The sequence below is a fragment of the Curtobacterium sp. ISL-83 genome, assembly GCF_018613895.1.
Lineage (GTDB): Bacteria > Actinomycetota > Actinomycetes > Actinomycetales > Microbacteriaceae > Curtobacterium.
Genome location: NZ_JAGGPH010000003.1, coordinates 171,133 through 353,948 on the forward strand (window position 1 = coordinate 171,133; position 182,816 = coordinate 353,948).

168 protein-coding genes, 3 tRNA genes, 1 pseudogene and 1 riboswitch (1 of these 173 running past the window's edge) are annotated in these 182,816 nt (G+C 70.7%); of the genes and pseudogenes, 114 read left to right on the forward strand and 58 right to left on the reverse strand.

Annotated elements, in window-relative coordinates; translation table 11 throughout:
• Positions 1-264: the 3' portion of a transcription-repair coupling factor gene (gene mfd, locus J7E22_RS02265; RefSeq protein WP_214978454.1), read on the forward strand. It extends 3,348 nt beyond the left edge of the window; the window shows 264 of its 3,612 coding nt (coding positions 3,349-3,612); the start codon falls outside the window, past its left edge; its stop codon occupies positions 262-264.
• Between the two features lie 356 nt (positions 265-620).
• Here the strand turns inward: mfd and nhaA are convergent, their stop codons facing one another.
• Complete coding sequence (gene nhaA / locus J7E22_RS02270) at positions 621-1,799, reverse strand: Na+/H+ antiporter NhaA (protein ID WP_214978456.1); 1,179 nt, start codon at positions 1,797-1,799, stop codon at positions 621-623.
• Between the two features lie 132 nt (positions 1,800-1,931).
• On the opposite strand from nhaA, the gene J7E22_RS02275 reads away from it, so the two are divergent.
• The 8 genes from J7E22_RS02275 (at position 1,932) to J7E22_RS02310 (ending at position 10,269) form a co-directional block, all read left to right on the forward strand.
• On the forward strand, positions 1,932-2,666 hold the full coding sequence (locus tag J7E22_RS02275; RefSeq protein ID WP_214978458.1) for a MazG nucleotide pyrophosphohydrolase domain-containing protein: 735 nt from the start codon (positions 1,932-1,934) through the stop codon (positions 2,664-2,666).
• A 345-nt stretch (positions 2,667-3,011) separates the two neighbouring features.
• Positions 3,012-4,256: a histidine--tRNA ligase gene (gene hisS / locus J7E22_RS02280; RefSeq protein ID WP_214978460.1), complete on the forward strand. Its 1,245-nt coding sequence runs from the start codon at positions 3,012-3,014 to the stop codon at positions 4,254-4,256.
• Between the two features lie 96 nt (positions 4,257-4,352).
• A complete protein-coding gene (eno, locus tag J7E22_RS02285) occupies positions 4,353-5,636 on the forward strand; it encodes a phosphopyruvate hydratase (RefSeq protein ID WP_214978462.1) in 1,284 nt (427 codons plus the stop codon).
• A 342-nt stretch (positions 5,637-5,978) separates the two neighbouring features.
• Positions 5,979-6,524 carry a septum formation initiator family protein gene (locus J7E22_RS02290; protein WP_214978464.1) on the forward strand — a complete coding sequence of 182 codons (546 nt, stop codon included), beginning with the start codon at positions 5,979-5,981 and terminating at the stop codon, positions 6,522-6,524.
• A gap of 124 nt (positions 6,525-6,648) precedes the next feature.
• Positions 6,649-7,197, forward strand: coding sequence for a DUF501 domain-containing protein (locus tag J7E22_RS02295; RefSeq protein WP_214978466.1), 549 nt, complete (start codon positions 6,649-6,651; stop codon positions 7,195-7,197).
• A 40-nt stretch (positions 7,198-7,237) separates the two neighbouring features.
• A complete protein-coding gene (locus tag J7E22_RS02300) occupies positions 7,238-8,695 on the forward strand; it encodes an FAD-dependent oxidoreductase (protein WP_214978468.1) in 1,458 nt (485 codons plus the stop codon).
• A 76-nt stretch (positions 8,696-8,771) separates the two neighbouring features.
• Positions 8,772-8,845: transfer RNA gene (locus tag J7E22_RS02305), tRNA-Leu, on the forward strand.
• 92 nt (positions 8,846-8,937) lie between these two features.
• Entirely contained in the window at positions 8,938-10,269 is a 1,332-nt protein-coding gene (locus J7E22_RS02310; RefSeq protein ID WP_214978470.1) for a threonine/serine exporter family protein, read from the forward strand.
• A gap of 121 nt (positions 10,270-10,390) precedes the next feature.
• Here the strand turns inward: J7E22_RS02310 and J7E22_RS02315 are convergent, their stop codons facing one another.
• Positions 10,391-12,121 (reverse strand): class I adenylate-forming enzyme family protein, encoded by a 1,731-nt coding sequence (locus J7E22_RS02315; RefSeq protein ID WP_214978472.1) that lies wholly within the window; start codon positions 12,119-12,121, stop codon positions 10,391-10,393.
• 295 nt (positions 12,122-12,416) lie between these two features.
• On the opposite strand from J7E22_RS02315, the gene J7E22_RS02320 reads away from it, so the two are divergent.
• Positions 12,417-13,001: a LemA family protein gene (locus J7E22_RS02320; protein WP_214978474.1), complete on the forward strand. Its 585-nt coding sequence runs from the start codon at positions 12,417-12,419 to the stop codon at positions 12,999-13,001.
• Positions 13,002-13,043: 42 nt separating this feature from the next.
• On the opposite strand, the gene J7E22_RS02325 is transcribed toward J7E22_RS02320, so the two are convergent.
• Entirely contained in the window at positions 13,044-14,312 is a 1,269-nt protein-coding gene (locus J7E22_RS02325) for a winged helix-turn-helix domain-containing protein (RefSeq protein WP_214978475.1), read from the reverse strand.
• 92 nt (positions 14,313-14,404) lie between these two features.
• On the opposite strand from J7E22_RS02325, the gene J7E22_RS02330 reads away from it, so the two are divergent.
• Entirely contained in the window at positions 14,405-15,661 is a 1,257-nt protein-coding gene (locus J7E22_RS02330) for an AI-2E family transporter (RefSeq protein WP_251008595.1), read from the forward strand.
• Between the two features lie 154 nt (positions 15,662-15,815).
• Positions 15,816-17,066, forward strand: a complete 1,251-nt coding sequence (gene ilvA, locus J7E22_RS02335; protein ID WP_214978772.1) for a threonine ammonia-lyase — start codon at positions 15,816-15,818, stop codon at positions 17,064-17,066.
• Between the two features lie 169 nt (positions 17,067-17,235).
• Here the strand turns inward: ilvA and greA are convergent, their stop codons facing one another.
• Positions 17,236-17,724, reverse strand: a complete 489-nt coding sequence (greA, locus tag J7E22_RS02340) for a transcription elongation factor GreA (RefSeq protein ID WP_214978477.1) — start codon at positions 17,722-17,724, stop codon at positions 17,236-17,238.
• An 89-nt stretch (positions 17,725-17,813) separates the two neighbouring features.
• Complete coding sequence (locus tag J7E22_RS02345; RefSeq protein ID WP_308159126.1) at positions 17,814-18,263, reverse strand: DUF4307 domain-containing protein; 450 nt, start codon at positions 18,261-18,263, stop codon at positions 17,814-17,816.
• 111 nt (positions 18,264-18,374) lie between these two features.
• Between J7E22_RS02345 and mca the strand changes: the two genes are divergently transcribed.
• Together mca and J7E22_RS02355 are read left to right on the forward strand one after the other, a co-directional pair.
• On the forward strand, positions 18,375-19,265 hold the full coding sequence (mca, locus tag J7E22_RS02350) for a mycothiol conjugate amidase Mca (protein WP_308159116.1): 891 nt from the start codon (positions 18,375-18,377) through the stop codon (positions 19,263-19,265).
• Positions 19,262-19,561 (forward strand): hypothetical protein, encoded by a 300-nt coding sequence (locus J7E22_RS02355; RefSeq protein WP_214978480.1) that lies wholly within the window; start codon positions 19,262-19,264, stop codon positions 19,559-19,561. The genes mca and J7E22_RS02355 overlap by 4 nt, the downstream gene beginning before the upstream one ends.
• Before the next feature lie 109 nt (positions 19,562-19,670).
• On the opposite strand, the gene J7E22_RS02360 is transcribed toward J7E22_RS02355, so the two are convergent.
• Positions 19,671-20,378, reverse strand: coding sequence for a hemolysin III family protein (locus J7E22_RS02360; RefSeq protein ID WP_214978482.1), 708 nt, complete (start codon positions 20,376-20,378; stop codon positions 19,671-19,673).
• A gap of 153 nt (positions 20,379-20,531) precedes the next feature.
• Here J7E22_RS02360 and J7E22_RS02365 point away from each other — a divergent pair, with 153 nt between their 5' ends.
• The 3 genes and pseudogenes from J7E22_RS02365 (at position 20,532) to J7E22_RS02375 (ending at position 24,250) form a co-directional block, all read left to right on the forward strand.
• Positions 20,532-21,317 (forward strand): isoprenyl transferase, encoded by a 786-nt coding sequence (locus tag J7E22_RS02365; RefSeq protein WP_214978484.1) that lies wholly within the window; start codon positions 20,532-20,534, stop codon positions 21,315-21,317.
• Between the two features lie 146 nt (positions 21,318-21,463).
• A complete protein-coding gene (locus J7E22_RS02370; protein ID WP_308159117.1) occupies positions 21,464-22,591 on the forward strand; it encodes an aminotransferase class V-fold PLP-dependent enzyme in 1,128 nt (375 codons plus the stop codon).
• 275 nt (positions 22,592-22,866) lie between these two features.
• Positions 22,867-24,250, forward strand: a pseudogene (locus tag J7E22_RS02375) (PhoH family protein).
• 681 nt (positions 24,251-24,931) lie between these two features.
• Here the strand turns inward: J7E22_RS02375 and J7E22_RS02380 are convergent.
• The 5 genes from J7E22_RS02380 to xseA form a co-directional block, all read right to left on the reverse strand.
• The gene (locus J7E22_RS02380) at positions 24,932-26,347 is read right to left on the reverse strand and encodes an aspartate ammonia-lyase (protein WP_214978485.1); all 1,416 of its coding nucleotides are present in this window, start codon (positions 26,345-26,347) and stop codon (positions 24,932-24,934) included.
• A 95-nt stretch (positions 26,348-26,442) separates the two neighbouring features.
• Positions 26,443-27,057, reverse strand: coding sequence for a carbonic anhydrase (locus J7E22_RS02385; RefSeq protein ID WP_214978487.1), 615 nt, complete (start codon positions 27,055-27,057; stop codon positions 26,443-26,445).
• A 65-nt stretch (positions 27,058-27,122) separates the two neighbouring features.
• Positions 27,123-27,758, reverse strand: a complete 636-nt coding sequence (locus J7E22_RS02390; RefSeq protein ID WP_214978488.1) for a DUF4245 domain-containing protein — start codon at positions 27,756-27,758, stop codon at positions 27,123-27,125.
• Entirely contained in the window at positions 27,755-28,018 is a 264-nt protein-coding gene (locus tag J7E22_RS02395; RefSeq protein ID WP_214978490.1) for an exodeoxyribonuclease VII small subunit, read from the reverse strand. Before J7E22_RS02395 ends, J7E22_RS02390 begins: the two co-directional genes overlap by 4 nt.
• Before the next feature lie 88 nt (positions 28,019-28,106).
• A complete protein-coding gene (xseA, locus tag J7E22_RS02400) occupies positions 28,107-29,342 on the reverse strand; it encodes an exodeoxyribonuclease VII large subunit (protein ID WP_214978492.1) in 1,236 nt (411 codons plus the stop codon).
• Positions 29,343-29,467: 125 nt separating this feature from the next.
• Here xseA and J7E22_RS02405 point away from each other — a divergent pair, with 125 nt between their 5' ends.
• Together J7E22_RS02405 and J7E22_RS02410 are read left to right on the forward strand one after the other, a co-directional pair.
• Positions 29,468-30,532, forward strand: a complete 1,065-nt coding sequence (locus tag J7E22_RS02405) for a 4-hydroxy-3-methylbut-2-enyl diphosphate reductase (protein WP_374193246.1) — start codon at positions 29,468-29,470, stop codon at positions 30,530-30,532.
• Positions 30,529-31,320 (forward strand): DUF6264 family protein, encoded by a 792-nt coding sequence (locus tag J7E22_RS02410; protein WP_214978494.1) that lies wholly within the window; start codon positions 30,529-30,531, stop codon positions 31,318-31,320. Before J7E22_RS02405 ends, J7E22_RS02410 begins: the two co-directional genes overlap by 4 nt.
• 13 nt (positions 31,321-31,333) lie before the next feature.
• On the opposite strand, the gene J7E22_RS02415 is transcribed toward J7E22_RS02410, so the two are convergent.
• A complete protein-coding gene (locus J7E22_RS02415; protein WP_214978496.1) occupies positions 31,334-31,906 on the reverse strand; it encodes a TetR family transcriptional regulator in 573 nt (190 codons plus the stop codon).
• An 88-nt stretch (positions 31,907-31,994) separates the two neighbouring features.
• Between J7E22_RS02415 and J7E22_RS02420 the strand changes: the two genes are divergently transcribed.
• Positions 31,995-33,146, forward strand: coding sequence for a zinc-binding alcohol dehydrogenase family protein (locus J7E22_RS02420; protein ID WP_308159118.1), 1,152 nt, complete (start codon positions 31,995-31,997; stop codon positions 33,144-33,146).
• A gap of 26 nt (positions 33,147-33,172) precedes the next feature.
• On the opposite strand, the gene J7E22_RS02425 is transcribed toward J7E22_RS02420, so the two are convergent.
• Together J7E22_RS02425 and fbaA are read right to left on the reverse strand one after the other, a co-directional pair.
• Positions 33,173-34,429: a M18 family aminopeptidase gene (locus J7E22_RS02425; RefSeq protein WP_214978500.1), complete on the reverse strand. Its 1,257-nt coding sequence runs from the start codon at positions 34,427-34,429 to the stop codon at positions 33,173-33,175.
• 269 nt (positions 34,430-34,698) lie between these two features.
• The gene (fbaA, locus tag J7E22_RS02430; RefSeq protein ID WP_214978502.1) at positions 34,699-35,727 is read right to left on the reverse strand and encodes a class II fructose-bisphosphate aldolase; all 1,029 of its coding nucleotides are present in this window, start codon (positions 35,725-35,727) and stop codon (positions 34,699-34,701) included.
• A gap of 161 nt (positions 35,728-35,888) precedes the next feature.
• Between fbaA and glpX the strand changes: the two genes are divergently transcribed.
• Together glpX and J7E22_RS02440 are read left to right on the forward strand one after the other, a co-directional pair.
• Entirely contained in the window at positions 35,889-36,878 is a 990-nt protein-coding gene (gene glpX / locus J7E22_RS02435) for a class II fructose-bisphosphatase (protein WP_214978504.1), read from the forward strand.
• A 200-nt stretch (positions 36,879-37,078) separates the two neighbouring features.
• On the forward strand, positions 37,079-38,899 hold the full coding sequence (locus J7E22_RS02440; RefSeq protein WP_214978506.1) for a hypothetical protein: 1,821 nt from the start codon (positions 37,079-37,081) through the stop codon (positions 38,897-38,899).
• Positions 38,900-39,037: 138 nt separating this feature from the next.
• On the opposite strand, the gene J7E22_RS02445 is transcribed toward J7E22_RS02440, so the two are convergent.
• Positions 39,038-40,300, reverse strand: coding sequence for a DNA recombination protein RmuC (locus J7E22_RS02445; protein WP_214978508.1), 1,263 nt, complete (start codon positions 40,298-40,300; stop codon positions 39,038-39,040).
• A 133-nt stretch (positions 40,301-40,433) separates the two neighbouring features.
• Between J7E22_RS02445 and iolC the strand changes: the two genes are divergently transcribed.
• The 11 genes from iolC to J7E22_RS02500 all read left to right on the forward strand — a co-directional run bounded on the left by iolC (position 40,434) and on the right by J7E22_RS02500 (position 52,756).
• A complete protein-coding gene (gene iolC / locus J7E22_RS02450) occupies positions 40,434-41,441 on the forward strand; it encodes a 5-dehydro-2-deoxygluconokinase (protein ID WP_214978510.1) in 1,008 nt (335 codons plus the stop codon).
• Positions 41,434-42,423 (forward strand): class I fructose-bisphosphate aldolase, encoded by a 990-nt coding sequence (locus J7E22_RS02455; RefSeq protein WP_214978512.1) that lies wholly within the window; start codon positions 41,434-41,436, stop codon positions 42,421-42,423. The genes iolC and J7E22_RS02455 overlap by 8 nt, the downstream gene beginning before the upstream one ends.
• A complete protein-coding gene (locus J7E22_RS02460) occupies positions 42,420-43,949 on the forward strand; it encodes a CoA-acylating methylmalonate-semialdehyde dehydrogenase (RefSeq protein ID WP_214978514.1) in 1,530 nt (509 codons plus the stop codon). The genes J7E22_RS02455 and J7E22_RS02460 overlap by 4 nt, the downstream gene beginning before the upstream one ends.
• An 8-nt stretch (positions 43,950-43,957) precedes the next feature.
• On the forward strand, positions 43,958-44,863 hold the full coding sequence (gene iolB, locus J7E22_RS02465) for a 5-deoxy-glucuronate isomerase (RefSeq protein WP_214978516.1): 906 nt from the start codon (positions 43,958-43,960) through the stop codon (positions 44,861-44,863).
• Positions 44,860-46,767 (forward strand): 3D-(3,5/4)-trihydroxycyclohexane-1,2-dione acylhydrolase (decyclizing), encoded by a 1,908-nt coding sequence (iolD, locus tag J7E22_RS02470; RefSeq protein ID WP_214978517.1) that lies wholly within the window; start codon positions 44,860-44,862, stop codon positions 46,765-46,767. Before iolB ends, iolD begins: the two co-directional genes overlap by 4 nt.
• 65 nt (positions 46,768-46,832) lie before the next feature.
• The gene (locus J7E22_RS02475; protein WP_214978518.1) at positions 46,833-47,786 is read left to right on the forward strand and encodes a sugar phosphate isomerase/epimerase; all 954 of its coding nucleotides are present in this window, start codon (positions 46,833-46,835) and stop codon (positions 47,784-47,786) included.
• 28 nt (positions 47,787-47,814) lie between these two features.
• Positions 47,815-48,885 carry a Gfo/Idh/MocA family protein gene (locus J7E22_RS02480; protein WP_214978519.1) on the forward strand — a complete coding sequence of 357 codons (1,071 nt, stop codon included), beginning with the start codon at positions 47,815-47,817 and terminating at the stop codon, positions 48,883-48,885.
• A 5-nt stretch (positions 48,886-48,890) separates the two neighbouring features.
• Positions 48,891-49,760 carry a sugar phosphate isomerase/epimerase family protein gene (locus J7E22_RS02485; protein WP_214978520.1) on the forward strand — a complete coding sequence of 290 codons (870 nt, stop codon included), beginning with the start codon at positions 48,891-48,893 and terminating at the stop codon, positions 49,758-49,760.
• Complete coding sequence (locus tag J7E22_RS02490) at positions 49,757-50,869, forward strand: transaldolase family protein (RefSeq protein ID WP_214978521.1); 1,113 nt, start codon at positions 49,757-49,759, stop codon at positions 50,867-50,869. Before J7E22_RS02485 ends, J7E22_RS02490 begins: the two co-directional genes overlap by 4 nt.
• A 92-nt stretch (positions 50,870-50,961) precedes the next feature.
• Complete coding sequence (locus tag J7E22_RS02495) at positions 50,962-52,155, forward strand: Gfo/Idh/MocA family protein (RefSeq protein WP_214978781.1); 1,194 nt, start codon at positions 50,962-50,964, stop codon at positions 52,153-52,155.
• Positions 52,156-52,348: 193 nt separating this feature from the next.
• Positions 52,349-52,756 carry a tautomerase family protein gene (locus J7E22_RS02500; RefSeq protein WP_214978523.1) on the forward strand — a complete coding sequence of 136 codons (408 nt, stop codon included), beginning with the start codon at positions 52,349-52,351 and terminating at the stop codon, positions 52,754-52,756.
• A 33-nt stretch (positions 52,757-52,789) separates the two neighbouring features.
• Here the strand turns inward: J7E22_RS02500 and J7E22_RS02505 are convergent, their stop codons facing one another.
• Entirely contained in the window at positions 52,790-53,548 is a 759-nt protein-coding gene (locus J7E22_RS02505; protein ID WP_214978525.1) for a GntR family transcriptional regulator, read from the reverse strand.
• A 113-nt stretch (positions 53,549-53,661) separates the two neighbouring features.
• Positions 53,662-54,360, reverse strand: a complete 699-nt coding sequence (locus J7E22_RS02510) for an exonuclease domain-containing protein (RefSeq protein WP_251008597.1) — start codon at positions 54,358-54,360, stop codon at positions 53,662-53,664.
• 50 nt (positions 54,361-54,410) lie between these two features.
• Between J7E22_RS02510 and J7E22_RS02515 the strand changes: the two genes are divergently transcribed.
• The 7 genes from J7E22_RS02515 (at position 54,411) to J7E22_RS02545 (ending at position 58,778) form a co-directional block, all read left to right on the forward strand.
• Positions 54,411-54,950 carry a hypothetical protein gene (locus J7E22_RS02515; protein ID WP_214978527.1) on the forward strand — a complete coding sequence of 180 codons (540 nt, stop codon included), beginning with the start codon at positions 54,411-54,413 and terminating at the stop codon, positions 54,948-54,950.
• Positions 54,951-54,975: 25 nt separating this feature from the next.
• Positions 54,976-55,179 carry a hypothetical protein gene (locus J7E22_RS02520; RefSeq protein ID WP_214978529.1) on the forward strand — a complete coding sequence of 68 codons (204 nt, stop codon included), beginning with the start codon at positions 54,976-54,978 and terminating at the stop codon, positions 55,177-55,179.
• Positions 55,180-55,240: 61 nt separating this feature from the next.
• Positions 55,241-56,314, forward strand: a complete 1,074-nt coding sequence (ychF, locus tag J7E22_RS02525) for a redox-regulated ATPase YchF (protein ID WP_214978531.1) — start codon at positions 55,241-55,243, stop codon at positions 56,312-56,314.
• Between the two features lie 118 nt (positions 56,315-56,432).
• Entirely contained in the window at positions 56,433-57,335 is a 903-nt protein-coding gene (locus tag J7E22_RS02530) for an Abi family protein (protein WP_214978533.1), read from the forward strand.
• A 195-nt stretch (positions 57,336-57,530) separates the two neighbouring features.
• On the forward strand, positions 57,531-57,701 hold the full coding sequence (locus tag J7E22_RS02535) for a DUF4236 domain-containing protein (protein WP_214978535.1): 171 nt from the start codon (positions 57,531-57,533) through the stop codon (positions 57,699-57,701).
• Between the two features lie 9 nt (positions 57,702-57,710).
• Positions 57,711-57,983, forward strand: a complete 273-nt coding sequence (locus tag J7E22_RS02540) for a hypothetical protein (RefSeq protein WP_214978536.1) — start codon at positions 57,711-57,713, stop codon at positions 57,981-57,983.
• 330 nt (positions 57,984-58,313) lie between these two features.
• A complete protein-coding gene (locus J7E22_RS02545) occupies positions 58,314-58,778 on the forward strand; it encodes a phage tail protein (RefSeq protein WP_214978538.1) in 465 nt (154 codons plus the stop codon).
• Between the two features lie 19 nt (positions 58,779-58,797).
• Here the strand turns inward: J7E22_RS02545 and J7E22_RS02550 are convergent, their stop codons facing one another.
• Positions 58,798-59,415 (reverse strand): site-specific integrase, encoded by a 618-nt coding sequence (locus J7E22_RS02550; RefSeq protein WP_251008598.1) that lies wholly within the window; start codon positions 59,413-59,415, stop codon positions 58,798-58,800.
• Between the two features lie 460 nt (positions 59,416-59,875).
• A complete protein-coding gene (locus tag J7E22_RS02555) occupies positions 59,876-60,463 on the reverse strand; it encodes a helix-turn-helix domain-containing protein (RefSeq protein WP_214978540.1) in 588 nt (195 codons plus the stop codon).
• Positions 60,464-60,555: 92 nt separating this feature from the next.
• Between J7E22_RS02555 and J7E22_RS02560 the strand changes: the two genes are divergently transcribed.
• From J7E22_RS02560 to J7E22_RS02605, 11 genes are all read left to right on the forward strand, one after another.
• Complete coding sequence (locus tag J7E22_RS02560; protein ID WP_251008599.1) at positions 60,556-60,747, forward strand: AlpA family transcriptional regulator; 192 nt, start codon at positions 60,556-60,558, stop codon at positions 60,745-60,747.
• Positions 60,748-61,169: 422 nt separating this feature from the next.
• Positions 61,170-61,520, forward strand: coding sequence for a hypothetical protein (locus J7E22_RS02565; RefSeq protein ID WP_214978542.1), 351 nt, complete (start codon positions 61,170-61,172; stop codon positions 61,518-61,520).
• Positions 61,520-61,747: a hypothetical protein gene (locus tag J7E22_RS02570; protein ID WP_214978544.1), complete on the forward strand. Its 228-nt coding sequence runs from the start codon at positions 61,520-61,522 to the stop codon at positions 61,745-61,747. The genes J7E22_RS02565 and J7E22_RS02570 overlap by 1 nt, the downstream gene beginning before the upstream one ends.
• Before the next feature lie 175 nt (positions 61,748-61,922).
• The gene (locus J7E22_RS02575) at positions 61,923-62,333 is read left to right on the forward strand and encodes a hypothetical protein (protein ID WP_214978546.1); all 411 of its coding nucleotides are present in this window, start codon (positions 61,923-61,925) and stop codon (positions 62,331-62,333) included.
• Positions 62,330-63,412: an AAA family ATPase gene (locus J7E22_RS02580; RefSeq protein ID WP_214978548.1), complete on the forward strand. Its 1,083-nt coding sequence runs from the start codon at positions 62,330-62,332 to the stop codon at positions 63,410-63,412. The genes J7E22_RS02575 and J7E22_RS02580 overlap by 4 nt, the downstream gene beginning before the upstream one ends.
• A 114-nt stretch (positions 63,413-63,526) precedes the next feature.
• Positions 63,527-63,895: a hypothetical protein gene (locus tag J7E22_RS02585; protein WP_214978550.1), complete on the forward strand. Its 369-nt coding sequence runs from the start codon at positions 63,527-63,529 to the stop codon at positions 63,893-63,895.
• Positions 63,895-64,293, forward strand: a complete 399-nt coding sequence (locus J7E22_RS02590) for a helix-turn-helix domain-containing protein (RefSeq protein ID WP_214978552.1) — start codon at positions 63,895-63,897, stop codon at positions 64,291-64,293. Before J7E22_RS02585 ends, J7E22_RS02590 begins: the two co-directional genes overlap by 1 nt.
• The gene (locus tag J7E22_RS02595) at positions 64,290-64,895 is read left to right on the forward strand and encodes a hypothetical protein (RefSeq protein WP_214978554.1); all 606 of its coding nucleotides are present in this window, start codon (positions 64,290-64,292) and stop codon (positions 64,893-64,895) included. Before J7E22_RS02590 ends, J7E22_RS02595 begins: the two co-directional genes overlap by 4 nt.
• A 281-nt stretch (positions 64,896-65,176) precedes the next feature.
• Positions 65,177-68,644 (forward strand): phage tail tape measure protein, encoded by a 3,468-nt coding sequence (locus tag J7E22_RS02600; RefSeq protein WP_214978556.1) that lies wholly within the window; start codon positions 65,177-65,179, stop codon positions 68,642-68,644.
• An 82-nt stretch (positions 68,645-68,726) separates the two neighbouring features.
• Positions 68,727-68,858 carry a hypothetical protein gene (locus J7E22_RS17830; protein ID WP_285439818.1) on the forward strand — a complete coding sequence of 44 codons (132 nt, stop codon included), beginning with the start codon at positions 68,727-68,729 and terminating at the stop codon, positions 68,856-68,858.
• A gap of 62 nt (positions 68,859-68,920) precedes the next feature.
• On the forward strand, positions 68,921-69,712 hold the full coding sequence (locus J7E22_RS02605; protein WP_214978557.1) for a type II toxin-antitoxin system death-on-curing family toxin: 792 nt from the start codon (positions 68,921-68,923) through the stop codon (positions 69,710-69,712).
• Between the two features lie 22 nt (positions 69,713-69,734).
• Here the strand turns inward: J7E22_RS02605 and J7E22_RS02610 are convergent, their stop codons facing one another.
• Positions 69,735-70,217 (reverse strand): hypothetical protein, encoded by a 483-nt coding sequence (locus J7E22_RS02610; protein WP_214978559.1) that lies wholly within the window; start codon positions 70,215-70,217, stop codon positions 69,735-69,737.
• A gap of 147 nt (positions 70,218-70,364) precedes the next feature.
• Here J7E22_RS02610 and J7E22_RS02615 point away from each other — a divergent pair, with 147 nt between their 5' ends.
• The 3 genes from J7E22_RS02615 (at position 70,365) to J7E22_RS02625 (ending at position 72,329) form a co-directional block, all read left to right on the forward strand.
• The gene (locus J7E22_RS02615) at positions 70,365-71,144 is read left to right on the forward strand and encodes a hypothetical protein (RefSeq protein WP_214978561.1); all 780 of its coding nucleotides are present in this window, start codon (positions 70,365-70,367) and stop codon (positions 71,142-71,144) included.
• 71 nt (positions 71,145-71,215) lie between these two features.
• The gene (locus J7E22_RS02620) at positions 71,216-71,995 is read left to right on the forward strand and encodes a hypothetical protein (protein WP_214978563.1); all 780 of its coding nucleotides are present in this window, start codon (positions 71,216-71,218) and stop codon (positions 71,993-71,995) included.
• Positions 71,996-72,059: 64 nt separating this feature from the next.
• Positions 72,060-72,329 carry an AlpA family transcriptional regulator gene (locus tag J7E22_RS02625; protein WP_214978565.1) on the forward strand — a complete coding sequence of 90 codons (270 nt, stop codon included), beginning with the start codon at positions 72,060-72,062 and terminating at the stop codon, positions 72,327-72,329.
• 156 nt (positions 72,330-72,485) lie between these two features.
• Here the strand turns inward: J7E22_RS02625 and J7E22_RS02630 are convergent, their stop codons facing one another.
• Positions 72,486-72,947, reverse strand: a complete 462-nt coding sequence (locus J7E22_RS02630) for a nucleotidyltransferase domain-containing protein (protein WP_214978567.1) — start codon at positions 72,945-72,947, stop codon at positions 72,486-72,488.
• Between the two features lie 107 nt (positions 72,948-73,054).
• Here J7E22_RS02630 and J7E22_RS02635 point away from each other — a divergent pair, with 107 nt between their 5' ends.
• Positions 73,055-73,405: a hypothetical protein gene (locus J7E22_RS02635; RefSeq protein WP_214978569.1), complete on the forward strand. Its 351-nt coding sequence runs from the start codon at positions 73,055-73,057 to the stop codon at positions 73,403-73,405.
• Positions 73,406-73,480: 75 nt separating this feature from the next.
• Here the strand turns inward: J7E22_RS02635 and J7E22_RS02640 are convergent, their stop codons facing one another.
• From J7E22_RS02640 to J7E22_RS02650, 3 genes are all read right to left on the reverse strand, one after another.
• Positions 73,481-73,768 (reverse strand): hypothetical protein, encoded by a 288-nt coding sequence (locus J7E22_RS02640; protein WP_214978571.1) that lies wholly within the window; start codon positions 73,766-73,768, stop codon positions 73,481-73,483.
• 284 nt (positions 73,769-74,052) lie between these two features.
• Entirely contained in the window at positions 74,053-74,664 is a 612-nt protein-coding gene (locus J7E22_RS02645; RefSeq protein WP_214978573.1) for an HD domain-containing protein, read from the reverse strand.
• Between the two features lie 84 nt (positions 74,665-74,748).
• Positions 74,749-75,525 carry an isocitrate lyase/phosphoenolpyruvate mutase family protein gene (locus J7E22_RS02650; RefSeq protein ID WP_214978575.1) on the reverse strand — a complete coding sequence of 259 codons (777 nt, stop codon included), beginning with the start codon at positions 75,523-75,525 and terminating at the stop codon, positions 74,749-74,751.
• 216 nt (positions 75,526-75,741) lie between these two features.
• Here J7E22_RS02650 and J7E22_RS02655 point away from each other — a divergent pair, with 216 nt between their 5' ends.
• Together J7E22_RS02655 and J7E22_RS02660 are read left to right on the forward strand one after the other, a co-directional pair.
• Positions 75,742-76,929, forward strand: a complete 1,188-nt coding sequence (locus J7E22_RS02655) for a MalY/PatB family protein (protein ID WP_251008600.1) — start codon at positions 75,742-75,744, stop codon at positions 76,927-76,929.
• A gap of 452 nt (positions 76,930-77,381) precedes the next feature.
• Positions 77,382-77,759 (forward strand): hypothetical protein, encoded by a 378-nt coding sequence (locus tag J7E22_RS02660; RefSeq protein ID WP_214978577.1) that lies wholly within the window; start codon positions 77,382-77,384, stop codon positions 77,757-77,759.
• Between the two features lie 35 nt (positions 77,760-77,794).
• Here J7E22_RS02660 and J7E22_RS02665 read toward each other — a convergent pair whose 3' ends face one another.
• Positions 77,795-78,283 (reverse strand): GNAT family N-acetyltransferase, encoded by a 489-nt coding sequence (locus J7E22_RS02665; protein ID WP_214978578.1) that lies wholly within the window; start codon positions 78,281-78,283, stop codon positions 77,795-77,797.
• Positions 78,284-78,351: 68 nt separating this feature from the next.
• On the opposite strand from J7E22_RS02665, the gene J7E22_RS02670 reads away from it, so the two are divergent.
• The gene (locus J7E22_RS02670) at positions 78,352-79,239 is read left to right on the forward strand and encodes a LysR substrate-binding domain-containing protein (RefSeq protein ID WP_214978579.1); all 888 of its coding nucleotides are present in this window, start codon (positions 78,352-78,354) and stop codon (positions 79,237-79,239) included.
• A 16-nt stretch (positions 79,240-79,255) separates the two neighbouring features.
• On the opposite strand, the gene J7E22_RS02675 is transcribed toward J7E22_RS02670, so the two are convergent.
• Positions 79,256-79,507, reverse strand: coding sequence for a hypothetical protein (locus J7E22_RS02675; protein WP_214978580.1), 252 nt, complete (start codon positions 79,505-79,507; stop codon positions 79,256-79,258).
• A 70-nt stretch (positions 79,508-79,577) separates the two neighbouring features.
• On the opposite strand from J7E22_RS02675, the gene J7E22_RS02680 reads away from it, so the two are divergent.
• Positions 79,578-79,739 (forward strand): CopG family transcriptional regulator, encoded by a 162-nt coding sequence (locus J7E22_RS02680; protein WP_214978581.1) that lies wholly within the window; start codon positions 79,578-79,580, stop codon positions 79,737-79,739.
• Entirely contained in the window at positions 79,736-80,470 is a 735-nt protein-coding gene (locus J7E22_RS02685) for a hypothetical protein (protein ID WP_214978584.1), read from the forward strand. The genes J7E22_RS02680 and J7E22_RS02685 overlap by 4 nt, the downstream gene beginning before the upstream one ends.
• Here J7E22_RS02685 and J7E22_RS02690 read toward each other — a convergent pair.
• Genes J7E22_RS02690 through J7E22_RS02700 form a run of 3 tightly spaced genes read right to left on the reverse strand, consistent with a single transcriptional unit; the run spans position 80,467 to position 82,112 of the window.
• Positions 80,467-80,949, reverse strand: coding sequence for an FBP domain-containing protein (locus J7E22_RS02690; RefSeq protein ID WP_214978586.1), 483 nt, complete (start codon positions 80,947-80,949; stop codon positions 80,467-80,469). The two genes, J7E22_RS02685 and J7E22_RS02690, sit on opposite strands and share 4 nt — an antisense overlap.
• A gap of 36 nt (positions 80,950-80,985) precedes the next feature.
• Positions 80,986-81,723 (reverse strand): M56 family metallopeptidase, encoded by a 738-nt coding sequence (locus J7E22_RS02695; RefSeq protein ID WP_214978588.1) that lies wholly within the window; start codon positions 81,721-81,723, stop codon positions 80,986-80,988.
• Between the two features lie 14 nt (positions 81,724-81,737).
• Positions 81,738-82,112: a BlaI/MecI/CopY family transcriptional regulator gene (locus J7E22_RS02700; RefSeq protein ID WP_214978590.1), complete on the reverse strand. Its 375-nt coding sequence runs from the start codon at positions 82,110-82,112 to the stop codon at positions 81,738-81,740.
• A gap of 203 nt (positions 82,113-82,315) precedes the next feature.
• Positions 82,316-82,437, forward strand: a riboswitch (glycine riboswitch).
• Between the two features lie 49 nt (positions 82,438-82,486).
• Between J7E22_RS02700 and gcvT the strand changes: the two genes are divergently transcribed.
• Genes gcvT through gcvP form a run of 3 tightly spaced genes read left to right on the forward strand, consistent with a single transcriptional unit; the run spans position 82,487 to position 86,935 of the window.
• Positions 82,487-83,602 carry a glycine cleavage system aminomethyltransferase GcvT gene (gcvT, locus tag J7E22_RS02705; RefSeq protein WP_251008601.1) on the forward strand — a complete coding sequence of 372 codons (1,116 nt, stop codon included), beginning with the start codon at positions 82,487-82,489 and terminating at the stop codon, positions 83,600-83,602.
• Between the two features lie 4 nt (positions 83,603-83,606).
• A complete protein-coding gene (gene gcvH, locus J7E22_RS02710) occupies positions 83,607-83,984 on the forward strand; it encodes a glycine cleavage system protein GcvH (protein WP_214978592.1) in 378 nt (125 codons plus the stop codon).
• Positions 83,981-86,935, forward strand: coding sequence for an aminomethyl-transferring glycine dehydrogenase (gene gcvP / locus J7E22_RS02715; RefSeq protein ID WP_214978594.1), 2,955 nt, complete (start codon positions 83,981-83,983; stop codon positions 86,933-86,935). Before gcvH ends, gcvP begins: the two co-directional genes overlap by 4 nt.
• 245 nt (positions 86,936-87,180) lie before the next feature.
• Here gcvP and J7E22_RS02720 read toward each other — a convergent pair whose 3' ends face one another.
• Positions 87,181-89,175 (reverse strand): S9 family peptidase, encoded by a 1,995-nt coding sequence (locus J7E22_RS02720; RefSeq protein WP_214978596.1) that lies wholly within the window; start codon positions 89,173-89,175, stop codon positions 87,181-87,183.
• Positions 89,176-89,485: 310 nt separating this feature from the next.
• Between J7E22_RS02720 and J7E22_RS02725 the strand changes: the two genes are divergently transcribed.
• The 3 genes from J7E22_RS02725 (at position 89,486) to J7E22_RS02735 (ending at position 94,109) form a co-directional block, all read left to right on the forward strand.
• Entirely contained in the window at positions 89,486-91,246 is a 1,761-nt protein-coding gene (locus J7E22_RS02725) for an ABC transporter family substrate-binding protein (RefSeq protein WP_308159120.1), read from the forward strand.
• A gap of 240 nt (positions 91,247-91,486) precedes the next feature.
• Entirely contained in the window at positions 91,487-93,010 is a 1,524-nt protein-coding gene (locus tag J7E22_RS02730; protein WP_214978599.1) for an ABC transporter permease subunit, read from the forward strand.
• 133 nt (positions 93,011-93,143) lie between these two features.
• Positions 93,144-94,109 (forward strand): ABC transporter permease, encoded by a 966-nt coding sequence (locus tag J7E22_RS02735; protein WP_214978789.1) that lies wholly within the window; start codon positions 93,144-93,146, stop codon positions 94,107-94,109.
• Positions 94,110-94,126: 17 nt separating this feature from the next.
• Here the strand turns inward: J7E22_RS02735 and J7E22_RS02740 are convergent, their stop codons facing one another.
• Positions 94,127-94,756 carry a PH domain-containing protein gene (locus J7E22_RS02740; RefSeq protein ID WP_214978601.1) on the reverse strand — a complete coding sequence of 210 codons (630 nt, stop codon included), beginning with the start codon at positions 94,754-94,756 and terminating at the stop codon, positions 94,127-94,129.
• A 101-nt stretch (positions 94,757-94,857) separates the two neighbouring features.
• On the opposite strand from J7E22_RS02740, the gene J7E22_RS02745 reads away from it, so the two are divergent.
• Positions 94,858-96,633 carry an ABC transporter ATP-binding protein gene (locus J7E22_RS02745; protein ID WP_214978603.1) on the forward strand — a complete coding sequence of 592 codons (1,776 nt, stop codon included), beginning with the start codon at positions 94,858-94,860 and terminating at the stop codon, positions 96,631-96,633.
• Positions 96,634-96,892: 259 nt separating this feature from the next.
• Here the strand turns inward: J7E22_RS02745 and J7E22_RS02750 are convergent, their stop codons facing one another.
• From J7E22_RS02750 to J7E22_RS02760, 3 genes are all read right to left on the reverse strand, one after another.
• On the reverse strand, positions 96,893-97,453 hold the full coding sequence (locus J7E22_RS02750; protein ID WP_214978605.1) for a hypothetical protein: 561 nt from the start codon (positions 97,451-97,453) through the stop codon (positions 96,893-96,895).
• A 314-nt stretch (positions 97,454-97,767) separates the two neighbouring features.
• Complete coding sequence (locus tag J7E22_RS02755) at positions 97,768-98,247, reverse strand: peroxiredoxin (RefSeq protein WP_214978607.1); 480 nt, start codon at positions 98,245-98,247, stop codon at positions 97,768-97,770.
• 116 nt (positions 98,248-98,363) lie between these two features.
• Positions 98,364-99,113, reverse strand: coding sequence for a CPBP family intramembrane glutamic endopeptidase (locus tag J7E22_RS02760; protein WP_214978609.1), 750 nt, complete (start codon positions 99,111-99,113; stop codon positions 98,364-98,366).
• Between the two features lie 122 nt (positions 99,114-99,235).
• Between J7E22_RS02760 and typA the strand changes: the two genes are divergently transcribed.
• From typA to J7E22_RS02795, 7 genes are all read left to right on the forward strand, one after another.
• The gene (typA, locus tag J7E22_RS02765) at positions 99,236-101,158 is read left to right on the forward strand and encodes a translational GTPase TypA (RefSeq protein ID WP_214978611.1); all 1,923 of its coding nucleotides are present in this window, start codon (positions 99,236-99,238) and stop codon (positions 101,156-101,158) included.
• Between the two features lie 138 nt (positions 101,159-101,296).
• Entirely contained in the window at positions 101,297-102,490 is a 1,194-nt protein-coding gene (locus tag J7E22_RS02770) for an amidohydrolase (protein WP_214978613.1), read from the forward strand.
• Positions 102,491-102,641: 151 nt separating this feature from the next.
• A complete protein-coding gene (locus tag J7E22_RS02775) occupies positions 102,642-103,187 on the forward strand; it encodes a hypothetical protein (protein ID WP_214978615.1) in 546 nt (181 codons plus the stop codon).
• Positions 103,188-103,206: 19 nt separating this feature from the next.
• On the forward strand, positions 103,207-104,418 hold the full coding sequence (locus J7E22_RS02780) for a PIG-L deacetylase family protein (protein WP_214978617.1): 1,212 nt from the start codon (positions 103,207-103,209) through the stop codon (positions 104,416-104,418).
• A 37-nt stretch (positions 104,419-104,455) separates the two neighbouring features.
• Positions 104,456-104,773 carry a ferredoxin gene (gene fdxA, locus J7E22_RS02785; RefSeq protein WP_214978619.1) on the forward strand — a complete coding sequence of 106 codons (318 nt, stop codon included), beginning with the start codon at positions 104,456-104,458 and terminating at the stop codon, positions 104,771-104,773.
• 11 nt (positions 104,774-104,784) lie between these two features.
• Positions 104,785-105,903 carry a succinyldiaminopimelate transaminase gene (dapC, locus tag J7E22_RS02790; protein WP_214978620.1) on the forward strand — a complete coding sequence of 373 codons (1,119 nt, stop codon included), beginning with the start codon at positions 104,785-104,787 and terminating at the stop codon, positions 105,901-105,903.
• Positions 105,904-106,165: 262 nt separating this feature from the next.
• Positions 106,166-107,461, forward strand: coding sequence for a citrate synthase (locus J7E22_RS02795; RefSeq protein WP_214978791.1), 1,296 nt, complete (start codon positions 106,166-106,168; stop codon positions 107,459-107,461).
• A gap of 262 nt (positions 107,462-107,723) precedes the next feature.
• Here J7E22_RS02795 and dapD read toward each other — a convergent pair whose 3' ends face one another.
• On the reverse strand, positions 107,724-108,692 hold the full coding sequence (gene dapD / locus J7E22_RS02800) for a 2,3,4,5-tetrahydropyridine-2,6-dicarboxylate N-succinyltransferase (RefSeq protein ID WP_214978622.1): 969 nt from the start codon (positions 108,690-108,692) through the stop codon (positions 107,724-107,726).
• Between the two features lie 122 nt (positions 108,693-108,814).
• Here dapD and dapE point away from each other — a divergent pair, with 122 nt between their 5' ends.
• A complete protein-coding gene (gene dapE / locus J7E22_RS02805) occupies positions 108,815-109,897 on the forward strand; it encodes a succinyl-diaminopimelate desuccinylase (RefSeq protein WP_214978624.1) in 1,083 nt (360 codons plus the stop codon).
• A complete protein-coding gene (locus J7E22_RS02810) occupies positions 109,894-111,186 on the forward strand; it encodes a hypothetical protein (protein ID WP_308159121.1) in 1,293 nt (430 codons plus the stop codon). The genes dapE and J7E22_RS02810 overlap by 4 nt, the downstream gene beginning before the upstream one ends.
• 82 nt (positions 111,187-111,268) lie before the next feature.
• Here the strand turns inward: J7E22_RS02810 and J7E22_RS02815 are convergent, their stop codons facing one another.
• Entirely contained in the window at positions 111,269-112,426 is a 1,158-nt protein-coding gene (locus tag J7E22_RS02815) for an AI-2E family transporter (RefSeq protein WP_214978626.1), read from the reverse strand.
• Positions 112,427-112,553: 127 nt separating this feature from the next.
• Here J7E22_RS02815 and J7E22_RS02820 point away from each other — a divergent pair, with 127 nt between their 5' ends.
• Positions 112,554-112,724: a DUF3117 domain-containing protein gene (locus tag J7E22_RS02820; protein ID WP_022905043.1), complete on the forward strand. Its 171-nt coding sequence runs from the start codon at positions 112,554-112,556 to the stop codon at positions 112,722-112,724.
• Positions 112,725-112,863: 139 nt separating this feature from the next.
• Positions 112,864-113,694: an AAA family ATPase gene (locus tag J7E22_RS02825; protein WP_308159122.1), complete on the forward strand. Its 831-nt coding sequence runs from the start codon at positions 112,864-112,866 to the stop codon at positions 113,692-113,694.
• Positions 113,695-113,698: 4 nt separating this feature from the next.
• Here the strand turns inward: J7E22_RS02825 and J7E22_RS02830 are convergent, their stop codons facing one another.
• Positions 113,699-114,331 (reverse strand): class I SAM-dependent methyltransferase, encoded by a 633-nt coding sequence (locus J7E22_RS02830; RefSeq protein ID WP_214978628.1) that lies wholly within the window; start codon positions 114,329-114,331, stop codon positions 113,699-113,701.
• A gap of 64 nt (positions 114,332-114,395) precedes the next feature.
• On the opposite strand from J7E22_RS02830, the gene J7E22_RS02835 reads away from it, so the two are divergent.
• The gene (locus J7E22_RS02835; RefSeq protein ID WP_214978630.1) at positions 114,396-114,770 is read left to right on the forward strand and encodes a twin-arginine translocase TatA/TatE family subunit; all 375 of its coding nucleotides are present in this window, start codon (positions 114,396-114,398) and stop codon (positions 114,768-114,770) included.
• Positions 114,771-114,928: 158 nt separating this feature from the next.
• Here J7E22_RS02835 and J7E22_RS02840 read toward each other — a convergent pair whose 3' ends face one another.
• The 4 genes from J7E22_RS02840 to J7E22_RS02855 form a co-directional block, all read right to left on the reverse strand.
• Complete coding sequence (locus J7E22_RS02840; protein WP_214978632.1) at positions 114,929-116,236, reverse strand: carbohydrate-binding protein; 1,308 nt, start codon at positions 116,234-116,236, stop codon at positions 114,929-114,931.
• 168 nt (positions 116,237-116,404) lie between these two features.
• Entirely contained in the window at positions 116,405-117,556 is a 1,152-nt protein-coding gene (locus tag J7E22_RS02845) for a P-loop NTPase (protein WP_214978634.1), read from the reverse strand.
• Positions 117,549-118,052 carry a DUF1003 domain-containing protein gene (locus J7E22_RS02850; RefSeq protein WP_251008664.1) on the reverse strand — a complete coding sequence of 168 codons (504 nt, stop codon included), beginning with the start codon at positions 118,050-118,052 and terminating at the stop codon, positions 117,549-117,551. Before J7E22_RS02850 ends, J7E22_RS02845 begins: the two co-directional genes overlap by 8 nt.
• Positions 118,053-118,086: 34 nt before the next feature.
• Positions 118,087-119,406, reverse strand: a complete 1,320-nt coding sequence (locus J7E22_RS02855) for a magnesium transporter MgtE N-terminal domain-containing protein (RefSeq protein ID WP_214978638.1) — start codon at positions 119,404-119,406, stop codon at positions 118,087-118,089.
• Positions 119,407-119,599: 193 nt separating this feature from the next.
• Between J7E22_RS02855 and J7E22_RS02860 the strand changes: the two genes are divergently transcribed.
• Positions 119,600-120,646, forward strand: coding sequence for a general stress protein (locus tag J7E22_RS02860; RefSeq protein WP_214978640.1), 1,047 nt, complete (start codon positions 119,600-119,602; stop codon positions 120,644-120,646).
• Positions 120,647-120,954: 308 nt separating this feature from the next.
• Here the strand turns inward: J7E22_RS02860 and J7E22_RS02865 are convergent, their stop codons facing one another.
• Positions 120,955-121,431, reverse strand: coding sequence for a GNAT family N-acetyltransferase (locus J7E22_RS02865; protein WP_214978642.1), 477 nt, complete (start codon positions 121,429-121,431; stop codon positions 120,955-120,957).
• Positions 121,432-121,440: 9 nt separating this feature from the next.
• Positions 121,441-122,925: an aminopeptidase P family protein gene (locus J7E22_RS02870; protein ID WP_214978644.1), complete on the reverse strand. Its 1,485-nt coding sequence runs from the start codon at positions 122,923-122,925 to the stop codon at positions 121,441-121,443.
• Between the two features lie 126 nt (positions 122,926-123,051).
• Between J7E22_RS02870 and J7E22_RS02875 the strand changes: the two genes are divergently transcribed.
• Positions 123,052-123,924, forward strand: coding sequence for a PHP domain-containing protein (locus J7E22_RS02875; protein ID WP_214978646.1), 873 nt, complete (start codon positions 123,052-123,054; stop codon positions 123,922-123,924).
• 203 nt (positions 123,925-124,127) lie between these two features.
• On the opposite strand, the gene J7E22_RS02880 is transcribed toward J7E22_RS02875, so the two are convergent.
• Positions 124,128-125,648: a DEAD/DEAH box helicase gene (locus tag J7E22_RS02880; protein ID WP_214978648.1), complete on the reverse strand. Its 1,521-nt coding sequence runs from the start codon at positions 125,646-125,648 to the stop codon at positions 124,128-124,130.
• An 82-nt stretch (positions 125,649-125,730) separates the two neighbouring features.
• On the opposite strand from J7E22_RS02880, the gene J7E22_RS02885 reads away from it, so the two are divergent.
• Both J7E22_RS02885 and J7E22_RS02890 read left to right on the forward strand, forming a co-directional pair.
• Complete coding sequence (locus J7E22_RS02885) at positions 125,731-126,447, forward strand: ferritin-like fold-containing protein (protein ID WP_308159123.1); 717 nt, start codon at positions 125,731-125,733, stop codon at positions 126,445-126,447.
• Positions 126,444-127,601 carry a mannosyltransferase family protein gene (locus J7E22_RS02890; RefSeq protein WP_214978650.1) on the forward strand — a complete coding sequence of 386 codons (1,158 nt, stop codon included), beginning with the start codon at positions 126,444-126,446 and terminating at the stop codon, positions 127,599-127,601. Before J7E22_RS02885 ends, J7E22_RS02890 begins: the two co-directional genes overlap by 4 nt.
• Positions 127,602-127,628: 27 nt before the next feature.
• Here J7E22_RS02890 and J7E22_RS02895 read toward each other — a convergent pair whose 3' ends face one another.
• The gene (locus J7E22_RS02895; protein ID WP_214978652.1) at positions 127,629-127,925 is read right to left on the reverse strand and encodes a hypothetical protein; all 297 of its coding nucleotides are present in this window, start codon (positions 127,923-127,925) and stop codon (positions 127,629-127,631) included.
• A 3-nt stretch (positions 127,926-127,928) separates the two neighbouring features.
• Positions 127,929-128,153 carry a DUF3107 domain-containing protein gene (locus J7E22_RS02900; protein WP_214978654.1) on the reverse strand — a complete coding sequence of 75 codons (225 nt, stop codon included), beginning with the start codon at positions 128,151-128,153 and terminating at the stop codon, positions 127,929-127,931.
• Positions 128,154-128,269: 116 nt separating this feature from the next.
• Between J7E22_RS02900 and J7E22_RS02905 the strand changes: the two genes are divergently transcribed.
• Positions 128,270-131,425 carry a UrvD/REP family ATP-dependent DNA helicase gene (locus J7E22_RS02905; protein WP_214978656.1) on the forward strand — a complete coding sequence of 1,052 codons (3,156 nt, stop codon included), beginning with the start codon at positions 128,270-128,272 and terminating at the stop codon, positions 131,423-131,425.
• The gene (locus J7E22_RS02910; RefSeq protein ID WP_308159124.1) at positions 131,422-134,679 is read left to right on the forward strand and encodes an ATP-dependent DNA helicase; all 3,258 of its coding nucleotides are present in this window, start codon (positions 131,422-131,424) and stop codon (positions 134,677-134,679) included. The genes J7E22_RS02905 and J7E22_RS02910 overlap by 4 nt, the downstream gene beginning before the upstream one ends.
• 84 nt (positions 134,680-134,763) lie before the next feature.
• Here the strand turns inward: J7E22_RS02910 and J7E22_RS02915 are convergent, their stop codons facing one another.
• Complete coding sequence (locus tag J7E22_RS02915) at positions 134,764-135,762, reverse strand: phosphotransferase (protein WP_214978658.1); 999 nt, start codon at positions 135,760-135,762, stop codon at positions 134,764-134,766.
• Positions 135,763-135,958: 196 nt separating this feature from the next.
• Between J7E22_RS02915 and nudC the strand changes: the two genes are divergently transcribed.
• Positions 135,959-136,894 carry an NAD(+) diphosphatase gene (gene nudC, locus J7E22_RS02920; RefSeq protein ID WP_214978660.1) on the forward strand — a complete coding sequence of 312 codons (936 nt, stop codon included), beginning with the start codon at positions 135,959-135,961 and terminating at the stop codon, positions 136,892-136,894.
• Positions 136,891-138,639, forward strand: coding sequence for an ATP-dependent helicase (locus tag J7E22_RS02925; RefSeq protein ID WP_214978663.1), 1,749 nt, complete (start codon positions 136,891-136,893; stop codon positions 138,637-138,639). The genes nudC and J7E22_RS02925 overlap by 4 nt, the downstream gene beginning before the upstream one ends.
• Here the strand turns inward: J7E22_RS02925 and J7E22_RS02930 are convergent.
• Positions 138,524-139,381 (reverse strand): TOMM precursor leader peptide-binding protein, encoded by an 858-nt coding sequence (locus J7E22_RS02930; RefSeq protein WP_214978664.1) that lies wholly within the window; start codon positions 139,379-139,381, stop codon positions 138,524-138,526. The two genes, J7E22_RS02925 and J7E22_RS02930, sit on opposite strands and share 116 nt — an antisense overlap.
• Positions 139,382-139,468: 87 nt before the next feature.
• The gene (locus tag J7E22_RS02935; protein WP_251008602.1) at positions 139,469-140,854 is read right to left on the reverse strand and encodes a zinc-dependent metalloprotease; all 1,386 of its coding nucleotides are present in this window, start codon (positions 140,852-140,854) and stop codon (positions 139,469-139,471) included.
• A 107-nt stretch (positions 140,855-140,961) separates the two neighbouring features.
• Between J7E22_RS02935 and J7E22_RS18085 the strand changes: the two genes are divergently transcribed.
• The 5 genes from J7E22_RS18085 to J7E22_RS02960 all read left to right on the forward strand — a co-directional run bounded on the left by J7E22_RS18085 (position 140,962) and on the right by J7E22_RS02960 (position 146,616).
• Positions 140,962-142,071, forward strand: coding sequence for a S16 family serine protease (locus tag J7E22_RS18085; protein WP_214978666.1), 1,110 nt, complete (start codon positions 140,962-140,964; stop codon positions 142,069-142,071).
• 265 nt (positions 142,072-142,336) lie between these two features.
• Entirely contained in the window at positions 142,337-145,363 is a 3,027-nt protein-coding gene (locus J7E22_RS02945) for a UPF0182 family protein (protein ID WP_214978668.1), read from the forward strand.
• Between the two features lie 63 nt (positions 145,364-145,426).
• Positions 145,427-145,500: transfer RNA gene (locus J7E22_RS02950), tRNA-Met, on the forward strand.
• A gap of 127 nt (positions 145,501-145,627) precedes the next feature.
• Positions 145,628-145,813: a hypothetical protein gene (locus J7E22_RS02955; protein ID WP_214978670.1), complete on the forward strand. Its 186-nt coding sequence runs from the start codon at positions 145,628-145,630 to the stop codon at positions 145,811-145,813.
• On the forward strand, positions 145,801-146,616 hold the full coding sequence (locus J7E22_RS02960; RefSeq protein ID WP_214978672.1) for a carbon-nitrogen hydrolase family protein: 816 nt from the start codon (positions 145,801-145,803) through the stop codon (positions 146,614-146,616). The genes J7E22_RS02955 and J7E22_RS02960 overlap by 13 nt, the downstream gene beginning before the upstream one ends.
• 714 nt (positions 146,617-147,330) lie before the next feature.
• On the opposite strand, the gene J7E22_RS02965 is transcribed toward J7E22_RS02960, so the two are convergent.
• Positions 147,331-148,536, reverse strand: a complete 1,206-nt coding sequence (locus J7E22_RS02965; protein WP_214978674.1) for an aminotransferase class I/II-fold pyridoxal phosphate-dependent enzyme — start codon at positions 148,534-148,536, stop codon at positions 147,331-147,333.
• Positions 148,537-149,010: 474 nt separating this feature from the next.
• Here J7E22_RS02965 and J7E22_RS18370 point away from each other — a divergent pair, with 474 nt between their 5' ends.
• The 5 genes from J7E22_RS18370 to J7E22_RS02985 all read left to right on the forward strand — a co-directional run bounded on the left by J7E22_RS18370 (position 149,011) and on the right by J7E22_RS02985 (position 153,796).
• Positions 149,011-149,856 carry a DUF4573 domain-containing protein gene (locus J7E22_RS18370; protein ID WP_374193248.1) on the forward strand — a complete coding sequence of 282 codons (846 nt, stop codon included), beginning with the start codon at positions 149,011-149,013 and terminating at the stop codon, positions 149,854-149,856.
• Positions 149,801-150,784 (forward strand): S1C family serine protease, encoded by a 984-nt coding sequence (locus J7E22_RS18375; RefSeq protein ID WP_374193249.1) that lies wholly within the window; start codon positions 149,801-149,803, stop codon positions 150,782-150,784. Before J7E22_RS18370 ends, J7E22_RS18375 begins: the two co-directional genes overlap by 56 nt.
• 239 nt (positions 150,785-151,023) lie before the next feature.
• Positions 151,024-152,067 carry a glycosyltransferase family 2 protein gene (locus tag J7E22_RS02975; RefSeq protein ID WP_214978676.1) on the forward strand — a complete coding sequence of 348 codons (1,044 nt, stop codon included), beginning with the start codon at positions 151,024-151,026 and terminating at the stop codon, positions 152,065-152,067.
• A gap of 5 nt (positions 152,068-152,072) precedes the next feature.
• On the forward strand, positions 152,073-152,891 hold the full coding sequence (locus J7E22_RS02980) for a CDP-alcohol phosphatidyltransferase family protein (RefSeq protein WP_214978679.1): 819 nt from the start codon (positions 152,073-152,075) through the stop codon (positions 152,889-152,891).
• Positions 152,888-153,796, forward strand: coding sequence for a glycosyltransferase family 2 protein (locus tag J7E22_RS02985; protein ID WP_214978680.1), 909 nt, complete (start codon positions 152,888-152,890; stop codon positions 153,794-153,796). The genes J7E22_RS02980 and J7E22_RS02985 overlap by 4 nt, the downstream gene beginning before the upstream one ends.
• A gap of 185 nt (positions 153,797-153,981) precedes the next feature.
• On the opposite strand, the gene J7E22_RS02990 is transcribed toward J7E22_RS02985, so the two are convergent.
• The 4 genes from J7E22_RS02990 to J7E22_RS03005 form a co-directional block, all read right to left on the reverse strand.
• A complete protein-coding gene (locus J7E22_RS02990; RefSeq protein ID WP_214978682.1) occupies positions 153,982-154,284 on the reverse strand; it encodes a hypothetical protein in 303 nt (100 codons plus the stop codon).
• A 109-nt stretch (positions 154,285-154,393) separates the two neighbouring features.
• Complete coding sequence (locus J7E22_RS02995; protein ID WP_214978684.1) at positions 154,394-155,164, reverse strand: ABC transporter ATP-binding protein; 771 nt, start codon at positions 155,162-155,164, stop codon at positions 154,394-154,396.
• Positions 155,164-155,988, reverse strand: coding sequence for an ABC transporter permease (locus J7E22_RS03000; RefSeq protein ID WP_214978686.1), 825 nt, complete (start codon positions 155,986-155,988; stop codon positions 155,164-155,166). The genes J7E22_RS02995 and J7E22_RS03000 overlap by 1 nt, the downstream gene beginning before the upstream one ends.
• Before the next feature lie 44 nt (positions 155,989-156,032).
• Positions 156,033-156,728 (reverse strand): NTP transferase domain-containing protein, encoded by a 696-nt coding sequence (locus tag J7E22_RS03005; RefSeq protein ID WP_214978688.1) that lies wholly within the window; start codon positions 156,726-156,728, stop codon positions 156,033-156,035.
• A gap of 300 nt (positions 156,729-157,028) precedes the next feature.
• On the opposite strand from J7E22_RS03005, the gene J7E22_RS17415 reads away from it, so the two are divergent.
• The 3 genes from J7E22_RS17415 (at position 157,029) to J7E22_RS03020 (ending at position 160,452) form a co-directional block, all read left to right on the forward strand.
• Positions 157,029-158,483 (forward strand): ABC transporter ATP-binding protein, encoded by a 1,455-nt coding sequence (locus J7E22_RS17415; protein ID WP_251008603.1) that lies wholly within the window; start codon positions 157,029-157,031, stop codon positions 158,481-158,483.
• Complete coding sequence (locus J7E22_RS03015) at positions 158,459-160,030, forward strand: ABC transporter permease (RefSeq protein ID WP_214978689.1); 1,572 nt, start codon at positions 158,459-158,461, stop codon at positions 160,028-160,030. The genes J7E22_RS17415 and J7E22_RS03015 overlap by 25 nt, the downstream gene beginning before the upstream one ends.
• 161 nt (positions 160,031-160,191) lie before the next feature.
• Positions 160,192-160,452 carry a DUF3039 domain-containing protein gene (locus J7E22_RS03020; protein WP_092093667.1) on the forward strand — a complete coding sequence of 87 codons (261 nt, stop codon included), beginning with the start codon at positions 160,192-160,194 and terminating at the stop codon, positions 160,450-160,452.
• 21 nt (positions 160,453-160,473) lie between these two features.
• On the opposite strand, the gene J7E22_RS03025 is transcribed toward J7E22_RS03020, so the two are convergent.
• Positions 160,474-161,760, reverse strand: coding sequence for a nicotinate phosphoribosyltransferase (locus J7E22_RS03025; protein WP_214978691.1), 1,287 nt, complete (start codon positions 161,758-161,760; stop codon positions 160,474-160,476).
• 166 nt (positions 161,761-161,926) lie between these two features.
• Between J7E22_RS03025 and murI the strand changes: the two genes are divergently transcribed.
• The 3 genes from murI to rdgB all read left to right on the forward strand — a co-directional run bounded on the left by murI (position 161,927) and on the right by rdgB (position 164,285).
• Positions 161,927-162,874 (forward strand): glutamate racemase, encoded by a 948-nt coding sequence (gene murI, locus J7E22_RS03030; RefSeq protein WP_214978693.1) that lies wholly within the window; start codon positions 161,927-161,929, stop codon positions 162,872-162,874.
• Positions 162,875-162,948: 74 nt separating this feature from the next.
• On the forward strand, positions 162,949-163,698 hold the full coding sequence (rph, locus tag J7E22_RS03035; protein WP_214978695.1) for a ribonuclease PH: 750 nt from the start codon (positions 162,949-162,951) through the stop codon (positions 163,696-163,698).
• A complete protein-coding gene (gene rdgB / locus J7E22_RS03040; protein ID WP_214978697.1) occupies positions 163,695-164,285 on the forward strand; it encodes an RdgB/HAM1 family non-canonical purine NTP pyrophosphatase in 591 nt (196 codons plus the stop codon). The genes rph and rdgB overlap by 4 nt, the downstream gene beginning before the upstream one ends.
• Before the next feature lie 489 nt (positions 164,286-164,774).
• Here the strand turns inward: rdgB and J7E22_RS03045 are convergent, their stop codons facing one another.
• The 3 genes from J7E22_RS03045 to J7E22_RS03055 all read right to left on the reverse strand — a co-directional run bounded on the left by J7E22_RS03045 (position 164,775) and on the right by J7E22_RS03055 (position 167,164).
• Entirely contained in the window at positions 164,775-165,470 is a 696-nt protein-coding gene (locus J7E22_RS03045) for a DedA family protein (RefSeq protein ID WP_214978699.1), read from the reverse strand.
• 196 nt (positions 165,471-165,666) lie between these two features.
• Positions 165,667-165,749: transfer RNA gene (locus J7E22_RS03050), tRNA-Leu, on the reverse strand.
• An 80-nt stretch (positions 165,750-165,829) separates the two neighbouring features.
• Entirely contained in the window at positions 165,830-167,164 is a 1,335-nt protein-coding gene (locus J7E22_RS03055) for an MFS transporter (RefSeq protein WP_214978701.1), read from the reverse strand.
• A 42-nt stretch (positions 167,165-167,206) separates the two neighbouring features.
• On the opposite strand from J7E22_RS03055, the gene mnmA reads away from it, so the two are divergent.
• The 11 genes from mnmA (at position 167,207) to gap (ending at position 182,755) form a co-directional block, all read left to right on the forward strand.
• The gene (mnmA, locus tag J7E22_RS03060) at positions 167,207-168,316 is read left to right on the forward strand and encodes a tRNA 2-thiouridine(34) synthase MnmA (RefSeq protein WP_214978704.1); all 1,110 of its coding nucleotides are present in this window, start codon (positions 167,207-167,209) and stop codon (positions 168,314-168,316) included.
• Positions 168,317-168,467: 151 nt separating this feature from the next.
• Complete coding sequence (gene ligA, locus J7E22_RS03065) at positions 168,468-170,807, forward strand: NAD-dependent DNA ligase LigA (RefSeq protein ID WP_214978706.1); 2,340 nt, start codon at positions 168,468-168,470, stop codon at positions 170,805-170,807.
• 330 nt (positions 170,808-171,137) lie between these two features.
• Positions 171,138-172,490, forward strand: coding sequence for an alpha/beta hydrolase (locus J7E22_RS03070; RefSeq protein ID WP_214978708.1), 1,353 nt, complete (start codon positions 171,138-171,140; stop codon positions 172,488-172,490).
• Positions 172,491-172,582: 92 nt separating this feature from the next.
• Entirely contained in the window at positions 172,583-174,913 is a 2,331-nt protein-coding gene (locus J7E22_RS03075) for a transglycosylase domain-containing protein (protein WP_214978710.1), read from the forward strand.
• A gap of 229 nt (positions 174,914-175,142) precedes the next feature.
• A complete protein-coding gene (gatC, locus tag J7E22_RS03080; RefSeq protein ID WP_214978711.1) occupies positions 175,143-175,442 on the forward strand; it encodes an Asp-tRNA(Asn)/Glu-tRNA(Gln) amidotransferase subunit GatC in 300 nt (99 codons plus the stop codon).
• An 11-nt stretch (positions 175,443-175,453) separates the two neighbouring features.
• Positions 175,454-177,001: an Asp-tRNA(Asn)/Glu-tRNA(Gln) amidotransferase subunit GatA gene (gene gatA, locus J7E22_RS03085; protein WP_214978713.1), complete on the forward strand. Its 1,548-nt coding sequence runs from the start codon at positions 175,454-175,456 to the stop codon at positions 176,999-177,001.
• A complete protein-coding gene (gene gatB / locus J7E22_RS03090) occupies positions 177,001-178,506 on the forward strand; it encodes an Asp-tRNA(Asn)/Glu-tRNA(Gln) amidotransferase subunit GatB (protein ID WP_214978715.1) in 1,506 nt (501 codons plus the stop codon). Before gatA ends, gatB begins: the two co-directional genes overlap by 1 nt.
• A 168-nt stretch (positions 178,507-178,674) precedes the next feature.
• A complete protein-coding gene (locus J7E22_RS03095) occupies positions 178,675-179,844 on the forward strand; it encodes a type III polyketide synthase (RefSeq protein WP_214978717.1) in 1,170 nt (389 codons plus the stop codon).
• Complete coding sequence (locus J7E22_RS03100; RefSeq protein ID WP_308159125.1) at positions 179,841-180,560, forward strand: methyltransferase domain-containing protein; 720 nt, start codon at positions 179,841-179,843, stop codon at positions 180,558-180,560. Before J7E22_RS03095 ends, J7E22_RS03100 begins: the two co-directional genes overlap by 4 nt.
• Before the next feature lie 90 nt (positions 180,561-180,650).
• Entirely contained in the window at positions 180,651-181,601 is a 951-nt protein-coding gene (locus J7E22_RS03105) for a GlxA family transcriptional regulator (RefSeq protein ID WP_214978719.1), read from the forward strand.
• 143 nt (positions 181,602-181,744) lie between these two features.
• Positions 181,745-182,755: a type I glyceraldehyde-3-phosphate dehydrogenase gene (gene gap, locus J7E22_RS03110; protein ID WP_214978721.1), complete on the forward strand. Its 1,011-nt coding sequence runs from the start codon at positions 181,745-181,747 to the stop codon at positions 182,753-182,755.
• Positions 182,756-182,816 lie beyond the last annotated feature (61 nt).

A 182,816-nucleotide genomic window follows, 5' to 3' on the forward strand; every position in this document is an offset into this window, starting at 1 on the left:
CAGCAGGTCGGCCTGTCCGACGTGGTCGTCATGGGATCGAACCTGCGCGTCGCGGGCAAGGAGCTCGCCGACTCCGCGCAGGTGCGCCTGAAGCGCATGTTCACCGGCGCCAAGTGGTTCCCGCAGCAGAACGCGACGAGCATCCCGGTGCCCCGCCCGCACGGCGAGGCCCTTCCCGACGACGCGCTCATCCAGTGGGTCGAGAGCATCCTGACCGCCGTCTACGGGGCGTCGAAGTCCCCGGCGGAGGCCTCCGCCGCCTGACGGCGACCGCCCGGCGTCACCAGCTGGCGGACGGGAGGCGCGGTGCGGGTCCGCACCGCGCCTCCCGTCCGCCGTCCGGTTGCCGTCGCGCACGGCTGCGCGCGGACCGGGGTTCCACACGGTGAACGACGCGTGCCCGGGCGGAACCTGCACGTGAATCCGTTGCGTGCGCATCCTTCGACAGAGCACGCGGTGATCGGCGCGCGCATCCTCGGATGATGCACACGCAACCGTTGCGTGCGGATGCTTCGACAACACATGCGGCGAACGACGCGTGGATCGACGAACGATGCTCCTGCGGGACGTCGGCCGACACGTCGGGACCGGCCGCCGCTCCGAGCGCGGACCGTCCGCGGCTACTCGGTCGCTTCGGCCTCGGACAGCTCGTGGCGCGCGCGGTACTGGCGTGCGCGCAGGCTGACGACGACGGCCGACGCGACGATGGCGATGCCGGATCCGACCAGGACGGCGAGCACACCCTCGTCGAGCACTTCTGCGTTGCGGGCGAACGCGAGCTCGTTCATGAGCAACGACACCGTGAACCCGATGCCACCGAGCACCCCCACGGTCACGATCGACCAGAACGACAGCGTCGAGCGTCCGGGACCCCGGAAGGCCCGTGTGGCGATCGACCCGAACAGGGTGATGCCGAGGACCTTCCCGACCGGCAACGCGATCACCACGGCCCAGAACGTGGGGGAGAGCTGCCCCAAGCCGACCGAGGGCAGCACGACGGCGGCCGACGCGAAGGCGAACACCGGCAGCACGATCGCGTTCGACCACGGCTCGACCCGCTCGTGCAGGACGTGGCCGGGTCGTCGGGGCAGCACGAGACCGAGCGCGACGCCGGCGATCGTGGCGTGCACACCCGAGTGGTACACGAGCCACCACGTCAGCACGCCGAGCACGAGGAGTCCGGCGATGAGCGGGCCCTGGCCGCGTCGGCCCGGCTGCAGGCGTCGGGCGAGCACCCAGAACAACGCCACCGCGACGCCCGCTCCGACCAACGCCCCGAAGTCCGTGTCGCGCGCGAAGACCACGGCGATGATGACGATCGCGATCAGGTCGTCGAGCACCGCCAGCGCCAACAGGAACACCCGGAGGGTCGAGGGCAGTCCGCGGCCGAACACCGCCAGGACACCGAGCGCGAAGGCGATGTCGGTCGCGGTCGGGATCGGCCACCCGTGCTGGTACGGCGTCCCGGTGGTCACGACCAGGTAGATGCCGGCGGGGACCAGCACACCCCCGACCGCGGCGATCGCCGGGATGACCGCCGTGCGCGGGTTCGCGAGTTCGCCGGCGACGAGTTCGTGCTTCAGCTCGATGGCGACGAGCAGGAAGAAGACCGCGAGCAGGCCGTCGCTGATCCAGTGCGCGACCGAGAGGTCGAGCCCGACCGCGGCCCAGGGCGCGTGCGCGTCGAGCAGGTGTTCGAGGCCGGGGCCGAGCGGCGAGTTCGCCACGACCAGGCCGAGCACGGCGGCGGTGAGGAGCGCGACAGCGCTGAAGCGAGGGGAGCGGACGAGGGCTTGCATGGTCCTCCGGTGTCGGGGATCGTCTGACGGTCCGTCGACCAGACTTCCCGACACGCCTCGACCATCGTACCGGCTCGGATCTGCCGCCGCCCTGTCGGGGTCGCCCGCGGTGGTGCGTGCGACCATGGCCGCATGACCGCCGTCTCGGACCTCGTCGCCGTCGTCGACCGCTTGCTCGCGCCCGACGGTGGATGCGTGTGGAACCGCGCGCAGACCCACGCCACCCTCGCCCGGTACGCGGTCGAGGAGGCCTACGAACTCGTGGACGCCATCGACGACGGCGACCCGGCTGAGATCCGCGAAGAGCTCGGCGACGTCCTCTACCAGGTGGTGTTGCACGCGGGGTTGGCGGGGTCGTTCGACCTCGAGGACGTGGCAGCTGACGCCCGCGACAAGATGATCCGCCGGCACCCGCACGTCTTCGGGTCGGAGCGTGCCGACACCGAGCAGGAGGTCGTCCGTGTCTGGCGCGCAGCGAAGGCCGCGGAGAAGGCCGCGCGGACGAGCGCGTTCGACGGTGTGCCCCGTGCGATGCCGCCCCTGGAACGGGCGGTGAAACTGCTGGAACGCCTGGAGGAGCGTGGGGACGTGGACGCGGTCGTCGCCTCCGCCACCGCGTCGGTCGGTGCGCGGCACGCGGACTTCGACCCGGACCCGGACCCGGACGCGGTGGCTGACCCGGACGCAGCGGCGCACGCGGTCGTCGCGTCTGGTGCGTCGTCGGGCGGTGCTGACGTGGTTGATGGCGTGTGGGGCGCGGCGGTGCTCGCGCAGATCGCGGCGGCCCGGGGGAGCGGCATCGACCCGATCGCCAGCCTGCGGGCGGCCGTGGCCGCGCTGGAAGCTGCGGGTCGCGCGGCCGAGTGAACGCCCGAGCGGTCGTGGCGGTCGCTCGTCGTCCAGAGGGCTCGTCGTCCAGAGGCACGTCGTCCAGAGGGCAGGGGAGCGGGCGGCCTCCTCACCTGAAAAGGAGAGCGGGCGTCCTCCTAACCCGAAAAAGGAGGACGCCCGCGAGCGGGCAGACGATGTCACCAGGGAAAAGAGACATCGTCATGGAGCCCGCTCGAACCCGCGGGGCACACTGCAGCACGGTGCCCACGCGGCCGGCCAGCGAGTGGATCAGGCACTCGCCCCGCCGGGGTTCTAGATTGAAGATATCAGTAGGTCGGGACGGGTGCAAGTCCGGATCGACGGTCTGCCAGAATTGACCGCATGGCGACGACCGTGACGGCTCCCCGTGGCATGCGTGACTTCCTCCCGGCCGACAAGGCGCGGCGGGAGCACGTCCTGGGCGTGATCCGCAGCGTGTACGCCCGGCACGGGTTCGACGAGATCGAGACCCCCGTGGTCGAGGACGCGTCGCGACTGCACTCGGGCCTCGGCGGCGACAACGAGAAGCTCGCGTTCGCGGTCATGAAGCGCGGACTGACGACCGAGGACCTCCGGACCGCGCCGGCGCCGCTGGACCTCGCCGACCTCGGGCTCCGGTTCGACCTGACGGTGCCGCTCGCCCGCTTCTACGCCTCGCACCGCGCCGAGCTCCCGAGCGTCTTCCGGTCGGTGCAGATCGCCCCGGTCTGGCGAGCCGAGCGGCCGCAGAAGGGCCGGTACCGCCAGTTCGTCCAGTGCGACATCGACATCCTCGGCGAACCCGGGCAGCTCGCCGAGATCGAGCTGATCCGCGCGACGGCCGACGCGCTGGACGCGCTCGGGATCGCGGGCACCACGATCCGGATCAACGACCGCCGGGTCCTGCTCGCCCTGCTCGCCTCGTGGGGCATCACGGACCCCGCAGCGGCCGATCGTGCGCTCATCACCATCGACAAGCTCGACAAGATCGGCCCCGACGGTGTCGCGGCGGAGCTCCGGACGACGACGGGTGCGGCGCTCCCCGGGCTCGAGGGCACGATCCGGTCGCTCGAGTCGGCCGACTGGGAGTCCGTCGCGGGGGCGGCATGGCTCGACCCTGAGGCGTTCGCCGACCTGGAGCGGTTGCACGCGGCGCTGCCGGGGGTGGACCTGCGCTTCGACCCCACGCTCGTCCGAGGGATGGGCTACTACACGGGCACGATCTTCGAGGTCGCGCACCCCGACTTCGGCTACAGCCTCGGCGGCGGGGGACGCTACGACGGGATGATCGGACGCTTCCTCGGGCAGGACGTGCCCGCGGTCGGGTTCTCGCTGGGCTTCGAGCGGCTCGTGGACCTGGTGGCGCTGCCCGAGGTCGCAGCGGCGGACGCGGTCGTCCTCGTCCACGACCGTGACGTCGACCCCGCGCGACTCGCCGACCTCAAGGCGCAGACGCTCGGCCGGCACCAGCGCGTGCGGCTCGAACGGCGCACGAAGAACATGAAGAACCTGCTCGCGGGACTGGCCGAGCAGGGCTTCACGGCGTTCGCTGCGGTGGGCGCGGACACGAGCTCCGTGGAGGACCTGGAGTTCCGTCCGCTCGCGTGAGTTCTCCACACGTGCACGTCACGGTCGACAACGCGTCCACTCGGCCTCGGTAGGATCGAACCCGCATTCACCAACCGAACGTGTAAGGGGTACCCCGTGGCCGTGATCGATGCCGTAGGAGCACGCGAAGTCCTCGATTCCCGAGGCAACCCGACGGTCGAGGTCGAGGTCCTCCTCGACGACGGCGTCGTGTCCCGTGCGCTCGTCCCGTCCGGTGCCTCCACCGGCGCGTTCGAGGCGTACGAGCTCCGTGACGGAGACAAGTCCCGCTACGGCGGCAAGGGCGTCCTGAAGGCCGTCGACGCGGTGCTGGACGAGATCGGCCCGGCGCTCGAGGGCTTCGACGCCACCGACCAGCGCCTCGTGGACGCCGCGCTCATCGAGCTCGACGGCACCGAGAACAAGTCGCGCCTCGGAGCGAACTCGATCCTCGGCGCCTCGCTCGCCGTGGCCCGCGCTGCCGCCGACTCGGCCGACCTGCCGCTGTTCCGCTACCTGGGCGGACCGAACGCGCACACGCTGCCCGTGCCGCTCATGAACGTCGTCAACGGCGGTGCCCACGCGGACACCAACGTCGACATCCAGGAGTTCTTCCTGGTGCCCTACGGCGCCGCGTCGTTCTCCGAGGCGCTCCGGTGGGGCGTCGAGACCTACCACGCCCTGAAGGGTGAGCTGAAGAAGCAGGGCCTCGCGACCGGCCTCGGTGACGAAGGTGGCTTCGCGCCGGAGCTCGCCTCGAACCGCGCCGCGCTCGACTTCCTGCTCGCCGCGATCGAGAAGGCCGGGTTCACCCCCGGCAAGGACATCGCGCTCGGCCTCGACGTCGCCAGCACCGAGTTCTTCGCGGACGGCAAGTACACGTTCGAGGGCAAGCAGCTCTCGAGCGAGGAGTTCACGGCCTACTTCGCCGACCTGGTGCGCGACTACCCGCTCGCCACGATCGAGGACCCGCTGGCCGAGGACGACTGGGCCGGCTGGAGCCACTTCACCGCCGAGCTCGGCGACAAGGTGCAGATCGTCGGCGACGACCTGTTCGTCACGAACCCGAAGCGTCTGCAGCGGGGCATCGACGAGAAGGCCGCGAACTCGATCCTCGTCAAGGTGAACCAGATCGGCACGCTGACCGAGACGCTCGACGCGGTCTCCCTCGCGCACCGTCACGGCCTCACCTCGATCCTGTCGCACCGCTCGGGTGAGACCGAGGACACCACGATCGCGGACATCGCGGTCGCGGTCGACGGTGGCCAGATCAAGACCGGCGCCCCGGCCCGGTCCGACCGCGTCGCGAAGTACAACCAGCTGCTCCGCATCGAGGAAGAGCTCGGCGACGCCGCGGTGTACGCCGGCCGCTCGGCCTTCCCCCGGTCCGCCGCGCTGTAGCACGCAGATCGCTCCACGAGACGCCGTCCTCCTGCCGGGAGGGCGGCGTCTCGTCGTTCCCGGTCGGCTCGCGCGCGGGTCGAACGGGCACGACACGCCGCAGGTCGTCCCATGAGCGGGTCCGAATCGGCCCGCTCGCAGTCCCCGGGCGACGATCCGTGCCCGCTCGACGCCGTGCACGGGGCGTGGTGCGCGACCACCTGCCGGGCCGGGCGGGTCTGGCGGTGGTGGCCACCGCCTCCCGGCCGACCCCGCGGCCAGCGTGACCGACGGGTCCTGAGAGGCGGCCGGACGGCCGCGTGCCGACCGCCCCCGTCGTCGGTCCCGGGTTATCGTCGTGACGTGTCCAGCCAGAAGCCCCGCGTCCGCCGCGTGCCCGTCGTGCTGCCCGAGGGCGCCACCGCCGAGCAGCCCTGGTACCGCTCGATGCGCTTCTCCGGCTTCAGCCTGCTCATGCTCGCGATCATCGTGCTGTTCGTGGTCGTGCTCGCGCCGTCCCTCCGCACCCTCATCCAGCAGCAGGAGCAGATCACGCAGCAGGAGCGTGCGGTGGCCGCGCAGAAGGCCGACGTCGCCCAGAAGAAGAAGGACGTCGCGCGCTGGGACGACCCCGCCTACATCGAGGCGCAGGCTCGTGACCGGCTGCTGTACGTCTACCCGGGCGAGGAGAGTTACCTCGTGATGGGGGCGGAGAACGCGAAGGCCTCGCGTACCCCGACCACCGCGTCCGGTACCCCCGTCAGCTCGACGGTGCAGACGCCGAAGGTCGACTGGGTCCAGTCGATGTTGGCCTCGGTGCTCCAGTCGGGACTGACGACCGAGACGAAGCAGGAACTCGTCGCGCCGGAGGTCCCCGGCGCAGCGACGGGCGCGGGCACGGGTAAGTAGGGGGCGAGGAGGGGGCGAGGAGCGATCGGCGGCGATCCGGCAGTCGCCGCCTTCGCGGCCCCCGTACCCGAGCGTCGTCACGACGGTGCGACGCACCCCGGGACTCCGGTAGGCTCACCTACCCGTGACGACCCCTCCTTTCGACCCGCCCTCCGAACGCGACATCCAGGTCGTCTCGGCGCAGCTCGGACGACCGGCACGGGACGTCATCGGGATCGCGGCACGATGCGTCTGTGGCAACCCCACAGTGGTCTCCACGAAGCCCCGACTGTCGAACGGCACCCCGTTCCCGACGTTCTACTACCTGTGCCACCCCGCGGCCACCGCTGCGCTCAGCACCCTCGAGGCCAACCAGGTCATGCCGGAACTGGCTGCCCTGCTCGAGGACGAGACCACCGCGGCCGCCTACACGGCCGCGCACGAGTCCTACCTCGCCGATCGTGAATCGATCGAGCACGTCGACGAGATCGTCGGCATCAGCGCGGGCGGCATGCCCACCCGCGTGAAGTGCCTGCACGCCCTCGTCGGCCACGCCCTCGCCGCCGGTCCCGGCGTCAACCCCATCGGTGACCTCGCGCTGGAGCGCGCGTCGTGGTCGCCCTCCCGGTGCGAATGCCGGGCGTATGATGGCGGTGCAGACGCTGGAGTCGGGGCGGGTGGCGGCGAAGTCTGACTCGACGCCCGGCCAACCCCATCCAAGGAGATCATCCCCCGTGCCCAAGATCCTCGTCGTCGGCGGCGGTTACGCCGGTTTCTACACCGCCTGGAAGCTCGAGAAGCACCTTCGCCAGGGCGAAGCCGAGGTCGTCATGGTGGACCCGCTGCCGTACATGACGTACCAGCCGTTCCTGCCCGAGGTCGCGGCCGGCTCGATCGAGCCCCGCCACGCGGTCGTCTCGCACCGCCGCCACCTCAAGAAGACCCGGGTCGTCACCGCGAAGGTCACCGCGGTCGACCACGCCTCCAAGACGGCCACCATCACGCCGACCATCGGCCCGGCGTGGGAAGAGTCCTACGACCAGATCGTGATGACGGCCGGCGCCGTCTCGCGCACGTTCCCGATCCCCGGTGTCGCGGACGAGGCCATCGGTCTGAAGACCATCGAGGAGGCCGCGGCGATCCGCGACAAGATCCTGACGAACTTCCACAAGGCCGCGAACCTGCCGGCCGGTCCCGAGCGCGACCGCCTGCTGACGGTCGTCGTCGTCGGTGGTGGCTTCGCCGGCATCGAGGTCTTCGCCGAGCTGCGGTCCTTCGTCACCGACCTGCTGAAGAGCTACCCGCAGCTGTCCTTCGACGACACGCACTTCCACCTGGTCGAGGCCATGGGCCGCATCATGCCCGAGGTGTCCCTCGAGACCTCGCACTGGGTGCTGAACAACCTCGCCGAGCGGGGCGCCACGGTGCACCTCGAGACGCAGTTGGCCTCGGCCGTGGGCGGCGTCTGCGAGCTCAAGACCAGCGACGGCGCGATCGAGGCCATCGAGTCCGACCTGATCATCTGGACCGCCGGCGTCATGGCGAACCCGATGGTCAAGGGCACGGACTTCCCGCTTGAGCAGCGCGGGCGCATCCGCGTACAGCCCGACCTGCGGGTCGTCGACGACAACGGCGTGATCGCCGACGCATGGGCGTGTGGCGACGTCGCAGCCGTGCCGGACCTGACGGGCGGCGGTGTCGGCGGGTTCTGCGTGCCGAACGCCCAGCACGCGGTCCGTCAGGCGAAGCAGCTCGCCAAGAACCTGGTCGCGGTCCTCCGCGGCGAGGCCACGACCGACTACAAGCACGAGAACCTCGGCGCCGTCGCGGGCCTCGGGCTCGGCATCGGCGTGTTCCAGTCCGGCAAGTTCGCCATGAAGGGCTTCCTGGCCTGGGGTGCCCACCGCGGGTACCACGGTCTGGCCATGCCGTCGTGGGAGCGCAAGTGGCGTGTGATCGGCGACTGGGTCGGCGGGTTCTTCCTCGGGCGTGACATCGCCTCGCTGGACGACCGCGAGACCCCGCGCGCCGCGTTCGAGGCCTGGGCGTCGCGTCCGAAGCCCGCCGCCGAGGCTCCCGCCGCTCCGGCTCCGGAATCCGGCACGCCCGCCGGTGCCGCCGGTCCCGCGTACGCCACCCCGGCCGAGGACGTCTCGAAGCAGGCCCAGCCGGTCGAGGCCGACGCCAAGTAGGCGTTCCCCGCACCGCTCGACAGGCGGCCACCCCTCGTGGGTGGCCGCCTTCGTCGTCGGTAGGCTGTTGCGGCCCGCCCCCGTGGCCCAATCGGTAGAGGCATGCGACTTAAAATCGCCGAGTTGAGGGTTCGAGTCCCTCCGGGGGTACGCCCGCGGCACTCGCCGCGGCCGCCGCGCCCGCGGCACTCGCCGCGCCCGCGGCACTCGCCGCGCCCGCGGTGGCCAGTACGATCTCCTGCGTGGTCGGACTCGGAAGCGCACTCGCGAACCTGCGGAACGCCGCACGTCGACCCGAGGCACACGTCGAGGTGGTCGACGGCGAGACCGTCCCCGTCGGCATGCTCCTCGGCACGCTCGGTGCCCTGCTGCTCGACGCCGGCAGCTCCGTCACCGATGTCCGTTCCGCCCTCGAGAAGGCGCGCGATGCCTCCGGGGTCGGCCCGACACTCGCGATCGGGGTCCTGCCCGCCCTCGTCATGGTGAGCGAGATCGCCACCGGCGCCGCCACGATCGTGAACGCCGAGGGCGTGGAGTTGTCCTCCCGCCAAGCCGCCCGGGCGAACCGCCTCGTCCTCGGTCTGGAGAGCGGGTCGATCGCCCTCGCCGAGATCCCGGCGCGCGTCCGCGCCATCCGCGCCGGCACGGTCCCGCCGCCCGCCCTGCCCTGGATCCTCGGCAACGCGCTGACGTCCGCGGGGCTCGCCGTCGTGTTCCGCTGCCCGTGGTCGGCCATCCTCGTCGCGCTCGGCGTCGGCGGGCTCGTCGGCGTGATCGGCCTCCTGCTCCGTCGGTTCCGGGAGGCCGTCTCGATCATCCCGTTCCTGGCCGCCTTCGCCTCGACGACGGTCGTCGGCCTGGTCGCCGCCGGCACCGGGTTCGACCACGTCCCGCTCTTCGCGGTGTGCGCCCCGGTGGCGGTGTTCGTCCCGGGTGCGCTCATCACGAACGCCCTGCTCGAACTCACTGCGGCGGACATCGTCACCGGGTCGTCACGGCTCGTGCAAGGGCTCATCATGCTCGGCTTCATGGCCGCCGGGATCGCGTCGGGCAGCGCGCTGACCGGCCTGCACGTGGACCCGTCCTCGGCGGCGCTCGTCGGCGAGGTCGCGGGCGTCGGCACGGACCTCGGCGGATGGGAGGCCGTCCCGTCCTACTGGGTCTCGTGGGTGGCCGTCGTGGTGCTCGCTGTCGGCCTCGGGTTGGTGTTCCGGTCCGGCTGGCGCCTGACGCTCGTATCGGTCGCGGTGATGGTGACCGCGTACGCCCTCGTGAGCGGGATCACGCCCGTGTGGGGGAGCGTCGTCGCGACCGGCGCCACCGCGGCGCTGCTGTTCGTGGCGACGCGGCTGCTCGAGCGGCTCGTGCCCGCGATCCCGGCGACGGTGTCGTTCTTCCCGGCGTTCCTGTTGCTCGTGCCGGGAACGGTCGGCCTGGTGGCCGTCGCGACGTTCGACCCGGACGCACTCGCGACGCCGCTCGCGACCTTCGTGAGCCTGTGCATCGGCACGAAGATCGGCGGCCTGCTGCCCGGTCTGTTCGCGCGCTCCGCACCCCACCGCACGGCCGGCTGACGCCGACGGACCACCGTCGGACGGGAGGTGGGCCCCACCAGCCGGTACCGGCGCACCGCGCCAGCGGGGTGACGGCCGAGACTGGAGGGACGGTGCGGGCCCGCACCGTGCCTCCCGTCCGCTACGGCTCGATCAGGCGACCCGCCTGGTCGTCCTCGGCCGCCGTCGCCTTGGCGACGTAGTGCACCTTCTTGCCCGTCGCGTTGTACGGCAGCTCGTCGACGAAGCGGTAGCGGCGCGGCCGCTTGTAGCGGGCGAGGCCCGGGTGGGTGCTCGTCCACTCCTCGAGGACGGTGGCGGCCTGCACGTCGTCCTCCGGCAGCCGGCCGGGTGCGCGGACGACGAAGGCGATGACCACCTCGCCCCAGCGTGCGTCCGGGATGCCGACCACGATCGAGTCGGCGACGCCCGGGTGCTCCTGCAGCGCGGCCTCGACCTGGACCGGGTGCACGTTCTCGCCGCCGGAGATGATCATGTCGTCCTTGCGGCCGACGATCGTCACCCGCTCGTGCTCGTCCCAGGTCGCGAGGTCGCCCGGGTAGAACCAGCCGTCGGCGAACTTCTCCGCCTCGATCCCCGGGTTCCGGTACGAGTAGCCCGACTTGACGGTGCGCACGGCGAACTCACCGATCTCCGTGCCGTCCTTGGCGACCGTGTCCGTCGGGGCGGCGAGGCGGTCCTCGTAGACGCGGACCACGGCGACGTCGTCGTCGGTCGAGGCGCGGCCGGTGGAGCCGGCGCCGTCGGGGAAGTCCTCGGGACGCAGGAAGGTGTTCCAGAAGGTCTCGGTGGTGCCGTACCCGTTGAAGATGCGGGGGGAGAGCAGCTCCTGGTAGCGCAGGGCGGCGGCGCGGTCGAGCGGGGCGCCCATCGTGACGATGCCGTGCAGCGACGACAGGTCGCGCGGGCGAGCCTCCTGCGCGTCGGCGAGCTGCACGAGGTTCGGCGGGGCACCGATCAGGAACGTGATGTGTTCGGACTCGACCAGGTCGAGCACCTGCTCGGCGTCGAACTGGCGGAGTGTGGTCAGCTCGGCGCCGACGTAGAACACCGGGTTCGGGCCGCCGGAGAACAGCCCGCCGCGGTGGAACAGGGGGGACATGTTGAGCGTCTTGTCGAACGGGCTCAGCGGGAAGTGCATGATCACGTCGTGGGCGCTGAGGACCTCGACCAGGCTCGGCAGCGGGACGGGCTTCGGACGGCCGGTGGTGCCCGAGGTGTACAGGCGGGTGGTCTCGTCGTAGGTGCTGCGGGGTTCGGTCGCGGCGAGTTCCTCGGTGGTCACGGGGTCGGCGGCGAGGAGTTCCCCGAACCCGTCCGGGGTGCCGGTGCCGCGGGTGTTGCCAGGGTCGTCGGTGTCGCTCGTGTGGTCGGGGTTGCTCCCGCGGTCGGCGTCGCCGACGGTGACGACGTGCAGCGGTCGGTGCGGCGACGTCGTGAGCGCGGCGGTGATGACGTCGGTGCGGGCCACGTCGTGGACCAGGAGCACCGGAGCGGAGTCCTCGATGATGAAGGCGACCTCGTCCGGCGCGAGTCGGAAGTTCGTCGGCGAGAAGACGGCACCGACGCGGTGGCACGCGAGGTACAGGATGGCGAACTCGGGGGTGTTGAAGAGCTCGACCATGACGACCGAGCCCCGCCCGACGCCGTGGCGGACCAGCCAACCGGCGACCCGGTCGACGTCCGCGCCGAGCTCGGCGTACGTCCACGAGCGGTCGGTCGCGGGCTCGCGGAGCGCCGGGCGGTTCGCGAAGCGGTGGGTGTTCCGGGCGAACCCGGCGGCGTAGGTGAAGCTGCTGTCGAAGACCGCGCGGAACCGCGTCGGGTCGTAGTCGGATCGGGTTTCGGTCATCATCGCTCCCTGGCACGCTGGCGGAACTGGCACGCTCGTGGGGGACGGTCACGCACCGGTCGTCAGCGTATCCGGCGCGGAGGACGTCGGGCCGGTCCGAGCGCGGGGTCCTGTGCGGTCGGATCCGCGCGGACTGTGCACGTGCGACCGAATGTCCGGTGTGCGTGGCTCGGGAATCGGCCGTGAACGTGGGCCCGTGCGGAGCGGCGGCCCGGGCCCTCGATAGACTCCTCGATGGCCACCACGGTGGCCGCACAGCACCCGCGGTACCCGAAGCACGAGGGAGTACGAGCACATGGACACCGGACTCATCACGACGCTGATCGTCGTCGGAGTGGTGGTGGTGGTCATCCTCGTCGTCATCGGGATCTACCTCTGGGTGACGTACCACTCGCTCGTGGCGCTCAAGGGCCGGGTCGACCAGGCGTGGGGCGAAATCGCGCTGCAGCTCGAGCGGCGGGCCGAGCTGATCCCGACGATCCTCGACACCGTGCAGGGGTACGCGAGCCACGAGAAGGGCGTCTTCGAAGCCGTCACGAAGGCCCGGACCGAGACCCTCAGCGCAGGGGACGCCGCACAAGCCTCCAGCGCGGAAGGCCACATGCAGAAGGCGCTCAAGAGCGTGTTCACGGTGGCCGAGGGGTACCCGCAACTCCAGTCCAGCCAGGCCTTCCTCGAGCTCCAGTCCGAGCTCGTCGCGACGGAGGACAAGATCCAGTCCGCTCGTCGCTCGTACAACGGTGGCGTGCGGGAACTCAACACGAAGATCCGGGTGTTCCCGAACTCCGCGTTCGCGAAGAACCGCGGGTTCACGCCGGCGCAGTTCTTCGAGACGAACGAGCCTGCGGCGATCGCAGAACCCCCCCGCGTCCAGTTCTAGGCCGCCGCACCCGCGCCACCCGGCGGCATCGGGTCCTGCCCGTCAAGCGACGGGTGACGGCTCCGGCGCAGCCGGGACATCGGGGTCGTCCGCTGACTCGTGCGGGACGAGCGGAACGCCGAGCGCCCCGGCGAGCGCAGCCGCCGCCGTCCCGCGGTCGGTCACCTCGAGCCCCTCGAGGCCCTGCCACGCGGCGGTCCGACGCAGTGTCTCGGCCAAGCGCTCGGGGTCGACGGTCTCGCCCGGCTCCTGCCACGCCGTCCGCACCCGCAGGACGCCCCGCTGTCGGTCGCTCTTCAGGTCGACCCGCCCGACCAGCCGGTCGTCCTGCAGCACGGGCAGCACGTAGTACCCGAAGACCCGCTTCGGTGCCGGTGTGTAGATCTCGATCCGGTAGTGGAAGCCGTACATCCGCTCCGCGCGACGCCGGAACCACACGACGGGATCGAACGGACTGAGCACGGCGTCGGCCGTCACGTGGCGGGGGACCCGAGCGTCGGCGTGCAGCCACGCGGCCTCTCGCCAGCCGTCGACCCGGACGGGCAGGAGCTCACCGGCGTCGGTGAGGTCCGCGATCGCCGCGGCCGTGTCGTCCGCCCGCAGTCGGTAGTAGTCGGCGATGTCGGCACGCGTGCCCACCCCGAGCGAACGGGCGGACCGTCGGACGAGTTCGACGACGGCGGCGGAGCGCGACGGTGCGGTCTCGAGCGTGCCGGGCGGGAGGACCTGGTCGGGCAGGGCGTACACGCGCTCGAAGCCCGATCGTCCGGCGGTGACGACATCACCCCAGCGGAACATGAGCTCCAGCCCGAGCTTGACGTCGCTCCACCCCCACCACGGCCCACGACGGACGTTCGACTCGTGCTCGACCTGGCTCGCCGCCATCGGACCTTCTGCTCGGAGGAGCGCCTGGAGCTCGCGCCGTACCCCTTCGGTCCGGACCACGGACTCGACGTGCGCGGGTCGAGCATCCCGCTCGCGCAGCGCCTCCATGCGCCAGCGGAAGAGCGGCAGGTCTGTCCGGGACACGAAGGCGGCCTCGTGCGCCCAGTACTCCGCGTACGGCCCCCGCTTCGTCATCGTCAACCGGTCGAGCGTGCCCTTGTCGTACGCGCCGAGGCGCGCGAAGAGCGGGAGGTAGTGGCTCCGTTCGAACACGTTGACCGAGTCGATCTGCAGCAGACCGAGCCGCCCGATCCCTGCGGTCAGGCCGCGAGTGGACACCCCGGTGCCACTCGGCGGCCGACCGAACCCCTGGGCCGCGAGGGCGATGCGACGGGCCTCGTCGGCGGAGAGATCGGTCCTGACCATGCCCCGACGCTATCGACTGGCTCCGACACCGCTCCCCGGAGACGTATGCCGCATGTGGAACCTGTCAGGCAGCACGCCGGTACAGTGGCGGCATGGCTTGGGGCAAGAAGACTCATCCCGACCCCGTGGTCGAGGACTCGGTGCCGATGGGCATGCGGATCGCAGGATCGTTCTCGTGGCGCATCCTGGTGGTGGCCGGGGTGATCGGGCTCTTCATCTGGCTCGTCACGATCTTCAGCGAGATCCTCGTCCCGTTCCTGGTCGGCGTGGTGGTGTCGGCGCTCCTCGTGCCGTTCTCGAACTGGCTGCAGCGGCGGCACGTGCCGAAGTGGCTCGCGATCGTCATCAGCCTGCTGGCCGGCCTCGCGGCGATCGGCGCCCTGATCTGGCTCGTCGTCGACCAGGTCATCGCGTCCTACCCGTCGCTGCAGGACCGCGCCGTCTCGCAGTTCGGCAACATCAAGCAGCTCGTGTTGAACTCGGGCCTCGGCATCACGCAGAAGGACGTCGACGGGTACCTCACCGACGGCACGAAGTGGGTGCAGGACCACTCCGGATCGATCCTGTCGGGCGTCGCGAGCGCCGGGTCGAGCGCGACCCACGTGTTCGAGTCCCTGTTCATCATCCTGTTCACCAGCATCTTCCTGCTCATCGACGGCAAGAACGTCTGGCGCTGGACCGTCCGGCTGTTCCCGCGCAAGGCGCGTGCCGCGGTCGACGGCGCCGGTGTCGCCGGGTGGATCACGCTCACCAGCTTCATCCGCGTGCAGATCCTCGTCGCGTTCGTCGACGCCCTCGGGATCGGCATCGGCTCGTTCATCGTCGGCCTGTTCTTCGGTGGCATGCCCCTGGTCATCCCGATCGCGGCCTTCGTGTTCCTCGGGTCCTTCATCCCCGTCGTGGGCGCGATCGTGACCGGGTTCCTCGCGGTGTTCGTCGCCCTCATCTTCAACGGCCCGATCGCCGCGGTCCTGGTGCTCGGCGTCGTCCTGCTCGTGCAGCAGATCGAGGGCCACGTCCTGCAGCCGCTCGTGATGGGCAACGCCGTCAAGGTGCACCCGCTCGCCGTGGTGCTCGGCGTCACGGCGGCGTCCGGTCTGGCCGGCATCCCGGGGGCGTTCTTCGCGGTGCCGCTCATCGCGACGCTCAACACCATGGTCACGACGATCGCCAGCGGTCGGTGGCGCGGGCTCGACTCGAACCACGTGCTCGAAGCGACCCCGAAGCACGGACAGCACGGCGAGGTCCAGCTGATGCGGCGTCGGCGCCACAAGGTCGGCGACGACGTGCCGGCGCCCGGCAGCGACAAGCAGCCCGCCGCGGTCGAGGGCACCGCCAGCACGAACTGACCGGCCCGCACGAGCCGGCGCACGGCACCAGCCAGCACGCTCGGCGCGAACCGCCCGCACGCGGCAGCACGAACCGGCAGCCCCGGCAGCACGAACCGGACGTCACGGTTTCGTCTTGTCCTCCCCGAACCGCGATGATGGGGGAGTGACCGACATCAGCGCACCCCAGCCCCAGCTCGCCGCGTTCCCGACGCTCGCGGACATCGAGGCAGCGCGCGAGACCATCGCGGGGGTCGCGCGCGTCACCCCGATGGAGACGTCCCGGTTCCTGGCCGAGGTGCTCGGCTCTCCGGTCCACCTGAAGTGCGAGAACCTGCAGCGCACCGGGGCCTACAAGGTGCGCGGCGCGTACAACCGGCTGTCGACCCTCACTCCCGAGCAGCGTGCTGCCGGGGTCGTCGCCGCCAGCGCCGGCAACCACGCCCAGGGCGTCGCCTTCGCCGCCCGCGAGCTCGGCATCCCCGCGACGATCTTCACGCCCGTGGGCGTCGCCCTGCCCAAGCTCCAGGCCACGCGCCACTACGGTGCCGAGGTCGTCCTGCGCGGCCACTCCGTGGAAGAAGCCCTCAGCGCCGCGAAGGACTTCGCGAACCGGACCGGCGCGGTCTTCATCCCGCCGTTCGACCACCCCGCCGTCATCGCCGGCCAGGGCACCCTCGGCCTGGAGATCGTCGACCAGGTGCCGGACGTCGACACCGTCATCGTCCCGATCGGCGGAGGCGGCGTGATCGCGGGCATCGCGCTGGCGGTGAAGGGCCTCGCGGAGCGCCGCGGGCGGCCGATCCGCGTGATCGGGGTGCAGGCCGAGAACGCCGCCGCCTACCCGAGCTCGATCGACGCGGGGGAGCCGGTGACCGTCGTCACGAAGCCGACCATCGCCGACGGCATCGCGGTGGCGCGCCCCGGCGACCTGAACTTCCCGATCATCCGCGACAACGTGGACCAGATCGTCACCGTCTCGGACGACGACACCGCGCGGGCGCTGCTGGTGCTGCTCGAGCGCGCGAAGCTCGTCGTCGAGCCGGCAGGCGCGGTCGGCGTCGCGGCGATCATGTCCGGTGCCGTGACGGACACCGGGCGCACGGTCGTGTTGCTGAGCGGCGGCAACATCGACCCGCTCATGATGGAGCGCGTGATCACCCGCGGCCTCGTCGCGGCGGCCCGCTACATCGGCGTCCGCATCATGCTGCCGGACCGCCCCGGGCAGCTCGCCCGCGTCGCGCAGGTCATCTCGGACGCCGGCGCGAACGTCGTCGAGGTTCTGCACACCCGGCACGGCCAGGGGCTCGTCATCAACGAGGTCGCGCTCGACCTGTCGATCGAGGCGCGCGGCCCCGACCACGCGCAAGAGGTCATGAAGCGGCTGCACGAGGCGGGGTTCCAGCCGGAGCTGCTGGAGCGCTGACGCGCCATCAGGAGGACGGGAGGCCCGTGGCGGCGCCGCACGGGCCTCCCGTCCGACTACGAACCAGAAAACCGACGTCGAACCAGGTGGTGACCTGGTTCGACGTCGGTTTCGTGGTTCGAACCGAGTGCTCAGCGCGAGCGCTCAGCGCGAGCGCTGCGCGCCGCGCCTACGGCTCGTAGCGCTCGACCTTCGTGACCTGGACGGCGATGTCCTTGCCGTTCGGCGCCGTGTAGGTGGCCTTGTCGCCGGCACGGAGCCCGACGATCGCCGCTCCCACCGGGCTGACCGGGCTGTACACCGTGAGGTCCGAGCCCTCCGCGACGATCTCGCGGTTGCCCACCAGGAACGTCGACTCGTCGCCGGCGATCACCGCGGTGACGACCGTGCCGGGCTCGACGGTGCCGTCGAACACCGCTTCGCTCACGGTTGCGTGCTTGAGCAGCTCGGTGAGTGCTCGGATGCGGGCCTCGATCTTGCCCTGCTCGTCCTTCGCAGCGTGGTAGCCGCCGTTCTCCTTGAGGTCGCCTTCTTCGCGAGCGGCCTCGATGCGGCTCGCGATCTCGATGCGCGCCGGACCGGAGAGCTGCTGGAGCTCCGCCGTGAGACGGTCGTGCGCCTCCTGCGTGAGCCAGGTGGTCTGCGTGTCGTTGCTCATGTTCATTCCCTTCGGCCAGTCGCTCCGTCGGGAGCCGTAAAAAAGGAGACCGGCCGGGCGGCCGGTCTCGAATGGCGAATCACGACAGTCTAGGGAACCCAGCAGTCGTGGATCAAGCCGGTCACACCACGTGTCGTCGTGTTCACGTCGGTGGTGACGTTCCGCGTCCGGTCGGCCGACTTCGGGAGCGTGATGACCTTCCAGCCCACGATCGTGAAGGACTTGTCGAGGACCTGGACGGCGCAGCGTGCGGTGGTCCCGGGGTCGACCGAGATCTGCGAGTGCACGGCAGCGCGGTGCTCCGACACGATCTGGTAGCCGACGTCCTGGGAGTCGAGCCCGTGGTTCGCCTGGTCGAGTCCGGCCCAGATCACCCAGGCGCCGAACACGACCACCACCGCGATGGCGGCGATGATGGCGATGACCCGCGATCGGCGCTTGTGACCGGAGGTCCGGCCGTAGCGGTCGTCCAGGGTCGCGGCCGCGCCGGCGGTGGGTGCGGACGACGTGGCGGCAGTGGGGTGCAGCGGTTCGGACAGTTCGGGGCTCCCGGGGTGATTATCCTGATCCCAGGGTAGTTCACGCCTCGCTGTGCGCTGCCCGCGTCCACGTGCTCACCCCACCCCGCTCACGATCAGTGAGGAACACCTGTGCCGTACCGCCTGATGGCCGTCCACGCCCACCCCGATGACGAGTCGAGCAAGGGGGCCGCGACGGCGGCGAAGTACGTCGCCGAGGGCAACGAGGTCCTGGTCGTCTCGTGCACCGGCGGGGAAGCCGGCGACATCCTGAACGACCAGCTCGGCGAGCCGGCCACGAGCCGCGCCCACCGGGACATGGCCGGGTTCCGCCGCGGCGAGATGGCCGCTGCGCAGGCCGCGCTCGGCATCGACCACGTGTGGCTCGGCTACCACGACTCCGGGTTGCCGGACGCCGAGAAGGGCGAGACCGTCCGACCGGGCACCTTCTCGACCGTGCCGCTCGAGTACTCCACCGAGGCGCTCGTCCGCGTGGTCCGACGCTTCCGCCCCCACGTGCTCGTCACGTACGACGAGAACGGCGGCTACCCGCACCCGGACCACATCCGGACGCACGAGGTCTCCGTCGCGGCCTGGACCGCCGCGGCCGACCCGGACGCGTACCCGGCGGCCGGGGAGCCGTGGTCCATCGCGAAGCTCTACTACGAGCGCACCATGAACCCGCGGCGCTTCCGCGCGATCTACGAGGCGATGCAGGAGCACGAGCCGATCAGCCCGGCCATCGAGCAGCTCCGGGAATGGGTCGAACGGTTCGCGGACCGCCCCGACCTCGCCACGACGCACGTCGACGTGCACGAGTACTTCGACGCCCGTGACGCCGCACTCCGCGCCCACGCCAGCCAGGTCCCGCCGGACAGCGCCTTCTTCTCGTTCCCGAACGACCTCCTCGCGACGGTGTGGCCGACCGAGGACTACCAGCTCGTCGAGGCCCGCGTGCCGACCGAGCTCCCCGAGTCCGACCTGTTCGCGGGCATCCCAGCCGACAAGGACACCACCGCGTGAGCATCATCACGGCCGTACTCGCCGCGAACCCCAGTCCGAGCCCGACCTCCGTGGTCCCGGACGTCAACGTCACGCCCGGGGTCGCCGGCTTCGTCGCGATCGCGCTCGTCGCCGTCGCGACGATCCTGCTCCTCGTGGACATGACCCGTCGCATCCGCCGGACCCGCTACCGGGCGGAGATCCGGGAGCGCCTCGAGGCCGACCTGGCCGAGGGCGGGTCGACCACGGACGAGTCGGCGCGTCGCGCCGACGAGCACGGGCGTGCCGACGTCGGCGACGACACCGAGCGCGGCTGACGGAACCAACAGGCGGACGGGAGGCGCGTGGCCAGCTGGCCACGCGCCTCCCGTCCGCCTGTCGGTCTGGTCTCGACGGCCGCAGGCCTGCCGCTCGCGCGGCGCGAGCTCAGCGCACCGGGTGGAGCGCCACGACGAGCACCCCGGCCCACTGGGCCGCGAACGCGACCACGGTCAGCGCGTGGAAGACCTCGTGGAAGCCGAACACCGTCGGTGAGGGGTCGGGCCGCTTGAAGCCGTAGACGAGCGCGCCGAGGACGTACGCGACACCGCCGGACAGCACGAGCACCGTCATCGGGACGCTCGCGGCGAAGAACTGCGGCAGCAGGCCGAGCGCAGCGCAGCCGAGCACCAGGTAGATGGGGACGTAGAGCCAGCGCGGCGCCCCGATCCACAGGACCCGGAACGCGATCCCGAGGACAGCGCCCGACCACATCACCCAGAGCACGACGACCATCAGCGTGTGCGGGAGCGCGCAGATCGCGACCGGCGTGTACGTCCCCGCGATGAGCAGCAGGATGTTCGTGTGGTCGATGCGCTTCAGGACCGCCTTCACCCGCGGCCGCCAGGGGAAGCGGTGGTACGTCGCCGAGACGCCGAACATCGCCAGGGACGTCGCGGTGAAGACCGCGCAGCCGACCTTCGCGGCTGTGCTGTCAGCGAGCGTGATGAGTACGATGCCCATGGCCAGGGCGAACGGGAAGGCGCCGAGGTGGATCCAGCCCCGCCAGGCCGGCCGGAGGTCGTCCGGGGTGGTGTCGGCGTCCTCGGTGAACGGGACGTGGGGGATGGTCGCCGTCTCGCGCTCGTCGTGCATCCTCCGAGGGTATGGCCCCTTCCCGGACGCTTGCAGGACGGGGCTGGGACGTTTGCAGGACGGGTCCCGGACGCCTGCAGGACGGGTCCCGGACGGCTCCGGGCCACCTCGTGCCGGAGGTGCGCTGCGGTCCGGTGCACTACGCTCGTCCCCGTGACCGGCACGGCGGGATGGGCAGGACGAGGCATCCTCTACCGTGCCTACCAGAGCCGGATCCGCCGCCAGATCGAGGACGCCGCCAAGCCGAAGCACGTCGCCATGATCGTCGACGGGAACCGACGGTGGGCGAAGCAGCTCGGGCTCGAGTCCGCCGCCCACGGGCACCGTGCCGGGGCCGCGAAGATCCCGGAGTTCCTGACCTGGTGCGACGACCTCGGCGTCCAGGTCGTGACGCTCTACCTGCTGTCGAGCGACAACCTGACCGGTCGCGCCGGCGACGAACTCGAGCAGCTCGTCGGGATCATCGCCGACCTCGCGAGCACGCTCTCGGACCACCGCGACTGGCGTGTCCAGCACGTCGGGGCGAACGAGGGACTGCCCGAACCGCTCGTCGACGCGCTCGTGCGGGCCGAGCAGCGCACGGCGGACCACACCGGGCTGCACATCAACCTCGCCGTCGGGTACGGCGGCCGGCGGGAGATCGCCGACGCCATGCGGAGCATCGTCCGGGCGCACGGGGAAGAGGGCGGCACGCTCGACACCCTGGCCGAGGTGCTCACGCCCGAGCTCATCGGGGACCACCTGTACACGCAGGGTCAGCCGGACCCCGACCTGGTCATCCGGACGTCGGGCGAGCAGCGGCTGTCGGACTTCATGCTGTGGCAGAGCGCGCACAGCGAGTTCTACTTCGTCGAGGCGCTGTACCCGGACCTGCGCGAGGTCGACTTCCTGCGTGCGGTGCGTGACTTCGGGTTGCGGTCCCGGCGCTTCGGGGGCTGAGGCGGCGGTTCGCTCCCGCGGTTCTCGGTCGGGGGTCGCTCGTCCGGTTCTCGCCGGGTTCCGCTCGTGCGCTTCCCGGCTCGGGTTCGCTCGCGCAAGAGCGTCCCAGTACACTCACAGGGTTTCGTTCCTGAAAGGTGCACCCTGTGAACATCGACGAGCGCATGCCCATCGAGGAGTTCGGCGCGGGTTTCGCCGAGGACCCCGGCTACCTCGACCACGCGGCGTTCGGCCCCGTGCAGACCGCCGTGCTCGAGGAGCAGCGTGTCCTCGGCACGATCCAGGCGCACATGCGTTTCGGCGCGATGGACACCCTCGACGAGCAGGACGTCCGGGTGCGCACCGTCGCGGCGCGGCTCGTCGGCCGTCGCGAGGACCAGGTCGTCTCGCAGACCGCCACCACCCCGGGGCTGCTGCACACCGCGTTCGGTCTGACCGGTGGCGTGCTCGTCTCCGCTGACGAGTTCCCGTCGCTGCCCCTCGCGCTCGCGAGTGCCGCGTCGGCGACCGGTGGCCGCGTGCAGCCCGTCGTCATCGAGTCCGGGGCGGGGTGGATGACGCCGGACCTCATTGCGTCCCGACTCGGCGACGACGTGACCGCGGTCGCGGTGTCGCTCGTGGACTGGCGCACCGGGTACCTCGCCGACCTCGAGGCGATCCGCGACGTCATCGGCGACCGGCTGCTCATCGTCGATGCCATCCAGGGCTTCGGTGTCGTGGACGCCCCGTACGAGGTCGCGGACGTCGTCGCCACCGGCGGCCAGAAGTGGTTGCACGCGGGGTGGGGGACCGGGTTCACCGCGTTCAGCGACCGTGCCCTGAACCGTCTCCGTCCGGCGCTGTCCGGACCGCACGGGACCACCGGGTGGCCGCTCGACGTCCCGTCCGTCCGCCCCGGAGCCGCCGGCTACCAGATGACCCGGATCGACCCCGTCGCACAGGCTCGGCTCGCGGTGTCCCTCGACCGGTTGACGTCCGTCGGGGTCGCGGCGGTGCAGGAACGGGTGTCCGATCGCGTCGAGCGCGTGTTCGACATCGCCGACGAGTTCGGCCTGTCCGTGGAGTCCAGTCGTGACCCGCGTGAGCGAGCGGGCATCGTCGTGCTGCGGCCGCCGCAGGGCAGGCTCACCGCGTTGTCGGCCGCGCTGCACAACCACGGTGTCACGGTGACGACGCGGCTCGGGGTGGCCCGGGTGTCGGTGTACGCGTCCACCACGGACGAGACGCTCGACATGTTCCGCGACGCCTGCGTGTCCTACGCCACGATGCAGTAGCTGGCCAGCCAGCTGGACCAGCGCCGGGCGCGCGCCGCCGCGGACGGGAGGCGCGGTGCGGGCCCGCACCGCGCCTCCCGTCCGGCAGCGCGCAGCGCCGTTCACGCGACCGTAACCTGGCGAACCGCGTGTCGCTGGCGGTGCGTCGCGGAGCGGACGTAGCTTGACCACATCGGGCATCGCGCCCGATCGAAGCGGCCACAGTCGGTGCTTCGGGACCCGCTCCACGGCCGCGTCGAGGACAGTGACCGGGCCCGTCGCGGCCCGGGGATGGAGTGGTCGTGACCTCTCAGAACGTCTCTCGCGGATCGTCGTCCTCCTCGTCGCAGCACGCTGCTGCGACCGGCCGGACCGCGGACTCGTCCACGTCGGTCGCCCAGCGCACGTACGTGCTCGACACATCGGTGCTCCTCAGCGATCCGCGGGCCATGTTCCGCTTCGCCGAGCACGCGGTCGTCCTGCCCGTCGTGGTCGTCAGCGAACTCGAGGCCAAGCGGAACGACCCGGAGATCGGGTACTTCGCACGGCAGGCCCTGCGGATCCTCGACGAGCTGCGGATCGAGCACGAACGCCTCGACTTCCCCGTCGCGGTCGGCGACGGAGGGTCCCTGCGCGTCGAGCTCAACCACTCCAACCAGTCGGTCCTGCCGTCCGGGCTGCAGCTCGGGGACAACGATTCGCGGATCCTCGCGGTCGCGATGAACCTGGCGAACGACGGCCTCGACGTGGTCGTCGTGTCGAAGGACCTCCCGCTCCGTGTGAAGGCGTCGTCGATCGGCATGGCGGCGGAGGAGTACCGCGCCGAACTGGCCGTCGACAGCGGGTACACCGGGATCGCCGACCTGCAGGTTTCGGGAGAGCAGATGTCGGACCTGTACGAGCAGGAGGAGATCAGCTCCGCCCAGCTCCGCGACGTGCCGGTCAACACGGGGGTCGTGATCCACTCCGAGCGCGGTTCGGCGCTCGGTCGGGTCCGGACTGCCGGGAGCGTCGCGCTCGTGCGGGGCGACCGCGAGGTGTTCGGCCTCCGCGGGCGGTCCGCCGAACAGCGCCTCGCGATCGACGCGCTGCTCGACCCCGAGATCGGGATCGTCTCGCTCGGTGGCAGCGCCGGGACCGGGAAGTCGGCGCTCGCGCTGTGCGCCGGGCTCGAGGCCGTGCTCGAACGACAGCAGCACAAGAAGATCATGGTGTTCCGCCCGCTCTACGCCGTGGGCGGGCAGGACCTCGGGTACCTGCCGGGTGACGCCAGCGAGAAGATGAACCCGTGGGCGCAGGCCGTGTACGACACGCTGGGCTCTGTCGTGTCGGACAACGTCCTGGACGAAGTGGTCGAGCGCGGCCTGATCGAGGTGCTCCCGCTCACGCACATCCGCGGGCGGTCCCTGCACGACGCGTTCGTGATCGTCGACGAGGCCCAGTCGCTCGAGCGCAACGTCCTGCTGACGATGCTCTCGCGGATCGGGCAGAACTCGCGCGTGGTGCTGACGCACGACGTCGCGCAGCGGGACAACCTGCGGGTCGGGCGGCACGACGGCGTGGCTTCGGTCATCGAGCGGCTCAAGGGGCACCCGTTGTTCGCGCACGTGACGCTGGTGCGAGCGCTCGGCGATCGCGGCGCTCGTGACGGACCTGCTGGACTCGCCGGACCTCGTGTAGCGCGGCGGCCGCTGCGGCGGCGGAGCGGCGCGGCGCGGCGGCGACGGCGGCGCTGCGGCGGCGGCGCCGGGCTGGCCGCGGCGTCGAACCACGAAACCGACATCGAACCAGCCGTCCGGGCCGGTTCGATGTCGGTTGCGTGGTTCCACAAGGCCCGACGTCAGGCGACGCCGGACGGGAGGCGCGGTGCCAGCGGTTGCCGTGCCTCCCGTCCGCACGGAGTCGCGGGATGTGGTGCCGCGAAACGCGCGCGTGGCCGCGAGACGCGGTGGAACGCGCGAGACGCCGCCGAAACCGGCGGCGTCTCGCGTGCGTGCCGGAGTTTCGCGTGGACGCCGGCGTCTCGCGGCGACGTCGTCTCGGCGACTCCGGCGCGCTGCGCGGACGCCGGCCGCCTCCGGCCGTTCGCGTGGAGTCGCGCGATGGAGTGCTCGAAACGCGCGCGTGGCCGCGAGACCCTGCGGAACGGGTGAGACGCCGCCGAAACCGGCGGCGTCTCACGTGCGTTCAGGCGTCTTGCGTGGACGGCGGCGTCTCGCGCGAGCGCAGGCGTCTCGCGCGGGCGCAGGCGTCTCGCGCGGGCGCCGGCGTCTTGCGTGAGCGCCGGCGTCTTGCGTCGACGCCGCCACCTCGCGGCGACGGCGGCGTCCTGCGACCGTCAGCGCGGGGAGGCGACGTGCGTCAGTTCGGGTGCGTCATGCTGAGGACGTCGAGGGCACGGTCCAGTTGCTCCTCGGTGAGTTCGCCCCGCTCGACGTGACCGAGGGCGATGACGGCCTCGCGCACGGTGATGCCCTCGGCGACGGCGGTCTTCGCGACCTTCGCAGCGGCCTCGTACCCGATCACGCGGTTGAGCGGCGTGACGATGGAGGGCGACGACTCGGCGAACGAGCGTGCACGGTCCAGGTTCGCCTGCAGCCCGTCGATCGTCTTGTCCGCCAGGACCCGCGAGCTGTTCGCGAGCAGGCGGATCGACTCGAGCAACGCCGTGCCCATGACCGGGATCGCCACGTTCAGCTCGAACGCACCGGAGGCCCCCGCCCAGGCGATCGTGGCGTCGTTGCCGATGACCCGCGCGGCGACCATCAGGGTGGCCTCGGGGATGACGGGGTTCACCTTGCCCGGCATGATCGACGACCCCGGCTGGAGGTCGGGGATGTGCAGCTCGCCGAGCCCGGTGTTCGGGCCGGAGCCCATCCACCGCAGGTCGTTGTTGATCTTCGTCAGGCTGACCGCGATGACCCGGAGCGCACCTGAGGCCTCGACGAGCGAGTCGCGGGCTCCCTGGGCCTCGAAGTGGTCGACGGCCTCGGTGATGGGCAGGTCGGTGTCGGCCGCGAGCTGGGCGATCACCCGCTGCGGGAAGCCCTTCGGCGTGTTGATGCCGGTGCCCACGGCGGTGCCGCCGAGCGGGACCTCGGCGACCCGGGGGAGTGTGGCGGTGACGCGCTCGATGCCCAGGCGCACCTGGCGGGCGTACCCGCCGAACTCCTGCCCGAGTGTGACCGGGGTGGCGTCCATCAGGTGGGTGCGGCCGGACTTCACGGCGTCAGCCCACAGGCTGGCCTTGGCCTCGAGCGACTCGGCCAGGTGCTCGAGCGCCGGCACGAGGCTGCGGATGAGGGCTTCGGTCACGGCGACGTGCACCGACGTGGGGAACACGTCGTTCGAGGACTGCGAGGCGTTCACGTGGTCGTTCGGGTGGACCGGTGAGCCCGCGATCTCGGACGCCAGGGTCGCCAGGACCTCGTTCATGTTCATGTTCGACGAGGTGCCGCTGCCGGTCTGGTAGACGTCGACCGGGAACTGGTCGTGGTGCGCACCGCCGATGATCGCGTCCGCGGCCTGCGCCACGGCGTCCGCAACCGTGGGCTCGAGGATGCCGAGCTCACCGTTGACGATCGCCGCCGCGCGCTTGATCCGGGCGAGCGCGACGATCTGCGCCGGCTCGAGCCCGCTCCCCGAGATGGGGAAGTTCTCCACCGCGCGCTGGGTCTGCGCGCGGTACAGCGCCGACTTCGGCACCCGGACCTCGCCCATGGTGTCGTGCTCGATGCGGTAGTCGCCGTCGGTCTCGGTCGCGGTGGTGTCGGTCACGTCGTCGTGGTCCTTCCTGGGGTGGTCACCGGCCGCGGTCGCGCCGGCTGCTCCGTGCCCACGAGGTCACCGCGGGCACGCGTCGTGGCGGTCGGTCAGGCCTGGCCCACCACGGTGTCGATGGCGACCTCGCCGGTCGTGAGGTCGTAGGTCGCGCCGACGACGGCCAATCTACCCTCGGCCACGGCGTCGGAGACCACGCCGGACCGCTCGATCACCTGACGGAGGGTGGCCTCGAGGTGTGCTGCGCCGACCGACTCCTGCGGGACGTCCGGGTCGGTGGCACGGACCTTCTCGACGCTCGGGGCGATCGCGTCCACGAGGACCTGCAGGTGCGGGGCCGGGACGGGTTCACCTGAGCGCGCGGCCGCGACGGCACCGCACTTGGTGTGGCGGAGGACGACCACGAGCGGCGTGCCGAGGGCGACGACGGCGAACTCGATCGAACCGAGGACGACGTCGTCCACGATCTGCCCGGCGTTGCGGATGGCGAAGAGGTCACCGATGCCGGCGTCGAAGACGTGCTCGAACGGCACGCGGGAGTCCGAGCAGCCGAGGACGGTGGCGAAGGGTGCCTGCGAACCGGTCAGCTCGGTGCGGCGGTCGGGATCGATGCGACCCGTGCGGCGCTTGTCGGCGGCAAAGCGGGCATTGCCGTCGACGAGCAGGCGGAGTGCCTCGGACGGGGTGGACGCGGCGCGGTCGGGCATGGGACTCCTCGGGTCGGGCTTCGGGTGGGGCTTCGGGAGGGGGAGGCTCGGGTGTGATGAACGGGTCAGGTGCCGAGTTCGCGGGCGACCGCCGTGGCCACCGTGCGGAACGAGGCGTCGTCGGCCGTCCCGGACAGCACCACCGTGTTCTTCCCGAACACCGACACGAGCGAGTAGACGTGGTTGCCCGCGTCCTTCCCCTCGGACCGGCGGTCGTACACGGTCCACTTCGTGCCCGCGATCGTCCGGGACCCCGTCGCAGCGTGCTGGTCGAGCTGGTCGGACACCCACGACGCGTTGGCACCGATGCCCTGCTGCAGGCCGATGAACTGCACGTCGGGGGTGAGGAGACCGACCGTCCAGACCTTGACCCCGTCGGTGGTCTTGTCCCGGTAGTCCGCCCGGTTCGAGGTGAAGCCCTTCGGCAGCACGGGTGCCGCGAGGGTCACGCCGGGGACGTTCGCCTGTGCGGCGACCTGCCGGTAGTCCACCGAGCGGTCGACGCTCTGGTTCGGCCGGACGACCACCGCGACGAGGAAGAGCACGATCCCGAGGGAGGCGATCAGCGCGAGGACGAGGTTGAACGCCGTCTGGTGCTGTCGACGAGCGGTGCGAGCGGCGTCCTTGCGCGCCCAGGTCTCCTCGGCCGTCTCGGGACGTCCGAGTTCGGCGACGATGGGGCGTCCGTCTGCGTCGGTCATCGTGCCGATCCGTCCGACCCCGCCGCACTGTCCGCTGCTTCGGACGCGGACCGAGCGGCATCGAGCCGTGCGCGCGCACCCACGAGCCAGGACTCACAGCGTGCCGCGAGGGCCTCGCCCCGCTCCCACAGGGACAGCGATCGCTCGAGCGTCGCCGACCCCTGCTCGAGCTCGGCGACAACGCGCACGAGTTCGTCGCGCGCGGCTTCGTAGCTCAGCGACTGGATGTCGGTCTGCTCGGGTTCCTGCTGGGATGGCACGGTCCGATCTTACCGAGCGCCCACCGACCTCCGGTCGCGACCGATCCGCCTGTGGAGAACGTGCGCGGGGCGGTGGACAGGGGATGCATCAGACGCCGTCCGGACCCGGCCCGTCGGGTTCGAGCGTGCCGGTCGCGGTGCCGGCCCCGAGCGTGACGTGCACCGCCGTGGCACCGACGAGTTCTGAGGAGTCACGGACGACGGCGCCGTCGGTGGTTTGCACGATCGCGTAGCCGCGACGCAGGGTGTCCCGCGGCGACAACGCGCGGAGCCGGGCGGTCAGGTGGCCGACCTCCGCGTGGGACCTTTCGATGCGGCGGTCGAGGAGTTCACGCGACCGGGACAGGTCGCGCGCGACCTCCTCCGCCCGGGTGTCCACCAACCAGGCCGTCGAGGCGAGGGCGGGCCGGGACCGCAGGGCGGCGATGCGGTCCGCCTCGACCGACAGCGTGTGTGCGAGCCGCAGCCCGAGCCGTGCCCGTGCCTGCCGGACGTTCGCGAGTTCCTCGGCGACGTCCGGCACGACCCGCTTCGCCGCGTCGGTGGGGGTGGAGGCCCGCAGGTCGGCGACCTCGTCGAGGATCGGCCGGTCGGCTTCGTGTCCGATCGCGGACACGATCGGCGTCGACGCGGCTGCCGCGGCACGGACGAGTCCTTCGTCGCTGAACCCGAGCAGGTTCTGGAAGTCGCCGCCACCACGGGCGATGATGATGACGTCCACCGTCGGGTCGGCGTCGAGCTCGAGGATGGCTGCCGTGACCTCGCGGACGGTGCGGTCACCCTGGACCGCGGCGTGCACGGTCCGGAAGGAGACCTGCGGCCAGCGCAGTTGCGCGTTCCGCAGCACGTCCTTCTCGGCGTCGGAGTCCTTCCCGGTGATGAGCCCGATCCGGTGCGGCAGGAACGGCAGGCGCTTCTTGCGAGCGGGGTCGAACAGGCCTTCCTCGGCCAGGGTCCGCCGCAGTCGTTCGAGCCGTTCGAGCAGGTCGCCGAGTCCGACGTGCTTCATCTCGACGACCTGCATCGTCAGGGAGCCGCCCTTGACCCAGTAGTTGGGCTTGACGGCGGCGACGACCCGGTCACCCTGCTTGATGTCCGCGGGCACCCGGCTGCGCACGCTCGACCAGATCGAGAACGACACGGTCGCGTCGACGTCGACGTCCTTGAGCTTGCCGTAGACGTTGCCGCCGGCGACGTTCCACTGGGTGATCTCGCCTTCGACCCAGGCGGTGCCGAGCCGGTCGATCCAGTCGCGGATCTTGGCGCCGAGCAGCGCGACCGGCCAGGGGTTGTCGGCCGTCGGCGGGCCCTGTTCGATCGCCATGTCGCTCCTTGTCGTGCGGGACGTCCATGCTGCCCGAGACCGGTGACAGTGGGCGCTCGACGTGTTGTCCACAGTCCTCGCGTGCACCCAGGTCGTGTGCCGTCCGCTCACCTATCATCGGGGACGTGACGATCACCAACGGCCACACGGTCCCACTGGCCCCACCGCGGGTGCACGCGGCACGCGGGCGACTGCGGGACGAGCCGGTGTCCGGCACCAAGAAGGTCCTGCTCGCCGCTCCCCGCGGGTACTGCGCCGGCGTGGACCGCGCGGTCGTCGCGGTCGAGAAGGCGCTCGAGCAGTACGGCGAGCCCGTCTACGTGCGGAAGCAGATCGTCCACAACGTCCACGTGGTCTCCACCCTCGAGCAGCGCGGGGCCGTCTTCGTCGACGACGTGTCGGAAGTCCCGCGCGGCTCGCACGTCGTGTTCAGCGCACACGGCGTCTCGCCCGCGGTCGTCGCCGGCGCCGCCGAACGCGACCTGCACGCGATCGACGCGACCTGCCCGCTCGTCACGAAGGTCCACCGCGAAGCCTCCCGGTTCGCGAAGGCGGACCGCACGATCATCCTCATCGGCCACGCCGGTCACGAAGAGGTCGAGGGCACGATGGGCCACGCGCCCGACCAGACGATCCTGGTGAACGGCCCGGCCGACGTCGACGCGCTCGAGGTCCCCGATCCGGACAACCTCGTCTGGCTGTCCCAGACCACGCTGAGCGTCGACGAGACGATGGAGACCGTGCGGCTCCTCCGCGAGAAGTTCCCGGCGATCGAGAACCCTCCCTCCGACGACATCTGCTACGCCACCCAGAACCGCCAGGTCGCGATCAAGAAGGTCGCCCCCGGCGCCGACCTGGTGATCGTGGTCGGGTCAGCGAACTCGTCGAACAGCGTCCGCCTGGTCGAGGTCGCGCTCGAACACGGTGCGCGTGCAGCACACCGCGTCGACTACGCCGAGGAGATCCGGCAGGAGTGGCTCGACGGCGTGCAGACCGTCGGCGTCACGAGCGGTGCCTCCGTCCCCGAGGAACTCGTCGCCGAGGTGCTCGAACAGCTCGCGGACGCCGGGTACGGCACGGTCGAAGAAGTCGTCACGGCCCACGAGGACCTGATGTTCTCGCTGCCCAAGGAACTCCGGACCGACGCGTCGGGCAACCCGACGCGCGGCCTCGGCGGGCGCCGCCGTTGAGCGACGAAGCGTCGGAGCGCAGCGACGGGTGGGGTTCCGTGCCGCCGAACGGGTCGGCCCACGTCGCCGACACGGTGTCCGGCCGGGAGGCCCTGGCCGACTCGCCGACGTCGGCGACCGGTGATCGGAATGGTCGCGTCCACGGCCGTCCGGCTCCGCAGTACGGCGAGTACGCGCCGGAGGGGTGGGTGAACCCGGTGCTCGTCGAGCAGGAGCGCCTCGCGCAGGAGCAGCGCTCCCGCGCGCTCCGGGAGCAGGCTGCGACCGAGGCCGCCGAGGGCTTCGCCCGGAGCCGCGCCCAGAGCCGTGCCCGGAGCGGTGTCCGGAGCGCCGACCGCTCGCAGACCGGTCACGAGTCGACGGCGTCACGGTCCTCCGACGGTGCCGGTGCCGATGCTGGAGCGACCCCACATCCCTTCGGTGCCTCGTCGCTCGACTTCGCGGTGACGGTGGGACTCCTCGCGATGGGACTCTGGTCCGTGCTGCAGGCGCTCGCCGTCGGGATGGTCGCGTCGACGACCCGGGCGTACGTCGCGCAGCACTACACGGCGTTGGCGGACCCGGCCGGACTGTCGCCGGCAGCCGTCGTCCGTGCCGTCGTGATGGTGCTCGCGTTCGCCCTCGTCATGTGGTGGTCGATCCGCCGACTGCGCTCCCGCCGCTGGACGTTCTGGGTGCCGCTGGTGGGTGGTGTCGTCGCCAGCATCCTCGGGGCGGTCCCGCTGGCGATCGTCATCCTGCACGACCCGCACGTGGCGTCGTACCTGCCGGGAGCCGTCGGCGGCTGATCCCGACCGGCGGTCACCCCGGGTCGGACGCCAGGACGGCGCGCATCTGCGCCAGGACCGCCTCGATGTGGTCCGTCAGCAAGGCGCCCCGCTCGTCGGCGAGCCACGCTTCGATCGCCGTCTGGATGGTCTCCACGGTGATGCCGGCGAGCACGCGGGCGGTCAGCGGGTCCTCACCACGGCGGAGGAAGCCGTCCTCGACCGCGACCCGCAGGTCCGCCTGCTTCCGCAGGTCGCGTTCGCGCAGCGCCGGCTCGGCGTCGATGATCTGCCTGGCCGCCCGCATCTCGTGGCGTCGGGGCTCGAACCGCTCCGCGGCGAGCTTCTGGAGGCCCTCCGACAGCAGCGCCATCGGGGGGACGCCCGCGGGTGCGTCGGCGAGCATCCGTGTCGCGATCGTCGGGATCTCGTCGTCGCCGAAGAACACCTCGCGCTTGTCGCTGAAGTGGCGGAAGAACGTCCGCTTCGTCAATCCCGCGCGTTCGACGATGTCGGGCACGGTTGTCGCGGCGAAGCCCCGTTCCTCGAAGAGTTCGAGCGCAGCAGCGCGGAGTCGTTCCCGGGAGTCCGGCGCCCATCTGGCCATGGATCCAGACTAGGCGATGACACCCGGTGTCGTCACCCGCTACAGTGAGGGCACCAAGTGTCATCACTCGTGCAGAAAGGCATCACTCGTGTCGCAGAACTCCGCCGCCGTCCTCCGCGCACCGCGGGCTCGGCTCGTCGTCGAACCCGTCGCGATGCCGGCCCCCGCCGCCGACGAGGTCATCGTCGAGGTGCGAGCCGTCGCCGTCAACCCGGTCGACTGGATCATCCAGGGCACCGGTGTCGTGACCTACCGGTGGCTCGGGTTCCCGGCGGTCCTCGGCTCCGACGTCGCGGGTCGGGTCGTGGCCGTCGGGTCGGGCGTCACCCGCTTCCGCGTGGGTGACCGGGTGTTCGGCCTGGCGACGGGGACCGACCGCGGTCGCGACCCGATGCACGAGGGAGCCTTCCAGAACCACGCCGCGCTCCTCGAACGGCTGACGGCGCCGATCCCGGACGGGGTGTCCGACACCGAGGCCGCGGTCCTGCCACTCGGCGCGTCCACCGCCGCCTGCGCCCTGTTCCAGCCCGCGCACCTCGGCCTGACGATGCCAGGTGCCGGCCCGGCCACCGGCCTCGACGCAGGCCCCGGCGCAGATCCCGGTGCGGGCCGTGGTGTCGTCGTGGTCTGGGGCGGCTCGACGAGCGTCGGCATGAACGCGGTGCAGCTCGCACGGGCCGCGGGCTACGACGTGGTCAGCACCGCATCACCACGGAACGCGGACCTCGTCCGGTCGCTCGGCGCCGACGTCGTGGTGGACCACAACGACCGGGGCGCGGTCGACGCCCTCGTCGCGGGGATCGCCGGTCGCCGGGTCGTCGGCGCGGTCGCGCTGGGGACGACGTCCGCAGGGGCGTGCCTCCAGGTCCTGCGCCGGACGGGAGGCACGGTGATGGCGATGGCGAGCACCCCGGTCTCGCTCGAACACCTCGCCGGGCGTGGACGGTTGTTCCCGGCGATGCTCCCCGTGTTCGGACGGATCGGGCTGACGATGGCCGGCCTCATGGGCCGCGCGCGACTCGCAGGGATCCGGACCGCGTTCGTCTGGGGGAGCAGCCTGCGTGACGACGAGGTCGGTCGACGGCTCTGGGGCGACGTCCTGCCGGCCGGACTCGCCGACGGCAGCCTCCGTGCGGTCCCGGAACCGCTCGTCGTTGGTGCCGGGTTGGAGGCGGTGCAGGCCGGCCTCGACCGACAGCGTGCCGGGGTGTCCGCGCGGAAGGTGGTCGTCACGCTCTAGGAACCGGTGCCGGTGCGGCCGGAGCGTCACCCAGCGAGGAACGCCGCCACCGCACCGTGCAGCCCGGCGAGGTCGTCGACGTGCACGAGCTCCCGCACCGAGTGCATCGACAGCAGCCCGACGCCGATGTCGATCGTCGGGATGCCGAGCCGTGTCGCCGCGATCGGGCCGATCGTCGAGCCCCCGGGGATCGTGTTCACGTTGACGAACGGCTGCCACGGCACACCCGCCGTGTCGCAGGCGGCGGCCCAGACGGCTTCGCCCTTCGCCTCGGTCATGTACCGCTGGTTCGCGCTGATCTTCAGCAGGGGGCCGCCGCCCGGCCGCGGTCGGTTCGTCGGGTCGTGCTTCTCCGGCTGGTTCGGGTGCACCAGGTGCCCGGCGTCGCTGGACAGCAGCCAGGAGGCGCGGAACGCCCTGGCAGCGTCCGACCGGCTGGCACCGAGTCCCTCCTGCACCCGGCCGAGGACGTCCTCGAGGAACGGCCCACCCGCGCCGGACGGCGACGACGACCCGATCTCCTCGTGGTCGAACGCGGCGAACACGGGGATGTGGTCGCCGTCCCCGGGCGCCTCGACGATGCCGCGGAGTCCGGCGTGCACGCTCGTCAGGTTGTCCATCCGTCCTGAGGCCAGGAACTCCCGCTCGATCCCCAGGCGCGCGGGCGCCTGGGTGTCGGCGAGGAAGAGGTCCGACGACACCGCGTCCCCGACCCGCGCCCGGAGCCACGCCACGACGTCGGTGCCACCGGCGTCGCCCGCCACGCCCACGACCGGCAGGGTGTGTCGCTGCCGGTCGATCTCCTTGCCGTCGTTGACCCCGCGGTCCAGGTGGATCGCGAGGTTCGGGATTCGGGCGACGGCGTCGGTCGACACCAGCCGGACCGTGCCGTCAGCATCGACGACGCGGCCGGCGATCCGGAGGTCGCGGTCGAACCACGTGGAGAGCAGGGCGCCGCCGTAGACCTCGACGTTGAGCTGCTCCCAGCCGCCGCTCCGGACGCCAGGGTTCGGCTTGATCCGGAACCCGGGGGAGTCGGTGTGTGCGCCGAGGATGCGGAACGGTGTCGTCGGGACCGCGCCGGCCGGTAGACGCCAGGCGATGACCGCACCGTCCCGCACGACCACGTACGCGCCGGGTTCGGTCGGCCAGGCATCGAGCTCGGACAGCTCGGTGAAGCCGGTCGAGACGAGCCGGTCCCGTGCCGCCGCCGCCGCGTGGAACGCGGTGGGGGACTCGGTGACGTACTGGGCGAACTCGGAGGCGATGGCGTCGGCGGTCACCCGACCATCGTGGCACGCGACGAGCGCGCTCACGGCGACCCGCGCCTCCCGGCCGAGACGCGCGCGTCCACGCGAGACGCCCGCGTCCACGCGAGACGCGCGCGTCCACACGAGACGCCCGCGTCCACGTGAGACGCCCTGCCGAACGCGAGACGCCGCCGGAACCCGCGGTGTGTCGCGGGAACGGCGGCGTCTCGACAACGCGCGGGCGGGTCCGGCCAGCCGGGTCCGGCCAGCCGGATCAGCCCAGCCGGATCAGCCCAGCCGGATCAACCCTTCGTGTGCCCGGCCGAGCCGAGCACCGTCGCAGCCTGGACGACCCGGGCCGCCATCGCCGACTCGGCGACCTTGCCCCAGGCGCGCGGGTCGTACTGCTTCTTGTTGCCGACCTCGCCGTCGACCTTCAGCACGCCGTCGTAGTTCCGGAACATGGAGTCGGCGATCGAGCGCGTGAACGCGTACTGCGTGTCCGTGTCGATGTTCATCTTGATGACGCCGTTGCTGACGGCCTCGTGGATCTCGTCGTCCGTCGACCCCGACCCGCCGTGGAACACGAGGTCGAGGGGGTTCTCGCCGGTGCCGTGCTTCGCCTGGATCGCGTCCTGGATCTCACCGAGGAGTTCCGGGCGCAGCTTCACGTTGCCCGGCTTGTAGACGCCGTGCACGTTGCCGAAGGTGAGCGCGGCGATCCATCGGCCCTGGTGCCCGAGCCCGAGGGCCTCGACGACCCGCTCGACGTCGTTCGCGGTCGTGTAGAGCGCGTCGTTCGTGCCCTCGTGCTGGACCCCGTCCTCCTCGCCGCCGACCACGCCGATCTCGACCTCGAGGATCGCGTTGATGTTCCGGGTCTTCTGGATCATCGTCTTCGCGATCTCGATGTTCTCGTCGAGCGGGATCGCCGAACCGTCCCACATGTGCGACTGGAAGATCGGGTTGCGGCCCTGGCGGACCTCTTCCTCGCTCGCGGCGATCAGCGGAAGGACGAAGCCGTCGAGGGCGTCCTTCGGGCAGTGGTCGGTGTGCAGTGCGACGGTGATGTCGTAGTTCTTCGCGACCTCGTGGGCGAACTTCGCCATCGCGAGCGCGCCCGCGGCCCGGTTCTTGATCGTCTGGCCGGCGAAGTAGTCCGCACCACCCGTGGTGACCTGCAGGATGCCGTCTGAGCCGGCCTCCGCGAGGCCCTGGAGGACCGCGTTGATGGTCTGGGACGAGGACACGTTGACCGCGGGGTAGGCGAACTTCCCGGCCTTCGCTCGTTCGATCATCTCGGCGTACTGTTCCGGCGTTGCGATGGGCACGGGATCTCCTTCGACGTAGTGGTGTCCTCGCCGATCGTAGTCAGGTGCGGCCGGGAGGCGCGGTGCGGGTTCCGCGGGACGGCTCCGGTCGACGTGCACGTCCGTTCACCGCACCGCTCCCGACCGGCGGCGTTCCGCCGCCCGTCGGTAGGCTGGCGGCCGTGACTCCCACGACTGAGACCGGTGCCCTGTTCCTCCAACCCGACCGCAACCTCGCCCTCGAGCTGGTGCGTGCGACGGAGGCCGCAGCGATCCGTGCGCAGCCGTGGATCGGCCGCGGTGAGAAGAACCTCGCCGACGGTGCGGCGGTCGACGCGATGCGGAAGTTCCTCGGGACGGTGAACTTCGACGGTGTCGTCGTGATCGGTGAGGGCGAGAAGGACAACGCCCCGATGCTCTACAACGGCGAGCACGTCGGCAACGGCCACGGACCCGCCTGTGACATCGCGGTCGACCCGATCGACGGCACCTCGCTCACCGCCGCCGGTCGCCAGAACGCCATCTCGGTCATGGCCGTGTCGGACCGCGGGTCGATGTACGACCCGTCCGCCGTGTTCTACATGGACAAGATCGCCGCCGGGCCCGAGGGCCGCGGTGTCCTGGACCTCGAGAAGCCCATCGGCGACAACATCCGCGCGCTCGCCGCCGCGAAGGGCAAGGACCTCGAGGACATGGTCGTCGCCGTGCTCGACCGTCCCCGGCACGACGAACTCATCCGCGCGATCCGAGCGACCGGAGCGGGCACCCGACTCCTGCTCGACGGTGACGTCGCGGGCGGCATCGCGGCGGCGCTGCCCGGCTCGAACATCGACATGTGCGTCGGGGTCGGTGGCACGCCGGAGGGCATCATCACGGCGTGCGCGATCAAGGCGCTCGGCGGGGTGCTCCTCGGCAAGCTGCAGCCGAAGGACGACGAGGAACGGCAGAAGGCGATCGACGCCGGGCACGACCTCGACAAGGTCCTCGACCAGGACGACCTGGTGACCGGGGACAACACGTTCTTCGTCGCGACGGGGGTCACCGACGGCGTGCTCGTCGACGGCGTCCGACGTTCGCGCGGGGTCATCCACACGGACTCGCTCGTGCTGCGGTCGCGGTCGAACACGATCCGCCGGATCCAGGCTGACCACCGTGCGGAGAAGTGGTTCTGATCGGCGCAGTGTGGTTCTGATCGCGCAGTGTGGTTCTGATCGGCGCAGTGCGCTGCTGATCTGATCCCGTTCCGCTCCTGACCTCCGGCGTGTACATCGCACGCCGGAGGTTCTCAGTACCGGCATGATGTATTTCACTGCACCCTTCCCGGAATCGGAGGTCCCGTCGGGGCCGGCCGGGGGAGTGCAGGAAGAAGCACATGCGATCTGGATTCCGCATCACCGCGGCGACTGCGATGGCCGCAGCCGTGGCCGCTGGTTGTCTCGTGCCCTCAGTCGCGGGCGCGGCGACCGGTGAACCGGCGCCGTTCGGTTTCGTGACCACCGTCGACGGCGAGACGGACAAGGCACTCGATCCCGACACGGGACAGCGCCAGCACCTGGCGCACGACGACACCCCGGTGATCGCCGTCAAGGCGAACCGCGCGGCGCACCTCGAGGTCGTCGAGGACGGTCACGTCGTCTGTGCCACCGACGTCACCGCCGGGGGGATCTCCGACTGCGGTGGTTCGCAGTCGTTCCGTCCCGGGCTGCACATGCTCCAGGTCGTCTCTCGGACCGACGGCGGGGCCACGACGGACGGCCAGGCGTTCCAGGTCATCACCCCGGTGGCCTTGCCCACCGACGTGCGCGCGGCGTCCCAGGTCGGCAACACGACGGTGACGGGCCGTGCGCCGACCGGTGACGGGTACACGGTGCAGGCGGGAGCGAACGGGCGCGATGTGTCGGGAGCGGTCGCGGCTGACGGCTCGTTCTCCCTCGAGGTGCCCGACGCTCCCGTCGGGTCGACGGTCCGGGTGCGCGTCGGCAAGCCCTTCGAGTGGAGTGACACGGTCCGAGTCACGGTCACCGACGGATCGGATGCCGGTGCCGCACCCGTCGTTGCACTGCCGTTCCCGGGCATCGTGGACGCCGGGTTCACGATCGGCGACCGCGGGGATGGCGGCGCGACCCCGGAGCCGGGTGACGACACCGCCGTGGCGCCCCCGGCAGGTGTCGACCCGGGCTTCGGGATCGGCGTCGGGGTAGCCGCACCGACCGACACTCGCGTCGCGTTCGAGAACGGGAACACCGTCGTCAGCGGGTCGACCAACGGGCACCACCTGCTGCAGCTGCACTGGGCGAACGGGTTCAACATGCTGTCCCAGACCCAGGACGATGGCTCGTTCCGGGTCGAACGGCCCGGGCTCTGGTCCGAAGCGGTGTCGATCAAGCTCGGTCACGCCGGTGCCGACTGGAAGAACCTGCCGTCGTACGACCTCGGCGCACCGAGCAACGACGTCGCCACACCGACGGACGGGATCGTCGATGCGGGGTTCGGGATCGGCGACCGTGGGGACGGCGGAGCGTCCGACGACACCGCGGTGGCGCCGCCCGGATGGGTCGACCCGGGGTTCGCGATCGGCGACGGTGGCGACGGTGGTGAGCCGGACGACACGGCGGTGGCTCCGCCTGCCGAGGTCGATCCGGGCTTCACCGTGGGCGCCGGTGAGGACGCGGCGGCGGCACCGAAGAACCTCCGGCTCGAGAACCCGAGGCTCAGGATCGCGACCGTGCTCGGGGAAGTGGAGCCCAACCGGTCCGTTCGCGTCGACTGGAACGGGGACTGGACGGAGAACATCCGCTCGGATCGCACCGGGAAGATCGAGAACACCCGGGCCGGGATCTACACCCGCGGCGTGACCATCCAGGTGGCTGACGCGTCGGGGAGCTTCGACGGCGCCAAGGTGTACGACGTCCCCTTCGCCGAGGACGTCGAGGTGCCGCTCGCGCCGGCGCCCACCGATCTCGCCGTGGTGTTCACCGAGTACGGGTCGACGGTCGTGACCGGGCGGACCGACGGGGAACGGGAGATCCGGGTGACCTTCGCGGACGGTGGATGGAACCAGAAGCCGTCCGAGCGCTCGGGCGAGTTCGGCATTGCGCTGCACGGGGAGCACCCCGGTCCGGTACAGGTGCAGATCGCGAACGCCTTCGGCAGCTTCGACGGTGCCGTGACGTACACGATCCCGGGGATCTGAGCGCTCGAGACGCCCCCGAACACACGAGACGCCGCCGGATCCGGCGGCGTCTCGCTCGTTCGGGGGCGTCTGGCTGGCGCGGCGGCGTTTGGCGGGCGCGGCGGCGTCTGGCGGGCGCGGCGGCGTCCAGGGGCGCGGTCAGTCGGCGTCGGCGGCGCCGACGAGCTCGGGTGCCGTGAGCAGGCGGGGCTCGTCCTCGATCGAGGCCGGGTCGGCGATGACCTTCGACTCGTCGAGCAGGGACAGACGGCGCGCACTCGGCAGCACCTGGCGCTCGAGGGACCCCACGAACCGGTTGTAGTCGACGACCGACCCGCGGATGGAACGACCGAGCTTGTCGACGTGCCCGGCCATGGTGGACAGCCGACCGTAGAGCTCGCGCGAGACCCGGAACAGCTCGTGCGCCTCTTGTGACACGACGTCCTGCTGCCACGAGAACGCGACGGTCTTCAGCACCGACCAGAGGGTCACGGGCGACGCCAGGGCGATCCGCTTCCGGAACGCGTGGTCGAGCAGGCCGGGGTCGGCCGCGAGGGCGCTCGAGACGAGCGACTCGGACGGGATGAACGCGACCGTGAGCTCGGGGGAGGCGTCGTACCCGGTCCAGTACTCGCGCGCGGCGAGGGCGTCCACGTGCGCACGGAGGGCCTTGACGTGCTGCGCGATGAGCTGGTCGCGCCGAGCTCCCTCGGCGCCGGTGGCCGTCGCCGGGATCTCGGACGCCTGCAGGTACGCCGTGAAGGGCACCTTCGCGTCGACGGCGATCGTCTTGCCGCCGGGCAGGTGGACGACCATGTCGGGCCGGGCCGTCCCGGTCGACGTCGTCACCGAGGACTGCACGTCGAAGTCGACCCGTTCGAGCAGGCCAGCCGCTTCGACCACGTTCCGCAGCTGGGTCTCACCCCAGACGCCCCGCGTGCTGTTCGACGAGAGCGCGCTCGCGAGGGTGTCGGCCGTCGCGCGGAGCCGTTCCTCGGACTCGGCAGCGGACCGCAGCTGCGCGGAGAGGGCGCCGTACTGCTCGCTGCGGGACTGTTCGAGCTCCGCGATCTTGGTCCGCATGACGTCCAGCGTCTGCGCGACGGGACTGAGCGCCGACAGGACCTTCGACTCGTTCTGGTTCCGGGCGGCGTCCGCTCCGTGCATGCGCTGCACGAGGTGCTCGAGCTCGGCCGACCGGCGCTCCAGCGAGTCGACCTGCCGTCGGTACTGGGCATCCTGGGCCTCGAGCCGTTCCTCGGCGTCCTGCCGGGCCGACGCGAGCTGCGCGCGCAGCGCGTCCGCGGTGGCGTGCGCGGCCGCGGCGTCCGCGCCGGCGCGGGAGCGGGCGAGGGACCAGGCGACCACGGCACCGACGGCGACGCCGAGGAGGAGGCCGATGACCAGGGCGAGGATCTGCATGCCGTGACCTTGGCAGAGCCCACCGACACCGCGCCTCCCGGCCAGATCCTGCCATGTCATGACATTAGGGCAAACGAGGTGTACAGTCGTGGACGTCCGCCGATGACGCCGCACGGAAGGTCCACCACGTCGCATGACGACCGAAGCTCCCCACGCCTACGACGTGATCACGATGGGACGCGTGAGCGTCGACATCTACCCGCAGCAGACCGGCCCGCTCGAAGACGTCGCGACGTTCTCGAAGTCCGTCGGCGGCAGTGCGACGAACGTCGCCATCGCCGCCGCACGCCACGGTGCGGACGCAGCGGTCATCACCCGGACGGGCAACGACCCGTTCGGCCGGTACATCGCCCGCACGCTGCCTGAGTTCGGCGTCGCGAACGCCTTCGTCGAGACGGTCGAAGGCCTGAACACCCCCGTGGCGTTCTGCGAGATCTTCCCGCCGGACGACTTCCCGCTGTACTTCTACCGGGCGCCCAAGGCCCCGGACCTGATGATCACCGCGAAGTCGCTGCCGTTGCACGAGATCGAGCGGACGAGGATCTTCTGGACGACGGTCACGGGCCTCAGCGAGGAGCCGAGCCGGCAGGCGCACCACACGGCGCTCACCGCGCGAACCGCAGCGCAGAACGCGACGAAGATGCACACCGTGCTCGACCTGGACTACCGGTCGGTGTTCTGGTCGTCGCCCGCGGCCGCCACGCGAGAGGTCGCCGTCGCCCTCGAGCACGCCACCGTCGCCGTGGGCAACCGCGAGGAGTGCGAGGTCGCGGTCGGCGAGACCGATCCGGTCCGCGCTGCGGACGCGCTGCTCGAGCGCGGCGTCGAGGTGGCCATCGTCAAGCAGGGCCCCAAGGGCGTCCTGGCGAAGACCCGCGACGAGTTCGTCGAGTTCCGCCCGCACCACATCGACGTCGTCAACGGCCTCGGATCCGGCGACGGTTTCGGCGGCGCGCTCACGCACGGGCTGCTCGAGGGCTGGGGCCTCGAGCGCATCCTCGCCTTCTGCAACGCGGCCGGCGCCATCGTCGCCACCCGCTTCGAGTGCTCGACGGCCATGCCGACGAGCGTCGAGATCGACGCCTTCATCCGGGACAACCCGGCCGAGGGCACCAACCACCAGGAGAAGACCCATGCCTGAGATCAGCAGCGCTGACTTCCAGCGTCTCCGGGACCTCCGGGCGGCGCAGCCCGAGGCGGTCAAGGAGACGCTCGACGCCCGCCGCAAGCGGAGCCTGCTCGGCGAGGACGGCAAGCTGTTCATCGTCGCCGCCGACCACCCGGCCCGCGGCGCGCTCGCCGTCCGCGACGACGAGTCGGCGATGGCGGACCGGTACGACCTGCTCGAGCGGCTCGTGGTGGCACTCGGCCGTCCAGGCGTCGACGGGGTCCTCGGGACCCCGGACATCCTCGAGGACCTCGCCCTCCTCGGCGCCCTCGACGACAAGGTGGTCGTCGGGTCGATGAACCGCGGCGGCCTGCGGGGCGCGACGTTCGAGATGGACGACCGCTACACCGCGTACTCCGCCCGGGCGATCAAGGACGACGGGTTCGACTTCGCCAAGCTGCTGGTCCGGATCGGGCTGGACGACGCCGGGACCGCACCGACGCTCGAGGCCACCGCCCGTGCCGTCAGCGAGGCGGCTGCCCTGCGGCTCCCGATCATGCTCGAGCCGTTCATGTCCGCGTGGCAGGACGGGCGGGTCGTCAACGACCTGACCGCGGACGCCGTGATCACCTCGATGGCGATCGCGGCCGGACTCGGCGAGTCGAGTGCCTACAGCTGGCTGAAGATCCCGGTGGTCGACGACATGGAGCGGGTGATGGCGGCCACGACGCTGCCGACGCTGCTGCTCGGTGGCGACCCGGCATCGCATCCGGACGAGACCTACGCGAGCTGGGCGCACGCGCTCGCACTGCCCGGTGTCCGCGGGCTGGTCGTCGGGCGCACGCTGCTGTACCCGTCGGACGGCGACGTCGCTGCCGCCGTCGACGTCGCTGCAGGACTCGTCCACAGCCTGGAGGAGCGTTCCGGGTTCTCCACAACAGCTCACGTCAGCGCCACGGCGCGTGACGACCGCGCGACGATGAACGCGTCCATCTCGGAAGGAAGCAACGCATGACCACCACGGAGACCGCCACCACCACGGTCGGGCACTGGATCAACGGGAAGCACGTCGCGTCGGCATCCGGCAACACCGCGCCGGTCTACGACCCGGCCCTCGGTGTGGCGACCAAGCAGGTCGCCCTCGCGAACGACGACGAGATCCAGGCGGCGATCGGCAGCGCCACGGCCGCGTTCCCGGAGTGGAGCGACCTCTCGCTCGCGAAGCGCCAGGCGGTCATGTTCTCGTTCCGCGAGATCCTGAACCGCGACAAGGCCGAGCTCGCCGAGATCATCACGAGCGAGCACGGCAAGGTCATCGACGACGCTCTCGGTGAGATCGCTCGCGGGCAAGAGGTCGTCGAACTCGCGACGAACATCCCCAGCTTGATGAAGGGCGAGTTCTCCGACCAGGTGTCGACCGGCATCGACGTGTACTCGATCCGGCAGCCGCTCGGCGTCGTCGGGATCATCTCGCCGTTCAACTTCCCGGCGATGGTGCCGCTGTGGTTCCTGCCGATCGCGATCGCCGCGGGGAACACGGTCGTGCTCAAGCCGAGCGAGAAGGACCCGAGCGCCGCGATGTGGCTGGCCGAGAAGTTCCAGGAAGCCGGCCTGCCCGACGGTGTGTTCAACGTGCTGAACGGTGACAAGGCGGCGGTCGACGGGCTCCTGACGAGCCCGGACGTCCAGTCGATCTCCTTCGTCGGATCGACCCCGATCGCGCAGTACGTGTACGAGACCGGCACGAAGCACGGCAAGCGTGTGCAGGCGCTGGGCGGTGCGAAGAACCACATGCTCGTGCTGCCGGACGCCGACCTCGACCTCGTCGCCGACAACGCGATCAACGCCGGCTTCGGGTCTGCCGGGGAGCGCTGCATGGCGATCTCGGTCGTCGTCGTCGTGGAACCGATAGCGGACGAACTCATCGCGAAGATCGCGGAGCGCGCCGCGACGCTCCGCATCGGTGACGGGCGGCGCGGCTGCGACATGGGCCCCCTCGTCACCGAGCAGCACCGCGACAAGGTCGCCTCGTACATCGAGGTCGCAGAGCAGGACGGTGCGGTCATCGTGGTGGACGGCCGCACCGTCCGACCCGACGGCGACGAGAACGGCTTCTGGCTGGGCCCGACGCTCATCGACCGGGTCCCCACCACCAGCCGCGTCTACACCGACGAGGTCTTCGGTCCGCTGCTCGCCGTCGTCCGTGTGGAGTCCTACGCCGAGGGCCTCGCGCTCATCAACGCGAGCCCGTACGGCAACGGCACCGCCATCTTCACCAACGACGGTGGCGCTGCTCGCCGCTTCCAGCGTGACGTGCAGGTCGGGATGATCGGCATCAACGTGCCGATCCCCGTCCCGGTCGCCTACTACTCGTTCGGTGGGTGGAAGAACTCGCTGTTCGGCGACCACAAGGCGTACGGAGCCGACGGCGTGAGCTTCTTCACCCGCCAGAAGGCCATCACGAGCCGGTGGGCAGATCCATCCGAGCGGGGTGGTCCGTCGCACGGCGGCATCAACCTCGGCTTCCCGTCGAACAACTGACGGCCAGCATGACGAACGACAACTGGTTCATCCGCGCGGGGAGCCGTCCGGAGGACGGCTGGACCGACGTCGTCGACGGTCGCGTCGAGGGGTGGGCGCACACCGGTCTGCGGACCGGCGCCCTGTCCGACGGGGGCGAGTTGCGCCTCCCGGCCGACGTCGTCGAGCGCATCGTCGTGCCCCTCGCCGGCTCGTTCCACGTCACCTACGAGGGCGTCGCCGGGACCGGCGACCAGGCCCTGGAGGGACGTGGCAGCGTGTTTGACGGACCGACCGACGTCCTCTACCTCGGCTCTCGAACAAGGGCACGGATCACCGGAAGCGGGCGACTCGCGGTCGCGGAGGCGCCCACTGACACCGTCAAGCCGACCACGTACGTGCCTCGCCAGGACGTGCCGGTGGAGCTCCGGGGCGCGGGACAGTCCAGCCGGCAGGTGCACAACTTCGGTACACCCGCCGCCCTCGACGCCGCGGAGTTCATCGTGTGCGAGGTCATCACCCCGGCCGGGAACTGGTCGTCGTACCCGCCGCACAAGCACGACACGAACGTCCCCGGCGCGGAGTCGGACCTCGAGGAGATCTACTACTACGAGTCCGCCGTGGCCCGTGGAGTCCAGGCGCCGGCGTCGGCCGACCCGTTCGCGCTGCACCGGACCTACGCCTCGGACGACCGCCCGATCGACGAGTTCCGCCAGGTGCGGACCGGCGACATCGCGCTCGTGCCGTACGGGTGGCACGGCCCCGCGGTCGCCGCCCCGGGCTACGACATGTACTACCTCAACGTGATGGCCGGGCCGGACCCGGAACGCGTCTGGAACATCCTCGACGACCCGGCCCACGGCTGGGTCCGGCAGCTGTGGGCATCGGAGTCGATCGACCCGCGCCTGCCCTACCAGAAGGAGCCGACCCGATGACCGCTGTCCGCCGCATGACCGTCGGCCAGGCACTCCTCGAGTTCCTGGCCAACCAGTGGACCGTCGACGGTGAGGCCCGCGAACGCACGATCCCGGGTATCTTCGGCATCTTCGGGCACGGCAACGTCGCCGGTGTGGGGCAGGCGATCAAGCAGCTCCATGTCGAACAGCCGGGTCTGCTGCCGTACCACCAGGCGCGCAACGAGCAGGCGATGGTGCACGAGGCCGTCGGGTTCGCACGCATGCACCGCCGCCGCGCCACGTACGCCGCCGCTGCCTCGGTGGGACCGGGAGCGGCGAACATGCTGACCGGCGCCGCCCTGGCCACGACGAACCGGCTGCCGGCGCTGCTGCTGCCGTCCGACACCTTCGCGACGCGCACCACTGACCCGGTGCTGCAGCAGATCGAGATGCCGCACGACACGTCGCTGCAGGTGACCGACGCGTTCCGACCGCTCTCGCGGTACTTCGACCGTGTCGAGCGTCCGGAGCAGCTGTTCTCGATCGCGCTCGCGGCGATGCGGGTCCTCACCGACCCGTCTGAGACCGGCGCCGTGACGATCGCCCTGCCCGAGGACGTCCAGGCCGAGGCGTTCGACGTGCCGGAGGCGTTCCTCCAGCCACGCGAGTGGCACCTCCGTCGTCCGCTGCCCGAGCACGGGCCGCTCGCCCGAGCGGTCGCCGCGATCCGGAGCGCGAAGCGCCCGGTGATCGTCGCCGGTGGCGGGGTGCTCTACTCGGGCGCGGAGGACCAGCTGCGTTCCTTCGTCGAGGCGACCGGCATCCCGGTCGGCACCTCGCAGGCCGGGGGCGGGTCGCTCGTGTGGGACCACCCGCAGTCCCTCGGCGGCATCGGGGCGACGGGCACCGCGGCCGCGAACGCGATCGCCGCGCAGGCCGACGTCGTGATCGGCATCGGCACGCGCTACAGCGACTTCACGACCGCGTCCCGGACGGCGTTCCAGAACCCGGACGTCACCTTCGTGAACATCAACGTCGCTGCGTTCGACGCCTACAAGCACGGTTCGCAGCTGCCCCTGATCGCGGACGCACGGGAGGCACTGGTCGCCCTGACCGACGCGCTCACCACTGACTCGTCCTACGCCGTCGACGCCGGCTACGCGGCCGAGATCGCGTCGCGCAAGGCGGAGTGGGACGCCGTCGTCGACGCCGCGTTCGCGCCGTCGGGGCTCGACCTGCCCGGGCAGGCCGAGATCATCGGCGCGGTGCAGTCCGCATCGGACCCGCGGGACGTCGTGATCCAGGCCGCCGGGTCGCTCCCCGGTGACCTGCACAAGCTGTGGCGGGTGCGGGATGCGCTCGGCTACCACGTGGAGTACGCGTTCTCCTGCATGGGCTACGAGATCGCCGGAGGCCTCGGCGTCCGGCGCGGCGCCCCCGACCGCGACGCGATCGTGATGGTCGGCGACGGCTCGTACCTCATGCTGCACACCGAGCTCGTCACCGCGGTCGCCGAGGGGCTGAAGATCATCGTCGTGCTCATCCAGAACCACGGGTACGCGTCGATCGGGCACCTCTCCGAGACCGTCGGCTCGGAGCGGTACGGCACGCAGTACCGCTACCTCGACGAGACCCAGTCGTTCGAGAACGGCGAGCCCCTGCCGGTCGACCTCGCAGCCAACGCCCGGTCGTACGGCGTCGACGTCATCGAGGTCCAGCCGGGCCCGGACAGCATCGAGCAGCTCACGGCCGCGGTGCGCCAGGCGAAGGCGAACGACCACACGACGCTCATCCACATCAACTCGGACCCGCTCCGCTACGCACCGGACGGTGACGGCTGGTGGGACGTGCCCGTCGCACAGGTCGCCACGCTCGACAGCACCCGGACCGCCCGAGCCGTGTACGAGCAACAGGTCGCCGCTCAGCGACCGCTCCTGGGCTAGGCCCGGCCGGCCGTGCACCCTCTCCTCCACACCGGGGCCGCGCCCCAGAAAGCGACAGCGACGTCATGACCGACACCGCCACCCCCATCGACAGCGCCGCGACCGATGCGACGGCTGCCTCCATCCGGATCGGCACCGCGCCCGATTCGTGGGGCGTCTGGTTCCCGGACGACCCGAAGCAGGTCCCGTGGCAGCGATTCCTCGACGAGGCGCAGGCGGCGGGGTACCGCTGGATCGAACTCGGCCCGTACGGGTACCTGCCGACCGATCCCGCACAGCTGCAGGACGAACTCGAGTCGCGCGGGCTCCAGCTCTCCGCGGGCACCGTCTTCACCGGCTTCCACAAGGGGGACGACCAGTTCCAGCGGGCCTGGGACCAGGCGGTCGCGGTCGCCGGCCTCGCGGCGAAGCTCGGGGCCGAGCACCTCGTGACCATCCCCGACCTGTGGCGCTCCGACGCGACCGAAGAGGTCCTGGAGTCGCGGACGCTGACCGACGAGCAGTGGGAGCGTCTCGGGAAGGGCCACGACCAGCTCGGCAAGGCTCTGCTCGAGGAGTTCGGCGTGCACCAGCAGTTCCACACCCACGCCGACAGCCACGTCGGGACCTACAAGGAGACCGTGCGCTTCCTCGAGGTCACGAACCCCGAGTACACGAACCTCTGCCTCGACACCGGGCACTTCGCGTACTACGGCGGCGACAACCTCAAGCTCATCGCTGAGCACCCCGAGCGCATCGGGTACCTCCACCTGAAGCAGGTGGACACCGATCTGCTGTTCGACGTGCTGAAGAACGACGTCCCCTTCGCGACCGCGGTGTCGCAGGGGATCATGACCGAGCCGCCGCACGGCACCCCGGAGCTCGCACCGATCATCGAGGCCGTCGCCCGGATCAACCCGGACGTCTTCGGCATCGTCGAGCAGGACATGTACGGCTGCTCGGTCGACGCCCCGGGCCCGATCGCCGAGCGCACGTTCCAGCACATCTTCGGATCCACGTCCGCCGCCCGCGCCCTCTGACGCCCTGACCACCACACGGGAGACCACCATGAGCAGCACCGAGAACCTCCGCGTCGCCGTCGTCGGCGCCGGCATGATGGGCGCCGACCACGTCCGCCGCATCACCGCCACGATCTCGAACGCGGACGTCGTCGCCGTCGTCGAGCCGGACGAAGCCCGCGCTGCTGCCGCCGCAGCCCTCGCGCCCGGTGCGATCACCGCGGCGTCCTTCGACGAGGCCCTCGAGCGGACCGAGATCGACGGCGTCATCATCGCGACGCCCGGCTTCCTGCACGAGCCGATCCTCGTCACCGCCCTCGAGCGCGGCCTCGCCGTGCTGTGCGAGAAGCCGCTGACCACCAGCGCCGCCGACTCGTTGCGGATCGTCGAGCTCGAGCAGCAGCACGCCGCCCGCCCGGTGATCCAGGTCGGGTTCATGCGCCGCTTCGACGCCGGGTACAAGGAACTGCGGGCGCTCCGTGAGTCCGGCGCCAACGGGGCGCTGCTCGCACTGCACCACGCACACCGCAACCCGACCACGCCGCCCAACTTCAGCGAGTCGATGCTCATCCACGACTCGGTGATCCACGAGATCGACATCATCCCGTTCCTCACCGGCGAGGCGATCACGAGCGTCGAGGTGAAGAAACCGCGGAAGAACTCGCTCGCGCCCGCCGACCTGCCCGAGCCGCAGTTCGTGCTCTTCACCACCGAGTCCGGCACCATGGCGATCGTCGAGATCAACGTGAACGCCCAGTTCGGCTACCAGGTGACGACCGACGCGGTGTTCGAGTCCGGTGTCGCCTACATCGGCCGCGACACCGCGCCGACCATCGTGTCCGCCGGCGTCTCCGGTCAGGGCGTCACCCCCTCGTTCAAGGAGCGCTTCGGCGCGGCCTACGACGAAGAGGTCCAGCGCTGGGTGGACGCCGCTCGTCTCGGGGGCATCGACGGCCCGAGCGCCTGGGACGGCTACACGGCGTCCGTCGTCGCCGAGGCCGCGGTGCGTGCCCAGCAGTCGGGTGCGAACGAATCCGTCGAGTACGCGGTGGCCAAGCCGTCGTTCTACGCCGAGGCCGTGACCGAAACCGGCGCTGCACACGTGCTCACCGAGGCGTGACGCCCGTGCCGAAGATCGCCCTCGACCCGACGCCGTTCCACCACGACCTGTCCCTGCTCGAGTTCCCGCGCAAGGTGGCCGACCTCGGGTACGAGTACCTGCAGCTGACCCCGCACAAGGACTTCATCCCGTTCTACCGGCACCCGAAGGCGGACGACGACCTCGTCGACGCGTTCGCGGCGGCGTGCAAGGACGCCGGCGTCCAGGTCGCGAGCGTGCTGCCCGTCCTGCGCTGGTCCGGCCCCGACCGTGAGGCCCGCGACGCCGCGGTCACGAAGTGGAAGCGCGTCATCGAGATCACGAAACGGCTCGGCGTGGACACGATCAACACCGAGTTCTCCGGCCGCCCGGAGCTCGCCGAGCAGTCGGAGGACCAGTTCTACCGGTCGATGGAGGAGCTCCTGCCGATCATCGAATCCGCCGGCATCCGGGTGCTCATCGATTCGCACCCCGACGACTTCGTCGAGGACGGGCTCGAGGCGCTGCGGGTCATCCGCGGCCTCAACTCGAAGCAGGTCGGGTTCGTGTACGTCGCCTGCCACACGTTCCACTACGGCGGGAACATGGCCGAGATCATGGACGCCGCCGGCGACGCGCTGCAGCTCGTGCACGTCGCCGACGCGTTCGACCACCGCCGGTCCCACGGCCTCCGCTACATCTCCAACCCGCCCGGCAACTCCGCCCGAGTGCACCAGCACCTGCCGATCGGTCAGGCCGACGTCGACTTCGACGCCTTCTGGGCCGGGCTCCGCCGCATCGGGTTCACCGAGCGCGACGACACGATCGCCGTCTCCAGCGTCTTCGCCGAGGACGAGCACGCCGACGAGGTGTCCCGCTTCCAGCTCGACGCCATCACGAAGGGACTCCACCGATGACCAGCACGATCGAGAACCCGGTGTCCGCCGACACCGACCCGCGTCCCGTCACCCTGCAGGCCGCCGAGCAGACGCCCACCGCGCTCTGGAACGACTCGGCTGACCCGCACGAACTCGCGACCGCGATCACCGAGTACGGGGCCGTCGGCGCGACCTGCAACCCGGTCATCGCCTACAACTGCATCAAGCAGGACCCGGCGACGTGGGAGCCGCGCATCCGCGCGATCGCGGCGGAGCACCCGACCGCGGGGGAGTCCTGGATCGGCTGGAAGGCCGTCGAGGAACTCTCCATCGCCGCGGCCGAGCAGCTGCTGCCCGCGTTCGAGGCCTCCGGTGGGCGGAACGGTCGACTCTCGATGCAGACCGACCCGCGCCTCCACCGTGACGCCGACGCGCTCGTCGAGCAGGCAGTCCGGTTCTCGCAGCTCGCGCCGAACATCATCGTGAAGATCCCCGCGACGAAGGTCGGCATCGCCGCGATCGAAGCGGCCGCGTACCGGGGCGTCTCGATCAACGCGACCGTGTCCTTCACGGTGCCGCAGGTCGTCGCGGTCGGCGAGGCCATCGAGCGCGCACTCGACCGTCGCGCTGCCGACGGGCTGCCGGACCAGGAGTTCGGGCACGTGGTCACCCTGATGGCCGGACGCTTCGACGACTGGCTGAAGACGGTCGTCAAGCGCGATCACGTGATGATCGACCCCGGGTACCTGGAGTGGGCCGGCGTCGCCGCGGTGAAGAACGCCTACCGGGTGTTCCAGCAGCGCGGGTTCCGCTCGAGGGTGCTCGTCGCGGCGTTCCGCAACGCGCTGCAGTGGTCCGAGTTCCAGGGTGGCGACCTCGTGGTGTCCCCGCCGTTCCAGTGGTCGAAGGACATCAACGACAACGCGTACCCGTTCCGTCCGGACGCCATCGACGACGAGGTGCCCGCACACGTGTTGGACGCCCTCCGGAAGGCGACGCCGGAGTTCGCCCGCGGGTACGACGTCGACGGGATGACGATCGACGAGTTCGACCGGTTCGGCGCGACGGTCACGACGCTCCGACAGTTCCTCGACGCGGACGCCAAGCTCGACGCCCTGGTCCGCGACGTCCTCGTGCCGGCGGCATGAGCACCGGCGGTACGAGTGTCGGTGGCGGGAGCGCCAGCGGCACGAGCGCACGCGGCACGAGCGCCAGCGGCGCGAGCGCGAGCGCGAGCGCGATGGACACGATCGGCGTCGGCCTCATCTCGGTCGGCTGGATGGGGAGACTCCACTCCCGCGCCTACCGTGCCCTGCCCGACCACTTCCCCGAGCTGGGCGTCCAGCCACGGCCCGTGGTGGCAGCCGACCCCATCGACGCCGCCCGCGAACAGGCCACCACGCGGCTCGGCTACGAGCGCGCCGTCGCCGACTACCGCGACGTCCTGCAGGACCCCGACGTCGACGTCGTCTCGATCTGTTCGCCGAACTTCCTGCACCGCGAGATGGCGATCGCGGCAGCCGAGGCGGGCAAGCCGTTCTGGATCGAGAAGCCGATGGGCCGGTACGCCAGCGACTCCCGGGCGATCCACCAGGCGGTGCAGCGCGCAGGCATCGTCACGAGCGTCGGCTTCAACTACCGGCATGCCCCGGCCATCGAACGGGCGCGTGCGCTGGTCCGGACCGGTCGCCTCGGCCGGATCACGAACGTCCGCGGCAGTCTGCTCGCCGACTACTCGTCCGACCCGGCGGCCCCGCTCACCTGGCGGTTCGAACGCGAGCGCGCCGGGTCTGGTGTCCTTGGTGACCTGCTGTCGCACGGGCTCGACCTGGCGCAGTACGTCGTCGGGCGCATCGCGAGTGTGACGGCGCTCGCCGAGACCGTCATCACGGAACGGCCGGTGCCCGGAGCCGGGATCGTCGACCGGTCCGCGGCTGCCACGGGGGAGATGCGGCCGGTCGAGAACGAGGACTACGCCGCCCTGCTGTTCCGGTTCGAGGACGGCGCTGTCGGCACGATGGACTCGAGCCGCGTGATGCACGGTCCCCACGCCGAGTACACGTTCGAGGTCTACGGCACCAGGGGTTCCGTCCGGTGGGACTTCCAGCGCCTCAACGAGCTCGAGGTCTCCCTCGACGGGCAGGAGCTCGCCGGGTACGCCACCCACTACGTCGCTCCCGGGGACGGCGAGTTCGGACGGTTCCAGCCGGGTGCCGGCACCGCGATGGGGTACGACGACCTCAAGACCATCGAGGCGGCCCAGTTCATCGCCAGCGTCCGGCGCGGGGAGCAGCTCGCACCGTCGGTCGCCGACGGCCTGGCGGCTGCGTCGATCGTGGAAGCGGCGGAGGCGTCGCTCGCCGACGGGGCGTGGCACGAGGTGGCGCGCGTGGACGGGCCGCTCACGTACGGCGCCGCGACGCCGGTGATCTAGACGGACAGACGGACGGAATGACGGGAGGCTCCCCACCGGGCACGGCCGGACAGCCGCTGGCGCGTCTGTCCGGTACCGGCCGGCGTGGGCCCAGGTGCCAGCTGGCACCGCGCCTCCCGTCGTTCTGCTGTCGGTTGGTCCGTCAGGGCTGATACTATGTCCTGACAAAGTCCAAACGCAGCCAGGAGGCACCATGCCGCTCGTCCGTATCGACCTCACCACCGGGCGCACGCCCGAGCAGGTCCGTGCGATCGCCGACGCGATCCACACCGCCATCGTCGACCAGTACGGCATCCCGGAACGCGACCGGTTCCAGATCGTCACCGAGCACCCGGCGCAGCAGATCATCGCCCAGGACGCCGGTCTCGGGTTCGAGCGCACGGACGGCGTGGTGATGATCCAGGTGTTCACGCAGCGGGGGCGGAGCGACGACGCGAAGACGGCGTTGTACGCGGCGATCCACGACTCCCTCGCGGCGATCGGTGTGGCCGGCGAGGACGTCTTCATCGGCTACGTCGAGAACGGCCCGCAGGACTGGTCGTTCGGCTTCGGCCGGGCGCAGTACGTCACGGGCGAGCTCGGCGTCCCGTCCGCCGCGTAGTCCGCGGGCGGCGCGGCCGGGAGGCCGTTCCGCCTACTTGTCGACGAGCGTGACCTCGAACGAGTAGCGGTCCGGCCGGTAGCAGTGCACGCCGTACTCGACGGCCCGCCCCGACGCGTCGTACGCCGTGCGGCTCATCGTCAGCACGGGGTCGCCGTCCTCGATCTCGAGCAACGTGGCCTCGTCGTCCGTCACCGCGCGGGCGCCGATCCGCTGCTTCGCCACCCGCATCGTCACCCCGCGGGAGCGGAGCAGCTGGTAGAGCCCGTGCGCCTGCAGGTCGTCGTCGGTGATCTCGAGGAACTCCGGCGGCAGGAAGTTCTCGAGGATCGCCATCGGGACGTCCGCGGCGAAGCGCACGCGCCGGATGTGCACGACGGTCGTCCCGGGCTCCACGCCGAGCGCCTCGGCCACCACGTCGGAGGCGGGGACCTCGCTGCGTTCCAGGAGCTTCGTCGCCGGCTGCTGCGACCCCTGCGCGAGGTCGTCGTACAGGCTCGTCAGCTCGACCTTGCGGGTCACCGGCCCGTGCACGACCTGCGTGCCGATCCCGCGACGGCGAACCAGCAGGCCCTTGTCGACGAGGTCTTGGATCGCGCGCCGGATCGTGGGGCGCGACAGCCCGAGTCGCTCACCGAGTGCGATCTCGTTCTCGAGCCTCGCTCCCGGCGGCATGGCTCCGGACCGGATCGATTCCTCGATGCGCGAGGCTACCTGGAAGTAGAGCGGCATGGGACCCGACCGGTCCAGGTCCATGAACAGGTCGGACGGCAGCTGGCCATCGTTGGTCATCGCGGTCCTTCAGCAGTGCGGGCCGGCAACGACGCCGGACAGGGATTGTCGTGACAATACCACCGGGCGGTCGGCGGCCCGGGGCTCCGCCGCGCAGAGCGGAGTGCCCGGCGTCAGCCCGCCGGACGGTCGAACGTCAGCGCCATCGGGCGGTTCGACAGCCGCGGCTGGCGCGCCGGACGGGGCTGGTCGGCAGTGCGTGGTGCCTCGTCCCGGGGGCGCACCGGCGCGATGGTGACGCGGGTCGCCGCCCCGAGGGCCTCCACCGTGTCGGCCCCGTGGTGCCCGGCAGCGTGCACGACGATCGCCGCGCAGGCCTCGGCGTCCGCAGCGGCGTCGTGGTGCTGGAACCCCTCGAACCCGGCCGCCGATGCGGCGCTCGGCAGGCGGTACGAGTCGAGCGTGTACGTCTTGCGGGCCACCGCCAGCGAGCACATCGAGTGGTGCTCGGCCAGCGCAGTGCCCGTCGCGGAGCAGCCGCCCGCGATCACCCCCATGTCGAACCGGGCGTTGTGCGCCACCAGGACGTCTCCCTCGGCGAAGGCGACGATGTCGGCGTACTGCTCGGCCCATCCCTTCGCGTGGAGGACGTCCTCGGCGACGATGCCGTGGATGCGCGTGTTCCACTCGAGGAACGCGTCGTGGCCGTGCGGCGGTCGGATGAACCACGAGGCCCGGTCGACGACCCGGCCGGCGCGGACCTTGACCAGCCCGACGGAGCAGGCGCTGGCGGGCGAGCTGTTCGCGGTCTCGAAGTCGATCGCGGTGAAGTTCAACGGCACGCGTCCGATCGTCGCACGGGGTTCCGACATCCCCCGTGGTTGGGGTCGGCGTTGCGCCGTCCGATCGTTACGGTGCCTCCATGACCCCTTCCGCGTGCCGTCCTCTCGTCCTGGTGCTCCAAGGCGCCGGGTACGGACAGCAGGCACCGCTCCTGTGGTGGACGCGCTCCATCGCGGACCAGCACCGCGCCGAGGTCATCGCTCCGGACTGGACCGTGGACGAGCTCGCCCGGGCCGACCCCGTCGCCTTCGTCGAGGACGCGGTGACGGATGCGCTCGGTGGCCGAACGCCCGACCTCGTCGTCGCAAAGTCGTTCGGGTGCTTCGCGCTGCCGTGGGCGGTGCGGAACGGCATCGACGGGGTCTGGCTGACCCCGGTCCTGACCCGTCCGGAGGTCCTCGGTGCGTTGCTCACTGCAGGGGACGGATCGGTCGCAGTGGGTGGGGGCGCTGATGCGCTGTGGGAGCCGTCACGGACCGCGACGACGAACGCTCGCCTCGTCACAATCGCTGGGGCCGACCACGCGCTCGAGGTTCCAGGCGACTGGCGGCGCTCCCAGCGCCTCCAGTCCGAGATCCTCGACCTCGTGGATGCGCGGATCACCGCGCTGGTCCGCTGACCGCCGCTCGCCGTATCCTCGCGGCATGGGGGAAGACCGCGACATGGACGACCTGCTGGCGGCCGCCGATCCGGTGGAGGCTCCGCCGCGCACGGCGCGCCGTGCCGTCGGCCTCGCCGTCGCCCTGCTCGGCGCAGCCGGTGTCATCGCGGTGACGCTCACCGCACTCTGGAACGCGGTGACCGCAGCGGTCGTCCGCGCGGCCATCGAGAAGTGGGCCGGCTACTGACGCAGCCGGACTGGAGGCACGGGTCGGCCCCGACAGGCGGCCGCCGGTAGGCTGTCCTCCCGTGGCTCTCACCATCGGAATCGTCGGTCTCCCGAACGTCGGCAAGTCGACCCTGTTCAACGCCCTGACGAAGAACCAGGTCCTCGCCGCGAACTACCCGTTCGCGACTATCGAACCGAACGTAGGCGTGGTCAACCTGCCCGACCCGCGCTTGGACCAGCTCGCGGAGCTCTTCCACTCGGAGAAGACCGTGCCTGCGCCGGTGTCGTTCGTCGACATCGCCGGCATCGTCAAGGGTGCGAGCGAGGGCGAGGGCCTCGGCAACAAGTTCCTCGCGAACATCCGTGAGGCCGACGCGATCGCGCAGGTGGTCCGGGGCTTCACCGACGACGACGTCGTCCACGTGGCGAACAAGGTCTCCCCGAAGGACGACCTCGAGGTCATCAACACCGAGCTGATCCTCGCCGACCTGGAGACCGTCGACAAGGCGCTCCCGCGGTACGAGAAGACGGTCAAGCTCAAGCAGGCCGAGCCGATCGTGCTCGAGACCGCCCGCGAGGTGAAGGCGGAGCTCGAGAAGGGCACGCTGCTCTCCGCGACCACGATCGACCTCGAGCCGATCAGGGAACTCGGGCTCCTCACCGCGAAGCCCTTCATCTTCGTCTTCAACGTCGACGAGGCGATCCTCACCGACGAGGCCCGCAAGGCCGAGCTGGCCGCGCTCGTCGCTCCCGCGAAGGCCGTGTTCTTGGACGCGCAGGTCGAGTCCGAGCTGATCGACCTCGACCCGGAGGACGCGCAGGAGCTGCTCGAGTCCACCGGTCAGACCGAGTCTGGGCTCGACCAGCTCGCGCGCATCGGGTTCGACACCCTCGGGCTGCAGACCTACCTGACGGCCGGCCCGAAGGAGTCCCGCGCGTGGACGATCGGCAAGGGGTGGAAGGCTCCCCAGGCTGCTGGCGTGATCCACACCGACTTCGAGAAGGGCTTCATCAAGGCCGAGGTCATCTCATTCGCCGACCTGATGGAAGCCGGCTCGATCGCCGAGGCCCGTGCGCATGGCAAGGCCCGCATCGAGGGCAAGGACTACGTGATGCAGGACGGCGACGTGGTGGAGTTCCGCTTCAACAACTAGAGGCCGCCGACTCGTCTCTGACTGTCGGTTCCATCGGCTAGGCTGATACCAATCGACCCCCTCCCAAGCCTCTCAGCGATGCTCAAATGGGAGGGGCCTTTTCGTTTCGAGGTGCCCCGTGAAGCCGAGCCTGTCGTGGGATGAGCAAGTCGCCCTCATGGTCAGCCGGGGTCTCACCGTCGCGGATGAGTCGGACTGCGCGCGGTTCCTGGCGGGGTCGAACTACTACCGGTTTTCCGGCTACGCCAGGTACTTCCAGAGAGCCCCGCACCTCGGTGATGACGAATTCCGGTCGGACATCACCTTCGAGCAGATCCGCGCTGTCTACGACGCGGACGAAGCGCTGCGCATCGCCCTCGTCCGGCCGCTTGCCCAGGTCGAGCTCATGCTTCGTTCGCACGCCGCCCGAGCCATATCCGACGAGCACGGTGCGTACGTCCGCTACCTCGAAGAAGACTTCTACACCGACGTCGGGGACCGTGAGCCCACCGTCGAGTCATGTCTGCGCGACATCGACCGGAGTAGGGATCGCCACATCCTGCGCTACCGGCATGATGACGGCAAACGCGCACGATACAGCAAACTGCCGGTGTGGTCTGCTGTGGAGGCCTGGTCTTTCGGGACACTGTCGAAAGCTATCGAGCGAGGGAGCCACGGATCTCTCGCGGATTCCGTCGCGTCGAGCATCGGGATTGCCAAGGCAGGCTTCGCGTACCGCGTGAGGGCGCTCGTGTACCTCCGTAACCGCTGCGCCCACCACAGCCGGCTCTGGCACCACTCGATCATCGATGCGGGGCCCACGCCGAACAACGTGCGGGGCAAGGCCAAGAGACTCGTCGGTCAGTTCGGCCCTCGATCGGTGATCGACGTCATCGCGTCTCTCGATGACATGACGTTCCGGGGCGGAGTGGCCGATCCTTTGCTGCCGTGGCTGGTTGAGCGTCATGATCAGGACTCAGACTTCCGGCGAGGTCTGGCAACACCGGAGGGTCCGCGGGACCACTCGGCCGGAACAACGTGAGCCTGCGGAGGCATGTGGTTCCGTTGCTGACGGTGGTGGAGGTCGGCTTCAACAACTGACGGCCCCATGGAGACTGGGATCCAGCGGCTTTCAGGATGCTGCTGAACTCCGGCGCCGGCCACGTCGAGAACGTTCGCGCGCCCGGCCCCTCAACCGGGGGTGGGCGTTTTCGTCGTCCGAGTGGATGATGCACGCATGGGTCTCATCTTCCGCAGCCGGCGCAAGGTCGCTCCCGGCGTCACTGCAAACGTTTCGAAGCACGGCATGTCCCTCAGCGAGAAGGTCGGCCCTGTTACGTTGAACAGCCGCGGCCGAGTCACCGTCCGGCTCGGCAAGGGCCTCAGCTTCCGGTTCGGCCGTCGCTAGGCTTCGATCATGTACAACGGTTGGCGTAACGCCCTGCTCGCCATCTGGATCTGCCTCGCCGTCGCCGCGGCTGCACTGGCTGCGATCGGAATCATCATCGCGAGTCGTGCCCACGGCGACGTGGCCATGCTCACCGGCTCGAGCGCTCTCTTGGCAGGCGCGGGGATCTGCGCAAGCAGGGTGTTCTTCTTCCTGCTGCTGTGGATCGTCATCAGCGCGATCGTCCTCGAGCACGAGAAGACGAGGCGGGTGCTGCGCGGTCTGAGCTCGGGCCGGGACTGACGACCTCGTCCGCAGAACTCCCACAAGCGGGCGACCGCGCACGGCACTTCGCACCACGTCGATCCGGGGTGGATCGGCGGGCGCACAACCCGACGACCTGCGGCAACAAGCTGGCCAGGCTTCCGCTTCCTCCTCGGACAAAGCGATGCAAGCGGAAGCAGCCTCCGGCGAGGGTGCCATGGGCACGTTTCACGGCGAGCGAGCTGCAGACGACCCTCGAGCACCACCATTGCACTCGGGCCAAAGCGCACTGTCGGTGTGCCGAACACAACCCGGACCAGTACGGCCCCGCGCTAGGTTGGTCCGCAGCCCAGTGCCCCAGGAGGCCCCATGTCGTACCCCGTCGACTTCGTGAACGTGTCCACCGTCGGTCTCGAGTCGTCGCCGGTGGTCGAGGCCCTCGCCGGTCTGCGTGCCAACGAAGCCCGCTACTTCAAGAACAAGTACGACCACGTCTTCACGACGGAGCCCGCGTCCGAGGTGCCGGAGCTGGTCGAGTACGTCGCCCGGGTCCTGCAGGAGCGCGACATCGTGATCGCATCTCCAGCGCTCGAAGCGACGCAGTTCGAGGTCGGGGGTGTTCGCTGGACCTACGTGTTCTACGAATCCGGCCTGTCGATCAACGTGCTCTACGCGCTCGAGCCGGGCGGCAAGCGGGCTGTCGGCTTCAAGCTCTCCGACGGCATGGAGATCCCCACGGAGTTGGCGGAAAAGTTCAAGTTCGCGCGCCAGAAGTCGAAGCTCGCCGGGACCATCCGCGGCTCGTTCTTCGTCATCAAGGGCGAGTACCCCTGAGTTAGCGCGGATCGCGGGGTCAGTTGGCCCGATCAGTCCGCAGAGAGTCCGCAGAACGGTGCGACGAGCGCATGAGGTTCGCGGCCGCCGCTCGTGTGCGGTCCTCGGCGTCGGCCCACAGGTGGCTGTAGGTGCTCAGCGTTGTTGAGGCGTTCGCGTGCCCGAGCGCGCGCTGCACCGTGACGACGTCGGCTCCGTTCGCGATGAGGCCGGACGCGTAGTAGTGCCTCAGGTCGTGAGGGGTGAGGCCGGAGATGCCGGCGCGCTCGATCGTCTTGTTGAAGTGCCAGCTCAACGAGTCAGGGTTCGGTGGTCGACCAGGCATCAGCCAGCCTTCGTCACCGTGCACGCCGACGGTCGAGACGTGTGCCGACAGGAGCTCCACCAACTCATCGGGCAGGGGGACAGGCCGCTCGCTGCCGTGCTTCGGCGGCTTTACCACCAGCTTCCCCGGCTCGTTCTGCACCTGGCGCGTGACCTGCAGCGTCCGCTTGAGGAAGTGCACGTCGCCGACCTGCACGCCGGCCACCTCGCCGAGCCGTAGCCCGGCGAACGCAGCGAGCGCGACGAATGGCTTGAACCAGTCCTCCGCTGCGTCGAACAGGTCCCCGACCTGCTCCGGAGACGGAATCCTCATCGCCGCCTGCGCACGCCGCAGCCGGGGGAGTCGGACCCCCAGTGACGGATCTGACGAAAGAAGCCGATCCATGATCGCTGCTCGGAGCACAGTCCGGAGGTTGCCGATCCTGGTCCGGACTGTGCCCGGGGCGTATCGGGCCTCCATCGACTTCACCCACGACTCAACGTGTGATCGGCGGATTCGGCCGAGCTCGGTGTCGGCGAAGCTGCAGTCCTTCAGCATCGTGTCGAAGTTCGACCGTGTCGACGTCGCCCACAGCTGCCGGGCTGACCAGTCGTCGTAGTACGACCGCAGAGTCACCTTGGCCGTCTTCGGGTCCACGTAGGTCCCAGTGATGACCGACGACGCCACCTGATCAAGCCATGCCTGTCCGTCACGCTTCAGCTTGAAGTGCCTCGAGTGCTCTTTGCCTTCGTCGTCCCGGTAGCGGGCTCTCCAAGTGCCGTTCGGGCGCTGCCTAATGCTCGTCATCATCATCCTCGTCTAGTGCATCGACGACGCCGTCGGCGACGGCATGAAGCACGTTGCGCATCAGTTCCGCACCAGCCTTTGTTGTCAGGACGAGCTCCGGACCTTCAACCTCCGTGTTCGCACGCCACCGCGCGGCCACCCATCGCAGGTAGGAGTCCGCATCGCGCGGCTGATCGAAGCGCTCGTCCCGGGCAGCTTCGAGGACCCTCGGCTCGTTCTGCACCTGGTAGTGGATATCAGCGAGTGCGTGAGCAGCGGCGAGACCTGCTTCTTCGAACGCTTGGAGGGTGATGTCTACGAAGCGGCGCTGCCGCGCGAAGATCTGTTCCGGCGTTTGAGTGTCTTGTACCAGGTCGCTCAAGTCCAGGTTCAACACCTGCGCGATCGTCAGCGCCTCCGTCAACCGGACGGACCGGGTGCCCTTCTCGATGCGGGAGACAGCGGAAGCATCCACCGGCATCCCTGCTTCGGTGAGCAGCTCGGCGAAGGCGCGCTGGGAGATCTCGCGTGCTTGGCGTGATTCAAGGACCGCGCGACCAAAGAGCTGGTCCGCGGTCAGTTCGTCGTTGTCCACATGACAACGCTATTGCATAGAGCACAACTTCCGCTATGCTTGCTCTCACAGCCACAACGTTGCACAGACGCAACCGGAAGGATCTTCGAACGATGGAAGCACTGATCGTCCTCCTGACACTGGAGGAGACGGCCGAACGAATCCGCCGCTCACCAGCGGCGCTCCGCTACATGATCCACAGGGGCACAGCGCCTCGATCTGCACTCCTCGGGGGGCGTCGGTTCTTCAAGGAGGCCGATGTCAACGCGTGGGTCGAAGCGGCATTCGAGAAGGAGGCCTCCTGAACCTCCCAGATCGCGCGATCGACGACAGCCTCGCGCCCCCTGCCTACGGCGACCCAACCGGCGAAGAAGCCGTCAGGAACATCCTGATCGGGGCTGATTGGTCGCCACACGCCGACTGGAAGCTGGTCGGTCCCTGGCGTGACGACAAGCAGCCGATCTCGGTCCTGCTTGATCCACGCCTCGCTCTTGAACTGATGCGATTCCTCGGACGCCAAGCCGAGGTCAAGCACAGCAGAAGCGGTCGGAGCGTTCGCGCCCGGCTCAAGAAGAAGGCCCCAGGTGCGCCAACACCCGGGGCCGAGTCCAACAAGTAACCATCACGAAACCGAAGGACGAAGACATTGTCTCTCAACAACACGATCATCTCACGCCCTACTGACATCCCCGCAAGCGCCCCTTCGGGGGTCGACGTCGCGACCCGGGTGGGTACGCCAGCACTCCAAATCAAGGGATGGCACCACAAGCAGTGGAAGCACCCCGACCCGAACAACCTGTACAGGGTGATCACCGAGCACCGGACCTACGAGGACAATGCCGAGCAGGTCGTAGCGATGCCCGACGCCACGACTTGGGGGCACCTGACACCCACCGAGTACCAGCTCACGACCACTCCCGGCTTCCAGTGGGGCGACTTTCCCGAAGACCAGATCAGCAGCCGACCGAACGAATTCGTCATGACGTACGTCGGACTGTACAAGCTCGTTGGCTACTCGATGGACCCGTGGGAAGGCCTCATCACCGCGAAGTTCGAGCGGGTCGAAGGTGACGCCTGATGTCGGATGTCATCCAGCTCGTGAGCCTCGAGTACACCTCGCAGGGGATGGCCGAAGTTGTCATCGACGCTCAACCAAGCCAGTTCAGTGACGGATACGCCATCGTTCTGACGCCCTCGGATGCGCTTCGGCTTGCGCACGCGATCGTGGCCCGTGTGGTGGACCGCAAGGCGCAACCGCTAGCCATTCCGCTTCTCGCTCCGACGCTGCAGCAGGTGGCTGCCTGATGGGCGTGGTGAGGACGTCATCGGGGCACATCGAGGTTCTGAGCGAGGCGAGCGGCGTACAGGTCCACGCAAGTGGGGCGCTGACAACGCTGACGCCCGATGAGTCGCGCCGGCTTGCAATCTGCCTGCTCGAAGCCGCACAGGATGCCGAGCGACCGGAGCCGCCCGAGTGGCCGTGAGCCATTCCGGCACCAGGAAGCCCCCGACCCCTCAACAGAACGAGGGCGAGGGGGCTTTCTCGTACCCGGCTCAAATTCGACTCACGCCCCATGCCGAGCGCTATCTACATCAGCTTGCCACGGACCTTGCTGCCGGCTTCGTGGAGTTTGCGCAGCTCTCGCCAGCCCTGCGGGAGCTGCACGTGTTCGCGTTCGAGCAGGGCAGGGCATCGCTTCAGCCCGAACTCGACCACGCGAACGCGGAGGCGGACCGTCTGTACGCCGAGCTCGTTCGACGTCCACCTTCCCGCGATCAGGACTCACTCAACGCCTCGCTTGAGGCGCTCAAGCATCGCGGCGCTGAAGCCGCAGCCAAACGAGCGGCTGAGATCCGCGCCCAGATCTACTCCGGACAGGAGACCAAATGACCGTACCCAACAGCAGATTCGATGCCCGGTGGCTCGAAACTCAGAAGTTCCCGCCCGTGCAGTACGTCGTTCCCGAACTCATTCCCGAGGGACTGACCTTGCTCGTTGCTGCGCCGAAAATCGGCAAGTCGTGGATGGTGCTTGGTCTGAGCATCGCCGTCAGCCTCGGTGACAAGGCATTCGGATCGATCCCAACCGGATCGCCCCGCCCCGTGCTCTACCTTGCACTCGAGGATGGGCAGCGCCGCCTGCAGCAGCGCATGCGCTCGCTAGCGCCGGAGTTCTGGTCCCCGCTACTTCAGTTCCAAGTCGACCTCGAGCAAGACATCGTTACCACCGTCGCGAACTACTTCCAGTCGCACCAGGACGCGGTGGTCGTCCTCGACACGCTCGGAAAGGTGCTTCCCAGCACCGGGAGCACGCAGACGCAGTACGCGGCCGACTACCAGTTCATGGGAGCACTCAAGAAGGCGTGTGACGCCGTTCCAGGGTCAAGCCTGATTGTGGTGCACCACACGAGAAAGGCTGGTGGCGAGGACTTCCTGGACGCCGTGAGTGGCACCCAGGGCATCGCGGGCGCAGCGGACACGATCTGTGTGCTCCGACGTGATCGGAAGGATCAGGGCGCAACCCTGCAGGTCACCTCCCGGGACGCTCGCGAGGGCGAGTACGGCATGACGCTCGCCGACAACGGGGCTTGGTCCATCATCGGTCGGTCGCTGAAGGATGCTGCTGCGTCTGCCCAGCTGTCACGGACCACCGCAGGGCTAAGCGACCGAATGACGGAAGTGATCGAGCTCGTGTCCGCTCACCCAGATGGCGTTCGAGCAGCCGACGTCGCTGCGCAGCTTTCTATGGACGAGAAGATGGCCGGCACTTACTTGGGGCGTGCCTTCGATCAGGGTCGCTTGGCTAAGCCGACACGAGGGCTCTACACCCCCCTTGGAAGTGTGGAAAGTGTGGGAACAGAGTCTCATTCCCACGCTCTCAACACTTTCCACACGCCCCTAGGGGCGTTGGAAGTGGGTGCGGCATTAACCCGATCACCGTCGCCTGCCCTGACTGCTCAGCCGCAGTAGTCATCGACATCAGCGGCCCCGGCATCGCGCACGTGACCCTCGAACACGACGACACGTGCCCGCGGCTCAATCACCCAGCCTTCGGGCTCACACACGGAATGTGACAGACACGACATGGACACCACCACCTGGGCGGAAGACTTCGCCAACCAGCTCGAGCACGCGTGGCACAACCAAGCGTTCGACGAGGGTACGCACGCTGACCGAATCATCGATGCGGTCGCCGGGTTCATCATGGCGGTTGAACTCGCAGCAGCCACCACCAACGACGAGATCCTGGACGTTGTGAGTACGCACCTAGCGGTGACCGCTGGCCCCGATGGGGATCACGACACCACCGATCTCCTTCATGCGGCGATCCTCAACCTGGCCGTCACGTTCCTGAAACCAGCACTCGACGTGCTGCAAGGAAATGAGTACGACGTTCGCGGTGTCGCGCAGAAGATGAAGGAAGTCATCCTCGCATTCAACGAGGACCGCTGATGAGTTACCTGCTGGGGGATGACGGACCAGTTGCCGTCATCCCCGGCAGGGTTGCGCGCCTAATCGAGCGCGTATTCCCTGACATCAAAGACCTGCGAATTGCCGCACGCGGAAGTGACTACTCGACATACCAGGCGCTCGACGCGCTTCACCGTGCGGCTCTTGCTTGGAGAACTACCGCAACCGGAAAAGCTCAAGAACCCGAGCGGGAAAGTGCGAGACGATCTTTGTGGATGAGCAGCACGCAAGCGGCCGCTTACCTTCACATCGGTGAACGAGCAATCCGGGTTGCATGCGCACAACAGCGCATCCCCGCAGAGAAAGTCGACGGACGTTGGCGCATATCTGTCATCGACCTTGAGAACTACAAAGCAGCCCACGAACAGGAGCGGCCATGACCACGGAACAGCAGACCCAGGCGGACACTATCCGCAACAAGTACAACGCAGACATGAACAACATCCGCGGTAATCGCACCCTCAGCGGCGATGGTAAGCGCGCTGCCATCGCGAAACTGTACGTCGACACCTCTGCCAGCCTCGACGCTCTCGCGGACGAGCAGACCGGCAACGGAGCCGCACGCGCAGCAACCCTCGAGCGCACGGTGTTCGGCCTTCCGGTCAACGCACCAACGGCCGACGTCGTGTCTTACCGCGACGCACTCGATCGGGTCAGCAGCATTGAGCCCACCAACCCACGTGCCGGCGAGCTGCTTACCTCGATGTACAAGACCGCGAAGCTGAGCGGTGACAGCATCCTTGGCAAGGCCATCCTCCTTGCAGCATTCGACAACCGAAACGTGGATCTCATCAACGAGTACATTGAGGACAATCCCTCGTTGGACGCGGCGATCAGTGAGCTATGGGATGTGCGGTTCGCCAACCGAGTCGACCCGACTGCCATGTGGATCTTCCACCTGCCGAAGCCCGATGAGTTCGCCAATCTTGACGACGTATCCATCCGAGCAATCGCGGCCAGCAAGAGCACCGCGACGGCCTGACGGGCACACCGAAACCCCTGGCAGGAGGGGTCCCGTCCGGATCGCTGCCGGACCTCCGGGGCGTGGACCCTTCTCTCCCCACTCGAAAAAAGGCCGGGTTCGGCCGATGAAGTAGCAACGTAGCCCGCCGGGAACACCCGGGCGTGAACGAGAGATCGTGCATGCCCGGGTAGGTGGGCTGCTTGGCGTGCCTGATTTCTCCTTAGCCAAGGAGAAGAGTTTTGGCCGATAGAACAGTACGAGTAACAATCCGCGCGATCACCGCGGACTACATGGCTGGCATGGAGAAGGTCCGTAAGGCTACTGAGCAGACGTCGACTGCGGCGCAGAAGCTCGAGAAGCAGGGCCAAGCGTTCGAGAAGGTCGGCGCTGGGATCACCACAGTCGGCCTCGCTGCGGCTGCTGCTGTCGCTATCGCGGTGAAGTCGTTCGCTGACTTCGACGCGCAGATGTCTCAGGTGCAGTCCCTCTCGCACGCTACGGCGTCTGAGATGGACACGCTGCGGAACGCAGCTCTGACGATGGGTCAGGGCATCGGGTTCTCGGCGACTCAGGTGGCTGAGGCTGAAACGGAGCTCGTCAAGGCGGGTATCGGCGTCAAGGACATCATGGGTGGCGCACTGAAGGGTGCGCTCGACCTTGCTGCTGCTGGCCAGATCGACGTAGCTCAGGCGACGGAGATCGCTGCGACGGCGATGACGCAGTTCGGCCTGTCGGGTAAGGACATCCCGCACGTTGCTGACCTGCTGGCGGCGGGTGCGGACAAGTCTCTTGGTGGCGTTAAGGAGCTCGGCGATGCGCTGAAGCAGTCCGGTCTGGTGGCGGCGCAGTTCGGCCTGTCGGTGGATCAGACGGTGGGTACGCTCGCTGAGTTCGCATCTGCCGGCCTGATGGGTTCCGATGCTGGTACGTCGCTGAAGCAGATGTTCCTGCAGTTGGCTACGCCGTCGAAGCAGGCTGCTGAGGCGATGAAGCAGTACCACATCAGTGCGTACGACGCGAAGGGCGACTTTGTTGGTATCGCTGGCCTTGCTGGCGAGCTGCAGTCCGGGTTTAAGGGTGTGGATGCGGCGTCTCGTGATGCTGCTCTGGGTATCATCTTCGGTTCTGACGCGATCCGTGCGGCGAACATTCTGTACAAGGATGGCGCGAGCGGGAACGAGAAGTGGATCTCGTCTGTCGATGCTGCCGGGTTCGCGGCTCAGCAGGCGGCTGGCAAGACGGACAACCTAAACGGTGACGTCAAGAAGCTCGGTGCGGCGCTGCAGACGGATCTGATCAAGTCTGGTTCCGCGTCGAACGACGTCCTTCGTTCGGTGACGCAGAACGTCACCTCGCTTGCGAAGGCGTTCGGAGACGCACCGTCCGGGGTGCAGGCGACTGCACTCGGCCTGACTGCTGTCGTTGCGGCCACTGCTCTTGCTGGTGGCGGCTTCCTGTCGATCGTTCCGAAGATCGCTGCGGCTCGCTTGGCGATGCAGCAGATGCAGCTCTCGGCAGGCAAGCTCGTGAAGGGCTTTGCTGCTGGCGGCGCAATCGCTCTCGGGCTCTATGCAGTGACCGCAGCTGTCGCGGGGCTTGGGAAGGAAGCGCAGCTGACGGATACGCAGATCGCGAAGCTGAACGCATCGATGACTGCTTCGAACAAGAAGTCGTTGGACCAGCAGTTCACTGGCGGCGGCGGCATGTTCGACATGATCGGCACGAAGGTCACGAACGCCAAGCAGGCTCTCGACAGTCTCACCGAGGGCATGGGGCCGGTGAACGTTGCTGCGGGGAAGATGTTCGACAACGTGGCCCAGACAGGCATGTCTGACACGGCGACCCGGTTCGCTGCCCAGTTCAAGCAGATGGGTACGGTGCTCTCCACAACCGCGGAGAGTGACATCGGTTCTGCGACGAAGGGCTTCAGCCGTCTAGTCGCGGAGATGGGTGGCGGCCGTGACACTGCGAAGCGGCTGCTTGACCAGATGGACCCGTACAAGGCGCAGCTGACCGAGCTGGCCGGCGCTCAGGGCAAGACCCTCTCCGAAACGGAGCTCCTGAACTTGGCGCAGGGTAAGGGGAAGCTTGCCGCTCAGCTCGCGGCGGAGTCGACGCAGAAGCAGAAGGAACAGCTGGCACAGTTGTCGGGTGTCGCTGCGCAGGCGAGTGAGGATATCAGTGCCCTCGCGGATAGCATCCGCAGTTTCGGTTCGACGCAGCTTTCGGTGGAGCAGACTGAATCTGATTTCCAGGCTGCGATCGATGACGCGACTCAGGCACTGAAGGACAATGGCGTTCAGATCGACAAGAACACAGGCTCTATCGACCTGAACTCCGAAAAGGGCCGCGCGAACGCTGCAGCCCTCCGTCAGATCGCCTCGGATGGTATTGCTGCGACTGCTGCTATTGCAGAGAACGGTGGCACGCAGGCTGATGCTGCAGCGAAGATGCAGAACACGCGGGATGCGTACATCCAGGCTGCTCAGACGTTCGGTCTGACCAAGGATCAGGCGTCAAAGATGGCGGACCAGCTGCGGCTGATCCCTGCGAATGTCAAGACGCTGTTTTCCGGACTCGTCGGGGGGCAGACCTACAGCTACGTGCTCGGCGCGCGCAACCCCGAGACGAACACAGTCGGAGCGAGCACATCCGTGTCCATTCAGGTGGACTCGGGGACCACGTGGGGACCGGGGAGCATCGAAGTGCTCGCCGTACCCTCTGCGCCGATCAACGGCACGGCGCTCTACACACGGTTCGACAGCACTCACCTGTCGAAGTGGACTGCTGCGCGCGCAGCAGTCGCTGCTGGAACTGGGAACTGCAAGGTGCTCGTCATCGGCGACTCCACCGCGTTCGGATACCCCTCAGGGAGTCTGCAGCAGTCCTGGTCCCACAAGGTCGCGCAACGCCTCGTCACGCGTGGCCTGGCCGCACAGGATGGTGGAACTACCCCCGGCCTCAGTGCTGGCGACAACCCCCGCTACACGGCAGGAACAGGATGGCCGTCTGGAATCCTCTACGGCTTCGGCGCGCAGGGATGGCAGTACAACAGTCCTGCGGGTGCTCTGCAGTACGCGGACCCCTTCATCACTGCTGACACGTTCGACGTCTACTTCGTGCGCGGCAGCGGCGCGACCAGCATCACCCTGCAGATCGATAGCGAAACCGCGTCCACGTTCGACACGACGGGTACGACGTCGATCGGGAAGATCAGCATCGCGAGCACGACTGCATCGACGGCACACACTCTGAAGATCACCGCAGTCGGGACGGGCGCGATCCTGTTCGTCGAACCGTGGCTGTCGACCAGCAAGCGCATCCGGGTCGCGAACGCGGGCGCTCCGTCAACGAACTCGCTCACCTGGGCGAACGGCGTCGGCATCTTCAGCGCGGCGATGATTCAGGCGTACCAACCCAACCTCGTCATCTGCCTGCTCGGCGCGAACGACGCTGTCGGCGGCTACACCGCGAAGAGCGTCGTCCAGAACATCGGCGTGCTTGCAGCTGCCGCAGCATCGGCCGGCGCTGACTTCATCGACATGTCATCCGTCCCCTGCCAGATCCTGTCCGAAGCGGCCCTGCAGCAGCAGTACGCGATCCGCACCCGATACGCCACCTCCTACCCGTTCATCGACATGAACCAGGAAGCGGGCACGTGGGTGAACTGGAACAGCCTCGGCTACATGGGCGACCTGCGACACCCCAACGAGGCGGGGATGGAGCGGATCGCGACGCTCGTTGAGGCCGGCCTTGCACTGGTGTAGCTACCTGAGGGGCATCCTTCTGTCTGGCTGGTTGCGCCGTCCTGCCCTAGTACAACCCAGCATGTACGGGTACCGTGTGCCCATGCAGTCCACCAGAGCCGAACCGAAGCAGGCGGACGTCCAGCTGGACGGACAAGCTCCGGACGAGGAAGTCATGAAGCTCGCGTCGCTCATCATCCGTGAGGATGCGGAGCTTCTGCGCCGACTGGCGTGACAACTCGAAGGATCAGCCTCGAGGCTGCGCGCCAGATTGCGTTGCAAGTCGGCGGCGGGGCGATGACTGACGAGGGAGGGGTCCGAGGGATTCTTGCTCGGCCCTTCTCTGGTCATATCGATGGTGAGTTCTTCCCGACTCTCTGGGATAAGGCTGCGGCGCTCCTCCACGGTTTCGCAACCACGCAGTATTTTGAAGACGGCAACAAGCGAACCGCCTGGGTGATCAGCCAAACGTTTCTCCGGTTGAATGGCGTTCGTCCTCTTCCGGTGGCCCCAATTCATTCAGAGGTGCTGATGCTAGCGACCGCGGCAAATGCGCTGGAAGTCTCTCACATATCGGAGTGGCTTTTTTCCGAGAGTGGCGTGCGATTCGATGATGTTTACGATGGCCGAGTCGAGTTCATGTTTCTCGCGGCTGGGGCAGAGCATGATGAATCTGGCGCAACGTTAAGTGCATGGGGACTCGGGCTCGCGGGTTATGTCTTGCCGGACTTCGATGGCACGGCTGTAACGCTCCGCCTTGCCGTGTGCACGAGAATCCATTGGACGACGGAGGACGATGGCGTCGACCACGAGGTGACAGCCCGAATAGTGGAGCACGTCGAGCAGGCCGGAACTGAAACGATATTGGCGAGCAATTCCTATTCACAAATGCCTGTCATTCAGAGCGGGCATCAATATCAGAAAAGCGAGCGGATACCTGCCCTCGTGCGGATGTATCTAGAACCGGAGTTTGTCAAAGTAGGTAGCTACGAGGTGCAGCTATTGATCGACGGAGAGCTGGCTGCTACGAAGACGTTCGCTTTCAACGCCTGGGAATCGCAAGATTTGGATGGCCCCATCGGGGAATAAGCGAGGGCCGAAGGGACTTTTTCTAGCCGATGGTGAGCTGGATGCCGTCCGTCAGGTCACCGCGAGTGAAAGACCGTTCCCCGCGGGCTTCGTTGCCGGCGTGCACCGAGTAGATCTTGGACCCTAACGGGACGTCCTTGATGCGGAACGGGTACTCGCATCGGGACTCGTAGAGCTTCGTGCTGCCAGTCGGCCCTTTGACGAGTAGACCGTCACCGAGGTCGCCGATCGCAACCTTCTTATCTGAGGCGTCCGAGACGACTACCTGCGCGCCAGACGTGATGTCGTCGTAGCCATCGCGAGACACGCACGCCTCACCCAACGTCGCTCCATCGCCGCCTTGTGCCGCGATGGTTGCGCTGATGTCGATCGGAACAGATATCGTCCCGCTCGCTACGAAAGCCGTCGGTGTCGGAGTCGACTCGGCTCCGATGTGCCCATTCACGGCGCACCCTGAGAGGACGAGAACCGCGAGGACGGGTAGCGCTAGAGATGCGGTCTTCATGACCCCGATTGTAGGTTGAGAGCCGGTTCGCGAGAAGCCCTCATATGCGGGACATCTGAGCACGAGTGGCCTGTGCTCGTTGACCCGCCCGACCATCAAGGGCCCCCCGTCTCGGCGGGGAGCGCTCGGTCCTGTTACGGTCCAGACGTGAGCTTGCTCTTTGGACCCAAGGTGAACCAGGTCGGCGTTGTCGCTGAAATCAGACCGATGCTGTTCGACATCGAGGTTGTGGCAGAAGTATGTGCCGTGCTGAAGCGGCACCTAGCGGACGCAGATGCGCGGCATATTGCGGCCCACGCTGGACCGTCGCCGAGCACCCCTCTACCGTCTACGGCTGAGCCGATCACGGTCGAGCTGTCTGCTCGGACACCGGAAGAGCGGACAGAAATCGTGCCCATGAACGAGGTCGTCAAGCTCTCGCGAATGGCGAGAAAGAGACTGGCCGTTACTGGCGGGGGTGCTCGTATTGATTTCCGCGCGGACCAGGCCCCAGTCGTGTACGTCAACGCGGGCGTTGGCTTCGATGCTGCAGAAGCAGCCGAGCTTACAACGGAACTAACTCAGCTCTTGATCCGAGAAGGACGCGCCCGCCCTCAATGGCGGAGATGGGCGCTCGGCTTGCCGATCTTCCTGTTCGTGGTCATCGTCGCGGCCTGGGTTTGGGTCTGCGTCGCAGAGACACCGCCGCTGCCGCTCTTGGTATTTGGCACGCTCATCACAGCATCCGTTGGCGTAGGAAGCGTTGCCATGTCCCGGTGGCAGCGCAGACGCGTGCACCGCTCCGGAACTGGGCATCGATTCCGCGAATCGTCTCGTGAAAAACTTCGTGACGCATTGGCCCAGTGGAAAGTAAATGGGCTGGTCGCCCTGATTGGCGCGATTATCGGTGCTATTGGTACCTACTACGCCACGATCGGCGCGAGTTGAGTCAAATGCGCGTTGGGGAGACGTGGGCGTACCGAACGGGACGGGAGTCTTCCTTTTTCCATGAGGCGGTTGTGCTCGCTGTCGGAGACAAGCGCCCACTCCGTGTCCGGATTGAGCTCCTTGCCGATGAGTGGCAGGGAGAGCGCCGCTGGGTCCCACCGGCTCGCCTCGAGGTGCTGTGGGAGGACCGCCACGAGTACATCGAGTTCGATCGACGGCTCCGGGCTGTTCAAGCTTGGACCCCGGAGCGGCTCGAACGGCGTACCGCAGAGCACGTCTTCATCAAGCTGATCCCACTCGAGATTGCCGAATTCAACGCGGACGTCGGCGGCACCAGCGTCATCCACGACGTACCGGCCACGGCGCGGCTGCTGGGGCTGTCTCAGGACGAGTTGAGGGCAGATCCCGCTGTGCTCCACGACGGTGAGCTGATCGTCCCGTGGCCGACCACAGAGCTCATGGTCCGGACTGCTGCCACGAAGTTCCCCGACAAGCTGCTGACGGAGATCGAGGCCGAGGAACGCAAGCTCAACGAAGACATGCTCAACGGCACGGTGCTTACTGACCTCGAGGGGAACGACCATCACCTAGGGCCAGTCGAAGTTCGCGCGATGTTCGAGAAGCACCGCCGGCCCCACCTCGACAAGCTGCGCGAGTGGATCGGCGTCGAGCGCGCCACCGACATGCTCGAACGACGAGAGCTGCTGATCCGTCTCGGACAGGCCGCGAGCGTGGCTGGCCGTGCCCTAGACGCGCTCGAGCCGTCGCAGAAGCGCATCGTGGCGAAGCTCCGCGGAGAGCTGGCTGCCGCCTTGGATGGCGTGAACACGCTGCCGCCGAGTAGCCCGTAGTCGCAGACATGCCCGATGTCTTGGACATCCCAGCGCCGAGTGGCTGCCCACGTACGTTGCACCCGTGGAAGACATCTCGATCAGCGAAAGAGCCCTCGACGTTCACGGCCTCGCGTCGTGGCTTGGCATCTCCACGGACAAGGCGTACCAACTCGGCAACGACCCCCTGTTCCCGTCCTTTCGTGTTGGCAACCGCCACCGCTTTTGGCCCTCCGAGGTCAAAGCCTGGACGCAGCAGCCACGCGATGCGTGGAAGCAGTCAGCCCGTTCCCTGGGCCGCAAGCGCAAGCGCGATGGAGACGCCCCGTCGCAGCTCCGGCGGATGCGCTCGTAGTCCGCAGCTAGTCCGCAAAACTCCCATCGCGCCGCACTTCGCGCCAACGCTCGACACCATGTAGAACCGCGCAGAATCAACGATGACACCATCCGGCAACAACGGGCACCCGAGATCCGGGATTTCGTCATCAAGGGTGAGTACTGACCGGAGCGCTCAAAGGGGCTCGGCCTCGTCCAGGACGTGCACGAAGTACTCGTCGTCCAGGTCATCGGTCAGGACGTCGACGGCGAACCCCGTGAGTTCCTCGACGGCGTGTGCGAAGCCGCCGAGGTCGAAGAGCGAGGCGTCCGGTCCGAGCGTCACCAGGAGGTCGATGTCGCTCCGCGGGGTGTCCTGGCCACGGACGACGGAGCCGAAGACCCGCACGTTCGCCAGGTGGAAGCGATGTGCTTCGGCGACGATGTCGTCGGCATGCACGACGAGCGGGATGCTCGGGCGGGTCTGCGCGGCAGCGAGGACACAGGCAAGCGTTTCCGGGTCGGGGCGAGCGGCCCCTTCCTCGTACGCGGTCAACGCGCCCTCGCCGATGCCTGCCAGACGCGCGAGCGAGGCCGCGCTCACGCCGATGTCACGGCGCGCGGCACGGAGCAGCGCCGAGGCGCGATGTGTCTGCACGACGGTCTCCTCTCTCCTGGGCGATCAGCACTGCCCTGGCCGCGGAACGCACACCCTGCGGCCCGCGCGCAGCCCGTCGCCCTACCGTGTTGGACGAGGGAGGCAACGTGAAGTACATCAACTACGAGGGCAGCACCATCCTGACCGGTGACCTCATCGCGGACGCGGTGATGGACTACGCGGCAGTTCTCGGTGCGAACGCCCGAACGGACACGGTGGCCGTCCCGGCGGTCGCGCCCGACGGTGCGATCACCCACACGACGGTGCTCGTCGGACCGTCGAGCGAGATCGTGGTCAGCGAAGCGCCGGACGACGAGCTGGAACCCGAGGACCCGGTGTTCATTCGACACCTGCGTGATGCGGCGATGTTCGTCGGTGTCGAGCAGCCGGTGAACGCCGACGGAGGGCGCCGCTTCGTCGGTGCCGACGAGTCGGACGACCACCCAGCGGGGGACTGACCGCACACCAGCGGTACACGCGACGACGACGAAGCGCCACCGGGATTCCCGGTGGCGCTTCGTCGTTCTGGTGGATCAGGCGGCGAGCAGGAGCTCACCGGCCGCGACGTCCTGCGCCTGCAGGAGCGTCCGGCTGGCCTCGCCGCGCCAGGAGCGTCCGGGGACGGTCCAGCCGGTCTCGCCGTGGACCTCGACGCGGGCGCCGGGGATCACGGGGGTGTCGAGGCCGTCGGCGGCGATGCGCACGAGGTACTCACGGCCGGTCCACACGTCCTGGACGGGGAACTCGGCGATGCGGTCGGGGGTGGTCGTCGGAGCCGCGAGTGCGGTTCCGATCACGGTGATGCGTTCGTTGTTCGTCATGGTGCTGTACTTCCTGGTGATTCGGGACCCAGGCAACTCGGTGGCGGCAGGACGTCTCAGTCCGCCGTCCGCATCGAGTGCGGGGCGTGCACGTCGCGTTTCGACGTGCGGCTCGTCCGGTGGGATCGAGCTGGTCTCGTGGGAATGCGGTCCGGGATGGATCGGCTTCGAGACGGGTTGGTGTGCGCGAGTCAGATGGGTTCGCAGCAGTGCACCAAACGAACACTATACGGCAGGACCGACAGAACGTCCAGTGTGGCCCGCGAAGGAACGGGCGACGTCGGTCAGGAGGCCAGGAACGCGTCCCAGCGTGCGCCTCCGGCGGCGACGTTGCCGGACCGGTCGAGGCGGGCTGCGCTGGAGTCAGGCTTCCGACCCGCCTGCTCGTGGACGAGTCCGTCGAACGCCGCGGAGAAGTCGAGACGCGGTACGGCGGCGGTCACCGCGCGCAGCGACTCGGCGGGCAGGAGGTCGAATCCAACGCCGGAGACGTCCAGCGAGGTGGCGACCTCGAGCAGGTGCCCCTCCACGTCCATCGCCCGGTCGACCGCGGTCCACATGTGCCGCTCGACGACCTCGCCGACGCGGCGGGCCCGGACCGCATCCCATCCGGCTCCGACTGCGAACACTGAGCCGACGGCGCCGCCGGCGTCCTCGAAGGGCACGGTGTGGGCGTCGAAGGACGGCGTCACGCCGAGGTCGTGGAGCATCGTCGCGACGAACAGCAGCTCACGGTCGGGGTCGAGGTCGATCGTCGGTGCGAGGAGCGACGCCCACGCCCACGAGCGCAGGCAGTGGTTGACGAGGGCCGGCGACGACCAGGCAAGGACCACGTCGAGGGCACGAGCGGCCACGGGGGAGGGGGGTGCCAGCAGCGCGTCGACGTCCAGGCTCATGGCACGACGCTAGCGCGTCGCGACCACGGGGCGGACGGGAGGCGCGTGGCGGCGCCGCCACGCGCCTCCCGTCCGCCGGTTGCGTCAGTTGAGGGTCGGGGTGTCCTCCGGCACGACCCCGCCGGCGTACAGGTCGGTCGCCAGGTCCCGCAGGGCCCGCAACGCGACGCGCTGAGGGAGCGGGCCGTAGGAGATCCGGGCGACGCCGAGTGCCTGGTACTCCGCCGCGGGCAGGGCGCCCGGCAGGCCGATCACCGAGAGCTTGCCACGGCCGAGCCCGGCGACGAGCCGTTCCACGACGTCCCGCTGGACGGCACCGGGGACGAAGACGAGCGCGGCCCCGTTGTCCAGGAACGCCTTCCCGCGGGCGATCGCGTCCTCGATGCTCGCGTCGATCGGACGGTCGCCCCCGCGCACGATCGCGTCGGTGCGGGCGTTCAGCTGGAAGTCGACGCCCGTTGCCTGAGCGGCAGCGGTGATCGCGGCGACCCGGGCGACGGCCTCGTCGAACGGCCGCAGCCGGTCCTCGACGTTCGCGCCCACGATGCCGGCGGCGATCGCGAGCCGGATCGTCTCGGCGGGGTCCTCGTACCCGTCGTCCAGGTCCGCGGTGACCGGCAGGTCCGTCGCGCCCGCGATCGTGGCGGCGCCCGCGATGGCGAGGTCGAGGGGCATCGTGCCGTCGGCGTACCCGAACGACGCGGCGATCGAGTGTCCGGCGGTGGCGATCGCCCGCGTCCCGGGCAGGTCGCTCACGACCTTGGCGCTGACGGCGTCCCACACGTTCACGACGCGGAGGATCTCGGGGGCTTCGTGCAGGCTCTTGAGGGTGGACGCCTTGTCGGCGGTGCTCGTGGTCATGCCGCCGAGCGTAGGCGGAGCCGCCGACGCCGTCCGGCCGACGCCGTCCGGCCGACGCCGACCGGCCGACGCCGTCCGGCCGACGCCGTCCGGCCGACGCCGTCCGGCCGACGCCGTCCACCCCGCGCCGTCCGCCCCGCCGGACGCCACCCGAAGACGACGCGGGATGACGCGTGGAGTCGCGCCGTGCCTCCCGTCCGATGCATGCTGGGACGCATGGCGCACGACGAGGAAGACCCGGTCGGCACGCTGCGCGGGGTCCGCACGAGCATCAAGTGGACGCGGTACGCGCCCGATGTCCTGCCGCTCTTCGTCGCGGAGATGGACCACGACGTCGCCCCGGCGATCCGGCAGGCCCTCATCGAGCGCGTGCAGCAGTCGGACCTCGGGTACCTCGACGGCCCCGGACCGCTCGCGCCCGCGTTCGCCCGGTTCGCCGCTGACCGGTGGGGCTGGGAGCTCGATCCGTCGCGGGTCCACCTGGCCACCGACGTCAGTGTCGGGATCGTCGAGACGCTGCGGCTCGCGCTGCCCGACGGCGGCCGGGTCGCGATCACGCCGCCGGTCTACCCGCCGTTCTTCGAGCTCGTCCACGAGGCTCGATGTCAGGTCGAGGAGGTTCCGCTGCTCGAGCGGTGGGGCGTCTACCGGCTCGACCTCGACGGGCTCGAACGGGCGTTCGCGAGCGGCGTGGGCGTGTTCCTGCTCTGCAACCCGCACAACCCGATCGGTCTGGTGCACGACCGTGCCGACCTGGAGGCGCTCGCCGCCCTGGCCGCCCGCTACGACGTGCTGGTGATCAGCGACGAGATCCACGCCCCGCTGACGCACCCCGGCGTGCAGTTCACGCCGTTCGCCCTCGTCGCTGAGCCGGTCGTGGCGCGGAACGTGTGCGTCACCTCGGCGAGCAAGGGGTGGAACCTCGCCGGGGTGAAGTGCTCGATCATCGTCGCCGGGGACGACCGGACCGCGGCGCTCCTCGACACCCTGTGGGAGGAGGTGGCGTGCCGGACGAGCATCCTCGGGCTGCACGCCAACCTCGCCGCGTTCACCCTGGCGACCGACTGGCTCGACGATGTCGTCGCCCGGATCGTCGCGAACGAACGGCTGCTCGCGAAGCTCCTCGCCGAGCACCTGCCCGGTGTCGTGTACTCCCGGCCGCGGGCGGGGTACCTGGCATGGCTCGACTTCCGGGGCATCGGACTCGGCGACGACCCCGCGGTGCCGCTCCGGGAGCACGCGTACGTGGCGCTGAACTCGGGGCTGGGGTTCGGGTCCCAGGGGCGCGGGTTCGCGCGGCTCAACCTGGCGTGCTCGCCGGACACCCTGCGCGAGGCGGTGCTCCGGATCGCCGCGGCGTACCCGTCGAGCACGCAGGAGGCGCTGGTCTGGCACACCGCCTGATCGGCGGGCTGCGCGCCGGCCTGGAGGCGCGGGTCGCGTCCGGCGGGTCGGCACGCGTCCGCTCGGTGGTGCTGCTCTGCGAGCGGCCCGTCCTCCACACCTGCGGAACCGTGGAGCGCTGTCCACCGATCCCGTCGTCGCGGACCTTCGAGGTCGCTGGAGCCGACACCGTCGATTCATGCGAGCCCCTCGATCCCCTCTGCCTATTTCCGATAGACAAGCTTGCCCAGTCGCGGTTGGACAGCTACCGTGAAGCGGGCGGTGCTCCTCGAACGCTTGGAACGGGCGGCGCGGGGGAGAGGCGTCGACTTCCGGTTCGACCGCCACGGCGGCAACCACGATCTCTTCCTCTTCGGGGCACTGAAGATCGCTGTTCCACGACATCGCGAAGTACGAGAACGAACCGCGCAGTCCATCCTCCGGACCTGCGAACGAGAGAGGGGCGGCCAGGCATGAGTCGACACACCGTGCGAGCCGAACGGGATGGGCGGTACTGGGTCATCCTGATCGATGGAGAAGTGCGGACCCAGGCGCGGCGCGAGCGCGAGATCGAGATGATGGCGCGGGACTGGCTGTCGTTGATGCTCGACCGAGACGCGGACTCCTTCGAGCTCGACATCGAGATCGCGATGCCCGAAGCAGCTCGTGCGCACCTCGAGCGCGCCCGGGTCCTCCGGGAAGAGTCCGAGCGCACTCGCGTCGAAGCAGCCAGGGAGACAGCAGCCGCAGCGCTCGTGCTCCACGAATCAGGGCTCACGGTGCGGGAGATCGGACCGCTGCTCCACGTGTCGCACCAGCGCGCGCAGCAGCTCGTCGCCGCGGCGCGCTGAGCGGGCCGACGGGCGCCGATCCGGGTGCGGCTCGCTCAGTCCAGGTCGAGCGCCATGTGCACGTCGGCGCGGACGAAGGGGCTCGGCGCGACCTCGTCGTGGCCGAGGTGCCGGAACCCGAACGCCTCGTAGAGGTGCACGGCGCTGGCGAGACGCGCGTTGCTCTCGAGGACGACCCGGCGGGCACCGAGCGTGCGCGCACGCTCGAGTGCGACGGCGATGAGCTGCCGACCGGTCCCGTGGCCCTGGTGGTCCGGCGAGACCGCCATCTTCACGAGCTCGACGACCCCCGGAGCGACGGGGACGATGCCGATGCAACCGATCACGGTGTCCCCGAGCCGCGCGACGAACGCGGCGCCGCCGGGCTCCACGATCTGACCGACGGGGTCCCCGAGGAGCTTCCGGTCCTCGTCCTCCAGCGTGAAGAACCGGGTGATCCACGCTTCGTTCAGCAGGCGGAACGCCTCGGCGTCGGCGGTGGTGGCGATGTCGGTGATCAAGAGGGTCGGCATGACGTCGGGCATAGCTCCATCCTCTTGCCGGGGACCAGTCAGGTCCAATACTCGTTCACGCTGATCGATAGGCTCGATGCATGAATCGGGTACCCGACGTCGACCTCAAGCACCTGCGGGCGTTCCTCGCGGTCGCCGACGAACTGCACTTCGGCCGTGCCGCTGACCGTCTCCGGATCGCCCAGCCCGCGCTGTCGCAGCAGATCCGGCGGACCGAGCGCGAACTCGGTGTCGACCTGTTCGTCCGGACGTCGCGGAGCGTGGCGCTGACGCCCGCGGGTCGGGTGCTGCAGGGACGTGCGCGTTCGCTCGTCGAGCTCGCGGAGCGGGATCTCGACGAGGTCGTGCGGGTCGGCCGCGGCGAAGTCGGTCGGCTCGACGTCGGGTTCGTCGTGTCGGCGCTCCCGCTCGGACCGATCGAGCGCGTGCAGGCCTTCCGCGCGCGCTACCCACTGGTCCAGGTCGGCCTCACCGAGGGCTACAGCTCGCGGTTGCTCGCCCGGCTCCTCCGGGGCGAACTCGACCTCGCGATCGTCCGCGATCCGGACCCGGACCCCGCCGTGCGGTTCCTGCCCTTCCGGTCCGAGCGCTTCGTCGCCGCGGTCCCGCGCGGGCACCGGTTCGCGCACCGAGCGTCGATCCGCGGCGCCGAACTCGTCGACGACCCGTTCGTGTTCTTCCCCCCGGAGGCCGGCACCGTCGCGACCGAGCGGAACACGGCTCCGGTCATGACCGCCGGGCGACGGCCCGAGGTCGTGCAGGAGGCGACGACCTGGGCCACGGTGCTGCACCTCGTCGGCGCAGGGCTCGGTGTGACGGTCGCCCCCGAGAGTGCCACCCTGGCGGCGCCGGACACCGTCGTGCTGCTCCCGCTCGAGGGCGACGAGCACCGGAGCGAGCTCGTCTGGGCGATGCGCGCCGACGACGATCGGGAGATCCTCCGGAACTTCGTCGCCGCGACCGAGTGAGGCGCAAGGGCCCCACTCAGCCCAGGGGCAGGACCGGGGCCCGCTGGTCGCCGAGCTCGTCCTCGTGCCACGGTCGCGACCCCCGCAGGGTGAGTCCGAGTTGCACGAGCACGAACGCCACGTGCGGTTCGACGTCCGGGTCCCACGGCCCCTCGACGCCCAGTCCGAGGGCCCCGAGTTCATCGTCGGCCTCGTCGCGGAGGCTGAGACGCCACCGGCCGTCGCCCTCCTCGGTGACGACCGCCCACCGCGCGCTGCTGAACCGCATCGCGCCACCGTACTGCGGGAGCGCGTGGCCGACCCTGGACAGACTGGGCATCGGTGGCTAGATTGCTAGCATGGTAGCCAGCGCATCGAAGGTGCAGTTCAATGTGTACCTGCCCGCGGACCTGGTCCGGGACCTCAAGCACCGCGCCATCGACGAGGGCGTGTCCCTGTCGGCGCTCGTGGAGCGCATCGCTGCCGCCTACGTGTCCGACTCCGAGGGGGGAACCCGATGACGATCACCGTGCAGCAGATCCAGTACACGACCGAACCGGACGCGTGGCACGCGCTCGCGGTCGCACTCGGACTCGACCCGGTCCCCGGCGGTGACGACTCATGGTCGGAGTTCGCCGGCGACGGCCTCCTGGCGGTGCACCGTGTGGCGACCACCGCGGACGAGCGGACCGAGATCACCCTGCGCACGGACGACCTCGACGCGCTCGCGGCGACGCTCACCACGGTCGGAGCGGTCTTCCGACGCGTCGACACCGACGACCTCGGGACGATCCTCGTTGTCGACGCGCCGATCGCCTGCACCGTGACGACGACGTCCGCGGCCGTCGCGTCGGCGGTGTCGGCAGCGGTGTCGGCGGCGTCCGCTTCCGGATCGGGCCTCACCGTCCTGCCCGTCTGGTACGGCCAGGACCTCGACGGGCCGGCCGCCGTGCTCGAGGCACTGTCGCTCCGACGACGGCTGAGCTCGGACAGCGGCGTCTGGATCGACTTCACGGCCGCGGGCGGAGGTGGCGTGGCACTGCACCGTGCGGACCGGACCGGCGTCGAGCTGTCGTTCGAGTACGGCGGTGACCTCGACGCACTGGCCGCGCGCCTCCGGAGCGGCGGCTGGACGGGGTCGGTCGTCGACGAGGCGTACAACCGGACGCTCCGGGTCGCCCGTCCGGACGGCCCCGACCTGTGGGTGAACGGTCGCCAGGACGACCTGTACGGCTACACCCGGGCGATCTAGTCGGTCTTCGCCACGTCTGCGGTGAAGTTCTGCACGCGCTGCAGCAGCGCTTCACCGCGCATGGCGATGGTGGCCGGCGGGTTGAGGTGCGGCGGCGCCGTGCGGATGAGCAACGGGCAGCCGAGGTCTTCGCAGATGTAGGTCCCGATGGTGTTGCCGTTCCGACCGGCCTCGCCCGCGCGGGCAGCCGAGAACAGACGGACCTGCGTCGCGGGCTGCGGCGAGTGGCAGAACGAGCACATCGCGGCGATCCCGGGGCGGAGGGACCCGCCCGCGGACCGGACGACGATGCCGACCGGTCGGTCGTCGATCCAGGACACGACGTACCCGCGGCGCGCGGCCTGCGGGTCACGCCAGCCGAGGAACTCACGGTCGTCCCAGAGCGTCTCGTGCAGCCCGGGGATGGGCAGCTGCGCGAGCTCTTCGGGGGTCGCGTTGACGAACGACGAACGGATGTCTGCTTCGGTCAGTGGCTTCACGGTCCCATCACCATATGCCCCGCCACCGACGCGGGCCTACTGCAGCCGGGAGGCGCGGATCACCGCGAGCGCGCTCGTCTCGTCGGCGACGAGCAACGCCCGGCGGACCGCGTCGCGGCTCACGCGCCGCGCCGCGGCGTCGTCGGCCGCGAACTCCACGAGGACGCGCGTGGAGCGCGCCATGGCGCGCGCCCCCGGTACCCACGGGACCGCACGCTCGATCGACTCGGCGATCCCGACGGCGACCGCGTGGTGCTGGGACAGGTGGGCGCGTTCGTGGGCGACCACGGCCTCCAGTTCGTCGGTCCGGAGGCGGTCCGCCAGCCCGGTGCTCACGAGCACGCCGCCGGACCTGCCGGGGACCGCACAGGCGAGCGCGTGGTCCGCCTCGACGAGGGCGACCAGCGTGCCGTCGACCTCGCGGTGGGGAGCGGCACCGGACCGGATCGCCGCGCGGACGGCCTCGTGCTCGGGGCCGGGGCGGACCCGCACGGCGATCACGAACGCGAGCACGGCGAGCAGGGCGACGCCGAGGTTCAGGCCGTGCGTGGGGGAGTCGCCGAGGCGGAACGGGTCCGTGACCGGGCGGTTCGCCACGACGACGAGCGCGATGCCGACGACGAACCCGACGACGCCGACGAGCACTGCGACGGACCACGACACCAGGGCCGTCCGGGGGCGGTCGATCGTCCATGCGGAGCGTGTCAGGACCCGCGGAGCGACGACCACGACCGCGAGGGCGAGTGCGATGAGCACGACTCCGACGACGACCACGGTGCCGCTGTCGATCAGGGACGCGGTCGGGCGTCGAGGGCGCGGCGGAGCACGTCGAGGTCGTCGGAGGCGAGCGACCCGGTGAACTGCAGCAGGGCGGCCTCGCGATCGGTCGCGGCGGCGAGGGCGTTCGACATCAGCGATGCCGTCTGTTCCTCGCGGCTGTTCGCGGCACGGAACGTGAGCGGTGCGTCGTCGTGCTGCTGCCGTTCCACCTGGCCCTTGCGGCCGAGCCGGTCGAGCACGGTCAGCACCGTGGTGAGCGCCGGACGGGGTTCGGGGAACGCGTCGAGGACCTGGCGCGCGGTCAGCCCGGACCCCGCGGACCAGAGGGCGTCCAACACCGCCTGTTCGAGCTGCCCCCGGGGGCGCGACCGCTGTCCTGCCATCCGGGCATTCTACGAGACGTCGAACGGCTGCCCGGTTCACATGCTCGAAACGCGGGATCGGTATGCTCGTGCCCGACAACTGAACACGGCCGCGCATCCGCCGCGGGAGACGCCGAGCACCACGCCACGAGCACCACCGGGCGCGTGCACGGCACCGAAGGAGCAATCCCCCCGTCAATCTCTCAGGTCCCACACCGCAGCGGACAGGCCACTCTGAAAAGCAGACGTACGGTGCCCACCGGGCCGACGGCGTCTCGCCCACGGTGAAAGCCGCGGACCTCACGGGCCGCGGTGAAACTCTCAGGCACATGACAGAGGGGGAGTTCCACCCGACGATGGTCGTCGGGCCCTGCCGATGCCAGGAGAACTCCACGATGCGTTCGTCCCCCCTCGAACCCGCGCACGAAGCCGCCGGTGCCACCTTCACCGACTTCGCCGGGTACCGCATGCCCGTGCGCTACTCGTCCGACCTCGCCGAGCACCACGCCGTCCGTCAGGCCGCCGGTGTGTTCGACCTGTCGCACATGGCCGAGATCGGTGTGACCGGTCCCGACGCGGTCGCGTTCCTCGACCACGCGCTCGCCGGCTCGTTCGGCGCGATGACCGTCGGTCGTGCGAAGTACTCGCTCCTGCTCGCGCCGGACGGCGGGATCCTCGACGACCTCGTCGTCTACCGGACGGACGAGCACGTCTTCCTCGTCGTCGCGAACGCCGGCAACCGCGACGTCGCGGTGACCGCGTTGACCGCGCGTGCGAACGGGTTCGACGTGCTGGTCTCGGACGACTCCGACACCACTGCGCTCGTCGCGATCCAGGGCCCGGCCGCTGCGGGCACGCTCGACGCGCTCATCGTCGCCGACCGGCTGCAGCCCGAGACCCCGCTCGACGAGCTGCGGTACTACCGGGTGCTGCACGCGACCTTCGACGACGCCGACGTGCTCATCGCACGGACCGGCTACACGGGCGAGGACGGGTTCGAGATCTACTGCGACCCGGCCGCCGCAACGGCGATCTGGGACGCGCTGCTCGAGGCCGGTGCCGACCGTGGAGTGGTGCCCGCCGGGCTCGCCGCCCGGGACACCCTGCGGCTCGAGGCCGGGATGCCGCTGTACGGACACGAGCTCGACACGAGCGTCCGCCCCGCCCAGGCCGGCCTCGGGCGCGTCGTCGCGGCCGAGGGCACCTTCGTCGGGCAGGACGGCGTCGAACCGGCCCCCGACGCCCGGGTGCTCGTCGGCCTCGTCACCGAGGGCCGCCGTGCTCCCCGCGCCGGGTACGAGGTCCTGCTCGACGGCGCGGTCGTCGGCGTCGTCACGTCCGGCGCGCTCTCGCCGACGCTCGGCCACCCCGTCGCGATGGCGTACGTCGAGCCCACCGCCGTCGCCGCCGCGACCGACGGGGGACAGGTCCTCCACATCGACGTCCGCGGGACAGCGATCCCCAGCACCGTCACCGCGTTCCCCTTCTACCGCCGCCCTCAGAAAGGCTGAGCCCATGACCGACCAGACCGCACTCCACTACACCGCGGACCACGAGTGGCTGCTCGTCGAGGGCGACACCGTCACCGTCGGCATCACGGACCACGCCGCCGAGCAGCTCGGGGACGTCGTCTACGTCGAGCTCCCCGCCGTCGGCACCGCGACCACCGCCGGCGACCAGATCGGCGAGATCGAGTCCACCAAGAGCGTGGGCGAGCTGTTCGCGCCCGTCAGCGGCGAGGTCGTCGCCGTGAACGACGCCGTCGTGGACGCACCCGACACCGTCAACCAGGACCCGTTCGGCACCGGGTGGCTCGTCAAGCTCACCCTCGGTGACGCCGGCCTGCCCGACGGTCTGCTCGACCACGACGCGTACCGGGCGTCCATCGCATGACCGCCCGCGACCAGCTGTCCACGGACACGGACACGGACAACCTCCAGACGACCTTCGCCGACCGGCACATCGGGACGACCTCGGCCGACCAGCGCCTCATGCTCGAAGCCGTCGGGCAGCCCTCCCTCGACGCCCTCGTCCGTGCTGCCATCCCCGCGGCGATCCACGCGGCACCGGTGACGCGGTCCTCCATCCCGGCCGCGATCGGGGAGACCGAGGCGCTCGCCGAGCTCCGTGCCAAGGCGTCCCGCAACACGGTGCGGCGCGCGATGATCGGGCTCGGCTACCACGGCACGCACACGCCCGCGGTCATCCAGCGGAACGTGCTCGAGAATCCGAGCTGGTACACCGCCTACACGCCGTACCAGCCGGAGATCTCGCAGGGCCGACTCGAAGCCCTCATCAACTTCCAGACGATGGTGTCGGACCTGACCGGCATGGCGACGGCCGGGGCCTCCATGCTCGACGAGGGCACCGCCGTGGTGGAGGGGATGCTCCTCGCCCGCCGCGCCTCCAAGGTCAAGGGGGACGCGTTCCTCGTGGACACCGACCTGCTGCCGCAGACCCGGGCGCTGCTCGACCACCGGTCCGACGCCGTGGGCATCGAACTCCGTGGGTTCGACGTCGCGGCCGGCCCGACGGACGACCAGCTCGTCGGCGCGTTCGGCGTCGTCCTGCAGTACCCGGGCGCCTCCGGTCGCATCGTCGACCCGACCCGCACCATCGAGCGCGTCCACGCCGCCGGCGGCATCGCGGTCGTCGCGGCGGACCTGCTCGCGATGACGCTGCTCGCCAGCCCCGGTGACCTCGGGGCCGACGTCGCCGTGGGCACGAGCCAGCGCTTCGGCGTCCCGCTCGGCTTCGGCGGCCCGCACGCCGGCTACCTCGCCGTCCGCGCCGGACTCGAGCGGCAGCTCCCCGGCCGCCTGGTCGGGGTGTCGTTCGACGCCGACGGGCAGATGGCCTACCGCCTGAGCCTGCAGACGCGCGAGCAGCACATCCGCCGCGAGAAGGCGACGAGCAACATCTGCACCGCGCAGGTGCTCCTCGCCGTGATGGCCTCGATGTACGCCGTCTACCACGGGCCCGAGGGCCTCCGCTTCATCGCCGACCGCGTCGCCCGGACGACGTCCGCGCTCGCCGCGGTCGCGACCCGTGCCGGTGTCCAGGTCGTGCACGCGGGGTACTTCGACACCCTCACGCTCCGTGCGCCCGGTCGGGCCGAGGCCCTCGTGACCGCCGCCCGCGACGCCGGGTACCTGCTGCACCTGGTCGACGCCGACACGTTCCAGGTCTCCGTCGACGAGACCACCACACCGGACGACGTCGCTGCCCTGGCCACGGTCCTCGGTGTCGACGACGTGACGGTGCCGGAGACGGAGACGGAGACCGCCGTCCGGGACGCGACCACGGGTCTCCCGTCGGCCCTGCAGCGGACGAGCGAGTACCTGACGCACCCGGTGTTCAGCGCCCACCGCAGCGAGACCCGCATGATGCGGTACCTCAAGCACCTGGCCGACAAGGACTACGCGCTCGACCGCGGCATGATCCCGCTCGGCAGCTGCACGATGAAGCTCAACGCGGCCACCGAGATGGCAGCGGTGACCTGGCCCGAGTTCGCCGCGATCCACCCGTTCGCCCCGCAGGAGGACGTCGCGGGGTACCTCGACATGATCGGCGACCTCGAGACGTGGCTCGCCGAGGTCACCGGGTACGACACCGTGTCGGTGCAGCCGAACGCGGGCAGCCAGGGCGAGCTCGCCGGTCTGCTCGCGATCCGCGGGTACCACCGCGCGAACAGCGACGACCAGCGCACCGTGTGCCTCATCCCGTCGAGCGCGCACGGCACGAACGCCGCGTCGGCCGTGCTGGCGGGCATGACGGTCGTGGTCGTGGCGTGCGACGAGAACGGCAACGTCGACCTCGACGACCTCCGCGCACGGGTCGACGCGCACCGGGACAGCCTCGCCGCGCTGATGATCACCTACCCGTCCACCCATGGCGTGTACGAGCACGACATCCGCGAGATCTGCGACGCCGTGCACGACGCCGGCGGCCAGGTGTACGTCGACGGGGCGAACCTCAACGCGCTCCTCGGGAAAGCCCGGTTCGGCGACTTCGGTGGGGACGTCTCACACCTGAACCTGCACAAGACGTTCTGCATCCCGCACGGTGGGGGCGGTCCGGGCGTCGGGCCGGTCGCGGCGAAGGCGCACCTCGCACCGTTCCTGCCCGGACACCCGTTCGCGCAGCAGGCCGACCGTCGGACCGGTGCGGCACCGTCCGGAGACCCCGACCGACTCGCGCACGCGGGCGGGCCGGTCAGCGCGGCACCGTACGGCAGCCCGAGCATCCTGCCGATCACGTGGACCTACGTCCGGATGATGGGGCTCGAGGGCCTCACCCGCGCGACCGAGGTCGCCGTGCTCGGCGCGAACTACATCGCGGCTCGCCTGCGCGATGCGTTCCCCGTGCTGTACACGGGCGAGTCCGGGCTCGTCGCACACGAGTGCATCCTCGACCTGCGCCCGATGCGCGAGTCGACCGGCATCACTGTGGACGACGTCGCGAAGCGTCTGGTCGACTACGGGTTCCACGCGCCGACCATGTCGTTCCCGGTCGCGGGCACGCTGATGGTCGAGCCGACCGAGAGCGAGGACCTGGCCGAACTCGACCGGTTCGTCGACGCGATGCTCGCCATCCGCGCCGAGGCGTCGGCCGTCGAGCGCGGCGAGTGGCCCGCGGACGACAACCCGCTCGTGCACGCGCCGCACACCGCGGCGTCGGTGATCACGGGGGAGTGGGCGCACGCCTACTCACGGGAGCAGGCCGTCTACCCGCTGCCGGGCATCAGCGGGCGGAAGTACTGGCCGCCGGTCCGTCGGATCGACCAGGCGTACGGCGACCGCAACCTGGTGTGCGCGTGCCCCCCGGTGGAGGCGTTCGCGTAGCGGCTCGGGCCGCCCGGGCCGGGCCCAGCCGGGCCCAGCCGGGCCCGGCCCGGCCCGGGCTGGCTCGCGCCGGCCCGCGGCCGAGCGCCGGCCACGGTCCGGAGCCGAGTCTCTCGGGGTGCGCGACGGAATGCGTGCCCACGGGCCCGCGTCCTGCCGCGGTGCACGAGACCCGGGTCATCGACCACGGCGCGGACGGGAGGCACGGGGCGGCGGCGCCCCGTGCCTCCCGTCCGCCGCGCGGCTCAGCGCACCGGCAGGTGCTCGGCCCACCAGGCGAGCACGTGCTCGAACCGCTCCACCCGGTGCTTCGGGCGTCCGGAGCGGGACAGCTCGTGTCCCTCACCCGGGAAGACCAGGAACGACGCGTCGACCCCGGCCCGGCGGAGCGCCACGAACTGCCGGTGTCCCTGCTCGATCGGGCAGCGCCAGTCCTCTTCGGAGTGCGCGACCATGAACGGGATCGTCACCTGGGACGCGTACGTCAGGGGGCTGCGCCGACGCTGCTCCTCGGGGTCGGCGCCGACGTAGGCATCCGCGAAGAACCAGCCGATGTCCGAGCTGCCGGCGAACGAGTCCCAGGCGTTGACCGCTCGCTCGCTCCACGCGGCGGCGAACCGGTCCCCGTGGTGCGCTGCCAGCCAGCTCGTCATGAAGCCGCCGTACGAGCCGCCCATGATCCCCACGCGGTCCCCGTCGAGGTCCGGGCGTTCCAGCGCCGCGTCGAGGAGCGCCAGGACGTCGTCGACGTCGACCGTCCCCATCGCCCCGATCACGGCGCGCCCGTGCTCGAGCCCGTAGCCGGCCGAACCGCGGGGGTTCCCGATCACGACGGCGTACCCGGCGGTCGCGTACACCTGGGCCTCGTCGAAGAACGCCCACGTGTCCTGCCCGAAGGGTCCGCCGTGGACGACCCGCAGGACGGGGTGCGGGCCCTCGCCGTCGGGCAGGACCACCCAGCCGTGCACGGGGGTGCCGTCCGGCGAGGTGCCGGTGACCTCCTCGATGCGTCGGACACCGCCGGCCCGGGCAGCGGCGCCGAGGTCGGTGAGCGCGTGGCCGGCGCCTGTGTCGGTGCCGGGGCCCGTTCCGGCAGCGCCCGAGGCGGCCAGGTCGACCACCACCGCCTCCCCGGGGGTCTCCGGCGTCGCGACGGTGGCGAGCAGGACGTCCCCGTCGACCGCGAAGTCGGACACGACGGTGTGGCCACCGAGGACGACGGGGAGTGCGTCCAGACCGAGCGGCGCGGTGGTGGGCGTCGGCACGCGCCGGATGCCCACGGTCCCGCGGTCGAGCACCGCGACCAGGACGTCGTCCCCGTGCACGACCGGAGCGCCGGTGACGTGGACGCTCTCGCGCGCGGTCAGCGGGACGGCAGCAACATCGCTGCCGGCCCCGGTGCCGGTGCCGAGCCGTGCGGCCCAGAGCCCCTCCGGCTCCCCGACCAGCTGGCCGTCCGCGTGCGACGCCCCGACGAAGTACACGGTGCCGTCGCCCGCGAACACGCTGGCGCCGGCCGACCCTTCGGTCCGCACGGCCAGCGCGAGTCGGCCGTCGGAGGCGTCGACGCGGTACAGGTCCTCGTCGTGGGTCTCGCGGGCGCCCAGGTCACGAGGCGCGGCGACGAGCAGCGCCGTGCCGTCCGGGAACCAGGTGGGGGCGTCGAGGGAGCACGGGGCGCTCGTGAGCGGCGCCGACACCAGGGCTGCACCGGGGTCGGTGACGTCCACGACCACGATCTGCTGCGGGCGGTCGAGCAGGTACCCGGTGCCGTCGACGTGGAAGTCGAGGCGGCTGATCAGCCGCGGAGCCTCGGCGGCCGGTGTGCTCGCGCCGTAGCGGCCGGGCTCGGGGAACCGGGCGGTCGCCGCGACCCGGGTGGAGTCCGGCGACCAGACCGGCGAGCCGGCGCCCAGGGGGAGCGCGGTGAGGACACGCGCCTCGCCGCCGTGCACGGGCATGACGGCGAGCTGTGCCCGTCGGGTGCCGTGCTCGTCCTCCACTGCGCGGAGGAACGCGAGCCAGCGGCCGTCCGGGGACAGGGTGGGCGCGGAGTCCCGGTCGCCCGAGGTCCACCGTTCGGTGCCGGAGGCGGTGACGCGCTCGATCGTCGAGCGGTACGTGTCCGTGTCGAGGTCGGGCCGGGACACCGCGACGAAGGCGGTCCCGTCGGTGCGGGGGTCACCCACGACGGTCGGTGCGGACGGGATGGTCAGGTGTGGGATGTCGGTGGCGAGCACCCCGCCACGCTACGACCCGCGGTTCGCCCGGCGTTCACCTGAGCGTCCCCGGCGCGTTCCGCGGCGTTCGCGTGCCGCGCAGGACTGTTCAGAAACCATTGCACCGTCAAGCCCATGCGTTGCGTATGACACCGTCCTGACGCAACGAACAGCAGTGTCACGCAACGATCCGCCGTCCACGTTTCCGATGTGTAACAACTTCTCCGGAGATTTTGGGGCCTCTCCGACGTGCACCTATGGTTCTTGCGAACGCGCCGGTGAGCTGTGCCTCCTGGCTGTTCGATCACATTCCATCAGGAGGATCACACCAGTGAACATCACCAAGAAGCGGGGACGCCAGCTGCTGGGCGCCGTCGCGCTCGCCGGGGCGGCCGCTGTCGTCCTCGCCGGCTGCACCACCACTCCGAGCGCAACCGAGACTGGTTCGGCGTCGAACAAGACCCTCACGGTCGCGCAGGTCAACGAAGTCACGTCGTTCAACTACAACACCCCCCAGGGCAACCTGGACATGAACGGCATGATCAACTACATGACCCAGCCGCAGTTCGTGACGCTGGGTTCGGACTACAAGATCACGCCGAACCCCGACCTCGGCACCATGAAGAAGATCAGCGACGACCCGCTGACCGTCAAGTACACGCTGAACAAGGACGCCAAGTGGTCTGACGGCAAGGAGATCACGTCGGACGACCTGCTCCTCGGCTGGGCGCAGGCCTCCGGGTACTACGACTCCGCGACGCAGGACGCCGACGGCAAGGTGACGAGCGGGACGCAGTACTTCTCCCTCGCGTCTGCTTCGCCGTTCCAGACGGAGTACCCGTCGGACATCACCAAGACGTCGATCACGCTGAAGTACAAGCAGCCGTACGTCGACTGGAACCTCGTCAACCCGATCCAGTTCCCGGCGCACGTCGTCGCGTCCGAGGCCGGTACGACGACGAGCGACCTGCTCAAGGCGCTCAAGGACACCCCTGCCGGCAACCCGGCCAAGCCGGCGCCGGCGAACGCGACGCTGAAGAAGGTCGCGGACTTCATCAACACGGGCTACGACAAGACCAGCCTGCCGAGCGACAAGAAGCTGCTCGTCTCGGGTGGCCCGCTCATGGTCTCCGCCTGGACCCCGAAGCAGTCGATGACCCTCGTGCCGAACCCGAAGTACACGGGCAGCCACAAGGTCAAGTTCGGCAAGCTCGTCGTCCGCTTCATCGGTGACGCCAACGCCCAGGTGACGGCACTCCAGAACGGCGAGGTCGACGCGATCCAGCCGCAGGCCTCCGCGGACACCGTCAAGGCCCTCGACGCCGCCTCCGGCGTCAAGGTCGAGGAAGGGTCGCAGGTCGCCTACGACCACCTCGACCTGAACTTCGGCTCGTCGGTCTTCAAGGACGAGAACGTCCGCAAGGCGTTCCTGCTCACCATCCCGCGTGAGCAGATCCTGAACTCGATCGTCACGCCGATCAACAAGAACGCCAAGGTCCTCGACTCGCAGCTCTACCTGCCGGGTCAGAAGGGCTACGAGGAGTCGGTCAAGAACAACGACTCCAGCGACTACTCGAAGGTCGACATCGCCAAGGCGAAGCAGCTCCTGAACGGCGCCACCCCGTCGATCAAGATCCTGTACAACACCGAGAACCCGAACCGCGTGGACACGTTCCAGGCGATCCAGTCCTCGGCCGCCAAGGCCGGCATCAAGGTCGTCGACGGCGGTTCCGCCCAGTGGTCCTCGCTCCTCGCGGGCGGCGACTACGACGCATCGATCTTCGGTTGGGTGAACCCGGGTGCCGGCAACGCCGCGATCCCGCAGCTCTTCCAGACGAACAACTCGGGCAACTACAACAAGTTCGCCGACCCCGAGGCCTCGAAGCTCGCCGTCGCGACGCAGTCCACGCTGGACGAGTCGAAGCTCGACACCCAGAAGCAGCAGATCGACAAGATCGCGTTCGACAAGGCCTACGGTCTGCCGCTGTTCCAGAGCCCGGGGCTCTTCGCCACCGGTTCCAAGGTCAAGGGCGTCCAGTACTTCGGCGGCCAGACCGGTATCTTCTGGAACGTCTGGGACTGGACCAAGTAACCTGACCGGTCACTGAACCCAGCTGGATCTCCAGCAAGAACACCGCACCACCAGCAACAGAACACGAGGGGCGCCGGACTCGACGAGTCCGGCGCCCTCCCGTGAGCCGGGGCCCTTCCCGGCGCCGCACTGCGCTGCCGAACACGGCATCAGTGCGGGACCCACTACCCTTGCTGCTCGGGCCGCCCGATCGGGTGCCCAGCCGCACGATCCACCACACCGGAGAGGCACCCATCGCCCATGGTGAGTTTCATCGCGAGACGGATCCTCGTCTCGGTCCTCATCCTCATCGCCGCGTCGTTCATCATGTACAACCTGGCGGCGATCGCGGGGAACCCCCTCGCTGATCTGCAGAGCAGCAACTCGCCGAACCGCGATCAACTGATCGCAGCGCGGACCGCGGCGCAGCACCTCAACATCATCCCGCCGCTGCGATGGGGTCTCTGGATCACCGGCGTGGGGAAGTGCGTGATCGGTCAGTGCGACCTCGGCACCACGTTCCACAACCAGCCCGTGGCGCAGCTGCTGCCGCAGGCCGTCGGCTCGACCATCCAGCTGGTGACGTTCTCGTTCATCCTGGCGATCGTGTTCGGCATCGGTCTCGGCGTCGTGACCGCCCTCCGCGTGTACTCGGGCTTCGACTACTCGATCACGCTCGTGAGCTTCTTCCTGTACTCGCTGCCGTCGTTCCTGATGGCCGTGCTGCTGAAGTCGTTCATCGCGCTCGACTACAACAACTTCCTGGCGGACCCGAAGATCCCACCGGTGAACCTCGTGCTCATCGCGATCGTCGTCGGGTTGATCGTCCAGCTCATCGTCGGCGGCATCCTCAAGCGGCGGGCGATCGTCTTCGCCGTCAGCGCCGTGGTCACCGCCGGGATGCTCCTGCTCATGCAGGCCATCGGCTGGTTCACGAACCCGTCGCTCGGCCCCGTGTTCGTGATCCTGTTCAGCGCCGGGATCGGTCTGGCGATGGTCGCACTGCTCGCCGGCACGAAGAACCGTCGTGCGTGGCTCGTCGCGGGGATCAACGTCCTCATCGCGATCATCTGCTACTTCGCCCTGCAAGGCCTGCTCAACATCTCGTCGGGCGGCACGATCTTCATCCTGGCGATCGTCACGGTGCTCGTCGGCCTCGCCACCGGGTTCTTCCTCGGCGGGCACGACCGCGGGCTCATGATGCGCATCGGTGCGCTCACCGCGTTCCTCAGCGCCGGCGTGATCCTGCTCGACCGCTTCATGCGCTCCTGGCTCGACTACACGAACAACTACGTGTCGCGCCCGATCGCGACCGTCGGTTCCTCGACGCCAGGCCTGACGGGCGACTTCTGGATCTCCGGGATCGACACGTACACGCACCTGCTGCTGCCGACGATCTCGCTCCTGCTGATCAGCTTCGCGAGCTACACGCGGTACTCACGGTCCGGCATGCTCGAGGTCCTCGACCAGGACTACGTCCGCACCGCACGGGCGAAGGGCCTGCCGGAGCGCACGGTCATCGTCCGGCACGCGCTGCGGAACATGCTCATCCCGATCGCGACCCTGGTCGCCACCGACGTCGGTGCGCTCCTCGGTGGTGCGATCATCACGGAGAACGTGTTCGCGATCTCCGGCATGGGCAACCTGTTCAACTCCGGACTGTCGATCACCGACGTGAACCCGGTGATGGGGTACTTCCTCGTCATCGCGATCACGGCCATCGCGTTCAACTTCCTCGCCGACCTGGCCTACTCGGCACTCGACCCGCGGGTGCGCGTCCGATGACCGGTCGCACCCACCGCAACGACGCAGGACGCACCGCCGCGACCGTCCACGGGACCACGGCAGCGCACCACCGGGAGGACATCCGATGAGCACGATCCAGGGCGCACCGCTCGAACCCAACATCGGCGACGGCATGGACGCCGGGAACACCCCGAACTCGCAGGAGAAGCAGCTCGGCGAGAGCCAGGGTCGCATCATCCTCCGCCGCTTCCTCGCGAACCGGCTCGCGGTCGTGGCGCTCGTCGTCTACGTGCTCGTGCTCGTGTTCGCCGTGTCCGCGGTCGGCCTCGGCCCGATCCCGGGATGGTGGCACTACTCGTACAAGGCGCTCGCGACGCTGCAGAACGGCGGCGCACCGACGTCGGACCACCCGTTCGGTCAGGACCGCATCGGCAAGGACTACTTCGCCCTCACGATGCGGGGGATCCAGAACTCCGTGCTCGTCATGCTCGTCATCGGCTTGTTCGCGACGCTCATCGGCGTGGTCATCGGCGCCATCGCGGGGTACTTCCGCGGCACCGTCGACGCCGTGCTCATGCGCATCACCGACATCTTCATCGTCATCCCGGCGATCGTGATCGGTGCCGTGGTCGGCAAGACGGCGAACGGCCTCGGCGCCTGGGGCCTCGCGCTCCTGCTCGGCCTGGTGTCGTGGATGGTCATCGCCCGTCTGGTCCGCGCCGAGTTCCTGTCGCTCCGCGAGCGTGAGTTCGTCGAGGCGGCGCGGGTCGCGGGTGCGTCCGACGTGCGGATCATCTTCCGCCACATCCTGCCGAACGCGATCGGCGTGATCATCGTGTCGGCGACGCTCCTCATCGCCTCCGCGATCCTGCTCGAGACGGCGCTGAGCTACCTCGGGTACGGCATCAAGGCGCCGGACTCCTCGCTCGGCCTCCTGATCAGCGAGAACCAGTCGGCCTTCCAGACCCGGCCGTACCTGTTCTGGTGGCCCGCGTCGTTCATCGTGCTGCTCGCGCTGTGCGTGAACTTCATCGGTGACGGCCTGCGCGACGCGTTCGACCCCCGCTCGAAGCGGTTCAGCCTCCGCAAGACGCGCGAGCCGGCGAACACGTCCGGCTCGGAGATGATCAGCGCGTGACGTCCCCGACGGTTCGTCTAGATCGCGGCGATGGCGAACCAGCCACCGACGCCCGTCGCCACGAGCAGCACGAGGGACACCCAGTGCACGCGCACCGGCACGCGCACGGTGGCAGCGGTGCCCAGTTCGATGGCGCCGCGCTCGCGGAGTTCGTCCCAGCGGGACCGGACCAGGTACGCGGCGTCGCCCGACGCGGTGGCCAGCAGGTCCCCGGCTCGACGGTTGCCGTCCTCGGCATCCGGGACGCCGGTGCCGTGACGCTGCTCCTGTCGTCGGGCCATCGAGACGCCGATGCGGCCGGGCGCCGGGGCGGCCCAGACGGACACGCGCCGGTTCGGCGTGACGAGCGCCAGGGCGAACCGGGTGTCGACGTGCACGAGCGCCGCCCACGGCAGGCGCACGGTGTGGAAGACGTTGACGACCTCGATGCCGTCGTCGTCGACGCGCATGGCCGGACGCCACAGCGCCACCCAGCCGAGCAGCACGCCGAACGCCGTCGGGACCAGCGCGAGGGCGAACGCCTTCCCGGTGCCGGCGTTCACGGTCGTCGTGACGAACAGCAGCGCGACGATCGCCCACAGGGCGATCGCGAGACCGCGGTTGAACCTGGACACGAACACATCGCGCGTCGTCGGGGAGGCAGACATGCCTCCATCGTCGCAGGTCGTCGCCTGCTTCTCCGCCGTCAGCGCACTTCCCACCCCACCCACGCGGCCGTCACGAACGGCCGGGAAAGGACCGGACGTCGTTGAGCACGCCCGTCTCCGCGGCCACCACCCCGGCCGCCACCAGGACCCCCGTCGTCAAGGTCTCCGCACTCGACGTCGACTTCGCCGTCGACGACGTGTGGACCTCCGCCGTCAAGCAGCTCTCGTACGAGATCCACTCGGGCGAGGTCCTCGCCCTCGTGGGTGAGTCCGGCTCCGGCAAGTCGGTGAGCTCCATGTCGATCCTCGGCCTGCTGCCCCGGAACGCCCGCGTGCGCGGCTCGATCGAGTTCCAGGGCACCGAGCTCCTGGGACTGCGGTCGGCGCAGCTCCGCGAGTACCGCGGCAAGGAGATCGCGGTGATCTTCCAGGAGCCCATGACGGCCCTGAACCCGGTCTTCACGGTCGGGTCGCAGATCGTCGAGACGATCCGCATCCACTACGGCATCTCGCCGAGCGAGGCCAAGGTCCGCGCCATCGAGCTCCTGACGATGGTCGAGATGCCGGACCCGCAGAAGGCGTTCGACTCGTACCCGCACCAGCTGTCCGGTGGGCAGCGGCAGCGCGCGATGATCGCCCAGTCGATCTCATGCGACCCGAAGCTCCTGATCGCCGACGAGCCGACGACGGCCCTCGACGTGACGGTGCAGGCCGAGATCCTCGACCTCATCCGTGACCTCGCCGCCAAGCTCGGTAGCGCGGTCCTCCTCATCACCCACGACATGGGCGTCGTGGCCGACCTCGCCGACCGCATCGTCGTGATGCAGCAGGGCGTGGCCGTCGAGACCGGCTCGGTGCGCGAGGTCTTCTCCGCGCCGAAGGACCAGTACACCCGCACCTTGCTCGACGCGGTGCCCCGCCTCGGCCAGGCCGGTGAGGTCGCGATCGACCTCACCGAGACGCTCGCCGCGGTCGTCGAGCAGGACACCCCCGTGCACGTCAACGAGACCGTCACGCACACCGAGGCCGTCACCACGCTCGGTCCGGCCGTGCTGGAGTTCCAGGACGTCGTCATCGAGTACCCGGGCCGCGGCCGCGTCAAGGCGTTCCGCGCCATCGACGGTGTCGACCTGTCGGTGCACGAGGGCGAGGTCGTCGGCCTGGTCGGTGAGTCCGGTTCGGGCAAGTCGACCCTCGGCCGTGCCGCCATCGGGCTGCTGCCGATCACCTCGGGCACCCTCACGGTGTCGGGCATCGACCTGTCGAAGCCGACGCGGTCGCTCGTGCGCCAGGTGCACCAGACCGCCGGCATCGTGTTCCAGGACCCGTCGTCCTCGCTCAACCCGCGCATGACGATCGGCCAGTCGATCGGCGAGCCACTGCTGCTCGGCAAGGGCATGAAGGGCCGCGAGCTCGAGCGCGAGGTCGAGTCCCTGCTCGAGGCGGTCCGTCTGCCCACGGCCTACTCCACGCGGTTCCCGCACGAGCTCTCCGGCGGCCAGAAGCAGCGCATCGGCATCGCCCGAGCGCTCGCCCTGCGGCCGAAGCTGCTCATCGCCGACGAGCCGACCTCGGCCCTCGACGTGTCGGTGCAGGCGACGGTCCTCGAGCTGCTCAAGGACCTGCAGCGGGAGTTCTCGTTCGCCTGCCTGTTCGTCACGCACGACCTCGCGGTCATCGACGTCCTGGCGGACCGGATCGCCGTCCTGCACCACGGCCACCTGGCCGAGGTCGGCACCCGTGACCAGATCCTGCGCGACCCGCAGGACCCGTACACGCAGCGGCTCATCGCCGCCGTGCCGCTGCCGGACCCGGACGTCCAGCGCGAGCGTCGCGAGCTCCGCCGGAAGATCCTCGCCGCCGGCTCGGACGAGTAGCCGACCGACCCGGACCAGCCGACCGACCCGGATCCACCGGTCAGCACGACCACGAGGCCTCCGCCGTCATCGACGCGGGGGCCTCGTGCACGCGGTCGGACGGGAGGCACGGCTCGCCCCCGTCACGCCGGTGCGGCCCGCCAGACCGTGCCGTCAGGGCGTGCAGTGCGTGAGGTCGTGCAGCCCGTCAGCCAGCACAGCCCGTCAGCCGGCGCAACCCATCAGCGTGGGCGGCCGGTCGCCGAGCGGCGCGCTGCGGTCAGAGCCGACCAGCGGCGGCGGTCGCGACGACGCCGAGGACGATCATGGCGGCCACGGTCCAGCCGTGCACGCGGTGGGTGATCGGCGCAGCCGTCACGGTCGCCGGAGGTGGGCCGTCCTGCGGTGCGTCCGCGGGCAGGTGGGTCCGCATCTGCTCGGCCGCCGCCTCCACGGTCAGCGGGACCGGGTGCCTCCCGTCCGCCGCGGAGCGGGGTGGGTCGAGTCGGAGGCGCGCCGTCGGTCGGGTGGCGAGCCAGGTGCGGCGGACGCCCTCGCTGGTGACGACCTCGATGCCGTACTTGGTGCGGATCTCCGTCACGCGGCGCCACGAGTAGGTGCTCGCACGGCGGACGTCGACGATGCGCAGGTGCTCGTCGGTCAGCTCGAAGCGCGGGCGCCACAGGACCGCCCAGGCGACGAAGGCGATGAACACGCTCGGCACGGCGGCCAGCCACGGGGAGCCACCGCGGACGAGTGCGAGCGGGACGAGCGCGACCGCGGCGATCCAGAGGACGACGGCGAGCAGGCGCATGCCGGGGGCGACGATCGTGGTGGGCACGCGCGACATCGTACGGGGCCGGTGCGTTCGCGCCCTGGTGGGACGTGGACCCGGCCCGGACGTGGACTGGCCCGGACGTGGACCCGGCCCGGACGTGGACGCGTCCCGGACGTGGACTGGCCCCGACGTGTGCGAGAGTGCCTCCCCGGGAACGCCCGGGGAGCGGGTGTGACACACCAGCACGTATCTCCGGACGACCCGATTCCCCGGGGAGGCAGATCCTGGGTGGACCTCTCGTGTGCACAATCGTCGCCGGGCCCCCGTTCGGGTGTCAAGCCCCGGTGCCGAGAGTTTCAGGAAACGGACACGCCGACCTACGCGACGAGCTGCTCGATCTGTCGGCGGATGGTCCGGGCCTTCGGGAACCGCAGTCCGACCAGGCCGACGTGCCGCCACCGGACGACGCCGTCCGGACCGATCACGAAGACCGACCGGCGCAGCCCGATGCCCGGCGCCTGCACCCCGTAGGCGCGGATGACGTCACCGCTCGTGTCGCTCAGGAGCGGGAAGGTCAGGGAGGCGTCGCGGGCGAACTCCTCGTGCGAGTCGAGCGCCTGCGGGCTGATGCCCCACACGAGCGCACCGAGGTCGCCGAAGTCGTCGAGTTCCTCCTGGTAGCTGCAGAGCTGGGCGGTGCAGACCAGGGTGGCGTCGCCCGGGTAGAAGGCGAGGACCAGCGTCCGGCCGATGGCGGCGGACAGGTCGTACTGGTCGTCCGTGCGGCGTCCGGCACGGACGACCATGCCGGGCAGGGTGAAGGACGGCGCGGTGTCGCCGACCTCGGGGATGCTCATGCCCGCCACGGTAGGGGAGCGGCCCTCGTGCGGTTACGGTCTCCGCTGTGCGTTCTCCGGACCACCCCACAACTGGGGGCGCGGTGCGCGCAGACCGTCCAGGCGGGAGCTGCTCGTCAGCGGAACAGCTGCGGGAACGCGTGCGCCACCCAGGGGTACCCGACGAACACGGCGGCGTCGAGCAGGCAGTGCGTGATCACCAGCGGCAGCAGGCGCCCCCACTTCGTGTAGATCCAGCCGAAGACCACGCCCATCACCGCGTTGCCGATGAACGCGCCGAAGCCCTGGTACAGGTGGTAGCTCCCGCGCAGCAGGGCGGTGGACAGGATCACTTGCCAGCGTCCCCACCCGAGCTCCCCGAGCCGTGCGTACAGGTACCCGATGACGATCACCTCCTCCTGCAGCCCACTCCGGATCGCGGAGAGCAGCAGCACCGGGATCGTCCACCAGTACGAGCCGAGGGCCGCGGGGTCGACGTTGACGGTGATGCCCAACGCGCGGCCGGTGAAGTACAGCGCGAGGCCCGGGATCCCGATGCCGAGCGCGATGAGGGCCGCGCCGCCGAGGTCGGGCCGGACCCGGAACCGGTCGATCCCCAGGCGGGACAGGTGCGGTCGGGTCGTGCTCCAGAGCAGGTAGGCGACGAGGGCCACGGGCGCGAGGTCGACCGCGATGCCGAGGAGCTGCCGCGCGAGGTCGACGTACTGCACGGTCGTGGTCGACGTGTTGAGCGCGGTGGACTGCTTGCCGAGCGGTGTCGTCTGGGACAGGTCGTCGATCAACTGCAGGATCGAGTAGAGCGCGCTGCCGCCCAACGAGAGCAGCAACACGATGGTGATCTCGACCCACGTTCGCCGACGGCTCATTCGCTGTACTCCTCGGGGTTGCGGACTACCGGTAGACTGGCGTGTCGGGCATTCTGCCCGCGGGCGTGGTGTGTCAGAGACCACCGGCCCGACACTCTCCAGAAATTAGAAGGATGTCCTGTATGGCGCTCGCCACCCGGTCCGACCTGCGCAACGTCGCCATCGTGGCACACGTCGACCACGGCAAGACCACCCTCGTCGACGCGATGCTCACGCAGACCAACTCGTTCGACGCCCACTTCGAGGGCGAAGACCGCATGATGGACTCGAACGACCTCGAGCGCGAGAAGGGCATCACCATCCTCGCGAAGAACACGTCGGTGCTCTACAACGGCGTGCACGCGAAGGAGTTCGGTGCCGGCGGCCCGATCACGATCAACGTGATCGACACCCCGGGCCACGCCGACTTCGGTGGTGAGGTCGAGCGCGGCCTCTCCATGGTCGACGGTGTCGTCCTGCTCGTCGACGCGTCCGAGGGCCCGCTGCCCCAGACGCGCTTCGTGCTCCGCAAGGCCCTCGCCGCGAAGCTCCCGGTGATCCTGCTCGTGAACAAGACCGACCGCCCCGACTCCCGCATCGACGAGGTCGTCTCCGAGTCGCAGGACCTGCTCCTCGGCCTGGCGTCGGACCTGTCGGACGAGGTCGACGACCTCGACCTCGACGCGATCCTCGACGTCCCGGTCGTCTACGCGTCCGGCCGCAACGGCGCCGCGTCGCGCAACAAGCCGGCCGACGGCACGCTGCCCGACAACGACGACCTCGAGCCGCTGTTCGAGGCCATCCTGCAGCACGTCCCGGCGCCGAAGTACGACGACGAGCACCCGCTGCAGGCGCACGTCACGAACCTCGACGCCTCGCCGTTCCTCGGTCGCCTCGCGCTGCTGCGCATCTTCCACGGCACCATGAAGAAGGGCCAGACGGTCGCGTGGGTCAAGCACGACGGCTCCGTCGTCAACGCCCGCATCACCGAGCTCCTCATCACGAAGGCGCTCGACCGCTACCCGGCCGAGTCCGCCGGCCCCGGTGACATCGTCGCCGTCGCCGGCTTCGACACGATCACCATCGGTGAGACGCTGACCGACCCGGAGGACGTCCGCCCGCTGCCGACCATCACGGTCGACGCGCCGGCGATCTCCATGACGATCGGCACGAACACCTCGCCGCTCGTCGGCAAGGTCAAGGGGCACAAGCTCACCGCTCGCATGGTCAAGGAGCGCCTCGACCGCGAGCTCGTCGGCAACGTCTCGCTCAAGGTCCTCGACATCGGCCGTCCGGACGCCTGGGAGGTCCAGGGCCGTGGTGAGCTCGCGCTCGCCATCCTGGTCGAGCAGATGCGTCGCGAGGGCTTCGAGCTCACCGTCGGCAAGCCGCAGGTCGTCACCAAGCGTGACGAGAACGGCAAGCTGCAGGAGCCGTACGAGCACATGACGATCGACACGCCGGAGGAGTACCTCGGCGCCATCACGCAGCTCATGGCCGCCCGCAAGGGCCGCATGGAGAACATGACGAACCACGGCACCGGCTGGGTGCGCATGGAGTTCATCGTCCCGTCGCGCGGCCTGATCGGCTTCCGCACGTCGTTCCTCACCGAGACCCGCGGCACCGGCATCGCGAACGCGATCTTCCACGGCTACGACGAGTGGGCCGGCGCGATCCAGACCCGGATCAACGGCTCGATCGTCTCCGACCGCTCGGGTGTCGTGACGCCGTTCGCGATCACGAACCTGCAGGAGCGCATGTCGTTCTTCGTCAACCCGACCGAAGAGGTCTACGAGGGCATGGTCATCGGCGAGAACTCGCGCGCCGACGACATGGACGTGAACATCACCAAGGAGAAGAAGCTCACGAACATGCGGTCGGCCAACGCCGACACGTTCGAGTCGATGACCCCGTCGCGCCAGCTCTCCCTGGAGGAGTGCCTGGAGTTCGCCCGCGAGGACGAGTGCGTCGAGGTCACCCCCGACGCCGTGCGCATCCGCAAGGTCGAGCTCGACGCCTCGGCCCGCCAGCGCTCGTACGCCCGCCTGAAGCGTCAGGACGCGTAAGCGGTCAGCACCATCCGGGAGGCTCGCCTCCCGTCCGACGGCCCGGTCACCTGTGCAGGTGGCCGGGCCGTCGGCCGTCCGGGCTGATCCGCACCACCCGTCCGGGTCGGCGTCACCGCCGAGGGATACGGTGGAGTGGTGACTCTCGATCTGCTCTCGCTGTACCAGGACCTGCACGCCCACCCCGAGCTCGGCTTCCAGGAGCACCGGACCGCCGGCATCGTCGCGGACCGCCTCGCCGAGATCGGCGGCATCGAGGTCACGACCGGCATCGGTGTGACCGGTGTCGTCGGCGTGCTGGCCAACGGAGACGGGCCCGTCGTCTGGCTCCGCGCGGACATGGACGGCCTGCCCGTGCAGGAGCGCACCGGGCTGCCGTACGCCAGCGAGTACACCGGCCGCGACGAGGACGGCACCGACGTCCCGACCATGCACGCCTGCGGGCACGACATCCACGTGACGTGGCTGCTCGGCACGCTGGAGCGGCTCGCCGCCACCACGGACGACTGGCACGGCACCGTCGTCGCCGTGTTCCAGCCCGCGGAAGAGGTCATCTCCGGCGCTCGCTCGATGATCGACGACGGCCTGGTCGAGCGCTTCCCGAAGCCGGACGTCGTGCTCGGTCAGCACTCGGCACCCGCACCGGTGGGCGTCGTGGCCGTCGGCAGCGGCCCGGTGATGGCGTCGAGCGACCGCCTGACGGTCACGTTCAACGGCCGCGGTGCCCACGGGTCGGCCCCGCAGGCGTCCCTCGACCCGATCGTCACGGCAGCGTCCGCGGTCGTCCGGTTGCAGACCGTCGTCGCGCGCGAGGTCTCGCCGAGCGACGCGGGGGTCGTCACGGTCGGCAGCTTCCACGCCGGCACCCGGGCGAACATCATCCCGGACCAGGCGGTCATCGAGATCTCCACCCGCGCCCGGAACGAGGACACCCGCGCCCGGATCATCAGCTCGATCGAGCGGATCGTCCGTGCCGAGAGCGAGGCCGGGGGACTCGCCGCACCCACGATCGAGCGCGCACCCGGTGCCGAGGTCACGGTGAACGACCCGGAGGCCGCCGCCACGGTGCTCGAGGCCCTGCGCGACGCCGTCCCGGACGCTCGCGACCTGGAGATCGGACTCGCGATGGCGTCGGAGGACGTCGGCCAGCTCGCCACCGCGGCGGGAGCACCCCTCGTCTACTGGTTCACCGGCATCACCGACCCGGACCTGTTCCGCCGCGGGGAGGAGATCCCGAGCAACCACTCGCCGTTCTACGCTCCGCTCGCCGAGACGGCGATCCCGGTGGGCGTCGACGCGTTCGTCGCCGCCACGCGCGCCTACGTCGCCTGACGCGCGCCGACGTCGGCTGACGCGTCCGTGCGTCGCCTGATGCGCGTCCCTGCGGGGGTGGGCGCGGAGGCCCGTGGTGACCAGCGTGATCCACGTGACGTTCTCAGGGAAATCGCCCCGTCCCTCCCGGCTCTGCCGCTAGCGTGACCGCATGCGCTCCGCACTGTCCACCCCCCTGATCGCCGCCGTCGCCGCCGGCATCGCCCTGGCCGGCCTGACCGGCTGCTCCTCCGAGGCCGTCCAGCAGGCGACGGACCTCGGGTCCTCGGTGGCGTCGAGCGTCGCCGAGAGCGTCCACGGCGTCGACGGCAAGGCGATCCAGGACGGCATGGCCTCGGTCGCCGGCGGGATCGACGGCGCGCTCGACACCGCGCTCAAGGGTGCCCACGTCACGTCGGACGGCAAGGTGCCGGACGGGTTCCCGTCGAAGGAGGTCCCGCTCGTCGACGGCACGGTCCTCGGCGGTGGCAGCGGCCCGAACGGTTCGGGCTGGGTCGCGCAGGTCCGGCCGCGCTCCGTCGGCGACTTCGCGGCCGCCACGCAGCAGCTCGCCACCGCCGGCTTCACCGAATCGGCCAAGCGCGCCGACACGACGAGCGCGTTCGGGCTGTTCCGGAGCGACGCGTACCGCGTGGTGCTGACGTTCTCGCAGGGCGACGGCGGGGTCACCGCCACCTACATCGTCACGCCCCGCTGAACCCGTACGCTGGTCGGTGATGTCGAAGGCCCCCGTCACCCGCCCCGAGCGCGTCCTGTTCGTGCACGCCCACCCCGACGACGAGACCCTGTCGTCCGGTGGGACGATCGCCACCCTCCTCGAGCGCGGCGCCGAGGTCACCGTCCTGACGGCGACCCGCGGTGAGCGCGGGGAGATGCTCACTCCCGCGCTCGCGCCCCTCGCGGGCGACGGACCGCGTGTCGCGCGCCACCGGGAGACCGAGATCGCCGCAGCACTCCGAGCGCTCGGCGGTCCCGCCCACCTGTGGCTCGGCGGACCGGGTGCCCGCCCGACCGACCTGCCGGAGCGGCGCTACACCGACTCGGGGATGCAGTGGGGTGCCGACGGCCGCGCGACCGCCGCTGACGACGCCCCCGCTGACTCGCTCACGGCCGCCGACATCGGTGAGGTCGTCGACGACGTCCGAGCGGCCATCCGTTCCACCGGTGCCGACGCGGTCATCAGCTACGCCGACGACGGCGGGTACGGGCACCCCGACCACGTCCGGGTCCACCACGCCGTCCGGTACGCCGCGAAGGCCGAGGAGGTCCCGTTCTCGATGATCGTCGACCCGGCCTCCGGTGACGCCGACGTCACCGTCGACGTGCTGCCGGTCCGGGCGAAGGTCCGTGCCGCCGTCGAGCAGTACCGGTCGCAGGTCACCGCGGACCCGGTCGACCCCCGTGACCCGCGGGCGCTGACCTGGGTGATGCCGCACGGCGTCCGGCAGGCCGCGCCGTCGGTGGAGGCCTACCGGCACGCCGACGCATCAGCCGCTCCGGCACCGCAGACGTACGCGGAGCTCTCGACGCAGGGCCGGGTGACGGCGCTCGTCGTCGCCTTGGTCGCGGGGCTCCTCGTTGGGGCCCTCGGGACGGTGACCCACCAGCAGACGATCGGCACGTTCCCGGTCGGTCTCGTGCTCACGACGCTCATCGTGGTCGGCCTGACCGTGGGTGTCCGGCTGCTCTTCCGGTCGCGGGGGATGGTCGCGGCGATCGGGATCGGGATCATCGTGGCGACGCAGGTGCTCGTGTCGGTGGGCGGTCAGAGCTCCCCGCTCGTGCTCGCCAACGCCGCCGGGTACGTGTGGACGTTCGCGCCGGCCCTCGTCACCCTGTTCGCACTGGCGTGGCCGGACCTCTCCGGCATCCGCGCCGCCCGTGCCGCGGAGGCAGCCCGGTCAGGGTCCGCCTCGTCCCGCGGGTAGACTCGACCACGCTCAGTCCGAAGGGAGCACCCCAACCGTGACGTACGTGATCGCCCAGCCCTGTGTGGACGTCAAGGACCGTGCCTGCATCGACGAATGCCCGGTCGACTGCATCTACGAGGGTGACCGCTCGCTCTACATCCACCCCGACGAGTGCGTCGACTGCGGTGCCTGCGAGCCGGTCTGCCCGGTCGAGGCGATCTACTACGAGGACGACCTGCCCGACCAGTGGGCCGACTACTACAAGGCGAACGTCGAGTTCTTCGAGGAGATCGGTTCTCCCGGTGGGGCGGCCAAGGTCGGCGTGATCCACAAGGACCACCCGGTCGTGCTCGCCGAGCCCGCGCGCGGCTGAGGACACCGCCGGTGGCGCTCGACCTCCCCGACTTCCCGTGGGACCAGCTCGTCCCGTTCAAGGAGCGTGCCGCCGCGCACGAGGGCGGCATCGTCGACCTCAGCGTCGGTTCGCCGGTCGACCCGACGCCCGCGGTCGTCCGGACCGCCCTGGCCGAGGCCACCGACGCCCACGCCTACCCGCAGGTCGCCGGCACCCCCGCCCTGCGTGAGGCGATCGCCGCCTGGTACGGCCGCCGACAGGGCGTACAGCTCACGCCCGAGCAGGTCCTCCCGACCATCGGGTCGAAGGAGTTCATCGCCGGGCTGGCGCTGTGGCTCGGCATCGGCCCGGGGGACACCGTCGTGTTCCCGGCCGCCGCGTACCCGACGTACGAGTTGGGGGCCGCCCTCGTGGGTGCGTCCTCGCTCGCCTCGGACGACCCCGACGAGTGGCCGGAGTCGACCCGGCTCGTCTGGCTCAACTCGCCGGGCAACCCCGACGGTCGGGTGCTCTCGATCGAGTCGCTCGCCGCCGCGGTCCGCCGTGCGCGCGAGCTCGGCGCGGTCATCGTCGGTGACGAGTGCTACGCCGAACTCGGGTGGGAGCCGCCGTACGACACCGCTCCGACGCCGACGATCCTCGACCCCCGCGTCGTCGGGGACTCCCTCGACGGCGTCCTCAGCGTCTACTCGCTGTCGAAGCAGTCGAACCTCGCCGGGTACCGGGCCGCGTTCGTCGCCGGCGACGCTGCCGTCCTGGCCGAGGTGCTCGCGATCCGGAAGCACACCGGCATGATGCCGCCGCTGCCCGTCCAGCAGGCCATGATCGTCGCGCTCGAGGACGAGACCCACGTGCAGCAGCAGAAGGCGCGGTACCGTGCGCGCCGGAACATGCTCCGACGGGCACTCGAGACCGCCGGGTTCCGCGTCGACCACAGCCAGGCCGGGCTGTACCTGTGGGTGACCCGGGGCGAGCCGGCACTCGACACGGTGGCGTGGCTCGCCGACCGCGGGATCCTCGTCGCGCCCGGGACGTTCTACGGCACCGCCGGGGCCGAGCACGTGCGGGTGGCCCTCACCGCCACCGACGAGCGGATCGCTGCTGCCGCGCAGCGGCTCGCGAGCGGGCAGCGGCTCGCTGCCTCCTGACGTCCAGCACCGCGCCCGTCCGGATCGTCCCCGCGGTCGAGCACCCGCGCACCTGTGCGCGGTGACGGCTCCTACAGGGCCCTCACCGCGCCTCCCGACTGCTTCGACCCCGTCTTCCGGGCTGGACGCAATCCGTGGTTCCCACCAAATCGCAACCTCCCCGATGTGCACGAGCGACAGAGGCCGCGATTAGGCTGTCCTCGTGACTGACACTGCCAACGACGCTCAGAAGACGGCCACACCGCCAACCACGCCCGTCCCCGTGAGTCCCGCCGCCGAACGCGGCGAGACCGCCACGCTGACGTTCCCGGGGGGCACGGCGGAGTTCCCGATCCTGGCGAGTGTCGACGGCGCATCCACCATCGACATCTCGACGCTCAAGAAGCAGACCGGGCTGAACACGCTCGACTACGGCTTCGTGAACACCGGCTCGACCAAGAGCGCCATCACCTACATCGACGGCGACCAGGGGATCCTGCGCTACCGCGGCTACCCGATCGACCAGGTCGCCTCCGGGTGCACGTACCTCGAGGTCGCGTGGCTCCTCATCTACGGAGAGCTCCCGACGGCCGACGAGCTCGCGGGCTTCGATGCGCGGATCCGCCGCCACACCCTCCTGCACGAAGACCTCCGTCGCCTGTTCGATGCCCTGCCGCACTCGGCCCACCCGATGTCGGTGCTGTCGAGCGCGGTGAGCGCGCTGTCGACGTACTACGAGGACGACATGGACGTCGACGACCCCGAGAAGGTCGAGCTCCAGACCGTCCGGCTGCTCGCGAAGCTCCCGGTGATCGCCGCGTACGCGCACAAGAAGTCGATCGGGCAGGCGTTCCTGTACCCGGACAACTCGCTGTCGTTCGTCGACAACTTCCTGCGGCTGAACTTCGGCACCATGGCCGAGACGTACCAGCCGAACCCGGTGCTCTCGAAGGCGCTCGAGCGGCTGCTCATCCTGCACGAGGACCACGAGCAGAACGCGTCGACCTCGACCGTGCGGCTCGTCGGGTCGACGAAGGCGAACATGTTCGCCTCGATCTCTGCGGGCATCAACGCGCTCTACGGGCCGCTGCACGGTGGCGCGAACGAAGCCGTCCTCGAGATGCTGCAGCAGATCAAGGACTCCGGCGAGCCGGTGTCGCGCTTCGTCGAGCGGGTGAAGAACAAGGACCAGGGCGTGAAGCTCATGGGCTTCGGGCACCGCGTCTACAAGAACTACGACCCCCGCGCGAAGCTCGTGAAGGAGTCCGCGCACGAGGTCCTGGAGTCGCTCGGGGTGCAGGACGACTTGCTCGACATCGCCATGGAGCTCGAGCAGATCGCACTCGAGGACGAGTACTTCGTCAGCCGCAAGCTCTACCCGAACGTCGACTTCTACACGGGCATCATCTACAAGGCGATGGGCTTCCCGCCGCGGATGTTCACGGTCCTGTTCGCGATCGGGCGTCTGCCGGGGTGGATCGCCCAGTGGCGTGAGCTCAACAACGACCCGCTCAACAAAATCGGCCGCCCGCAGCAGCTCTACGTGGGGCACCCGGAGCGGGACCTGCCCGCGCGCTGACGCGCGGCGCGGCCCGTCGGGGCGCACCGCGCCCCGGTGCCTGCATCGCGCTCCGTCTCTGCGGGGCGCGATGCGCGTTTCGGGGCGCAGCTCGCGCTGCGCTGTGCGGCGCGCTCTGGAGGCGCGGCGCTGGCCGGCGACGTCCCTCCCCGTCCGGCGCACGGCGCCCCGGTGCGCGCATCGCACCCCGCGCCTCCGGGGCGCGATGCCCGCGCGGGGCGCAGCTCGACGGGGCCGCCACGCGCCTCCCGGCCCTGACGCGCTACGCGTGCAGCGCGGTGTTCAGCTGGATGCCCTCGCCCCGGCGCTGCAGCGCCTCGACCGCACCGGTCACGGAGTTCCGACGGAACAGAATGTTCGGGGCACCCGAGAGCTCAGCGGCCTTCACGGTCTTCGCGGTGCCGTCCGGGTTCGGCGCAGCACCGACCAGGACCACCTTCGTGCCCGCCGTGACGTAGAGGCCAGCCTCGATCACGGAGTCGTCCCCGAGCGAGATGCCGAGCCCCGCGTTCGCGCCGAGCAGCGCGCGTTCGCCGAGGGACACGCGGAGGGTCCCGCCGCCGGACAGCGTGCCCATGATGGAGGCCCCACCGCCGATGTCCGTGCCGGCCCCGACCACGACGCCCTGCGAGACGCGGCCCTCGATCATCGCCTCGCCGAGCGTCCCGGCGTTGAAGTTCACGAAGCCCTCGTGCATGACGGTGGTGCCGGGGGCGAGGTGCGCGCCGAGTCGGACGCGGTTGGCGTCGCCGATGCGGACCCGGTCCGGCACGACGTAGTCGACCAGGCGCGGGAACTTGTCGATGGCGTGCACTGCGATGCCGGCGCGCTGCAGGGACGGGCGCAGCCGGGCGAGCGTGTCGGGGTGCACGGGCCCCGCATTCGTCCAGGCGACGATCGGCAGGTGGGCGAACACGCCGTCGAGGTTCACCTCGTTCGGGCGGACGTGCAGGTGGCTCAGCAGGTGCAGTCGCAGGTACGCGTCCGGGGTGCTCGCGGGGGGCGCGTCGACCGTGATCACGGTCGTCACGGCCTCGATCCGGACCGCGCGGCGGGGGTCGTCGCCGACGTGGGCGCGGAGCGCTGCGGGGACGGCGGCCTCGGTGTCCGGCAGCGGTCCGAGGTGCGTCTCCGGGTACCACGTGTCGAGCACGGTGCCGTCGGCGGCGATCGTCGCGAGGCCGTGGCCCCAGGCGGAGGTCGGGCGGGCGGTGCTGGTCGTCTCGGTCACCGGACCAGGGTACCGAGGCGCCGGACGCGACCACCGACCGACCGGACGGACGCTGCGTGACGCACACCGAGCCTCCCCGCCGGGGCCAGCGCATCGCAAGAGGCGGCGGCTAAGGTGACGGCATGCCGGAGCCGCTCGACCTCACCGCCTCGTCCATCGACATCACCCGCGCGATCTGCGACATCGAGTCGGTGTCCGGCGACGAAGGACCGCTCGCCGACGCGATCGAGGCCGCCCTCACGCCGCTGACGCACCTCGAGGTGATCCGCGACGGTGACAGCATCGTCGCGCGGACCCACCTCGGCCGTGACCGTCGGGTCGTCATCGCCGGGCACATCGACACGGTCCCGCTCAACCACAACCTGCCGACCGAGTTCCGGACGACCGACGACGGCACCGAGATCCTCTGGGGCCGCGGCACCGTCGACATGAAGGGCGGTTGCGCGGTCCAGCTCAAGCTCGCGTACGACCTCGTCGCGCCGTCCGTGGACGTCACGTGGGTCTTCTACGACCACGAAGAGGTCAGCGACGCGCTGAACGGGCTCGGCCGTCTCGCCCGGACCCGTCCGGAGCTCCTCGCCGGGGACTTCGCGATCCTCGGTGAGCCGTCCGGCGCGCAGATCGAAGGTGGCTGCAACGGCAACCTCCGTGCCGAGATCCGCACGTTCGGCAAGCGTTCCCACAGCGCCCGGAGCTGGATCGGTGACAACGCGATCCACAAGGCCGCCCCCATCCTGGCGACCCTCGCCGCGTACGAGCCCCGGACCGTCACGGTCGACGGGCTCGAGTACCGCGAGGGCCTGAACGCCGTCGGCATCAGCGGCGGCATCGCCGGCAACGTCATCCCCGACGAGGCCATGGTGCACATCAACTACCGGTTCGCGCCGTCGCGCAGCGCGGACGAGGCGGTCGCCCACATCCGCGAGCTCTTCGACGGGTTCGACGTCCAGATCGTCGACCTCGCCGCCGGGGCCCGCCCCGGACTCGACGCGCCGCTCGCCGAGGACTTCGTCGCCGCGGTCGGCGGGCCGGCGCCGCGCCCGAAGTACGGCTGGACCGACGTCGCCCGCTTCTCCGCCCTCGGCGTGCCCGCGGTGAACTACGGCCCGGGAGAGCCGACGTACGCGCACCACGACGACGAGCAGGTGGCCGTCGCACAGATCACCGCGGTGGAGGACGGCCTCCGCCGGTGGCTGACGGCGTGACCACGGACGGCGGCGTGACCACCGACGGGTCCGGCGCGACGGCGACCGGCTCGTCGAGCGCCGTCCCGATCGGCTCGGCGCGGTCCACCGCCGCCGTCCGCTGGCGTGCGCGGTACCGGGTCGTGCCCTGGTGGGTGCGCATCACCGTCGTGTACGTCCTGTCCCGGGTCGTCACCGGCGTGCTGCTGGCGTCCTTCGCCTCGGTGCAGGCCGCGAACCCGTTCACCGGGCCGCGACCGTCGTCGTTGGCGTTCGCGTCGATCTGGGACGGCGCCTGGTACCGGCTCATCGCCGCCGGCGGCTACCCGTCCACCCTGCCGGTCGACGCCGCGGGACACGTCACCGAGAACGCGTGGGCGTTCATGCCGGCGTACCCGTTCCTGGTCCGTGCGCTCATGGTCGTGTCGGGGGCGTCCTTCGAGGTGGTCGCGGTCTCGGTGTCGCTGCTCGCCGGCTGGGGCGCCGCGCTGGTGTTCCGACGGCTGATGGGGCAGTTCCTCGAGCCCGGTCGTGCCACCTTCGCCACGGTCCTGTTCTGCGTCGCCCCCGTCTCCGCGATGTTCCAGGTCGCCTACGCCGAAGCGATGGGCTTGTTCCTGCTGCTCGTCGCCCTGCTGCTCATGGTCGACCGGCGCTGGTGGACGATGCTCCCCGTCGTGCTGCTGCTCGGGATGACCCGCCCGACAGGCCTGGCGTTCGCGCTGCTGGTCGTGGTGTTCCTCGGCGCGTGGGCGATCCGGCCCGCGTGGGTCCGGGAGCGCGAAGCGCTGCGGATCCGGACGGTCGTGCCGCCCCTCGTCGTCGCAGTGGTGTCCGGCCTGGTCGGGCTCGCGTGGCCTGCCATCGCCTGGGCCGCCACCGGGGTGCCGAAGGCGTACACCGACACCGAGATCGCGTGGCGGTCGGCCTACATCCCGTGGCAGGAGCTCGTGCCGTTCGCCCCGTGGGTGCAGGGCTTCGGCTGGTGGTTCCGGCAGCCGGCGGGGAACATCCTGCTCGTGGTGGTGCTCGTCGGCTTCGCGGCCTTCGTGTTCCAGCCGGCGGCCCGTCGGCTCGGGCTCGAACTCCGGCTCTGGGCCGTGGCGTACCTGGTGTACCTGCTGGCGGTGTTCTTCCCGCAGTCGAGCACCTGGCGCATCCTGCTGCCGATCGCGCCGCTGCTCGGGATCGTCGCGCTCCCGCGGTCGCGCGTGTACCGGGTCGCCCTGGTCGTGCTCGCCGTCGTGCTGCAGTGGACGTGGATGTACTACTGCTGGTGGGTGAACGGGTACGACTGGACGCCGCCGTGATCGCGGCGCCGCGCTGCGTCCGACGCGCGTCCGCCCAGCGTCTGCGCTGGGCTCGCCCTGCGGTCGGCCGGGAGGCCCGGTGTCAGTCCTCGGGGTCCGTCCGGTCCGGTGCGTCCGACCCGGCCACGGTCGACCCGGCGGGGACCGGGTCGCCCGGTCGCCACGCCGCCGCCGCCGTGACCATCGCGTTGACGGTGGCGATGAACGGCACGGCGAAGAACGCCCCGACGACCCCGGCGATCGTGGTGCCGGCGGTCACCCCGAGCACCACGCCGAGCGGGTGCACCTTCACGGCGCTGCCGGTCAGGAACGGGTGCAGGACGTGGCTCTCCAGCTGCTGCACCAGGACCACGATGCCGAGCATGGCGAGCGCGGGCACCCACCCGTTGAAGACGAGCGCGATCGCGACCGCGACGATGCCGCCGACGATCGCACCGACGACCGGGACGAAGGCGCCGAGGAACACGATCACGCCGATCGGGATCGCCAGGGGCAACTGCAGCGCGAGCGCGCCGATGACGATGCCGAGCGCGTCGGTGATCGCGACCACGAGCTGGACGCGGATGAAGCTCGTCAGGGTCTTCCACCCGGCGTGACCGGCGACGTCGAGGCGCAGGCGTGCCCGGCGCGGGAAGATCCGCACGACCCACCCCCAGATGCGCGGACCGTCGATGAGCACGAACAGTGTGGTGAACACGATGATGAACAGGCCCTCGACGACGTGGATCGCGCTGGATCCGGCGGCCTGGAAGCCGGACAGGATCGTCGACGAGTGCGCCTGCAGGTACGACACGCCGTCGGAGACCCACTTGTTCACGTCGTGCGCGGTGATGCCGAAGGGCTCCGTCGCGAGCAGGATCTGCACCGACGCGACGCTGTGGTGCAAGCGGCGCTCGAGCGACGGCAGGTCGTACCGGATCTGCGCCGTGACGATGAGCGCCAGTCCGCCGATCACGACGACGATCGCCAGGAAGCACGACAGCACCGCGGTCCACTTCGGCCACCGGTGTCGCTGCAGGAACGCCGACATGGGCGCCAGCAGGGCGCTGAGGATCAGGGCGATGAGGAACGGCACCACGATGTCCTGCAGCATGACCACCAGGACGACGACCACCGCGATGGCAGCCACCACCACGAGCAGTCGCCACGAGAACGCTCCGGCGACCTGCATGCCGATCGGCACGGAGTCCTCGGGACGCTGAGCTGGCCTCGGACGCTGCGCGGAGCGGATGTTCGGCATGCTTGCAGACTAGGGTCGCGAACCGCGAGATGGGGGCGATCGACGCGCCTCAACCTGCGCTGTTTCGCAGTTCGCCCTCCGGTACGGGATAATGGGCGGGCATGTACTGCACGAAAGGGGACATCTGATGGCAGCCATGAAGCCGAGGACCGGTGACGGGCCGATGGAGGCTGTTAAGGAGGGTCGACTCATCGTCGTGCGGGTTCCGCTCGAGGGTGGAGGCCGCCTGGTCGTCTCGGTCAACGATGCCGAGGCCAAGGAACTCCACGACGCACTCGCAGAGGTCGTCTCGGCCTAGTACGTCGAACACACCACAACACCACACGACAGGGCCCGGAGCACGTACGCTCCGGGCCCTGTCGCGTGCTCGCTCGTCCGCGGGCACCCTGGCGGACCCTGGCCGCCGCCCTGTCGGGGGGCGTGGGCAAGATGGTGTCGTGCCGAGGACCCGTCTGCCGATCCGCCGCGTGGAGGAGTACGCGCCGGACCCCCTCCCGCGCGCCGTGTGGCCCGGGACGCTCCCGCCAGTGCGCCAGCTCCTCGACCAGGGACTCGACCTCGCCCCGGTCACCGTGTTCGTCGGGGACAACGGCGTCGGGAAGTCGACCCTGGTCGAGGCCATCGCGATCGCCTTCGGGATGGGCGCCGAGGGCGGTTCGACGATGTCCGGGCACGCGACACGCCCGAGTGAGTCCTCGCTCTGGGAGCACCTCGTGCTCGTGCGGGAACCCGGGGCGCCGAAGAGCGGGTTCTTCCTGCGCGCCGAGACCATGCACGGGCTCTTCACGTTCCTCGAGCAGCACCCCGGCAAGCGGCCCGAGCCGGTGTTCCACGAGCGCAGCCACGGCGAGTCGTTCCTGGACTTCGTGATCGACCGGGCGCAGTGGCCGGGCCTCTGGGTGCTCGACGAGCCCGAGTCGGCGCTGTCGTTCTCCGGCTGCCTGGCCCTGATCGGACTGCTGCAGTCCATCGTCGAGACGGGCGTCGGGCAGGTCGTGCTGTCGACGCACTCGCCGGTGCTCGCGGCGTTCCCCGGCGCGGTGGTCCACGAGGTGGGGGAGTGGGGCCTCCGCCGCGTCGACTGGCGCGACCTCGACCTGGTCCGCAACCAGCGGGCGTTCCTGGAGTACCCGGAACGGTACCTGCGGCACCTGGCCGAGCCGGACCTCCCCGAGGAGACGCCCGACGGGACGAACCGAGCCGACGGGACGAACCGAGCCGACGGGACGAACCGTGCCGACGGGACGAACCGTACCGACGTGCCGTGACCGACTACGCGGTGACCTTGGTCATCTGGAGCAGCCCGTCGCCGGCCGGGGAGAGCGCACTCCGCACCGCACCCGAGGTCGACACCTCGGTGAGCAGCAACCGGAAGTCCGTCGTCGCACGGTCCCGCTTCACCGGGTCCGCGACCCGTCCACGCCACAGCGCGTGCGGGACGAGCACCGTGCCGCCGAGCCGCGCGAGCCGCAGGCCGTGCTCGACGTACTCGATGACGTGTTCCGGGTCGGCGTCGACGAGCACGACGTCGTACGAGGCCTCGTTCATCCGGGGCAGCACCTGGTTCGCACGCCCGGGGATGAGCCGGATGCGGGACGGCGCGGTGCCGGCCGCGAGGTAGGCGTCGCGCGCGAACTGCTGGTGGTCGACCTCGACGTCGATCGTGGTGAGGGTCGCCTCGGGCGCGCCGCCCAGCAGGTACAGGCCCGAGACGCCGAGGCCGGTGCCGATCTCGATGATGCTCGATGCCCGCGAGGCCGCGGCGATCACCGCGATCTGCGCCCCGATGGCAGGCGAGATCGCTTCGACCCCGAGCTCCAGGGAGTGCTCACGAGCACGGGCGATCGGCTCGGATTCCGAGACGAGGTCCTCTGCGAACTTCCAGTTCGACGCTTTCTCTGACACGCACACTCCGTTCGGGGGTCAACTCTACGGGTGCGGCGCAGTGGGACGGGTTACGCTCGTTTGCGTGTCCATCGACTTCAACAAGATCCTGATCATCGGGATCATCGCGGTCCTGTTGCTGGGTCCGCAGCGGTTGCCGATGTACGCACAGAAGCTCGCTGAGTTCGTCAAGGCCGTCCGGCGGTTCGCCGACACCGCGAAGGACCGGATGCGCGAGGAGATGGGCCCGGACTTCGACGACGTCGACTGGCAGAAGCTCGATCCGCGTCAGTACGACCCGCGCCGCATCATCCGCGACGCCCTGCTCGACTCGGCCACCGGTGCGACCGCCACATCCGTGCAGGCCGCCCAGGTCACCGCGTCACGCGTGCGGGCCACGGCACCGCTGGTGCCGCTGGCCGAGGGGGAGGCCGCCCCCTACGACTCCGAGGCGACGTAGCGTCCGCCGTCGCACCGGACGGACACGTCGCACCCGGACGTACACGTCGCACCCGGACGGACACCGTCGCCGTCCTGACGGACACCGTCGCCGTCTGACGGACAGGAGGCGCGGTGCCAGCTGGCACCGCGCCTCCCATCCGTCGGACCGGGTCGGTCCTACTTCAGGTCCGCGATGAAGCGATCCGTCCACGCGAGGGCCGGCGCACTCGGGACCGAGCTGCAGGTCGAGGACGCGGTCGTCGAGGAGCACGGCGTGTCACGGTCGAGCGACCAGAAGTGCAGCCCGGCGAGACCGTTCGTCTTCGCGTAGGCGGTCAGGGTGTCGACGTCCGCCAGGGTGAAGACCTCGTCCGAGGCGTCGTTCACCCCGATCATCGGCGTGACCTCGATCTTCGACGGCGCGATGCCGTAGGTGTGCTCGAGGTTCTTCACGGCCTGGATGGACGACTGCCCCATCTCGCAGGTCGACCCGGACAGGACGCAGTTCGCGGTCGTGGCCCGGCCGAAGTCCATCGTCATGAGGTTGACGGTGTAGTTGGTCAGGCTCGACGCCTTGATCGCCTTCACCGTCGCGTCACCCGTGCTGTTCAGTCCGCCGTACGAGCCGTCGGAGGCGGCCAGGGTGGCGAGCGTGAACGAGAACCGCATGCCCGGGTACTTCGCCTGCGCGAGCGCCGCGGCGTTCACGAGGTTCTGCACGTCGGCGGCGGACTGCCCGCTCTCGATGTCGAAGTCGACGCCGATCATGTGCGGCGTGGCGTACCGGGCGATGAACGACTGGAGCGCCGTGCCGGAGCACGTGAACGAGCCCGCCGCCCCACCGGTGCTGACGATGTAGTTCACCCCGGCGGCGTCGAGCTTCGGGATGTTGGCGCTCGCGAACGCGTCCGCGGCGACACCGCCCCAGTTCTCGCTGCCGCACGTGCCGGTCGCGAAGGCGAGGGTGATCGCCTTCAGGCCGGGTTCGCGGGTGGACACCAGGCTGTTGCTCGACCCGACGACCGGGATGCGCGACCCGGTGACGGCGGTGTTCATCACGTTCGTGTTCCAGTCGAGGTTCACGGTGACGTCCTTGTAGGGGCTGAACACCAGGCCGCTCGCGGTGCCGCCGCTGCCGCCGGTCGAGCCACCGCCCGTGGAACCGCCGCCGGTCGAGCCGCCGCCCGTGGAGCCGCCGCCGGTCGTGCCGCCGGTACACGCTCCGGTCGAGGTCCACGGCTGTCCGCTCCCCGTCGCACCGGCGTGGGTGGCCGGCTCGTCGCCCTGCGTCCACCAGTTGGCGGTGTAGTTCGTGCCGTTCTCGCTGACGGCAGCGCCGCCGCTGTACGCGGTGCCGGCACTCCAGCTCGGCGCACACGCCGGCGTGGTCGCGAGCGCTGCTGGTGCTGCGGCGAGTGATCCCCCTGCGACCACTGCCATGACGGAGGCCACGAGGCCGATCCGTACCCGGGTGTTCTTGTTCACGCGGTTCTCCTGTCCTGTGCCGAGCCACGTTGCCCGGCGGCTGCAACTCCTGCGCCCTGATTCCGCAGGAGCATTGTGGAATACCCTTGCATAATGCGCTGGTGCACTCGTGAAGTCCATGAGCGGACGCTCAGGAACGTGCAGCCGCTGCGTGCGGTGGATCGCGGCTCAGGACAAGGAGAGCCCGAGCTTCCGGCCGGACAGGCCCCGGCCCATCGTCGTGATGCCCGCGGCGATCGCGGTCAGGGCGACGGCGGCCGGGTCGTCCGGCGCACCGAGCACGACGGGCAGACCCGCGTCGCCACCCTCGCGGAGCGGTACCGACAGCGGCACGCTGCCGAGCACCGGGACGGGTGCGTCCTGCCCGCGGGAGAGCCGTCTGGCGGTCTCGGCGCCACCGCCCTCACCGAACAGGTGCAGGACGCTGCCGTCGGGCTGGACGAGCCCCGCCATGTTCTCGATCACGCCGATGACCCGCTGGCCGGTCTGGCGAGCGACGATCCCGCTCCGCTCGGCGACGTCCGCCGCGGCCGCCTGTGGTGTCGTCACGACGAGCACCTCGGCGTGGGGGAGCAGCTGGCCGACCGAGATCGCCACGTCCCCGGTGCCCGGCGGCAGGTCGAGCAGCAGGACGTCCAGGTCACCGAACCACACGTCGGTCAGGAACTGGGACACCGTGCGGTGCAGCATCGGGCCGCGCCAGGACACCGCGGTCGAGACGTCGTCGACGAACATGCCGATCGAGACGACCTTCACGTCGTGGGCGACCGGCGGCAGGATCATGCTGTCGACACGGGTCGGCCGGGGTGCGACCCCGTGCTCGTCCGTCAACCCCATCAGGCCGGGGACGCTGAAGCCGTGCACGTCGACGTCGACGATCCCGACGCGCTGCCCGGCGGCCGCGAGCGCCGCGGCGAGGTTCACGGTCACGGTCGACTTCCCGACACCGCCCTTGCCGCTCGTCACGGCGATCACCCGCGTCAGCGAGTCCGGCGTGAACTGCACGCCCCGGGGGCGCCCCGCACGCAGCCGGTCGGTCAGGGCGGCGCGCTGGGTCGGCGACATCACGGACACGTCGACGTCCACCGCGGTGACGCCGGCCACCGACGCGGCGGCGGCGCGGACGTCCCGCTCGATCGTGTCGGCGGCGGGGCACCCCACGATCGTGAGCTGCAGGTCGACGCGCACCGAGCCTCCTGGCTGGACGTCGACGCCGCGGATCATGTCGAGCTCCGTGACGGGCCGACGGATCTCGGGGTCGATCACCCGGCCGAGCGCCGCGAGGACGGCACTGCCGAGCAGCTCGGCGGCGTCAGCCACGGGCGATCGTCGGACCCGTCTCGTCGGCGAAGCCGGCGTCCGCGGCGTCGCGGCGGTCGAGCTCCTCGAGCAGGGAGCGCAGTTCGGCGCGGATGAAGTCCTTCGACGCCATGTCGCGCATCGCCAGGCGGAGCGCCACGACCTCGCGGGCGAGGTACTCGGTGTCCGCGAGGTTCCGCTCCGCGCGCTGCCGGTCCTGCTCGAACTGCACGCGGTCGCGGTCGTCCTGCCGGTTCTGCGCGAGCAGGATCAGCGGGGCGGCGTACGAGGCCTGCAGGGAGAGCACGAGCGTCAGCGCGGTGAAGCCGATCCCGGCCGAGTCGAACTGCAGGCCCTTCGGGAGGAGCGTGTTCCAGCCCATCCAGACCGCGACGAAGAGCGTCAGACCGACGAGGAACCAGGGCGTGCCCATCGCACGGGCGATGCCCTCGGTGGCGCGGCCGAAGGTGTCCCCACGGCCGTTGCGTCGACGGGTCGGCAGCACGCGCGTGCGCATGCCCTTCGGTGAGTCGAGCCGCTCCTGGCGGTTCTCATCCGTTCGTGCCACGAGTGGTCCTCCGTTCCGTCGTCACAGCCGCCTTGCGTTGGCGGAGTCGTGCTCGCGAGGCCGTGCTGGTCTCGTCCCGACTTCGCCAGTCGTCCGGCAGGACGTGGTCGAGGACATCGTCGATCGTCACCACCCCGACGAGGCGGTGGGCGTCGTCGACCACGGGGACCGACACCAGGTTGTAGGTCGCCATGACCCGGGTGACCTCGGCCGCACTCGCATCGACCCGCACCGGTTCGGTCTGCTGGTCGATGAGCGTGCCGAGCCGCTCGTTCGGCGGGTAGCGGAGCATGCGCTGGAAGTGCACGAGGCCGAGGAAGCGCCCGGTCGGGGGTTCGTACGGCGGCAGGGTGACGCAGACGCTCGCGCCGAGCGCGGGGGCGAGCTCGTGCCGGCGGATGAGGGCGAGCCCCTCGGCGACCGTGGCATCCGCCGAGACGATCACCGGCTCGGTCGTCATGAGACCACCGGCCGTGTCCGGCTCGTACTCGAGCAGCATGCGGACGTCCTGGGCCTCTTCCGGCTCCATGAGCTGGAGCAGGGCTTCGCTGCGCTCGTCGGAGAACTGCGCGAGCACGTCGGCGGCGTCGTCGGGCTGCATCTGGTCGAGGACGTCGGCGGCGCGGGCGTCCTCGAGCCGGGTCAGGATCTCGATGCGCTCCTGGTCGGGCATCTCCTCGAGCACGTCGGCCAGGCGGTCGTCGGGCAGTTCCTCGGCGACCTCGAACCGGCGTTCCTCGGGCAGGTCGAGCAGCGTCGACGCGAGGTCGGCGGCCACCAGGTCGGAGTAGGCGGCGATGACGTGCTCGGCAGACTGGGCCTCACCCGGGAGCTCGTCCTCGGTGACCTCGTTCCACGTCGAGAACGTCGTCGGGCCCTTGCCGAACGGGGACGGCGTGGTCTTCGGCTTGCGGAGGAAGAGCTGTGAGACCTCCCAGTCGCCCTGCCCGCGGTCCTCGATCGCGACGTCCTCGACGGTGGCGCGGATGCGCTCCTTCTTGATGAGGACCTTGCGGCCGAGCATCTCGGCGATCACCCGGACCTCGCCGCCGCGCTGCTCGAAGCGGCGCATGTTGACGAGGCCGGTCGTGATGACCTGGCCGGCGCCGATGGAGGTGATCCGGCCCACGCTCACGAAGATGCGGCGCTTGCCGGGGACCTCGACGATGAGGCCGACCACGCGCGGCGGATCCGCTCGGCGGTAGACGACCAGGACGTCCCGGACCCTGCCGACACGGTCGCCCGCGGGGTCGAAGACGGAGCACCCGGCAAGGCGGGCGACGAAGACCTTCGTGGCGCTCACCCGACCAGCGTAGCCCGTGGCGGTGGACGCTTCCTGCTCCGTGGGGTCGCGTGGCGCCGGGGCGGCCGACGCCGGCGACCCGTACCGGGCCCTGCTCTGCGGCCCGTGGTGTCCAGCGCGCTCGGCGCCGGGACGCGGTTGCTTCCCTGGGACCGCACGTGCGATTGCAAGCTGGTCGGTGAATGATGGCTGTGTGAGCAATCAGAGCCCGTTCGCCGGACGCACCGCCCAGGCCTTCCCGACGCTGCCCCACGGCGACGTGCTCGGCACCTACGACAGCTACCCCGATGCCCAGGGCGTCGTCGCGAAGCTCGCCGCCGCTGACTTCCCGGTGAACCAGCTCGCGATCGTCGGCAACGACCTCAAGACCGTCGAGCGCGTGACCGGCAAGATGACCTACGGCCGCGCGGCGATCGCAGGGGCGCTCAGCGGGCTCTGGCTCGGCATCTTCTTCGGCATCGTCCTGACGCTGTTCTCGCCGAGCGCGGGCGGCCTGATCCTCGCCGCCGCGATCATCGGTGCGGCGTTCGGGATGCTGTACGGGATCGCATCCTTCGCGATCACGAAGCGGCAGCGGGACTTCACGAGCGTGCACCAGGTGCTCGCCACGAACTACCAGATCGTCGTCGACCCCCAGCTCACCGGGCAGGCGCAGCGGATCCTCGGGCAGTCCGGGGCGACGCCCTCCACGCACTGGAACGAGGGGCCCCAGGTCGGCGGTCCGCAGGGCGGCGCGCCGTTCCGTGGGCAGCAGCCGTGGCGTCCGGGGCCGCCCGCGCAGAGTGGTCCGCCCGCGCAGGGCGGTCCGCACGGCGGATCCCACGCCGCGCCGCGGGACGGCTCGCAGGGTGGAGCGTACGGCGCGCCGCAGGGGTCGCCCTACGGCGGCCACGCCACACCCCACGAGCAGCCTGGAGGCACGCAGCAGCCCGGTACGCCGGCCTCGGGCGCCCAGGCGGGTGCGCCGCGCTACGGCACGAACGACGGTCCCCGGTACGGGCAGGACCCATCCGGTGCGCCGGCTGCCGGGACGCCCGCGGCACCGTCCCCCGCGTCGCAGCACCGCCCGGAGGACCCGCCCCGGTACGGCGAGCGGGTGACGGGGACCACGCCGGTGTCGGCCCCGGTGGCGGGGGACGACGGGCACGTTGCCGAGAGCGGTGCGGCGGGGAGCGCTCCCTCCGATCCTGCGTCCGACGCTCCCGGGTCCGACCGCGCGAAGGGCGACGACCGAGCCTGACCCGCTCGCCGAGTGGGCAGGACTCGCCGCTCAGGTCTGGCGAGGGTGCACGAACTGTCGCCTGGGCGTGGCCGGCGCGACACTTTCGGCACCCTCGGCGGAGCGGCTCGGGCGCGTTCCGGTGCCGGGCTGATGCCTCCGCCGGGCCCGCCGACGCCGGCGAGTGGGCAGGACTCGCCGCTCACGTCTCGCGAGGGCGCACGAGTCGTCGGCCGAGCGCGACCGGCGCGACACTTTCGGCACCCTCGGCGAACCGGCCCGGGCGCGTCGGGACCCGCCCCGCGCCTCCACCGTGCGGCCCGCGGCGGCTACAGGACCTTGGAGTAGCAGACCGACAGGGGAGCTCCAACGTACGGTCCGAAGTTCGCGATGCGGGTGAAACCCTCACGCTGGTAGAACGCGATCGCCCGCTTCTGCTCGGTCCCCGTCTCGAGGACGAGAGCCGGTGAACCGAGGTCGAGCGCGGCCTCCTCGAGTCGACGCAGCAGCGCTGTGGAGACCCCGGTGCCGCGGGACTCCGGCCGGACGTACATCCGCTTGATCTCCGTGATGCCGTCGTCGACGATCCGCAGGCCGCCGCACCCGAGGGGGGTGCCGGTCTCGTCGCGTGCCAGGAAGAACACGGCGATGGTGTCCGCCGTCGGCTTCTCACCGGGCTCGGTGTCGGCCCCGTACGCCCGGTCGATCTCGATCCGCTGCGCGGTGCGGAGCCGCTGGGCATCGGGGGAGTCGAAGTGCTCGACATCGATGGACACTGCGTTCGGGGAGACCTCGGGCGTCGTCACCCGCTCAGGCTAGCGCCCGGAGCGGGCGATCCACCCCTCCACTTCCGAGGGGGTCCTGGGGATGCCGATCGACAGGTTCTCGGCGCCGTCGGCGGTCACGAGGATGTCGTCCTCGATGCGCACGCCGATGCCGCGGAACTCCTCCGGCACGGTCAGGTCGTCCTGCTGGAAGTACAGGCCGGGCTCGATCGTGAACACCATGCCGGGCTGCACGATGCCGTCGATGTACAGCTCGCGGCGGGCCTTCGCGCAGTCGTGCACGTCGAGTCCGAGGTGGTGGCTCGTCCCGTGCACCATGTACCGGCGGTGGAACTGGTTGTCGGCCGGCAGGGACTCCTCGGCAGAGACCGGCAGGAAGCCCCACTCGGCGGTCTTCCGCGCGATGACCTCCATGGCGGTGGCGTGCACCTGCCGGAACGTGATGCCCGGCTTCACGATGGCGAACGCGGCGTCGGCGGCTTCGAGCACGGCCTCGTACACCAGGCGCTGCACGTCGGTGAAGGTCCCGCTGACCGGCAGGGTCCGCGTGATGTCGGCGGTGTAGAACGAGTCCACCTCGACCCCGGCGTCGATCAGGATCAGGTCCCCGGGCTGCACGGCGCCGTCGTTCCGCGTCCAGTGCAGGATGCAGGCGTGGGGGCCGGACGCGGCGATCGTGTCGTAGCCGACGGTGTTGCCGTCGGCGCGGGCACGACGGTTGAAGGTGCCCTCGACGATGCGCTCGCCACGGGGGTGCGCGAGGACGGCGTCGAAGTCGGCGATGACGTCGTCGAAGCCGGCCTTCGTGGCGTCCACGGCGCGGCGCATCTCGTGGACCTCGTACGCGTCCTTGACCAGACGCAGCTCGGACAGGTCGCGGGCCAGGACGTCGTCGGTCGCGGGGGAGCCGTCGGTCTCGGCCGCACCACCGACGGGGCTGCCGAGGCGGGCGTCGAGCCCACGGGTGACGTCGTCGTCGGCTTCGCGGACCAGGAGGGCGGACGCGTCGAGTCCGTCCAGGACGGCGTCGAGCGTGCCGAGGTCGGCCGTGGCGAGGCCGAGGTCCGCGGCGACCTCGTCCAGCGAGGGACGCGGCCCCACCCAGAACTCGCCGATCTCGGGGTTGGCGTAGAACTCCTCGGAGTCACGACCGGCGGTGGCGCGGAAGTACACGGTGGCGTCGTGGCCGGAACCGTTCGGCGTCATCACGAGCACGGAGCCGACGACGGTGTCGGTGCCCCACCCGGTGAGGTGGGCGAACGCGGAGTGTGGGCGGAACGGGTAGTCGCAGTCGTTCGACCGGACCTTCGCCTGGCCGGCCGGCACCACGATCGTGCGGCCGGGGTGCAGCTCGGAGATCCGTGCGCGACGCTCGGCTGCGAACGCAGCCTGCTCGCGGGGCTCGGGGAGCGGGCGGTCACGCTCGGCCCACTGCGATCCGATGTAGTCCTTGAAGGTCGAGGAACCGGGGGTGGTGGATCGGTTGCTCGTCGCGCGGGGAGTCGTGTCGGCCATGGGCCCATCATCGCACCGCCCGGCGAGCGTGCGCCGGATCGGTGTCCACTCGGCCGAACGGCCGGTCGAGGCGGCGAGCCGTGCAGCGTCCTGTGGGGCTCTTCACCTGCGGATACGATTGACGGCGTGCCAGACCCGTTCATCGACCTGCACGCCCACTCGAGCGTGTCCGACGGCACCGAGCGACCCGCCGACCTGATCCGGGCCGCTGCGGCTGCCGGGCTGGACGCCGTCGCCCTGACGGACCACGACACGACGGCGGGCTGGGCCGAGGCGTCGGCGACCGTCCGCGACCTGCCGATGACGCTCCTCCCGGGTCTCGAACTCAGCACGCGTGTCGGCTACCGCAGCGTGCACGTGCTCGGCTACCTCGTCGACCCCGACCACCCGGGGCTCGCGGCGGAGATCTCGAAGACCCGCGACGACCGGCGCGCGCGTGCGCGACGGATGGTGGACAGCATCGCGCGGGACCACGCGATCACGTGGGACGACGTCATCGCCCAAGCCACCGAGGGTGCCACGATCGGGCGCCCGCACATCGCCGACGCCCTCGTCGCCCTCGGGCTCGAGCCGGACCGCTCGGCCGCCTTCCGTGGGATCCTGCACCCCGCCTCCGGGTACTACGAACCGCACGACGCACCCAGCCCACTCCGCGGGGTCGAGCTCATCCGGGAAGCCGGGGGTGTGCCGGTGATCGCGCACCCCGCTGCCTCGACGCGCGGGATCGTCATCGACGAACCCATGCTCCGGGAACTCGTCGACGCCGGGCTCGGCGGGCTCGAGGTCGACCACCGCGAGAACCTGTCGCACGGCAAACGGACGCTCCTCGACTGGGCGGCACGGTACGACCTGTTCGTCACCGGCTCGAGCGACTACCACGGCACCGGCAAGCCGAACCGGCTCGGGGAGCACCGCACGGCGCGTACGTCGTTCGACGCGATCCTGGCCGAGGCGACCGGCAGCACCCCCGTCGTCGGCACCGGTTCCCGTCTGGCCTGACGCCCGCGGCGCTGCTGCCGGCCGGCGACCTGGTCGGGCCGACTCGGCGTGGGCGACGGTTCCCGGGCCGCACGGCCCGAGATCGGTCCCGCAGCCCGAGATCGGTCCCGCAGCCCCAGACTCGGCGTGGCGGCCCGAGACCGGGCAGTCGGGGACGACGAAGGGCCCGTCGCGGAAGCGACGGGCCCTTCGGTCTGGAGGCGCTACTCGCCGTCCGAACCGCCCTGCGGTGTCGACGCGGTCGCCTCGGCCGAACCGGTGCCGGCTCCGCGACGACGGCGGCGACGCCGCCGCTTCGCGGCGCCGTCGGTGGCTCCCGACTCGGTCGCGACGTCGTCCGCCGGACCCGTGGTGGCGTCCGGAGCCGGGGACTCGGAGACGGGAGCCGGCGCGGAGGAGTGCTGGGAGCCTCCTGTCCGGGTCCGATCACGGGACCGTGCGCGCGACCCGTCGCGGGCACCGTCTCGTGCGCCGTCGCGGGGCGGGCGGTCACTGCTGCGCTTCTCGGCGGGGGCGCCGGCCGTCGCTGCGTGCGACGAGGCGCCGGGCAGGCGGCCCTTGGTGCCGACCGGGATGTCGAGGTCCTCGAAGAGGTGCGGCGACGACGAGTAGGTCTCGGTGGGCTCGGGGATCCCGAACGCGAGGGCCTTGTCGATGAGCGTCCACTTGTGCAGGTCGTCCCAGTCGACGAACGTGACCGCGATGCCCGTCTTGCCGGCACGACCGGTGCGGCCGACGCGGTGCAGGTACGTGTCGGGGTCGTCCGGGATCGTGTGGTTGATGACGTGCGTGACGTCGTCCACGTCGATGCCGCGCGCGGCGACGTCGGTCGCGATGAGCACGTCGCGCTTGCCGGCCTTGAACGCGGCCATGGCCCGTTCGCGCTGCTCCTGGTTCAGGTCGCCGTGGACCGCTGCGGCGTTGAAGCCGCGGTCCTTCAGCTCTTCGACGAGCTTCGCCGCGGCGCGCTTCGTGCGGGTGAACACCACGGTCTTGCCGCGGCCCTCGGCCTGCAGGATCCGCGCGATGACCTCGTCCTTGTCGAGCGAGTGCGCGCGGTAGATGACGTGCTTGATGTTCGCCTGCATCAGACCCTCGTCGGGGTCGGACGCGCGGATGTGCACCGGCCGCGACATGAAGCGACGGGCCAGCGCGACGATCGGAGCGGGCATCGTCGCCGAGAACAGCATGGTGTGCCGGACCTCGGGGATCGACTGGAAGATCCGTTCGATGTCCGACAGGAACCCGAGGTCGAGCATGCGGTCGGCTTCGTCGAGGACGACTTCCTGCACGTGGGAGAGGTCGAGCATGTGCTGGCGCTGGAGGTCGATGAGCCGGCCGGGCGTGCCGACGACGATCTGGGCGCCGGCCTTCAGCTGCTCGATCTGGCCCTCGTACGCCTTGCCGCCGTAGATCGCGGCGATCGTGGTCGGCCGGTTCATCGCGGCGACCTCGAGGTCTTCGGTCACCTGGACGGCGAGCTCACGGGTCGGGACGACGACGAGTGCCTTCACCCCGGGCTCCGGCGCGGCGCCGAGCCGCTGGATGAGGGGGAGGCCGAACCCGAAGGTCTTGCCGGTTCCGGTCTTGGCCTGGCCGATGATGTCCTGGCCGGTCAGGGCGAGCGGGATCGTCTGCTGCTGGATCGGGAACGGTTCGAGGATGCCCTTCGACGCGAGGGCGTCGACGATGTCCTGCTCGATGGAGAGGTCTGCGAAAGTCAAAGAATCACCTTAGTTCTGGTGCAAGTCCCGACCAGTCTACCGACGGGCCGGTCCGACGTCTCCCGCCCCGTATGCTTGACCGGTGGTGTCGTGGTGGAACCGGAAGCGCGCGGGACAGCTCGCGACCGCGTGGCTCGCGTCGCGGAGCCCTCGCGGCGGCAAGCCCGTCGAGCGTCTCCAGCTCGACGACGTCAGCCCCGAGCTCGACGTCTACCTCGGCCAGGCCGCCTACCTGCAGCTCTCCCTCTACGAGACCATGGGGCGCGCGGGGGCCTCGGCACCGACGCTCTCCGGCCGCCTGGTCACCGGTGTGCTCGCCACGACGGCACTCGACCGGCACCGCACGATCGTCGCCGAGATCGAGCGGACCGGCGGCGACCCGGCGATCCTCATGGCGCCGCACCGTGAGGCCATCGACCGGTTCCTCGAGCGGACCAGCGGCGCGGACTGGTACGAGTCGATGCTCACCGGCTACGTCACCGCCGGCATCCTGAACGACCTGTTCGGCAGCCTCCTCCGGTCGCTGCCGGCCGACGTCCGCCAGCGGTTCCGGACCCTCTTCGACGCGCGTGAGGAACCCGCCGTCGTCGAGGAACTGACAGCACACATCGCCGCCGAGCCGGAGGTCGGGTCGCGCCTGGCGATGTGGGGCCGCCGCTTGGTCGGCGACACGCTGCTGGTCGCACGCTCCGCGCTGGCGTCGCACGCACGCGAGGACCAGTCGCGCCTCGAACCGGTGTGGACCGAGCTCATCGCGGCGCACACGCGGCGGATGGACGCGCTCGGGCTCACCGCTTGACCGCGCGCGGGGACCTCCTCGCTCCCGGTGGCTCGTGGGTACGAGCGCTGCTCGGGGGCGCAGCCATGTGGACGGCGTCCCGGATCCTCGTCACGACCATCGCGCTGGTCTCCCAGTGGGCGGCGACCGGTTCGCTGCTCGGGGGTCGGCCGTTCGCGGAGCTCCTGGCGCGGTGGGACGCTGGGCACTTCGCCGACATCGCCGCCCGCGGGTACCCGCTCGGGTCGACGGACGTGGCGTTCTTCCCCGGGTACCCGATTCTCGGCCGGGGTGTGGCCGCGGTCATCCGGCCGGTCACGTCGGATGCGGTCCCCGTCGCCATGATGCTGGTCGCCGGACTCGGAGGGCTCGTCGCCGCCGTCCTGCTCTGGCGGTTGACCGAGTCCACGGCGGGACCACGGGCGGCCTTCCTCGCCACGCTGCTGTTCGTCGTCGGCCCCTACGCGGTGTTCCTGCACGCGTCGTACTCGGAGTCGTGCTTCGCGGCGGCGGCGATCGGGGCCTGGTACTGCGCGGTCCGCGAGCGCTGGTGGTGGGCCGGGATCGTCACCGCGGTCGCCGGGACCTTCCGCGCCAACGGGCTCTTCCTGCTCGCGGCGATCGCGGTGCTCTACGTCACCCGGCGTCGGGCGGCCGGCAAGCCGGTCGTCGCGTGGCCGGCCCTCGGCGTCCTGATCGGGGTGCTCGGGTTCGCGGGCTACATGCTCGCGCTCTGGGTGCAGACCGGGCGCCTCGATGCCTGGTCGGAGGCCCAGCAACACGGCTGGGGGCGCGTGACGAGCACGCCGTGGACGGCGCTGGCGGACACCGTCCAGGCGGTGCTGCACCACCCGCTCGCCTCCGCGCGGCCGCAGTTCCTGCTCGACATCGTGTTCGCGGTGCTGCTGCTGGTGGCGGTCGGGTACTTCGTGGCGCGTCGGCGGTGGGCCGAGGCGGTGCTGCTCGGGCTGACGCTCGTGTCGCTCACGACGAGTTCGACCTACGTGTCGCTCGCGCGGAACACCCTGACGCTGTTCCCGATCTGGATCGCGCTCGCGGCGGGGGCACAGCGGCACGCGGTCGGGCGCTGGATCGTGACCGGGGTGCTCGTCGTGGGGGTCGTGCTGCTCACGGCGAACACGCACCAGTTCACGCTGGGAGCCTGGGCGGACTGAGCACGGTGCCAGCAGGCGACCTGATCGTCAGGCGCCCTGTGCCTTCAGCCGCTCGAAGAAGTCGCTGTCCTGCGCGGCCCGGCGTCGGCCGAGCACCCACTCGACGACCAGGGCGACGACGCCCGCACCGACGAGGGCGACCACCCAGATCCAGCCGCCGTCGTACCGCCAGCCGGCCCAGGTCAGGGCCTCCCACAGCACGGCGGCCGCGGTGCCGCCGACGCTCGGACCGACGAGGACCCCGCGGGTCCCGTGCCAGGGCAGGACGACGTGCGCGACGGCACCGATCAGGATGCCGCCGAGCACGGCGAAGAGCAGTTCCACGTGTCAGGCGACGAAGCCGATGCGGCGCGCCTCTTCGGCGCCGACCTCGACGTAGGCGAGGGACGCGACGGGCACGATGAAGCGGCGCCCCTTCTCGTCCTGGAGCGCCAGGTGGGTCGACTTCTCGGTGAGGGCTGCCGACACGGCCTTCTCGATCTCGTCCGCCGTCTGGGCGGTCTCGAAAGCGATCTCGCGCGGGCTGTTGATGATGCCGATCTTGATGTCCACGAGCACAGCGTATCCGAGCACCCCCTGGCTGCATCCGCCGTTCGCCGCGGGCGCACACCCGACGACGACCGCGCGCGTCGAGCCGCCGTGTCGGCCGTCCTCGGTACGGTACGAGCGTGCCGCAGACCACGCTGATGCCAGCTCCCGCAGACGCGGGCATCGCACGGCCGCTGGCGGCGGACCCGGGGCAGCAGGCGGTCCTCGACCTGCCCGACGACCGGCACGCCGCCGTCATCGGCGCCCCCGGTACGGGCAAGACCACGACGCTCGCGCGGCTCGTGGCACGCCGTCTGTCCCGCCCCGACGCGATCACCCCTGACGGCCACGCGACGGTCCTGGCGCTCACCTCGGCGCGGACGGCGGCGACGGCCCTCCGCGACCGTCTCGCCGCGACCGTCGACCGGGTGATGCCGGGCGCGCTGGCCCGCACCGTGAACTCCCTCGCGTTCCAGATCGTCCAGCACGCCGCGGCGGCGCAGGGGCAGGAACCACCCACCCTGCTGACCGGCGGCGAACAGGACCGCATCATCGCGGACCTCCTGGCCGGACACGAGACGGACGGCACCGGGCCGGACTGGCCGCAGCCCATCACGGCGACGGTGCGCGAGCGCGCCGGGTTCCGGACCGCGCTCCGAGACGTCATGATGCGCGCGGTGGCGGCGGGGGTCGAACCCGACGACATGCGGGAGCTCGGCGACGACCGCGGCCGACCGGAGTGGCGTGCCGTGGCCGACTTCGTGGACGAGTACCGCTCCACGGTGACGTCGTTCCGCTCGACCGGTCTCGACGCGGCCGAGCTCGTGGCGTTCGCGACCGCGGCCGTGCTCCGCGGCGAGATCCCCCCGAGCGTCGCTGCGCTCCGGCTCGTCGTGGTGGACGACACCCAGGAACTCGTCGAGGGCGAGATCGCGCTCCTCGGGGCCCTCGCTCGGTCGGGCGTGCAGATCGTCGCGTTCGGCGACCCGGACATCGCGTCGTCCGCCTTCCGCGGAGCCGAACCAGACGTGCTGGGACGGCTGGCCGGGCGCCTCGGGGTGTCCCGCGTGGACGAGGTCGTCCTCGGCACGGTGCACCGGCACCCCGAACCGATCCGGCAGCTCGTCTCCGCCGTGACCGCCCGCATCGGCGCGGCAGCCGCTGGCCGCCAGCGCTCCGCGGCGGCGAGCGACACGGACGCCCGTCACGACGCCGTCGTCCACCTGGAGGCCCCCAGCCGGTCCGCGCTCATCGTCGCGGTGGCGAGACGCCTCCGTGAGCACCGTCTGCTCGACGGGGTGCCGTGGCACCGGATGGTCGTCGTCACCCGGAGCGGCGCGGCGATCCCGGAGCTCGTGCGGGCGCTGTCGGTGGCCGAGGTGCCCGCCACCGCCGGAGCCGCACCCGTGCGCCCGCGGGACGACGGTGCCGCTCGTGCGCTGCTCGACGCCGCGGCCGTGTCGCTCGGTGTCCTGCCGCTCGACGCGGACCTCGCCACGGCCTTCGCCACCGGGCCGCTCGGCGGCCTCGACACCCTGGCGATGCGCCGTCTCCGGCTCGCGCTGCGCCGTGAGGAGCTCGCGGGCGGGGGGACCCGTACGGCCGACGAGTTGCTCGTCGACGCACTCGGCGCACCGGAGCGGCTGGCGACGGTCGACGCCGGCTTCGCCCGTCGCGCGACGCGGCTCGCCCGCAGCCTGGTCCGGGCCCGTGCGGACGCCGGAGCGGGGGCGAGCATCGAGGAGATCCTCTGGGGGTTGTGGGAGCGGAGCGGCCTCGCGGGCGTGTGGGGTGGACAGTCCGCCGCCGGCGGGGTCGGTGCCGGCGAGGCCGACCGGCACCTCGATGCCGTCGTCGGGCTGTTCACCGCGGCCAAGCGCTTCGTCGAGCGCACGCCGGATGCCCCGGCCCGGGTGTTCGTCGACGACCTCCTCGGCGCTGACCTGCCCGAGGACTCGATCGGGCCCGACCGGACCGGCGGGCGCGTCCGCGTGCTGACGCCCTCGGCGACCATCGGGCTCGAGACCGACGTCGTCGTGGTGCTCGGGTTGCAGGACGGGGTCTGGCCGAACACCCGCGTGCGGGGCAGCCTGCTCGACCCGGACGGACTCGTCCGTGCCGCCGCCGGCACCGACCACGAGCCGATCGACGACCGCGCGGCCGTCATCGCCGACGAGCTCCGACTCTTCGCACGGGCGGTGTCCCGAGCGACCACCCAGGTGGTCATCGGCACCGTCGCGAACGACGACGAAGCGCCCTCGCCGTTCGTCCGGCTCGTCCCCGTGCCACCCGACCGGCAGCCCACCGTGCACCCGCTCTCACTCCGCGGACTCGCCGGGTCACTCCGGCGCCGGGTCGTCGCGAATGGGGACCACGAGGCTGCTTCCGCGCTCGCCCGGCTCGCCGAGGCGGACGTCCCCGGCGCCTCCCCGGACGACTGGTACGGCCTGGCCGAGCCGACGACCGACGAGCCGCTCGTCGACCTCCTCGCCGAACCGGCACCCGAGCACGAGGACGGTGAGCCGGTCGCCCCGACCGTCGCCGTGTCGCCGTCGCGGATCGGCACGTTCGAGACCTGCCCGGTGCACTGGTTCGTCCAGACGTTCGGCGGCGGTGCGCCGAGTCCGGCCATGGGCATCGGCACGATCGTGCACGAGGTCATGGAGCACGCGGACGCCGTGGACGTCGAGTCCCTGTGGGAACGCGTCGAGGCCCGGTGGGACGAGCTGACGTTCGAGTCGCCGTGGGTGGCCGACCGGGAGCGTGCTCGCACCCGCCGGATGATCGAGGGGCTGAGCGACTACCTCCGCACCTTCGCGAGCGCCGGCCGTCGGTTGCTCGGCGCCGAGACCTCGTTCGCCCTGGTCACCGGGCCGGCACGGATGCGCGGCAGCATCGACCGGATCGAGATCGACCCGGACGGCCGCGTCAGCGTCGTGGACCTGAAGACCGGCCGGTCGATGCCGAGCGAGAAGAACGACATGCCCGAGCACCCGCAGCTCGGCGCCTACCAGCTGGCAGTCGAGGACGGTGCGGTCGAGGGAGTGCCCGCCGGGTCCACGATGGCCGACGCCCGACTGGTGTTCGTGCAGAACGCCCGCGGCGGCCGCGCGTACTCGGAGCGGACGCAGCACGCCTTCGACGTCGAGTCCCGGGACGCGTACCGGGAGCGGCTGCACACGGTGGCCAGGGGGATGGGCGGCCGCACGTTCACCGCGAACGTCGACGACCACTGCGAGAAGGCCCGGACCGGGGTCGAGTGCCGGATCCACGTGGTGGGAGAGGTGACCTGGTGACCGACGACCAGCTGCTGGAGGTCAGCGCGCTCGGCGACGCACCGGACGGCGAGACCGCCACACGGATCGACGCCCACGCGGTCGCGGACGCCCTCGGACGGCCCCGACCGACGGACCAGCAGCGTGCCGTGATCGAGTCCCCGCTCGTCCCCGCACTCGTGGTGGCCGGGGCTGGCAGCGGGAAGACCGAGACGATGGCGTCGCGGGTGGTCTGGCTGCTCGCGAACGGGCTCGTCCGCCCGGACCAGGTACTCGGCCTGACGTTCACCCGGAAGGCCGCGGGGGAGCTCTCCGTCCGGATCAACGACCGGATCCGCGCGCTCGAGGACGTCGGCCTGATCATCCCCGGCGACGCCTTCGAGGCTCCCACGGTCTCGACGTACAACGCCTTCGCGAACGCGGTGTTCCGTGAGAACGCGCTGCTCGTCGGTCGGGACGGCGAATCACAGGTCCTCACCGAACCGTCGGCCTGGCAGCTCGCCCGCCGGGTGGTGGTCGCGGCCCGCGACGATCGCCTCGCCGGGCTCGACCGTGACGTCGACACCCTCACCGCCGCCGTCGTGGCGCTCGCCGGAGCAGCGTCGGAGCACCTCGTGGACCCGGCCGACCTCCGCCGCTTCGCGATCGAGTTCAGCGAGCTGGTCGAGCTGCCCGGGAGCAGCCGCGGCACGCCGTACAAGGCCGTCACCGACGCCGTGGCCGCGATCGGGGCCCTCGAGCCACTCGCCGACCTGGTGGCGGAGTTCCGTCGGCAGAAGGTGGACCGCGGCTTCGTCGAGTTCTCCGACCAGATCGCGCTCGCCCTCGCGGCGTCCGAGGCAGCGCCCCGTGTGGTGGCCGAGCTCCGGCAGCGGTACCGGGTGGTGCTCCTCGACGAGTACCAGGACACCTCCGTCGTGCAGACCCGGTTCCTCGCGCGGTTGTTCCGCGGGCACCCGGTGATGGCCGTCGGCGACCCGCACCAGTCGATCTACGGGTTCCGCGGGGCGAGCGCCGCCAACCTGGCCCGCTTCCCGCGCGACTTCGGCGACCCCGACACGTCGGCGCAGCCCGTGACGTTCGCGCTCTCCACGAGTTGGCGGAACCCCGTGGACGTGCTCGCGGCGGCGAACGCGGTCGTCGCGCCCCTGTCGGAGGCGTCCGAGGTGCAGGTCGAGCGCCTCACGCCGCGACCGGGCGCCGACGCCGGCACCGTGCGGGTCGTCTTCCCGGAGACGCTGCCCGACGAAGCCGCCGCTGTGGCGGCCTGGTTCGCCGACCACCGGACGGCGAACCCGGAGGCGTCGATGGCCCTGCTCCTCCGCGCCCGGAAGGACCTGGCGGCGTTCACAGCGGCACTCGGCGACCGGGCCGTCCCGTACCGGGTGCTCGGCACGGGCGGTCTGCTCCGTCGTCCGGAGATCGTCGACCTGGTCGCGTGTCTCCGGGTGCTGCACGACCCCGCCGCGGGCAACGACCTGATCCGGTTGCTCGCCGGGGCCCGGTGGCGTGTCGGCGCGAAGGACATCGCCGCGCTCCACGAACTCGCGCGGTGGCTGTTCGGGCGCGACCACACGCAGCAGCGGCTCGACGACGAGCTCACCGCGGCGTTCCGGGCGTCGGTCGCGGCGGGCGAGCACGGGTCGGTCGTGGACGCCCTCGACTTCGTCGCAGCGGCACCCGACGACCACGGCGCGCTCGAGGGCATCAGCCCCGCCGGTCGAGCCCGGATGCGGGCACTCGGACAGCAGCTCGCCGCTCTGCGCACCCGCGCCGGCGGCGACCTGGTCGACTTCGTCACGCTGGTCGTGCAGGAGATGCGCCTGGACATCGAGGTCGCCGCGCACGAGCAGGGGAGCGCCACCTTCCTGGACGCCTTCATCGACGAACTCGCCGGGTTCGCCGCGACGGACGACCGCGCGGACCTCGGATCCTTCCTCGGCTGGATCGACGCAGCAGCCCGGCGGGACGACATGGGTCCGCGGTCCGAGGAACCCGAGGCCGGCACCGTGCAGATCCTGACGATCCACGGCTCCAAGGGGCTCGAGTGGGACGCGGTCGCCGTCCCGCGCATGGTCGAGGGGGGCCTGCCCGCCCGTCCGCAGGAGGGCTCGTCCGGGTGGATCGGGTTCGGCCGGCTGCCCTACGAGTTCCGCGGCGACGCCGAGGAACTGCCGCAGCTCGCGTGGCGTGGCCAGCCCGACCAGCAGGCCGTCCGCGACGCGATCGAGGCCTTCAAGGAGCAGGTGAAGGCACGCAACGAGGACGAGGAACGCCGCCTGACGTACGTCGCCCTCACCCGCGCTCGACACGACCTGCTCGTGTCCGGGTCGTTCTGGGCCGGCGGCGTCCGACCCACCGAGCCGAGCCGCTACCTGCACGACCTGGTCGACGCGGGCGTGCTGGACGGCGCGGCGATCCCGGAGGCCACCGAGCACGAGGTGAACCCGCTGGGCGACGCCGGTGGCACCCAGTCCTGGCCACACCTGCCGTTCGGGCAGCGCGAGGCCCGCGTGCGGGCGGCTGCCGAGCGGGTCCGGAACGCCAACCCCGCCGCCGCCGGACGCTTCGCCGCGGACATCGACCTGTTGCTCGCGGAGCGCCAGGCCGCACGGTCGGCCCGGCACGCGGTGGTCGTCCCGCACCGTGTCCCCGCGTCCGGCTTCAAGGACTACCTGTCCGAACCCGACCGGGTCGCCGAGCGACTGCGCCGGCCGATGCCGGAGCGGCCGTACCGTGCGACCCGGCTCGGGACGCTGTTCCACCAGTGGGTGGAGCAGCGGGCGCGGGGCGGTGGCTCGCTGGAGACCCTCGACGCGTGGGACGGTGAGCTCGACCTGGACACCGACGAGCGCCCGGACGCCGGACCGGAGGCCGTGGTCACCGACGACGACGCCCGTCGCCTCGCCGACTTCCAGGCGACGTTCGCGCGGTCCCCGTGGGCCGACCTGACGCCGATCGAGGTCGAGCGGGAGATCCACATCCCGTTCCTCGGGCACAGCGTCGTCTGCAAGCTCGACGCCGTCTACGAGATCGACGGCCGGGCCGAGGTGGTCGACTGGAAGACCGGCAAGGCCCCGACCGGTGCCGACGACCTGGCGAAGCGCCAGCTGCAGCTCGCGCTGTACCGCGTGGCCTACGCCGAGTTCACCGGACGGCCGATCGACCAGGTCGACGCGGTGTTCTACTTCGTGGCCGACGACCTGGAGGTCCGCCCGACCGAGCTGCTGGACCGCGCCGGACTCGAGCGCGCCTGGCAGGACGCCGTGGGGTGACCAGCGGGCTGGTCAGTGAGCGCGGTGACCCGCTGACGGAGGCACGCGTCGGGACGGACCCGCACCGCGCCTCCAGGCCGGGTGTCAGCCGTGTCGACGCTCGGTCGACGACAGCAGCTGCTCGACCTCGCCGATCTCCATCGTCTCGGGGGACACGGCCTGCAGCGGTGCGCCGCTCGGAGCGTGCACCGCGTCGACCAGGCGGTGCATCATCGCGACGGCGTCGTCGACGACCTCGGTGCTCTTCACCTGCACGCCGTGCAGCAGCCACTGTGCGGTCTCGAGTTCGTGGTGGACACGCGCGCGCTGCGCGAGCTGGCGGTCACGGCCGCCGCCGTTCGCCTCGTACGCGCTGAGCACGGTGTCGAACCCGTCCCGACGGCCGGCGAGCACCCACGCGAGGTCCTTCGCCGGGTCGCCGAGCCGCAGCTCGCCCCAGTCGACCATGCCGGTGACGACGTCGCCGTCGACGAGCAGGGACTGCGTCCCGACCGCACCGTGCACGACGGTGGGCGTGAACTGCCACAGCTGCTGGTCGCGGGCGGCACCTTCCCACCGTTCCTTGAGTGCGGCGGGCACCAGCTTGGTGGCCACCGCGCGGTCCATCACGGAGACCGCGGACCGCAGGACCTCGAACGGCGTGAGCGACGGCAGACCCGCATCCGTGACGAAGCTCGTCGGGAGCTGGTGGACCGCGGCGAGGGCGCGGCCGACGGCCGTCGCGAGCTCCGGACGTTCCGCGAGCGCGCCGAGCGTGGGGTGCACGCCCGGGAGGGAGGTGGTCACGATCGCGCGGGTCGACCCGATGGGCGCCTGACCGCGGTACTCGGCGACACCGAACGGGAGGCGCGTGCGGATCCCGGCGCTCAGTGCCCGGATGGCGACGAGGTCGGCCGATTGACGCGCTTCCGCCCGCTGGTTGCGCGGGCGACGGATCGCGAGCTCGGGGCCGTCGGCGACCCGGAGGACGGCCGATTCGTAGTCGCCCGCCGCGACCGAGCCGAGCGTGCGCGTCCCGGAGACGAGGAGTCCGGGGACGGCCGTCGTCGCCAACGCGGCTAGAGTGAACTGGGATCCCGCCATGCCCCTCAGGGTAGGTCCGCACTGCCCGACCGAGTGCGCGCCACGCTGGCCCGGACAGAGCCGAGCGAGTGCGTGCGGCAGGTCACGCGTCCGGACATCGGTGCGGTGCGCGTGTTCGAGTGGTCCTGTCCGGGTTCACCCCGTTCGGGTGTTGTGTTGGTCCCGTTCCGTCCGCCAGATCCGAGGAGTCCCGCCTGTGACCGTCGAGTTCGCCTCCCGGCTCCCGCTGTCCCGCAACGAGCTCGATCGTGACGCGGAGTTCCGCAGCACCCCCGATCTCGAGCAGGTGCTGCGCGCCGACGCGGGCACCCGGTACCTGCCGGTCCGCGGCTCAGAACTGCTGCGGAACACCGACGGCACCCTCCGCTTCGTCGCCGCGGGGCAGGTCCCCGACGGCACCGTGACGCTGTACCTCGGTCGCGCCGTCGCGGACGCGCCGGACGCCCCCGCCGGCACCCGCTTCGTCGCCGCCTTCGTGGACGCCGCGACCGCCGCGGCCATCGAGTCGTCGGACGACGACTGGCAGAACCTGCGGATGTTCGGCACCGAGCTCTCACCGCGTGACCAGGGCCTGGCGGTGGAGGCCGTCGCGATGGCGAACTGGCACGCCGTGCACGGCTTCTCGCCCCGCACCGGTTCCGCGACCGCCGTGGTGACCGGCGGCTGGGTGCGTCGCGACCCCGAGGGCCACGAGCACTTCCCCCGGACCGACGCGGCGATCATCGTCGGGGTCGTGGACGCCGACGACCGGATCCTGCTCGGGTCCAACGCCGCGTGGGACGCGAACCGGTACTCCCTGCTGGCCGGGTTCGTCGAGCCGGGGGAGTCCCTGGAGGACGCCGTCCGCCGCGAGGTCTGGGAGGAGTCCGGCGTCCACGTCGAAGAGCCCGAGTACCTCGGGTCGCAGCCGTGGCCGTTCCCCGCGTCCCTCATGGTCGGCTTCCGCGCCCGAGCCGTCGGCGGGGACCCGACGACGGCGCGACCGGACGGCGTCGAGATCCTCGACGTCCGGTGGTTCTCGCGGGACGAGATCCGCGACCGCGCTGGGGACACCCTGCTCCTGCCGGGTCGCACGTCGATCGCCCGCGCCATCATCGAGGAGTGGTACGGCGGGCCGCTGGACCTGCCGTGACTAGCGCTGCCGCCGCGGAGCCCCGACCGCCGTCGCCCGACGAACTCCTGGCCGCGCTCGACGCCGAACAGCGCACCGTCGCCCGGACCCTGCTCGGACCGGTCGCGGTCCTCGCCGGTGCCGGCACGGGCAAGACCCGCGCCATCACCCACCGCATCGCGTACGGCGTGGCGACCGGCACGTACTCGCCGAACCACGTCCTCGCCCTGACCTTCACGAGCCGTGCCGCGGGTGAACTCCGTTCCCGGCTGCGGGCCCTCGGCGCCGGCAACGTGCAGGCGCGCACCTTCCACGCCGCCGCGATGGCGCAGCTCAGCTACTTCTGGCCGGACACCGTCGGTGGCCACGCCCCGCGCATCGTGGAGTCGAAGGGCCGGATCATCGCGCACGCTGCGGACACCGTCGGCCTGCACGTGGACACCCCCGTGCTCCGCGACCTGGCCGGCGAGGTCGAGTGGCGCAAGGTCCAGATGCTCACGCTCGAGGAGTACGAGGCCGCCGCCGCCGAGCGCGTGATGCCACGCGACACCCCACCGCGCCGCGTCGTGGACCTGATGCGCGCGTACGAGCAGCTCAAGGACGACCGTCGGCAGCTCGACTTCGAGGACGTCCTGCTCGCGACCCTCGGCATGGTCGAGACCGAACCCCGGGTCGCGTCGTACGTCCGGCAGCAGTACCGCTTCTTCGTGGTGGACGAGTACCAGGACGTCTCGCCCGTCCAGCACGACCTGCTCCGGGCGTGGCTCGGCGGCCGGGACGACCTGTGCGTCGTCGGGGACGCCAGCCAGACGATCTACTCGTTCGCCGGAGCGTCGAGCCGCTACCTGCTCGGCTTCGGGTCGGAGTTCCCCCGCGGTTCGGTCGTCCGGCTGGAACGCAACTACCGGTCGACGCCCGAGGTCGTGCACGCGGCGAACACGCTCATGCGCGGCCAGCCGGGTGCGCTCGACCTCGTCGCGCAGACCACTGAACGGGGCCCGGAGCCCGAGGTCGTCCCGTGCGTGCACGACGGTGACGAGGCCCAGACCATCGCGCGTCACATCGGGTCGCTCGTCGCCGCCGGTGCCACCCACGGCGAGTGCGCCGTCCTGTTCCGTGTCGGGGCGCAGTCGGCCGCGCTCGAGTCGGCGCTCGGCCGCGCGGGCATCCCGTACCGGGTGCAGGGCGGGACGCGGTTCTTCGACCGGCCGGAGGTCAAGCTCGCCGTGCACCACATGCGCGGCGAGGCGATCCGGCAGTCCGACGACGAACTCACGCGCCGGGTCGGACTCGTCCTGCGGGTCAGTGGGTGGTCCGAGACCGCACCGGAGGGCACCGGCGCCGTCCGTGAGCAGTGGGAGGCGCTGCAGGCGATCATGGGGCTCGCCGAGGACGCTCCCGCCGGCACGACCATGCAGCAGTTCACGCAGGACCTGGTGGACCGCGCCGCGACCCACCACGAACCGGAACTCGACGCGGTGACGCTCGCGACGCTGCACTCGTCGAAGGGTCTCGAGTGGCCGCACGTCGTCATCGCCGGCGTCGCGGAGGGGCTGCTCCCGATCTCGCACGCCACGACGGACGCCGAGGTCGAGGAGGAACGCCGCCTGTTCTACGTGGGGTTGACCCGGGCACGACGCTCCGTCACCGTCACGTGGTCACGACAGGGCTCCACGCGTGGGGGCGCCCGGGTGGCGAGCCGGTTCCTGGCAGCGCTCGACACGCACACCGCGGATGTGGACGGACTTCCACCCGCTCGACGCTGAGGTCCTGGCGGTCGAACAGCACCTGCTCGGCGAGCGGCTGCTGCGTCGTCCGGGGCAGCCGCTCGACGAGCATCCGGGTGGCCGCCGCGGCGATCGCCGCCTGGCGGTAGGGCGACAGCGGTGCCGCTGGTCGGCCCCACACCTGTGCGGCGAGTGCGGGCCACGCCGGGTCGTCGTCGACGCGGCCGTACTCGACGCACTGGAGGCACGGTCCGGTCCCCGGGACCACGAACGGCCCGAGACGGATCCGACCGTCCCCGACGACCACGGCCAGGTGCGGGACGCCGCGTCGGGTCCACGCCGCGCGGAGCGCCGGGTCGACGACGTGGTCGGCCACCACCACGGCGAGTTGCGGGTCCTGCTCGGGGAGCGTGACCGGCCCGCCCCGTGGCGTGGTCGTCCTGGCCACGGTCACGCCCTCGCCCGAGAGGAACGTGGCGACCGTCTCAGCGAGTGGCCCGACACCGTGCACCTCGACCCGGGCGAGCGGCTCCGGCAGGACGTCGATCACGGCGGGGGAGGCGGCACCGAGCACGCGGGCCGCGACCTCCGGCCGACAGTCGGTCGCGGCCGCGAGACCGGACAGCGCGTCGCGCCCGGTCTCGCGCCGGAGCGCACAGAGAAACCGTTCCTCAGCGGTGGTCGGGACCGGGACGACGGCACGCACGGGATCGACCCCGAGCTGCACCGTCCCCGGATCGCGCCAGACGAACTCGAGGGTCGGATCGATGCGGATGCCCATGCCCCCACGCTCGCGCAGGTGCCCGTCGCCGTGTCGGGGCCCGGTGGATCTGTGGAGAAGTCCCCGCCGCACGTCCCGGTGAGGGGATCAGCGTGGTGGGGTGGTGCCGTCCTCGCCGTCGACGTGCCCGGACTCGTCCTCGTGCGGACGCTCGCCCGTGCTGTCGTTGAGCAGGTCCTCGAGCGCACGGTCGAACTCGTCGTCCTGTGCGGAGCGGCCGGGGTTGCGGAGGCGGAGCACGAAGGCGTCCGGGTCGTCGATGTCCTCCGACGTCGGCACCGCGTCGAAGTGCGCCCAGAGCGCGTCACGCGCCTCTGCTCCGAGCTCGTCGGACACGCGCAACCACATCGCAGCGGCCTCACGGAGCCGGCGCGGCCGGAGTTCCAGCCCGACCAGCGTCGCGAAGGCGGATTCGGCCGGGCCGCCCGCGGCACGACGGCGACGCACCATCTCGGCGATCGCGCCCGACTTCGGGAGCCGCGACGTGGCCGCGGCGGTGACGGTGTCGACCCACCCCTCGACGAGTGCGAGCATCGTCTCGAGCCGTGCGAGCGCCGCGTCCTGCTCGGCGGTCCGCGGCGGGATGAGCGCCCCGGAGGCCAGCGCGTCGCGCAGCTGCTCCTGGTTCGTCGGGTCGATCTCCGCCGCGAGTTCCTCGACCCGGTCGAACGGGATGTGGATGCCGCGGGCGTAGTCCGTGATGGACGAGATGATGTGCAGGCGCAGCCACCGGGCCGAGCGGAACAAGCGGGCGTGCGCGAGTTCGCGGACGGCGAGGTAGATCCGGACCTCGTCCGTCGGCACGTCCAGGCCCTCGGCGAACTCGGCGACGTTCTGCGGCAGCAGCGCGGCGACCTGTTCGTCGAGGAGCGGCACGCCGACGTCACCGCCGGACACGACTTCCTTGGCGAGCTGCCCGACGACCTGGCCGAGCTGGATCGCGAACAGGGCCCCCCCGACGCCGCGCATCGCCTTCGACACGTCGCCGAGCATGGCCTTCAGTTCTTCCGGGGCCCGCTGCTCGATCGCCTCGGTCAGCGCGTTCGCGATGCTGAACGCCACCGGTTCGGCGATCTGCGTCCACACCGGGGCGGTCGCCCGCGCCCACTGCTCACGGGTGTACAGGCTCGGGGTCGCGGTGAGCTCGGGGACGCTCGTGACCTCGTCGAGCCACAGCGCTGCGACCTGGAACGCCTGGTCCGAGGCCTGCGACGTCGCCGGGTCGATCGGGTGCTGGCCGTCCGCGGCGATCGCTGCGGCGCGGTCGGCGGTGACGGAGAAGTCGATCCCGTCGCCCCCGGACTGCGCGGCGCGCTGGAGCTGGCTCATCAGGTTCGCGACGAAAGCCGGGTCGTTCGGCAGACCGGCGGCGCCGGCGAGCTGCGACGGGTCGATCTGTCCCTCTCCGGACAGGAGCTTGCGGAGCATCTCCTGGAAGTCGTCGTCCGGCCCCGGCTGCGGTTCATCAGGCATGCCGACTACGCTAATCGCTGCTCCAGGGGCCGGACCTGGGACGCCCCCGTGGGAACGCCCGAACCGCTGCGCCGAGGGCGAACACCTGCGTTCTGAAAGGACCTCGCGTGACCCTCTTCGCCCCTGCGCCCCGTCGGCGTTCCCGGTCCCGGACCATCGGCTGGGTCCTCGTCATCGCCGCGGTCGTCCTCGGGCTGCTCGCGAGTGCCCTGCCGAGTCCGTACCTGATCGAGGTCCCCGGTCCCGTGTACAACACGATCGGCGCGCAGACGCAGGGCAGCGGCAAGGACGCGAAGCAGGTCACCCTCATCCAGATCGACGGGCAGAAGACCTACCCGACGGGCGGCGCGCTCGACATGCTCACCGTCGGCATCCAGGGCGACGCCACGAACCGGCCGTCCTGGACCGCCGTCATCCGCGCACTGTTCACCAAGTCCGAGGCCGTGATCCCCGTGTCCGCGGTCTACCCGACGGGCACCACCACGGAGCAGGTCACGAAGCAGGACGAAGCGGACATGCAGCAGTCGCAGCAGTCCGCCGTCGCCGCGGCCCTCGTGCAGCAGGGCTACGACCTGCCGACCGAACTGCGCGTCGGGTCCGTGCAGAAGGGGTCCGCCGCCGACGGCCGGATCGACGAGGGTGACGTCATCACGGGCTTCGACGGCACCTCGCTCGCCCGGAACGCCGACGCGACCTCGCTGCGCGATGCCGTGGCCAAGCACGGGACCTCGACCCCCGCGACGATCAGGGTCGAGCGGGACGGCAAGCAGCGGACCGTCTCCGTCACGCCGCGGAGCGAACAGGGCACCCCGCTCCTCGGCGTCGGGGTGACCGAGCACTACGACTTCCCCTTCACCGTTTCCATCAAGCTGCAGGACGTCGGCGGGCCGTCCGCCGGCATGATGTTCGCGCTCGGGATCATCGACAAGATCACCCCCGGGAAGCTCAACGGCGGCAAGCACGTCGCGGGCACCGGCACCATCAGCATCGACGGCGAGGTCGGCGCGATCGGCGGCATCCGGCAGAAGATGTACGGCGCGAAGGCCGCCGGTGCCACCGTCTTCCTGGCTCCGGCTGACAACTGCGGCGAGGTCGTGGGGCACGTCCCGGACGGCCTCGACGTCTACCGGGTCGCGACCCTCGGCCAGGCGGTCAAGGACCTCGAGACGATCGGTGCGGGCAAGAGCACCGCGACGCTCGCCCGCTGCGGTTCCTGACGACGCTCGCGCGTCGTCGAGGTGACGGGCCGGACCGGCCGCACCGCGCCTCCAGTCCGCAACCGGGGGACGGCCAGGAGGCCCGCAGCGGCTTCCTGAGCTGCCGCACAGTTTCACTGTCGGTCGCGACCCATAGGATCAACGCACTGACGGCCCGCCGCGCCGGGCCCGCCGGTTCGACACGTCTGGAGCACATCAAGTGACGACAACCTCGTCCACCTCGGGTTCTTCTCCCTCGGGGCGGCGTTCGCCGCGGGTCCCGATCGTGGTCACGATCATCGTGCTGGCCGCACTGGTGATCGCCTTCTTCATCTTCGCGAGCCTGTACACCGACTACGCGTGGTTCTCGCAGCTCGGGTTCCAGCAGGTGCTCACCACGCGGTGGATCGCGGGCACGCTGATGTTCGTGGCGGGCTTCCTGGGCATGGCGGTGCCCGTGTACGTGAGCATCGCGGTCGCGTTCCGGTTCCGGCCGGTCTACGCGAAGCTCAACTCGCAGCTCGACCGCTACCAGCAGGTCATCGAGCCGCTGCGACGTGCCGTCATGATCGGCATCCCGGTCGTCCTGGGCATCTTCGCGGGGCTGTCCACGGCGGGGCGCTGGAGCATGGTGCTCGAGTACTTCAACCGCACGCCGTTCGGCAAGACCGACCCGCAGTTCGGGTTGGACATCGGGTTCTACGTGTTCGAACTGCCGTTCTGGCGCTCGATCGTCGCGTACTCCTCGGCGGTCGTGCTCATCGCCGGGCTGGCGGCACTCGCCGCGCTGTACCTGTACGGCGCGATGCGGTTCGGTGGGCGCGAGATCCGGATCTCCCGCGCGGCGCGGATCCAGCTCGCGGTGACCGCTGCCGTGTACATCGCCCTGCAGGCCGTGAGCCTGTGGCTCGACCAGTACGCGGCACTCACCAAGTCGAACGCCCTCATCACGGGTGCGCAGTACACCGAGGTGAACGCCGTCATCCCGGGACGCGAGATCATGGCCGGCATCGCGGGGATCGTCGCGATCCTGTTCATCGTCACCGCGGTGATCGGTCGGTGGCGCATCTCGATCGTCGGGACCGGGCTGCTGCTCGTCGCAGCGATCGTGATCGGCGGGATCTACCCGTGGGTCGTCCAGCGCCTCCAGGTGAAGCCGTCGGAGCGGACCTACGAATCCGCCTACATCGAGCGGAACATCAAGGCGACACGTGATGCCTACGGCGTCTCGGACGTGCGCGAGAAGAACTACGACGCGACCACCGAGACGAGCACCGGCGCCCTCGCGCAGGACGCCCAGACCACGGCGAACATCCGCCTGATCGACCCGAAGATCGTCTCGGACACGTTCAGTCAGCTGCAGCAGTACCGGCAGTACTACCAGTTCCCGAAGGAACTCGACGTCGACCGCTACAACGTCAAGGGCCAGACCGAGGACACCGTGATCGCGGTCCGCGACATCGACCTGGCGGGCCTCAGCAGCCAGGCGAACACGCAGTACAACCGGACCTTCGTCTACACGCACGGCTACGGCGTGGCCGCGGCGTACGGCAACCAGCGTGCGAGCGACGGCAAGCCGGTGTTCCTCGAGTCCGGGATCCCGTCGAACGGGGCGCTCGGCGACTTCCAGCAGCGCGTCTACTTCGGTGAGACCTCGCCGCCGTACTCGATCGTGGGTGGCTCGAAGGGGTCGAAGAGCGTCGAGCTCGACTACCCGTCAGGGTCCGACGAGAGCAACGGCGGCAACGCCACGACGACCTACGCCGCGAACGGTGGCCCGAGCCTCGGCAACTTCTTCAACCGGCTCGTCTACGCGGCGAAGTTCCAGTCCGAGCAGATCCTGCTGTCGAACGCGGTGAACAAGAACTCGCAGATCCTCTACGACCGCGACCCGATCACGCGCGTGAAGCAGGTCGCGCCGTACCTGACGCTCGACCAGGACGCCTACCCGGCGGTCGTGGACCACCGCATCCAGTGGGTCGTCGACGGCTACACCACGACCGACGCCTACCCGTACTCGCAGAGCCAGAGCCTGCAGGACAGCATCAACGGGACCGAGTCGTCGGCCTACCGGACCGACCAGGTGAACTACATCCGCAACTCGGTCAAGGCCACTGTCGACGCCTACACGGGCAAGGTCACGCTGTACGCGTGGGACACCACGGACCCGGTGCTGAAGACCTGGCAGAAGATCTTCCCGACGTCCATGAAGCCGGTGTCGAGCATGAGCGCCGGACTGCTCGACCACGTCCGCTACCCGACCGACCTGTTCAAGGTGCAGCGGAGCATCCTCGGGACCTACCACGTCACGAACGCCAACTCGTTCTACTCGGGTGACGACGCGTGGAACACCCCGCAGGAGCCGACGACGGGGTCGTCCGACAGCAACTCCGCCACGGTCGGCGACTCGAGCACGACGACGAACGCGCTCGGCACCCAGACGACGACGAACGCCGCCAACCTGCAGGATCCCTACTACCTGACCATGAAGGTGCCGGGGCAGGGGACCGCGTACTCGCTGTACACGACGTACATCCCGCAGCAGTCGGCCGGGTCGAACAACCGCAACGTGCTCACGGGGTACCTCGCTGCCGATTCGGATGCCGGAGGCGCGGGCAAGGGCAAGAAGGGCTCCGGCTACGGCAGGCTCACGCTGCTGACGATGCCGAAGACGGACAACATCCCGGGGCCGGCGCAGGTGCAGAACCTGTTCAACTCGGACACCACCGTGTCGCAGGAGCTGAACATCCTGAAGCGCGGCAACTCGACGGTCAAGCAGGGCAACCTGTTGACGCTGCCGGTCGGAGGGGGCTTCCTGTACGTGCAGCCCGTGTACGTGCAGTCGACCTCGAGCGGTTCGTACCCGCTGTTGCAGAAGGTCCTGGTGGCCTTCGGCGACAAGATCGAGTTCGAGGACACCCTCGACCAGGCCCTGAACAAGCTGTTCGGTGGCAACTCCGGGGCCGCCGCGGGCGACTCCGGTGCGGCGAGCGGCTCCGGGTCGTCCGGGTCGGGGTCCGGTTCGTCCGGCTCCGGGTCCAGCTCGTCCGGGTCGGGTTCGACGGGCAGTGGCTCGTCGGGGTCCGGGTCGGCGTCGTCGGGGTCGTCGGGTTCCGGCTCGACGGGTTCGGGTTCCTCGGGTTCCGGTGCGGTCGACAACGCTGCCCTGCAGAAGGCCCTGTCGGATGCCAAGCAGGCACTGCAGGACCGCCAGCAGGCCTACGCGTCGAACGACCTCGTCGCCGCAGCCGAGGCAGACCAGCGCCTGCAGGATGCCATCCAGGCTGCGACCGAAGCCGAGAACGGCAAGTGACACACCGTGGCGGGGCGCTCGATTTGCGCCCCGCCACGGGCCCGTATAGGCTTATCAACGTGCCGCGGGGTGGAGCAGTTCGGTAGCTCGCTGGGCTCATAACCCAGAGGTCGTAGGTTCAAATCCTGCCCCCGCAACAAAGACGAAAAGCCTCGGTCCGATCGGACCGGGGCTTTTCGCTTGTCCGGGTGGTCCTCGGCTCCGGCTGTTCGTCGCCCGGGTGGTCGCGCCTGCCGCCGCTCACCGGGAGGTGGCCCGTCCTCTGTGGCGGCCGGATCCGCTCTTGCTCGGTTCCGCGCCATCAGCGTGGTCATCGTGGTCATCGTGGTCATCGTGGTCATCGTGGTCATCGTGGTCATCGCGGTCGTAGCGGTCGTAGCGGTCGTAGCGGTCGTCGTGCTCGTCGGGCCGAGCGCTGCCGTGGCTAGGCTCGGGCCATGGCCACCCTGACGATCGCAGCTGCGCAGTTCGCACCGACGGACGACCCGGAGGCGAACCTCGAGACGGTCCGGCTCGCGGCAGCGGACGCGAGCCGCCGGGGCGCCGACCTCCTCGTCACGCCCGAGTACACCTCCTACTTCACCGCGGACCTCGACGACCGGTTCGTCGCCGCCGCACAACCGCTCGACGGCCCCTTCGTCACGGGCCTGCAGCAGATCGCGGCCGAGGTCGGCATCGCGCTCGTCGTCGGGGTCGCCGAGCGTCTCGCCGAGGACAGCCGGTTCTTCCGCAACACCCTCGTGGCGGTCCTGGCTGACGGCTCGATCGCGGAGACGTACCGGAAGGTCCACCTCTACGACGCCTTCGGAGCACGGGAGTCCGACCGCATCGAGGCCGGCGACCCATCGCAGCTGCCGGTCTTCGAACTCGCCGGGGTGCGCGTGGGGCTGGAGACCTGTTACGACCTGCGCTTCCCCGAGGTCAGTCGTCGACTCGCTGCGCCCGAGACCGGTGCAGCGGACGTCGTGGTCGTCCCTGCCGAGTGGGTTCGGGGGCCTGGGAAGGAGCACCACTGGCGGACGCTCCTGACCGCTCGCGCGATCGAGAACACAGTCTGGGTGGTCGGTGTCGGGCAGACGCCTCCGGTCGGCATCGGCAGCTCCCTCGTCGTCGACCCGGCGGGTGTCGTCGTGGCCGCTGCCGGCGCGACTCCGGGCATGCTCGTGGCCACGGTCGACACCTTGGTGACCGAGGCTGTCCGACGGACGAACCCGTCCCTCGCACTCCGCCGCTACGGAGTCGCGCCCCGCTGATCCGCCCGCCGGCGGCTGCGGGGGATGTGCCGGTTCCGCACGCCCTCGGGCACGCCTGTCTCCTGCCGCGCGGGCGTTTCCGGCGCGCTCCGCGGACGTGCCGCGTGGATTTCACCCGTTCGGCCCGAGGCCCCGAGATCACCCGCCGCCGAGATCGCCGAGCGGGCGCTTTCCGCTCAGCCCGTCGAGGTCTGTGGGCGCCTTTCGCCCGTTCGAGGGTGGGGTCCTGGTGCGGCCGCGGGGAGTGCCCGAGCGGGCGCTTTCGGTCCGGCCGCGGGATGTGGGCGCTTCGATTCCGCCCGTTCGGCGGGAGGGAGGGCCGCGGTCGGACGCGGGGATCGCCGAGCGGGCGGTTCCTGCTCTGGCAGTGGATGCCAGGCGGCGCGTTCCGCCCGTTCGGGCAGACGCGGTCGTGGCGCCGGAGCGAGGAGTGCCCGAGCGGGCGCTTTCGGTCCGGGTGGTGCGTCTGCGAGCCCGGTTTCGCCCGCTCGCGGCGGCGCAGGAGGCGGGGGAGGGAACGGGGTCGCGGCGCGGGGGAGTCGCCTGTCCGGCCCCGCCCGAGGCGGACCTCGCGGGAAGGGCGGGACGGCCCGAAGCGGGCGCTCGGCACGGCGGATCGCGCGCGCTCGCGGTGGCGGGCGGGAGCTGCGTGCGAGGGGTGGGACGGGCCTCCCGGCCGATGGAGCGAGCGCCGGTCGCACCGAGCCCGCGGGATCAGGCGGTGCGGGTGGCCAACGTCGCGAGACGGGCGGCGGCGTCCTCGAGGACGCCGAGCCGCTTGCAGAACGCGAACCGGACCAGCGAGCGGTACCCCGGGGCGTGCTCCGGCCGGACGAAGGCCGTCACGGGGACGCCCACCACGCCCGCCACCGACGGGAGCTCCAGGCAGAACGCGCGGGCGTCCTTGAACCCGAGCGGCGCGGTGTCCGCGATCACGAAGTACCCGCCGTCCGGACGCATCACGTCGAAATCAGCGGCGAGCAGACCGGCGGCGAGCAGGTCGTGCTTCGCGGCGAGATCGGCTGCGATCCCGGCGAACACCGCATCCGAAAGCCGGAGCCCGGCGGCCACGGCCGGTTGGAACGGTGCGCCGTTCACGAAGGTCAGGTACTGCTTCACCGTGGTGATCGCGTCCACGATCGCCGCGGGTGCGGTCAGCCAACCGATCTTCCAGCCGGTGGTGCTGAAGGTCTTCCCGGCGCTCGAGATCGTCACGGTGCGCTCGGCGGCACCGGGGAGGGTGGCGATCGGGACGTGCGGGATCGAGAAGGTCAGGTGCTCGTAGACCTCGTCGGTGACGATCAGCGCGTCGTGCTCCGTCGCGAGGTCGACGATCGCGCGGAGGACCTCGGTCGGCAGGACCCGCCCGGTGGGGTTGTGCGGCGTGTTCACGAGTACGGCACGGGTCCGGTCGGAGAACGCGGCGCGGAGCGTGGACTCGTCGGGCAGGAAGTCCGGTGCGGTCAGCGGCACCGTCACGTGCGTGCCCCCGGCCAGGCGGATGAGTGCACCGTACGCGTCGTAGAAGGGCTCGAAGGTGATGACCTCGTCGCCGGGTTCGACGAACGCCAGGAGCGTCGCGGCGAGGGCCTCGGTCGCGCCGGCCGTGACGAGTACCTCCCGATCCGGATCGGCCTCGATGCCGTACCAGCGTCGCTGGTGCTCGCTGACGGCCGCGCGGAGGTCCGGAGTACCGCGTCCGGGTGGGTACTGGTTGACGCCGTCGCGGATCGCACGGACCGCGGCCTCGAGGACCTCGGCTGGACCGTCCTCGTCGGGGAAGCCCTGCCCGAGGTTGATCGCGCCGGTCGCCGCGGCCAGGGCGCTCATCTCGGCGAACACCGTCGGGGCGGGGACGCCGTCCGCTCCGAGGAGCATCGCTCCCTCGGCGGCTCGCAACCAGGGTCCTGCCTGCCGCATGTGGTTCCCTCCGAGGTGTGGACGACGATCGGTGGCGTTCAACCGTCCCCAACCTAGCGGCCGGGCGACCACGACCCGTGAACGCAGTCCACAGCGCACGCATAAGATCGCCCGAGGTTGCTCGCAGGCTCGCCATCAGCACCGCTCAGGTCGGTGCGACAGACTGCACGAGCTTGAAAGGAGCACGTCCAGCATGACCGACACCACGCCCAACGGGCACAGCGACGACATCCGTCCGGACGACGCGGCCGCGCACGCCGCCGCCGAGGACGCCGCGCAGGGGACACCCGAGGGAGCCGTGTCGACGCCGAACGGCTCCGGGACCCCTCACGATGCGGACCACACGGACGTGATCGATCCCGTACCCGCGAACGACACCGACGTGTACCCGGCCGCTGGCGAGCACCCCACCGACCGCTACACCGCGCCGTACCCCATGGTCGGTGGCGAGCAGGCGGGCGACTCCGACCAGGCATCGCAGGACGGCCAGACCTCGCAGTACGGCCAGGCGTCGGAGTACGGCCAGACCTCGCAGGACGGCCAGGCGCCGGAGCACGGCCAGACCTCGCAGTACGGGCAGGGCCAGACGAACCCCCAGGCCGCGCAGGACGACCAGCAGAGCCAGTACGGGCAGCAGACCCCGTACGGGCAGCAGAGCCAGTACGGCCAGTACGGCCAGCAGACCCAGTACGGCGAGCAGGGCCAGTACGGCCAGTACGGGCAGCAGAACCCGTACGGCCAGCAGAGCCAGTACGGCCAGTACGGCCAGTACGGACAGCACAACCCGTACGGCCAGCAGAACCCCTCCGGTCAGCAGGGCCAGTACGACCAGTACGGCCAGCAGAACCCCTACGGCGAACGTCCCCGCTACGGCGAGTACGCCCAGTCCTCGGCGCCCGCAGCAGACCACACGACGCCGTCCGCGCAGGCGCCCTCCTCGGCCACGAGCGCCTTCGGCGACGTCGACGGTCAGAACCAGCGCAACGGCCACTACTTCGGCGAGGGCTCCGGCGGGTCCGGCTCCGCGTCGGCCGCCACGACCACCACCCGCCGCAACCGCACCGTGCTCCCGATCGTCGCCGGCCTGGTCCTCGCGGGCCTGGTGGGCGGCGGCGCCGGCTGGGCGGCCGGTGCCTCCCACGACGGCGGTGGCGTCGCCACGTCGACCACCTCGCAGGGTGGCGGGAACCTCACGGTCAACGACTACAACTCCGCCACGGTCGTCACCGCGGTCGCCGCCCAGGCCACCCCGTCGGTCGTCACGATCAACGTCTCGGCCAGCAGCGAGGCGGGCACCGGTTCCGGCGTCGTCCTCAGTAAGGACGGCTACATCGTCACGAACACCCACGTGGTGACGCTCGACGGTGACAGCGGGAACGGCGCGATCACGGTCACGACGTCGGACGGCAAGATCTACCCGGGCAAGCTGATCGGGACGGACCCGACGGTCGACCTGGCGGTCATCAAGATCGACGCCACCGACCTCAAGCCGATGACCTTCGCGGACTCCTCCAAGCTCAACGTCGGGGACACCGCGGTCGCGATCGGTGCGCCCCTCGGGCTGTCGAACACCGTCACGGACGGCATCGTCTCGACGCTGAACCGCAGCATCCAGGTGACCTCGAGCGCTCCGAGCAAGGGCGGCGACTCGAACCAGGGTGGCGGCGGCAGCACCGGCCCGTTCGACTTCTGGGGGAACGGGAGCAACGGCAGCAGCCCCTCCGCGAACTCCACCGTCTCGCTCCCGGTCATCCAGACCGACGCATCGATCAACCCCGGCAACTCGGGTGGTGCCCTGCTCGACTCGAAGGGCCGTCTGATCGGCATCAACGTCGCGATCGCGAGCGCGGGCAGCTCGTCCTCGTCGTCGGGCGCGCAGTCCGGCAGCATCGGGGTCGGGTTCTCGATCCCGTCGAACCTGGTCAAGCGAGTGGCGAACGAGATCAAGGACAACGGTTCCGCCACGCACGGCCTGCTCGGCGCGAGCGTCGGTGACGCTGCTGAGGACGCCAAGGCCACCCAGATGGGCGCCCTCATCAAGTCCGTGTCCTCGGGTGGTGCGGCCTCGAGCGCGGGTCTGCAGAAGGGCGACGTCGTCACGAAGATCGGTGCGGCGACCGTCTCGGACGCGACCGACCTCACGGCGCAGGTCCGGTACTTCGCCGGCGGCACCAAGACGACCATCACGTACCTCCGTGGCGGCCAGAGCCGTCAGGTGGACGTCACGCTCGGCACGTACAAGAGCTGAGGGCTGCCGCCCCGGCTGACGGACGGGAGGCGCGGTGCCAGCTGGCACCGCGCCTCCCGTCCGTCTGCGGCGGTCCGTCACCAGCTGGCGACGCGGTGGTCGACCGCGCGTCGACCGACCGGCGGCCCGCGCAGGTGGGCATCGCGGCGTCTTGATAGGCTCGTGGTCGCTCTGCGGGGCGGTGCCGTCCGCGGTGCGTCCCCGTGCACACAGGTGATGACCCGCGAGGTACCGAACGCATGCAGACTGACGGCCAGACGCTCCCCGGCGTCTCGTACGTGATGCCGGTGCTCAACGAGGTCACCGAGGTCCGTTCCGCGGTCGCGAGCCTGCTCGAGCAGGACTACGCCGGCCCGTTCGAGGTGATCCTCGCGCTCGGCCCGTCGATCGACGGCACGAACGAGCTCGTCGGCGAGATGAGTGCGGCGGACCCCCGCATCCGCGCCATCGACAACCCGGTGGGTTCGACGCCCGCTGGGCTCAACGTGGCGATCCAGGCGTCCGTGCACCCGGTCGTCGTGCGCGTGGACGCCCACTCGGTCCTGCCGTCGGACTACACACGGATCGCCGTGCGGGTGCTGTTGGAGTCCGGGGCGGACAACGTCGGCGGCATCATGCGCGCCGAGGGTCGCACCCCCTTCGAGCGGGCCGTGGCGCTGGCGTACGGCAGCCGGGTCGGCCTGGGCGGGACCCCGCACCACGTCGGCGGCCAGGCGGGGCCCGCCGAGACCGCGTACCTCGGGGTCTTCCGCCGCGACCGCCTGTTCGACGTCGGCCTGTTCGACGAGGGCATCAAGCGCGGCCAGGACTGGGAGCTCAACCGTCGCCTGCGCCAGACCGGCGGCACCGTCTGGTTCACGCCCGAACTCGTCGTCACGTACCGTCCGCGCCCGAGTCTCCGGCGCCTGGTGCGCCAGTTCGTCGCCACGGGGCTGTGGCGCGGCGAGCTCGCGCGTCGCTTCCCCGCGAACAACGGCCTGCGGTACTTCGTGCCGCCGGCGATGGTGGCCGCGATGGCCCTCGGGATCGTGGCCGGCGTCGTCGGGGTCGTCGGCGCCGCGCTCCACAGCGGCGCGGCGTGGGCGTTGCTCGGCTTCGTGGTCCCCGCGGTGTACCTGCTCTTCGTCGTGGTCGGCGCCGTCGTGGTCGCGCGTCGGTCCGGCCTCCCGACGCTCCTCTGGCTCCTGGTCGTGCTGCCGTGCATCCACGTCGGCTGGGGCGTCGGCTTCATCATCGGTTTCCTCACCCGGACGTCCGAGCTGACCACCCACACGGGACGGTGACCCCCATGACCGACGCCACGCAGGGCCGCGGAACGACGCGCCCCACCTCGATCGCGGAACTCCGGGCCGTCACCCAGCCGGACGAGGTCCGTTCCCGGGCGAACGCAGAGCACTGGACCGCGTCGCTGTACCTGCGGGACGTGTCCCCGTACCTGACGTGGCTGCTCCTGAAGACCCGGGTCAGCGCGAACCAGGTGACCGGGCTCATGATCCTGGTCGGCTGGAGCGTCGCCGCGGCACTGCTCATCCCGGGGATCTGGGGAGCGCTGCTGGCGCTCGTGCTCGGGCAGCTCCAGATGCTCGTCGACTGCTGCGACGGTGAGGTCGCGCGGTGGCGTGGCACGCGGTCGCCCGCCGGGGTGTTCCTCGACAAGGTCGGGCACTACACGACCGAGGGGTTGATCCCGATCGCACTGGGCGTCCGGGCAGCGACCTGGCCGATCCACGGGGGGGACTGGATGTGGACCACGATCGGCTGCGCGCTCGGTCTCGTGATCGTGCTCAACAAGGCGCTCAACGACATGGTGCACGTCGCCCGGGCGAACGCGGGCCTCGACAAGCTCGTCGACCGTCGCGATGCCTCGACGGCACCCTCCGGCCGCCGGCTCGCGTCCCTGCGCCGACTCGCGCGGTACCTGCCCTTCCACCGGCTGTACCACTCGGTCGAGCTGACGATCATCGCGCTCGTCTTCGCGCTGATCGGCCTGGTGATCGGTCACCCGTTCGCCGACCGGATCCTGGTGGGAGCGCTGCTGCCGCTGTCCGTGCTGGCGCTGGCCGGGCACTTCGTCGCGATCATGGCGTCGAAGCGGGTCAAGGCGTGACGCCCGGTACCGTGCGTCGGCACGCGGTCCCGCACCGCGAACAGCCGCGCGTCGCCGTGGTCGTGCTGACCCAGGGCACCCGACCGGACGACCTGCACCGTGCACTGGACAGCGTGCTCCGGCAGCAGGACGTCGCGCTCGACGTCGTGTGTGTCGGCAACGGCTGGGACCCGACCGGGCTGCCGGACGGGGTCCGTCCCCTGGGTCTGCCGGAGAACGTCGGGATCCCGGCCGGGCGGAACGCCGGGGCCGCCCTGGTCGACGGCGACTACGTGTTCTTCCTGGACGACGACGCCCGGGTGCCGTCGCCGACCTTCCTGCGCGACGCGATCGCGTTGTTCGAGCACGACCCCTCGCTCGGCCTCGTGCAACCGCGCGTGGTGGACCCGACGGGCGCCGCCAACCCCCGCCGCTGGGTGCCGCGCATCCGCAAGGGGGAGCCCGACGCGTCGTCCCCGGTGTTCTCGGTGTGGGAGGGCGCGGTCGTGCTCCCGATGGACGTGTGGCGGGCCGTCGGGGGCTGGGGCGCCGAGTACTTCTACGCGCACGAGGGCATCGAGCTCGCGTGGCGGGTGTGGGACGCAGGGCGGCGTGCCTGGTACGCCGGAGACCTGGTCGCGCACCACCCGGCGATCGACCCCGCTCGGCACGCCGAGTACTACCGGCTCAACGCGCGCAACCGCGTGTGGTTGGCGCGGCGGAACCTGCCCGCGCCGCTCCGACCGGTCTACGTCGGGTCGTGGGCGGCGATCCAGGTCGCACGGTGGTGGAAGCACCCGGAGCGCCTGGCGACCTGGTTCGACGGGATGCGCGAGGGCTGGACGACGGACTGCGGCCCGGTGCGCACGATGGGCTGGTTGACGATCGGTCGGATGACCGTGGCCGGGCGACCGCCGATCATCTGACCCCGTCGCCGCGGCCCGTGCCACGGCGGCTGCCAGCGCGGCCGCCGGTCGGCCGTGGCGACCGCGCGTGACCTGCGGCACGCGGCGCCGACGTCCGTCCGTCGACGGACGCGGGCGCGGACGACGGGGCCGACGGCGGGATCCGGGTGGCGCGGGGAGCGGCACGGCGCTTCCCGACGGCGTGCTCACGCCGCGTACCCGCCGCCGACGAGCGACATCCGCCACAGGTACTCGGTGCGGTCGGGGCGGCGCCACCGGACGACCACGACGCCGGTGGACTCCGGGTCGGCGCCGAACACGGCGATCGAGAGACCTCGACCGGGCTCGAGGCGGCGCACCGCGAGGGGCGGGCAGTAGCCGGTGCCGAGGTGCGTGAGGGTCAGGCCGTCGACGGGTTCGTCGCCGGTGTTGAGGAGGTCGTACCGGCGCGGGGCCAGGGACCGGTCGATGGTGAACGGGACTGCGTAGGCGGGTGCTGGGTGGTGCATGTCGGAAACGGTAGGGGGAGGGTCCGACGGTGGGGGCCGTGGAGGCCGCTGGGGAGCGTGGGCTGTGGAGGGGGCTCCGGTGGACCCGGGTTGTGGAGGGGGAAGCCCGCTAGCTCTGGTAGTCGGCCGAGTACCGCGCGAGTGCCGCGTCGATGGTGTCGTCGAGCTGCAGGCGGCCCTTGTCGAGGTACAGGCCCCGCGTGCAGAAGCGCCGGAGGTCCTTGTCGTTGTGCGACACGAAGAACAGCGTGCGGCCGCCGGCGAGGAGTTCTTCGATGCGCTTGTAGCACTTCTCGCGGAAGCCCTTGTCGCCGACCGCCAGGACCTCGTCGACCAGGATGACGGGCTCGTCGAGGCGGGAGATGACCGCGAACGCGATGCGCACCTTCATGCCGCTCGAGAGGTGCTTGTAGGGGGTGTCGACGAAGTCCGCGATCTCGGCGAAGTCGATGATCTCGTCGAAGGCGTCGCGGATCTCGCTGCGGGACATGCCGTGCAGCCCCGCCGTGAGGTAGACGTTGTCGCGGACGGTGAGGTCGCCCACGAACCCGCCCGTGATCTCGATGAGGGGCGCGACGCCGGCTCCGACGTGGATCCGGCCCTCGTCGGGGAGCATCACCTGCGCGACGAGCTTCAGCAGCGTGGACTTCCCCTGGCCGTTGCGGCCGACGACGCCGATCGCCTCGCCCGGGCGGACGTCGAACGACACGTTCCGCAGCGCCCAGAACTCGTCGGCGCGCTTCCGACGGTTGCTGCCGGCGAAGAGGTCCTTGAACGTGCGGTTGGCGCGGCGGTTCCGCTTGAACCGGATCCCGACGTCGCGCACGGTGATCACCGGCGTGACCGTCTCGGATCGAACAGGCTGCTCGGTGGTCGTCATCACAGCTCCTTCAGCACGCGGTGCTCGCTCCGGCGGAACACGAAGGCACCGATCCCGAGCACCACCACCGTGGTCACCACCGACGCGCCGACCTCGAACCAGTCGAGCTGCTGCGGGAAGAAGGCGGACCGGTAGATGCCGAAGATCCCGGTCAGCGGGTTGATCGCCGCGATGGCGTGCAGGTGGTGGGGGAGGGCCTGCGAGCCGTAGATGATCGGGGACGCGTAGAACATGAAGCGGAGGACCAGCTTGACGGCACGCTCCAGGTCGCGGAAGAACACGACGAGCGGCGCGACGATCAGACCGAGGCCGAACACCAGGCCGCACTGGAGCACGATCGCGATGGGGTAGAGGACGACCTGCCAGTGTAGCTGCGCTCCGGCCGAGATCGCGAAGACCGCCAGGACCGGCAGGCTCAGCAGGAACTCGATGCCCTTCGACGCGACGATGCGCGCGACCCAAATGCTCCGGGGGATGGTGGTCGACCGGATGAGCTTCGTTTCCTTGATGAAGGCGCGTGTGGAGTCCGACACGGATCCCGTGAACCACATCCACGGCAGCAGCGCCGACAGCAGGAACACGATGTACGGATCTTCACCGACCGACCCGCGGTGGAACACCTTCGTGAAGACGAACCAGTAGATGGCCGACATCAGCAGCGGGTCGAGGATCGACCACACGTAACCGAGCGCGGACGTCGAGTACCGGACCCGGAGGTCGCGGACCGTCAGCAGCCGGAGCGCATGACGATAGCGCCGAGCGGCGCTCCGGGGTGCCGCTCGTGCGGAGGCCACGGGCGCGGTCGGCGCTGTCGCAGTGGTCACGGGGTCCCTTCGGCCAGTCCTGCCGAGGGGTTCCTGACGGTCGTTCAGGCGAACAGGTTGTTCGCGCGCTCGAGGTCCTCGGCGAAGTCGATCTCGACCGCGTAGAGGTCCGAGATGTCGACCGGCGACCAGCGTAGCCCGTCCTCTGCGATGGCAGCCTCGATGCCGCCTTCGAAGTACTCCTGGTCGTCGACGCGACCGAGCTGGCGGATGAGGGCCTGCTTGTCGGCGGCGGACACGTAGTTGATGCCGACCGCTTCACCGAGACCACCGACGACGCGCTTCGACAGCTTGGCGATGTAGCCGTCCCCGTCGATCGTGTACTTGACCTCTTCGTCGGAGACCTTCTCGGTGTTGACGCTGACGAACGAGCGGTCGACGTCGATCATGTCGGCGGCACGGACGAGTGCGCGCGGGTCGAACACGACGTCGCCGTTCATCCAGAGCACGCCGCTCTTGCCGGTGGCCTTGAGCGCACGGAGCAGGCTCTTCGACGTGTTCGTCGAGTCGTAGGACTCGTTGTAGACGAAGTTCGCTTCCGGGAACGCTTCGACGATGTGCTCGGACTTGTAGCCGACGACGATCGTCACGCGGGCGCTCGACCCGAACGCCGCCCGGATGTTGTCGAACTGCTGCTGCATGATGGAGCGGCCGTCACTGAGCTCCGTGAGCGGCTTCGGCAGGCTGCGCCCGAGGCGGCTGCCCATCCCCGCTGCGAGGATCACGATCTGCGTGGTCATGATGGTCCCTTCTGGTGTCCGCCCGCGCACCGAGGGGGTACGGGCGGGCCTCGTCGAGTCTGCTCCCAGGAGGTTCGGGTTGACCGTGAACCCGCGTGGACTGCACGATCTGCAGGGGCGGGGAACCGTCACGGTTGCCCGCCGGAGCAGGTTTCCAAGTGGTGAACACTTCGTCGTGCCCTGGTGAATCCTACGGACTCGAGGGCCGATCGGGGTACGACGCGTCGCACTTCGTACTCATTTCGTGACCCGGTACGCGGCCGGTCCCCGCTGTCCGGGGACCGTTGGTACGGTGGGGCGATGGCAGCAGGGACAGAGGACGAGGACGTGTACGCCACCTCGGACGCCGCCTGGCTGACCGAGGAGGACGAGGCCGCCGACGCGGACGCCCGGGACCGCGACGAGCGGGACGAGCGCAGCGGGGACGGGGCCGACACGGGGGACACCGCAGACGATGACACGGGGGACGGGGATGCGCGCGACGCTTCCGCTGATGAGGGCATGAGCGAGGACCGGGCGACCGCCGAGGTGGTCGAGCGTCCTGACACGCCCGAGGGGGGCCGCGAGCGGGACTCCGACACGGACGACCGTGTCGACCGCGATCCGACGCGGAGCTCCGAGGAGGCGATCGCGCTGCCGGCCCGGACCGCGCCGACGACCGCGGCGCCCCGTCCGTCGGGGACCGCTCCACGGACCAAGAAGGCCCGCGGCGCGAAGGGTGGGACCCGGCCACCCGCGACCCGGCAACCGGCCGCGCCGCCGCGCATCCCCACCGTCCCGGCCGAGACCGTGCCGACGAACCGGAAGCCGACCGACGCGGAGCCGGCCGACGCGATGCCTGCCGACGCGACGGAGGCCGACACGATGCCGGCCGACGCAACGCCGGCCGACGGGACGCCGACGGACGCGACCCTCGCGGACGCCAAGCCCGCCCCGAAGAAGCGCACGGCCCGCCAGACCCCCACCAAGCGCGCCACGGCCCCGGCCCCGCAGCAGCCGGTCGTCCTCGCGGCGCACGGCCTGGTGAAGCGGTACGGACAGACCCTGGCGGCGGACGAGGTCGACCTCGAGATCCGCCGGGGCTCGATCTTCGGCGTCGTGGGCCCGAACGGCGCCGGCAAGACCACCACCCTGTCGATGATCACCGGCCTGCTCCGTCCCGACGCGGGCACGGTCACGGTCCAGGGTCACGACGTGTGGGCCGACCCGACCGCAGCGAAGCGCAGCCTCGGTGTGCTGCCCGACCGGCTCCGGCTGTTCGACCGCCTGACGGGCGCGCAGCTCCTCTACTACTCGGCGACCCTCCGCGGCTTGGACGGTGCCACCGCACGCTCGCGCAGCGCGGACCTCGCCGAGGCCTTCGGGCTGGGCGACGCCCTCGGCCGCCAGGTCGCGGACTACTCCGTCGGCATGGCGAAGAAGATCGCCCTCGCCGCGACGCTGATCCACTCACCGCGGGTGCTCGTCCTCGACGAGCCGTTCGAGTCCGTCGACCCGGTCAGCGCCGCGACGATCACCGAGATCCTCCGCCGGTACTCGCAGGGCGGCGGCACCGTCGTGCTCTCCAGCCACTCGATGGAGCTCGTGCAGCGCACCTGCGACTCGGTGGCGATCATCGTCGGCGGTCGTGTCCTGGCATCGGGCACGATGGCGCAGGTCCGCGGCCGGAAGAGCCTCGAGGACAAGTTCGTCGAACTCGCCGGCGGCCGTGTCGTCGCAGAGAGCATGGAATGGTTGCACAGCTTCTCCGGCTGAGGGCGGACCTGCTCGCGGGCGAGGTCCGCGGCACCGCCCGTCGGTCGGTGCTCGTCGTCGTCGGCAGCCTGGTCGCGCTGGCCGTCGCGGTCGTCGTCGCCTCGCACCTGATCGGCCTCCGCGCGTCCGGTGCGGACGAGGCGCGTGCCGTCGTCGTGCCGATCGGCGCCCTGCTGACGTTCGGGTTCACGGTCGTGCCGCTCGTGGCCGGGCGGAACGACCAGTTCGACCCCCGTCGCTTCGCGGTGTTCGGCATCGGCCGTCGGCCCCTCGCGGTCGGACTGTTCGTCGCGGGCCTGGTCGGCATCCCGGTGATCGCCGTCGTGGTGGTGGCCGTGGCCCAGGTCGGCACGTGGTCCCGGGACGCCGGCACCACGGTGTTGGCGGTGCTCGGCGGCCTCCTCGCCGTGGCGACCTGCGCCCTGCTCGTCCGCGTCGGCAGTGCCCTCAGTGCGGCCACCGGCGCCCAGCAGCGGTCGCGCGACACCGGCTGGCTCGTCGCCCTCGTCGTCGTGGTGCTCGTGCTGCCCGCCGGAGCGCTCCTGTTCCCGGTGGACTGGCTCCGACCCGACGCGGCCGAGCTGCAGCGCGTCGCGGACGTCGCCGGGTGGACCCCGTGGGGCGCGGCCTGGGCCGTCCCCGCTGACGTCGCGAGCGGGCACGTCGGGGCGGGGTTCGCGAAGCTCCTGGTCGCGGTCGTCGTCGTGGCCGCCCTGGCCTGGGCGTGGTGGGTCGTCGTCGGCCGCGCGCTCGAGTCGGCCGAGGGACGCTCGCGTGCCCGCCGCTACCGGGGTCTCGGGTGGTTCGACCGCCTCGGCGCGACGCCGGCAGGAGCCGTCGCCGCCCGTGCCCTCACGTACTGGGCGCGTGATCCGCGGTACCGCGCCTCGTACCTGGTGATCGTGTTCGTCCCGCTCGTGGTGCTCCCGCTCGGGGTCGCGGGGATGCCCTGGCACTGGACGGCGCTCGTCCCGTTGCCGCTGATGGCGATCATCGCGGGCTTCCTGCCGCACAACGACGTCTCGTACGACAACACCGCCGTGTGGCTGCACGTGGCCTCCGGAGCACCCGGGTGGAGCGACCGGCTCGGCCGACTGGTCCCCGTGCTCGCCGTCGGCGTCCCGGCGATCGTGGTGGGTGCGTTCGTCTCCGCGCGCCTGGCCGGGTCCGCCGTCGCCTTCCCCGTGCTCGTCGGCGTCAGCGTCGGCGCGCTCCTGGTGGGACTCGGGTTGTCGAGCGTGGTCTCGGTGCTCCTGCCCTACCCGACCGTGCGGCCGGGTGACCACCCGTTCCAGCAGCCCCAGGCAGCCGGCGTCACCGCCACCGTCGCACAGTCCACGATGGTCATCGGCATCCTCGTGCTGACGGCACCGGCCGGTTGGCTCGGCGTCCTGGCGCTGACACGGGGAGCGCACCCGTGGGGGATGCTGACACTCCTCGTCGGGGTGCTGGTCGGCGTCGTCGTCCTCGCCGTGGGCGTGCTCGCCGGTGGTCGGCTGTTCGACCGGCACGGTCCGGACCTGCTCGCGGCCGCGCAGCGCAACTGACGCACCGCGGTGGTCGCGACCACCGCGCGACGGGAGGCGCGGGGCGGCCCCGCAACGGCCCGTCGGGTCCCGACCACCCGGCGGACGCACGGCGCGTGGCGGCCCGGGACCGGGCCTCCTGGCCGCCGTCGTACCGGTCGCACCGCGCGTACCCTGGAGCCATGAGCATGACGGAACCCGGCGGTGGCCTCGACGTGATGGACCGCGAGCTCGAGAAGCTCCTCGAAGAGGAGGCGATCGAGCCCGGCGACCACGAGCGGTTCTCGCACTACGTGAAGAAGGACAAGATCCTGCAGTCCGCCCTGAGCGGCAAGCCGGTCAAGGCCCTGTGCGGCAAGAAGTGGATCCCGGGTCGCGACCCCGAGAAGTTCCCGGTCTGCCCGGACTGCAAGGCCATCTACGAGAAGATGAAGGCCGAGTAGTCCCGATCCCGGAGACCCCGGTCAGATCACCAGGGTCGGGATGGCCGGGTCCCCGCGTCCGATGCGCGACGCATCCGCGGGGAGCTCGGCCTTCGCGGCCTTGTGGTGGGCTCGCGCCGCCTCGACACCGCGGGCGCCGAGGAACGCGGGGTCGACCTCGCCGCGTGTGACGACCGGGACGAGCAGTGGTCGTTCGTCCGCACCGACCTGGCCCGCGGTCAGCACGACCTCGGCGGTGGCGATGCCGTTCCGGAGTCGGCGGCCGGCTTCCTTCCGACCGCCGAACGTCGCCTTCTCGGCGGACTTCTTCGCCACCGGGACCCAGTCGCCGCCGTCCTCGCGGTGGGCGACGAGCTTGAAGACCATCCCCGCGGCCGGGTGCCCCGAGCCGGAGACGACCGAGGTCCCGACACCGTACGAGTCGACGGGGGCGGCCCGCAGCGCGGCGATCGTGTACTCGTCCAGGTCGTTCGTCACCGTGATCTTCGTGCCGGTCGCGCCGAGGCGGTCCAGCTGGGCCCGCACGGCACCGACGACGGACGGCAGGTCGCCGCTGTCGATCCGGACGGCGCCGAGCCGGCCGTCGGTCAGCCGGACGGCGGTCTCGACCGCTGCCTCGATGTCGTAGGTGTCGACGAGCAGCGTCGTGCCGTTGCCGAGCGCCGCGAGCTGCGACCGGAACGCCGCCTCTTCGGAGTCGTGCAGCAGCGTGAAGGCGTGCGCGGCGGTCCCCATCGTCGGGATGCCCCAGGTGCGCCCGGCCTCGAGGTTGCTCGTCGCGCCGAACCCGGCGATGTAGGCAGCACGGGCGGCGGCGACCGCGTTCCACTCACCGGTGCGCCGGGAGCCCATCTCGGCCAGTGGGCGCTTGTCGGCAGCGGAGACCATGCGCGCGGCGGCCGAGGCGATCGCGGAGTCGGCGTTGAAGATGCTCAGCGCGAGGGTCTCGAGGACGACCGCCTCGGCGAACGTGCCCTCGATCTGCAGCACGGGGGAGTTCGGGAAGAACACCTCGCCCTCGCGGTACGCCCGGATGTCGCCGCGGAACCGGTAGTCGGCGAGCCACGTCGCGGTGCTCGCGTCGATGACGGAACGGTCGCGCAGGAAGCCGATCTCCTCGTCGCCGAAGCGGAAGTCCGCGAGGGCGGTGAGGAACCGGCCGAGCCCGGCGGCCACGCCGTACCGACGCCCGTCCGGCAGACGGCGGGTGTACACCTCGAACACGCACCGCCGGTCGGCCGTGCCGTCCTTGAGAGCGGCGTCGACCATGGTGAGTTCGTACTGGTCCGTCAGGAGCGCGGTGGTCACCCCACCGACACTACTGAGGGCAGGTCCGGGAGGCCCGCACCGCGCCGTCCGCGTCCGTCCGGTCCGGTGGGTGGCCGGTCCGGCGGACGCTGCGGTCCGGTCCGGTGCAGCGCGGTCCGGCGGGTGGCCGGTCCGGGCCCGCGGGGACGTCGGTACGCTGGTCACCGTGACGGATGCACCGATCGGAGTCTTCGACAGCGGGGTCGGCGGGCTCACGGTGGCCCGCGCGATCATCGACCAGCTGCCCCGCGAGAGCCTCCGGTACGTCGGGGACACCGTGCACTCGCCGTACGGGCCGAAGCCGATCGCCGACGTCCGCCGCTACGCGATCGAGGTCATGGACGACCTGGTCGAACAGGGCGTCAAGGCCCTGGTCATCGCGTGCAACACCGCGTCCTCCGCCGTGCTCCGGGACGCCCGTGAACGGTACGAGCAGGCGTACGGCATCCCGGTGGTCGAGGTCATCCAGCCCGCGGCCCGCGCCGCCGTCAAGCAGACCCGCACCGGGCGCATCGGGGTGATCGGCACCGTCGGCACGATCGCGTCCCGCTCCTACGAGGACGCCTTCGCCGTCGCCGCCGACGTCACGTTGACGCTCGCGGCCTGCCCCCGGTTCGTCGAGTTCGTCGAGGCCGGGGACACCTCGTCCCCGGAGCTCCGACAGGTCGCCGAGCAGTACCTCGCGCCGATCCGCGCCGCCGACGTCGACACGCTCGTGCTCGGCTGCACCCACTACCCGCTCATGTCCGCGGCCATCCAGTACGTCATGGGCCCGGACGTCACGCTCGTGTCCAGCGCCGAGGAGACGGCGAGCGACGTCTACCGGCGCCTGGTCGAGCACGGGCTCGAGCGCACCACGACGGCCCCGCCGACGTACTCGTTCGAGGCGACCGGCAACGACCAGGACGGCTTCATCCGACTCGCCCGACGGTTCCTCGGCCCCGAGGTGTCGAGCGTCGGCCACCTGCAGACCGGGGCCATCACGCTGCCGCGTGCAGCTGCGCTCCCCGATGCTGCTGCGCTCCCCGATGCTGCTGCGCTCCCCGATGCTGCTGCGCTCCCCGACCCTGCTGCGCTCCCCGATCCGGCAGCGCTCCCCGGCCCCGTGGCGTGACCGGCGACCACCGGAACGACCGCACCCGCTCGCTCCACCCGCACCGCGCCTCCCGGCCGGCCTGAAAGGACACCATGACCGACACCGCTCCCGCGACCCGCATCGACGGACGCACCGCGACCGACCACCGGCCCGTCACCATCGAGCGGGGGTGGAGCGCGCAGGCCGAGGGCAGCGCGCTCATCTCGTTCGGCAACACGAAGGTGCTCTGCACCGCGTCGTTCACGAACGGCGTCCCGCGTTGGCTCGCCGGCAAGGGCACCGGGTGGGTCACCGCCGAGTACTCGATGCTGCCGCGGTCCACGAACGAGCGCATGCAGCGCGAGTCGATCAAGGGACGGGTCGGGGGCCGCACGCACGAGATCTCCCGGCTGATCGGCCGGTCGCTCCGCGCCGTGGTCGACATGAAGGGGCTCGGCGAGAACACCCTGGTCATCGACTGCGACGTGCTGCAGGCCGACGGTGGCACCAGGACCGCCTCGATCACCGGCGCGTACGTCGCGATGGTCGACGCGATCGAGTGGGGCCGCAGCAAGGGCTTCATCGGCAAGAAGGCCGTGCCGCTCACGGACAGCGTGCAGGCGATCTCGGTGGGGATCGTCGGGGGCGTGCCGATGCTCGACCTGGCCTACACCGAGGACTCGGCGGCCGACACGGACATGAACATCGTCACGACCGGCTCGGGGAAGTTCATCGAGGTGCAGGGGACCGCGGAGCACGCGCCGTTCGACCGCGACGAGCTGAACACGCTGCTCGACCTCGGGCTCGCCGGCAACCAGTCGCTCGCGGCGATCCAGCGCGAGGTGCTGGGGCTGACCGCATGACGAACCGCACGGTGGTGCTCGCGACGCACAACCAGGGCAAGGTCGTCGAGCTGCGGGAGATCCTCGGGGACGCCCTCGGCGGGGTCTCGCTCGAGGCGTACGACGGGCCGGAGCCGGTCGAGGACGGCGACACCTACGGGGCGAACGCCCTGATCAAGGCGCGCGCCGCGGTCGCACACACCGGGCTGCCCGCGCTCGCCGACGACTCCGGGATCGCGGTCGACGTGCTCGGGGGAGCGCCCGGCATCCACTCGGCCCGCTACGCCGGCACACGGGTGGACGCCGACAACATCGCGCTGCTGCTGGCGAACCTCGACGGCGTCGTCGAGCGGACGGCGGCGTTCGTGTGCGCGGCGGCGTTCGTCACGCCGTCGGGGGTCGAGCACGTGTTCGAGGCGGTGTGGAACGGCGAGGTGCTGACCGAGCCGATCGGGGACGGCGGGCACGGGTACGACCCGGTCTTCAAGCCGGACGACGCTGACCGGTCGGCGGCGCAGTTGACCCGGGCGGAGAAGAACGCGCTGTCGCACCGGTCGAAGGCGTTCCGGGGGATCGCGCCGATCGTGCGGGAGTACTTCTCGCTCTGAGCGCGGGGGTGGGGTGCGCGGGCGGCTCACGGCGGGCGGCGGGCGGCGGGTGCTGCGGTGCTGCAGTGCTGCGGCGAGACGCCCCCGTGCCGATGACGCGCCCGCGTGCTGGCGAGACGCCCCCGTGCCGATGACGCGCCCGCGTGCTGGCGAGACGCCCCCGAGTCCTCGACACTCCGCCGGATTCGGGGCCGTCTCGGGCAGCCGATGGCGTCTCAAGCGGAGCACGGCGCCGAGCGGTGTCGCGGGCGTTTCGTCGGGGCGCCGCCGCTTCCGTGAGACGCCGCGGAGCTGCCCAGACGCCGGCATATCCAGCGGCGTCTCGTCCCGCCGGCCGCGTCTCGCCGTGACGGACGCGTTCGGCGGGGACGGCCGCGTCTCGCCGTGGCGGGGGCGTCTCGCCGTGACGGGGGCGTTCCGGGTGCACGTGGCCTTCCGCGCGAACGCGTGAGGCCCGCCGAGACGGGGGCGTCTCGCGCGCCCGGTGCGCTACGGCTGCTGGGGGCCGGACTGCTCGGCCTCGGCCGCGTGCTTGGCCTTCCGAGCGCTCCGCCAGTAGTGGACGCCAGCGGGCACGACGGTGACGAGCACGGCGAGGATCAGGATCACGTCGATGTAGTTCCGCACGATGTACGCCACCGGGGGGATGTACCCGAGGACGTACCCCAGGAACGTCACGCCGAAGCCCCAGATGAACGCGCCGATCGCGTTGAAGAGCGAGTACTTCTTGTAGTTCATCCGGCCGACGCCCGCGGCGATCGGGGCGAAGGTGCGCACGACCGGCACGAAGCGGGCGAGGATCACCGCGATGGGGCCGAAGCGGTGGAAGAAGGCGTTGGTGCGGTCGACGTTCCCCTTCGAGAACAGACCGCTCTCGCGGCGCTCGAAGATCGGCGGACCGGCCTTCTTGCCGATGTAGTACCCGAGCTCACCGCCGAGGAACGCCGAAGCGCCGATCATGAGTGCGACGACCCAGATCGGGATGCCGCCGATCTGGCCGCCGCGGTCGAACGCGAACAGGCCCGTGATGACGAGCAGGCTGTCCCCGGGGAAGATGAAGCCGATGAGCAGCCCGGTCTCGGCGAACACGATCGCGCAGACGACCAGCACGGCGAAGGCGCCGAAGTGGTCGAGGATGTACTGCGGGTCGAGCCACGGGATCAGGGCGAGGGCGACGGACTGCATGGTTCTTCCGTTCGTGCGGGCGGGACACGCGGAAGGTCTCCCGCAGGACGAGGGTACCGCCCGGGCAGTCGTCGCCCATCCGTCGGCCGGTTGACATCACCAGGACCGGCAGGCCGGGACGTCCCGCGGAAGGCGGAAGGCGGAAGGCGGAAGGCGGAAGGCGGAAGGCGGAAGGCGGAAGGCGGAAGGCGGAACGTGGTGCGGAAGGAGGGACTCGAACCCTCACGCCTGAGCACAGGAACCTAAATCCTGCGTGTCTACCGATTCCACCACTCCCGCGAGCACCCGCAGTCTACGGGGCGCAGGCCGCGTGGCGGAGGTGTGCCGTGCCTCCAGGCCGGAGCCTGCACGGACGCCCGTCAGCGCAACCGGCGGGGGAGGTAGCGCGGCACGTAGCGCAGCAGGACGCCGGCACCGACGAGTCCCAGGACCCCCATCACGCCGCTCGCGACCGCGATCGTCGCGATCGCCGTGACGCCCGAGATGAGGAGCGGCGCAGCCGCGGACCCGAGGTCACCCGTGAAGCGCCAGGCCCCGAGGAACGGTGCCGGGTGGTCCCGGGGAGCGAGGTCCGCACCGAGCGTCATGAGGATGCCGGACCCGACCCCGTTCGCCAGGGACATGCCCATGGCGATGGCGACGAACCAGCCGACCCTCGCGTCGAGGTGGCCGCTCCAGGCGAGCAGGAAGTAGCTGACGCTGAGGCCGAGCATGCAGGGGAGGGCACTGGCCAGCCGGCCCCAGCGGTCCATGATCTGGCCGCTCGTGTAGAACAGCGCGAAGTCCACCGCGCCGGCGATCCCGATGACGAGCGCGGCCGTCGAGCCGGGCATGCCGACGCTGACCGCCCAGAGCGGCAGGATCACCTGCCGACCGGCGCGCATCGCCCCGATGAGGGCGGCGCCGCTGCCGAGTCGCACCAGCACGCGGTTGTGGGTGCGGAGGGTGCGGAAGAGACCGTGGGCCTCGTCGCGGACGAACTCCTCGCCGGGGAGCGCACCCGTCGAGGCGGCCGTGCCCGGCGCGGCCGGCTGCTCCGGGGCGGTCGGCTGCTCCGGCGCGATCGGCAGGTCCGGCCTGGAGGCACGGTGCGGCTTGCGCAGTCCGCGTGCGCCCGTCGCGGGGTCGCGGATCACGAGGAGGACGACCGCCGCCCCCAGGCAGCACACGATGTGGATCCAGAAGGCACTCTGCGTCGTGCCGGTGAGGTGCACGACCCCGGCGGCGAGGAACGGCCCGACGAAGTAGCCGAACCGGAACACGCCACCGAGGCTCGACAGCGCGCGAGCCCGCACGTGCAGGGGGATCGCGGTGGTCATGTAGGCGTGCCGGGCGAGCGCGAAGACCGCGGTCGACACCCCGACCAGGAAGACTCCGACGGCGAGCACCCACGGGTTCGGCGCGACCGTGCACACGAGCAGGCCGACGACGGACACCACCGCGGCGCCGATCATCGCGTTCCGTTCCCCGATGCGCGCGACGACGACGCCGGACGGCACGTCACCGATGAGCTCCCCGACCAGGATGAGCGACGCGACGAACCCGGCGAAGGCGAGCCCGGCACCGAGCGAGCTCGCCGCGATCGGGATGATCGGGATGATCGCGCCCTCGCCCACCGCGAAGAGGGCGGCGGGCAGGAACCCGGCGAGCACGACGGCTCGGAAGTCGAAGGGAGGGGTCTGGGAGGTGGCCATCGCTCGGACAACGCTACGCCGGTCCGGAGTTACCCTGGACGCATGCGTGTACTGGCGGCGATGAGCGGTGGGGTCGACTCGGCGGTGGCGGCCGCCCGAGCGGTCGAGGCCGGGCACGACGTTATCGGCGTGCACCTGGCGCTCAGCCGGATGCCCGGGACCCTCCGCACCGGCAGCCGGGGCTGCTGCACGATCGAGGATTCGATGGACGCACAGCGCGCCGCGTCGGCCCTCGGCATCCCGTACTACGTGTGGGACTTCTCGGCGCGGTTCAAGGAGGACGTCGTCGACGACTTCGTCGCCGAGTACCAGGCCGGTCGCACCCCGAACCCGTGCATGCGGTGCAACGAGCGGATCAAGTTCGCAGCGCTGCTCGAGAAGGCCCTGGCCCTCGGGTTCGACGCCGTCTGCACCGGGCACTACGCCTCCATCGTCACCGGGCCCGACGGCGCCCGCGAGCTCCACCGGTCTGCCGCGTGGGCGAAGGACCAGTCGTACGTCCTGGGCGTCCTGACCGCCGAGCAGCTCCAGCACGCGATGTTCCCGCTCGGGGGGACACCCTCGAAGGACGAGGTCCGGGCCGAGGCTGCCGCGCGTGGGCTGACGGTCGCGCAGAAGCCGGACTCCTACGACATCTGCTTCATCCCGGACGGTGACACCCGCGGGTGGCTGGCCGACCGTGTCGGCACGGCCCCCGGCGACGTCGTGGAGCGTGACGGCACGGTGGTCGGCGCGCACGACGGCGCCACCGGGTACACGGTGGGCCAGCGGCGTGGGCTCGCGCTCGGCCGTCCCGCGGCGGACGGCAAGCCGCGGTTCGTGCTCGAGATCCGCCCGAAGGACAACACCGTCGTGGTCGGACCGAAGGAGGCGCTCGACGTCTCGTCGATGTCCGGCTCCCGGTTCACCTGGGCCGGCACGGCTCCGGCCGACCCGTCCGTGCCCTTCGCCTGCGACGTGCAGATCCGCGCGCACGCCGACCCGGTGCCGGCCACGGCGCGGGTGTCCGACGGCGTGCTGGTCATCGACGTCGACGAGCCGTTGTCCGGGGTGGCGCCGGGACAGACCGCGGTGGTCTACGTCGGGACGCGGGTGCTCGGGCAGTGCACGATCGACACCACGGTGTCGGCAGCGGCGCCTGTCTCGGTCTGAGGCTGCTGCACCGGCGCTGCTCTCGACGGCAGCGTGGCTGTGGCCCGCGTCGGTGGCTCCTGGTCGGCCGCGTGGTTGCGGCGCCCGTCGGTGGCTCCTGGTCGGCCGCGTGGCTGCGGCCCGCGTCGGTGGCGCACGGTAGAACTGGAGCATGAGCGACACGACGCCCGCCGACTCCACCTTCGAGACCCTGGCACCCGCCGAGCTCGACGCGTCGCAGGCGGCGCGTGAAGTCGACCGGTTGCGTGCGGCCGTGACCGAGCTTCGGCACGCCTACTACGAAGGTAACGGCTCCACGGTGACCGACGCCGACTACGACGTCATGATGCGGCGGCTCGACGCGATCGAGCAGCGGTTCCCGGAGCTGCTGACGCCGGACAGCCCCACCCAGGTCGTCGGCGGACAGGCGCAGACGACGCAGTTCGCGCCGGTCGAACACGCCGAGCGCATGCTGAGCCTCGACAACGTCTTCAGCCCCGAGGAACTGACCGACTGGGCGCTCAAGGTCCAGCGCGACGCCGGTGCGGAACGGGTGCGCTTCCTGACCGAGCTGAAGATCGACGGGCTCGCGATCAACCTCCGGTACGAGCACGGTCGGCTCGTCTCGGCAGCCACCCGCGGTGACGGTGTGGTGGGTGAGGACGTGACCGGCAACGTCCGGACGATGGGCACGATCCCGGACCGGCTGCTCGGCACCGGGCACCCGCCCCTGGTCGAGGTCCGGGGTGAGATCTTCTTCCCGGTGGCGCAGTTCGACGAGCTCAACGCCCGACAGCGCGAGGCTGGTGAGCGCGTGTTCGCCAACCCGCGGAACGCCGCCGCCGGATCCCTCCGTCAGAAGGAAGAGGGCAAGTCCGAGGCGAAGCGCGCCCTCATGGTCGACCGGATCCGCCGGCTCCGGATGCTCGTGCACGGCATCGGCGCCTGGCCGGTCAGCGATCTCGAGCGCGACACCGAGGTCCGTGCCCAGTCCGAGGTCTACGAGCTCCTGCACACCTGGGGGCTCCCGACCGGGACCCACCACCGCGTCTTCGACACCATCGACGAGGTCCTCGGCTTCGTCAAGGACTACGGCGACCGGCGCGCATCGGTCGAGCACCAGATCGACGGCATCGTCATCAAGGTGGACGACCTGGCGCTGCACGAGGAACTCGGTTCGACGTCCCGTGCTCCGCGCTGGGCGATCGCCTACAAGTACCCGCCGGAAGAAGTCCACACGAAGCTCCTCGACATCGTCGTGAGCGTCGGGCGCACCGGGCGGGCGACACCGTTCGCGATGATGGCGCCGGCCGAGGTGGCTGGGTCGGTCGTCCGTCAGGCCACGCTGCACAACCAGCAGGTCGTGAAGGCCAAGGGCGTGCTCATCGGCGACACGGTCGTCCTGCGGAAGGCCGGGGACGTCATCCCGGAGGTCCTCGGCCCGGTGGTGGAACTCCGCGACGGTACGGAGCGGGAGTTCGTGATGCCGACGAACTGCCCGGAGTGCGGCACCCCCCTTGCCCCGGCGAAGGAGGGTGACATCGACCTCCGGTGCCCGAACGCGAAGAGCTGCCCGGCGCAGGTGCGTGGTCGTGTCGAGCACATCGCGTCCCGCGGCTCGCTCGACATCGAGGGGCTCGGTGAGGTCGCGGCCGCCGCGCTCACGCAGCCGTCCCACCCGGAGACCCCGCCGCTCGAGACGGAGGCCGGCCTGTTCGACCTCACGATGCAGGACATCGTCCCGATCGAGGTCGTCGTCCGCGACGCCGAGACGGGCATGCAGCGGGTCGAGGACGACGGCACACCGAAGCGCGTCACCCCGTTCAGCCGTGCCCGGAAGAAGACCGATCCGCCGTTCGATCCCGATGCACGCGGGGCCGACTACACCGGCGAGCCCAGCCGGTACCCGTCGAAGAACGCGTTCGAGATGCTCGCGAACATCGACGCCGCGAAGACCAAGCCGCTCTGGCGGATCCTCGTCGGGCTGAACATCCGGCACGTCGGGCCCGTCGCCGCGCGGGCACTCGCCGGGCACTTCGGGTCGCTGGACCGGATCCGGAACGCCTCCCGGGACGACCTTGCGGCGGTCGACGGCGTGGGTGGCATCATCGCGGACGCCCTCCTCGACTGGTTCGACGTCGACTGGCACCGCGAGATCGTCGAGCGGTGGGCGGCGGCGGGGGTGCAGTTCGAGACGCCCGACCACCCCGGTCCCGGGGCTGCGATGGCCGAGGGCGGGGTGTTGACCGGTGTGACCGTCGTCGCGACCGGATCACTCGAGGGGTACACGCGCGAGGGCGCGCAGGAAGCGATCCTGGCCGCGGGCGGCAAGGCGGCGTCGAGCGTCAGCAAGAAGACCGACTTCGTCGCTGCCGGTCCTGGTGCCGGATCCAAGCTGACGAAGGCCGAGCAGCTCGGCTTGCGCATCATCGACGCCGAGCAGTTCCGACTGCTCGTGACCGAGGGCCCCGGTGCCCTCGCGGACCGCTCGGAATCCGACCCGGACGACTGAATCCCGGGCATGAGCACGAATCGGTCGTGTCCGCACGCCGCGCCACGCCGTACCCCAGTCCCCAATTCGGGGGACAAGTTGCACCGAGCATGACCGAGATCGGGTCATTTTCCTTACACTCGAGAGCGCATCACCCGTCGTCTGCAGGGAGACGTCGGGACGGCCTTCCCGGGGGAGACCCGATTGTTGCTCATCGCCGCGGCTCTGCTCACCGCCTCGATGCACTCTCTCGGAGTCGTCGAGGCCCCGGTCGCGCCCACGAGCACGCCGACAGCTGTCGTCTCGCACGCCGCGGTGCTCCCCGGGACCGGAGATGCTCCCCCCGCGGTCATGACCAGGGTACAGATCGGTCCGCACGCACTCGCTCAGGTGCACGGGCCGGGGTTCCTGCGCGACCTCACCGCCGTCGCGCCGGCCGAGCTCCGGGTGGTCGACCGCGACGAGCGGGTCCTGGCCGACGCCGAGGACGACCCGCCCACTGCCCCTGACGTCGCCGCGTGGTGGGCGCGGCTCGACACCGACGAGCGGCAGGTCCTCGCGACCCTCGCGCCGTCGGTGGTGGGCAACCTCGAGGGCGTGCCCTACGCCGTGCGGGACCAGGCGAACCGTGCCGTCCTCACCGCGGGCCTCGCCGACCCGGCCACCCCGCCCGCACAGGTCGCGATGCTCGGCCAGGTCCGCGAGTCCCTCGTCGCCGGACCGGGCGCGCCGACGCGGTCGCTCATCACCCTCGACACCCGCGGGTCCGGGCGGGCGGCGATCGCGATCGGTGACCTGGACACCGCGGCGGACGTGACGGTCGTCGTCCCGGGGATGTTCTTCACCGTCACGGGCCAGATGGCGGACTTCACCGCGACGGCCAACGACCTGTACAGCGAGCAGGCGACGCTCGCGCCGCTCGCCGCGGGCGTCGGTGGCGTCACGGGTGCGGGCAGCGGGGTCGAGGAGGAACCCCGGACCGCAGCCGGTGCCGCGTCGTGCGCCGCCGTGCGGACGGCCGTCGGGGCGGGTCCGTGTGCCGGGTCACGGGCGGCCACCGGTCCGCGCGGGACGGCGTCGGGGATCGCGGTCGTCGCCTGGATGGGCTACCGCACGCCGGACCTGTCGAACATCCTGTCCCTCGGGCTCGCCGAGACGGGCGCGACGCGGCTGGAACGTGCCGTCGACGGGCTCCGCGAGATCCGTGGCGACGACCAGCCGCGCCTGAACGTCGTGGCGCACTCGTACGGGTCCACCGCCGCGCTGATCGCGCTGTCCTCCGGACGGATGCAGGCCGACAGCCTGACGGTGCTCGGGTCGCCCGGCAGTGCGGTGCGGCACGCGTCGGCCCTGGCGGTGCCCGCTGGTGAGGTCTTCGTCGGCGGGGCGCACTCCGACCCGATCGCGGGGTCCGGCTACTTCGGCACCGACCCTGGGTCCGCGCAGTTCGGGTCCACCCTCCTCGACCTGGCCGGGGGCGCGGACGCCCAGGACGCCGGTGAGGTCTTCCGCCGTCCGGTCGGCCACAACGACTACCTGAAGCCCGGGACCGCGTCCCTGCACGACGTCGCCCTCGTGGCGATCGGGCGCGGGGACCTGGTCCGCGACCCCGGACGGCACGGCAACGGTCGGGGCGAAGGCGTCCCACAGCCCTCGCCGGACATGTACCTGGTGCGGCCGCAGGACCTCCAGCAGCGCGACTGACGGGCCCCGACCCCAGGGCAACCTGTGTGCGACCGCAGCATCCCGTGGTTCCACGGCAGAACCAGTACAGGCCCCTTGCCTACGGTTCCACCATGCGAGTCGTGCGGTGGCCGGGTGCCCTCCTGATGTTCGTCGTGATGTCCGTGCTCGCGGGGATGCTCGTCACGGTCGCCGTCACGCCCGCGGTCGCCGTCGTGGGGGAGGGTGCGAGCGGTGCCGCCGCGTTCTTCGAGGACCTGCCGGCTTACCTCGACATCCAGACCCCGCAGCAGGTGTCCTCGGTCTACGCGACCAAGGGCGGCCAGCAGGTGAAGATCGCCTCGTTCTACGCGGAGAACCGGACGAACGTCCGTGCTGACCAGATGGCCCAGACGCTCAAGCAGGCCGCGGTCGACACCGAGGACCCGCGCTTCTACAGCGAGGGCGGCATCGACGTCATCGGCACCCTGCGCGGTGCTGCGGCGACGGCCGTCGGTGCGTCCGTGCAGGGCGGGTCGAGCATCACCCAGCAGTACGTCAAGAACGTCCTCGTGCAGCAGTGCGAGCAGCTGACCGGCAAGAACGCGGCGGACACCGCGAAGAAGGTCCGTGCCTGCTACGACGACGCGGCCGGTGTGACCCCGCAGCGGAAGCTGCAGGAGATGCGGTACGCGATCGCGGTCAACAAGAAGTACACGAAGGACCAGATCCTGACGGGGTACCTCAACATCGTCGGCCTCGGCGGTCGTGTCTACGGCGCGGAGGCCGGTGCCCAGTACTACTTCGGCGTGCACGCGAAGGACCTGACGCTGACCCAGTCGGCGACGCTCGCCGCGATCCTCAACAACCCGTCGAACCTGCGGATCGACGAGCCGGGGAACAAGGACAACGGCAGCGCGAACCACTACGCCGCCACGAAGGTCCGTCGTGACTACGTGCTGCACCGGATGTACGTGCACCACGACATCTCGAAGGCCGAACTCACCGCGGCGCTCGCGACCCCGATCACGCCGAAGATCACCGAGACCGCCAACGGGTGCTCGTCCGCTGCGACCGGGTACGACGCGGGCTACTTCTGCGACTACGTCCGAGCGGAGCTGTTGCAGGACCCGGCCTTCGGCAAGACGGCGCCGGAACGCATCGCGACGCTCGACACCAAGGGGCTGCAGATCCACACGTCGCTCGACCTCGACGTGCAGGGGCAGGCCCAGGCGGCGCTGTCGTCCTACGTCCCGGCGACGATGGCCGGGGTCGACGTCGGCGGATCGAACGTGACGGTCGAACCGGGTACGGGGCGCGTCCTGTCGATGGTGCAGAACACGGCCTACACGCAGTCGGACTCCCAGGCCGCGGGCTCCACGTCGGTCAACTACAGCGCCGACCAGGTGTTCGGCAGTTCGTCCGGCTTCCAGACCGGCTCGACCTACAAGGTGTTCACCCTCGCCGAGTGGCTCGCGAGCGGGCACACGCTGTCGGACTCCGTGACGACCACCGAGCACGCGTTCCCGCAGTCCGAGTTCACGAACTCGTGCATCGGGCTCGGCGGACCGGACTGGCAGGTCGCGAACGCCGAGAACGTCCCGTCGAGCATGTCGGTCCAGGCCGCGACCTCCGAGTCGATCAACACCGCCTTCGGTGCGATGGCCAAGCAGCTCGACCTCTGCAAGATCAAGGAGCTCGCCCAGGCCATGGGCATCCACCAGGCCAACGGCGCCGCGCCGGACTCGAACCCCTCGTCGGTGCTCGGGACGAACCCGCTCTCGCCGATCGACCTCGCCGAGGCCTACGCAGGCTTCGCGAACGGGGGCATCGTGTGCACGCCGACCGTGATCGACAGCGTCACCGAGGCGGACGGTACGAAGATCACGCCGAGCCCGTCCTCGTGCACGCAGGGTGTCGCGGCGGACGTGGCGGGCACCGTGGACTACGCGCTCCAGGGCGTGCTGCAGGGTGCGGGCACCGCGGCCAGTGCGAACCCCGGCGACGCGGTGCCGAAGTTCGCGAAGACCGGTACCACCGACGGTGACCAGCAGAACTGGCTGGTCGCGTCGACCACCAAGTACACGAACGCGACCTGGGTCGGGAACGTCCAGGGGCACGTCGGCCTGGCGAACTGGCCGTTCCTGCAGGGCACGACCGGGTACAGCGCGAAGTTCGGCGTCGGCCGCACGATGATGTCCTACCTCGACCAGCACGTCGGCGGTGGTGCGCTCCCGGCTCCGAACCCGGCGATGATCGGGCACGCGAGCGCCCCGGCCTCGAACTCGTCGCACGGCGGGTACGGGCAGGGGACGCAGACGCACGGGCAGACGCAGACGCAGACCCAGGGCCAGACCCAGGGCCAGGGCCAGGGCCAGGGCCAGGGGCAGGCGCAGCAGCTCACGACGCCCAAGCAGCAGACGAAGCAGCCGCCGGCGAAGCAGCAGACGCCGCCCGGGAAGTGACGGGCTGATCCCACACCACCTTTTCCGGTCCGTCGCGCTCGTGGCGGACCGGCTGTGCCGGTGGGGAGGCGCGGGGGCGGTCCCGTGAACCGGCCCGCGCCTCCAGACCGTCGGCTCCTCCACAGCGTTGTCGGGCGCGCCGGTCCTCCCCAGCCGAGCGCCCGCGTCCGCGGTGCCGGACGTCGGCAATAGACTGTTGGGCATTCCACGAACCGATCGACGGAGCACCATGCCTGACATCACGAGCGAGCAGGTCGCCCACCTGGCGAACCTCGCACGTATCGCACTCACGCCCGACGAGATCGAGAAGCTGACCGGGGAGCTGTCGCACATCGTCGAGAGCGTCGCCCGTGTCGCCGAGGTCGCGACCGACGACGTCCCCGCGACGAGCCACCCGGTGCCGCTCGAAAACGTGACGCGGCCGGACGAGGTCGGCCGCACGCTGACCCAGGAGCAGGCGCTCGCCGGTGCCCCCGACTCCGACGGCGAACGGTTCCGTGTGACGGCGATCCTCGGCGAAGAACAGTAGGCGGAAGAACAGTGACCGACGACATCACCACGCTCAGCGCTGCGGCGCTCGCGGACGCCCTCGTGGCGCGCGACATCTCCAGCGTCGAAGCCACCCAGGCGCACCTCGACCGCATCCAGGCGGTGGACGGCGACGTCCACGCGTTCCTGCACGTCAACCAGAACGCCCTCGCGGTCGCGAAGTCCATCGACGCGCGGCGGGCCGCGGGCGACGACCTCGGCGCGCTCGCCGGGGTGCCGATCGCCATCAAGGACGTCCTGTGCACGCAGGACATGCCGACGACCTCGGGGTCGAAGATCCTCGAAGGCTGGGTGCCGCCGTACGACGCCACCCCGGTCGCGAAGCTCCGCGCCGCGGGCCTCGTGCCGCTCGGCAAGACCAACATGGACGAGTTCGCGATGGGCTCCACCACGGAGTTCTCCGCCTACGGACCGACCCACAACCCCTGGGACCTCGACCGGATCCCCGGCGGTTCCGGCGGTGGGTCGGCGGCAGCGGTCGCGGCCCACGAAGCGCCGCTCGCGCTCGGCTCCGACACCGGCGGGTCCATCCGCCAGCCGGGTGCCGTCACGGGCACGGTCGGTGTGAAGCCGACGTACGGCGGGGTCAGCCGGTACGGCGCGATCGCGCTCGCGTCGAGCCTCGACCAGGTCGGCCCGGTCTCCCGCACGGTGCTCGACGCCGCGCTGCTGCACGACGTGATCGGCGGACACGACCCGAAGGACTCCACGTCCATCCCGGACGCCTGGCCGTCGATGGCGGCCGCGGCGCGTGAGGGGCTGCAGGCGGACACGCTGCGCGGACTGCGCGTCGGCGTGGTCAAGGAACTCGCCGGTGGTGACGGCTTCCAGGCGGGCGTGACCCAGCGCTTCCAGGAGACCGTCGCGCTCTTCGAGTCCGCCGGAGCCGTCGTCGTCGAGATCGACGCGCCGAGCTTCGCCTACGCGATCAGCGCCTACTACCTGATCCTCCCGGCCGAGGCGTCGTCGAACCTCGCGAAGTTCGACTCGGTGCGCTTCGGGCTGCGGGTCACGCCCGAGCACGGTTCCACCGTCGAAGACGTCATGGCCGCCACCCGGGAAGCCGGCTTCGGGCCCGAGGTCAAGCGACGCATCATCCTGGGCACGTACGCCCTCAGCGCCGGCTACTACGACGCCTACTACGGGTCCGCGCAGAAGGTCCGGACGCTCGTCCAGCGCGACTTCGCGGCCGCGTTCGAGCAGGTCGACCTGCTCATCAGCCCGTCGGCGCCGACCACGGCGTTCCCGATCGGTGAGCGCATCGACGACCCGCTCGCGATGTACCTCAACGACCTCACGACGATCCCCGCGAACCTGGCTGGCGTCCCCGGCATGAGCATCCCGAACGGTCTTGCGCCCGAGGACTCCCTGCCGGTCGGCGTGCAGCTGATGGCGCCGCAGCGTGAGGACGCGCGGCTCTACCGTTACGGCGCCGCGCTCGAGCGTCTGCTCGAGCAGCAGTGGGGCGGCCCGCTGATCGACCGCATCCCGAACCTCGACCAGAGCCAGCAGTCGGCTGCGCAGGAAGGCGTGATCTGATGGCGCAGAAGGACGCGCTCATGGACTTCGACGAGGCGATCGAGCGCTACGAGCCGGTGCTCGGGTTCGAGGTCCACGTCGAACTCGCGACGAAGACGAAGATGTTCTCGGACGCACCGAACTTCTTCGGCGGCGAACCGAACACCAACGTGACGCCGGTGGACCTGGGGCTGCCCGGATCGCTCCCGGTCGTGAACGCGCAGGCCGTGCGGTACTCGATCCAGCTCGGGCTCGCGCTCGGGTGCTCGATCGCCGAGTCCTCGCGGTTCTCCCGGAAGAACTACTTCTACCCGGACAACCCGAAGAACTACCAGATCTCGCAGTACGACGAGCCGATCGCGTACGAGGGCGAGGTCGAGGTCGAGCTGGCCGACGGCACGATCTTCCAGATCCCGATCGAGCGCGCCCACATGGAGGAAGACGCGGGCAAGCTGACCCACGTCGGCGGTGCGACCGGCCGCATCCAGGGCGCCGAGTACTCCCTCGTGGACTACAACCGTGCCGGTGTGCCGCTGGTCGAGATCGTCACGAAGCCGATCTTCGGCGCGGAACACCGTGCCCCCGAGCTCGGTGCCGCGTACGTGCAGGTCATCCGTGACCTCGTCCGGGCCCTCGGCGTGTCCGAAGCCCGCATGGAACGTGGCAACCTGCGCTGTGACGCCAACATCTCCCTGCGCCCGCGCGGGCAGGAGAAGCTCGGCACCCGCACCGAGACGAAGAACGTCAACTCGTTCCGCTCGGTCGAGCGCGCGATCCGGTACGAGATCCAGCGCCAGGCCGCGATCCTCGCCGACGGCGGCACGATCACGCAGGAGACCCGGCACTGGCACGAGGACACCGGCCGGACCTCGGCCGGGCGTCCGAAGTCGGATGCCGACGACTACCGGTACTTCCCGGAGCCCGACCTGCTGCCCGTCGTCCCGGATCCGGCCGTGATCGCGGAGCTCCGCGCTTCGCTGCCCGAAGCCCCCGTCGCCCGCCGTCGTCGGCTGAAGGGGGACTGGGGGTTCGCGGACCTCGAGTTCCAGGACGTCGTCAACGGTGGTCTGCTCGACGAGGTCGAGGCCACCGTCGCGGCCGGAGCGGCACCGCAGTCGGCGCGCAAGTGGTGGACGGGCGAGATCAGCCGTGTCGCCAACGCCCAGGACGCAGCCCCCGGTGACCTCGTGTCGCCGCAGCACGTGGCCGAGCTCATCGGGCTCGTCGAGCCCGGCGAGCTGACCGATCGTCTCGCGCGCCAGGTGCTCGAGGGCGTCATCGCGGGCGAGGGCTCGCCGGCCGCCGTGGTCGAGGCCCGCGGGCTGAAGGTCGTCTCGGACGACTCGGCCCTCACGGTTGCGGTGGACGAGGCGCTCGCGGCCCAGCCGGACGTCCTCGCGAAGATCAAGGACGGCAAGGTCCAGGCCGCCGGCGCGATCATCGGTGCCGTCATGAAGGCGATGCAGGGCCAGGCGGACGCCGCCCGCGTCCGTGAGTTGGTCCTGGAGCGCGCGCAGCAGTCGTAGCGGCGCACGTCCCACCCTCGGAACCGTGTTCCGGACACAGCACCGCAGCAACCCGCGGTGCTGTGTCCATTCCGCGGTTCCGACCACGGGGTGAGCGGCGTGGACGGGGCGGAGCTGCCGACGCGGCCAACCTGGGGACGCGTCAGCGACCCGGTGACAGGATGAACCGTGTCCGCAACGATCCGCGCCATCGGTACCGCAGTCCCACGGACCACCCTCGCGCAGGAGACCGTGCGCGATCTGTTCCGGGAACAACCGGGCCTCGCGCGCCTCGGGCAGCGTCTCGTCGGTGCGGCCTTCGACGGCTCGGCCGTCGACACCCGGCACAGCGTCCTGCCGGAGCTCGACCCCGCAGCCGGGTCGGGCGCGTTCCGTGACGCCGACGGGCACCTGACCTCCCCGAGCACGGGCACCCGGAACGACGCCTACCGCGTGCTCGCCCCACCGCTCTTCGTCGGTGCTGCCCGTGACGCGCTGACCCGCTCGGGCACGGCGGCCGCGGACGTCACCCACGTCGTGACCGTCTCGTGCACGGGGTTCACGCAGCCCGGGCCGGACCTCGACATCGTCCACGAGCTCGGCCTCAGCCCCGCCGTCTTCCGCCACCACATCGGCTTCATGGGGTGCTGTGCGGCGTTCCCGGCGCTCCGGATCGCCGCCGCGTTCGTCGAGGCTGATCCGCGCGCCGTGGTCCTCGTCGTCTGCGCCGAACTCTGCACCCTGCACGTCCGGGGCTCCGAGGATCCGGACCAGATCGTCGCGAACAGTGTCTTCGGGGACGGTGCCGCCGCCGCGGTCGTCGCTGCTGACGGTGCTGGCCTCCGCCTCGACCGCTTCACCACCGCTGTCGTGCCCGAGAGCGCGTCGGAGATGGCGTGGAACATCGGTGACGAGGGCTTCGAGATGGTGCTCTCTACGGCGGTGCCCAAGCTCGTCGGGGCGTCGGTGGCGGCAGCCGTCGCACCGCTCCTCGACACCGGACGCGCCGACGACGTGCCGCTCTGGGCCGTGCACCCCGGTGGTCGCGCGATCCTCGACCGGACGCAGGACGCACTGGGGCTGCCGGACTCCGCGATCGCGGCGAGCCGGACCGTGCTCCGCGAGCACGGCAACATGTCGAGTGCGACGGTGTTGTTCGTCCTGCGGCAGGCGCTCGACGACTGGATCGCCGAGGGCACCCCCGTGGTGGCGCTCGCGTTCGGCCCCGGCCTCACCGTGGAGTGCGCACGGCTGACCGCCGTCGCCCTGCCCGGCGCGGACACCGCGGAGTTCGCGGACGACGTGGACGAGCTGGCGAGTGGCGACCTCGCTGGTGCGCTGGTCTCGGAGCCATCGTGAGCGACCGTGGCGGACGCGAGTCGCGCCTCCCGATCGACCTGACGGTGCGCGACCGCGCCCTGCGCGAACTGATGGACGAGCCCGACTGCGACCCGCTGGCACTCGACCGCACCTTCCGGCGGTTCGCGATCGTCAACGGGCTGGTGAGCGGGTGGCGAGCCGTCTGGCGGACGCACGTCGTCCCGGCGCTGCCGCCGAACGGACGGGGTCGGATCCTCGACCTCGGATGCGGTGGGGGTGACCTCGCGCGGTCCCTCGCGCGGTGGGCGGCGAGCGACGGCTTCGACGTGGAGGTCGTCGGGGTCGACCCCGACCCGCGGGCCATCGCCGCCGCCAGCCGGTCGACGCCGCGGGGCGTGTCGTTCCACGAGCGCTCGAGCGGCGACCTGGTGACGGCGGGGGAGCGGTTCGACGTCGTCGTCTCGAACCACGTCCTGCACCACCTGGACGACGACACCCGAGCCGCGTTCCTCGCCGACTCGGCGGTGCTCGCATCGAGCCGGAGCCTCCACTCCGACATCCGACGGTCCTCGTCCGCCTACCGGGCGTACGCGCTGGCGTCGCCCCTCGTGGCGCCCGGGACCTTCGTGCGGGTGGACGGGCTGCGGTCCATCCGGCGGAGCTTCACGCTGCCCGAGTTGCAGGAGACACTGCCGGCGGGGTGGCGTGCCGAGGCGGCCGCGCCCCACCGGGTGCTCGCGATCCTCGACGCCTGACCTGTGGCGGCTGGCGGGCCCCGGTGACTCGGTCGTCATCCCTCGCACCGGCGTGTGCCACCGAGCCGCCCCCTGCGTTACGGTCGCGGTATGCCGTCCGGTCGTCTCCACCGCGTCGCCGTGCTGGTCCTCGACGGCGCCAAGCCCCTGGACGTCGGGATCCCGGCCCAGGTCTTCTCCAGCCGGCCGAGCATGCCCTACGAGGTGCGCGTGTGCGGCCCGACCGCCGGACGTGTCCGCGGCGGAGACGGCATGGCCTACGTCGTCGACCACGGGCTCGATGCCGTCGCATGGGCGGACACCGTCTTCGTCCCGGGCTGGCGAACGCCCGCCGACACCCCGCCGCCGGCATCCGTCGTCGACGCCCTGCGGAACGCGCACAGCGCCGGCAAGCGCATCGCCGCGATCTCCACCGGAGCGTTCGCGCTCGCGGCAGCCGGGTTGCTCGACGGCCGCCGGGCGACGACGCACTGGCACTACACGCGGATCCTCCGCGACCGGTTCCCGAAGGTGGAGGTCGACGAGGACGTCCTGTTCGTCGACGAGGGCACGGTGCTGACGAGTGCCGGTGCCGCGAGCGGGATCGACCTCTGCCTCCACATCGTGCGGCGGGACCACGGCGTCGCGCTCGCCAACCACGTCGCACGCCGGCTCGTGAGCGCACCGCACCGGAGCGGGGGCCAGGCGCAGTACATCGAGCGCAGCGTGCCCGAGCCGATCGACGACGCCTTCACGGACACCCGTGAGTGGGTGTTGCGGCACCTCGGCGATCCCCTGACGCTCGACGTGCTGGCCCGTCGGGCGCAGGTGTCGCCTCGAACGTTCTCGCGGCGGTTCCTGGCCGCCACCGGGTACACGCCCATGCAGTGGGTCCTGCGCGCACGGATCGACCTCGCCCGCGAGCTGCTCGAGCGCTCCGATCTCGGCGTCGACCAGGTGGCGGCGCAGGCCGGTCTCGGGACCGACGCGAACCTGCGCCTGCACTTCCGACGGGTCCTCGGCGTCTCGCCGTCGGCGTACCGCCGGACGTTCCACCACTGACGGCGCGCAGCCGGCGGCGCTCGAGCAGCCACCTGCGCGTGCTCGAACGCGGTTGGCGAGATCCTGACAGACGTTGGCAGTGCTGCCACTGGGGTCGCGCCTCCAGACCGGTGATCGTGGTCTGTGGAACGAAAGGAACCCACATGACCCGCATCGGGATCAACGGCTTCGGCCGGATCGGCCGCAACGTCCTCCGCGCACTCATCGCGCGCGGCGGCGAGGACCTCGAGGTGGTGGCCGTCAACGACCTGACCGCCGCCGCGACCCTCGCGCACCTCTTCCGCTACGACTCCGCACTCGGCCCGTTCTCGGGCACCGTGGAGGTCGACGGCGACGACCTGGTGATCGACGGACACCGGATCCGCGTCCTCGCAGAGCGCGCACCCGCCGACCTGCCGTGGCGAGCACTCGGCGTGGACGTGGTGCTCGAGTCCACGGGCCGGTTCACGGACCGCGAGGCCGCGGCCCAGCACCTCGCTGCCGGCGCCGCCCGGGTGCTCATCAGCGCTCCCGCCACCGGAGCCGACGCCACGATCGCCTTCGGTGTGAACTCGGACGTGTTCGATCCGGCCGCCCACACGGTCGTGTCGAACGCCTCGTGCACGACCAACGCGCTCGCGCCGCTGGCCGCGGTGCTCGACGACCTCGCCGGGATCGAGCACGGGTTCATGACGACGGTGCACGCGTACACGCAGGAGCAGAACCTGCAGGACGGACCGCACCGGGACCTCCGCCGAGCCCGTGCCGCGGCGGTGAACATCGTGCCGACGACGACCGGGGCGGCGAAGGCCATCGGGCTGGTGCTGCCCCGACTGGACGGGAAGCTCTCCGGCGACTCGATCCGGGTACCGGTGCCGGTGGGGTCCATCGTCGAGCTCAACACCGTGGTGGGGCGGGACGTCACCGTCGACGAGGTCAACGCCGCCTACCGCGCCGCCGCCGACGGTGCCCTGGCGGGGGTCCTGGCGTACACCGCGGACCCGCTCGTGTCGTCGGACATCACCGGGCGGCCGGAGTCGAGCGTGTTCGACTCGCTGCTGACCCGCGTCGACGGTGGGCGCCACGTGAAGGTGGTCGCCTGGTACGACAACGAGTGGGGGTTCTCGAACCGCGTGGTGGACACGCTCGGCATGCTGGCGGTCGCGGGGCGCTGATCGCGGCGCGGCCGCGGTGCGGCTGCGGGCCGGCCGGGAGGCGCGGTGCGGGCTGGCACCG

Coding starts and splice junctions, on each gene's coding strand:
- nhaA (WP_214978456.1), bottom strand. CDS start 1,799: ATGCAAGCCCTCGTCCGCTCCCCTCGCTTCAGCGCTGTCGCGCTCCTC.
- J7E22_RS02275 (WP_214978458.1), top strand. CDS start 1,932: ATGACCGCCGTCTCGGACCTCGTCGCCGTCGTCGACCGCTTGCTCGCG.
- hisS (WP_214978460.1), top strand. CDS start 3,012: ATGGCGACGACCGTGACGGCTCCCCGTGGCATGCGTGACTTCCTCCCG.
- J7E22_RS02315 (WP_214978472.1), bottom strand. CDS start 12,121: ATGACCGAAACCCGATCCGACTACGACCCGACGCGGTTCCGCGCGGTC.
- J7E22_RS02320 (WP_214978474.1), top strand. CDS start 12,417: ATGGACACCGGACTCATCACGACGCTGATCGTCGTCGGAGTGGTGGTG.
- J7E22_RS02325 (WP_214978475.1), bottom strand. CDS start 14,312: ATGGTCAGGACCGATCTCTCCGCCGACGAGGCCCGTCGCATCGCCCTC.
- J7E22_RS02330 (WP_251008595.1), top strand. CDS start 14,405: ATGGCTTGGGGCAAGAAGACTCATCCCGACCCCGTGGTCGAGGACTCG.
- greA (WP_214978477.1), bottom strand. CDS start 17,724: ATGAGCAACGACACGCAGACCACCTGGCTCACGCAGGAGGCGCACGAC.
- J7E22_RS02360 (WP_214978482.1), bottom strand. CDS start 20,378: ATGCACGACGAGCGCGAGACGGCGACCATCCCCCACGTCCCGTTCACC.
- J7E22_RS02385 (WP_214978487.1), bottom strand. CDS start 27,057: ATGCCCGACCGCGCCGCGTCCACCCCGTCCGAGGCACTCCGCCTGCTC.
- J7E22_RS02390 (WP_214978488.1), bottom strand. CDS start 27,758: ATGACCGACGCAGACGGACGCCCCATCGTCGCCGAACTCGGACGTCCC.
- xseA (WP_214978492.1), bottom strand. CDS start 29,342: ATGGCGATCGAACAGGGCCCGCCGACGGCCGACAACCCCTGGCCGGTC.
- J7E22_RS02415 (WP_214978496.1), bottom strand. CDS start 31,906: ATGGCCAGATGGGCGCCGGACTCCCGGGAACGACTCCGCGCTGCTGCG.
- J7E22_RS02440 (WP_214978506.1), top strand. CDS start 37,079: ATGCGATCTGGATTCCGCATCACCGCGGCGACTGCGATGGCCGCAGCC.
- J7E22_RS02445 (WP_214978508.1), bottom strand. CDS start 40,300: ATGCAGATCCTCGCCCTGGTCATCGGCCTCCTCCTCGGCGTCGCCGTC.
- iolC (WP_214978510.1), top strand. CDS start 40,434: ATGACGACCGAAGCTCCCCACGCCTACGACGTGATCACGATGGGACGC.
- J7E22_RS02455 (WP_214978512.1), top strand. CDS start 41,434: ATGCCTGAGATCAGCAGCGCTGACTTCCAGCGTCTCCGGGACCTCCGG.
- J7E22_RS02460 (WP_214978514.1), top strand. CDS start 42,420: ATGACCACCACGGAGACCGCCACCACCACGGTCGGGCACTGGATCAAC.
- iolB (WP_214978516.1), top strand. CDS start 43,958: ATGACGAACGACAACTGGTTCATCCGCGCGGGGAGCCGTCCGGAGGAC.
- iolD (WP_214978517.1), top strand. CDS start 44,860: ATGACCGCTGTCCGCCGCATGACCGTCGGCCAGGCACTCCTCGAGTTC.
- J7E22_RS02475 (WP_214978518.1), top strand. CDS start 46,833: ATGACCGACACCGCCACCCCCATCGACAGCGCCGCGACCGATGCGACG.
- J7E22_RS02480 (WP_214978519.1), top strand. CDS start 47,815: ATGAGCAGCACCGAGAACCTCCGCGTCGCCGTCGTCGGCGCCGGCATG.
- J7E22_RS02490 (WP_214978521.1), top strand. CDS start 49,757: ATGACCAGCACGATCGAGAACCCGGTGTCCGCCGACACCGACCCGCGT.
- J7E22_RS02495 (WP_214978781.1), top strand. CDS start 50,962: ATGGACACGATCGGCGTCGGCCTCATCTCGGTCGGCTGGATGGGGAGA.
- J7E22_RS02500 (WP_214978523.1), top strand. CDS start 52,349: ATGCCGCTCGTCCGTATCGACCTCACCACCGGGCGCACGCCCGAGCAG.
- J7E22_RS02505 (WP_214978525.1), bottom strand. CDS start 53,548: ATGACCAACGATGGCCAGCTGCCGTCCGACCTGTTCATGGACCTGGAC.
- J7E22_RS02510 (WP_251008597.1), bottom strand. CDS start 54,360: ATGTCGGAACCCCGTGCGACGATCGGACGCGTGCCGTTGAACTTCACC.
- J7E22_RS02515 (WP_214978527.1), top strand. CDS start 54,411: ATGACCCCTTCCGCGTGCCGTCCTCTCGTCCTGGTGCTCCAAGGCGCC.
- J7E22_RS02520 (WP_214978529.1), top strand. CDS start 54,976: ATGGGGGAAGACCGCGACATGGACGACCTGCTGGCGGCCGCCGATCCG.
- J7E22_RS02535 (WP_214978535.1), top strand. CDS start 57,531: ATGGGTCTCATCTTCCGCAGCCGGCGCAAGGTCGCTCCCGGCGTCACT.
- J7E22_RS02540 (WP_214978536.1), top strand. CDS start 57,711: ATGTACAACGGTTGGCGTAACGCCCTGCTCGCCATCTGGATCTGCCTC.
- J7E22_RS02545 (WP_214978538.1), top strand. CDS start 58,314: ATGTCGTACCCCGTCGACTTCGTGAACGTGTCCACCGTCGGTCTCGAG.
- J7E22_RS02550 (WP_251008598.1), bottom strand. CDS start 59,415: ATGAGGATTCCGTCTCCGGAGCAGGTCGGGGACCTGTTCGACGCAGCG.
- J7E22_RS02560 (WP_251008599.1), top strand. CDS start 60,556: ATGGAAGCACTGATCGTCCTCCTGACACTGGAGGAGACGGCCGAACGA.
- J7E22_RS02570 (WP_214978544.1), top strand. CDS start 61,520: ATGTCGGATGTCATCCAGCTCGTGAGCCTCGAGTACACCTCGCAGGGG.
- J7E22_RS02580 (WP_214978548.1), top strand. CDS start 62,330: ATGACCGTACCCAACAGCAGATTCGATGCCCGGTGGCTCGAAACTCAG.
- J7E22_RS02585 (WP_214978550.1), top strand. CDS start 63,527: ATGGACACCACCACCTGGGCGGAAGACTTCGCCAACCAGCTCGAGCAC.
- J7E22_RS02590 (WP_214978552.1), top strand. CDS start 63,895: ATGAGTTACCTGCTGGGGGATGACGGACCAGTTGCCGTCATCCCCGGC.
- J7E22_RS02595 (WP_214978554.1), top strand. CDS start 64,290: ATGACCACGGAACAGCAGACCCAGGCGGACACTATCCGCAACAAGTAC.
- J7E22_RS02600 (WP_214978556.1), top strand. CDS start 65,177: ATGGAGAAGGTCCGTAAGGCTACTGAGCAGACGTCGACTGCGGCGCAG.
- J7E22_RS17830 (WP_285439818.1), top strand. CDS start 68,727: ATGCAGTCCACCAGAGCCGAACCGAAGCAGGCGGACGTCCAGCTGGAC.
- J7E22_RS02605 (WP_214978557.1), top strand. CDS start 68,921: ATGACTGACGAGGGAGGGGTCCGAGGGATTCTTGCTCGGCCCTTCTCT.
- J7E22_RS02610 (WP_214978559.1), bottom strand. CDS start 70,217: ATGAAGACCGCATCTCTAGCGCTACCCGTCCTCGCGGTTCTCGTCCTC.
- J7E22_RS02640 (WP_214978571.1), bottom strand. CDS start 73,768: ATGACGAACAACGAACGCATCACCGTGATCGGAACCGCACTCGCGGCT.
- J7E22_RS02645 (WP_214978573.1), bottom strand. CDS start 74,664: ATGAGCCTGGACGTCGACGCGCTGCTGGCACCCCCCTCCCCCGTGGCC.
- J7E22_RS02650 (WP_214978575.1), bottom strand. CDS start 75,525: ATGACCACGAGCACCGCCGACAAGGCGTCCACCCTCAAGAGCCTGCAC.
- J7E22_RS02655 (WP_251008600.1), top strand. CDS start 75,742: ATGGCGCACGACGAGGAAGACCCGGTCGGCACGCTGCGCGGGGTCCGC.
- J7E22_RS02660 (WP_214978577.1), top strand. CDS start 77,382: ATGAGTCGACACACCGTGCGAGCCGAACGGGATGGGCGGTACTGGGTC.
- J7E22_RS02665 (WP_214978578.1), bottom strand. CDS start 78,283: ATGCCCGACGTCATGCCGACCCTCTTGATCACCGACATCGCCACCACC.
- J7E22_RS02670 (WP_214978579.1), top strand. CDS start 78,352: ATGAATCGGGTACCCGACGTCGACCTCAAGCACCTGCGGGCGTTCCTC.
- J7E22_RS02675 (WP_214978580.1), bottom strand. CDS start 79,507: ATGCGGTTCAGCAGCGCGCGGTGGGCGGTCGTCACCGAGGAGGGCGAC.
- J7E22_RS02680 (WP_214978581.1), top strand. CDS start 79,578: ATGGTAGCCAGCGCATCGAAGGTGCAGTTCAATGTGTACCTGCCCGCG.
- J7E22_RS02685 (WP_214978584.1), top strand. CDS start 79,736: ATGACGATCACCGTGCAGCAGATCCAGTACACGACCGAACCGGACGCG.
- J7E22_RS02700 (WP_214978590.1), bottom strand. CDS start 82,112: ATGGCAGGACAGCGGTCGCGCCCCCGGGGGCAGCTCGAACAGGCGGTG.
- gcvT (WP_251008601.1), top strand. CDS start 82,487: ATGCGTTCGTCCCCCCTCGAACCCGCGCACGAAGCCGCCGGTGCCACC.
- gcvH (WP_214978592.1), top strand. CDS start 83,607: ATGACCGACCAGACCGCACTCCACTACACCGCGGACCACGAGTGGCTG.
- gcvP (WP_214978594.1), top strand. CDS start 83,981: ATGACCGCCCGCGACCAGCTGTCCACGGACACGGACACGGACAACCTC.
- J7E22_RS02730 (WP_214978599.1), top strand. CDS start 91,487: ATGGTGAGTTTCATCGCGAGACGGATCCTCGTCTCGGTCCTCATCCTC.
- J7E22_RS02735 (WP_214978789.1), top strand. CDS start 93,144: ATGGACGCCGGGAACACCCCGAACTCGCAGGAGAAGCAGCTCGGCGAG.
- J7E22_RS02740 (WP_214978601.1), bottom strand. CDS start 94,756: ATGTCTGCCTCCCCGACGACGCGCGATGTGTTCGTGTCCAGGTTCAAC.
- J7E22_RS02755 (WP_214978607.1), bottom strand. CDS start 98,247: ATGAGCATCCCCGAGGTCGGCGACACCGCGCCGTCCTTCACCCTGCCC.
- J7E22_RS02760 (WP_214978609.1), bottom strand. CDS start 99,113: ATGAGCCGTCGGCGAACGTGGGTCGAGATCACCATCGTGTTGCTGCTC.
- typA (WP_214978611.1), top strand. CDS start 99,236: ATGGCGCTCGCCACCCGGTCCGACCTGCGCAACGTCGCCATCGTGGCA.
- J7E22_RS02775 (WP_214978615.1), top strand. CDS start 102,642: ATGCGCTCCGCACTGTCCACCCCCCTGATCGCCGCCGTCGCCGCCGGC.
- J7E22_RS02780 (WP_214978617.1), top strand. CDS start 103,207: ATGTCGAAGGCCCCCGTCACCCGCCCCGAGCGCGTCCTGTTCGTGCAC.
- dapE (WP_214978624.1), top strand. CDS start 108,815: ATGCCGGAGCCGCTCGACCTCACCGCCTCGTCCATCGACATCACCCGC.
- J7E22_RS02815 (WP_214978626.1), bottom strand. CDS start 112,426: ATGCCGAACATCCGCTCCGCGCAGCGTCCGAGGCCAGCTCAGCGTCCC.
- J7E22_RS02820 (WP_022905043.1), top strand. CDS start 112,554: ATGGCAGCCATGAAGCCGAGGACCGGTGACGGGCCGATGGAGGCTGTT.
- J7E22_RS02850 (WP_251008664.1), bottom strand. CDS start 118,052: ATGCGCACGCGCGTGCTGCCGACCCGTCGACGCAACGGCCGTGGGGAC.
- J7E22_RS02870 (WP_214978644.1), bottom strand. CDS start 122,925: ATGGCCGACACGACTCCCCGCGCGACGAGCAACCGATCCACCACCCCC.
- J7E22_RS02915 (WP_214978658.1), bottom strand. CDS start 135,762: ATGGCGGGATCCCAGTTCACTCTAGCCGCGTTGGCGACGACGGCCGTC.
- J7E22_RS02930 (WP_214978664.1), bottom strand. CDS start 139,381: ATGGGCATCCGCATCGATCCGACCCTCGAGTTCGTCTGGCGCGATCCG.
- J7E22_RS02935 (WP_251008602.1), bottom strand. CDS start 140,854: ATGCCTGATGAACCGCAGCCGGGGCCGGACGACGACTTCCAGGAGATG.
- J7E22_RS02960 (WP_214978672.1), top strand. CDS start 145,801: ATGGCCACCCTGACGATCGCAGCTGCGCAGTTCGCACCGACGGACGAC.
- J7E22_RS02965 (WP_214978674.1), bottom strand. CDS start 148,536: ATGCGGCAGGCAGGACCCTGGTTGCGAGCCGCCGAGGGAGCGATGCTC.
- J7E22_RS02975 (WP_214978676.1), top strand. CDS start 151,024: ATGCAGACTGACGGCCAGACGCTCCCCGGCGTCTCGTACGTGATGCCG.
- J7E22_RS02980 (WP_214978679.1), top strand. CDS start 152,073: ATGACCGACGCCACGCAGGGCCGCGGAACGACGCGCCCCACCTCGATC.
- J7E22_RS02990 (WP_214978682.1), bottom strand. CDS start 154,284: ATGCACCACCCAGCACCCGCCTACGCAGTCCCGTTCACCATCGACCGG.
- J7E22_RS02995 (WP_214978684.1), bottom strand. CDS start 155,164: ATGACGACCACCGAGCAGCCTGTTCGATCCGAGACGGTCACGCCGGTG.
- J7E22_RS03005 (WP_214978688.1), bottom strand. CDS start 156,728: ATGACCACGCAGATCGTGATCCTCGCAGCGGGGATGGGCAGCCGCCTC.
- J7E22_RS17415 (WP_251008603.1), top strand. CDS start 157,029: ATGGCAGCAGGGACAGAGGACGAGGACGTGTACGCCACCTCGGACGCC.
- J7E22_RS03015 (WP_214978689.1), top strand. CDS start 158,459: ATGGTTGCACAGCTTCTCCGGCTGAGGGCGGACCTGCTCGCGGGCGAG.
- J7E22_RS03020 (WP_092093667.1), top strand. CDS start 160,192: ATGAGCATGACGGAACCCGGCGGTGGCCTCGACGTGATGGACCGCGAG.
- rph (WP_214978695.1), top strand. CDS start 162,949: ATGACCGACACCGCTCCCGCGACCCGCATCGACGGACGCACCGCGACC.
- rdgB (WP_214978697.1), top strand. CDS start 163,695: ATGACGAACCGCACGGTGGTGCTCGCGACGCACAACCAGGGCAAGGTC.
- J7E22_RS03045 (WP_214978699.1), bottom strand. CDS start 165,470: ATGCAGTCCGTCGCCCTCGCCCTGATCCCGTGGCTCGACCCGCAGTAC.
- J7E22_RS03055 (WP_214978701.1), bottom strand. CDS start 167,164: ATGGCCACCTCCCAGACCCCTCCCTTCGACTTCCGAGCCGTCGTGCTC.
- mnmA (WP_214978704.1), top strand. CDS start 167,207: ATGCGTGTACTGGCGGCGATGAGCGGTGGGGTCGACTCGGCGGTGGCG.
- ligA (WP_214978706.1), top strand. CDS start 168,468: ATGAGCGACACGACGCCCGCCGACTCCACCTTCGAGACCCTGGCACCC.
- J7E22_RS03070 (WP_214978708.1), top strand. CDS start 171,138: ATGACCAGGGTACAGATCGGTCCGCACGCACTCGCTCAGGTGCACGGG.
- J7E22_RS03075 (WP_214978710.1), top strand. CDS start 172,583: ATGCGAGTCGTGCGGTGGCCGGGTGCCCTCCTGATGTTCGTCGTGATG.
- gatC (WP_214978711.1), top strand. CDS start 175,143: ATGCCTGACATCACGAGCGAGCAGGTCGCCCACCTGGCGAACCTCGCA.
- gatB (WP_214978715.1), top strand. CDS start 177,001: ATGGCGCAGAAGGACGCGCTCATGGACTTCGACGAGGCGATCGAGCGC.
- J7E22_RS03105 (WP_214978719.1), top strand. CDS start 180,651: ATGCCGTCCGGTCGTCTCCACCGCGTCGCCGTGCTGGTCCTCGACGGC.
- gap (WP_214978721.1), top strand. CDS start 181,745: ATGACCCGCATCGGGATCAACGGCTTCGGCCGGATCGGCCGCAACGTC.